Genomic DNA, 176,173 nt, shown 5'->3' with positions numbered 1-176,173 from the left:
TCGCCCGCGAGGTCTACAAGCAGCTCACCCGCCCCCACCACACACCAAAACCGCTCACACAGACCACTTGACGGTCTATAGGAGCTTCATCAACGACACCGGACGGGGGCGCACCTCAGTGGCTCTGTCCGAGCCGTTTCCCGAGGACGTGCGCCGCGCCCGATGGCTGGGCCGGGCGCGCGCCGGCCTCGAGGAGGCCGGCGCGCTTGAGGACTCCCCCGCCGCCCGGCGCTCTTCGCCCTGGCGCGCATGGTGCCGGCGGAGTGCGTCGGCACACACGTCCGGGAGCGGTGCCGAGCGCTGTCAGCCAGGCCGAATCGTTTGGATCACCGGGCTGACCAGATGAAGATTCGAGGTTGATGAGGAGACTGCTGCAGTGCGACTAATCGTCCACTATGCCCACATTTATGCATGTTGCTCCGTGTTGCGCAGTCCGGAGGGGACGAGGCAGGTCACTCTCAGAAGTGGTTTTCACCTCATCCGACTCGATTCGCACAAGGAGCAGGTAGATGAATCCTGCGAGCAGGACTGCCCGGCTGCTGTGGTCGGTGGTGCTGGCCTTGACGCTGGGTGTGGCCGGCGCCGCCGCCACGGCCGCACAGGCCACGACGCACCATGCCCGTGTCGTGGCCGACCGTGGCGGGGACGACTGCCATCATGGCCACCCCGCGGATAGGCGCGGCGGCGGTGACAACTGCCGAGGCCCGGCAGGACCGCCCGGACCCACCGGACCTGGTGGCCCGCCCGGACCCACCGGACCTGGTGGCCCGCCCGGACCCACCGGACCCAGTGGACCGCCCGGACCCACCGGACCCAGTGGACCGCCCGGACTCGTCGGACCTTGCTCCGATATCGACGCGACCCAGGATTCGAGCAGCTACGAACTCCGAGGCGCGCTGACCGACGGGATCACGTATGCAGGCATCCGCGACGCCCGCAACAACGTCGACCACACCCTGAGGTGGACCGACCTCAGCGGCCGAAGGAACTACCCCAAGGGCGGCGCCGCGGGCTTCGCCTGTGGCGTGTCCGTCAACCAGCACGCCGAAAGCGACCCCATCACCATCGACGTCATCACCACCACGGGCCAGGTCTGGGAGATCCTCTGCACCAAGAGCTACGTTCTGGGCGACCCGGTCCCGGCCGCACTGACGTGTGCCACCACTTGGAACCAGTTGAACAAACCGTTCCCGGGTGCCAACAACAGTTAGGCCGCGTCCGGGCGATCTCGTAGTGGAGTCATGGGGGGAGTCGGTCTACTGGTCAGAAGGGATGGCTGGGAGAGCGATTGCCTGTGACCCATCCTGATCTCGCTCTGCGAATCCATGCCGCCTCTCATCTGACCGGACAGTTCACGCTCCGGTCGGGACGTACTGCCACGAAGGGATGAGTTCGGCCCGCTCGGCATCCGACCCACCGTCGGCTCGTCCTGGGCCCAAAAGCCGTTCTTCCGACCTGGTGTGACGCCACGAGCTAGACCCCCATGACGAAGCGGAAGAAGCCGAAGATCGACAGCGGCACGAGCGGGATACCAAGGCCCAGCCCCCACAGGACGCCGGCACGCCAACTCGAACCGGCGATCAAGAAGGCAAGGCTGACCAAGGATGCGATCACCAGGTACATCCAGAAGAAACCGAGCATCCGCCCACCCCCAGCCGGACAGATTACGGGTCGTGCGCCGGATCAGGCAGAGGCACTGGCGGACCATTGAGACCTGGGCCGTCACTGGGCCGTTCGAGGATGGCCGACGACGACAGTCGACGACTGCTCTTCCCCTGCTCAGAGACAGTGCTTCCCGTGCCACGGAGTACATTTGGCGCGCGGCCAGCGCGAGCAGGTCTCGCTCTCGGCCATCGACAAAGCCCGACCGTCGGCTAGGTCCCGGGCTGTTCCCGGGCCGCACCCAGACAGAGCCGGGGATGCGGCTGCACTACACAGGCATGAGCCGCCGCGGCTGTGCCCGAGGACAGCGGGGCAGACCAGCCGATTGCCTCGGACAGGTAATCCAAAGACAGGACGCGAGGATGACGCCCGACTCGCCCTGGAACAGCAGATCACCCGGCTGGAGCTCTTCGTCCTCGATGTGCTGCCTGAGGATGCGCGTCAGGGCCGGATGCCCCGGCACCGTGCGCATCTCGCCCTCGGCACGGCCCTTCAGGTCGCGTTGTTCGTGTTTCTCCCCCGCGTCAGTCCACCGCTTCCGACCTCGAAGGTCGCCGTGTGAATCAGCAGTTCCAACCGCTGGTCGTCGGCATCCGGCCCGGGCAAGGACCCTGGTCTTCCGCCGCATGGCTCTGTTCCTCAGGTGCAGACGATGGGGCAGCCACGCCGGATCGAGTGCTGGGCGGCACGCAGGAACAGTGCCACGTAGAAGGCGGTGTCCAGGTCCGTGCTCCACAGGCCTGTTCGAGTAGTGGCCAGCCCCTTTGCCAGGTTCCTGAACCACATGCTCAGGTCCAGGTTGTCGCAAGTCGCTGGGGTCTCGGACGGCAGTTCGATGGCTGCCGCCAGCTTCTCCGCAAGCGGTAGCACCTGGGGAGCACCGACGACCATGGTCGACTCGGAGTAGCCGGAGTCGACAGGCAACCAGATCTCCTCATCGAGCGAGACGGGCACGAGCACGGTCCAACCGCAAAGGGTCTCCGATTCCTCTGGTGACAGGTGCGCCTGACACAAGGCGAGGAACCCGGCCATGGACGGAGTCAGCTTCTCCTCGAAGGCTTGGCCTGAGCCGGCTGCGAAGTCCGTCTCTGGGGGCACGTCCTCGTAGGGCGGGAGGCCCCGCCGCCGGAGTTCAGCGTTGAGCGCTGAAGCAACTTCCCCCCACCCGTCTTCCTCCTCACCGAACCATTCCTCCGCGCCGACGCTCACCAGGTACACACCCATGTGGGGAAGTTACAGCGCGCCTCTGACAACGATCAGTGGGACAACCAGCTGCAAGCCAGCGGCCAGCGCGGAGCGCACGCCAGTGACGACAACCGCCGTCGACTGGTTCACGCCCGACGAGATCCGCCAGGCCTGGACGACCGGTCTTGCCTGGGCCGTGTCGCGGCCGTCCGAGGCCGCTCGACAGTGGCCAACGACGGATCTGCGAAGATCCCCCGTGCAGGTCAACGCCCGACCAGTGAAGACCCAGCAACTCACCACGTAGCCGGGTATCGGCGGTCCGCAGGAATACGCAGTCTCGATCATGCTGCCGAGGCCGCCGTCGGGTTCACGTTCAGGAGCAGCAGCCTGAGCCGTCCGTGATGGGCTGTCCGCTGTGGAGGTCGTCGTCCTGATCCGACCTCGGTCATGGGCAGCCGTCGCCGTGCGGCGGCGATCGCGTCGCCCTCCCGGGTGTGCGCCTTCTCCCGGGCGCGCAGGGTGTCCACGGCGGCCAGCCACTCCCGGCGGGAGGCGACCGGCGGTTTGCTCACAGCAGTCATGCCCGTACTGACCCGACAGCCCACAAGAACTCATCGGTGGCCCCCGAGACAGGCCCTGTTCACGGGCGCCGACCGCGTGGCCACCGCGTCCGAGCCGGGCGGCGGCATGCGCGTCAGGCGGACTCGCCGAGGACCGCGTCGAGGCGCTCCAAGACGTGGGGCCAGCCCTTCCCCATGCCCTCGTAGGCCTGTCGGCCCATCGGGGAGTCGAGGTCGAAGCCGGCGTGGGTGAGGACGAGCCGGGTGCCCTCGCCCTGCGGGTGGAGCGTCCAGGTGATGGTGGTGTCGAGGGTCCCCTCGGCGAACCGGTACGCGAGGAGGCGCTCGGGCTCGACCGCCGTCACCTCGCAGGGCTGGCGGCCGAAGCCGCCCATGTCGAGGGTGAAGCGGTGCCCGACGACCGGCTTGACGTCGCCCGCGGCCCACCAGCGGGCGTGCAGGTCGGGGTCGGTCAGGGCCTTCCATACCGCCGCCGGAGGGTGGGGCAGGGACTTCTCGCAGGTGATGGTGTCGCTCTGGGTCATTTCCCGTTTCCTTCTTCTGCGTCCAGGAGATCGGACAGTGCGTCCATGCGCTGTCTCCAGTAGTGCTCGAACGGGTGCAGCCACTCACTCACCTCGGCCAGCCGGGCCGGTTCGAGGTGGTAGAAGCGGTGCCGTCCCCGTGGCTCCTCGCGCACCAGTCCAGCGGTCCGGAGCACCGCCAGGTGCTCCGAGACCGCAGGCCTCCCGAGCTCGAACAAGCCGGCCAGCTCCCCCGTGGAGCGAGGCCCCTCACGCAGGCTTTCCAGCAGTCTGCGGCGCACCGGATTGGCCAGCACGCCGAACACGTCGGTAGGCATGACTCCAGCATGCGTCGGAAGAATCCGACGCGTCAAGGATCTCCGACGCATCGCGCCGGCGCGTGCTCCCCAACCTCCGGCTGTCAGTCGGCCTTCGGGAAGAAAGGAGCGCGCCGGGTGCCGGACCTACCTGCGACGCCGGATGTACCAACCCGCCACGAGCACGATGAGGATGGCGACCACGAAGGCCCACACCGTGACGGCGCCGTGGTACGAGCGGTAGGCCCCGAGAGCATGCATGCTGGGCCGGATACCCGGGATGTGCGAGCGCAGGCAGAAGAACAACCGGTGGTGGATCTTGCCGTCGTCAGGACGCGGTGCCACGATCGGGAGCCTGGGTGGTGAGGGGGGTCGATGCTGCACGTCGTTTCACTGGTCGCCGTGGCGGTTGTCGTGGTGCTCTATGCCGTGGCGGGTGTCCTGGCCGTCACGACCGGCCGGGCCGTGCCATGGCAGCGGGGGTACATCCTGCGGCCGCGGCTGTGGGGCTCCGGAGCCCTGTTGTTCGGCGCGGGGATGGCGCTGGCCCGTTACGGCGGCTCGGTACGCGACCTCACCGCCTCCGACGTCGTCTTCGGCTGCAGCTTGCTCATGCTGGTCAGCGGCGGGGTGTTGCAGTACGTCGGCCGGCGCGTCGGCCGCCTTCGCGTATGACGGCTGCACGGCGCTCACGCTCCTGGAGGACGCGGTCCGGCTTCCGATCGCAGCCATACAGCGGTGCGGTCAGGACGCCAGGACGTGCAGCCCGGCCAGCAGCGCAAACGCTCCCATGACCCCGAAGTGAATCCGCATGACGGTCAGGCTTCTCCAGACCGTTCCGTATCGGACCCGTCGCCTGATCACCACGGGCGCCCAGTCCCACACCCACACGTCGACGCCCCGGTAGCCGCACGCCACCAGCATGAAGGCGCTGCCGGTGAGCAATGCGAGGACTCCGTAAAGCATCAACACCGCTTCCCCTCCCGAGCGGCGACCTGTCGATGCCCGGTACCGGCGCGGGCGGCAGGCGTCACCGGCCGAGCCGAGCGGCCAGGAACACCGCTGCCACCGAGGGGCGGACCGCGTACGTCGCGCCGACGCTCCCCTCGGGGGCTTCCCACCAGTAGAAGGGAAAACGCCGCCCACTGTTGCTGTACGCCTTGCTCATCCCGGACAGCACGCCTGCCACGCGCCGCGCCGGATCGCCCTCGTTCGGCCCGCCCAGGGCCTTGTCCACCAGCTCCGTGCAGTGGATCGTCCGGCCAGGGTTGCGCAGCAGGTACTCGAACACCCGCCCGGCCTGCGGCGCGAGTTCGGCCAGGAACGCCGCGGCGCGCTCCAAGTCCTCCGGGCCCCATTCCGGGGCACCGTAGTGCCCCTCTCCGCCTGAGTGCTCAGCCCATCGCGGATCGACCTCGGTCAGATACACCGTCATACCCGCCCCCGAATCTCTTGAGCGCCGTCATTCTGCCCCGATCCGAGGGCACCCTGGGACTGCCGCGCTGCCGACCGGCCTCGCCGCCGGCGCCTCGGGCCATCGGCCGCGTGCCCGGCGTCCGCCGTACGGCGCCGGCAGAAACGGTGCTCGCCGAATCCGCCCCGAAGTTCTACCGGATCACGGCCCGGTTCAGGAAGCGGCGCAGGTCGACCGAGGTCCGGAGCGGCCGGTCGGCACGGTCATCCGCCGAGCCACGCGAGGGCCGCGACGGTCAGGGCGCTGACGCCGGTGTCCAGGGTCGGCTGCGTGACGGGGGCGAAGGTGGGGCTGTGGTTGACGGGTACGTCCCGGGCGATGGTGCCGTCTCGGGCGGCCCGGGCGTACAGGGCGGGGTCGATGCCCCCGATGCCCCAGTACGTGAAGGGCACGCCGAACGCTCTGGGGATCTCGCTCATGTCCTCACTGGCGGTCTGCAGCTCGATGGTGTGGGCGTCGTCGCCGAAGTGGGCCGCGAACGCCTCGGCGACGCGCCGGGTCGGGGCCTCGTCGTTGACCGTGGGCGGGAAGGTGACCGTCCTCTCGATCTCGGGCGCCTTCGGCGACTGGGACGCCTCGCACTCGGCTTTGACGATCCGTTCGATGGCACTCAGCACCTGTGTGCGCGAGGCGTCGTCGTACGTACGGACGTTGAGCTGGATGACCGCGCTGTCGGGAATGATGTTGGGGTCGGTGCCGGAATGGATGCTGCCCACGGTGACGACGGCGGGGGTGGTGGCGGCGAGTTCCCGGGAGACGATGGTCTGCAGGCGCACGACGATCATGGCTGCCATCACCACGGGGTCGACCGCGGACTGGGGCATGGAGCCGTGCGCACCCCGGCCGTGGACGGTGATCCGCAGGCTGTCCGCGGCCGACAGGAACGGCCCGGAGCGGACGCCGACATAGCCGGCCGGATAGGGCAGGACGTGTTGGGCCAGTACCACGTCGGGTCGCGGAGACTTGGACGTCAGGCCGTCGTCGATCATCGCGTCGGCCCCGTCGCCGTTCTCCTCCGAGGGCTGGAAGAGCGCCACGAACGTGCCTCGCCAGGCATCCTTGGCCCGGGCCATCAGCCGTGCGCAACCGATCAGGCAGGTCACGTGCACGTCGTGCCCGCAGGCATGCATCACAGGCTGCTCGGCGCCGCCCTCTCCGGCCACGGTGACCACGGAGGCGTAGGGCAGCCCGGTCCGCTCGCGCACCGGAAGGGCGTCCATGTCGGCGCGGGCCATGACGATCGGGCCCTCGCCGTTGGCCAGAACTCCGATCACGCCGGTGCCGCCGATGCCGTCGGTGACCTCGTAGCCGAGCTCCCGCAAGGCGTCGGAGGCCTTCTTCGCCGTGCGGTGCTCCCGCAGGCCGAGTTCGGGATGGCTGTGCAGGTCCTTGTACAGGTCCTCGAGGCCGGAGCGGATGTCGTCCAGGTTGGCCAGCACAGTGTGAGCACGGTCGGTCATGAGGAATCCTCGCGCGAGTCGGACCCTCCGCGACGGGCGGCGGGACGGGAGCGGCGTCGCATCAGCGAGGCCAGTTTGGAGTGCGGCTGCCAGTCCAGACCACCGGGAAGGTTCCAGCCGTAGTGCACCGCGGTGAGCCGGAAGACGAGTGCCAGGGCGACGCCCAGACCGATACCGACCTCGGGGATGCCGAGGTACCAGCAGAGCACGGTGATCGCGGCGACCGCCAGGGCGACGGTGGCGTACAGACCGTTGCCGCCGAAGACGGCGGGCACCCGGCCGAGAACCACGTCGCGCAGGGCGCCACCGCCGACGGCGGTGAGAGTGCCCAGGAGAATGGCAGGGAGCCAGCCCAGGCCGACTGTCAGCGTCTTGTTGGCACCCGCGACCGCCCAGAACCCGATCACCGCGGCGTCGAGCACGGTGAACAGCCGGTTCCAGGACTCCTCACTGACCCGGATGAGGAAGGCGATCAGGACGCCGCCGAAGGAGGTGAGCAGGTAGGTGTAGTCCGTCAGGGCGACCGGGGTGCCGTGCTGCAGCAGTACGTCCCGCATCACGCCCCCGCCCAGGCCGGAGACGATGCCGACCACCAGGAACCCGAACAGATCCAGGCCGGCCGTACGGGCCACGGCACCGCCCAGCAGCGCGCACGAGAAGACGCCGGCGAGGTCCAGGTAACGCGTCGCGACATCGATCCCGACAGAGACCGAAGAAGCCGACATAACGGACTCGGTGGACATGGCGCAAGCCTACTCATGGCCGACCCGCGTCATGCGCCACACAGGCCGCGGTCCGCGGGCCGCCTCACGCGTCGACCATGGTTGACTCCTCGTCCGGTTGGGTTGTCCCCAGACGTAACCGCCGAACGTCCCCTCCGGTCACCGCCGAACGCTCCATGCGGTCACCGGCGGACGCCCCCTGCGCTCACCGGCGGACGCCACGCCATCCCTTACCTGGCGGGGCTGACGGTGGGCGCCCTCACCCGGCGCCGCCCGGGGGCCGCCGCTACCGGCCCGGCCCCGCCGTCAGGGCGGCCGCGGGGTCGGTCCGCAGGACCGGAGCGAGAATGCCGATCTCCGGCTGCTTCAGCTCCGGCAGCTGGGAGCCGGCCGGGTTCGGCGCGGTCAGCGGGGCGTCCATGGACAGGCCCGGCGCCAGCGTGCGCAGGGGCACGGCGGGCGCGGCGACGCCGACGTGGTCGAAGCCGTGACCGAGCACGTGGGCCAGCGGGGCCCGCGCGCCCAGGCCGGGCAGGCCGCCGTTGACCGGCACCTGCGGTACCGTCCGCTCCGGCATCAGCCGTCCGGTGACGAAGCGCGGGGTCTCCGGCGTGCTCGCCGCCGGGAGCGGGATCTCTCCGCCCACCTCGGGCAGTTCCGTGCCGAGAGCCTGCTCCGCACCGGTCAGCGGCACGGCCACGGGCACCGTGTTCGCCGCGGCCGCAGGGGTCGCCGCGGCTCCCACGGCGGCCGCGACGCCCGTGATGACGGCGGCGAGGGTTCCTCGGGTGGTCGACTTCATCTCAGCTACGGTCCCTTTCAGGTACACAGAGGTCGATGGTCAGGAGTTCGGGGTCGGGCGTCCGGGGCTCGGGGCTCGGCGCGTACCGGCGGGCCGTCTCAGCCCTTCAGGGGCAGGCCGCCGAGGAGCGACTGGCGGTTCAGGTCGGTGGTGGTGCCCTTCACGGTGCTGAGCACCGAGCCCTTGTTCTCGGTGTCGAGCGCGTCCGACTGGTGCTTCAGCGGCATCACGTCGATGGGGCCCTTGGTGAGCGTGTTCACGCCGCCGCTGAGGCTGGTGGGGGTGAGGTCGGCGGACCCCTGGGCGAACGCGGGCGCGGCGGCGCCGGCGACCACCAGGGACCCGGCGATGACGGCGGCGGCCTTCAAGGACTTCATCGTGTTCCTTTCTTCGGCGACGTGCGTCACCGGAGGTGTCTTCGTCGCCGTGCCTAACGAGCCCTCCGGGGGACGGAAACCCCGGGGCGCCGGATTGCCGAGTCGTCATATGAAGCGGTCATATGCCTTCGTCGTCCGTCAGGGGAAGCCGCTGCGGCGCACGGGCCCGACCGGGCGGGGGAACGCGGCCGGCCGCCCTCCCACGGTGGACCCGAGGAGGACGGCCGGCTCAGCGGACGCGTGGACGTCAGGTGTTGGCGCAGGCGTTGCCGGCGGCCGGGTTCAGCAGGCCGATGACGTTGACCGTGTTGCCGCAGACGTTGACCGGGACGTGGATCGGGGCCTGGATCACGTTGCCCGACAGCACGCCCGGGGACTGCGCGGCGGCTCCGGTCGCCCCGCTGTCGGCGGAGGCGAGGCCGGCACCGCCGGCGACGGCCGCGGCGGCGACGGAGGTAAGGACCAGGCCCTTCGCGATACGCGACATCGAGAGGTACTCCTTGGGGTTGACGCAAAACACCCGGGCGGATGCCCGGCGCTTAGTCAACGCCTGGCGTGCCGGGGAGTTGTGCCGCCAAAGGGGTGATCCCGCTGCGGACCTGGTGCGGGCATGGCTCGCGGACGGCTTGGACGTCGCCGTGGCCTGTCCCGCGGTGACCTCGCCGGCGGACTCCGGGCGCTCGGTGCGGACGTACGGCCCTGGGAGGCCACGCGGTCGCCGGGTCCGTCGCTCCTTCGGGAGGTACGGGATCTGCCCGGGGTGGTCCCCGCGGTGCGCCCCGATGTGGTGCACGCGCACAGCGCGAAGGCACGAGCACAGCGCGAAGGCACGAGCACGGCGCGAAGGCCGGGCTCGCCGGGCGGCGCGCGGGCGCGTCCCGACCGCGTTCCAGCCGTACGCCTGGTCGTTCGAGGCCGTCGACGGGATCACCGCGGCTCTCGCGCGCGCGTGGGAGCCATGCGAGGCTGCACTCCTGCCGGCTGCCGTACGGCAGGTGGGGGTCCGGCTGCGGGTGCCGCTGGTGCGCGAGGGCGGCGAACTGGTCGCGGCCGGCTCGGGCCGCGCCGGAGGAAGGCAGGCACAGGAGAGGGAGATGTCGCCACCGCCGCTACGGCCTTCGGGTGCCGGGCTCCCCCGCGCGGCGGATCGGGCCCGAGGACCGTGCTGAAGAGAAGGCGGGCGGCAGGGTGCTGTCGCCGGCGCGCGCTCGCGGACATGGCCGTGGGGCCCCGGGTGCCGGATCGTGCGGGTCCGGTACCCGAGGCCCCATGGGCTGCCCCGGTGGGACGCTGCCTAGCGGCGCGCGGTGGACCGGGCGCGGCGGTACAGGACCGCGCCGCCCGCGATGAGGGCCGCGCTGGCGGCCGAGGTGGCCAGCAGCGCGCCGGTGCCGGTCTGGGCCAGCTCGGGCCCGTGCGGCTGCATGTGCTCGGCCGGAGGCATGGCCGCGGCGCGCGGAGGCGTCGGAGCGGGCTCCTGGTCGCCGGATCCCGGAGGAGTCGCGTGCTCGTCGGTCGGGGCGGGCAGCGTGTGGTCATCCCCGGGGGGCGGCTGCTCGTCGCCGGAGCGGACCGGCGGGGTGGACGGGGTGGGCGTGTCCGTAGTGGCCGTCGCGCTCACCTGGCCGGCGCACGCGTTGCCGAACGCCGGGTTCAGGCCCGCGATCACGTCGACGGTGTTGCCGCAGACGTTGACCGGCACATCGATCGGGGCCTGCACGGTGTTGCCGGACAGGACGCCCGGCGAGCCCGAGGAGCTGCCGTTCGCGGACGTGTCCGCCAGGGCGGGGTTGGCGTACAGGGACAGCACGCTCGTCGCGGCGGCCGCCACGAACACTCCCCTGCTCAGGGTCTGTCGCACTATCGTTGATCTTCCTGCTTGAAGAACGTGGAGAAGTGGGAAAGCCGGCCTTGGCCGGGGTGAGACGGTCCAAGGCCGGCTGCGGCACAGCCGGGACGGCTGGTGCGTGACGAGGTCAGCCGTTGACGCAGGCGTTGCCGAACGAGGGGTTCAGCAGGGCGATGACGTTGACGGTGTTGCCGCACACGTTGACCGGGACGTGCACCGGAACCTGGATGACGTTGCCCGAGAGGACGCCCGGCGAGTTGGTCGCGGTACCGCTGGCACCGGCGTCGGCGAAGGCGGGGGCGGCCATGCCCAGGGCCATGATGGTGCCGGTGACGACGGCGAAGCTCTTCTTCATGAATGTTCCCTTCTTCGGGGTCATGCCCCCATTCCGGCCGGAACCGGATGAGCACGACCTGAAAATTCGCAGCACTGAACGAGGGTTGTACGAAATAGGATCTGATGGAACGTAACGCGGCGGGCTATTCACCCGATCGCATCCGTCCGTCACACGTTTCACCCTCGACCGGAGTGCAGAAATAACCATTTCGGAAAAGGCCCCGGGAATCCCCCGCGAAAGCAGCGGCGGTCGGCCCAGGCCGGTCTCAATCGGCTCAGCCCCGCTTGCCGTTGGTCGACGACTTGTCGGAGCATTTTTCGAGCGTTTCCTGGACCGGTGAGAGCTGCGGGCTCAGGATTACGTTCGTCGCGTTGCCGAACGACGACGTGGCGCCGGTACCGTTGCCTTCCTGAGCACTTCGCGTTCCTTTCCTCGTGGCGACGCATGCCCTACGCCTCGTTCAACACGGCATCCGGGGTTTGGTTGCGGGGGTTCACCCGGTTGGCCCGCACGCCCCTCGGAACGCCGGGAAAATCACCGGGTCGGGAAAACACACAACCAGCCCGCGGCATCCACCGGCGGGGTGAAAGAAAGGTGGAAACCCCGCGGGATCCGCGCGGTTGAACATGGTTCGGTGGACGGTTCGGCGACCGTGGCCCGGTTCAGCGGGCGTAGAGCGCGTCGATCTCCGCCGCGTACGCCGTCACCGCGGCGTGCCGTTTGACCTTCAGGGACGGGGTGAGCAGCCCGTTGTCCTCGCTGAACTCGCCCTCGAGCAGAGTGAAGGCGCGGATCGACTCGGCGCGGGAGACGGCCCGGTTGGCGTGGTCCACGGCCTTCTGGACGTCGGCGCGCATCCGCGGGTCCCGGACGACCTCGGACATCGGGGTGTCGGCGGGCAGCCCGCGGACCGAGAGCCAGTGCGCGACCGACTCCGGGTCGAGGGTGATCAGGGCGGCGACGAAGGGACGGTTGTCGCCGACGACGAGGCACTGCCCGACCGGCGGCCGGCTGCGCAGCCGGTCCTCCAGGACGGCCGGGGAGACGTTCTTGCCGCCGGAGGTGACGAGGAGGTCCTTCTTGCGGCCGGTGATGACGAGGTAACCCTCGTCGTCGAGGGAACCGAGGTCCCCGGTGGCGAACCAGCCGTCGTCGAGCACCGCGTCCGTGGCAGCCGGGTTGTTCAGGTACGCGCCGAAGACCACCGGGCCCTTGACGAGCACCTCGCCGTCGTCGGCGATGCGGACCGCCGTGCCGGGGACGGGGAGCCCGACCGTCCCGGGGCGGGGCCGCAGCGGCGGGACGATGGTGGCCGCGGCCGTCGTCTCGGTCAGGCCGTAGCCCTCGTAGACGACGATTCCGGCGGCGAGGAAGAACAGGCTGAGGTCGCGGTCGAGCGGGGAGCCGCCGCTGATCGCGTAGCGCGTCCGGCCGCCGAGCTCCTTGCGGACGCGCCGGTAGACCAGCAGGTCGTACAGCGCCCAGGCCGCGTACAGGCCGGGCCCCGGCCCCTTGCCGGTGCCGAGGAACTTCCGCAGGTACGCCTCCCCGAAGCGCACCCCGACGCGGTGGGCCCGCTCGAACGACGCGCCCCGGCCGATCCTCTCCGCGGTCGCGCGCCCGGTGTCGTGGATCTTCTCGAAGAGGTACGGCACCCCGACAAGGAAGGTCGGCCGGAACTCCTTCAGCATCGGGCGGAGTTCGTCCGGCGCGATGCTCGCGCAGTGGGCCAGCTCGATCCGGGCGAGCAGGCACGCGATCTGCAGCGTGCGGCCGAGGATGTGGGCGAGCGGGAGGAACAGCAGCGTCGAGGCGACCTGGCCGGTGACCTCCTTGAAGATCGGGTGGAGCAGCTCGACGGTGTTGGCGGCCTCGGCGTGCAGGTTGCCGTGGGTGAGGACGCAGCCCTTGGGCCGCCCGGTGGTGCCGGAGGTGTAGCAGATCGTCGCCACGCTGCCGGGAGTCAGTGCCGCACGGCGCTCGGTGACCTCCTCGTCGGGCACCTCCCGGCCGAGCGCGGTGAGTTCGGCGGTCGCGTCGGCGTCCAGCCGCCAGATGCGCGGGGGTTCGGCGTGGCCGGCCGTGGCCCGGGTGACGGTGTCCGCGTTCTCCGCGGTCTCGGTGACGACCAGGCGGGTGCCGGAGTCGCGGACGATCCACTCCACCTGCTCGGCCGAGGAGGTCGCGTAGACGGGGACGGTCTGTCCGCCGGCCGCCCAGATCGCGAAGTCCAGGACGGTCCACTCGTAGCGGGTGCGGGACATCACCGCGACCCGGCCGCCCGGCTCCAGCCCGGCGGCGATCAGCCCCTTGGCGACGCCGGTCACCTCGGCGGCGAAGGCGGCGGCGGTCACCGGGTGCCAGACGCCGGCCCGGCGGCGCAGGACCACGGCGTCCGGTTCCTCGGCCGCGTTGGTGAAGGGCAGGTCGGCCGTGCTTCCCGTGACGGTCCGCGGCGCCAGCGCGGCGGTCCGCACCTCGCGCACCCTGCCGGTGGCGTCCCTGACGAGCTCGGCCTCGGTGCGCGCCACCAGATCGGCGCGCCGCCGTGCCCGTTTCAGATCCCTGCGTACGCCCATGACGGCTCCCGGTCGCGGCTGGAACTGAACTGCTGCCGTACGTACTTACCGGGAGGTCAACTTACTCACGCGTAAGGAAAGGTCAATGGGCCGCACACCGGGAAGGACCGCCGTCCCGGCCCTACGACACGACGTCCTTGCGGGCGAAGGAGCGGAAGGCCAGGGCGAACAGGACGAGCGCGTAGCCGACGGAGAGCGCCGTGCCCTGGATCATGCCGGACCACTCCGGGTGCGGCTGCACGGCGTCGGCCCAGGCGAACTGCCAGTGCGCGGGCAGGAAGTCGCGCCAGTGGCCGAGCGCCGTGACGGCGTCCAGCACATTGCCCACGATGGTCAGGCCGACCGCGCCGCCGACCGCGCCGAGCGGGGCGTCGGTCCTGGTCGACAGCCAGAACGCGAGCCCGGCGGTGACCAGTTGGGAGACGAAGACGTACCCCACGACCACCGCCAGCCGGCCGGTCGCGGTGGCCGTGTCCAGCGCGCCGCCGGTGGGTATCTGCAGCGGGCCCCAGCCGTAGGCCGCCGTGCCCACGGCGAGCGCCACCACCGGCAGCAGCACCATCGCCGCCAGGCTCAGCCCGAGCCCCACCACCAGCTTCGACCACAGCAGCCGGGCCCGCGGCACGGGCGCGGCGAGCAGATAGCGCAGGGAGGACCAGCTCGCCTCCGAGGCCACCGTGTCCCCGCAGAACAGCGCCACCGGGACGACCAGCAGGAAGCCCGCCGACACGAACAGGTTCACCGCGGCGAAGTTGGCGCCGGACGCGGTGGCGGTGTCCATCAGGGTCACCCGGTCGTTGCGGCCGCCCGGGTCGCCGCCGATGGCGAAGGCGACGGCCAGCACGAAGGGCAGCGCGGCCAGGATCCCGGCCATGACCAGGGTGCGCCGCCGCTTCAGCTGCCGCACCAGCTCCACCCTCAGGGGCAGGGTGCGGCCGGGCCGGTAGCCGGAGGCGGTCTCTCGCGGCCCGGTGGGCTCACCGCGCTCCGGGCCATCGGTGCGCGCGGAGCGATCGGGTCGATCGGCGAGCGTGCTCATGCGGTACCTCCGATCAGGGTGAGGAAGGCGTCCTCCAGGCGGCGGTGCGGGCCGACGGAGGCGACGGGCACCTCCAGCCGGACCAGCTCCACGACGAGGCGGTCGGCCGTGCCGCCCGGTTCCAGCCGGACCAGCAGCCCGTCGTCCGTCCGGACCGCCGAGGCCACACCGGGCAGCGCGGCCACCTTCTCCGCGACGGGCTCGTCCACGGGCGTGCCGGTGCCGACGAGCAGCGTGTCCCCGGAGCCGACGATCTCGCCGACCGGGCCCGCCTGGACCAGCCGGCCGCGGTCCATCACCACCAGGTGCGTGCAGGACTGCTCGACCTCCGCCAGCAGATGGCTGGAGACGATCACCGTCCTGCCGGCGGCCGCGTACCGGATCATCACCTCGCGCATCTCGCGGATCTGCGGCGGGTCGAGGCCGTTGGTCGGCTCGTCCAGGATGAGCAGGTCCGGCAGGCCGAGCATGGCCTGGGCGATGGCGAGGCGCTGGCGCATCCCCTGGGAGTAGGTGCGCACCGCGCGGTCCAGGGCGTCGCCGAGGCCCGCGATCTCCAGGGCCTCCTCCAGATGGGCGTCCTCCCGGGGGCGGCCGGTGGCCCGCCAGTACAGCTCCAGGTTCTCCCGGCCGGACAGGTGGGGCAGGAAGCCCGCGCCCTCCACGAACGCGCCGACCCGCGACAGCACCGGCGCGCCGGGCCGTACGGCGTGGCCGAAGACGCGGATCTCGCCGTCGTCCGGGGTGATCAGGCCCATCAGCATGCGCAGGGTGGTGGTCTTGCCCGCCCCGTTCGGCCCGAGCAGCCCCAGCACCTGGCCCTTCTCCACGCGGAAGGACAGGTCCCTGACCGCGTACCGGTCCGCCGACTTCGCGTACCGCTTGCTCAGGCCGGTGATCCGGAGCGGGACCCCGGCCGACTCGGGGTCGGGGGCGGGGGCGGCCGTGCGGCGGCGGGCCGTCGCCAGCAGCGCGAGCGCGACGACCGCGCCCGCGAGCGGCAGCCACCACACCCAGGCGGGCAGCGGAGCCGCCGCGCTGGTCACACCTTCCGCCGTCGGCACCTCCAGGTCGCTCCGGAGGGAGACGGTGTACGTCGCCGGGGAGAGCGGGGACGCGTAGCCGAGGTCGGTGGAGGCGAGGACCAGGCGGAGCCGGTGCCCCTTCTGCACCTCGTGGTCGATCGCCGGGAGGGTGAGCGTCACGTCCCTGCCCGCCCGGGCGTCCTCGACGCGCACCGGGTCCACCAGCTGGGAGGGCAGCACCGGCCGCGCGCCGCCCGGCCCGACGTCGTAGAGCTTGGCGAAGAGCACCGCGTCCGCGCCGGTCGACGCGACCCGGACGCGCACCGTCGGCGAGCCGGTGATCCGCAGGTCGTCGCGGACGGGGGCGGACTCGAACCGCGCGTGCTGGCCCGGGAAGTCCAGGGACACGCCGACGCCGAGCGAGGACAGCTGGGCGAGGCCGCCGGAGCCGCCGAGGCCGGGCAGGGCGGAGACGGCGGGCGGGTTCGCCCCGGCCGGGTTCTCGAAGCGCTGCTCGCCGCCGGTGAGCGGGACCGGGCGCCGTCCGCCCTCCAGCCCCGGGTACACGCTGCCGCTCGCGCCGCGCAGCCGGGCCGCGCCGTCGGTGGAGTCGACGCCTCCGGTGCGGGTGACGCGGAAGGCGGGGCCGGTGTCGACGCCCCGGTCGCCCTTGAGGTACCGGTCGAACCAGGTTCGCACCCGCGCCTGGACGCGGCCGGTCTCCAGGTCGCCTCCGTCGTGGCCGCCCGCGATCCAGTCGACGTCGACCGGGGCGCCGTTGGCGCGGATCGCCCGGGCGGCCGCGTCGGCCTGGCCGAGCGGGAAGAGGGAGTCGGACTGGCCCTGCACCAGCAGCGTCGGCACCTTGATGCGGTCGCCGACGGCGGAGGGCGAGCGCTCCTGGAGCAGCCGGCGGGCCTCGGCGTCCGGTCTGCCGGACTCGGCGACCCGCTGGTACATCCGGCACAGCTCGGGCCGGAACCTGGCGCATCCGCCGCCGGAGTTCACGAAGACACCGGCCCACAGCTTCTTGAAGACGCCGTTCGGGAACAGGGCGTCCGCGAGGTTCCAGTACGTGATCGCCGGGGCGATGGCGTCCACCCGGCGGTCGTGCCCCGCGGCGAGCAGCGACACCGCACCGCCGTAGGAGGCGCCGGCCACCCCCACGCGCGGGTCGCCCGGCGCGTCGAGCCGGACCTGCGGCTGCTTCGCCAGCCAGTCGATGAGCCGGGAGACGTCGGCGACCTCGCCCCGGGGGTCGTTCAGCCCGATCCGCCCCGTGGAGCGGCCGAAGCCGCGCGCGGACCAGGTCAGCACCGCGTACCCGTCCCGGGCCAGGTCCTGGGCCTGCTGCCGCACGTCGTCCTTGCTGCCGCCGAAGCCGTGCGCCAGCAGGACGGCGGGGCGGCGGGCGGTGCCGCCGGAGGTGAAGTACGAGGTGTCGACGCGTACTCCGCCGCCCATGTCCACGACCCGGTCGGCGCGGTGCACCGGGGCCGGTCCGTCGGAGGCGGCCGCCGTCCACGCGCCGGCACCGGCGAGCACCGCGACGGCGGCCCCGGCGGCCAGCAGCCGCCGGGGTCCCCGCAGCAGGTCCCGCGGCGCGGGCAGTCGAAGATCCATGCGTCCACGGTACGGGCCGCCACCGACATCCGAAGCCGCCGTCGGGCCGAGCCCGGTGCCCTCCCCTGGGAGTACAGGCCTGCCGCGGCGTACCGCGGCCGTGGTACGGAGGTTCATGGAGATCCGCCGGGCCGCCGTCGTCGCCGACGCGGCCGCCGCCGAGCGCCTGTTCGACGTTCCAGTCCGCACGGAGTGGGCCGAGCGCTTCCCGACCGCCGCCGGTCACCATCTCCTCCTCGCCTGCGCGGAGGATGCCGAAGGGCCCGTCGGCTTCGTCTCCGGCGTCGGGACGGCCCACCCCGGCCGGCTGCTACGGCATGCGGGTCCTGGTCGGCGCCGGAAACGACGTCGCCCTTGCCGCCTACCGCGGTGCGGGGGGCAAGGACGACGGGATGTGTTCGGTGCCGACCTGGGACTTCGCCTGAGACTCAGGCCCTCGCGTCCTCCGGGACGGACACCAGCCAGCGGGTGTCGCGGCGCGGGCGGAGGTAGAAGGCCCAGTACAGGGTGGCGACGGCCGTGATGCCGCCGGTCCACAGCAGGTAGCCGACCTCCTGCTGGCTGAGGACGTAGGTCAGGACGGCGATCAGCAGGACGGGCACCACGGGCCACAGCGGCATCCGCCAGGCGGGCGTGTGCCTGTGCGAGCCCCGGCGGCCGAGCAGCGCGGCGACCGCGACGAGCAGGTACATGCCGGTCACCGACACGCCCGTGACGCCGTAGAGGGTGTCCAGGTTGACGAAGCACAGGGCCGCCCCGGGCACGCCCACCGCGAGCGTGGAGACCCACGGGGAGCCGAACCGGCCGAGCTTGGCGAAGACGTTGTTGACCGGCTCGGGCCAGGCCTTGTCGCGGGCGGAGGCGAACAGGACGCGGGAGTTCTGGATGACCATGACGATGCCCGCGTTGATGATCGCGAGGGCCACGCAGAGGCTGACGAAGGTGCCGACGGCGGAGTTGGACCAGGCGGTCACCATGCCGCTGAGGTCGCCGCCGGTGAGCTCCTTGACGTCGGAGGCGCCCATGGTGATGGCGACGACCGGCACCAGGATGATCACGGTGGAGATGGCGAGGGTGGCCAGCACCGTGCGGGCCACGTTGCGGCGCGGGTGCTCCAGTTCCTCGGAGAGGTAGACGGCGGTCGAGAAGCCCTGCGTGACGAAGAGCGCGATGGCGAGGCCGGAGACGATCAGCATGGCCGTCACGGTGTCCGTGTGCCCGTCGGTGCCGGCCACCTGCATCGAGACGAGGCTGTCCACACCGCGGTGGCTGTGGGCGAAGCCCAGCAGGGCCACGACACCGGCGGCGATCACTTCGAGGACCAGGAAGATGCCGGTGATCCAGGCGTTGGCGCGCAGGTCCAGCAGGCCGGCGAGGGTGGCCAGCAGCATCACGCCGGCGCCGGTCCAGGACGCGTCGAGGTGCACGATCGGGGCCAGGTAGTCCGCGGTGCCGATGGCGATCACGGGCGGCACGATCATCACGACCAGCAGCGACAGGACGAAGACCAGCCAGCCCGCCAGCCGTCCGGCCATCGTCGACACCATGGCGTACTCGCCGCCCGCGCTGGGGATGAGGGTGCCCAGCTCCGAGTAGCAGAACGCCACGGCGATGCAGAGGAGGGAGCCGATGGCGATCGTCAGGGCGGTGGCGGTGCCGAGGGATCCGAACAGGTCCGGGACGACCACGAACAGCGTGGAGGCCGGCGTCACGCAGGAGAGGGTGAGGAGCGTGCCGCCGACCACCCCGATGGAGCGCTTGAGCGTCTGGGGGCTGTCCGTCGCCTGTGGGGCGGCGTTCTCGACAGGGCGGAGCGTGTCGGTCATGCGGCGGTTCCGATCGACTCGTGCAGCAGATGAGGGGTTCGGGAGCGATATCGCCTCCGGCGGCTTCGGTCCTACGTACTGTCGTCCGCTCCCGGCGCTGAATGGAACCCCGACGAAAACCACCACGTCAATGGCCGTTTGGCTACGGAATCCGCACTCGCCGATCGCCAGAGCCGACATCACTTTCCCAGGCTTCGAGACCACAACAGGGCATTCAGCAAGCTTGTTCGGAATCTGACCTTGCTTTCCAAGGTCATTACCGCACGTGGCCTGCGTCACCCTTTTCGTCCCTCACGCACGGCATCCGCAGCACGGGCGGCAAAAAAATGTCAGGCCGTCCGCATAACGGACGGCCTGACGACGGCGTTCGGTGACGCTCAGTGGTTGCGCGGGAACCCGAGGTCGACACCCGTGGGGGCCTCGGAGGGGTCCGGCCAGCGGGTGGTGACCACCTTGCCGCGGGTGTAGAAGTGCGTCCCGTCGTTGCCGTAGATGTGGTGGTCGCCGAAGAGGGAGTCCTTCCAGCCGCCGAAGGAGTGGTAGCCCACCGGCACCGGGATCGGCACGTTCACGCCGACCATGCCGGCCTCGATCTCCAGCTGGAAGCGGCGCGCGGCGCCGCCGTCCCGGGTGAAGATCGCGGTGCCGTTGCCGAACGGCGAGCCGTTGATGAGGGCCACGCCCTCCTCGTAGGTGTCCACGCGCAGCACGCACAGCACCGGGCCGAAGATCTCGTCCTGGTACGCCTTGGCGCTGGTCGGCACCTTGTCGAGCAGCGAGATGCCGATCCAGTGGCCGTCCTCGAAGCCGTCCACCGTGAAGCCGGTGCCGTCGAGCACCACCTCGGCGCCCTCGGCCGCCGCGCCCTCGACGTAGGACGCCACCTTGTCGCGGTGGACCTTGGTGATCAGCGGGCCCATCTCGGAGGCCGGGTCGGCGCCGGGGCCGATCTTGATCTTCTCGGCGCGCTCGCGGATCTTCTCCACCAGCTCGTCGCCGATGGCGCCGACCGCGACGACCGCGGAGATGGCCATGCAGCGCTCGCCCGCGGAGCCGTAGGCGGCCGAGACGGCGGCGTCGGCGGCCGCGTCCAGGTCGGCGTCCGGCAGCACCAGCATGTGGTTCTTGGCGCCGCCGAGGGCCTGGACGCGCTTGCCGTTGGCGGAGGCGGTGGTGTGGATGTAGCGGGCGATCGGGGTGGAGCCGACGAAGGACACGGCCTTGACGTCCGGGTGCTCCAGGAGGCGGTCCACCGCCACCTTGTCGCCGTGCACGACGTTGAACACGCCGTCCGGCAGGCCCGCCTCGGCCAGCAGCTCGGCGAGCTTCAGGGAGGCGGAGGGGTCCTTCTCACTCGGCTTCAGCACGAAGGTGTTGCCGCAGGCGATGGCGATCGGGAACATCCACATCGGGACCATCGCCGGGAAGTTGAACGGCGTGATGCCCGCGACCACGCCCAGCGGCTGCCGGATCGCGGCCACGTCGACGCGGCTGGCGACCTGCGTGGACAGCTCGCCCTTGAGCTGCACGGTGATACCGCAGGCGAGGTCGACGATCTCCAGGCCGCGGGCGACCTCGCCGAGCGCGTCGGAGTGCACCTTGCCGTGCTCGGCGGTGATCAGCTCGGCGATCTCGTCGCGGTGCGCGTCGAGCAGCGCGCGGAACTTGAAGAGGATCGAGGTGCGCTGGGCCAGCGAGGACCGGCCCCATCCGGCGAACGCGTCCTTGGCGGCGGCGACCGCCGCGTCCACCTCGTCGACCGTCGCGAAGGCGACCTTGGTGGTGACCTCGCCGGTAGCCGGGTCGGTGACCGGCCCGTACGTACCCGAGGCGCCTTCGACGGTCTTCCCGCCGATCCAGTGGTTGACGATCTTCGTCATGCCCGGTAACTCCTTCACAAGTGGCGGCGTCGGGTCGAGACGTGCCGTGCGTGCGGCTCATGCGCCCCGGCCGCCGACGATCGGGTCGCGGCCGCGGTCACAGGTCCATCCCACCAGGCCGGCGGCGAGGGCGCGCCCGACACTGTGTCTGCGGTTTCGGTCCCCGCGTAGACACATGTGGGAGTGTGCGCCCCCGGGGCGTCGGCGAGGCCCTGGACCTCGACGGTGCCCGTGGGGAGAACCTCCGGCGCGGGGCCGTGGCGGGCGGGGAGTTGACGCTCGCACTTCGCTCCTGCCAGGGCGAAGCGGCCTCCCGCGCCGGAGGCGATCTGTACCCGGGTGGCGCAACGCGCGGGGACGGGGCCGGTGGCCCCGCCGGACCCCCGCACGGCCCGGGATGTGCTGCTTCCCGTCTCCGGGCGGCGGACACGAGCCCACCCCGGTCCGCACCCGGTGACGAGGTCGTACGCCATCGGCTCCCTTTCCCGTCGCCTTACCCGGTTGTAGTGCCGGGCACGGAGCCCTGTCAATGTTTTGTCCGGACATTCGGACTAGACATTCTCCCGCTGTCCACCGTCCCGTCACCCCGCCGGTCACGGGTGTCCTGTGCATCTGTTCCGTCACAAAGACCTCGCCCGTGTCACACATGTCGCGGGTACGCGGGCTGTGCGTCACACCCCCTCGACAGGCACTTGCCGCTCCTCGGCGTGGGTCGTTCTCGGAACACAGGTTTTGTGATCGCCAGCACAGCGCCCGGCGCCCCCGACGGCCCACCCGGCCTCCGCCGCGGCGCGCGCGGGGAGGTGCCACGCATGACCGACCGAAGGCTCTGGTCGTACAAGGAGATCGCGGCGCACATCAAGGTGCAGCCGGACACGGTGCGGTCCTACCGCAAGCACGGCCTGCTGCCCCCGCCCGACCACGTGGAGAGCGGCAAGCCCTACTGGTACGCCGACACGGTCCGGACCTGGGTCGCCTCCCGGCCCCGCAACCGCAGCCGAGGAGGCGACTGACCCGCCGCCCCTCCCCCACGGCCCTGCGTGACGGTGAGTCCCGCCCGTGCGCGGGGCACCGTCATGTCGGCTCCACGGCCCGACGAGCCGGTCCCACGGCTCGACGAGCGAGTTCCACGGCCCGACGAGCCGGTCCCAGGGCTCGTTGAGCCGGTCCCACGGCTCGAGGGCTCAGTTCCACGGCTCGACGACCGTCACCCCGGAGCCCGGCGCCGCCCCCATCGCCGCCAGCGCGCCGGGGGCCGCCGCGAGCGGGACGGTCGCCGTCACCAGCAGGTCGGGGCGCAGGACGCCGGCCTCGACCAGGCGCAGCATCTCGGGGTAGGCGTGCGCGGCCATGCCGTGGCTGCCGAGCAGTTCCAGTTCCAGGGCGACCGCGCGGGCCATCGGCACCGGGGTCGTGCCCGTCGTGGAGGGCAGCAGGCCGACCTGGACGTGGCGGCCCCGGCGGCGCAGCCCGTTCACGGAGGCCGCGCAGGTGGCCGCGGATCCGAGCGCGTCGAGGGAGAGGTGGGCGCCCCCGCCGGTCACCTCGCGGATCCGCTCGGCCGTGTCGGGCGCGGCCGCCGCGTCCAGGCACTCGGCCGCGCCGAAGGTCCGCGCCAGTTCCAGCGCCTTCGGCGAGACGTCGACCGCCACGACCCGGGCCCCCGAGGCCGCCGCGATCATCACCGCCGACAGGCCGACGCCCCCGCAGCCGTGCACGGCGACCCATTCGCCGGGCGCGACCCGGCCCTGCCGCACCACCGCGCGGAACGCGGTGGCGAACCGGCAGCCGAGCGAGGCCGCCGTCGCGAAGGAGAGCGCCTCCGGCACGGCGACCAGGTTGACGTCGGCGTGGTCGAGCGCGACGTACTGGGCGAAGGAGCCCCAGTGGGTGAAGCCGGGCTGGGTCTGCCGCTCGCACACCTGCTGGTCCCCGGCCGCGCAGGCGGGGCAGGTGCCGCAGGCGCAGACGAAGGGGACGGTGACCCGGTCGCCGGCCCGCCAGCGGGTCACGCGGGGGCCCACCTCCTCGACCACCCCGGCGAGTTCGTGGCCCGGCACGTGCGGGAGCGTGATCCCGGAGTCGTGGCCCATCCATCCGTGCCAGTCGCTGCGGCACAGGCCGGTCGCCTCGACCCGCACCACGACCCCGTGCTCCGCGGGCCGCGGGTCGGGCACCTCGCGCACCTCGGCCGGCTCTCCGTACCGCTCGAACACCACAGCCCGCATCCGCCGCCTCGCCGCCCTTCCGCCGGGATCCCAGGCGGAACGGTAGCCCCCGCCCGGCGGGGCGACGCGAGTTCATACCCCCTAGGGGTATAGTTCCCCTCGTTGGCCACACCGGTTTCTCCCACCTCGACAAGGAGCCATGCCATGACCGCCCACACCGGCACCCCGGACACCGTCACCGCCGTCTACCAGGTGCGCGGAATGAGCTGCGGACACTGCGAGGGCTCCGTCTCCGCCGAGCTCTCGGAGCTGCCCGGCGTCACCTCGGTGAAGGCCCTCGCCTCGACCGGGGAGGTCAGGGTCGTCTCCGCGGCCCCGCTCGACGAGGAGGCCGTGCGCGCCGCCGTCGACGAGGCGGGCTTCGAACTCGCCGGCAAGGCCTGAACCGCGCTCCGGCGGGGGCGATTTCACTGCGGTGGAAGTAAGAGTCCCTCTAGAGTCGGACGCACGCCTCACATAAGCTCTTCACAAGGCTCGCGCATCTTCCTTACGCTGGAGCCTCGATCACCGTATCGGGGCCCTTGCGCATCAAACGGACAGATGCAAGAGATGCAGATCACAGTGATGCGAACGTAACCATCGAAGGGGTTCGAAGGTCTAAGTTGGCGATGTCAGACAGCGTCTTGGGGGGCGTTGGCTGGCATCTGAGGATGTCTTGGGGGACTTCCTCAGTTGGGGGTACCTCCCTGCTCGCACGATGTTGAGAGCTTGGGGGAGCGTTGCCGGGGCACGTACACCGGGAAGCTTTGAGCGGCCCTCCCGCGCGTGCGCGTCCCGGCAGATCGCACAGCAGTACGACAGCACAATGGCACGACCGCACGGAAGTGCGGGAGCACGACGACTTCTGCTCGTTCTGCTCACACAGCGATTTCAGGCGCTGGCCTCATAGACGCCCGGCCGGATCCCGTGGGGGGAATCCGCACCGGGACATGGGAAGGCGCCCTGGACGCCGGCCCGTGGGGGGACCGGCGCCAGGGCGCCTTCCGCTTGCCCGCTGCGCGCTCGGCTCCTAGCGCTCCTCGACCGGGACGAAGTCGCGCTCGACCACGCCCGTGTAGATCTGGCGCGGGCGGCCGATGCGGGAGCCCGGCTCCTTGATCATCTCGTGCCACTGGGCGATCCAGCCCGGCAGGCGGCCGAGGGCGAACAGGACCGTGAACATCTCGGTCGGGAAGCCCATGGCCCGGTAGATCAGACCGGTGTAGAAGTCGACGTTCGGGTAGAGCTTGCGCTCGACGAAGTAGTCGTCGGAGAGGGCGTGCTCCTCCAGCTTCAGGGCGATGTCGAGGAGCTCGTCATCCTTGCCCAGGGCCGAGAGCACGTCGTGCGCGGCGGCCTTGATGATCTTGGCGCGCGGGTCGAAGTTCTTGTAGACCCGGTGGCCGAAGCCCATCAGGCGGACGCCGTCCTCCTTGTTCTTCACCTTGCGGATGAAGGTGTCGACGTCGTTCCCGGAGTCGCGGATGCCCTCCAGCATCTCCAGGACGGACTGGTTGGCGCCGCCGTGCAGCGGGCCCCACAGGGCGTTGATGCCGGCCGAGATCGACGCGAACATGTTGGCCTGCGAGGAGCCGACCAGGCGGACCGTGGAGGTCGAGCAGTTCTGCTCGTGGTCCGCGTGCAGGATCAGCAGCTTGTCGAGCGCCGAGACGACGACCGGGTCGAGGTCGTACTCCTGGGCCGGCACCGAGAAGGTCATGCGCAGGAAGTTCTCGACGTAGCCGAGGTCGTTGCGCGGGTAGACGAACGGGTGACCGATCGACTTCTTGTACGCGTACGCGGCGATCGTCGGAAGCTTGGCGAGCAGCCGGATGGTGGAGAGGTTGCGCTGCTTCTCGTCGAACGGGTTGTGGCTGTCCTGGTAGAAGGTGGACAGCGCCGAGACGACGGACGACAGCATCGCCATCGGGTGGGCGTCGCGCGGGAAGCCCTTGTAGAAGTTCTTGACGTCCTCGTGCAGCAGGGTGTGCTGCGTGATGTCGTTCTTGAAGGTGGTGAGCTCGTCGACGGTCGGCAGCTCACCGTTGATCAGCAGGTAGGCCACCTCCAGGAAGGTGGAGCGCTCCGCCAGCTGCTCGATCGGGTAGCCGCGGTAGCGGAGGATGCCCTGCTCACCGTCGAGATAGGTGACGGCGGACTTGTAGGCGGCCGTGTTGCCGTACCCGCTGTCCAGGGTCACCAGACCGGTCTGGGCGCGCAGCTTCCCGATGTCGAAGCCCTTGTCGCCGACGGTGCTGTCGATCACCGGGTAGGTGTACTCGCTGCCGTCGTACCGCAGTACTACAGAGTTGTCGCTCACGTCTTCCCTCACCGACGTAGTGCCTCATCTTCGAGGTGCCCTGACTGTCTCTACCATCCCCCATTTGGCTCAGGAGAGTGCACTCGGGGTCGACCATTGGGCCTATTGGCGGCACTCAGTGCCGCCAACCTGCTCATCCTGCCCGCTCGATCCGGTCACGGGAAGTGCTGTGTGACCTTTGCGACTCATTTGATCGATCATTTTTGGATTGCCGGGCCACGACGGCTGGTTCGGGCCGGTTCAGGCCCGTGCGAGCCGGTGGTCGAGGGCGGTACAGCGCCGCCCCGCCGACACCGTGCGGACCGCCTGTCCGATCGCCTTGCGGGATCCGACGAGGACGACGAGCCTCTTGGCCCGGGTCACCGCCGTGTACAGCAGGTTGCGCTGCAGCATCATCCACGCGCCCGTGGTGACGGGGATCACCACGGCGGGGTATTCACTCCCCTGGGAGCGGTGAATGGTGACCGCGTACGCATGGGCCAGCTCGTCCAGTTCGTCGAACTCGTACGCCACCTCCTCGTCCTCGTCCGTCAGCACCGTCAGGCGCTGGTCGACCGGGTCGAGCGAGGTGACCACGCCCACGGTGCCGTTGAAGACACCGTTCCTCCCCTTCTCGTAATTGTTGCGGACCTGGGTGACCTTGTCTCCGACACGGAAGACCCGGCCGCCGAACCGCTTCTCCGGGAGGTCGGGCCGGCCCGGTGTGACGGCCTGCTGGAGCAGGCCGTTGAGGGTGCCGGCGCCCGCCGGGCCGCGGTGCATGGGCGCGAGGACCTGCACGTCCCGGCGCGGATCCAGCCCGAACCGGGCCGGGATCCGCCGCGCCGCCACGTCCACGGTGAGCCGGCCGGCCTCCTCGGTGTCGTCCTCGACGAAGAGGAAGAAGTCCTTCATGCCGTCGGTGACCGGGTGCTGCCCCGCGTTGATCCGGTGCGCGTTGGTCACCACGCCGGACTGCTGGGCCTGCCGGAACACGCGGGTGAGGCGGACGGCGGGGACCGGGCCGCCCTCGGCCAGCAGATCCCGCAGGACCTCACCTGCGCCGACGCTGGGCAATTGGTCCACGTCCCCGACGAAGAGCAGATGGGCGCCCGGGGGCACCGCCTTGACCAGCTTGTTGGCCAGCAGCAGGTCCAGCATCGACGCCTCGTCCACGACCACCAGGTCGGCGTCCAGCGGGCGGTCCCGGTCGTACGCCGCGTCCCCGCCGGGCTTGAGCTCCAGCAGGCGGTGGACGGTGGACGCCTCGGCGCCGGTCAGCTCGGCCAGCCGCTTGGCGGCCCGGCCGGTGGGCGCGGCCAGCACCACCTTGGCCTTCCTGGCCCGGGCCAGCTCCACGATCGAGCGCACGGTGAAGGACTTGCCGCAGCCGGGGCCGCCGGTCAGCACGGCCACCTTCTCGGTGAGCGCCAGCCGCACGGCCGCCTCCTGCTCGGGCGCCAGCTCGGCCCCGGTACGGCCGCGCAGCCAGCCCAGCGCCCGGTCCCAGTCCACCTGTCGGAAGGACGGCATCCGGTCGGCGTCCGTGCGCAGCAGGCGCAGCACCTGGGCGGCGAGGGAGAGCTCGGCGCGGTGGAAGGGGACGAGGTAGACCGCCGTCACCGGGTCCCCGCCGTCCGGGCCGGGCACCTTCTCCCGTACGACTCCGGGGTCGGCGCCCTCCTCGGCGGGCTCCGCGAGCTCGGCCAGGCACTCGATGACGAGGCCGGTGTCGACCTGGAGGAGCTTGACCGCGTCCGCGATCAGCCGCTCCTCGGGCAGGAAGCAGTGGCCCTGGTCGGTGGACTGCGACAGCGCGTACTGCAGGCCCGCCTTGACGCGCTCCGGGCTGTCGTGCGGGATGCCGACGGACCGCGCGATCCGGTCGGCGGTGAGGAAGCCGATGCCCCAGACGTCCGACGCCAGCCGGTACGGCTGGTTCCGCACCACCGAGATCGAGGCGTCGCCGTACTTCTTGTAGATGCGCACCGCGATCGACGTCGACACCTCGACGGTCTGGAGGAAGAGCATGACCTCCTTGATCGCCTTCTGCTCCTCCCAGGCGTCGGCGATCTTCCTGGTGCGCTTGGGGCCGAGGCCGGGCACCTCGATCAGCCGCTTGGGCTCCTCCTCGATGATCTTCAGGGTGTCCAGGCCGAAGTGCTGGGTGATGCGGTCGGCGAAGACCGGGCCGATGCCCTTGACCAGGCCGGAGCCGAGGTAGCGGCGGATGCCCTGGACGGTGGCCGGCAGGACCGTCGTGTAGTTCTCGCACTGGAACTGCCTGCCGTACTGGGGGTGCGATCCCCAACGGCCCTCCATGCGCAGGGACTCGCCGACCTGGGCGCCGAGCAGCGCACCGACGACCGTGAGGAGGTCACCGCCGCCGCGGCCGGTGTCGACGCGGGCGACCGTGTACCCGTTCTCCTCGTTGGCGTACGTGACCCGCTCCAGCACGCCTTCGACCACGGCGAGCCGCCGTTCGCCCGTGTCGCTCCCCGCCTGTTGCGCCATGGTCCGACGGTACCCGCGGGGTCCGACAACGGGCACGGTCCGCCTTACGGGCGGGGGCGCCTCTTGAGGTCTTCGAGGAAGGCGGTGAAGGCGGGGGCGGGGAAGGTGAGGGTGGCCCGGGCGGGGACTTTGGAGTCGCGGACGGCTATGTGTGTGGGGCGGTTCGCTATCTCGACGCAGGAGTCTCCGTCCCCCGGCCCCGAATAAGACGACTTGCGCCAGTTGTCAGGGATGTCCATGGAGTGCCTCAAAGCTCCTTCGCCAGCCTGTGGATGAAGTCGCGCGAGCGCTCGGGGTCGAGCGACACGGCCTCCACTTTATGAAAGAGCGTTCGAAACGCACCGAGCTGGGCTTCCGAGTCGATGAAGGCAGCGCCATGCGGGCCGTCGCGCACGACTGTGTCCAGCTTCGGCACGGCCCCTCCCGCATAGGTCATGGCGCTCGCAGCGCCCGCGAACTTCTCCAGACCGAAGGGAATCACGCGTACGGTGACGTGCTCTGTTTCCGCACGCTCCAGGAGATGGGCGAGCTGGGCCCGCGAGGCGGCTCGGTCGCCGACCATGATGCGCAGTGCGGCCTCATGGATGATCGCCTCGAACGGAGTACCGACGATGGCGGCCTTGCGCTGCATTCGGTGGCGAACCCGCAACTCGATCTCGTCGCTGGGGAGTTCCGGGACCCGGTAAGAGAAGACTGCACGGGCGTAGTCCTCCGTCTGAAGGGGGCCGGGGACGAAGAGAAACTGCACCTCGCGGAGGTAGGTGGCGTGATGCTCCAGCTCCGCGAGGTCGAGGAACGGCTTCGGCAAGAGCCACCGGTACTCCTCCCACCAGCCACGCGTTCGGCTGGTGGCCATGGCCACGAGGGCCGAGACCAAGTCCTCGTCGGTGCACATGTAGTGGGCGGCGAGACTGCGCAGCCGTACCTCACTCACCCCCGATAGGCCGGACTCGATCTGGTTGATCTGAACGGAGCTCACGCCGAGCAACTCCGCTGCTTCGCGGGCCCTGAGGCCTGCCGCCTCGCGGAGTCTGCGCAGTTCCGCTCCGAGACGCACCTGGCGTGCCGTTGGTTCGCGCCTCAAGCCCATCAACCGCTCTCCTCGCTCCAACGCAGCTGCGAGCACAACTCGTTCGGGGGCAGATTACGCGACCTGATTGCTAGGTCTGTAAATAAAGGTCTACCTTCAGTGACGCAACGCACACGCAGCGGAAGCGCACCGCTCCGTCCTGCCCTGACGGCCGCGGCAATGCCACCTTGCGGCAAATCCCCTCCCTCTCAACGGAGTTGATGACGCATGCCCGAAACCTGGGACTACACCCTCTACATCCCCAACGACCTCAGAGCCGTGACCGTCTGCCGCCGCACCCTGCGCCTGATCCTCACCCTCCACGGCCTGATCGGGCTGGTCGACACGGCCGAGCTGCTGGCCGCGGAGCTGGTCTCCAACGCCGTACGCCACACGAAGGGGCCGGCCGCGCTGCGGGTCCGCCGGACCCCGGAAGGAGTCGTGTGGATCGGGGCGTGGGACACCGACCCGGCGCCTCCGGACCCGCCACGCCCGCTGGAACAGGTCGCGGAGGCGGAGGACGGAAGGGGACTGGGACTGGTGAAGGCGTGCGCGGACTTCTGGGGCTGGCACCCCTCGGCGCGCTTCGGGGACCGCGGGAAGTACGTGTGGTGCGAACTCGCGGCGGCCTAGCTCGTTGATCACGTCGTACGGAAAGGAGAGCTGATGGTCGGCTCGTCGCACGAGGCACTGCACCGGATCTTCCAGAAGGACCCGGCGCTGCTGACGAGAGCACTGCAGAAGGTGCTGCACGTGCCTTTTCCCGAGCCCAGGGAGATCGCCGCGCTCAACGTGGACCTCACCGAGATCGAACCGGTCGAGCGTCGTGTGGACACGCTGTTACGGGCGGAGACGGACGAGGGCACCTACCTGCGGTGCTCTCGGCGATGACACACGGGCGCGGCCCGCAGGCTCCGGCGATACTGGAGTCCCTGGCATCCGCCCTGCGGACCATCGACACCGACAGCGCCGCGGTCTTCGTGCAGTTCGTCGACTCATGCCTGGCCGACCCCAGGCGAAGCAGATGTGGAGGGACCTGATGACGGCGATTCAGTACTTCTGGCGCCACCCGCTGGCCGAACAGGTGCGAGAGGAAGGCCGGGAAGAGGGCCGCATTGAAGATCGCCGCGAGATGATCCTGCGCATCCTCGAGTGGCGCGACATCCAAGTGCCGCAAGACGTCCGCGAGCGGGTCGAAGCCTGCACCGACCTCGACCAGCTGGAGACCTGGGCCCAGCGGGCCCTGCACGCCACCGCCGCACAGGAGCTGTTCACCGGGGAGTGAGCGACCGCCCGCCGGGTTGCCCATCGTCCAGCGGGTGGCCGGCGGGCTCGCCCGGCGACGTCGGCCGGCGAGCTCCGCACGAAGGCCACCGCACCGCCAAGCGCGCATCACGATTCGGCAACGCACCCTTGTCTGCGCGCGTGTAATCGATTCCAATCCTCCGTGTAATCGATTCCACGAGGAGGTGGAACGGCGATGGCGAGCATCAAGGACGTCGCCGCCGAGGCGGGCGTATCGGTCGCCACGGTCTCGCGCGTCCTGAACGAGCACCCGTCGGTCAGCGCCGACGCCCGCGCGCGCGTGCTGGCCGCCGTCCAGTCGCTGGGCTACCGCCCGAACGCCGTCGCCCGTTCCCTGCGCACCGACCAGACCCGCACCCTCGGCCTGGTCATCAGCGACGTGCTGAACCCGTACTTCACCGAACTGGCCCGCTCGGTGGAGGAGGAGGCCCGCGCCCTCGGCTACAGCGTGATCATCGGCAACGCCGACGAGCGCCCCGACCTCCAGGACCACCACGTACGGACCCTGCTGGACCGCCGGATCGACGGCCTGCTGGTCTCCCCCACCGACGGCGGCTCCCCGCTGATGCTGGACGCCGCCCGCGCGGGGACGCCGATGGTGTTCGTCGACCGGTGGATCGAGGGGGTGGACGTGCCCGTGGTCCGCTCCGACGGCCGGGCCGCCGTCCGGGACCTCGTCGCGCACCTGCACCGGCTGGGGCACCGCAGGCTCGCCATCATCGCGGGCCCGGCGGCCACCACCACCGGCCGCGAGCGCGTCGACGCCTTCCGCGAGGCCCTGGCCGCCTTCGGCATCCCGCTCCCGGACGCCTACACAGGCCAGGGCGACTTCCAGGCCGAGAGCGGCCGCCGGGTCACCGAGGGCTTCCTCGACCTGCCCGAGCCGCCCGAGGTCGTCTTCGCCGCCGACAACCTGATGGCGCTCGGCGCGCTGGACGCCCTCCGCGCGCGCGGGCTGCGGGTGCCCGACGACATCGCGCTGGCCGCGTTCGACGACATCCGCTGGTTCGTGCACACCGACCCGCCGATCACCGCGGTCGCCCAGCCGACGGGCGAGCTGGGGCGCGCCGCCGTGCGCGCCCTGGTGGACCGCATCGAGGGGCGGCCTCCCCAGTCCGTCACCCTCCCCGCCCGGCTCGTCGTCCGCCGCTCGTGCGGCGAGCCGGCCGCCGCGCAGGCCCCCGCTGCGCGGCTCTCCCCCCTGCAAAGGAGCACTCCGTGAGCAACCCGGACGAGTTGCTGCGCATCGAAGGCATACGGAAGACCTTCCCCGGCGTGGTCGCGCTCGACGGCGTCGACTTCGATCTGCGCCGCGGCGAGGTGCACGTACTGCTCGGTGAGAACGGCGCGGGCAAGAGCACCCTCATCAAGATGCTCTCCGGCGCCTACACCCCCGACGCCGGACGTGTCCTGGTCGACGGCGAGGAGGTGCGCATCCAGGGCGCCGGGGACTCCGAGCGCCTCGGCATCGCCACCATCTACCAGGAGTTCAACCTGGTGCCCGATCTGACGGTCGCCGAGAACATCTTCCTGGGCCGCCAGCCGCGCCGGCTGGGGATGATCGACCGCAAGCGGATGGAGGCGGACGCCGCCGTCCTGCTGGAGCGGGTCGGCGTCGACGTGTCCCCGCGCGCGCGGGTGCGCGAACTCGGCATCGCCCGGCTCCAGATGGTCGAGATCGCCAAGGCGCTCAGCCTGGACGCGCGCGTGCTGATCATGGACGAGCCGACCGCCGTGCTCACCTCCGAGGAGGTGGAGAAGCTGTTCGCGATCGTGCGGGCGCTGCGCGCGGACGGGGTGGGCGTCGTCTTCATCACCCACCATCTGGAGGAGATCGCCGCCCTGGGCGACCGGGTCACGGTCATCCGGGACGGCCGGAGCGTCGGCCAGGTACCCGCGTCCACCCCCGAGGACGAGCTGGTACGGCTCATGGTGGGGCGGTCCATCGAGCAGCAGTACCCGCGCGAGCGCGCCGAGACCGGTTCCGCGCTGCTCACCGTCGAGGGACTGACCCGGGACGGCGTCTTCCACGACGTCAGCTTCGAGGTGCGCGCCGGTGAGGTCGTCGGTGTCGCGGGGCTCGTCGGCGCCGGGCGCACCGAGGTCGTCCGCGCGGTCTTCGGGGCCGACCCCTACGACCGGGGCGCGGTGCGGGTCGGCGGCGCCGCGCTGCGCCGCCACGACGTGGGCGCGGCCATGGCCGCCGGGATCGGGCTGGTGCCGGAGGACCGCAAGGGCCAGGGGCTCGTGCTGGACGCCTCCGTCGAGGAGAACCTCGGCCTGGTGACCCTGCGTTCGGCGACCCGCGCCGGGCTCGTCGACCGCAAGGGGCAGCACGCGGCGGCCGAGCGGATCGCCGGGCAGCTCGGGGTGCGGATGGCCGGGCTCGGGCAGCACGTGCGGACGCTGTCCGGCGGCAACCAGCAGAAGGTCGTCATCGGCAAGTGGCTGCTGGCCGACACCAAGGTGCTCATCCTCGACGAGCCGACGCGCGGCATCGACGTGGGCGCCAAGGTCGAGATCTACCAGCTCGTCAACGAACTGACGGCCGCCGGAGCCGCCGTCCTGATGATCTCCAGCGATCTGCCCGAGGTGCTCGGCATGAGCGACCGGGTGCTGGTGATGGCGCAGGGCCGGATCGCCGGCGAACTCCCCGCCGCCGAGGCGACACAGGACGCCGTGATGGCGCTCGCCGTCGGCGCCCCCGGCACGTCGGAGACCCCCGGCGGCGCCCCCAAGTCCCCCCACACCCCTACCACCGGACGGGAGGCCACCCGTGGCCACTGACACGCTCAAGAGCGCGACGGGCGCGGGTGGCGCCCGGGGCGGCCTGCGCCGCGTCCTGCTCGACAACGGCGCGCTCACCGCGCTCGTCGTCCTCGTCATAGCCCTGTCGGCGCTGTCCGGCGACTTCCTGACGACGGACAACCTGCTCAACATCGGCGTCCAGGCGGCCGTCACCGCCATCCTCGCCTTCGGCGTCACCTTCGTGATCGTCTCCGCGGGCATCGACCTGTCGGTCGGCTCGGTGGCGGCGCTCTCGGCCACCGTGCTCGCCTGGAGCGCCACCTCCGCCGGGGTCCCGGTGGTGCTGGCGGTCGTCCTCGCCGTCGCCACCGGCATCGTCTGCGGCCTGGTCAACGGCTTCCTGATCGCGTACGGGAAGCTGCCGCCGTTCATCGCGACGCTGGCCATGCTGTCCGTGGGCCGCGGTCTGTCCCTGGTGATCTCGCAGGGCTCCCCCATCGCCCTGCCGGACTCCGTCTCGCACCTCGGCGACACGCTCGGCGGCTGGCTGCCGGTGCCGGTGCTCGTGATGGTGGTCATGGGCCTGCTCACGGCGTTCGTGCTGGGCCGGACGTACATCGGCCGCTCCATGTACGCGATCGGCGGCAACGAGGAGGCGGCCCGGCTGTCGGGTCTGAAGGTCAAGAAGCAGAAGCTGGCGATCTACGCCCTGTCCGGGCTGTTCGCCGCGGCCGCGGGCATCGTGCTCGCCGCCCGGCTGTCCTCCGCGCAGCCGCAGGCCGCGCAGGGCTACGAGCTGGACGCGATCGCCGCGGTCGTCATCGGCGGCGCCTCGCTGGCCGGCGGCACGGGCAAGGCCTCGGGCACGCTGGTCGGCGCGCTGATCCTGGCGGTGCTGCGCAACGGCCTCAACCTGCTGTCGGTGTCGGCCTTCTGGCAGCAGGTCGTCATCGGTGTCGTGATCGCGCTGGCGGTGCTGCTGGACACGGTGCGGCGCAAGGCGGGGGCCACCCCCGTCGCCGCCGGCACCTCCCCGGGCGGAAAGGGCGGACAGGCCGCCCTGTACGGCCTGGCCGCCGTGGTCACCGCGGCCGTGGTGGCCGCGACCTCGCTGCTGCACTCCGGCTCCGCCGCCACCGCCGCGCCGAAGATGGGCCTGTCGCTGTCCACGCTGAACAACCCGTTCTTCGTGCAGATCCGGGCGGGCGCGCAGGCCGAGGCGAAGAAGCTGGGCGTGGACCTCACGGTCACGGACGCGCAGAACGACGCCTCCCAGCAGGCCAACCAGCTGCAGAACTTCACCAGCTCGGGCCTCGGCGCGATCATCGTCAACCCGGTGGACTCGGACGCGGCGGGTCCGTCGGTCCGCACCGCCGGCCAGGCGAAGATCCCGGTGATCGCCGTCGACCGGGGCGTCAACAAGGCGACCACGAAGGCGCTGGTGGCGTCCGACAACGTCGCGGGCGGCGAGCTCGCCGCGAAGACGATCGCCCAGAAGCTCGGCGGCAAGGGGAAGGTCGTGATCCTTCAGGGCCAGGCCGGCACCTCGGCCGCCCGGGAGCGCGCCGCGGGCTTCGCCCAGGGCCTGAAGGACTACCCGGGCATAGAGGTCGTGGCCCAGCAGCCCGCCGACTTCGACCGCACCAAGGGCCTCGACGTGATGTCGAACCTGCTCCAGGCGCACCCGGACGTCCAGGGTGTCATCGCCGCCAACGACGAGATGGCGCTCGGCGCGGTCAAGGCCCTGGGCGCGAAGGCCGGCAAGTCGGTCCAGGTGGTCGGGTTCGACGGCACGCCGGACGGCCTGACGGCGGTCAAGCACGGCACGCTGTACGCGTCGGTGGCGCAGCAGCCGAGCCAGCTGGGCAGGATCGCGGTGGACAACGCGCTGCGGGCCGTCCAGGGCAGGAAGGTCGCCACGACGGTGAAGGTGCCGGTCAAGGTGGTCACGAAGCAGAACGTGGCCGGCTTCAGCGGCTGAACATCGGGCCGGTCTCACCACAGGCCCCGGCGGCGGGCGGTCACGGCGACCGCCCGCCTCCCGTCATCTCTCAGGGGAGTCAACTCATGTACGACTACGACCTCCTGGTCGTGGGGTCGGCCAACGCCGACCTGGTGATCGGCGTCGAGCGGCGGCCCGCCGCCGGGGAGACCGTGCTGGGCTCCGACCTGGCCGTCCACCCGGGCGGCAAGGGCGCCAACCAGGCCGTCGCGGCCGCCCGGCTCGGGGCCCGTACGGCCCTGCTGGCCCGGGTCGGCGACGACGCGCACGGGCGGCTGCTGCTCGACGCGCAGCGGGCGGCCGGGGTCGACACGGCGGGCGTGCTCGCCGGCGGGGCGCCGACCGGGGTCGCGCTGATCACGGTGGACCCGTCCGGGGACAACAGCATCGTGGTCTCCCCCGGCGCCAACGGGCGGCTCACCCCCGAGGACATCCGGTCGGCGGACCGCCTGCTGCGGTCCTCCCGGGTGGTCTCGGCGCAGTTGGAGATCCCGCTGGAGACGGTCGTGGAGGTGGTGCGGAACCTGGCGCCCGGCAGCCGGTTCGTGCTCAACCCGTCGCCGCCGCGCGCGCTGCCGCCCGAACTCCTCGCCGCGTGCGACCCGCTGATCGTGAACGAGCACGAGGCCAGGGTGATCCTGGGCTCCTCCGGCGCCGGTGACGCGCCCGAGGACTGGGCGCGGGCGCTGCTCGCGCACGGCCCGCGCTCGGTGGTGGTCACGCTGGGCGCGCGGGGCGCGCTGGTGGCGTCCGCCGCGGAGGTCACGCGGGTGCCCTCGGTGCGGGTGGACGCCGTGGACACCACGGGCGCGGGCGACGCGTTCACGGCCGCGCTGGCCTGGAAGCTGGGCGCGGGCGCGGCCCTGGCCGAGGCGGCCGCGTACGCGGCCCGGGTCGGGGCGGCCGCCGTCACCCGGCCGGGGGCGCAGGAGTCCTTCCCGACGGCGGCGGAGGTCGCGGCCGTATGAAGAAGGCCGGGATCCTGAACCGTCATCTGTGCGGCGCGCTGGCCGAACTGGGCCACGGCGACGGGGTGCTGGTGTGCGACGCGGGGATGCCGGTGCCGGACGGGCCGCGGGTCGTGGACCTGGCGTTCCGGGCCGGGGTGCCGTCCTTCGCCGAGGTGCTGGAGGGGCTGCTGGCCGAGCTGGTGGTGGAGGGGGCGACGGCGGCGGCGGAGGTGCGCGGGGCCAACCCGGCGGCGGCCGCGCTGCTGGACGGGCACTTCCCCCGTCTCGCGCTCGTCCCCCACGAACGGCTCAAGGAGCTGTCGGCGGGCGCGCGTCTGGTCGTACGGACCGGGGAGGCACGGCCGTACGCGAACGTGCTGCTGCGGTGCGGGGTGTTCTTCTAGGCGCTGTCAGGCGCTGTCAGGCGCGTGAAGCCTCGAGGGGGCCCGGTCCGTCGGACCGGGCCCCCTCGGCTTTCCCCTCCTGCATCAGAACCCCCGCGATCCCCCCAGATCCCCCTCCAGAAGTTCTGATGCCAGGTACGACACCGGCGGCACAAGAAAGGTTGCACGGATTCCGGATTTTCTTATGGGCGGTGCTCAGGGGCCGGTCCGCTCCCCGCCCGGCGCGCCCGCGCGACCTCCTGGTGCAGCCGGCCGAACGTCCACGGCGTCACCGCCGCCAGCTCCGCGACCACGCGGCCCAGCCAGTGCGGGTCGCCCAGCCGGTGTGTCTCCCCCGCACCGTGGAGCTGCGACAGGAGTTCCTCCAGCAGCATCAGCCGGGCGCCCGGGTAGCCCCGGACGTGGCGGTCGAAGTACACCGTCCGGTCCTCGTACGGCTCGCGCACGGTCAGGTGCAGGTAGCCGCCGCCGCTGCCCCGGAGCCCCGGCAGCAGGGCGAGCAGGCCCCGCAGCGTGTACACACCCTTGTTCGGGTACCTGCCGCCGAGGGTCAGGCGCATCCGCGACATGATCCTGGACCAGGGGATCGGCTCCCCCGGACCGGCCGAGGTGTGCGGATACAGCCCCTGCGAGCGGAACTCGATCCAGGAGCCGCCCGGGCGCCGGGAGTCCCCCACCACCCAGCGGCCGTCCGCGAGTTCCAGCGGCCCCAGGGACGATCCGGTGTCCGTCATGCGCTCATTGGACCACGGGTCTCCCCTGCGCGTTCCACTCACGTGTTCGACGAACCGCGGCGTGGTCCGGGCCGGCGCCTCCCGGCCGTCCCGCGCCCGTCGGCGCACCCGCGCAGGAAGCCGGCCGCCGGGCGGCGGCCGGGGCAAGACCGTGTCCACGCCGTGTTGTTCGAGGGGTCGAACGAGAGGGAGCCGGGGCCGTAAGGTCGGCAGCACGGCGTGGCCGACGGGGGTGCCGCGGGCCGTGGGGGTGTGGCCGGCGGCGGGGAGCCGGGGCCGCGCCGGCGAGGACGTACGACCAGACGCGCGACCGGAGGACGACGACATGACGGTGACCCTGGCGGACGTGGCGGCCCGCGCCCAGGTCTCGCCCGCGACGGTGTCGCGCGTGCTGAACGGCAACTACCCGGTGGCCGCCACCACGCGCGAGCGGGTGCTGAAGGCGGTCGACGAGCTGGACTACGTCCTCAACGGCCCCGCGAGCGCGCTCGCCGCCGCCACCTCCGACCTCGTCGGCATCCTGGTGAACGACATCGCCGACCCGTTCTTCGGGATCATGGCGAGCGCGATCCAGTCGGAGATCGGCGGTCCGGGGGGCCGGGCGGGCGGGGAACGGCTGGCGGTGGTCTGCAACACGGGCGGCTCCCCGGAGCGCGAGCTGACCTACCTCACGCTGCTGCAACGGCAGCGGGCCGCCGCGGTGGTGCTGACCGGCGGGGCCGTCGACGACGCCTCGCACACGGCGGCCGTGACGGCGAAGCTGCGCAGGCTGGCGGAGGCCGGGACGACGGTGGTGCTGTGCGGCCGGCCGCCGGCACCGGACACCGACGCGGTGGCTCTGGCCTTCGACAACCGCGGTGGCGCCCGTCAGCTCACGGACCATCTGATCGGCCTCGGCCACCGGCGGCTCGGCTACCTCGCCGGCCCCGAGGAGCGCACCACGACCCGCGACCGCCTGGAGGGGCACCGCGCGGCGCTGGCGGCGGCGGGGATCGAGGAGGACCCGAGCCGGACGGTGTACGGCCGCTACGACCGGCGGTCCGGCTACGAGGCGACGCTGGAACTCCTGCGCCGGGACGCGACGTTGACCGCCGTCGTCGCCGCGAACGACTCCGTCGCGCTCGGCGCGTGCGCCGCGCTGCGCGACTCCGGACTGCGCATCCCGGAGGACGTCTCGGTGGCGGGCTTCGACGACCTCCCCTTCAGCGTCGACGCGGTGGCCTCGCTGACCACGGTGCGGCTCCCCCTCGCGGAGGCGGGCGCCCGCGCGGGCCGCATAGCGATGGGGCGCGAGGAGCCCCCGCCCGGCGGGATCGCCACGCTGCGCGGGGAGTTGATGGTGCGGGGGTCCTCGGGGGTGCCCCGGGGTGGGGGTGCGAGGGCGTAGTGGCGGGCCTTCCGGCCTACGCCCCCGCCCTCAGCGCTTCCTACCGGGTGGCCCCGAAGTCCTGGGTCCAGTAGTCGCCGGGGCCGGCGTGGCCCACGCCGATCTCCTTGAAGGAGCAGTTCAGGATGTTGGCCCGGTGGCCGGGGCTGGACATCCAGCCGGACATGACCTGGTCGGCGGTGGAGTAGCCGTAGGCGACGTTCTCGCCGTAGGTGCTCCAGTCGTAGCCGGCCCGCGTGATCCGGTCACCCGGGGAGGAGCCGTCGGAGCCGGTGTGCGACATGTTCTGGTGGGCGGCCATGTCCTCGCTGTGCGCCTGGGCGGCTTTGGTCAGGGTCGCGTTCAGCGTCACGGGCGAGCAACCGGCCTTGGCGCGCTCGGCGTTGACGAGTTCCACGATGCGGGCGGCGACCCCGGACGCCGTGGCGGTGGGCTTCGGGGTGCTCGGCGACGCGGCGGCCGCGGGGGTGGAGGCCGTGGGAGCGGAGGTCGTGGCCTTCGCGGCGGGGTGGGACGCGGTGGCCCCGGGGGTGTGGTGCCCGGTCCGCCGCGACGGCTCGACGGCCTTCGGCCCGTGGCGGTGCCCGGCCGTCTTCGAAGGGCGCGCGGAGGGGGTCGGAGCCGCCGACTGCCCGCCGCCCGCGCCGGTGCTCCAGGCGCGGTACAGGTCGCCGTCGTTCCACCAGTCCCGGGAGGTGTCCCTCGCGGCGGCGGACGTGCTCCCGCCGGCGTCCTGCCAGTCGACGCAGGCCATGGCCACGGACGGCACGCCCACGGCGCCCACGGCGACGGCGGCGACGACTATGCGCCGGTAGCGGCTGTCCTTGCGATGCTTGCCCATGCGTGACCTCACTCGGTGATCGCCGAGGCTCGAACTCCGCTTCCGGTCTGCGGTGACGCCTTGCGGATCGTCATTCTTGGGACGGCCCCGGACCCGGCGCAAAGGGCGCTTCTACTATCGACCCTCGTAGGCGCGCGGTGGATCTTGCCGAGGGTCGGCGGCGGGTGGGCGCGCCCTCCGCGGCCCAAGCGTGGAGGCGACGCCCCGTCAGTACGGTGCCGGGCGGGAGAAGTCGGCGGGCGCGGCGGAGAGGCGGGACGCCGTCGCGTCCGGCGCCGCGCCAGGTCACACCAAGCCGGACATAGCCGACTATGTCACCTGGGTCGCCGTCTACTATCCCGCACCCCTAATCGCCGACACCCCTGTGACCGACCTCACGGAACCGCAGCCTCCGTTCCCGCCGCCGACCGGCCTCGACCCGTGCGAAACACCCCGGCGACGACAGGCGCCGCCGGGGTGCGGCGAGTAGGGTCCGTGAGCATGAAGCTGGCGTTCTCCACCCTCGGTGTCCCCGGCCTTCCGATACCGGACGTGGTCCGGCTCGCGGCCGCCCACGGCTATCACGGAGTCGAACTGCGCGCCCATCCCGAGGAGCCCGTGCACCCCGGCGTCGACCAGGCCGAGCGGGACCGGGTCGTCACGGAGTTCAAGGCCCAGGGGGTCGAGATCCTTGGGCTCGGGGGATACGCGCGCGTGGCCGCGCCGGGTGACGACGGCCCCGTGGTCGCCGAGATCCGCGGCCTCGTCGACCTGGCCCACGACCTGGGCGCTCCCTTCGTCCGCGTCCTCCCCGGCGCCGCGCCCGAGCAGAGCCCGGAGGACGCCGACGCCATCGCGGCCGGCCGCCTGGGCACGGCCGCCCAGTACGCCGCAGACCTCGGCGTGCGGGTCCTGCTGGAGACCCACGACTCGCACCGCACCGGCGCCGACGCGCTCCGCGTGCTCGGCACGGTCGGCCACCGCAACGTGGGCGCGCTCTGGGACGTGATGCACACCTGGCTGGGCGGCGAGCAGCCGCAGGAGACCTTCGCGGCCCTCTCCCCCTACCTCGGCTACGTCCAGGTCAAGGACATCGCCTCGGCCGACGACACCACCCCGCTGCCGCTCGGCGCCGGCGTGCTGCCGCTCACCGAGTGCGTGGACGTCCTCTCCCGCAACGGCTGGGACGGCTGGCTGTGCTGGGAGTACGAGAAGCGGTGGCACGAGGCCGCCGCGCCGCTGCCGGATCTGCTCGGCCCCGGCCGGGAGCACCTGGTCCGGCTGCTCAGCGACTCGGCGTGAGCCGTCGGGTGCTCCACGGGGTTCCGTGAAGGGCTCCTCCGGGGTCCGTGGGGCGCACCGCGAGGTTCCGTGAGGGGTTCACCGCGGGGTTCCGTGAGAGGTTCCCACGGGCCCGTGGGGCGCTCCACAGGGGCTCGTGAGGCGTTCCAGGGATCTCGTGAGGCGCTCCCACCGGCCCTTGAGCGCGCGAGTGGACGTATGTGTCCCGGTCGTGTCCCAGCCGCACTATTTAAGCTGTTGATACGGATCTAAGACATTTCGTCCCCGAAGGACAGAGAGCCCGTGATGCGCGCACAGCGGCGGGGACCCACGGGGCCCGCGGCCCCGGGAGCGGAGGGTCTGCCGTTCCACGACCCCGGCCTGACCGCCGCCCGCGTGGTGGCGCAGGTCGCCGCCCTGGTGGCCGCCGCCCTCGGCGCGGTGGGCCTGTCCGGCTGGATCCTCGGCGTCGAGGTCCTGAAGAGCGTGCTCCCGGGCGTGACCGCGTCCATGAAGGCGGACACCGCGGTGGCCCTGCTGGCGCTGGGTCTCTCCCTGTTCGTGGTGGCCCGCGCCCCCACCTCCCGGCCGGCGGTCGCGGCGGCCCGCGCGGCCGCCGCCCTGGCCGTCGTGATCGGCGCCCTGACCCTCCTCGAGTACGCCACCGGGAGGAACCTGGGCATCGACGAGCTGCTGTTCAAGGACAACACGGCCCAGGTGGAGACGTTGGCGCCCGGGCGCATGGCGCCGACCACGGCCGGGGCGCTGATGCTCGGCGGCGGGGCGGCGCTGTGCGGGAGCACGGCCAGAATGCCGGCCTGGACGGCCCAGATCCCGGGGCTGACCGTCCTCGCCCTGGGCATGCTCCGGTTCTACGGGTTCCTCTACGACGTACCGCAATTGGACCGGCTCGGCGCCTTCCGGGGCATGGCCCTGCACACCGCGCTGGCCATGGTGCTGCTGGGCGTCGCGGCCTTCCTGGCCCGGCCGGACGAGGGCCCCGCCGGGCTGGTGACGAACGTCGGGACCACGGGCGCGCTGGGCCGCCGGCTGCTCGCCGCCATCCTGGTCGCTCCGCCGCTGCTGGGCTGGATCGTGCTGGCCGGCCAGCACGCGGGGCTGTACGAGGAGCATCTGGCCACCGCGCTGCTGGTGTGCGGCCAGGTGGCGGTGTTCACCGCGGTGAGTTTCGCCGCGCTGGCGGTGGGCCGCCGGGTCGAGGTGGCGCACGCCCGCGCCGAGTGGCAGGTGCGGCAGAACGAACTGCTCCAGGCGTTCATGGACCACACGCCCGCGGTCGTGTTCATCAAGGATCTCGACGGCCGTTTCCTGGCCGTCAACACCCGGTGGGAGGAGAGCACGGGCGTCTCCCGCCGGCACGCGCTGGGCCGCCGGGACGAGGACGTGCTGCCGCCGGAGGCCGCCCGGCACGCGCGCGCCGCCGACCTGGACATGCTCGCCCGGGGCACGCCCGTTCAGCGTGAGGACCTCCTCGGGGTGGCGGAGGCGCCGCGGCACTACCTGACCACCCTCTTCGCGCTCACCGACCCGTCCGGCCGCCCCTACGCCGTGTGCGGGATCGCCACCGACATCGACGACCGGGTCGCGGCGCAGCGCGAGGTCGCGCGGTCCACCCAGCGCTTCCTCGCCCTGCTGGAGTCCGCTCCCGACGCCACCCTCATCACCGACGGCGACGGCGTCGTCGTCCTGGCCAACGCCCAGGTGGAGCCGCTGTTCGGCCGCAATCCGCGCGATCTCGTCGGCGGCAGCGTGCACGAGCTCGTGCCCTGCTCGCGGCGCCGGCACCACACCGCGCTCCTCGACGCGTACCTGCGGCTGCGCGATCCCGAGCCGACGGTCGTGGACCGGGGCCTGTACGGGCTGCGCGGCGACGGCAGCGAGTTCCCGGCCGAGGTGAGCGTCAGCACCCTGCAGGCCGAACAGGACACCCTGGTCTTCCTGACCGTCCGGGACATCACCGAACGCAGGCAGGCCGAGGCCGAACGCGCCGAGCGCTACGAGCAGCAGCGGCGCATCGCCTACACCTTGCAGCACAGCCTCATGGGCGAGCCGCCCCGTCTGGCGCACCTGCCCAGCGCCCACCGGTACCTGGCCTCCCTCCAGGACCCCGGGGTCGGCGGCGACTGGTTCGACCTCGTCCCCCTGGACGAGCACCGCACGGGCGTCGTCATCGGCGACGTGATGGGACGGGGCCTGGAGGCGGCCGCCGTCATGGGCCAGTTGCGGGCCGCCACCCACGCCCTGGCCCGTACGGGCATGGCGCCCGGCCGGGTCATGGCCGGGCTGGACGCGTTCGTCGCCGACCTGGCGGATCAGCTCGTCACCTGCTGCTACCTGGTGATCGACCAGGAGACGGACGAGGTCACCCTCTGCTCGGCGGGGCACCTGCCGGTCATCGCGGTGCCGCCCGGCGGTCCCGCCCGGCGGCTTCCCGTGCCGGTCGACGTGCCCCTCGGCGTCAACGAGCCGGGCGGCGGCACGCCGTACCGGGCGGTGACGCTGCCGCTGGCGCCGGGCAGCACGCTCGCCCTCTACACCGACGGGCTGGTCGAGCGGCCCGGCACCGACATCGACGCCCAGATCGACCTCCTCGCCCACGCCCTCGGCAGCGCGCTGGAGGACGCCCCCGCCGGTCCCGACGCCCTCGACCGGGCCGCGGACCGGCTCGTCGAGACGCTGATCCCGGACACGGAGGCACACGACGACGACGTGACCCTGCTCCTGGTATCGCTGCCCGGCCCGGCGACGACACCCCGGACCGGGCAGCGGGCCCGGTCGGCGGCGGACCGTCCGGAGGAACCCGCGCCCGGCGAGCCGGGGCCGGAACCACCCCCGCAACCCGCCAGCCGCCCGCTCGGCTGAGCACCCGCCCCCGCAACACCGCCCTCCGCGGCCGCCGCGCGCCGCTCCCGGGGCCGCCCCGCACCGCCCTCCGAGCGGCCCCGCACCGTCCTCCGAGCGGCCCCGCACCGTCCTCCGAGCGGTCCCGTACCGTCCTCCGATCGGCCCGGTCCCTGCCCTTCACCGTCCGCGCCGGCGCGGCGAGTCCCACGGCGCCGTCCTCCGGGCGCGCCCAAGCCCTGCCCTCCGACACTCGCGCCCCAGCACCGCGAATCCCGCAGCACCGTCCACCCGACGCCCCCCGGCACCGCGAAGCCCACAGCACCGTCCACCCGCCCCCGCCCTCCCGACGGCGCGCCCCCGGCACCGCACGCCCCGCCGCACCGTCCTCCAGTGCGCCCACGTCCTGCCCCCGCCACTCGCACCCCGGCGCCGCGAGCCCTACCGCGCCGCCTCCCCCGTCATGCGCACCGTGGCCCCCGCCACCCCGACCGGCTCCCCCGCCCCCGCCTCGACCGCACCCGTCGCCGCCCGCGCCCTCGGCGGTGCCAGGGACGTGAGGGCCACCCCGCCGACCAGCAGGGCCGCCGCGCACCAGCGCGGCGGGCTCACCGGCTCGCCGAGGAACAGCGCCGCGGACGACATGCCGAAGACCGGCACGAGGAGGGAGAAGGGCGCGACCGTGGAGGCGGGGTGGCGGCGCAGCAGCCAGCCCCAGGCGCCGAAGCCGAACACCGTGGTGACCCAGGCGACGTAGAGGACGACGCCCGCGCCCTGCCAGTCGAGGGCGCGCAGCGCGGCGAGGTCGCGGGACGGACCCTCCGTCAGGAGCGACAGGCCGAGCAGCGGGAGCACCGGCACCGTGCTCACCCAGACCATGAAGTTCAGCGGGTCCGGCGGAGCCGCCCTGCGGGTGAGGACGTTGGACACGCCCCAGCAGGCGGCCGCCGCGACCACGAGGGCGAACGCGCCGAGCGGGCCGGCCGTGCCCTCGTCGACGGCCGCCAGCGCCACGCCGCCGAGCGCCACCGCCATGCCCAGGGCCCGCGTCCTGGTGGGCCGTTCGCCGAGGACGGCGCAGGCGATGAGCGCGGTGAACACCGCCTGGATCTGCAGGACCAGGGAGGACAGCCCGGCGGGCATGCCCGCGCTCATCCCGAGGAACAGCAGCCCGAACTTGGCGACGCCGAGCACCAGTCCGACCGCCACGATCCACTTCCAGGGGACCTTCGGCCGGCCCACGAGCAGGACGGCGGGCACCGCGGCCGCCAGGAAGCGGAGCGCGGAGAACAGCAGGGGCGGGAAGTGGCCGAGGCCGACCTCGACGACCGTGAAGTTCACGCCCCAGACGGCGGCGACCAGGACGGCGAGCAGGAGGTGTGCGGGTCTCATGCCGTCGAGCCTCGCCCGCTCGACCGTGCAGCACCAGCGCGGATTTCTACCGGGACGGATGAAGCAGCGCTTACGGATACCGTGGCGGCGACGGGCCGCCCCGGTGAGCCTAGGCTGACGGTCCAGTCCCCCGGGAGGCCCCGCCGTGCTCGATCTCCAGCGTCTGCGCGCCCTGCACGCCGTCTCGGTGCACGGCACCGTGGGGGCGGCCGCCGCCGCGCTCGGCTACACCTCGTCCGCCGTGTCCCAGCAGATCGCCAAGCTGGAGCGGGAGACCAGGACGGTGCTGCTGGAACGCGCCGGGCGCGGGGTCCGGCTCACCGACGAGGCGCACCAACTGGTCGCCACGGCGCGGGAGCTGATGGCGATCGTGGAGCGGGCCGAGACCGAGCTGGAGGAGCGGCGCGGGCTGCCCGCGGGACGGCTGACCGTGGCCGCGTTCGCCTCGGCGGCGCGCGGGCTCATGCCGCCGGTGCTGGCGGACCTGGCCCGGCGGCATCCCGCCCTCGACGCCCGGCTCAGCGAGATCGACCCGCACCTGTCCGTGGACCTGGTGGCCAAGGGCGCGGTGGACCTCGCCGTCGCGCACGACTGGGACATCGCGCCGCTGCCCGCCCCGGCCGGGGTGGAGCACGCGCTCATCGGGGACGACCTGTGCGACCTGCTCGTACCGGCCGGGCACCCGTTCGCCGGGCGGACGGCGGTGCGGCGCGCGGAGCTGGGCGGTGAGCGGTGGATCTGCCAGCCGCCGGGCCGGGTCTGCCACGACTGGCTGCTGCGCACCCTGCGGGCCGCCGGCCACGAACCGGACGTGGTGCACCAGGCAGACGAGAACCCCACGCTCGTCGCCCTGGTGGCCGCCGGGCTCGGGGTCGCGCTGATCCCGCGCCTGGGCCGCGGCCCGCTGCCGGACGGAGTGGTCGAGGTCCCGCTGGACCCGTTGCCCGTACGGCGGTTGTACGCGCTGTGGCGTCAGGGCGCCGCGCGGCGCCCGTCGATCGCGGAGACGGTGCGCACCCTGCGGGCACACTGGCCGGCGGTGTCGGCTCACACATCCCGCTGAGCACGCCCTCACCGGCTTCCGGCGATCCGCGCCCGGCGGGGAACCCGGCCCCCTCCCCGCTCGTCCCACGCACAGGCTGCCGGACGAGTCTCCGCCGTGCGGTGTCGGCCCTCGCCGCCCGCCGCGATCGCCGACCACCCTCTCCGCCGTACCGCGGCCGGCAGCACGCCGCCGTCGGCGCGCCCCCCTTCTCGGCGCCGATGGCGGCCCTCCGCCGAGTCCTGTGCGTTCCCTTGACTGGCAGAAACTTCCCGGATATTGGTGACTCCTCGGAAGTTTCCTTCAGCGACACTCCAGCGGATCACCTCCGGAAGGAGCGCACGTGCCAGACACCAGCACGGGAAGCAAGGGAAGCACGGAAGGCGCGGGGAACAGACGGGCCGCGGGGCCCTCCAGGCGTTCGATCCTCGCCGCGACGGCGGGACTCACCGCCGCCCTGGCGGTCGGCGGCTCCGCGCACGCCGCCCCCGCCGACGACGACCTGCTCCGCGCCCTCATCTCCCGCATGACGCTGGAGGAGAAGGTCGGCCAGCTCTTCGTGATGCGGGTCTACGGCCACTCGGCCACCGACCCCGACCAGGCCGACATCGACGCCAACCTCAAGGAGATCGGCGTCCGCACGGCCGCCGAGCTGATCGCCCGGTACCGGGTCGGCGGGATCATCTACTTCACCTGGGCGCACAACACCCGTGACCCGCACCAGATCGCGGACCTCTCCAACGGCATCCAGCGGGCCTCGCTGGAGCAGCCGCGCGGTCTGCCCGTGCTCGTCACCACCGACCAGGAGCACGGCATCGTCTGCCGGGTCGGCAAGCCGGCCACGCTCTTCCCCGGCGCGATGGCGATCGGCGCCGGCGGCTCCCGCACCGACGCCCGCGCCCTGGGCCGCATCTCGGGCGCCGAGCTGCGCGCGATGGGCATCAACCAGGACTACTCCCCCGACGCGGACGTCAACGTCAACCCGGCCAACCCGGTCATCGGCGTACGGTCGTTCGGCGCCGACCCCGACGCGGTGGCCGCCCTGGTGGCGGCCGAGGTGGAGGGCTACCAGGGCTCGCGGGTCGCGGCGACCGCCAAGCACTTCCCCGGGCACGGCGACACCGCCACCGACAGCCACTACGGCTTCCCGGTCATCACGCACAGCCGCGACCTGTGGGAGAAGCTGGACGCGGTGCCGTTCCGGGCCGCGATCGAGGCGGGCATCGACTCGATCATGACCGCGCACATCCAGTTCCCGGCGCTCGACGACTCCGGCGACCCGGCCACCCTCTCGCACCCGATCGTCACCGGCATCCTGCGCGGCGAGCTCGGTTACGACGGGGTCGTGGTCACCGACTCCCTCGGCATGCAGGGCGTCCGCACCAAGTACGGCGACGACCGGGTGCCGGTGCTCGCGCTGAAGGCGGGCGTGGACCAGTTGCTCAACCCGCCGTCCCTGGACGTCGCCTGGAACGCGGTGCTCCAGGCCGTGCGCGGGGGCGAGCTGACCGAGTCCCGGCTCGACGAATCGATCCTGCGCATCCTGCGGCTGAAGACGAGGCTGGGGCTGTTCGAGCAGCCCTACGCCAGCCGGGGCCAGGTCGCCATGACGGTCGGCAACTGGGCGCACCGGAACACGGCCGCCCGCATCGCCGACCGGACGACCACGCTGCTGGTCAACCGGGACCGGCTGCTGCCGCTGTCCCGCAGCGAGCACCGCAGGCTGCTCGTCGTCGGCGCCGATCCCGCCTCCCCGTCGGGCACCACGGGCCCGCCCACCGGCGTGCTCGCCGCCGCCCTCACCGAACTGGGCTTCACGACCACCGTCCTGTCGACCGGCATCACCCCGTCCGCGGCCACCGTCGACAAGGCGGTCGCGGCGGCCCGGGACGCGGACGCGGTGGTGGTCGGCACGTACAACGTCGGCGCGGGCAGCTCGCAGCAGACCCTGGTGGAACGGCTCGTGGCCACCGGCCGCCCGGTCGTGGCCATCGCCATCAGGAACCCCTACGACGTGGCCCAACTGCCCTCCGTCCCGGCCTTCCTGGCGGCGTACTCCTGGACGGACGTGGAACTGCGCGCGGCCGCGCGGGTCGTGGCCGGCCAGGTGGAGCCGAGCGGGAAGCTGCCGGTGCCCGTGCAGCGGGCGGACGACCCGTCGAAGGTGCTGTACCCCCTCGGGTACGGCCTGACGTACTAGCCGGTTTCGCGCGTCGGACGTACCAGACGTACGACGCGCACCCGGCGCACCGCCTCCAACTGGACCGAACCACCCGACATGTCTGGCGTGGCGCCGCCGCGGCGGGCCACGCTGGACCCGGGTGGACCGGGGGGATGGCGATGCGCACGATGTGGTCCGTGGGGCAGGCGTGTGCCCTGGCGGCTCTGCCCGCCGTTTTCCTGACCGCCTTACTGACGGGCTGCCAGAAAGTGTCGGCCGGACCGGCCGCGCAGGACGGGCGGCCCGGCGGCACGCCGACGGCCTCGCGGTCCTCCGGCTACGGGGCGGTGTTCCTCGCGGTGGACGAGTGCAGCTCCTTCGGCACGACCGGCTTCACCGAGGTGCCGTGCTCCGGGGAACGGGCGGCGGCCCGGGTGATCGCCCGGCACGACGGCGCGGTGCGCGACGGGCCGCCCTGCCCGCCCACCACCGACTTCGTGCTGCACATCAGCGCCCAGCGGCGGTCCTCCGGCGAGGACGGCGACGGCAACGGCAACGGCAACGGCAACGGCAACGGCAACGGCGCGATCCCGCAGGGCTACGCCTGTATGCGCAACCTGGAGCCGCCGCACCCCGGCGACCCCGGGGGCGGGGGCGGCCCGCGCACCGTCGTCGGCGACTGCGTCTACGGCGCCGGCCGGGGCGAGGTCCGGGAGACCGCGTGCGACGGCTCGGGGAGGCGGAAGCCGGAGTACCGGGTGACGCGGGCGGTGCGCGGCCGCTCCCAGTGCCCGGCCTCGACGGCCCTGTACGTGCGGCTGGACGGGGAGTGGCCGGTGGGCTGCGCCCGGAGGCTGTGACGCCTCCGGACGCGGCCCCGGAGCGTCACGGCCTGAGGGCCGGCTCACGCTCCACGTCCCGCACGTCCAGCTTCGCGTCGTAGCGGGCCAGCGGCCTGGCCGCCGACGGGTTCTCCCGCACCGCGGCGGGGGCGACACCGGCCCACTCGAGGATCCTGGCCGTGGCGAGCGCCTTCTCGTCCGGGACCAGGCCCGCGACGTTCGCGCCGTGGTTCAGTCCCGGCGCGGTGAAGACGTAGGAGTCCCGCGCCCCGTGCCCGAGCCGGAACCGCTCCGCGCCCCACGGGTCGTTCTGGCCGTAGACGAAGAGCATGTGCTCGGCGTGGCGACGCACCCAGCCGTCCACGTCCCGCATCACCCACGGCTGGAAGCGCATCGGGATCGAGCGCGGCACGAAGTTGCGCGGCGGCTGGTAGCCGTAGCGGATCAACTGCTTCTCGATGTACGGGAAGTGGATGGTCGGCGCGCCGAGCTGGGTGCCCGCCTGGTAGTAGTACGGCGTGTACGTCTGCAGGCCCTGGTCGGTGTAGGCGGAGAAGCCGGAGATGGTGTCGACGGAGTCCCAGATCTCCTGGTCGGTGGCGTTCGCGGCGTCGGCCGGGATCGTGTCGCAGTCCTTCAGCAGGCTGTACTGCCAGAAGCCCCAGACGTAGTCGAGGACGACCGCCTCGTAGGCGCGGTCCAGGCTGCCGATGGTGGTGAAGGTCCAGCCGTTGTCGGCCGCGGCCTGCGCGTACTTCTTCTCCAGCGGCTCGCGGCGCACCAGCGCCTCGCGCTGCACCGCGTTCAGCCGGTCCCGGCACTCCTTGGTGCCGACGGTGGTGAAGAAGCGGTCGTAGGCGGAGTCCTCGTCGTTGACGACGTCGTTGGGCGCGACGTACGCGACGACGCCGTCCATGTCCCGCGGGTAGAAGCGCTCGTAGTAGGTCGCCGTCATGCCGCCCTTGGAGCCGCCGGTGGAGATCCACTTCTTGCCGTAGATCGGCTTCAGGGCCTGGAAGATGCGGTGCTGGTCGCTGGCCGCCTGCCAGATGTCGAGCTTGGACCAGTCGGCCGGGTCGGGCCGGGACGGGGTGAAGAAGCGGTACTCCATGGAGACCTGGTTGCCGTCGACGATCTGCGTCGGCTCGCGGCGGCTCGGGTTCGTGGAGACGTTGTAGCCGCCGGTGTAGAACACGGTCGGGCGGTCGACGTCCTTGTGCAGCACGGTGATCCGCTGCTGGAACGTGCCCTCGGACGGGTGCCGGTGGTCGACGGGCTGCGTGTAGGTGAGGACGAAGTACCGGTAGCCGGTGTACGGCTTCTCCTCGACCAGGCGCATGCCCGGAATCGCGAGGAGCCGGTCCTTGATGTCCGCGTCGGTCGTGCTCGCGGTGGTGGCGGTGGCTTCCGGCTGGGCCGCGGTGGCGGCCCCCGCCGAGCTCAGCGTGCCGACGGACACCGTGAGCGCGAGCAGCCATCTGAGCGCCTTGCGCATGCACACTCCCCTGTGAGACAGATGTGCGCCGGAAGCTATCGGAGCAACTCGGTCACAGACCAGGGGAGTTGGCCGACGCGCCGGGGAAGGTGGGGAAATCCCTCGGTGCGGCCCGCGGTTCAGGCGGCCGGACCGGTCAGCACAGGATCCAGCCCGAGCTCACCGACGGGCCTCCCACCGATCCGCCCACCCGCACACAACGGTGGCCGGCGTGCACCGTCACCGGACCGGCCAGCCTGGCGAACCAGCCCCGGTCGGTGACCGGGCGGTTGCCCCGGGCCTGCAGGGTCACCGACATGGACCGCTTGACGCCGGGGACGCGGGCCCGGGTGACGGCGCAGACGTAGCCGTCGCGCTTGTAGACGTGCACCGAACCGGTGGCGAACCACAGGGTCCTGACCTGGCGGCCGGAGCAGGTGGAGGGGGCCGCCTGCGCGGTGCCGGGCACGGCGCAGGCCAGTACCAACGACGCCGTCAGCACGCCCAGGCCGAGCGTCAGTCGCCGGCGTATCGCACCACTGTCCACAGTCGTCCCTCCCGTTACAGCAAGCACAACAACGTACTGGTGTACGGACGCCGTACACCAGTCCGATGGTTGCGTCGGGAGATCAGCGGGACGCGCCGACCGGCTCCTCGGGCTCGCTCGCGCCGACGAAGGTGCGCCACAGCCGCGCGTACCGCCCGTCCAGGGCGAGCAGTTCCTCGTGGGTGCCGTCCTCGACGACCCGGCCGTGGTCCATCACCACCACCCGGTCGGCGCGGGCCGCGGTGGTCAGCCGGTGCGCGACCACGAGCGTCGTCCGCCGGCCCGCGAGCCGGTCGGTGGCCTGGTTGACCTGGGCCTCGGTCGCCAGGTCCAGCGCGGCCGTCGCCTCGTCCAGGAGCAGGACGTCGGGATCGACCAGCTCGGCGCGGGCCAGCGCGATCAGCTGGCGCTGACCGGCCGACAGATTGCGGCCGCGCTCGGCGACGGCGTGCAGATAGCCGCCCTCCAGCGTGGCGATCATCTCGTGCGCGCCGACCGCGCGGGCCGCCGCCTCCACCTCCGCGTCGGTGGCCTCGGGCCGGCCGTAGGCGATGGCGTCGCGGACGGTGCCCGGGAAGAGGTACGCCTCCTGCGGCACGACACCGAGCCGGTGGCGGTAGGAGGTGAGGTCCAGCTCCCTGAGGTCCGTGCCGTCCGCGGTCACCCGGCCGCCGGTCGGATCGTAGAACCGGGCCACCAGCTTGACCAGCGTCGACTTGCCCGCGCCGGTCTCGCCGACGAAGGCGACGGTCTGCCCCGCGGGGATGGTCAGGTCGATGCCGGTGAGGGCCTCCTCGTCGGCGCCGTAGGCGAAGTGCACGTCCTCGAAGGCGATCTCGCCGCGCAGCGAGCGGACCGGCCGGGGCTCCTCGGCGGACCCGGTGGACGCCGGCTCGCGGAGCAGCTCCTGGATGCGGCCGAGGGAGACGGTCGCCTGCTGGTAGCCGTCGAAGACCTGGGACAGCTGCTGGACCGGCGCGAAGAACAGGTCGATGTAGAGCAGGTACGCCACCAGCGCGCCGGTGGTGAGCGTGGCCGCCTCCACCCGGCCCGCGCCCGCGATCAGCACGGAGGCCGCCGCGACCGAGGACAGGAACTGCACGAAGGGGAAGTAGACCGAGATCAGCCGCTGGCCGCGGACGCGCGCCTGGCGGTACCCGTCGCTGCGCTCGGCGAACCGGCGCCCGCCGTCGCGCTCGCGCCCGAAGGCCTGCACGATCCGCAGCCCGGCCACCGACTCCTGCAGGTCGGCGTTGACCACCGACACCCGCTCACGGGCCAGCTGGTACGCCTTCACGCTCGCCCGGCGGAAGAAGAAGGTGGCGACGATCAGCGGCGGCAGCGTCACGAAGACGACCAGCGCCAGCTGTACGTCGATCACCAGCAGGGCGACCATGATGCCGAAGAAGGTGACCAGCGAGACGAACGCGGTGACCAGGCCGGTCTGCAGGAACGTGGACAGCGCGTCGACGTCGGTCGTCATCCGGGTCATGATGCGGCCGGTCAGCTCGCGCTCGTAGTAGTCGAGGCCGAGCCGCTGGAGCTGGGCGAAGATCTTCAGGCGCAGTGCGTACAGGACGCGCTCGCCGGTGCGGCCGGTCATCCGGGTCTCGCCGATCTGCGCCGCCCACTGCACGAGCACGGCGAGCAGGGCGAGCAGGGACGCCGACCAGACGGCGCCGAGGGCCAGCCGGGAGACACCTTGGTCGATGCCGTGCCGGATCATGATGGGCAGCAGCAGGCCCATGCCCGCGTCCACGGCGACCAGGCACAGGCTGACCAGCAGCGGCAGTCCGAAGCCGTTCAGGAGGCGGCGCAGGCCGTAGGACTCCTCGGGGCGCACGGCGCGGGCCTCGTCGACGGCCGGCGTGTCGGTCGCCGGCGGCAGGGCCTCGACCTGGGCGAGGAGTTCGGGGCCGGCCGGCATCCCGTCCATGGCCGCGTCCCGGGGCTCGCGCTCCCCCGCCCAGAGCCCCGGCGTGATGCCGCGCTCGGCGTCGAACTCGGCGTCCAGTTCCTCGCGGACGGAGGTGTCCTCCTGCGGGACGGCGGGCAGGGCGTGGCCCGGGGAGACCCCGCCGAGCTCGTCGGGGTCGGTGAGCAGGCGGCGGTAGAGGGCGGACCGCCGCTGGAGTTCGTCGTGGGTGCCGAGGTCGGCCAGCCGGCCGCCGTCGAGGACGGCGATGCGGTCGGCGAGGCCGAGGGTGGAGCGCCGGTGGGCGATGAGCAGGGTCGTGCGGCCCTCCATGACCTGCTTGAGCGCCTCGTGGATCTCGTGCTCGACGGCGGCGTCCACGGCGGAGGTCGCGTCGTCGAGGACGAGCAGCCGGGGGTCGGTGAGCAGGGCGCGGGCGAGCGCGATGCGCTGGCGCTGGCCGCCGGAGAGGGTCAGGCCGTGTTCCCCGACCGTGGTGTCGTAGCCGTCGGGCAGCTCGGTGATGAAACGGTCCGCCTGGGCGGCGCGGGCGGCGGCCTCGATCTCCTCGTCGGTCGCGTCGGGGCGGCCGTAGGCGATGTTGTTGCGGACGGTGTCGGAGAAGAGGAAGGAGTCCTCCGGCACCAGGCCGATCGCCGCCCGCAGCGACTGGAGGGTCAGCTCGCGCACGTCGTGCCCGCCGACCAGGACGGCTCCGTGGGTGACGTCGTAGAAGCGCGGCAGCAGCAGGGAGACCGTGGACTTGCCGGAGCCGGAGGAGCCGACGACGGCCAGGGTCTCGCCGGGGCGGATCTCGAAGGAGAGGCCCTGGAGGACCGGGCGGCCGTCCGCGTAGCCGAAGGAGACGTCGTCGAACTCGACGGTCGCGGGCGCGTCGGCGGGCAGCTCCTTGGTGCCGTCGGCCATCGTCGGCTCGGTGTCGATCAGCTCCAGCACGCGCTCGGAGCTCGCCCGCGCCTGCTGCCCGACCGTGAGGACCACGGCGAGCATCCGGACCGGGCCGACGAGCTGGGCGAGGTAGGTGGAGAAGGCGACGAAGGTGCCGAGCGTGATGTGCCCGCGCACCGCCAGCCAGCCGCCGACCGCCAGCATCGCGACCTGGCCGAGGGCGGGCACGGCCTGCAGGGCCGGGGTGAACCTCGCGTTCAGCCGGATCGTGCGCAGCCGCCCGGCGAACAGCCGCCGGCCGACCTCCCGCAGCTTCCCGGTCTCCTGCTCCTCCTGCCCGAAGCCCTTCACCACGCGTACGCCGCTGACGGCGCCGTCGACCACGCCCGCCACGGCGGCGGCCTGCGCCTGGGCGTACCAGGTGGCCGGGTGGAGCCGGGTGCGGCTGCGCCGGGCGATCCAGCCGAGCGCGGGCGCGACCGCCAGCGCGATCAGGGTCAGCGGCAGCGACAGCCAGGCCATGATCACCAGGGAGATCAGGAAGAGGAGCACGTTGCCGATGGTCATCGGCAGCATGAAGAGCAGGCCCTGGATCAGCTGGAGGTCGCTGGTGGCGCGGCCGACGACCTGCCCGGTGGACAGCTCGTCCTGGCGGCGGCCGTCGAGGCGGGTGATCGTCCCGTACATCTCGGTGCGCAGGTCGTGCTGGACGTCGAGCGCGAGCCGGCCGCCGTAGAAGCGGCGGATGTAGGTGAGGACGTACACGATGAGGGCGGCGCCGATCAGGGCGCCCGCCCAGGGGGCCATGGCGCGGCTGTGACCGCCGATCACGTCGTCGATGATCACCTTGGTGATCAGCGGGACGATCGCCATGACGGCCATGCCGCCGAGCGAGGCGCCGAGGGAGAGGACGACGTCCTTCGGATACCGCCAGGCGTATCCCGCCAGTCTTCGCGCCCATCCCGGCTGCGCTGCCACGTCGGTGCCTCCCTGTAAACATGATCTGCCGGAAGGCACCAACGCGCGAACGAGCGGATTTCATCCCTCCGCGGCGGTCCGGTTTCATCCCTCCGCGGCGGTCCGGGTTCGGTCAGACGCGCACGCGCAGGTAGTAGAGGCGGGTCGTCTGGGCCGGGTTCTGGTTGTCGTCGCTGACCAGGAGCACCTTCAGGCGGCCGTCGGTGTCCCGGCCCGTGATCGTCATGCCCTCGATGTTGTCCAGGAGCGGGTTGGGCTGGGGCTGCTTGGCGGTGGCGCCCAGGGACGGGCAGGAGACGAGGTCGGTGAGGAGCGTCTTCCTGATAAGCCGCACCCCCGTCTGCCCGGTGAGGTGGTCCACGCCGCGGGTGTCGGTGGCGCGCCGGGGGTCGGCGAGGTAGAGGCGGACCGTGTTGCCGACGCCGGCGGTGAAGCCGCGCTCCAGGACGAGCAGCCGGCCGTCGCCGGTCGCCTGGACCTCGGGGACGCCCAGGCCGGGGTCGGTGCGGTAGGCGTACTGGGCGGCGAGGCGGAAGTGGCCGGCCCGCGTCCGGTCCCAGCTCTGGAAGCGGACGATGCCCGGCGTGTCGCCGGAGATCGCGTACTCCATCGAGGCGAGCAGCCGGTGGCCGCCGGGCAGCAGGGTCAGGCCCTCGAAGGTCTGGTTCGCGGTGGCGCGGCCGGCCGGGGCGACGCGGAGGGCGTCCGGCACGGGCAGCCGGTCGAGGATACGGCCGTCACGGGAGTAGCGGCGGACGGACGGCTCCGTCTCGGAGGTGATCAGGCGGGTGCCGTCGCCGGCGACGGCCAGGCCCTCCGAGTCGAGTTCCGCGCCGTTCTCGTCGGCGAGCGGGACGACGCCCGTGGGGCGCACCGTCTTCGGGTCGAGGCGGAACAGGGCGGAGCGGTCGGAGAGCGCCGCGAGGGAGCCGTCGCTGTCCACCGCGAGCGCGGAGAGGTTGCCGACGAAGGTGCCCTGGTACGTCGTCTTGTCCAGCGCGTCGGAGAAGCGGTCGATGGAGACGGCGGGCGAGCAGGCGTGGCCGCCGGCCGGGGTGGCGGTCGTCCCGGCGGCGATCGGCCAGGCGCTGTCGGCGGCGGCCGGACCGGCGGTGAGGCAGGTGGCCGCCGCCAGGCCGGCGGCGAAGGTGGCGAGTGTGGTTCTCAGGCGCATGACCGTCACCGTAGGACGTCCCGGCGACCGGCGGGAGACCGCCCCGTGAAGCGTCACCCGTCGGACGGTAACGCCTGACGTGGCGTCAGCCCTCGTCCCACGTCGCCCGGTGGAGCGTCAGCCGTTCGACGGGACCGCCACGAACGCCTCCCGGGGCGCGCTCGTCGGCGTGTACCGCAGGGTGCTCGTCGTCGTGGGGACTATGTCCTTGTGGATGGCCTTGGCGATGTTCTGGATGGTGGTGACGCCGTAGCTCATGGTGCTGTTGTCCTGGGTGAGCACCGTGATCATGTAGTCGTGGCCGGCGCCGTTGAAGGTGCCGACGCTGTGCACCCGCCAGCCGTGCGTGGCCCGTTGCAGCCAGCCGTTCTTGACGTGCACGGCGACGGTGGACGGCGCCCCGGCGGGCGTGCCCCAGCGCTGGGAGGAGATGACCTGGCCCATCAGCTTCAGGATGTAGGCGCGGGAGTTGTCACTCAGCACCGTGTTCTTCGCGGTGATCAGGCCGAGCAGCCTCTGCTCGTCGCGCACGGTGATCTGGGTCAGCCCCCAGTAGCCGTTCGCGCCCGGCTTGGTCTGCGTCATGCCGGCGGCGGTGAGGAAGCCCTTGATCTTCGTCATGCCCAGCTGCTTCCACAGCGTGGTGGTCGCGCTGTTGTCCGACTGGGTGATCATGGCCCTGGAGAGGTCGGCCTCACGCTGCGTGAGGTAGCGGTTGTGCTTCTTGGCGTCCCACAGCAGGGTGGCCAGGACGGTGACCTTGACGACGCTGGCGGAGTCGTAGGCGGTCGACTCGCGCAGCGTGCAGGTCGTGTTGGTGCTGCGATCGCGCAGACCGACGGCGATCGTGCCCTTGCGGGTCGCCATGGCCGCGGTGATGTCCTTCTCCAGCTTGGCGGCGAGGCCCGCCTTGCCGGAGGTGCAGCTGACCGTCGGGGTGGTGGCCGCGGCGGGCGTCGCGGCGGCCACGCAGGGGACGAGCATCCCGGCGCCGACGCCGACCGCCGCGAGCGCTCTGGCGCGTCGGGATATCCAGTGAGTCATGCCCATTTGACGCACGACGTCGCGGGAAAGGTTGTACGCCCTCGAAAGGGTTTGACGAGTCGTTACCCGCCGGAGGCCGGCTTGCCCGGACCGTGCCCGAAGCAGCGCCGCTCGCCGTCGCGCGCCGGAAGTGCCCGCACGGGCACCCTCTCAAGCCCGGGGGGCCCGCAGCCCGGGTGGCGCCCCCTCAGCCCGGGTGGGGCCCCTCAGCCCGGGTGGGGCCCTCTCAGCTCACATGGGTCGGCGCGAACATGCGCAGCACCGCCGGGAGGACGACCACCGAGGGGCCCGGTTCCGACAGGGACTTGGCGAGGTCGGTCTCCAGGGTCCGCGGGGTCGTGCGGACCCCGGGGACGCCGAAGGACTCGGCCAGGGCCACGTAGTCGGGGCGGGTGAGCTCCGTCGCCGTGGGCCGGCCGAAGGCGTCGGTCATGTACTCGCGGAGGATGCCGTAGCCGCCGTCGTCGACGATCAGCCAGGTGACGTTCAGGTCGTACTGGCGGGCCGTGGCCAGTTCCGCGATCGAGTACAGCGCGCCGCCGTCGCCGGAGACGGCCAGCACCGGGCGGGTGGGGTCCGCGGCCGCGGCGCCCAGGGCCGCCGGGAAGCCGTAGCCGAGGCCGCCGGCGCCCTGGGCGGAGTGCATGAGGTTCGTGCCGCGCGGGTCGAAGGCGGACCAGGCCCAGTACGCAAGGATCGTCATGTCCCAGAAGGACGGGGAGCCGGCCGGCAGCGCGCGCCGGACCGACGCCAGCACGTCCTGTTCCAGGGTGAGTTCCTGGGCCGCGATGCGGGCGGCGACCTTCGCGAGGAGGGCTTGGACCCGCTGCGGCGCCGAGGTGTCCGTGCGCTCCTCCACCGTCTCCAGCAGTGCCTGGAGTGCGAGGCGGGCGTCGGCGTGGATGCCCAGTGCCGGATGGTTGGACTCCAGCTTGCCGGCGTCCGCCTCGATCTGGATCACCCGGCCGCGCGGCCTGAACGTGTGGTAGTTCGAGGACAGTTCGCCGAGGCCGGAGCCGACGACCAGCAGGACGTCCGCGTCCTCCAGGAAGTCGGTGGTGTGCCGGTCCTCCAGCCACGACTGGAGGGACAGCGGGTGCTCCCAGGGGAACGCCCCCTTGCCGCCGAAGGTGGTCACCACCGGCGCGTTCAGCCTCTCGGCCAGCGCCAGCAGTTTGCCCGAGGCGTCCGCCCTGACCACCCCACCGCCCGCGATGACCGCCGGGCGGGCCGCCTTCGACAGCGACTCGGCGGCCAGCGCCGTCAGTTCGGGGCGCGGCGGCAGTTCCTCCGGGGTCGCGTCCATCGCCGTCACCACCGGCAGCCGTGCCTCGGCCAGCAGCACGTCCTGCGGGATCTCCACCCACACCGGGCCGTGCGGCACGGTCAGCGCCGACTTCCAGGCGGCGGCGATCGCCGAGGGGATCTGGGACTGAGTGCGGACCGTGTGGACCGACTTCACCACGCCCCGGAACGAGGCCGCCTGGTCCGGCAGTTCGTGCAGGTAGCCGTGCCGGCCGCCGCCGAGTCCGGCCGTCGGGACCTGGCTGCTGATCGCCAGGACCGGGGCGGAGGCGGCCGCCGCCTCCTGGAGCGCGGCCAGGGAGGTGAGGGCTCCTGGGCCGGTCGACAGCAGCAGGGGCGCCGCCTCGCCGGTGACCCGGCCGTACGCGTCCGCCGCGAAGCCCGCGTTGTTCTCCACCCGCAGGCCCACGTACCGCAGGTCCGAGCGGCGCAGCGCGTCGAACATGCCGAGGGCGTGCTGGCCGGGCAGGCCGAAGACGGTGGTCGCGCCGAGCCCGGCCAAGGTCTCCACGACCAGGTCTCCGCCGATGCGGCCGGGGGGAGGTCGGAGAGCTGCCTCCTTCTGGGCGGGCGTCGGGCGGAGTACCAGGTCGTGGTCGTGGGTCACTGGTGCTCGGTCTCCTCGAGGTCGTGCGCGGGAGTTACGCGGTGCGGGCCGCGGCGATCTGGCGGGTCATGATCGTGGTGAGCTCGTACGCCGTGTGGGAGGCCGCCACCGACGTGATCTCGGCGTGGTCGTAGGCGGGTGCCACCTCGACGACGTCCGCCGACACCAGGTTGCAGGACGCCAGGCCGCGCAGGATCTCCAGCAGTTCGCGGGAGGTCATGCCGCCGGCCTCGGGGGTGCCGGTGCCGGGGGCGTGCGCCGGGTCGAGACAGTCGATGTCGATGGAGATGTACAGCGGGCGGTCGCCGATGCGCTGCCGCAGCTGGTCGGCCACCTCGTCGGCGCCCCGGCGGTAGATGTCCGCGGAGGTGACGATGCCGAAGCCCATCTTCTCGTCGTCGGTGAGGTCCTGCTTGCCGTACAGCGGGCCGCGGGTACCGACGTGGGAGAGCGCCTCGGTGTCGAGGATGCCCTCCTCGACCGCGCGCCGGAACGGGGTGCCGTGGGTGTACTCGGCGCCGAAGTAGGTGTCCCAGGTGTCGAGGTGCGCGTCGAAGTGGAGCAGGGCGACCGGGCCGTGCTTCCTGGCGACCGAGCGCAGCAGCGGCAGCGCGATGGTGTGGTCGCCGCCGAGGGTCATCAGGCGGGCGCCGGTGCCGAGCAGCTCGTCCGCGGCGGCCTCGACGGTCTCCACGGCCTCGTTGATGTTGAAGGGGTTGACGGCGATGTCACCGGCGTCCGCGACCTGGGCGAGCGCGAACGGGGACGCGTCCTGCGCCGGGTTGTAGGGGCGCAGCAGCCGGGACGCCTCGCGGATGGCGTTGCCGCCGAAGCGGGCGCCCGGCCGGTACGAGACGCCGGAGTCGAACGGCACGCCCACGACGGCGACGTCGGCGGCGCCGACCTCGTCGAGGCGGGGCAGCCGGGCGAAGGTCGCGGGTCCGGCGTACCGCGGGATGCGGGAGGAGTCGACGGGACCGCGGGGCGTCTCGCTGCTGCTCATGGTGAAATGCCTTCTTTCCTGCGCTTGGTCGCGCATGTACTGCTTTCCGTACGACTCTACTGGTGAGCCGGGACCGGTTCGGACGCGAGTTCGGGGGTCCGCCCGGCGAGGCGCTCGCGCCAGGCGGCGAGGACGGCCGCGTCGGTCGGCTTCGTCGCCAGGGAGACGGCGACGTAGGCGGCCAGGGAGGACAGCAGGCCGTAGTAGACGGGCTCGTTGGCGAGGATGCCGTACGTCGCCATCAGGCCGACGACCGCGAGACCGCCGACGATCACGGAGGCCAGCGCGCCGTGCCCGGTGCCGCGCTTCCACAGCAGACCGCCGAGGATCGGCACGAGCAGCCCGCCGACGAGCAGGTTGTACGCCACGGTCAGCGCCTCGACGACGTTGTTGAGCGCGATCGCGGTGCCGATCACGGCGAGGCCCATGACCAGGATGAACACCCGGTTGCCCTGGACCTCATCGTGCTCGCCCCCGTCGGAGGCGCGCCGGGTCAGGCCCCGCAGCCGGGACCAGATGTCGTTGTTGGCGACGGTGGCGCAGGCGATCAGCGCGCCCGAGGAGGTCGACATCACGGCGGCCAGGGCGGCGGCGAGCACCAGTCCGCGCACCCCGACGGGGAGTTCGTCCTTGACGATGGTCGCGAAGGCGTCGTCGGCGCTGCCGAGCTTGGGGTAGAGCACCTTGGCGGCGGTGCCGATGACGGCGCCGGCCAGGGCGTACACCAGGCAGTAGGTGCCGGCGACCGTGCCGCCCCACTTCGCCGTGGTGTCGCTGCGGGCGGTGAACACCCGCTGCCAGATGTCCTGGCCGATGAGCATGCCGAAGGTGTAGATCAGGACGTAGGTGAAGATCGTCTCGCCGCCGATGCCCAGCGGGTCGAAGTACTCGGTGGGCAGCTTGGCCTTCATCTCGGAGAAGCCGCCCGCCTTGACGACCGCGATGGGCAGCAGGAGCAGCAGCACACCGATCGTCTTCACGACGAACTGCACCATGTCGGTCAGCGTGATCGACCACATGCCGCCGAGGGTCGAGTACGCGACGACGATCGAGCCGCCGAGGACGATCGCGAGGGTGCGGTTCATGTCGAACAGCACGTCGAAGATCGTGGCGTAGGCGATGGTCGACGTGACCGCGAGCATGAGGGTGTACGCCCACATGACGACGCCGGAGATGACGCCCGCCCGGCCGCCGTAGCGCAGGTCGAGCATCTCGGAGACGGTGTAGACCTTCAGCCGGGCTATGCGGGCGGAGAAGAAGACGGACAGGGCCAGCAGGCCGAGGCCGATGGTAAACACCATCCAGGCGCCGGAGAGGCCGTACCGGTAGCCGAGGCCGACGCCGCCGATGGTGGACGCGCCGCCGAGGACGATCGCCGCCATGGTGCCGGAGTACATCGCGGGCCCCAGGCGGCGGCCCGCCACCAGGAACTCGCTCTTGGACCTGGCGCGGCGCATGCCCCACCAGCCCATGGCCAGCATTCCGGCCAGATAGACGACGATCACTGTGTAGTCGACGGCCATGGGCCCTCCTTCGCGCACATTCCGGTGGCGTGTCGTGCAGGTACGTGGGGGGTTCCTGGAAACAGGGACGCCGGCGGCGGTGCGCGGGGACATCCGCCCGTACCCGCGGCCGCCGGTCTGCGCTTGACCCTAGGTGGCCGGAAAGCGACTGCGAAGTGTACGTTTCATCCATTCCAGCGGAGCCGGATGGAGGGAGTGCACATGCCGGACCCGGCCGCCCCGGCGGTCCCGCCGACCCCACCGGTCCCGCTGGCGGCGCTGCTGGCCCGCGAGGACCTCGGCCTGCGCCGGATCGCGGGTCCGGCGGACCCCGCCACCGTGATCCACTGGGCGCACACCTCGGAGATGGCCGACCCCTACCCGTACCTGCTGGGCGGCGAGCTGCTGCTGACGGCGGGCGTGCACGTCCCGGGGGCGGCGGGCTCGCACGGGGACACCCCCTCCACGAGCGAAGCCGAGAGCCTGCGGGACTACTTCGACGACTACGTGGCGCGGATCGTGGCGGCGGGCGGCGCGGCCCTCGGCTTCGGTCTGGCGCCGGTCCACGACACGGTGCCGCCTGCGCTGGTGGAGGCCTGCGACGCGCGGGGGCTGCCGCTCCTGGAGGTCCCGCCGCAGACCACCTTCTCGGGCGTGGCCCGCGCGGTCTGGCAGCTCATGGCCCAGGCCCGGCTGGCCGAACTGCGCCGGGTGACCGAGGCCCAGCGGAGCCTGGCCGTCGCGGCCTCCCGGCCCGACCCCGTGCCCGCGGTCCTGCGCCAGCTGGCCCAGCGGGTGGCGGGCCTGGCGGTGCTCTACGGACCGGACGGGACGGAGATCGCGGCGGCGGGCCGGGAGCCGGGCGAGGAGGTACGGCAGGCCCTGGCCGGACTGGCGCAGGTGGTACGCCCCACGGCCCCCGACGGCACGGCACCCCGGTCCGACGGCACGGCGCCCGCCCGGCCCGGCAGCCCCGCGCCCGCCCGGCCCGACGGCCTTGCGCCCTCCCCGGCCGGCAGCCCCGCCGCCGCGCCCGCCGACCGGCCCGCGCCCTCACCCATGGACCGCCCTGGCGCCTCGCCCACCAGCCGGCCGTCCGTGCCCCCCACCGGCCACCCCGCTGCCCCGTCCCCCGCCGGTCGACCCGCGCCCTCCTCCGCCACCGACACCGTCCCCGGCGGTCATCTCTCCGCCTACGCGCTCGGCACCGGCCAGGGCTTCGTGCTCGGGGTGGCCGCCGCGCGGCGGGAGCCCGGCGACCACACGGTCGTGTCCGTCGCCGCCGTCCTCCTCTCCCTCCTCACCGGCGAGCACCAGAGCGCCACGGGCGCCGCGCGCTCCTCGGCCCTGGTCCGGCTGCTGCTGGGCGCCCCGCCCGAGGTCGTGGCCCCGTTGCTGGGGGCCGGGCGGTGGCTCGTCGTGCACGCGCGGCCGGACGCGCAGGCCCCCGACGCCGTGGCCGCCTCCGCGCTCGGCGCCGCCCTCGGCTCCGCGCTGGTCGACCTCGCGGACGAGGTCGTACGGGTCCTGGTCCCCGCCGGGCGGGAACCGGCCGCGCAGTCCGGCTGGACCCTCGGCGTCAGCGCCGCCGTCGCCCCGGCCGACTGGCCGGCCGCCGACACCCAGGCGGCCCGCGCCCTGGCCCGCGCCCGCGCCACCCGCGCCCCGCTGGTCCGGCACACCGCCCGGCGCGGCTTGGCCGACCTGGTCCCGCACGACGAGGCCCACGCCCACGCCCGCGCGCTGCTCGCCCCCGTCACGGCGGTTCCGGCGCTCACCGAGACCCTGCGCACCTGGCTGTCGCTGCACGGCAGCTGGGACCGCACCGCCGTCGCCCTGTCCGTGCACCGCAACACCGTCCGCCAGCGCGTCGCCCGCTGCGCGGCCCTCCTCGGCACCGACCTGGACGACCCCGACGTCCGGATGGAACTGTGGTTCGCCCTGCGGCGGATCTGACCGCGTGACCCGCGTCCCAGCGCGCCCCGCCCGGGGCACGGGGACAGGCGGCTGCCCCACAATGGGAGCCATGCCGATACCCGGGACTCCCAGCCGCGCCGAGCTCGTCGACCACCTCGTCAGAACCCGTATCGCGGGCGATGTCGCCACCCCTCGCGAGAACAACCTCTCCCACTACCGCAAGCTGGCGAACGGCGACCGCAACTTCTGGCTCGGCCTGGAACTCGGCGACCGCTGGCGGGACGAGCAGGACGTGCTCGCCGTGATGGCGGAGCGCGTGGGCGTCAACGACGATCCGCAGCACCGGTACGGCCAGGACACCATCGACCCCGAGCTGACCGTCGACGCCCTGGAGCGGATGGCGGGCCGGCTGCGCAAGGCGGCCGAGGGGCGGCAGCGGGTGCTGTTCGCCACCGGCCACCCCGGCGGCCTGCTCGACGTGCACCGCGCCACGGCCGCCGCGCTGCGCGCCGCCGGCTGCGAGATCGTCGTGATCCCGGACGGCCTGCAGACCGACGAGGGGTACGTGATGCAGTTCGCGGACGTGACGGTGCTGGAGCACGGCGCCACGCTGTGGCACACGCACTCGGGCGCGCCGATGCGGGCCGTCCTCACCGGCCTGGAGCGCGAGGGCCGCCCGCTGCCCGACCTGGTGGTCGCCGACCACGGCTGGGCCGGATACGCCGGGCAGCACGGAATCGACTCCGTGGGTTACGCCGACAGCAACGACCCGGCCCTCTTCCTCGCGGAGTCCGAGGGCACCCTCCAGGTGACGGTGCCCCTCGACGACCACGTGGTCAGCCCCCGCCACTACGACCCGATGACGGCCTACCTGCTGGAGCAGGCGGGACTGGAGTGACCCCCGAGTTCTAGATCCCGGCGATCGAGGCGGGGGCGCGTTCGACGCGGGCGAGTCCCCGGATGACGTCGGCCGGGCCGTGGCGGCGGACCGCGAGTCGGGCCAGCAGGTCGACGACGGGGGCCGTCAGGTGCTCGGGGAAATCGGGCGCCGGCAGTCCCACGCTGCACGCCAGGTCGTCGGCGTGGACGACGAGCTCCATCAGCCGGGTGAGCAGGAAGTCGTCGAGGTCCAGGGACCACTCGCCCCAGGTGGGCACGTGGACCGGCCGTCCGGCGGGAGCCTCGGGTACGGCGGTGCGCAGCTTCCCGACCGCCGCGCGTACGCGGGCGAGCAGGGCCGCGTGCCCGTCGGCCGCGGTGTCCTCGCCGCTCCGGCGGATCCGCGCGCTCACCGCGGCGTCGGGACCGGCGTCGAGCCAGACGACGCGCTCCAGGTAGTACTCCCGCAACGACACCACCGGTTCCGTGGGCACCGGCCGCGCGAGCAGGCCGGGCAGCTCCAGCTCCTGCCGGAACATGTGCCCGGCGAGCCCCCGCACGCTGAAGTCCTTCAGCGCGCTGGGGTCGTTCCAGGCGTGGGCGACGGCGGGTTCGGCCAGCAGGTCGGCGACGCGTCCGGCCGCCTCCAGGAAGGCCTCCCGGACCCGTCCGCCCCGCCAGTTCCACGGCTCTTCGGTGACTGTCATGTCCCTATCCAAGCGGGGAGCCAGGTCAGCGGGGAACCCGGACCACGCCCTCCTGGATCACCGAGATGGCGAGGCGGCCGTCCTGCGTGTAGATGCGGGCCTGGCCCAGGCCGCGGCCGCCGTGGGCCGACGGGGACTCCTGGTCGTACAGCAGCCACTCGTCGGCCCGGAACGGGCGGTGGAACCACATCGCGTGGTCGAGCGAGGCCCCGACCACGTCGCCGACGGCCCAGCCGCCGCGCCCGTGCGCGAGCAGGACCGAGTCCAGGAGCGTCATGTCGGAGACGTAGGTGGCGAGCACGACGTGCAGCAGCGGCTCGTCGATCGCGCCCTCCAGCTTGCCGTTGGTGCGGAACCACACCTGGGAGTGCGGCTCGCGCGGCTCGCCGAACCGGCCGTACGGCGGCTCGTCCACGTAGCGCAGGTCGACCGCCTCCCGCGCCTCCAGGAACTTCTCCACGACCGCCGGGTCGAGGTGACCGTAGTCGCGCAGGCGTTCCTGGGAGGTCGGCAGGGTGGCCGGGTCCGGGGAGGACGGCATCGGGGCCTGGTGGTCGAGGCCCTCCTCGTCCGCCTGGAAGGAGGCCGAGAGGTGGAAGATCGGCTGCCCGTGCTGGACCGCCACCACCCGCCGGGTGGTGAAGGAACGGCCGTCGCGGATGCGGTCCACGGTGTAGACGATGGGCGCGCCGGGGTCGCCGGGCCGCAGGAAGTACGCGTGCAGCGAGTGCGCGTGCCGGTCGGCCGGGACCGTCCGGCCGGCGGCGACCAGCGCCTGCGCGGCGACCTGGCCGCCGAAGACGCGCGGGACGACCGCCGAGCGGGACTGGCCTCGGAAGATGTCCTGCTCGATCCGCTCGAGGTCGAGCAGATCGAGCAGCGACTGAAGTGCCTGACTCATGCGTCAGTTGTATCCTGCACCGGTTTCCGGGACCTTACAGCCCCATGTCCTTGGCGATGATCGACTTCATGATCTCGCTGGTGCCGCCGTAGATGCGGTTGACGCGGTTGTCCGCGTACAGGCGAGCGATCGGGTACTCGTTCATGTAGCCGTAACCGCCGTGCAGCTGGAGGCAGCGGTCGATGACGCGGTGCGCGACCTCGGTGCAGAACAGCTTGGCGCTGGCGGCCTCGGCGGGGGTGAGCTCACCGGCGTCGAGGGCCTCCGTGGCGCGGTCGGCGACGGCCTCGGCGGCGTCCACCTCGGCCTGGCAGGCGGCCAGTTCGAACTTGGTGTTCTGGAAGTGGGCGACCGGCTTGCCGAAGACGGTGCGCTCCTGCACGTACTGCTGGGCGAACCGGACGGCGGCCTTGGCCTGGGCGTAGGCGCCGAAGGCGATGCCCCAGCGCTCGGAGGCCAGGTTGTGGCCGAGGTAGTAGAAGCCCTTGTTCTCCTCGCCGAGCAGGTCCTCGACCGGCACCTTGACGTCGACGAAGGCCAGCTCGGCGGTGTCGGAGGTGCGCAGGCCGAGCTTGTCCAGCTTGCGGCCGATGGAGTAGCCCTCGGACTTGGTGTCCACGGCGAAGAGGGAGATGCCGAAACGGCGGTCCTCGGCGGTGGGGGCGGAGGTCCGGGCGCAGACGATGACCTTGTCGGCGTGCACACCGCCGGTGATGAAGGTCTTGGCGCCGTTGAGGACGTAGTGCGTGCCGTCCTCGGAGAGCTTGGCGGTGGTCTTCATGCCCGCGAGGTCGGAACCGGTGCCCGGCTCCGTCATCGCGATGGCCCACATCTCCTCGCCGGTGACGAACTTCGGCAGGAAGCGCTTCTTCTGCTCGTCGGTGGCGAGCATCTTGATGTAGGGCAGGGCGAGCAGCACGTGCACGCCGGAGCCGCCGAACTGGACGCCCGCGCGCGCGGTCTCCTCGTAGAGGACGGCCTCGAACTTGTGGCTGTCCATGCCCGCGCCGCCGAACTCCTCGGGCACGTTGATGCCGAAGATGCCCAGCTCGCCGAGCTTGTAGTAGAAGTCGCGCGGCGCCTGGCCCGCGGCGAACCACTCGTCGTAGACGGGGACGACCTCGGCCTCGATGAAGGCGCGAAGGGTCTCCCGGAACGCCTCGTGATCCTCGTTGAACACCGTACGGCGCACGCCGCCACCTCCACGTACTTCGGCATGTCTGAGCATGTCTAAGCGCTTGCTCATGTCAACGTACCGGCGAGTAGGCGGAGGCGTCCAGAGGGGGCCGCGTAACGCTCGTCACCCTCGCCGCGCGGCGCGGCCAGCGGGTCACGCCATTCACCCGGGCGGCCGGGCCGCCGCCCCCGTACGGCCCGCGCCACCGGGCGTGCCCCTTCGGGCCCCGGCAGGCCGCGAGAAGTCCGCCTCACGGGCGTCGCACAGGCTGCCGGGCAGCGATCGAAGGAAGGCCGCACGCATGTCATCTCCCCTCGGGCCCCGGTGGCGGGGCGCCGTCGCCGCGACGGCGGCCGTGGCCTGCCTCGTGACCACGGTCGCCGCGGCCTCCCCGAGCGCAGCCACCGCCGGACGCCCGGCGGCGGCGACCGTGCCCCGCCTGGCCCTACGCGCCCGGGTTCGAGTGCGCGACGGCGAAGGTGCCGCTGGACCCCCGCCGCTACGCCACCCTCGAACGGCAGGCCTATGCCCGGTCGGGCGACGTGGGCCGGTACTGGACCTGGCTCGCCGAGCCGTGCGCGACGTGGCCCGCGCGGGCGGCCGACCGCTACACCGGACCGTGGGACCGGCCCACCCCTCCCCTGCTCACGGTCAACACCACGTTCGACCCGGCCACCCCGTACCAGCAGGCGGTGGACCTGACCCGGCACCTGGCCGACGCCCGCCTCATCACCGTGCGGGGCTACGGGCACACCACGCTGCTGAACCCCAGCTCCTGCGTCGGCGGCCACGAGGTCCGCTACTTCCTCACCGGCGCCCTGCCGCCCCGCGGCGCCGTCTGCGGGCAGGACGTCCGGCCGTTCGCGCCGGACGCCGGCGCCCCCGGCAGGTGAGAGCGCCGCGCCCGGCACGGCCCACGCACTCGGCGGGACGGCCGCCGGCAGCGCGCGTCAGTCGTCGTCGCCCGCGGCCGCGAACGCGCCCCGGGCCATGCGGTGCAGGAGGGTCGCCGTGGTCTGCCGTCCGGGCAGGGAGCCCGGGCGGCCCAGGTGCGGGGTGGAGTTGAGCAGGCCGAAGACCGAGTGGACCGCCGAGCGGGCGGCGGGCTCGGCCAGCGCCGGGTAGACCGCGCGCAGCACCTCCACCCACAACTCGACGTACTGCCGCTGGAGCTGCCGCACGAGCTTGCGGTCGCTGTCCCGCAGGCGGTCCAGCTCGCGGTCGTGCAAGGTGATCAAAGGGCGGTCGTCGAGCGCGAAGTCGATGTGCCCCTCGATGAGCGAGTCGAGGACCGCCTCGGGACCGGCACCGGCGCCGGCCTCCGCCAGGCGCCGCTTCGCTCCGGTCAGCAGCTGGCCGCTGATGCCCACCAGCAGCTCCGCGAGCATCGCGTCCTTGCCGGCGAAGTGCCGGTACAGACCGGGCCCGCTGATCCCGACCGCGGCGCCTATCTCGTCGACCCCGACGCCGTGGAAGCCGCGTTCGGCGAAGAGCCGGGCGGCTTCCTTGAGGATCTGTTCGCGGCGGGTGGGGGCGTCGGTTCTGGTGGCCATGAAAACAATTCTAGACAGCGAGGTTAGCGGTCGTTAACCTGAAGGAAATGGTTAACGCTCATTAACAGTCGACCACTGGGTGAGGGGTACCGCAGGATGCACGAGGCACCGGAGCTGACGAGCGCGGCCGATCCCGCGTCGGACGCCTGGCGGGCCAACGAGGAGGCGCACCGGGCGCTCGTCGAGGAGCTGCGCGGCAAGCTCGCCGCGGCACGGCTCGGCGGCGGCGAGAAGGCGCGCGCCCGCCACACCGCGCGCGGCAAGCTGCTGCCCCGCGAGCGCGTGGACACTCTTCTGGACCCCGGGTCGCCGTTCCTGGAGCTGGCCCCCCTGGCCGCCGACGGGCTGTACGACGGGCAGGCACCGGCCGCCGGGGTGATCGCCGGCATCGGCCGGGTCAGCGGCCGCGCCTGCGTGATCGTCGCCAACGACGCCACCGTCAAGGGCGGCACCTACTACCCGATGACGGTGAAGAAGCACCTGCGCGCGCAGGAGGTGGCGCTGGAGAACCGGCTGCCCTGCCTCTACCTCGTCGACTCCGGCGGCGCGTTCCTGCCGATGCAGGACGAGGTCTTCCCCGACCGCGAGCACTTCGGGCGGATCTTCTACAACCAGGCGCGGATGTCCGGCGCGGGCATCCCGCAGATCGCGGCCGTGCTCGGGTCCTGCACGGCGGGTGGGGCGTACGTCCCGGCGATGAGCGACGAGGCCGTGATCGTCCGCAACCAGGGGACCATCTTCCTGGGCGGCCCGCCGCTGGTGAAGGCGGCCACCGGCGAGGTCGTCACCGCCGAGGAGCTCGGCGGCGGCGAGGTGCACTCCCGGACCTCGGGCGTCACCGACCACCTCGCCGAGGACGACGCGCACGCGCTGCGGATCGTGCGCAACATCGTCGCCACCCTCCCCGCGCGCGGGACTCTGCCCTGGGAGGTCACCGAGGCGATCGAGCCGAAGGTCGATCCCGCCGGGCTCTACGGCGCCGTCCCGGTCGACTCGCGCACCCCCTACGACGTCCGGGAGATCATCGCGCGGGTGGTCGACGGCTCCCGCTTCGCCGAGTTCAAGGCCGAGTTCGGGCAGACGCTGGTCACCGGCTTCGCCCGTATCCACGGCCACCCGGTCGGCATCGTCGCCAACAACGGCATCCTGTTCTCGGAGTCCGCCCAGAAGGGCGCCCACTTCATCGAGCTGTGCGACCAGCGCGGGATCCCGCTGCTGTTCCTGCAGAACATCTCCGGCTTCATGGTCGGCCGGGACTACGAGGCGGGCGGCATCGCCAAGCACGGCGCCAAGATGGTCACGGCGGTGGCCTGCACCCGCGTGCCGAAGCTGACGGTCGTCGTCGGCGGCTCCTACGGCGCGGGCAACTACTCCATGTGCGGCCGGGCCTACTCGCCCCGCTTCCTGTGGATGTGGCCCAACGCCAAGATCTCCGTCATGGGCGGCGAGCAGGCCGCCTCCGTCCTCGCCACCGTCAAGCGGGACCAGATGGAGGCCCGGGGCGAGGCGTGGCCCGTCGAGGACGAGGACGCCTTCAAGGCCCCGATCCGCGCCCAGTACGAGCACCAGGGCAACGCCTACTACGCCACCGCCCGCCTCTGGGACGACGGCGTGATCGACCCGCTGGAGACCCGTCAGGTGCTGGGCCTGGCACTGACCGCGTGCGCCAACGCCCCACTGGGTGAACCCCAGTTCGGCGTCTTCCGGATGTGAGGGGGACCTTCCGACCATGTTCGAGACAGTTCTTGTGGCCAACCGCGGCGAGATCGCCGTCCGGGTCATCCGTACGCTGCGCGCCCTGGGCGTGCGGTCGGTGGCCGTCTTCTCCGACGCCGACGCCGACGCCCGGCACGTCCGGGAGGCGGACACCGCCGTGCGGATCGGCCCGGCGGCGGCCGCCGAAAGCTATCTGTCGGCCGAGCGGCTCCTTCAGGCCGCCGCCCGCACCGGAGCCCAGGCCGTCCATCCCGGGTACGGCTTCCTCGCCGAGAACGCGGGCTTCGCGCGCGCGTGCGCCGAGGCCGGACTCGTGTTCATCGGGCCGCCGGCCGACGCCATCGCCCTGATGGGCGACAAGATCCGCGCCAAGGAGACGGTCCGGGCGGCCGGGGTTCCGGTGGTGCCCGGCTCCAGCGGCTCGGGCCTGACCGACGCGCAACTGGCCGGAGCCGCTCGTGAGATCGGCATGCCGGTGCTGCTGAAGCCCTCGGCGGGCGGCGGCGGCAAGGGAATGCGGCTGGTGCGGGACGAGGGCCGGCTGGCCGACGAGATCGCGGCGGCCCGCCGCGAGGCCCGCGCCTCCTTCGGCGACGACACCCTGCTCGTCGAGCGCTGGGTCGACACCCCCCGCCACATCGAGATCCAGGTCCTCGCCGACGGCCACGGCAACGTGATCCACCTCGGCGAGCGCGAGTGCTCGCTCCAGCGCCGCCACCAGAAGATCATCGAGGAGGCGCCGAGCGTCCTGCTCGACGAGGAGATCCGCGCCGCGATGGGCGAGGCGGCGGTCCAGGCGGCCCGCTCCTGCGGGTACCGGGGCGCGGGCACGGTGGAGTTCATCGTCCCCGGCGGCGACCCGTCGTCGTACTACTTCATGGAGATGAACACCCGCCTCCAGGTGGAACACCCGGTCACCGAGCTGGTCACCGGCCTGGACCTGGTGGAGTGGCAGCTGCGGGTGGCCGCGGGCGAGCCGCTGCCGTTCACGCAGGACGCCGTCCGGCTGACCGGGCACGCCGTCGAGGCGCGTGTCTGCGCCGAGGACCCCGCGCGCGGGTTCCTGCCCTCCGGCGGCACCGTGCTGAGGCTGCGCGAGCCGCAGGGCGACGGGGTGCGCACCGACTCCGGGCTCAGCGAGGGCACCGAGGTCGGCAGTCTGTACGACCCGATGCTGTCCAAGGTGATCGCGTACGGGCCGGACCGCGCCACCGCGCTGCGGAAGCTGCGGGCCGCCCTGGCGGAGACGGTGACGCTGGGCGTGCAGACCAACGCCGGTTTCCTGCGGCGGCTGCTGGCGCATCCGGCGGTCGTGGCCGGCGAGCTGGACACCGGGCTGGTCGAGCGCGTGGTCGGCGAACTGGTCCCGGCGGACGTGCCGGAGGAGGTCTACGAGGCCGCCGCGGCGGTGCGGCTCGACGCGCTGCGCCCGACGGGCGGCGGCTGGACGGACCCGTTCTCGGTGCCGAGCGGCTGGCGCATGGGCGGGGAGCCGAAGCCGGCGTCCTTCCCGCTGCGGGTGACGGACCCCGTGGAGCACACCCCGCGCGGCACCCACACCGTCACCGGCGACACGGTCTCCGTGACCCTGGACGGCGTCCGCCACACCTTCCACCGCGCCGCCGACTGGCTCGGCCGCGACGGCGACGCCTGGCACGTGCGCGACCACGACCCGGTGGCCGCGTCCCTCAGCCGGGCCGCGCACAGCGGCGCCGACTCGCTCACCGCCCCCATGCCCGGCACGGTGACGGTGGTGAAGGTCGCCGTCGGCGACGAGGTGACCGCGGGCCAGAGCCTGCTCGTGGTGGAGGCCATGAAGATGGAGCACGTCATCTCCGCCCCGCACGCCGGCACCGTCACCGGCCTGGACGTGGCGCCGGGCACCACGGTCGCCATGGACCAGGTGCTGGCAGTGATCGCGCCGCACGAGGAGGAAGGGGCGCAGCCGGAATGAGCGCATCCGAGATCGGCCTGCCCATGGCCGTCCCGGCCCGGAACCTGCCCGAGCGGGTGCGGATCCACGAGGTCGGCCCGCGCGACGGCCTGCAGAACGAGAAGAACGCGGTGCCGACCGAGGTGAAGGCGGAGTTCATCCGCCGTCTCGCCGAGGCGGGCCTGACGACCGTGGAGGCGACCAGCTTCGTGCACCCGAAGTGGGTGCCCCAACTGGCCGACGCGGAGGCTCTGTTCCCCCAGGTCAAGGATCTGCCGGGGGTGCGGCTGCCGGTCCTGGTGCCGAACGCGCGCGGCCTGGACCGGGCGCTCGCCCTCGGCGCGGACCGCATCGCCGTCTTCGCCAGCGCCACCGAGTCCTTCGCCAAGGCCAACCTCAACCGCACGGTCGCGGAGTCCCTCGCGGTCTTCGACCCGGTGGTCGCCCGCGCCAAGGAGGAGGGCGCCCACGTCCGCGGCTATGTCTCCATGTGCTTCGGCGACCCCTGGGAGGGCGCGGTCCCGCTGCACCAGGTGGTGAGCGTGTGCCGGGCGCTGACGGACATGGGCTGCGACGAGCTGAGCCTCGGCGACACCATCGGCGTCGCCACCCCCGGCCATGTGCGGGAGCTGCTCGCCGCGCTGAACGAGGCGGGCGTGCCGACGAGCAGCCTCGGGGTGCACTTCCACGACACCTACGGCCAGGCACTGGCCAACACCTACGCGGCGCTGGAGCACGGGGTCACCACGGTCGACGCCTCGGCGGGCGGCCTCGGCGGCTGCCCGTACGCCAGGTCCGCCACCGGCAACCTCGCCACCGAAGACCTCGTGTGGATGCTGCGGGGCCTCGGCATCGACACCGGAGTCGACCTCGGCCGCCTCGTCGCCACGAGCGAGTGGATGGCCGGGCGGCTGGGCCGGCCCAGCCCGTCCCGCACCGTACGAGCCCTCTCCCACAAGGAGCAGTGATCACCGATGGACCACCGTCTCTCCCCCGAGCTGGAAGAACTCCGCCGTACGGTGGAGGCGTTCGCGCACGACGTCGTCGCGCCCAAGATCGGCGACTTCTACGAGCGCCACGAGTTCCCGTACGAGATCGTGCGGGAGATGGGCCGCATGGGCCTGTTCGGGCTGCCGTTCCCCGAGGAGTACGGCGGGATGGGCGGCGACTACCTGGCTCTCGGCATCGCGCTGGAGGAGCTGGCCCGGGTGGACTCCTCGGTGGCGATCACCCTGGAGGCGGGCGTCTCGCTGGGCGCCATGCCGGTCCATCTCTTCGGCACCGAGGATCAGAAGCGCACGTGGCTGCCGCGCCTGTGCTCCGGTGAGATGCTCGGCGCGTTCGGCCTGACGGAACCGGACGGCGGCTCCGACGCGGGCGCCACCCGGACGACGGCCCGCCTGGACCCGGACACCGACGAGTGGGTGATCAACGGCTCCAAGTGCTTCATCACCAACTCCGGCACCGACATCACGGGCCTGGTCACTGTCACGGCGGTGACGGGCCGCAAGCCCGACGGGCGGCCGCAGATCTCCGCGATCATCGTCCCCTCCGGCACGCCCGGCTTCACTGTGGCGCCCGCCTACTCGAAGGTCGGGTGGAACGCGTCCGACACCCGGGAGCTGTCCTTCGCCGACGTCCGGGTGCCGGCCGCGAACCTGCTGGGCGAGGAGGGCCGCGGCTACGCCCAGTTCCTGCGGATCCTCGACGAGGGCCGCATCGCCATCGCGGCCCTGGCGACCGGCCTGGCCCAGGGCTGCGTCGACGAGTCGGTGAAGTACGCCAAGGAGCGGCACGCGTTCGGCAGGCCCATCGGCGCCAACCAGGCCGTCCAGTTCAAGATCGCAGACATGGAGATGAAGGCGCACACGGCCCGCCTCGCCTGGCGCGACGCGGCCAGCCGCCTGGTGGCGGGCGAGCCCTTCAAGAAGGAGGCGGCGCTGGCGAAGCTCTACTCGTCGACGATCGCCGTCGACAACGCCCGCGACGCCACTCAGATCCACGGCGGCTACGGCTTCATGAACGAGTACCCGGTCGCCCGTATGTGGCGCGACTCCAAGATCCTGGAGATCGGCGAGGGCACCAGCGAGGTCCAGCGGATGCTCATCGCACGAGAGCTGGGACTGACGGGCTGACGAGCTGACGGGCTGACGCACCGACAACCGAACAGCGCACGGGCCGCCGGCCCGGGGCCGGGCGCGGCACCCGCCCCTGGACAGGGACTAAGGTTAGGCTAACCTAACTTTCAATCCTCGTCCGGCGGGCGCCCCGCCCCGTTCGAAAGCAGGCGCACCCATGCCCAAGTCCCGTGCCACGCACCCCTCCCGCCGCGGCGTCCTCGCCGCGGGCGGCGCCCTCGGTCTCGGCGCCGTGCTCGCTGCCTGCGGCGGTGAGGACGCGAAAAGCGGTGGCCCGGGCGGCGCGGCGGGGGCCGCCGGATCCGGCCCCTGGTCCTTCCGGGACGACCGCGGCCGGAGCGCGAAGGCGGACCGGGTGCCGTCGAGCATCGTCGCCTTCGTCGGGGTCGCGGCCGCGCTGTACGACTACGGCATCCGGGCCAAGGGCGTCTTCGGCCCGACCAGGACCAGGGACGGCAAGGCCGACGTGCAGGCCGGCGACATGGACGTCAGCAAGGTGACGGTCCTCGGCAACGCGTGGGGCCGGTTCAGCATCGAGAAGTACGCGGCCCTCGCCCCCGACCTCCTCGTCTCCACGATGTTCGACGACGCCGGCACCCTCTGGTACGTCCCCGAGGAGTCGAAGAGGAAGATCCTCGCCGTCGGCGCCCCGACCGTGGGTCTCTCCGTCTACGACCGTCAGCTCACCGGGCCGCTGCGGCGCATGCTCGCCCTCGCCGAGTCGCTCGGCGCCGACGTCACCACGCAGAGGATCAGGCAGGCCAGGAAGCGCTTCGAGGACGCGGCGGCCCGGCTGCGCGCCGCCGCCCGGGCCAACCCGGGCATCAGGGTGCTGGCCGGTTCGGCCGCCCAGGACCTCTTCTACGTCTCCGGCACCGACCTCTCCGCCGACCTCGAGTACTTCAAGGCCCTCGGCGTCACCTTCGTCGAGCCCCCGACGCGGGCCAAGGCCGAGGGCGGCGGCTGGTACGAGTCGCTGAGCTGGGAGAACGTCGACAAGTACGCGGCGGACATCATCATGATGGACAACCGCACCTCGGCCGTCCAGCCCGCGGACATCACCGAGGGCACCTGGAAGAAGCTCCCCGCCGTCAAGGCCGGCCAGGTCATCGCCCGCAATCCCGAGCCGATCCTGTCGTACGACAAGTGCGCGCCCCTGCTCGACGATCTCGCGGCGGCCATCGAGAAGGCCCGCAAGGTCGGCTGACATCCCGGCCCACCCCGGACGACGTTCTCAGGAGCCCCGATGACCACCGCCGTGGCCGCCCCCTTCCGCTTCTTCTCCCTCCAGGTCGTGGCGACGAGGCGGCTCGGCCCCTCGCTCGTCCGCGTCACCTTCGCCGGCCCCGGCCTGGACGCCTTCCACTCCGACGGACGCGACCAGTCGCTGTCGCTGTTCCTGCCGCGCCCCGGCTCGAGCGAACCCGTCGTCCCGGTCCGCTTCGGGGACGGGTGGTGGCAGGCCTGGCGCGAACTCCCGGACGACGTACGGGCGGTGATGCGCTCGTACACCCTGCGCGCCCTGCGCCGGGACGCCTGCGGCGGCACCGCCGAGATCGACGTCGACTTCGTGCTGCACGGGGTCGGGCCGGGCGCCACGGCCCCGGCCGGCCCCGCCTCGCGCTGGGCCTCCCGGGCCGCACCCGGGGACCGCGTGCTGCTGCTGGGGCCCGCCGTCGCGGACAACCGCGCGATCCGCTTCCGCCCGCCCGAGGACACCGACCCGGTCCTGATGTGGGGCGACGAGACCGCCGTGCCCGCGGCGAGCGCCGTCCTGGAGTCCCTGCCGGCCGGCACCCGGGTGCGCGCCTGGCTGGAGGTGCGGCACGCCGGGGACATCCAGGACGTGCCGACCGAGGCCGACGCCGAGGTGACCTGGCTGGTCCGGGACCCCGGCCGGCCCGCGCACTCCCCCCTGGCCCTCGACGCCGTACGGGACGTCCGGCTGCCCTCCGGGGCGCGCCCGTACGTCTGGCTCGCGGGCGAGTCGGGGTGCGTCAGGGAGCTGCGCCGGCACTTCGTCGGGGAGCGCGGGATCGACCGGCGGCGCGTCACCTTCGTCGGCTACTGGCGGCACGGCCTGAGCGAGGAGGAGCTGCGCAATCGGGAGTGACGCGGCGGCGGTGGCGTGACAGCGGTCGCCGAGGGGCAGAGCTGCGTGAGGAACTTAGTTTAGGCTAACCTAAGTTAATCGCGAAGCTTCGCCCCTCTTCCACGTCCGCACGGACCGTCCCCACCCACCGGAGGACCCCCACATGCGCTCGCACCTGCTCAATGACCTCACCGCGGAGCACTACCGCCGCTCCGTGACCGAAGGAGTAGAGCGGGTGGCAGCCCATCTCGCCGTCACCGACCGTCCGTTCACCGGCGTCACCCCCGACGCCCTCGCCCCCCGCATCGACGGCATCGACCTGGACCGGCCGCTGCACGACACCGCGGCGGTGCTCGACGAACTGGAGGAGGTCTACCTGCGCGACGCGGTCCGCTTCCACCACCCCCGCTACGTGGCCCACCTCAACTGCCCCGTGGTGATCCCGGCGGTGCTCGGGGAGGCGGTCCTCTCCGCCGTCAACTCCTCCCTCGACACCTGGGACCAGTCGGCCGGCGCCACCCTCGTCGAGCGCAGGCTGGTCGACTGGACGGCCTCCCGCATCGGCCTCGGCCCCGCCGCCGACGGCGTGTTCACCTCCGGCGGCACCCAGTCCAACCTCCAGGCGCTGCTCCTGGCCCGCGAGGAGGCCAAGCCGGGGCAGGCGGGGCGCAGGGGGGCGGACTCCCTCGCCGGGCTGCGGATCCTCGTCTCCGAGGCGGGCCACTTCAGCGTGCGCAAGGCGGCGAAACTGCTGGGCCTGGGGCCCGAGTCGGTGGTGTCCCTCCCCGTCGACCGGGACCGCCGGATGCGGACCGTCGCGCTCGCCCACGAACTGGAGCGCTGCCGCCGCGAGGGCCTGGTCCCGATGGCCGTGGTCGCCACCGCGGGGACCACGGACTTCGGCTCCATCGACCCGCTGCCGGAGATCGCCGAGCTGTGCGAGCGGTACGGCGTGTGGCTGCACGTGGACGCGGCCTACGGCTGCGGCCTGCTGGTGTCCCCCACCCGGCGCCACCTCCTGGCGGGCATCGAGCGCGCCAACTCGGTCACCGTCGACTACCACAAGTCCTTCTTCCAGCCGGTCAGTTCCTCCGCCCTGCTGGTCCGGGACGCGTCCACCCTGCGGCACGCCACCTACCACGCCGACTACCTCAACCCCCGCCGCGCGGCGAGCGAACGCATCCCCAACCAGGTGGACAAGTCCCTGCAGACCACCCGCCGCTTCGACGCCCTCAAGCTGTGGACGACCCTGCGCGTGATGGGCGCCGACGGGATCGGCCGGCTCTTCGACGAGGTGTGCGACCTGGCCGCCGAGGGCTGGCGGATGCTCACCGCCGACCCCCGCTTCGACGTGGTCGTCGAACCGGCGCTGTCCACCCTCGTCTTCCGCCACGTCCCGGCGGCCCCCACCGACCCGGCCGAGACCGACCGCGCCAACCTGTACGCCCGCGAGGCCCTGTTCGCCTCCGGTGAGGCGGTCGTCGCGGGGACCAGGGTCGGCGGCCGCCACCACCTGAAGTTCACCCTGCTCAACCCCGAGACCACGCCGGCCGACCTCGCCGCCGTCCTCGACCTGATCGCCGGCCACGCCGAGCAGTACCTGGGAGAGTCCCTTGACCGCGCGTCCTGAACGTCCCGGCCCCGACTACGACTTCGTGGGGATCGGCCTGGGACCGTTCAACCTCGGCCTCGCCTGCCTCACCGAGCCGATCCCCGAACTGACGGGCGTGTTCCTGGAGTCCAAGCCCGGCTTCGAGTGGCACTCGGGGATGTTCCTCGACGGCGCCCACCTGCAGACCCCGTTTCTGTCGGACCTGGTCACCCTGGCCGACCCCACCTCCCCGTACTCCTTCCTCACCTACCTCAAGGAACGCGGACGGCTGTACTCGTTCTACATCCGCGAGAACTTCTACCCGCTGCGCGCCGAGTACGACGACTACTGCCGCTGGGCCGCCTCGAAACTGACCGGCGTGCGCTTCGGCACCACGGTGACCGAGGTGACGTACGACGAGGCGGACGAGCTGTACGCCGTACGGACGGCGGCCGGCGCGACCTACCGGGCCCGCCGCCTGGTCCTCGGCACCGGCACCTCGCCGTACCTCCCGGATGCCTGCCGGGGCCTGGGCGGGGACTTCATCCACACCTCCCGCTACATGCGGCACCGGGCGGAGCTCCGGCGCAAGGAGTCGATCACCCTGGTCGGCAGCGGCCAGTCCGCCGCCGAGATCTACCACGACCTGCTCGGCGGGATCGACGTCCACGGCTACCGGCTGAACTGGGTGACCCGCTCCCCGCGCTTCTTCCCGCTCGAATACACCAAGCTCACCCTGGAGATGACCTCCCCGGAGTACGTCGACTACTTCCGCCGGCTCCCGGAGGCCACCCGCTACCGCCTCACGGCCGAGCAGAAGGGCCTGTTCAAGGGCATCGACGGCGCCCTGATCGACGCCGTCTTCGACCTGCTCTACGAGAAGAGCCTCGCGGGCCCGGTCCCGACCCGCCTGCTCACCAACTCCAGCCTGAACGGCGCGCGGTACGACAACGGCACGTACACCCTCGCCTTCCGCCAGGAGGAGCAGGGGAAGGACTTCGAGCTGCGCTCCGAGGGGCTGGTCCTGGCCACCGGATACCGCTACCGGGAGCCGGACTTCCTCGCGCCCGTCCGCGACCGCCTGCGCCGCGACTCCCACGGCAACTTCGACGTGGCCCGCAACTACGCGATCGACGTCACCGGACGCGGCGTCTTCCTGCAGAACGCCGCCGTCCACACCCACAGCGTCACCAGCCCCGACCTCGGCATGGGCGCCTACCGCAACAGCTGCATCATCCGCGAGCTGCTCGGCAGGGAGTACTACCCGGTCGAGAAGACCATCGCCTTCCAGGAGTTCACCGTATGACCTTCACCATCCGCCCGCTCGACCCGGCGCGGGACGCCGGACTGCTGCACGGCTGGGTCACGCACCCCAAGGCGGCGTTCTGGATGATGCGGGACGCGCGATCGGAGGACGTGGAGCGCGTCTACACGGACATCGCGGCCGACGAGCACCACGACGCCTTCCTCGGGCTGCACGAGGGCGAGCCGGTCTTCCTGATGGAGCGCTACGACCCCGCCCACCGGGAACTGGCCGGACTGTACGCGGCGCGGCCGGGCGACGTCGGGATGCACTTCCTGGTCGCACCGGCCGAAACGCCCGTGCACGGGTTCACCCGGACCGTGATCACCGCGGTGATGCGGCACCTGTTCGAGGATCCGGCGACGCGCCGGGTCGTGGTGGAACCCGATGTCCGCAACACGGCCGTGCACGCACTGAACGCGGCGGTGGGGTTCGTGCCGGAGGGCGAGATCGAGACGCCGCAGAAGACGGCGCTGCTGAGCTTCTGCACCCGGGAGCGGTTCGAGAGGGCGGTGGGCGCGTGAACCCCGCCGACGCCGTGGCCCACCTCTCCCCCGAGCGCTGGGACACCGCCAACCGCCTCCTCGTGCGCAAGGCGCTCGCCGAGTTCGCCCACGAGCGGCTGATCACCCCCGAGCGGGACGGCGGCCACTACACCGTCCGCAGCGACGACGGCCGCACCCGGTACCGCTTCACCGCCGTCCGCCGCGCGCTCGACCACTGGCAGGTGGACGCCGGTTCCGTCACCCGCCACCGCGACGACGGCGAACTCCCCCTCTCGGCGATGGACTTCGTCGTCGAGCTGAAGGACTCCCTGGGCCTGAGCGACGAGATCCTGCCGGTCTACCTGGAGGAGATCTCGTCCACCCTGGCCGGCACCTGCTACAAGCTCGCCAAGCCGCGCGTCACGTCGGCCGAGCTGGCGGCGAGCGGCTTCCAGGCCGTCGAGACCGGCATGACCGAGGGCCATCCCTGCTTCGTCGCCAACAACGGGCGGCTCGGCTTCGGGATCCACGAGTACCTGGCGTACGCGCCCGAGAGCGCGCGTCCCGTCCGGCTGGTGTGGCTGGCCGCGCACCGCTCCCGGGCGGTGTTCACGGCCGGGGCCGGGATCGCGTACGAGACGTTCGTACGGCAGGAGCTGGGGGCAAAGACGGTCGAGCGCTTCGCCGGCCTCCTGCGCGACCGGGGGCTCGACCCCGCCGACTACCTGCTCATGCCGGTCCACCCCTGGCAGTGGTGGAACAAGCTCTCCGTCACCTTCGCCGCCGAGGTCGCCCGCCGGCACCTGGTGTGTCTCGGCGAGGGCGACGACGCGTACCTGGCCCAGCAGTCCGTACGGACCTTCTTCAACACCTCCCACCCGGACCGGCACTACGTCAAGACGGCGCTGTCGGTCCTCAACATGGGCTTCGTGCGGGGGCTCTCCGCGGCCTCCATGGAGGCCACCCCGGCCGTGAACGACTGGCTGGCCCGGCTGATCGAGGGCGACGCGGTGCTGAGGGCGACGGGCCTGTCGATCATCCGGGAGCGGGCCGCGGTCGGCTACCGGCACCTGGAGTACGAGGCGGCGACGGACCGCCACTCGCCGTACCGGAAGATGCTGGCCGCGCTGTGGCGGGAGAGCCCGGTGCCCTCCCTCCAGGAGGGCGAGTCCCTGGCCACCATGGCCTCACTGCTGCACGCGGACCACACGGGCGCGTCCTTCGCCGGCGCGCTGGTCGCGCGCTCCGGGCTGCGGCCGTCCGAGTGGCTCCGCGGCTACCTCCGGGCGTACCTCGTCCCTCTGCTGCACTGCTTCTACGCCTACGACCTGGTCTTCATGCCGCACGGCGAGAACGTGATCCTGGTCCTGGAGGACGGTGCCGTACGGCGCGCGATATTCAAGGACATCGCCGAGGAGATCGCGGTGATGGACCCGGACGCCGTGCTGCCGCCCCGGGTGCGGCGGATCCGGGTGGACGTGCCGGAGGACAGGAAGCTGCTGTCGATCTTCACGGACGTCTTCGACTGCTTCTTCCGCTTCCTCGCCGCCGGCCTCGCGACCGAGGGAGTCCTGCCGGAGGACGACTTCTGGCGCACGGTCGCGGAGGTCGTCCGGGAGTACCAGGCCTCGGCGCCCGAACTGGCCGACCGGTTCCGCCGGTACGACCTGTTCGCCCCCGAGTTCGCCCTGTCCTGCCTCAACCGCCTCCAGTTGCGCGACAACCGCCGGATGGTCGACCTCAACGACCCGGCCGGCGCCCTCCGGCTGGCGGGCACGCTGCCCAACCCCCTCGCGGGGCGGTAGCCCGGACGGGTGAAGCCCCCGGCGGTGCGGCGGCCAGGGCGGACGGGTGCCCCGGACTACGGTCCTCCGGGGCGCCCGTTCGGGGCCATGTCCTACCGGGTCACCGGCTGGGCCAGGGCACCTGGGGCGAGCGGTAGTAGCCGATGCCCAGGGCGTCCCAGCGGGGCGCCTGGGCCGCGAGGCGCACCTTGTAGGTCTCCCAGTCGTGCGTGGCCGCGGGCGACCAGCCGAGTTCGGCGGCGCCGGGCAGCCTCGGGAAGGCCATGTAGTCGATGTGGGCGGAGGTGGAGAGCGTCTCCGACCACAACGGGGCCTCCACGCCCCGGACGGCGGAGGCGGGGGCGCCGGGCAGGTAGGCGCCGGGGTCCCAGTCGTAGGACCGCCGGACCTCGACATAGCCCGCCCAGGCCAGCCCCAGCGGGGTGTCCTTGGTGTACTTCATGTCGAGGTAGACCCGGTCGGCCGGGGAGAGGATCAGTCCGGTGCCGTTCCGTGCGGCCTTGGCGACCTGCTCCTTCTCCGCGGCGCTGGTGGAGTCCAGTCCCCAGTACTGGGCGAGCGCGCCCGGGGCCGGGGTCGCGCCGGTGAGCTGGTGCCAGCCGATCACCGTCTTGCCGTACTTCGCGACGACCGGCTGGACCCGGTCCATGAACTTCACGTAGTCGTCGTGGCTGGTGGAGTGCGCCTCGTCGCCGCCGATGTGCAGGTAGCGGCCGGGGGTGAGGGCGGCCAGTTCGCGGACGACGTCGTCGACGAAGTCGTAGGTGCGGTCCTTGGCCACGCACAGCGAGCTGAAGCCGACCTTGGTGCCGGTGTAGAGCGGCGGCGCGACACCGTCGCAGTTCAGCTCGGCGTAGGAGGCGAGGGCCGCGTTGGTGTGGCCGGGCATGTCGATCTCGGGGACGACCTCCAGGTAGCGGGAGGCCGCGTACCGGACGATCTCCCGGTAGTCGTCCTTGGTGTAGAAGCCGCCCGGGCCGCCGCCGACCTGGGTGGAGCCGCCGTAGGTCGCCAGGCGCGGCCAGGAGTCGACGGCGATGCGCCAGCCCTGGTCGTCGCTGAGGTGCAGATGCAGCTTGTTGATCTTGTAGAGGGCCAGCTCGTCGATGTAGCGCTTGACCTGGGCCACGGTGAAGAAGTGGCGGGAGACGTCGAGCATCGCGCCGCGGTAGGCGTAGCGAGGGGCGTCCTCGACGGTGCCGCCCGCGACCGGCCACAGGCCGGGCTGCACGGACTTCCGCTCGACGGCGGCGGGCAGCAGCTGGCGCAGGGTCTGCACGCCGTGGAAGAGGCCGGCCGGCTCCCGGGCGGTGATCGTCACGCCCCGGGCGCCGCTGTCGAGGCGGTAGCCCTCGGCGCCGAAGCGCCCGTTCGCCAGGCGCAGCCGGATGCCGCCGCGCCCGTGCGTGGTCAGCGGCAGCGGATAGCCGGTCGAGGGGCGCAGGACGTCCGCGAGGTAGGCGCCGATCCGGCGCGTGTCCTCGCGCGCGGCGTCGATCCGGATGCGGGTGTCGCGGGTGATGAGGTACGGGGATCCGCCCGCCTCGGCCGAGGCGGGGGCGGGGACGATCCGGTCCAGCGGCGTCGCGGCGCCCCGCTCCTGCCCGGCGGGGGCCGCGCCGACGGCGAAGACCCCGGCCGCCGCCACGAGCAGCAGCGAACCGAGGGCGCGGGTCAACCGGGGGGTGCGGGGAGTCGTGCTGGGGTGCCGTCTCACATGCGCTCCCTTGAACTCGGTTGTTCTCGACTGTTCTCGACTGAACTCGACTCCGGGGCCCGGCGGCCCCGACGGGTATAGACCACTCTCTCGCAGAAGTGGCGGCGGTGAAACAATCCCCCCATGGCGGAAATCATCCAGAAGGACGGCACGTGGGTGTTCGACGGCGACACCCTGCGGCTGACCCCGGGACGGGACAAGAACGTCAGTGTGCTCCGGAAGAGTCTGGGTGAACTCGTCGTCCCGCTGGCGGCGTTGGCGGGTGTTTCGTTCGAACAGGGGAGGAAGTCGGGGCGGCTCAGGCTGCGGCTGCGCGACGGCGCCGACCCGCTGCTGCACGCGACCGGCGGACGGCTGACCGAGCCGCACGACCCCTATCAGCTGCTCGTGGAGTCCGACCGCTACGGCGTCGCCGAGTACGTCGTGGACGAGATCCGCAACGCGCTGCTGCTGGAGGAGGTTCCGTCCGATCCGGTGACGGAGTACCTGCTGCCCGGCCCGCCCGTGCCGCTGTCCGCGTCCGCCGGGGACGGCACGGCGGGCTTCGACGGCGAGCAGGTGCGCCTGGAGTGGAACTGGAAGACGGAGGACGCCAAGGCCGCCGCCGGCCCCCGGACGCTGGCCCTGTCCGACGTCACCGCGGTGGAGTGGCTGCCCGCCGCCGGGCTGGAGAACGGCCACCTCCGCTTCACCGTGCGCAACGCGCCCACCAAGGCCCCGCCGAAGTTCGACCCGAACGCGGTGGAGCTGTGGGGCTTCCGGAAGGACCCGCTGATGGCGCTGGTCGCGGCGGCCGTGCAGGCGCGGCTGCCGCACCCCGGCGCACCCGGCGCGGGGGCCGTGCGGGCGCCGGAGGCCGAGGCTCGCCGGCCCCTCCCGCCCGCCGCCGAGGACGACCACGACGCGCTGCTGCGGCGGCTGCGGGAGCTGGGCGAGCTGCACCGCACCGGCGTGCTGACGGCCGAGGAGTTCTCCCTGGCCAAGCAGGCGGTGCTCCGGCGCATGTAGCGGCCCCCCGCGGGCAGTCGGACAGCCACCGGACAGCCATCGACCCGTCACCGGGCCACCACCGAACGTGACCGGACCGCCCGCAGCGAGAGATCCGCGACAGTTTGAACGGGATCGTGCCCGAAATCGGGCAGGCTGGTTGCGAAAGCTGCGCCGGTACCCCAGGATCAACCGGGTGCACGACGAACTTGTAGATCATCTGACGCGCTCCACGCCCCTGAGCCGGGGCGAGGCGCTGCGGGTGATCCAGGACGTGCTCGCCTACTTCGACGAGACGACCGAGGAGTACGTCCGTCGCCGCCACCGCGAGCTCCAGGCCCAGGGCCTGGTGAACGCGACGATCTTCGAACGGATCGCGGCGGACCTGAAATACCGGGCCGTGGCGCCGCCGGAGCTCACCCTCCGGCAGTTGCGGCGCATCGTCTACGGCTGAGTCCAGACTGAGGGATACGTATATATGTGCGGAATCGTCGGATACATCGGGAAGCGTGACGTCGCGCCGCTGCTCCTGGAGGGCCTGCAGCGCCTGGAGTACCGCGGGTACGACTCCGCGGGCATCGTCATCACCTCGCCCAAGACGGCCGGCCTGAAGATGGTCAAGGCCCAGGGCCGGGTCCGCGACCTGGAGGCCAAGGTCCCGGCGCGCTTCAAGGGCACCACCGGCATCGCGCACACCCGCTGGGCCACCCACGGCGCCCCCTCCGACGTGAACGCCCACCCGCACATGTCGGCCGACGACAAGGTCGCCGTCGTGCACAACGGCATCATCGACAACGCCGCCGACCTGCGCCGCAAGCTGGAGGCGGACGGCGTCGAGTTCCTCTCCGAGACCGACACCGAGGTCCTCACCCACCTGATCGCCCGCTCCCAGGCCGAGACCCTGGAGGAGAAGGTCCGCCAGGCGCTGCGGGTCGTCGAGGGCACCTACGGCATCGCCGTGATGCACGCCGACTTCCCGGACCGTATCGTCGTGGCCCGCAACGGCTCCCCGGTCGTCCTCGGCATCGGCGAGAAGGAGATGTTCGTCGCCTCGGACATCGCCGCGCTGGTCGCCCACACCCGCCAGATCGTCACGCTCGACGACGGCGAGATGGCCACCCTCAAGGCCGACGACTTCCGCACGTACACCACCGAGGGCACCCGCACCACCGCCGAGCCGACCACCGTCGAGTGGGAGGCCGCGTCGTACGACATGGGCGGCCACGACACGTACATGCACAAGGAGATCCACGAGCAGGCCGACGCCGTGGACCGCGTGCTGCGCGGCCGCATCGACGACCGCTTCTCCACCGTGCACCTCGGCGGCCTGAACCTGGACGCCCGCGAGGCGCGCCAGATCCGCCGCGTGAAGATCCTCGGCTGCGGCACCTCGTACCACGCGGGCATGATCGGCGCCCAGATGATCGAGGAGCTGGCCCGCATCCCCGCGGACGCCGAGCCCGCGTCCGAGTTCCGCTACCGCAACGCGGTCGTGGACCCCGACACGCTGTACGTCGCGGTCTCGCAGTCCGGTGAGACCTACGACGTGCTGGCCGCCGTCCAGGAGCTCAAGCGCAAGGGCGCGCGGGTGCTGGGCGTGGTCAACGTGGTCGGCTCGGCGATCGCCCGCGAGGCGGACGGCGGCATCTACGTGCACGCCGGACCCGAGGTCTGCGTGGTGTCCACCAAGTGCTTCACCAACACCACGGTCGCCTTCGCGCTCCTCGCCCTGCACCTCGGCCGCACCCGGGACCTCTCGGTCCGCGACGGCAAGCGCATCATCGAGGGCCTGCGCCGGCTGCCGGAGCAGATCTCCCAGATCATGAAGCAGGAGGAGGAGATCAAGAAGCTGGCGGAGAGCTACGCCGACGCCCGCTCGATGCTCTTCATCGGCCGGGTGCGGGGCTACCCCGTGGCCCGTGAGGCCTCCCTGAAGCTCAAGGAGGTCTCCTACATCCACGCCGAGGCCTACCCGGCCTCCGAGCTCAAGCACGGCCCGCTGGCGCTGATCGAGCCCGCCCTGCCGACGGTGGCGATCGTGCCGGACGACGACCTGCTGGAGAAGAACCGCGCGGCGCTGGAGGAGATCAAGGCCCGCAGCGGCAAGATCCTCGCGGTCGCGCACCAGGAGCAGGAGAAGGCCGACCAGACGATCGTCGTGCCGAAGAACGAGGACGAGCTGGACCCCATCCTGATGGGCATCCCGCTGCAACTCCTCGCCTACCACACGGCGCTGGCGCTGGGCCGGGACATCGACAAGCCGCGCAACCTGGCCAAGTCCGTCACCGTGGAGTGACCGGGCCCGGCTGAGCAACTCCGCCGCGCGGTCGCGGGGTAGCGGTCGATCAGACGCAACTCCCCCGCGATCCCGCGGACATGAGCGACCCCCTGGCGCCACCGGCGCAGGGGGTCGCTCCTCACAGGGGCCGGGGTCCGCCCGACTGCCCGGCCCACGGCTGCCTCAGCCGGTGGCCGTCACCCCCCGGCCGGCAGCGCGTCGCGGAAGTGCCGTGGGCCAGTGGGTGAGGGCCGCGGTCGCCGCGTACCAGGAGACCGCGCCGGCCGCGACGGCGAACCAGCCGCCGACCTTCGCCAGGCTGCCGCTGTCGGCGAACTCCGCGACGGCGAGCAGGAGCAGGGAGACGAGGAACAGCCCGTAGGTGCCCTGGCCGAGGAGGTCGCCGCCGGCGAGGGTCAGGGTGAGGGCCACGAGGGCGAACAGCAGCAGGAAGACTCCCGCGCCGTTGCCGGAGGCCGGACCGCCGGCCGAGAGGGCCCAGGTGAACCACAGGGCGCCGAGTGCGGTGAACGCCGTACCGCTCGCGGTGTCGTGGTCGCGCAGGGCGAGCAGTCCGGTGACGAACAGGGCCACGCCGCCCACGTAGTGAGCGAGTGTCACGGCGTCGGCCGCCGTGACGCCGTCGATGACCCGGGTGTGTCCGAGGCCGAAGGCCAACAGGGTGATGCCCAGGGCGAGTCGGCCGGCGATGGTGGTGGTGCTTCCCGCGGAGACGTCGTTGTCCACGGCGGGCTCCCTTCATGCGTGCGCAGGGTGCGTGACCGGTATATGCCCTTCACAAGGGCACAAACACCTCCGCGCGAGGGGAGATTCAGCGGTCGGGCAAGGGAGTGGGGGGAAGGAGGTCGAGCCGTGCGCGGGCGCCTGTGCGCGGGGGCTACGGGATGACGACGACCGGCCGCCGCGCGCGCTTGGCGAGGCGGCCGGCCACGGAGCCGAAGAGGCGTCCGACCAGGCCGTGCGTGGAGCCGACGACGATCGCGTCCGCCTCGTACTCCTTGCCGACCTCCTCCAGTTCGTGGCAGATGTCGCCGCCGCGCTCGACCAGGATCCAGGGCACCTCGGCGAGGTACTCCGCGCAGGCGAGTTCGAGCCCGAGGACCTCGGTGCGGTGGTCCGGCACATCCACGAAGACGGGGGGCTCGCACCCCGCCCACACCGTGGTGGGCAGCCGGTTGGCGACATGGACGATGATCAGCCCGGCCCGGGAGCGGTGCGCCATGCCGATCGCGTAGGCGAGGGCGCGCTCACTGGAGGTGGATCCGTCGAAGCCGACGACGACGCCGTGCTGGAAGGCGGGATCGCACGCGGCGCGTGGCTCTTCGGCCGCCAGGGGATCGGCCGCCGTAGGGTCGGCGACCGGACGCTTGCGGTCCGCGGGTTCGAAGAATTCGTGACCGGCCATGGCTGTCTCGGCGATGTGATCCTTTATGAGGGACTTCGGTCTGCGGCGGAGCTGTGTCCGGGAATAGTCTTCCCGTCCCCATACCCCCAAGGGTACGGCGGCACGCCTCCTTGGCCCAGTTGCCGCGTGCTCCCCCGACTTCTCGGGGCACAGGGGGACCCCCGTGGTCGCGGCTCCCCGGAGCATGCACGAGTGAGGCCCGGATGGCAATGGTCGCTGCCCCGTACAGGCGGTTCGCGCGGCGCTCACGCCACGCGACCGCAGGGTGACGCGTTCCGCACGGTGACCGGCCGTTCGAGCACGCGTTGAACCCGGTGAACCACCGCCCCAGGGAGCGTCTTTCGTGTCCGGACCCCGCACCGTCCCCGAGCGCCGCCCGTCGCCGCCGCCCGCGACCGACACCGCGCGCGACGTGGTGCGCTGGGCGGCGTTCAGCTGCGCCCTCGTCCCCGTGGTCCTGCTCTGGTTCGGCACCTCGCCGGCCGGCGCGACGGGCACCGCGTTCGGCCTGGCGGCGGTCACCGCCGTCTGCCGTGTGCTGCTGCGCCGGTCGGAGCGCGGGGCGGCCCGGCTGCTCGCCGAGGAGCGCGCCCCGCATCGCGGCCGCAGGCCCCGGACGGGCGCCGGGACCCATCGACGCGGACGTCGCCCCGGCGGATCCGCACCGGTCGGCTGACCGGTTTCCGCACTCCCGCCCGTATCTTTTCAGCCAACTTCTCGCGATGGCGCATCACCGCCCCCAGGTACCCCCCAACCCCCGTTCCACCTGCACCGAAAGGGTCCGAAGGGCCCCGCGCACCCTATGTGGATTGGCCACCGCCACAAGGCGCACTTCCCTGCACGCTCCCCGAGTGCAACGCTTCGTGATCGAATGCTTTACGCCAAGTTGCCATGTCGACAATCTGCCGGGTGCTGAACCGGCCACGTCGGCACGGCGGGACCCAGTAGATTCGATCTTGACTGTCTTACGGCGGGGGACTCGTGCAAAACCGAGGGGAAACGTGCAGGAGCGACACAACCGAGGAGCCGCGACCACCAAGGGGGGCTTAGCAGTATGAGCCACGACTCCACTGCCGCGCCGGAAGCCGCGGCCCGGAAACTCTCCGGGCGACGTCGCAAGGAGATCGTCGCGGTGCTGCTGTTCAGCGGCGGCCCCATCTTCGAGAGTTCCATACCGCTTTCGGTGTTCGGGATTGACCGCCAGGACGCCGGAGTGCCGCGCTACCGCCTGCTGGTGTGCGGTGGCGAGGAAGGCCCGCTGCGGACCACAGGGGGCCTGGAACTCACCGCGCCACATGGCCTGGAGGCGATCTCCCGCGCGGGCACGGTCGTCGTGCCGGCCTGGCGCTCGATCACCTCTCCGCCACCGGAGGAGGCGCTCGACGCACTGCGCCGGGCACACGAGGAGGGCGCCCGCATCGTCGGGCTGTGCACGGGCGCCTTCGTCCTGGCCGCGGCGGGCCTGCTCGACGCCCGCCCGGCGACCACGCACTGGATGTACGCGCCGACGCTGGCCAAGCGCTATCCGTCGGTGCACGTCGATCCGAGAGAGCTGTTCGTCGACGACGGCGACGTGCTCACCTCCGCCGGTACGGCGGCCGGGATCGACCTGTGCCTGCACATCGTGCGGACGGACCACGGCAACGAGGCGGCGGGCGCGCTCGCCCGGCGCCTCGTCGTCCCGCCGCGCCGCAGCGGCGGGCAGGAGCGCTATCTCGACAGGTCTTTACCCGAGGAGATCGGCGCCGACCCGCTCGCCGAGGTCGTCGCCTGGGCACTGGAGCACCTCCACGAGCAGTTCGACGTGGAGACGCTCGCGGCACGGGCGTACATGAGCCGCCGTACGTTCGACCGCCGCTTCCGCTCCCTCACCGGGAGCGCGCCGCTGCAGTGGCTGATCACCCAGCGGGTGCTGCAGGCGCAGCGCCTGCTGGAGACGTCGGACTACTCGGTGGACGAGGTCGCGGGGCGCTGCGGCTTCCGTTCGCCGGTGGCGCTGCGCGGGCACTTCCGGCGGCAGCTGGGCTCCTCCCCGGCCGCCTACCGGGCCGCCTACCGGGCGCGCCGCCCCCAGGGCGAGCGGCCCGTGGACGGTGACGGGCCGACGGGACCGGCGAACCCCGCCGGACCCGCGGGGACCGGCGGCTCGACGGCTCCGTCCGGCCCGCTCGGGCTGCCGGGTCCGTCCGCCCCGGCGCCGTCCCTCCACCCAGAGGGGCCGGGACCGCTGCCGCACCACGGCCGCCGCACGCCGGCACCGCTGGCGAGCCTGCCGGGGCAGCGCAGCGGAAGCTGACGGGACCGGGTGGGCGGGGGATCCCCCGCCCACCCGCCCGGCTCGACCGACGTAGAAGCCGCTCGCGGGGACCTTTCGGGCGGCCCCCGGAACAAGGTCGCCGCACGGTCGGCTCAGCCCGCCGCGGCGCGCCGTAAGGTTAGACACATGAACGATCGCATGGTGTGGATCGACTGCGAGATGACCGGCCTCTCGCTGTCCGACGACGCGCTCATCGAGGTGGCCGCCCTCGTCACCGACTCCGAGCTGAACGTGCTCGGCGAGGGAGTCGACATCGTCGTCCGCCCGCCGGACGCGGCGCTGGAGACGATGCCGGAGGTGGTGCGTCAGATGCACACCGCGTCCGGCCTGCTCGACGAGCTGGCCGGCGGCACGACGCTGAAGGACGCCGAGGAGCAGGTCCTGGCCTATGTGCGGGAGCACGTGAAGGAACCGGGCAAGGCCCCCCTGTGCGGCAACTCGGTCGGCACCGACCGCGGCTTCCTGCTGCGCGACATGCCGACGCTGGAGGGCTACCTGCACTACCGGATCGTCGACGTCTCCTCGATCAAGGAGCTGGCCCGGCGCTGGTACCCGCGGGCGTACTTCAACAGCCCGGAGAAGAACGGCAACCACCGCGCCCTCGCCGACATCCGCGAGTCCATCGCGGAGTTGCGCTACTACCGCGAGGCCGTCTTCGTGCCGCAGCCCGGCCCGGACTCCGACACCGCCAAGGCGATCGCCGCGAAGCACGTCCTGCCCGCGCGGTAGGGGCGCCGGGGACACGTGGCGGGGCCCCGGAGAAAGCCGTGCGCGAGCACCCCTCCGGACCCTGTACACTTTTTCTCGTCCGGTCGGGAAGCCACCAAGCGAACCGCCGGTCATGGTGGGTGTAGCTCAGTTGGTAGAGCACCTGGTTGTGGTCCAGGTGGCCGCGGGTTCAAGTCCCGTCACTCACCCTGGTGGTCAGCCGGTGACTTCGGAAACGAAGTCACCGGCTGATTCATTTGTTGGCCCACGGTCCACGGCCCACGGCCCGACCCGCCGGGTGACCGGGCGGGGCCGGCCGCCGCGATCAGCGCGCCCGCCGCGACCCCTACGACGACGTACGCGCCACCAGCTCCGTCGGCAGCACCGCGTGCCGCCGCTCCAGCCCCCGGGAGACCGCCGGGCGGCGGTCCGCGATCTCCGTCAGGAGCAGGTCGATCATCGCGCGGCCCATCTCCTCGATCGGCTGGCGGACGCTGGTGAGCGGCGGGTCCATGTGGCGGGCTATGGCCGAGTCGTCGTAGCCGACCAGGGCCACGTCCTCCGGGATACGGCGGCCCGCCTCGCGCAGCACCTGGCGGGCGCCGGCCGCCGTCACGTCCGAGGCCGCGAAGACCGCGTCCAGATGGGGGCGCCGCTCCAGCAGCCGGGTCATCGCCCGGCGCCCACCCTCCTCGGTGAAGTCGCCCGGCTCGACGAGGAGTTCGTCTGCCTCCAGGCCGGCGTCGCGCAGCGCGTCCCGGTAGCCGTCGACACGGCGCTGGGCGCCGTAGACGTCCATGCGGCCGGTGATGTGCGCGATGGTGCGGCGGCCGCGGGCGAGCAGGTGCTCCACCGCCGAGCGGGCGCCGCCGTAGTTGTCGGAGTCGACCGAGGTGAGCGTCTCCCCCGCGGAGCGCGGACCGCTGATCACCGCCGGGATCTCCAGCTGGGCCAGGAGGTCGGGCAGCGGATCGTCGGCGTGCACCGACACCAGCAGCACGCCGTCGACGCGGTGCGCCGCCAGGTACTGCGCGAGCCGCCTGCGCTCCCGGTCGCTGCCCGCGAAGATCAGCAGCAGCTGCATCTCCGTGTCCGACAGCTCGGCGCCCACGCCGCGCAGCATGTCGGAGAAGTACGGCTCGGCGAAGAAGCGGGTCTCCGGCTCGGGGACGACGAGGGCGATCGCGTCGGTGCGGTTGGCGGCCAGGGCGCGGGCCGCCGTGTTGGGGACGTAGCCGAGTTCGGCGACCGCGGCCTCGACCGCGGCGCGGGTGGCGTCGCTGACCCTGGGCGAGCCGTTGATCACCCGGGAGACGGTGCCGCGCCCCACGCCCGCCCGCGCGGCGACCTCCTCGAGCGTCGGCCGCCCACCGCTCCGGCTCCGCGCTCCGTGGCTTGCCATGGGCCCCGCCTCTCCGCAGTCGTCATCACGCTGAGCTGGAATCTAACAGCCGCACCAGGGAGAGTGGCCGTCCGCGGGGTGCGCCGCCGCGGGCCACACCCCGGCCCGCACCGGCTCGCCTCCGCATCTCGGACCGGGTGCGACGGGCCCAGTTAACAGGCCGATAACTGAAGCCATCTCTGCTTGCCGACTCCCTTGACACCCCCGCCCGAACCCGCGAACCTTCAACACATCATTCGTGGGAGCGCTCCCACGGTACCTGGCACATACACAACCCGCACGTTCCCCGCCCGAGCCGCAGCGAGAACATTGGGGCCCAGCAGATGCAGTTGGCCGGGGGGTCGGCACGTCAGGCAACAGGAGGACGCAATGCGAGCACGTACCCGTACCGCCACGAGGGCGGTGGCCCTGGCGGCAGTCGCGACGCTGGGCGCCGGGCTGCTGGCCGGCTGTGCAGACGACGGCAAGAACTCGTCCGGCTCGTCGGACGGTGGCAGCTCGAACGGCAAGACCACGATCACCATGGGCCTCTTCGGCACCATGGGCTTCAAGGAAGCCGGCCTCTACACCGAGTACGAGAAGCTCCACCCCAACATCAAGATCCAGGAGAACGTCACCGAGCGGAACGAGAACTACTACCCGGCGCTCGTCAACCACCTCACCACCAACAGCGGCCTGATGGACGTCCAGGCCGTCGAGGTCGGCAACATCGCCGAGGTGGTGAACACGCAGGCGGCCAAGCTCGAGGACCTCTCCAAGGTCTCCGGCGTGAACAAGAGCGACTGGCTGGACTGGAAGTGGCAGCAGGCCACCACCCAGGACGGCCAGACCATAGGCCTCGGCACCGACATCGGCCCGATGGGGATCTGCTACCGCAAGGACCTCTTCCAGAAGGCCGGTCTGCCCTCGGACCGCGAGGCGGTGGGCAAGCTGTGGGCCGGCGACTGGAACAAGCTGGTCGGCGTCGGTGAGCAGTACAAGAAGAAGGCGCCCAACGGCACCGTCTTCATGGACTCCCCCGGCGGTCTGCTCAGCGCCATCCTGGGCAGCGAGAAGACGAAGTTCTACGACTCCTCCGGCAAGGTCGTCTACAAGACGAACCCGGCCGTGAGGGCCGACTTCAACTTGGCCGCGAAGGCCGCGCAGGAGGGCCTGGTCCAGCCGCAGACCCAGTTCCAGCCGGCCTGGGACCAGACCATCGCGAACAGCAAGTTCGCCGCGATCTCCTGCCCGCCGTGGATGCTGGGCTACCTCAAGGCCAAGTCGGGCAAGGACGCGGTCGGCAAGTGGGACGTGGCCGCCGCGCCGAAGGCCGGCAACTGGGGCGGCAGCTTCCTGACCGTGCCCAAGAGCGGCAAGCACGTGAAGGAGGCCGAGCAGCTCGTCGCCTGGCTGACCGCGCCGAAGCAGCAGGCCAAGCTCTTCGCCGTGCAGGGCAGCTTCCCCAGCGCCCCCGCCGTCTACGACATGCCCGCGGTGCAGAACGCGAAGAACGCCATGACCGGGGACAGCCCGATCGGTCAGATCTTCGCCGAGGCCGCCAAGTCCATCCCGCTCCAGCCGATCGGCCCGAAGGACCAGATCATCGGCGCCGGCCTGGGTGACAACGGCATCGTCCTGGTCACGAAGGGCAAGTCGCCCGAGGAGGCCTGGAAGACGGCCGTCAAGACGATCGACAACAACCTGGAGAAGTGACCGGTATGTCACCCCGGCACGACACCGCCGCGCTCCCCGTCAAGGACGGGGGCGCGGCCCCGGTCCGCCCTCCCGCGGCGATCGCGTCGCCAGCCGAGGCGAAGCGCCGCGACCGGTTGTCCCGCCGCTGGCAGCGGGACCTCCGCTGGAGCCCGTACGCCTTCGTCTCCCCGTTCTTCATGCTCTTCATCGCGTTCGGCCTGTTCCCGCTGGTCTACACCGGCTGGGCCTCGCTGCACACGGTGGAGCTGACCTCGCCCACCGACATGCAGTGGGCGGGCCTGCGCAACTACACCCGGATCTTCGACGACGACTTCTTCTGGAACGCGGCGAGGAACACGCTGACCATCGGCATCATCTCCACCGTTCCACAGCTGCTGATGGCGATGGGGCTCGCGCACATCCTCAACTACAAGCTGCGGGCGTCCACCTTCTACCGGGTCGTGATGCTCGCGCCGTACGCCACCTCGATCGCCGCCGCCTCCCTGGTCTTCGTCCTGCTCTTCGGCCGCGACTACGGCATGATCAACTGGGCGCTGCACCAGGTCGGCCTCGGCTCCGTCGACTGGCAGAACGACAAGTGGCCGTCGCAGATCGCGGTCTCCTCGATCGTCATCTGGCGGTGGACCGGCTACAACGCGCTGATCTACCTGGCGGCGATGCAGGCGATCCCGCAGGACCTGTACGAGTCGGCGGCGCTGGACGGCGCCAACCGCTGGCAGCAGTTCTTCCACGTGACGCTGCCGCAGCTGCGTCCGACGATCCTGTTCACCACCGTGGTGTCCACGATCGGCGCCAGCCAACTGTTCGGTGAGCCGCTGCTGTTCGACTCCATCAAGGGTGCCTCCGGCGGGGCCGACCACCAGTTCCAGACCCTGGGCGTCTACCTGTACGAGCAGGGCTGGGTCAACCAGCACCTGGGCCGGGCCTCCGCGATCGCCTGGACGATGTTCCTGATCCTCATCCTGATCGGGTTCGTCAACTACGTCATCTCGCGCCGGCTGCGCGCCAGTAGTTAGGAGAACCAGCCGTGACGACGACCCTGACGAATCCCGGCGCAACCGCACCGCCCGAGGCCAAGCGCGTCCGGCGGCCCAAGTCGGCGCGCGCCGGCGGCCAGATGCACGCCGGACCGGTGGCGTACGTGATCCTGGTGCTGTTCACCATCGGCTCACTGTTCCCGCTGGTGTGGAGTGCCATCGCCGCGTCCCGCGACAACGCCCGGCTGGCGCAGACGCCGCCGCCCTTCTGGTTCGGCTCCAACCTGATGCACAACCTGCGGGTCGCATGGTCGGATGCCAATCTGGGCAAGGCCTTCCTCAACACCACGATCGTCGCGGGGGTGTCCGCGGCCACGATCGTCTTCCTGTCGACGATCGCCGGCTTCGCCTTCGCCAAGCTGCGTTTCCGGGGCCGGGGCGCCCTGATGCTGATCGTGATCGGCACGATGATGGTCCCGCCGCAGCTCAGCGTGATCCCGCTGTACATGATGGTGGCCAAGCTGGACTGGACCGACCAGTTGCAGGCGGTGATCCTGCCCTCGCTGGTCAGCGCGTTCGGTGTGTTCTTCATGCGGCAGTACCTGATCCAGGCGCTGCCGGACGAGATCATCGAGGCCGCCCGAGTGGACGGCGCGAGCAGCTGGCGCGTGGTGTGGCACGTGGTGTTCCCGGCGGCGCGTCCCGCGATGGCCGTGCTGGCCATGCTGACGTTCGTGCAGACCTGGAACGACTTCCTGTGGCCGTTCCTGGTGCTGACCCAGACCGGAAACCCGACCGTGCAGGTCGCGGTCGCGGGCCTGGGCCGCGGCTACACCCCCGACCAGTCGCTGATCATGGCGGGCGCGCTGCTCGGCACACTGCCGCTGCTGCTGGTCTTCGCGATCTTCGGCAAGCAGATCGTCGGCGGCATCATGCAGGGGGCGGTCAAGGGCTGAACCTCCGCGGTGCGCGCCGCCGTACGCCTGCCGCGCACCGGGTACGCCCCAGGGGGCCGGGTCACCGAAGCCTCGGCCCCTTCTCCTCCGCCGCCCTCCTTCTTCCCCTCCCCTCCTCCCCCTCTTTCCTTCTCTCCCCCTATCCGTCGGTCCGAACGACCTCCTCTGGGAGCGCTTCCATGCCTGAGTCCGCACAGCAGGTGACCCCGGTGACCCCGGTGACCTTCCCCTCCTCCTTCCTCTGGGGCGCGGCGACCTCCGCGTACCAGATCGAGGGGGCGGTGCGGGAGGACGGCCGCACCCCCTCGATCTGGGACACCTTCAGCCATACGCCGGGAAAGACGGCCGGCGGCGAGACCGGTGACATCGCTGTCGACCACTACCACCGCTATCGCGAGGACGTGGCGCTGATGGCGGAGCTGGGCCTGAACGCCTACCGCTTCTCCGTCTCCTGGCCGCGGGTGCAGCCCACGGGCCGCGGTCCCGCCGTCCAGGTGGGGCTGGACTTCTACCGCCGCCTGGTCGACGAGCTGCTCGCCCACGGGATCAAACCCGCGGTCACGCTCTACCACTGGGACCTGCCGCAGGAGCTGGAAGACGCGGGCGGCTGGCCGGAGCGGGACACCGCGCTGCGCTTCGCCGAGTACGCGCAGATCGTGGGTGAGGCGCTCGGCGACCGGGTGGAGCAGTGGATCACGCTCAACGAGCCGTGGTGCAGCGCCTTCCTGGGCTACGCCTCCGGCGTGCACGCGCCCGGCCGCACGGACCCGCAGGCCTCGCTGCGCGCGGCCCACCACCTGAACCTGGCGCACGGGCTGGGCACGCAGGCGCTGCGGTCGGTGATGCCCGCCCGCAACACGGTCGCCGTCAGCCTCAACTCCTCCGTGGTGCGGCCCGCCTCGCAGAGTCCGGCGGACCTGGCGGCGGCCCGGAAGATCGACGACCTGGCCAACGGCGTCTTCCACGGCCCGATGCTGCACGGGGCCTACCCGGCCACGCTGCTGGAGGCGACCTCGTCCCTCACCGACTGGTCGTACGTCCACGACGGCGACCTGCGGAGCATCAACCAGCCGCTGGACGCCCTCGGCCTCAACTACTACACCCCGGCACTGGTGTCGGCGGCCGACGCGGGGGCGGAGGGCCCGCGCGCGGACGGCCACGGGGCCAGCGCGTTCTCGCCGTGGCCGGCCGCGGACGACGTGATGTTCCACCAGACGCCGGGCGACCGCACGGAGATGGGCTGGACGATCGACCCGTCGGGTCTGCACGAGCTGATCATGCGCTACACCCGGGAGGCGCCCGGCCTGCCGCTCTACATCACGGAGAACGGCGCCGCCTACGACGACAAGGTGGACGCGGACGGCCGGGTGCACGACCCGGAGCGCATCGCCTATCTGCGCGGCCACCTCGCGGCGGTCCGCCGGGCCATCACCGACGGCGCGGACGTGCGCGGGTACTACCTGTGGTCCCTGATGGACAACTTCGAGTGGGCCTACGGCTACGGCAAGCGGTTCGGCGCGGTGTACGTGGACTACGCGACGCTCGCCCGGACGCCCAAGTCCAGCGCCCTGTGGTACTCCAAGGCCGCCCGGAGCGGGGAACTCGCCCCGGTGGACGGCATCTGACGGCGGCAGCGGGCAGCCGGAGGTCCCGGCGTCCGGCCATCCGGGCAGCCGGGGCCTGCTGAACGGGGGGCGGGGCGCGGCACGAAGACCTAGGGGAGTGCCGCGCCCCGGCCGGGCGTGGGGAGTCCGGCTCCTCGACCGCTCAGTCGAAGGCGCCGAAGGCCTTCGAGAAGGCGAACTTCTCCTGGGCGACGGAGCTGCACGTCGCGTCGGCGGTGGGCCTGGGCCCGCCGTCGCACTGCTTGTCGCGGGTCGCCGACCACATCGACAGCGCGCCGATGCCCTTGGACCGGGCGAAGTTCACCAGCTGGGTGGCGTCGTCGAGCGTGAAGACCTCGGTGGAGACGTCGTTGACGCCGATCATCGGGGTGATGGCGACCGTCTTCCAGGCGGCGCTGTGGGACAGACCGAGGACACCCTTGATCTGGGCCTGGGTGGCGGTGGCGGCCTGCTCGGCGTAGGTGCCCATGTCGCCGCTGTAGGAGGCGCCGTAGTCCATCGCCATGATGTTGACGGCGGAGATCCGCACGCCGTGGGCCTTGGCGTCGGACAGCAGGTTCACGCCGTCCTGGGTCAGCCCCTCGGGCATGACGGGGAGGGTGAGGGAGACGTCCAGGCCGGGGTGCCGCTGCTGGAGCTCGGCGATGGCCTGCGCCCGGCGGGTGTTGGCGCCCGTGTTGGCCAGCGCGCCGCCCTCGACGTCGAAGTCGACCTTCGTCAACTTGAACTCGTCCACCGCCTTGCCGTAGGCGGCGGCCAGCGCGTCCGCCGAAGAGCACGTGGTCGCCAGCTCCGCGCCCGAGGCGCCGCCGAAGGAGACGCGCACGTCCCCGCCCTTGGCGCGCAGCGCGCCGATCCGGGCCGCGACACCGTCGCCGCCGAGGTCGGTCACTCCGCCCCACTTCGGGGTGCAGCCGCCGCCGTCGGTGACGAAGGCGAGGTTGTAGTTCTTCACGCCGGTGGCGCCGGCGCTCGCGAGCAGGTCGAAGGCCGGGTAGAGCGAGGTGTCGACGTACGGCGCGAAGCCTGCCGCGGCCTTCGTGCCGGTGCCGGTGGTCTGCGAGGGCGAGGGCGAGGGCGACGCGGTGGCCGTCGGGGTGCGGGTGGCGGTCGGCTTCGCGGTGGCGGTCGGCGTGCCGGACCGGGTGGGGGTGGCGGTGGGGGCCGGGGTGGCGGACCGGGTCGGGCGGCCGCTCGGCGCCGGGGTGGGCCCGCCGTCGACGGAGCACGAGGCGCCGTCGATACGGCAGCCGGCCGGGTCGCCGGTGCCCTCGACCACGAAGCCGACGGTGACGGACTTGCCGGGTGCGAGGCCACCGGTGTCCCACTTCGCGGGCTTCACGGTGACATGCCGCCCGCTGACGCTCGACTCGGCGTTCCACAGCGAGCCGAGCCTGCTGCCCGCGGGGAGGTCGAACTCCAGCGTCCAGTCCTTCTCGCCCTGGCCGGTGTTGTTGGTGACGACGTACTGCGCGGTGTACCCCGTCGACCATGTGCTGGTCTTCGTGTACGCGGCGCCGACGCCGGCGGCCTGCGCGATGCCGGTGAACACGAGCGCGCCGCCGCCGACCGCGGCCGCGGCGACGAGACCGCCGATCGCCTTGTTCCTGCCACTGATACGCCGCCGGTGCGTGCTCATCGCGTGCCTGCCTTCGCTGTTCACGGGGGGTGGGATGCGGCAGCACGCTAGCGAGGCGGAATCGGGCAAACGGCTTGAACGGGACGGCCGTCGAGGATCTTAGGGTGCGCTTAAGGGAGGGATCGGGGACGGTTAAAGGTCGAGACCAATTTGCCCGGCCGGCGGCGGCGCACGGCGCCACGGTGCCCCCGGCGCACCGGTTGCCGTCCGTCCAGCTGGATCCAGATCCGCACCTCCGTGCCGCCCAGCACCGACGAGCCGATCCGCACGTCACCGCCGGTCGCCTCGGCCAGCCGGCGCACTATGTCCAGGCCGAGCCCCGTGGAGCCGTCGGCGCCGGAGCCACGGCCGCGCGCCATGGCCGCCTCGGGGTCGGGTATGCCGGGGCCCGCGTCGGAGACGAGCACGATCACCGCGTCGTCGCCGTTGTGCACGTCGACCGCGAAGGCCGTGCCCTCGGGGGTGTGCCGGAAGACGTTGCCGAGCAGGGCGTCCAGGGCTGCGGCCAGGTCGGCGCGGGCGACGGGTATGCGCACCGGCCGCTCGACGCCGGCCAGCCGCCACTTGCGCCCCTCGTCCTCGGCGAGCGCCGACCAGAACTCCATCCGTCCCCGGACCACTTCGGCCGCGTCGCAGCCGGCGCCGGGTCCGGCCGCCGCCGTCTGCGGCTTGGCCTCCCGCGCGGTCCGGATGATGGTGTCGACCTCGCGCTCCAGCTGGGCGACCGCCTCCCGGGTCTGCTCGGCGGCGGTCCCCTCGCCGAGCGAGGCCGCGTTCAGCCGGAGCACGGTCAGCGGGGTGCGCAGCCGGTGGGACAGGTCGGCCGCCAGCTCCCGCTCGTTGGCCAGCAGCTGGACGACCTGGTCGGCCATGGAGTTGAACGCGACGGCGGCCAGGCGCAGTTCGGTCGGCCCCTCCTCGGGCACCCGGGCGCCCAGCTTGCCCTCCCCCAGGTCGTGCGCGCCCTCGGCGAGCCGCTGCGCGGGCTGCACCATCCGGACGCCCAGCCGGTCGGCGACGGCGACCGAGCCGACGACGAGGGCCACGCCGACCGCGGCGAGCACCGCCCAGGCCGTGCCGACGCCGTTGCTGACATCGGACTCGGGGACGTAGACCTCGACGACCGCGATCGCGCCGGAGCTGAGCGCGACCGGCTGCAGGAGCGTGGAGCCGCCGGGCACCTCGGTGGTGGAGGCGCGGCCCAGCTTCCGCACGGTCGCGATGTCCTCGCCCGCGGCGCGCCGGCGCCCGATGTCGACGGCCGCCCGGCCGTCGACCGCCGGGATGTGCACGGCCATCTCGGTGTCCGAGCCCGCCGAGGCCACGACCCGCTCCAGCTGATCCCGCTCGGTGGTGATGGACAGCGCGGGGGCGACCGCCGCCGCCCGCCGCTCGGCGTTGGAGAACGCGCGGTCCCGGGCCATCTCCTTGACCACCAGCCCCAGCGGGACGGCGAAGGCGACCACGACCATCGCGGTGACGGCCAGACAGACCTTGACCAGTGCCCATCTCATCGCGGCGGCTCCGCTCCCGGGGGCTCCAGCTTCACACCGACACCGCGCAAGGTGTGCAGATAGCGGGGCCGTGCGGCGGTCTCCCCCAACTTCCGCCGCAGCCAGGACAGATGGACGTCGATGGTCTGGTCGTCGCCGTAGGACTGCTGCCACACCTCGGCCAGCAGCTCCTTGCGCGGGACGACGACTCCGGGACGGCCGGCCAGGAAGGCGAGCAGGTCGAACTCGCGGCGTGTGAGGTCCAGGCGCGCCCCGTCCAACTCGGCCTGGCGCCGCAGCGGATCGAGGATCAGGCCGCCGACGCGGATGACGGTGGACGGCGGGGCGTCCCCGGCGCCGGAGCGGGAGCGGCGCAGCACGGCGGCCATGCGCGCGGAGAGGTGCTCGACGGAGAAGGGCTTGGTCAGGTAGTCGTCCGCCCCGGCGTTGAGCAGCCGCACGATCTCCGCCTCGTCGTCCCGCGCGGTGGCGATGATGACGGGGACGTCGGTGATGCCGCGCAGCATCTTCAGGGCCTCGGAGCCGTCCAGGTCGGGCAGTCCGAGGTCCAGGATCACCACGTCGAAGCGGAAGTGGGCGACCTCGCGCAGCGCCTCCAGTGCCGTACCGACGCTGCGCACGGTGTGCGAGGCGTCGGTCAGGTGCCGGATCAGCGCCGAGCGTACGAACTGGTCGTCCTCGACCACGAGCACACTTGCCATGCGCCGCACCGTACGCCATGCGGACGGAGCGGGTGCCGGCCTGTGGACAACTCCCCCTCGCCGCCCACGGCCTGTGGACAACCTCACCCCGACCGCGCTCGGGGGACACGGGTGGGACGGGTGAGGCAGTATGGCCGCGATGCGCAGAGGACTCGTTCACGTACTGGCGTGGTCGCTCGCCACGGGCGCGGCGGTCACGCTGTCGTGGTGGGGCGTCCACACGGTGATGGCGGGCACGGCCTACGACCCGCCGCGCGCGCTGCCGATCACGGCGGCCGGCGCGGCCGCTCCGGCGCCGGACCCCCGCGTCTCCTCGACCCGCCGGCCGGCCCCGTCGAAGAGCCCGCCGGCGCGGCCGGGCCGGTCGCCCCGCCCGTCGGCCCCCACCGCCACGAAGCCGGCGTCCCCCGGGCGCCCGGGCCCGTCCTCCGGCGATACGGGCCGGGTCAGGAGTTACGACACCGAAGGCGGCCGGGTGGTGCTCGACCTGGGCCCGGCCTCCGCCTCCCTGGTCTCGGCGACTCCGGGCACGGGCTGGTCGATGCAGGTGTGGAAGACCGAGTCCTGGATCCGCGTGGAGTTCACCTCGGGCGCCGACCGGGTGTCGGTGTTCTGCACCTGGCACGACGGACCGCCGCACGTGGAGGTCGGGAACTACTAGGCGCTGCCGGAGGCCGGGGGCGCCGGCGCCTGGTCAGCGGAAGACCGAGGCGGGCGGGGCCGGGGAGGCCACCGCGGCGGCGTCCGCCACCGGGGCGGCGCCGCCGGTGAAGTCCGTGAGAGCCCTGCCGTGCTCGACGCGGCCCGGATGCGGGTCGGAGGCGGCCCGGCGGGTCAGTTCGGCGACGGGCAGCGGCAGGTCGCAGGCGACGAGCACCGCGTTGCCGAACCGCTTGCCCCGCAGCACGGCCGGGTCGGCGACCAGTGCGAGCTGCGCGAACCGGGCGGCCGCGGTGGCGATCTGGCCGCGCAGATGGGCGAGCGGCGGCCCGTCGGCGAGGTTGGCGGCGTAGATGCCGCCCGGCCTCAGGGCCCTGCGGACCTCGTCGAGGAACTCCGTCGAGGTGAGGTGGCCGGGGGTGCGGGCCCCGCTGAACACGTCCGCGATGACGAGGTCGGCCCACCCCTCCGGAACCTTGGCCAGTCCCTCCCGGGCGTCCGCGGAGCGCACCCGGATCCGGGCGTTCGGGTCCAACGGCAGCTCGCGGCGGACCAGTTGCACGAGGGCGGCGTCGCGCTCGACGACCTGCTGGGTGGACCGGGGGCGGGTGGCGGCGACGTACCGCGCGAGGGTGAGCGCCCCGCCGCCGAGGTGCACCGCGTGGACCGGCTTCCCGGCGGGGGCGGCGAGGTCGATGACGTGCCCGAGCCGCCGCTGGTACTCGAAGGAGAGGTGGGCCGGGTCGTCGAGGTCGAGGTGCGACTGCGGTGCGCCGTCGATCAGCAGGGTCCAGGCCCGCGCCCGCTCCCGGTCGGGTATGAGTTCGGCGAGCCCGCCGTCGACCTGCTCGACGACGGCTTCGACGGCGCCGCGCGCGCGGCGGGCGCTCCTGGACTTTCCCACCACACCATTATCGGGGGCCCCGAAGGCGGCGGCGATCGGCGCCGTGGGCGGCCGCCGCCGGCACCTCCCCACGGCGGCTCTCCGCGACTCGGCGCGGACGGTCCGCCACTCGCTGACGGCCGCGCGCGGCTCTGCGGAAGCTGTCGCGACTCGACCGTGCCGGTGCGCGACTCGGCGGAGGCGGTTCGCGACACGACCGCGCCCGTTCGCGGCACGACGGAGGCGGCTCGCGACTCGATGGCGGCGGCCCGGCGGGCCGCCTCCGCGATTACCAGCAGCGGTCCGCGGCCTCGATCACGCGCGCCGCCTCGCCCAGGGCGCGCCTCAGCACCGCGGGGTCCGTCGCGGGATCGGCCTCACCGGGCGGCAGCAGCCAGTCCGCCCCCCGCACCACCGGTTCCGGGGCCAGCCGGAGCCCCCGCCCGTCGGTCCCCGTGCACGTGCTCCCCGGCACGTCCCACCCGGCGGCCGTGCCGGCCGGGACCACGAACCCGAGCGTGTCGCCCCCGCCGTCGTGCAGTACGGGCCCGACCGCGTCGCCGGCGCCGCGGCGCAGGATGTCCACCGCCTCCAGCCCCTGCCGCGCGGGCACCGTCACCAGGTCGCACGCGGCCTGCGCGCCCGGCGGCCCGTCGCTCGGCGCGATCGGCAGGGGCCACGCCACCGCCGACGGCACACCAGGGTCGACGCTCTGGTCGGTGTCCATCCGTGCTTCCCTCACGGAACCCTCCTCGTGGACGAGCGGGTCGGGAGTCCCGCGGCTCCCGGTCCACGGGGTACAACGCGGCAGCGCGTCAACGGCTACGGCGGAAGTCAGCCGTAAAGGATGGCAGTTCATGGCAGATCGTGGGTGAGATATCCGGTTTGTAGCCAAACACCGCATGGCGGACCAGATGCAGCAGGTACGTTCTTGCCCGCCGGAACCAAGGGTGCCACTCGGACAACTCACCCCGAAACCGGCACGGTTCGACGGTTCGCAGAGAGGGCCCGGCCATGGCGTCGTCAGCGGTGACCTCGTCCCAGTCTCCTCGGCCACCGCGGCCGAATCTCGCCTTCCGGCGGCTGCGCGGACAGCGCTCGCCGGCGGAGTTCGCCGCGGCGGTGCGGCGGGCGGCCCACGAGATCGGCGAGCGGGTCAGTTGTGACGCGCGCTACATCGGCCGGGTCGAGGCGGGTGAGATCCGCTGCCCCAACTACGCATACGAACGGGTGTTCTTGCACATGTTCCCCGGCAGCACGCTGGCCGACCTGGGGTTCGCGCCGCGCTCGTCCGTGCGCGGACGCGGGGCGCGCGCCTCCCTGGACGACGCGCCCCCCTCGTGCACCACGAGCCCCGCCGGCGCCCCGCATGAAACGCGAGGGGCGACCCACCCGTATGACACGCAGAACACGCACGACCCGTACCACCCGTACCACCCGCACGAAGACCACGAGGAGAGCGACGTGCTGCGTCGCGCATTCATGACCCGCGGGGGCGCCACGGTGGCCGCCGCCTCGCTGGGCCCCCTGGGGCTCGCCTTCGACGCGTCGGCCGCGGACCGTCCCGTCCGCCGCGCCGGCTCGGGCGAGGCGAGCGCCCTCGAAGAGGCCGTCCGCAGGATCCGGTTGCTCGACGACCGGCACGGCGCGGACGGCCTCTACCGGCGCGCCGCCGCTCCGCTGCGCGCCGCCTACGCGCTGCTCGACGCCGGAGCCACCCGGCAGACCACCGCCGACCGGCTGCACTCCGGCGCCGGTGAACTGGCCATCTCCGTCGGCTGGCTGGCACACGACTCGGGGCGCTTCGACGACGCCCGCTCGCACTACGCGGAGGCGCTCGCGACCGCCCGGATGACCGGGGACGCGGCGCTGGAGGCGCACGCGTTCTGCAACACGGCTTTCCTCGCGCGGGACACCGGACGGCCCCGGGAGGCGGTGCGGGCGGCGCAGGCGGCGCAGCGGGTCGCGCGCGGGCTGGGCTCCGCGCGCCTGATGTCGCTGCTCGCGCTGCGCGAGGCGGGCGGCTGGGCGGGGCTGGCCGACCGCACCGCGTGCGAGCAGGCGCTCACCCGCGCCCAGGCGCTGTACGAGCGGGGCACCTCGGACGCCGACCCCGAGTGGATGAGCTTCTACGGCGAGGCCGAGCTGGAGGGCCTGGAGGCGCAGTGCTGGTCGACGCTGGGCGACTGGCCGCGGGCGGCCCGGCACGCGCGGCGCGCGGCGCAGCTGCAGGACCCGCACTTCACCCGGAACATCGCCCTCTACACGGCCGAGTTGGCCGACGACCTCGCGCGCGGGGGACGTCCCGACGAGGCGGCGACGGCCGGGATGCGGGTGCTGGACCTGCTGGAGGAGGTCCAGTCGTCGCGCATCCAGACGATGCTGGCGGGCACGGCACGGGTGCTGTTGCCGCACCGGCGGGCGTCCGGGGTGTCCGTCTTCCTGGAACGCCACGCGAACGCGCCGCGGACGGCGTGAGCCGCGAACCCGGCGAGCGCGCCCCGCACGGCGCGCTGCGGTGCGCACACAGGTGCGCAGCCCCCCGGCCCCGGGGTGCGGCGGCGGGCGGCAGACGAAGGCCGCGGGCCGCGGGCCGCGGGCCGCGAGGAGCAGAAGCCGACCGGCAGGCGGGAGGCCGCGCGGGGCGCGGGCAGCAGACGGCGGGACGCGGGCGGCGGACGCGCCGGACTGCGGACTGCGGACTGCGGACTGCGGACTGCGGACTGCGGACTGCGGACTGCGGGCGGATGGCCCGCGATCGCAGAGTTCAGCGTCCGGAGCGCGCGGCACACCCCCCAGCGCCGGGCTCGACACGGTGGCGCCGATCAAGGAGTGACGCCCGCTCCGCGCCAGGCAGGCGCACCACCGGACCGGCCCACGGGCGCACCACCGGACCGGCGCTCTGGGCGGCCCGCCAAGCGGCAGGCGGGGCAGGCAGGCGGGGCACGCAGGAGGGGGGCCGGGCGGCCCCCGGGTGCTACCCCGCCAGGTGCCCCAGGTCGTTCCAGCTCTCGATCGCCGGTTCGCCGTAGGCCCAGCCGAGGACGGACAGGGACGTCGGGTTGAGCCGTATCCGGGCCGCGAAGTCCAGCGGGAGGCCCAGCCAGCGCGCGCCGATCGAGCGCAGGATGTGCCCGTGCGCGAAGACCAGCACGTCACGGTCCTCGGCCCGCGCCCAGGCCACCACCTCGTCCGCGCGCGCGGTCACCTCGGCGAGGCTCTCACCGCGCGGAACGCCGTCCCGCCAGATGAGCCAGCCGGGCCGCTCGGCCTTGATCTCCTCCGGCGTCATGCCCTCGTAGGCGCCGTAGTCCCACTCCATGAGGGTGTCCCAGTGGGCCGCGCGGTCGCCGAACCCGGCGAGTTCACACGTCTCGCGCGCGCGTGCCAGCGGGCTGGTGCGGACCTCGACCCCGGGCAGGCCGTCGAACGGCGCCCGGTGCAGTCGCTCGCCGAGCAGCTTGGCGCCCCGCCGGCCCTCCTCGAGGAGGGGGACGTCGGTCCTGCCGGTGTGCTTGCCGGACAGCGACCACGCGGTCTGTCCGTGCCGGGCCAGCAGGATGCGCGGTGCCATGAAGAAGACCTTCCCGGGAATGAACGTGCGGTGGAGTCCTCCCATCATCGCGCACGCCCCGCGCGGGCAACCCGGGGGGCGATCCCGGCGTCTATGAGGGCCGGGGGCGCCCCTCCGCAGGCGGCGCATACACCGTAAAGTGACACGTCCGGCCGGGCCGTACCGGGCGGCGGGGGACATCGATCACATCGATCAGGGGGAGGGGCATCGGATGCTTCAGACCGAGGCACCGGGCACCGGGACGGCCCCGCGGATCCGGCTGCGCTGGTGGACCGAGCTGCCGCTGATCGTGCTGGTGTACGGGTGCTACTCGGCGGGGCGGCTCCTCGCCCGCGGCGACGTCTCCTCCGCCGTCGGCCACGGCCTGGCGATCCTGCGCGCCGAGAAGCTGCTGCACCTCGACGCCGAGCACCCGCTCAACCGCCTGTTCACGCGCGAGCCCTGGCTCGGCGTCCCGGCCGACTTCTGGTACGCGTCGCTGCACTACCTGGTCACGCCCGCGCTCCTGGTGTGGCTGTTCAGGACGCGCCCCGGGTTGTACCGCACGGCCCGCACCTGGCTGATGACGTCCACCTTCATCGGGCTGATCGGCTTCACCCTGGTGCCGACCTGCCCGCCCCGCCTGCTCTCGCCGGGCCACGGCTTCGTGGACACGATGGCCCAGTACAGCTCGTACGGCTGGTGGGGCGCCCAGGCCAGCGCCCCGCGGGGCCTGGGCGGCATGACGAACCAGTACGCGGCGATGCCGAGCCTGCACGTGGGCTGGGCGCTGTGGTGCGGGGTGATGCTGTGGCGCCACGGCGGCACGCGGACGGCGAAGGCGGCGGGCGTCGCCTATCCCCTGCTGACCGCGCTCGTGGTGATGGGCACCGCGAACCACTACTTCCTGGACGCGGTCGCGGGCGTGGCCGTGATGGGCGCCGGGCTGCTGCTGGCGCCGTACGTGCTGCGCGCCGCGGACCGGGTCCGCGCGGCGATGCCGGCGGCCCCGGTCACGGCCGTCGCGGGCGCCGCTCCCGTCGCGGGTTCCCCGATTGTCAGTGGCGGATGCCAGACTTCCCCGGGTGAGCGAATTCCACGGCAGCGCGAGTCGCGGTTCGGCCCCGGAGCCCAGCCGGGTGCCTCCCCCACGGACGCGGGGGACGGCGCTCCGGCACCGGCTCGCTGAACTGCGCGGCCCCGGCGTACCGGCCAGGGCGCTGGACGCCCGTGCCCTCGCGGCGCTCGCCGCGAACCCGGGCTGCAGACGGCGCGCGATCCTGGACGGCGCGGGGGTGGACAAGGCGGCGCTGGCCGGCGCGCTCGGCACGGCCTCCGGCTTCGGGCAGTCCCAGTTCGCCTTCATGCGGGGCAACGCGTTCGAGGCGCGGGTCAAGGCGGACGGCGGCGCGGAGCTGCTGCGGCTCGTGCACCGGACGCTGGACCCGGGCGCCGAACCGCCGGTGCGGGCCCAGGTGCCCGACCTGACAGCCGCCGGTCCCGAGGGACGCGCGGCGCGTACGGCACTGGCGCTGCGCGAGGCGACCGGCACGGGCACCCGCACGGGCACCGGCGCGTGGACGCTGCTCGACCACCCGATGCTCGCGCTGGACGTGGCGGGCTCCCCCGCCTTCCTGGAGCCGGACGCGGTGGTGGTGCACCCGGACGGCGGCTGGACGGTCGTGGAGATCAAGTCCTTCCCGATGCTGGACGGTTCCGCGGACCCGGCGAAGGTGGGCGCGGCCGCCCGGCAGTCGGCGGTGTACGTGCTGGCGCTGGAGGACGTCGCCGCCCGGCTCGACCCGGCCCCGCCCGTGCGGCACGAGGTGCTGCTGGTGTGCCCCAAGGACTTCTCCAACCTGCCCACCGCCTCCGCCGTCGACGTCCGCAAGCAGCGCGCGGTGACGGCCCGCCAGCTGGCGCGGCTGACGCGCGTCGAGGACATCGCCGACGCGCTTCCCGAAGGGATCTGCTTCTCCCCCGAGTTGCCGAGCGACGAGCTCACGGCCGCGGTCGAGGCGGTCCCGGCGGCGTACGCGCCCGAGTGCCTGGCCGCCTGCGAGCTCGCCTTCCACTGCCGCGCACGGTCCCGCGATGCCGGCGCGGTGACCTCCCTGGGCCGCTCGGTCCGCGCCGAACTGGGCGGCCTGACCACGGTCGACGACGTCCTGGCGGCGGCCCACGGTGAAGCGGGCGACCCGGACGACCCGGCGGTCGCGGCGCTGCGCCGGGCGGCCGCCCTGCGCGCGGAGGCGCTCGCGACCGCCGGACACCGCCCGCCGGGCACCGCCGGGGACGATCCGTCCCGCGCCGGCGGCCGGGAGGTGGCCCCGTGTCGCTGATCTCCACCCTCGGCCGGCTGGAGGCCGTGCGGTCCGGGCGCGCCCAGCCCGCCGCGACGGTCCGGCACCGGCATCTGTCCGCGCGCCCGCTGGTGTTCGTGCCGCTGACCACCGCCGGTGAGGCGGGTGCACCGCTCGGGGCGCTGGTCGGCACGGACCGCGCGGCGCCGCGGCTGCTGGCCGTGCCGCAGCCGCGCGACCGCGACCTGAGGTTCGCGTTCCTCGCCGAACTGGCGGACGTGGTCCTGCCGTACATCGACGCGTACGCCGGGACGGTCGAGGCCGCCGAGCGCAGCGAGACCGACCCGGAGACCGGCAAGCGGGTCAAGGTCGAGGTCGAACTGTGCTCTGATGCGCCCCAGTTGATCGTGCCGAGCCGAGCGGGCATCGACTTCGTACGGCTGCTCGGGCGTTCGATGCGCTTTCGGCGCACCGCAGAGCAGGAGCCGGAGGCGCCGCATCCGGCCCCGCCCCGGGTGCCGCTGCTCGGGCGGTGGCTGACCCACTTCGGCGAGCGGGCCCGGGTGCCCGGCTCCTCGCTGCTGCTGGCGCTGAGCGACGTCCTGGCCAAGCACTGGATCACCGGCCAGTCCAGCCTGGAGGACCAGCACCTCGGAGCCCTGCTGGCCTGGATCGCCCCGCCGGAGGGCGCATCGGGGGCGGAGGCCGCGCTGCGGGCGGAGCTCGCGCGGGACGCGGACGGGCAGTTGGTGTGCCCGCCCGCGGGCCCGGCCACCGACCCGGCGTTCGACAACAAGCTGCTCGCCCCCGCCATCGAGCGCTACGACCGTGCCCGCACCGCCCTGGCCGCCGCCGAGGACGGGCTGGAGGCGGACGACCGGCTCGGCGCCCTCACCGCGGCCGAGCGCGAGATCCGCGCCCTCGTCGAGAGCCGTACGCGTCCGGCCTGGGACGCGGTGTGGGAGGGGCTCGACCTGCTGCGGGCGCTGCCCGAGGGGGCGCATGTCGAGGAGCGGTGGACGCGCGACCGCTGGTCGTTCACCGGGCACCGCGACCGCGTCCTCGCCGGGGAGCCCCCGCAGCCGCGCCACGACGACGCCGTCACCGCGGCGAACAAGCTCGCCACCCGCGAGCGCGAGCAGGCCCGCCTGGAGGCGCAGGAGGCGCTGGACGATCCGCTGGTGATGGCCGGGCGCCGGCTGGCCGGGGAGGCGTTCGCCGGCGAGGTCACGGACGTCGTCATGGCGTACGGCGAGGGCAAGCGCCCGAGCCCGCGGCCCCTGGTCACCGTGCGCACGGACGACCGGCCGCACCTGGGCGAGCGCGCCAGGGTGTACCGCTCGCTGGGCGGCAAGCCGCAGTCGGCCGAGTTCGTCGGGTACGCGGACGACGGGGCGGACGGCGCGGAGGCCGCGGAGGGGGCCGCGGGGGCGGACGCCACCGGCGGCGCCCTGGTCGTCCTCCGCGTCCTCGACAAGATGGGCCGCGGCAAGGAGCCCGAGGCCGGGTCCGTGCCGGAGAAGGGCGACCGCCTCTGCTTCACGCTCTTCGAGCACGAGCAGCGCGGCGGCGCGAAGCTGCCCGACCCGGAGCAGACCCCGTGGACCCACGGCGGCCCGCCGGGCGAGGCCGCCGCGCCCGAAGCCGCCGACCCGGTGACCGAGGAGGACGCCCTGTGACCACCCACGCCCGGGAGACCCCCTTGGACCCCGGCGCGGCGGCCGCCCGTGCCACCGAGGCGATCCTCCAGGACACCCTGCACGGCGCGCACCGCGGCGTCGTCGTGGACTCCCCGCCCGGCGCCGGCAAGTCCACCCTCGTGGTGCGCGCGGCGCTGGAACTGGCCGCCGCCGGGCGCCCGCTGATGGTGGTCGCGCAGACCAACGCCCAGGTCGACGACCTGGTCTCACGGCTGGCGGAGAAGAACCCCGAGCTGCCGGTCGGACGGCTGCACAGCAGCGACGCCGACGCCTACGACAAGGCGCTGGACGCCCTGCCGAACGTGCGGAAGTCGGCGAAGGCCGCCGATCTCACCGGTCTGGACGTGGTGCTGTCGACCGCCGCGAAGTGGGCGCACGTGAAGACCGACGAGCCGTGGCGGCACGCGATCGTGGACGAGGCCTACCAGATGCGCTCGGACGCGCTGCTCGCCGTGGCGGGGCTGTTCGAGCGGGCGCTCTTCGTGGGCGACCCGGGGCAGCTCGACCCGTTCTCGATCGTCGGCAGCGAGCAGTGGGCGGGGCTGTCGTACGACCCCTCGGCCTCCGCCGTGACGACGCTGCTCGCGCACAACCCCGAGCTGCCGCAGCACCGGCTGCCGGTGTCCTGGCGGCTGCCGGCCTCCGCGGCGCCGCTGGTCTCGGCCGCGTTCTACCCGTACACGCCGTTCCGCAGCGGTACCGGCCACGGCGACCGGCGGCTGGCCTTCGCGGTGCCGTCGGACGGCTCCGGCCCCGACCGCGTGATCGACGAGGCGGCCGCCTCCGGCTGGGGCCTGCTGGAGCTTCCCCCGCGGCACACCCCGCGCACCGACCCGGAGGCGGTGCGGGCGGTGGCCGCGGTCGTGCGGCGGCTGCTGGACCGGGGCGGCGCGACCGCCTCGGAGCGGTCGCCGGACCCCGCCCCGCTGACCGCCGACCGGATCGCCGTCGGCACCGCGCACCGCGACCAGGCGGCGGCCGTGCGGGCGGCCCTGGCGGAGCTGGGCGTCCCGGACGTCACCGTGGACACGGCGAACCGGCTGCAGGGCCGGGAGTTCGATGTCACGGTGGTCCTGCACCCGCTCTCGGGCCGTCCCGACGCCACCGCCTTCCACCTGGAGACCGGCCGTCTGTGCGTGCTCGCGTCCCGGCACCGGCACGCCTGCGTCGTGGTGTGCCGGGCGGGGGTGAGCGAACTGCTGGACGAGCATCCCTCGACCGAGCCGGTGCAGCTGGGAGTGACGGTGAAGTTCCCCGACGGCTGGGAGGCCAACCACGCGGTACTGGCCCACCTGCGGGAACATCGCGTGGCCTGGACGCCTTGAGACCCGGGGCGGACCCGGCCCACGCCGTGCCGCTGCCCGGCGCACGTGCCGGTGGCAGCGGCCCCCTTGCGCAGCCGCGCGACAATGGACGGTGGCCCTTCCACAAGGCGGCGCCACCCGAACCGTACGAGGAGGAGAAGACATGGCGGAGCCCACGCCGCGTCGCAACGAGCCGCGGCTACGCCCCGCGCCCCTGATCTTCGAGCCCGCCGAGGCGGCCGCCGACCCCGAGCACTTCTTCGACCTGGAGTCGATAGACGACCCCCGGGAGCTGCTCGCGCGGGCGACGGAACTGACGCTCGCGTTCCGGGCGGCGACCGACCGCGCGGTGGAGTTCCAGGCGATCGCTGCGGCGCAGCTCGCCGACCCGCGCCGGTTCGACCGGCTCACCCCGGCGGACATCGCCGAGCGGGCGGAGTGGACCGAGGACTACGCCAAGAAGATGGTGGACTTCGGCCGCGACCTGCTGCGGGGTGCCGAGGGCGGCGGACACGCCAGCCCCGCCGACCCCGTGTGACCCGGAGCGCCCGACGCCTCCGCGGGACGCCTTCGCACGGCGCCTGACCGGGCACGTCGCCCGCGCGTCCCACCCCCGCGTCCCGCTCTGGCATATGCCGGGCGCGGACGATACCCCCAGCCGACCCTCCTTGTCCCGGCTTTTCGCAACCCTGGGGAACCGGGCCGTCACCGCCGGTAAATGTATTCGGCATGAGCCGTATCGGGAGCGAGCCGTTCTTCGTCCAGTGCGACGACCGCCGCCGCGGGGCCACGCGCGTCACCGCGGACGGTGCCGCCTGGCTGGCCTCGGCAGGAACGTATCCCCGCAGCACGCTCGCCTTCTGGCGGGAGCGGCCGGACGCCCCGGTCGTACTGCCGTGCGGCACCTCCTTCGACGTGGTCAACGCACCGGCGACCTTCGGACGCCGGATGCTGGACCGGCTGTGGGGCGAGGGTCCGGGGTCGGGCCCGGTGGCCGTCCACCGGGGGCGGATGCTGCTGTTCGCCGCGCCGGGCACCGCCCAGCGGCTGCCCTCGCTGCTGGAGTGGGAGGAGTGGGGAGCGTCCGGGGGGAGGGAGGGCGGCCGCGTCGAAGACGTGCCGCCGCTGCTGTGCCACGGCACCGGCGACGCGGTGACCGTCCCGGCTCCGGCACCCGCCCCGGTCCGGGCCGGCGGCACCCCCGCCCACCACTCCGCGGCGAACGGCACCCCGGTTCCCCATGCCGCGGTCGACGCGGGCCCCGCCGACGACGCCCCGGCGGGCCGCCCGGCCTCGCGCTGGCTCGTCGCCCCGGACACCCGTCGTCCCTGGCTGCCGGGCCCGGAAATCCTGCTCTGGGCGGCGGTGCGGGCGGCCCGGTCCGCCGTACGCATATCGATTTTTCCTCCCGCCGATCAGGATGCTAAGGTCTACGACGTCAGCAGGCGCCGCTAGCTCAGTTGGTTAGAGCAGCTGACTCTTAATCAGCGGGTCCGGGGTTCGAGTCCCTGGCGGCGCACGACGACGATGGCGAGGCATGTTCGCGGACACCGCGGATCGGCCTCGCCATCGCTGTTTCCCCGGCTTTGCACGGCCTTCGTACGACCGTCTGTCCGGCTTCGCCACCCGCGCCCGGGAGCGGTGTCACCCCGGGGTGATCTTGACGTTGTACGAACCGGAGGCCGTGCGGGACTCCACCTCGACACGGACGCCGTCCCCCGGCACGGTGAACGTCTCCCCCTCCGCGACCGGCGCGTCCGCGAGGGGCGGGTAGACCGAGTTCTCCCAGCAGGCCTCGGAGTGGGGATGGGCGTCGACCACCTGGACCGGGCCCCCGCCCGACTCCGCCCCGCCACTCACCCGGTACACCAGCACGCCCTGTCGGCAGCCGCCCGCGTCGTTCCCGAGGGAGGCCCGCGCCTCGAAGGCCAGCACGCTGTCGCTGCCCGTGCGCACCACCGCCAGCTTCGTCCCGTTCCCCGTCCCGAACCCCGGCCTCCCGGTCGCGCCCGCCGACCCGGCCCCCCTGGCCGCCGCTCCCGCCGCGGCCGTCACCGCCACGCCCCCGTCCCGCGGTCCCACCTCCACCGGCTCCAGGGTCAGCCGGGTCGGCCCACTCCCGCGCACGCACACCACCTGGCGGGCGTCCAGCCAGCCGAGCTTCCACTTGTGCCAGGCGAACAGGTCCGGCGACTCGGCGAACTGGCTGCCCATCAGGTCCCAGTCCCCGACGTAGGTGTCCCAGTCGCCCTTGCCGTCGGCCGGCCGGTGATACAGATCCGGCAGATCGAACACATGGCCGGTCTCGTGCGCGAGCACCAGCCGGTCGGGCGGATGCCGCTCGAACACCGTCACCACCCGGCGGATGTCCACTCCGTCGGCCCGCAGCGGGGTGTCCAGGTTGACCACCTTGGTCGCGTCCGAGTCGACGCCGGGCGCGTCCGGGTCGGCGACGAAGTAGACGACGTCGTAGCGGGAGAAGTCGACCTCCGGGTCGGCCGCGGCCAGCGCGTCGCTCAGGTAGGCGGACCGGTCCGCGGCCTGCCAGTCCCGGTGCATCGCGTACGCCGTGGACGGCCGCGGCATCCGGAGCCAGTGCCGCAGCGGGTGCGGGCGCAGCGTGAACTTCCCGTACGACGCCTGTTCGAAAAAGTGGCTGGTGGCCGGGAAGTGGTCGGCGGCCAGTTCGGCCGGGGTGGTCAGCGGGGTCGAGTCCGGGAACGACAGGAACACCATGACGGCGTTCAACTGCCGGACGGGACGGGGGTAGGCGGCGTTCCAGGTGTCCAGCCCCTCCGAGTGGTGCGCGTCGGTCCGCTGCAGGGCGCAGGGGGTGGCCGAGAACGGCTCGGCGACCGACGGCCCGGTCAGGATCGAGGTCGCGGCGACCGCCGACAGGGTGGTGAACACGGCCGCCGTACTGCGCAGTCGGGGCCGCACCCCGGCACGTCCGAGCACCTTGAGGGCCTCACGGTGGAGTGCCTTCAACGGGAGCTGACGCGGCACGGGGACCTCCGGGTGCGTTGCGCGGGGACACCGCACCCAGATTGTGTGAGTTTGTTGCCGTACGCCCTGTTTGCCTACACCGGAAGAGTGAAAGGCTCCGATCCTCGGGGCCCGGGAAACGGCGGTTCCCGGGAGGCGACACTCCCAAGCCACTCACGGAACGTCACAAGTGATCGGCCATCCGAAGAACCCGGCCAGGTGCGGGCAGAAACGATCTGTCAGAGGCTCGGGGTGTGACCGGAGACCGGCAAGTGGCTGGAAGAGGCTGCGCGACTGCATCTATGATCGGCACACTTTGGTGGCACCTTCCTGCGCGGACACGGACCGAGCGGCCGATCGTCACCCGGTCGGTCACCCCGACGAGACCGATTCGAAGACCGAGTGCACTGCGGGAGCGAGCAGTGAGCGGAACGCCCGAAGGGCCCACGCCCGCGGCAGGCCTCACCCGGCCGAGCATCACCGAGAGTGACATCGCGAAGTCGCCGGGTGCCGGGCCGGTCGCGCCCGCCGCCGGTGGGCGGCTCACGGACGCCGCCGCCCCCGCGCCCGCGCTCACCGACCTGGCCGAGGCCGCGGCGGCGGCCGTCTTCACCGACTTGGCCCAACCCTCGCCCGCTTTCACCGAACTGGCCCAGTCCGCCCCGGCCGGCCCCGGCGTGCTCGCCGAACCGCTCCCCGGCCTGACCGACCTGGCACCGCCCGCGCCGCCGGAGCCCGCCGCACCGTCCGACCCGACCCGTTCGGCCGCGTCGGACGGTCCGGCCGAGCCGTCTTCCGCGTCCTTTTCCGTGTCCTTCCGCCCCGCCTTCCGTCTCGCGCCCGTTCCCCTGGCCGTCGTCGACCGCGACGGGCTGGTCGTCGTGGCGAACGACGCCCTGGGCTCCCTGCTCGGCGTCACGGCCGACACGCTCGCCGGGCAGGTGGCCACGGATCTGGTGGACCTGGCCTCCGACGCCCGTACCTGGCACGCGTACCGCGAGGTGCTCCGCGGCCGCCAGGCGCGGCTGCGCTGCACACGCCGCCTCAAGCACCCCGACGGCCACTCCCTGTGGGTCCAGGTCACGGCCGCGCCCCTGGCGCCCGAGTCCGAGGGGGTGCTGCTGTCCCTCTCCGACATCACCGCCCGCCGCGAACTCCAGGCCCGGCTGCGGCACCTGCAGATGCACGACCCGGTGACCCGGCTGCCCAACCGCACCCTGTTCTTCGAACGCCTGTCGGCCGCGCTGGGGGCGGAGTCGTACGAGCAGAGCACGACCGGGCGGGTCGGCCTCTGCTATCTCGACCTCGACGGGTTCAAGGCGGTCAACGACACCCTCGGCCACCGGGTCGGCGACCGGCTGCTCGCCGCCGTCGCCGAGCGGCTGACGCGCTGCGCGGACGAGGCGGGGTACGGCCGCCCGAGCGCTCCCCTCGTGGCCAGGCTCGGCGGCGACGAGTTCGCCCTGCTCGTCGAGGAGTCGACCGGCACCGAGCAACTGGCCGGGCTGGCCGAGTCGGTGCTGAAGGCGCTCCAGGCGCCGTTCGAGATCTCGGGCCGGCGGCTGTCGGTGTCGGCGTCCATCGGCGTGGTCGAGCGGCACGCGGCCGGGACGACGGCGACCGAGCTGATGCAGGCGGCCGACACGACCCTGTACTGGGCCAAGGCGGACGGCAAGGCGCGCTGGACCCTGTTCGACCCCGAGCGCAACGCGCACCGGATGACCCGCCAGGCCCTCGCCTCGACGATCCGCCAGGCCATCGAGCGCGGTGAGTTCACCCTGGAGTACCAGCCGCTGGTCGGCATGGAGGACGGACGGCTGCGCGGGGTCGAGGCCCTCGTCCGGTGGAACCACCCGGAATTCGGCATGTTGACGCCGAATCGGTTCATCGGACTGGCGGAGGAGGAGGGCGCGATCGTGCCGCTCGGCCGCTGGATCCTGGCCACCGCCTGCCGCCAGGCCCGCCGCTGGCACCTGGACCACCCGGACGAGCCGCCGATCTTCGTCAGCGTCAACGTGGCGGTCCGCCAGGTCTGGGACTCCGACCTGATCGCCGACGTGGCGGCGATCCTGGCGGAGACCGGGCTGGAGCCCCGGCTGCTGCAACTGGAGCTGACCGAGTCGGCGGTGATGGGCTCGGCCGGCCGCCCGATCCAGGTCCTGCAGGCGCTCAGCGACATGGGCGTGGGCATCGCCATCGACGACTTCGGCACGGGCTACTCCAACCTCGCCTACCTCAGCCGGCTCCCGGTGTCGGGGCTGAAGCTGGACGGGGCCTTCGTACGGGGCTTCGAGCACACGGAGCGGGACGCGGCGGCGCGGCCGAGCCCCGCCGACGAGGTGATCGTCGAGGCGATGATCCAGCTCGCCCACCGGCTGGGGCTGACCGTGACCGCGGAGTGCGTGGAGACGTCCGACCAGGCCAGCCGGCTGCGCCGCATCGGCTGCGACACCGGGCAGGGCTGGCTGTACTCCCGCCCGGTGCCGGCGGATCGTATCTCCGACCTGCTGGACGGACGCGCCTGCCGCAGGCCGTGAGCCACCGGCCGCCGCACGGCCGCCCGGGCCTGCGGACGTCCGGGCCGTCGGTTGCACCAGGCCGTGAGCTGATCACACCGTGAGCTCTGCCGGACCGCTGGACCATGAGTTCCGTCAGGCGGACCCGGGACCGCCCGGCAGGCCGTAGGCGTCCGCGATGAGTTCGTAGGAGCGCAGGCGTATGTCGCCGCTGTGCGCGTTGCTCGTGATCATCAGCTCGTCGGCGCCGGTGCGCTTCTGGAGGTCGTCCAGGCCGGCCCGGACCTCGTCGGGGGTGCCGTGGACGACGTCGGCGTTCCAGGAGGTGACGAACTCCCGCTCCATCGGGCTGAAGTCGTACGCCTCCGCCTCCTCCGGGGTGGGCACGAGACCGGGGCGGCCGGAGCGCAGCCGGACCATGTTGAGCGCGGCGGCGAGCACCTGCCGGCGGGCCTCCCGCTCCTCGTCGGCGGCGAGGGCGGCCACGCCGATGAGGGCGTAGGGGGCGTCGAGGACCTCGCTCGGCCGGAAGGACTCGCGGTAGAGGTCGAGGGCCGGGACGGTGTTCTGCGCGGAGAAGTGGTGCGCGAAGGCGAAGGGCAGGCCGAGCACGCCGGCCAGCCGGGCGCTGAAGCCTGAGGAGCCGAGCAGCCAGATCGGCGGGCGGTGGGGCGACTGGACCCCGCCCGGGGAGGTCGCCTGGACCGGGCCGGGGACGGCGTGGATACGGCCGTAGGGGTGCCCGTCCGGGAAGTCGTCGTCGAGGAAACGGGTGAGCTCGGCGAGCTGCTGGGGGAAGTCGTCGGCGCCCTCGTTCAGGCGTTCGGTGCGGCGCAGGGCCGCGGCGGTGGCGCCGTCGGTGCCGGGCGCGCGGCCGAGGCCGAGGTCGACGCGGCCGGGGGCCATGGCCTCCAGGGTGCCGAACTGCTCCGCGATGACGAGCGGGGCGTGGTTGGGCAGCATGACGCCGCCGGAGCCCAGGCGGATGCGCTCGGTGTGCGCGGCGAGGTGGGCGAGGATCACGGCCGGGGAGGAGGAGGCGACGCCCGGCATGGAGTGGTGCTCGGCGACCCAGTAGCGGTGGTAGCCGCGGGACTCCGCGAGGCGGGAGATCGCGACGCTGGTGCGCAGCGCGTCGGAGGCGGTGCGGCCCGCGCCCACGGTGACCAGGTCCAGTACGGAGAGGGGTACGGGTGCGGTGCCGTGGGCCTCGCCGCGGATCTCGTCTGCCGACACGGGGGTGCCTCCTGTTTCGTGGCCGTGCGCTGTCACGCCCGGCGTCAACAGGAGACGGCCCCCGGTTGTTCCCGGCGGGGTTCCGCCCCGGCCGTCGGACCTGCCCGTTCCCCGCGGACGGCCCCCTCCCGGCAGCCGAACCCATCCGTTCCCGGCGCCCGGACCTCCCCGCCCCCGGCCGTCGCGGCTGCCCCGGCCCGGCGTCCGGACCTCCCCGCCCCCGGCGGTCAGACCTGCACGATCGGTTCGCGGGTGAAGAGGGCGCCCAGGGTCGGGGCGTTCACCCGGCGGTCGGTCAGGCGCAGCGCCTCCCAGACGGTGACCTGGCTGGCCGTGAGGACCGGCTTGCCGAGGTCCTTCTCCAGGGCGGGGATGTGCGAGGCGGTGTGCAGCGCGGAGTCGGGCAGCAGGACCGCCTCGGCCTCCGGGGTGTCCGCGTCCCGCGCCAGCGCCAGGATCTCGGACTCGCCCCAGGTCGCCGCCTCGGCCGCGGCGACGGGGCCGACGCTGTGCGCGGCGACCACCTCCACGTCCGCGGCGCGCAGGAAGTCCGTGAAGAGGCCGGTCACCCCGGCCGGGTAGGTGGCGGCCACCGCGACCCGCCGGGCGCCGATCTCGCGTACCGCGTGGACGAAGGCGAAGGACGTGCAGGAGGCCGGCATCCCGGCCGCGTGGGCCAGCGCGCGGACCTGCTCGTGCGCGCCCTCCCAGCCGTCGGCGAAGCTGCCGCTCGCGGAGGCCCAGACCACCGCCTCCGCGCCGGACAGCCGCAGCCCCTCGACGCCCTGGGCCAGCCGCTCGGCCGCCCCGGGCTCGCGCGGCGCGGCCACCCGGTGCGCGCCCTCGCCCGCTTCGGTGTGGACCACGTCCACCCGGATGTCGCTGCCCAGGAGCTGCTCGATGCGCGGATAGTCGTCCTCGGCGAAGTGGCCCGGGTAGAGGAATCCGAGTGCGGTCATGTCCAGCCTTCCTGTGTGGGTCCGGCGGTACGGGCCGGGCGGCGGCCTTCCCGCCGTGGGTCCGGCCGTGCGGGCCGGGCGCGCATCCGGCGCGGCGCCCGTGGCGGCCTCATCGCTCGGGTACCCCGTGGGCGCGGCGGCGCGCATCTCATGACCGGGTTGGCCGAAGGCGGGCCGGCCGTGGCGGGGCACCGCATCTAATCCCGTACGGCACCGTCCACCCCCGGCCCCCCTACGGATGCGCGCCCCGGCCCCCGTACGGCACCCCACCCGGTCCGTCCGGGCGGAGGCCGTGTTGACGGCGCCGGACCGGGGTGCGAGCGTGGTCGATCCGTGCACGTCAGACGGTTGCCCCCCTTGGAGAAACGGCTCGCCATGACCGTCCCCGTCCTGCTCGTCCTCGACGCCGATCCACCGCCCCGGCTGGGCCGCCTGACCGGCCGGGCCCGGGTGGTCCATACGGACGAGGCCGGTCTCGCCGCGCGGCTGCCGGAGGCGGACGTGCTGCTGGTGTGGGACTTCACCTCGACGGCGGTGCGCCGGGCCTGGCCGGGCGGCGGCCCCCGGCCGCGCTGGGTGCACACGGCGAGCGCGGGCGTGGACCATCTGATGTGCCCCGAACTCGCCGCCGACGACACGGTGGTGACGAACGCGCGCGGTGTCTTCGAACAGCCGATCGCCGAGTACGTCGCGGCCCTCGTGCTGGCCATGGCCAAGGATCTGCCGCGGACCCTCGACCTCCAGCGCGAGCGGACCTGGCGGCACCGCGAGGCGCAGCGGGTGGCGGGGACCCGTGCGTGCGTCGTCGGTTCCGGGCCGATCGGCCGGGCGATCGCCCGCGCGCTGCGGGGGCTCGACGTGACGACCGCGATCGTCGGCCGGGTGCCGCGCACCGGCATCCACGGCCCCGACGACCTGGACCGGCTGATCGCCCGCGCGGACTGGGTCGTCGCGGCCGCGCCGCTGACCGAGCGGACCCGGGGCATGTTCGACGCCCGCCGGTTCGGGGTGATGCAGCCCTCGGCCCGCTTCGTCAACGTCGGCCGGGGGCAGCTCGTCGTGGAGGAGGCGCTGGCACAGGCTCTCGCCAGGCGCTGGATCGCGGGCGCCGCCCTGGACGTGTTCCAGGACGAACCGCTCGGCCCCGACAGCCCGTTGTGGCGGCTTCCGGGGCTGATCGTGTCCCCGCACATGAGTGGGGACACGGTGGGTTGGCGGGACGAACTCGGGGCACAGTTCGTTGAGTTGTACGAGCGCTGGCAGGCGGGCAGGGCGCTGCCGAACGTCGTCGACAAACGGCTCGGCTACGTCCCCGGGCACTGACCGAGCCCAACCGCGCGCCGTAGCGCCCCTGCTGACAGGGCACCGGATCGCCACACGGCGGGCACCGGACCCCCACAGGGTGCGGCGGCATGACTCGTATCGCCTTGGGTAGCCGCGCGCCCATGGCTCCACCACTTCCAGGCCGTAAAGACAGACAGATACCAGGGCCCAGCCGCCGGTCGCTGCTCGCGGGGGTCGCGGCGCTCGGCGCGCTGGGCGCCGCCGGATGCAGCCGGGTGGCCACGGCGTCTACCACGAAGGGCGGTGACCTGCTCGACAGACTCAGAGCGCAGGGGGTCGTACGGCTCGGCATCGCCGGCGAGATCCCCTTCGGATACATCGACCGCGACGGCCGGCTCACCGGTGAGGCACCGGAGTTGGCGCGCGTCGTGTTCAAGCGGCTCGGCGTGGACCGGGTCCAGCCCGTGCCGACCGAGTTCGGCTCGCTCATCCCGGGCCTGAACTCCCAGCAGTTCGACGTCGTGGCCGCCGGGATGTACGTCACTCCCGAGCGGTGCAAGCAGGTGATCTTCGCCGATCCGGACTACCAGATGCTCGACGCGTTCATCGTGCGCAAGGGCAACCCCAAGGGTCTGCACAGCTACCGGGACATCGTCGCGAAGAAGGCGAAGTTCGCCACCGGCACCGGATACGCGGAGATCCAGTACGCGGTGGAGGCCGGGTACAAGGAGAGCGACATCCTCATCGTGCCCGACCAAGTGGCCGGCCTGAACGCGGTCGAGGCCGGCCGCGTCGACGTGTTCGCCGGTACGGCACTGACCGTCCGCGAGGTGGTCAAGAAGTCGGCCAAGGCCGAGGCGACCAAACAGTTCGCGCCGCTGGTCGGCGGCAAACCGCACGTCGACGGCGGCGCCTTCGCCTTCCGGCCGACCGAGACGGCGCTGCGGGACGCCTTCAACGTGGAGCTGCGCAAGCTGAAGCGGAGCGGCGAGCTGTTCCGGATCCTCCGGCCCTTCGGGTTCACCCGGGCCGAGATGACGGACCTGACCATGAAGGAGCTGTGCGGCGGATGACCACAGGGCTCTGGGAACTCGTCCTCAAGGGTGCGTGGACCACCCTCCAACTCCTCGTCCTCAGCGCGCTGCTGGCCGCCGCCGTCTCCTTCCTGGTCGGCATGGCCCGCACCCACCGGCGCCGGCTCGTGCGCTTCCTCGCGGGCTTCTACACCGAGGTGTTCCGCGGTACGTCGGCCCTCGTGATGATCTTCTGGGTCTTCTTCGTGCTGCCGCTCGCCTTCGGCTGGCAGCTGGTGCCGCTGTGGGCGGGCACCCTGGCGCTGGGCCTGACGTACGGGGCGTACGGCTCGGAGATCGTGCGCGGCGCGCTGAACGCCGTGGACCCGGCGCAGCGGGAGGGCGGTGTCGCGCTCAGCTTCACGCCCTGGCAGCGGATGCGGCTGATCCTGCTGCCGCAGGCGGTGCCGGAGATGATCCCGTCCTTCTCCAACCTGCTGGTCGAACTGCTCAAGGGCACCTCGCTGGTGTCCGTCATGGGCATGGGCGACCTGGCGTTCAGCGGCAACCTGGTACGGCTGGCGCTCCAGGAGAGCGCGCAGATCTACACCTATGTGCTGCTGATCTACTTCGTGATCGCGTTCCTGCTGACCCGGCTGATGCGCGGGCTGGAGAAGCGGCTCAAGGCCGGGGTCGGCAAGGGCGCACCGACCGCCGCGGCCCCGCGGGAGACCAAGCGCGCCGAGACGACCGGCGTGGGCGCCGCGGGCGGTGGTGTGGCATGAAGTGGGACTGGAACGCCGTGCACGACTTCCTCCCGCACTTCTGGGACGGACTGCTCGTCACCCTCCAGGCGGTGGCGCTCGGCTCGCTGATCTCCTTCGCGCTGGGGCTGGTGTGGACGCTCCTGATGCGGACGCCGACCCGGTGGGTGCGCTGGCCGGTGGGGGCGGTGACGGAGTTCGTCCGTGACACGCCGCTGCTGGTGCAGCTGTTCTTCCTCTTCTACGTGCTGCCCGAGTGGGGGCTGACCTTCTCGGCCCTGATCACCGGTGTGTTCGCGATCGGGCTGCACTACTCGACGTACACGATGCAGGTCTACCGGGCCGGCATCGAGGCGGTGCCGGCCGGCCAGTGGGAGGCGGCGACGGCGCTGAACCTGCCGCGGCGCCGGACCTGGACGGCGGTGATCCTTCCGCAGGCGATCCGCCGGGTGGTCCCGGCCCTCGGGAACTACGTCATCGCCATGCTCAAGGACACGCCGATGCTGATGGTGATCACCGTGCTGGAGATGCTGGGGCGGGCGCGCCTCTTCTCGCAGCAGCACTTCCAGTTCACCGAGCCCCTGACCGTGATCGGGGTGGCCTTCATCCTCGTGTCCTACCTGGCCTCCCTCCTCCTGCGAACACTGGAGCGACGTCTTGTCCGTTGACGCCACGAAGAACACCGAACACCCCGGAACCGGCCCGCGCACCGGTGAACTGATCCGGCTGGAGAACGTCACCAAGCGGTTCGGCGACCACACCGTCCTCGACGGCCTCGACTTCTCCGTCGACGCCGGCAAGCACGTCACCCTCATCGGCCCTTCCGGCTCGGGCAAGACGACGATCCTGCGGATGCTGATGACCCTGACCCGGCCCGACGAGGGCACGATCACGGTCGACGGGGAGCGGCTCTTCCCGGCCACCGGGAAGCAGGTCCGCGAGGTGCGCAAGAAGATCGGCATGGTCTTCCAGCAGTTCAACCTCTTCCCGAACATGACGGTGCTCAGGAACATCACCGAGGCGCCCGTCACCGTGCTCGGGCTGTCCCGGGACGAGGCCGAGGCGCGCGCCCGCGAGCTGCTCGAGATGGTGGACCTCTCCGACAAGTGCGACGCCCGGCCCTCCCAGCTCTCCGGCGGCCAGCAGCAGCGGGTGGCGATCGCCCGTGCGCTGGCGATGCGGCCGCAGGTGCTGCTGCTGGACGAGGTGACCTCGGCGCTGGACCCGGAGCTGGTCGCGGGCGTCCTGGACGTGCTCAGGAACATCGCCCGCACCACCGACATCACGATGCTCTGCGTGACCCACGAGATGGGGTTCGCCCGGGACATCTCGGACCAGGTCCTGATGTTCGACGCGGGCCGGGTCGTCGAGTCGGGGCCGCCGGAGAAGATCTTCGGGGATCCGGAGCAGGAGCGGACCCGGGAATTCCTCAGCGCCGTGATCTGACGATCCGAAGACGGGAGGGGCGAGATCGATCCATTGCCCGAGGTCGGCCCATCGGGTCATGACCATGGCATGTGCCAGGGTGTCGACCGCTACAGTTGAAAATGGCACGATCTCGCCAACCCCCGCTCCCCGCAGGGCGTTTGCCCGTTATCGTGGAAGCGATCGCTGACCAGATCACGGCACATTGAGCGAGCGCAGGGGGAAACCGTGGCGCTGAGGCACGAGCCGACCGCACCGTACCACTCGGCCCAGGACGCCCTGCGCGTCCTGGAGACCGTGGCCCAGCACGCCGCCGGAGTGACCGGCGGAGAACTCTCCCGCGCCACCCGCCTCGGCCCCGAGCGGCTCACCGCCCTGTTGCGGATGCTGCGCCGCGAGGGGTACGTGGAGCAGGGTGGCGACGGGGCCTACGTCACCGGGAACGCACTGGCCCGCCTGGGCTCGGCGCGCGGCCGCGACCAGGCCCTGCACGACAAGATCCAGCAGAACCTCGACCGGCTGCGCGACACGGTGGGCGCGGCCGTCTACATCAGCCGCTACATCGACGGCGAGGTCGAGGTCACCCATTACGCCGACGGGCCGACCACCCCGGCGGTCCACGAGTGGGTCGACTTCCGCTACTCGGCGCACGCGACCGCGGTCGGCAAGAGCCTGCTGACCCAGCTCGACCACAACGCCCGGCGCGACCACCTCGCCCGGCACAAGCCGGCCCGGCTGACCTCGCGGACCATCACCAGCGACAGGGTGCTGCTCTCGCGGCTGGCGGCGCAGCCGCCCACCGTGCCGGTCCTCGACCTCCAGGAGTACGCGATCGGCACGGTCTGCGCGGCCGTCCCGATCACCGCCGGCTCCGCAGTGGGCTGCCTGGCGCTGTCGCTTCCCGTCGAGCACGCGCACCGGCTGCGCCGGGCCGCGGACCAGCTGAACCGGAGCGCGGCGCCGGTGCTGCTGTCCCTGGCGATCTAGTGCTGTGACCTCCCTTTCTCGGAATTTCCCGGGGGCCGGGGCCGGACCGGACCGGCCCCCGGGAAATTGGTCAGGAGCACCCCCGGGGACCAGGTAGTATTTTCTTCGTCGCCGGCCGCGGGAAGCGGACGGCGGGAGTCATGCGCCGCTAGCTCAGTTGGTTAGAGCAGCTGACTCTTAATCAGCGGGTCCGGGGTTCGAGTCCCTGGCGGCGCACCGATGAAGGGCCCCTCGTCCACACGAGGGGCCCTTCGGCGTAGGCCGCCTCAGAAGCCGCCGTCTCCCGTCACGCCGAAGGTGTCGGCGTACGTGACCATGAAGCCGACGCAGAAGCCGACGACCGCGCCGAGGAAGGCGAGGGTGCCGAGGGTGGCGGCCGCGTTCTTCCCCCGGCTCGGCCGCCGGGCCGTGGCGGCGATCTCGCGGCCCTGCGTGTAGTAGACGGTGACGGCGTCCCCCTCGAGGACGGTCGCGGGGCCGCCCTCCTCCTCGAACCGGACCACGCGGCCGTCCCGCGCGGTGAACTCGTAGACGTGGTGGAGCTCGGTCCGGACGGAGGTGTCGTGTGCTCCGCCGTGCGTCGTCGTGAACATCCGCAGACAGCGGCCCTCGGCCGTGAGCCCGCTGTTCCAGGCCCGCCGCAACTGCATCGCGCGGCGCACCACGCGGTACGCCAGGAACAGGGCCGCGCCCGCGATCAGGACGGGTACGGCGAACATCAGCGCGTTCATGGAGATCCCCCGTGGTCGGTCCGCCTCCCCCCGTTCGGTCGGCGTGCCAGGAACCTACCCGGGCGGGCCCGTCCGCCGGCTCAAGGGAGGCTCAGAGTTCAGGACCGCGCGTGCACCGGTACGGCCGTACCGGTGCACGCGCGGCCTGCCCGCGGAGGGTCAGAAGGTGACGTCGGAGCAGGAGTAGAACGCGTTGCCCGTGTCGGCGATCGTCCAGACCGCGAGGATGACGTGGTGGCCGCTGAGCCCGGAGGGCAGGGTGCCGCTGTGGCTGAGGGTCGAGGGCGGGCGCTGACCGCCGTAGGGCACCGTGAGGAACGGTGTGGTGATGAGGTCGGCGCGGGTCAGGGCGTGGTCCTGGTTCCAGCCCTGCCGGGTGACGTAGTACCGGAAGTCGGTCGTGGCGTGCATGGCCGTGAACTGCCAGCGGAAGGTGTAGCTCTGCCCGCCGGTGACCCGGGTGACGGGCCAGGCGCCGCCCGACGGGGTCCGCGGGCTGTCGAGCTGGGCGAACCGGGTGTTGCCGCCGGAACAGAGCCGGCCGTCGGCCGGACCGGACGCCGGGAAGCCCTTGGGCCCCTCGACGCTCTGCGGCTCCCACTGGATGTCGCCGCAGTTCGGCACGGTGCCGTTCGCGCAGAGCTTCTGCCGGCTGACGGGAAGATCGGTGTAGCCGTGGCTGCTGGCGCCGCCGGTGGAGAGCACGAGGGCTCCCGCGGTCGTGAGGCCCAGCACGGCGGCGTACAACGTGGCCTGAGTGCGCATGCTGCCGCTCCTGAAGAACGTGGGGGAGGTTCGGTGAGCCGTGCAGGTCTAGACCAAGTCCCAGATTATGGCCGGTAGTTGAACATGTCCATACCAATCACGGGCTTGCTTCGCGGGGGCTCTCCGGGACCGCCCCGGCGGCCTCCGGCGCCCACTCCACCCGGGCCGGCCGCACCGAGAACACCTCCAGGCCGACCGGTGCCGTCTCCCGCGCCACCAGCCGGGTCAGCGCGCCCTCGGCCGCCTCCACCGGATTCCGCCCCGCCCCCGGTGGCTCCACCGGGACCCGGGCCAGGGCGACCTCCACACAGGCCCGCAGATACGTCTCGTGGTCGTCGACCCCGAGCACGGCCCGCGCGGTGTCCCGCACCCGCCACACCACGAGCACCGCCACGCGCAGCGCCACGCCGTCCGCGGCGGCGGCCGGCATCGGATCGCTGCGCCAGTGCCGCAGCCGCACGTCCACCCGGCGGCGCGACGCCAGCGGGTTGACCCACAGCAGCCCGGTGCGCCGCACCGTCCCCCGGTAGCGGCCGAACAGGCCGAGCACCCAGGCCCGCCCGGCACACCCCCGGGCCAGCCCGGCGAAGCCGGCCAGCCCGAGCGCCCCGGCCCCCGCGCACGCGGCCCACTGCGGCAGCCCCGGACCGGCGCCCGCGACGTCCGGCAGCCGCGGCACCCCGGCGACGAGTGACGGCAGCGCCCCGCCCCACCAGGAGGCGAGCACACAGCCCGCGGTGCCGGCGCCCCCGGCGGCCACCCCCACCGCCCCCGGCAGCACCCGCGCCGCGCGCTCCTCCAGACCGGCCTCCACCTCCGGCACCACCCGCACGGCCCCGGCGGCCCGGTGCCGCAGCCGGGGCTGCTCGCCCGTTCCCGGCCGGCGTGCCACGACCGCGGACCCGGACGGCACCGGCGCCGGAGCGGCCTCGTCCCGGAACAGCAGGTGGACGGGGATCTCGGTGGTCACCTCGGTGTGGATGAGCCGGGCGGGGCGGCCGCCCTGTCCGTCCACGGGTCCGGTCCCCGCACCGGGCTCCGCGGGGTCGGGGGTGGGGGACGTGGCCGTCGTACTCAAACCTGCCTCCAGCCTCCACGCCGGTCGGTTCAGGACAGTGGGCCGCCCACCGGGCGGGCGCCGGAGCCGGGGTGCGGCCGGCCAGGGGGTACGACGGGGTGCGCGTCTCCTCGGGGTGCGCGTCTCCTCACCTCTCGGGGTGAGACGTCCGGAACGGTGTACGCAGATCAGTGTCGCCAGCGCCCGCCGGACGCGCATGTCGGCGGTCCGAACGACGTACGCGGGCCGCCCGGGGCCCACCCCCGGCGGGGCCCGCCGCCAGGCCCGGACGGCCGGTCGGGAGCACCTCCGCACGTCATGTAGAGTTAACGACGTCAGCAGGCGCCGCTAGCTCAGTTGGTTAGAGCAGCTGACTCTTAATCAGCGGGTCCGGGGTTCGAGTCCCTGGCGGCGCACGACGACGATGGCGAGCCACGTCCGCGAAACAGCGCGGATCGGCTCGCCGTCGCTGTTTCCGCGTCCCTCCGCTTGACCGGAACACCGCCTTCCCCCTATGGCGGCCGGATACCCTCCCGCCATGCCGGCGCGGGACGTCCAGGAGCGGATCAAGAAGCTGATCGTCGACCGCCGGCCGGCCTCCCCGAGGTCGCCGGCCCCGACGGCCGAGGGGCTCGCCTTCCGCACGGTGGCCGGGCACCGCCGGGGCGAGGACTCCCTGCGGCAACTCCTGGACCTGCGCGCGGCGATGGAGACCGGACTCCTCTCCCGGCTCGCCGCCCGGCTGTCCGGGGCGCACCTCGTTGAACCGGAGTCGCTCCTCGCCCGTAAGGAACAGGAGGCCGCCGACGGGGCGGACCTCGCCGAGACCGACCGCGCCTTTCACGCCACCCTCTGCCGAGGCCTGGACAACGTGCTGCAGAGCGAGGCCCTGGAGGCGTTCCGGGACGCGTTCCACCGGGTCCAGCGGGATCCGGCGGACGCGCCCGGGGACCCGCGGGTCACCTGCGGGCAGCACCGGGAGAGCCCCGAAGCGGTCCGGTCCGGCGACTCCCTGCGGGCGGAGGAGGCGGTGAGGGACCACTTCGGCACCATCCGGGCCCGCCTGTCCGCTACCGGCTCACAGGTCACCCTCTCGCGCCGCAATGCACGCGTATGACCGGTAAACTCCGAGTTTCGCATCTTGCGATCATGCTGGACACCGTAGAACCCTGGACGCCGAGCTGCCGCCCTCGCGCGGCACTTGGGGGGTAAAGGGCCGGTTGCCGGATCTACGGGGAAAAGGGGCCCCGTGCGTCGATGGCTGCCGAGGGGGGCAGCCATGCAACCGGATGGCCGCGGTCCTCAGCCCACGGGGTAGGGACGGGTGGTGCCTGCGGCCCACCACGCAGAGGCCTGTGCCGGTCCAGGGGGACCTCAAGCAGGCGAACCAACCGAACGAACACGCGCTGACCTTGCGTGTGGGGGGATGACTCATGACGTCGACGCCGACCGGCGCCGGACACACTCACCTTTCTTCACCGGCGGCCACCGCCAGGCCGCCCGCGCAGCGCTCCGCTACCGCCGCGGGCGCCACCACGAGCACCACCACCGGAACCTTCCGGAGAATCAAGGGGACCCTGCCGAGATACGACTACGAGCACTACAGCCGCCTGGCAGGACCCCTCACCCAGCCCGACCCGGACAAGCCGTACCGGGTGCGGTACCGATCGCTGATCTCGCAGGAACCGCACCGGATACGGGTGGCGCTGATGCTGGCCGCCGCCCCGCTGCTGTCACTGGTCCTGCTGGGCTGGCTGCTGCAGCCGGAGCACTGGACCGAACGGGACTACCCGGCCTACGACTTCCTGCCCGCGCTCGACACCGTGATGCTGGTCTCGATCGGCCTGATCGAGTTCTTCCGCTGCATGAACGTACTGTCGAACGCGCACGCGACACTGGTCGCCCGGGACCCGGTGCCGGTGGTCCCGGAGACCGGCACGCGGGTCGCCTTCCTGACCTCCTTCGTGCCCGGCAAGGAACCGCTGGAGATGGTGACCAGGACCCTGGAGGCCGCCGTACGGCTGCGCCACCGGGGCCTGCTGCACGTCTGGCTGCTCGACGAGGGCGACGACCCGGAGGTCAAGGAGGTCTGCGCCCGGCTCGGCGTCCACCACTTCTCCCGCAAGGGCGTCGCACGGTGGAACCAGCCCAAGGGGCCGCACCGCGCCAGGACCAAGCACGGCAACTACAACGCCTGGCTGGCGGCGCACGGCGACGCGTACGACTTCTTCGCCTCCGTCGACACCGACCACGTCCCGCTGCCCAACTACCTGGAGCGGATGCTCGGCTACTTCCGCGACCCGGACGTCGGCTTCGTCATCGGCCCGCAGGTGTACGGCAACTACGACACGTTCGTCACCAAGGCCGCCGAGTCGCAGCAGTTCCTCTTCCACGCCCTCGTCCAGCGCGCCGGCAACCGCTACGGCGCGCCGATGTTCGTCGGCACCTCGAACGCCGTACGCATCAGGGCGCTGAAGCAGATCGGCGGCCTGTACGACTCGATCACCGAGGACATGGCCACCGGCTTCGAGATGCACCGCGCCAAGAACCCGGCGACCGGCCGCAAGTGGCGGTCGGTCTACACCCCGGACGTGCTCGCGGTCGGTGAGGGCCCGAACGCCTGGACGGACTTCTTCACCCAGCAGCTGCGCTGGTCGCGCGGGACGTACGAGACGATCCTCAAGCAGTACTGGAAGGGCTTCGGCTCGATGCCGCCCGGCAAGCTCTTCAACTACACCATGATGATCATCTTCTACCCGATGTCGGCCCTCAACTGGATCCTGGCCGCGCTGAGCTGCGCGCTGTTCCTGGGCCTGGGCGCCTCCGGCGTCAACATCGACCCGACCGTGTGGCTGATGCTGTACGGCAACGCCTCCGCGCTCCAGATCGGCCTGTACGTCTGGAACCGCCGGCACAACGTCTCCCCGCACGAGCCGGAGGGCTCCGGCGGAGTGGCCGGCATGGTGATGTCGGCCCTGTCGGCGCCGATCTACGCCCGGTCCCTGATGGACGCCGTGCTGCGCCGCAAGAGCACGTTCGTGGTGACCCCGAAGGGCGAGTCGGCCAGCCCCGACACCCTCTTCGGGACGTTCCGCGTCCACTGGTTCTTCATCCTGGTCTTCGGCGGCTCCCTCGTCGCCGGCTTCGCCCTCGGGCACTCCCACCCGGCGATGATCACCTGGGGCGCGTTCGCCCTGCTGATCACCGCGTCCCCGATCTTCGCCTGGCGGTGGACGCTGCGGCAGGAACGCCGCCGGCGCGCGGCGGCCGCCGCCGCGCCGGAGCCGCGGGACGCCGTGCCGGCGTACGCGGCGCACCCGCCCGCGCCGGGAGCGCCGGCCTCCGTGGCGGCCGCGGCGTCGCCGCACCCCGCGCACCCTCCGCGGCCCCGGCCCAGCTGGGCCGGGCCGGACGGTCCGCCGGGCCCAGCCGCCCCGGACGCCGGGAGCGCGGCGGACGGGACGGCCGGGGAGACCGGAGAAACGGGTAAGGGCGGCCAGACCATGCAGATCGCCCTGGGTGGACCGGGGGGTCGTGAGGAATGAGGGACCAGGCCGGCCTCCGCCGCGCCCGTCGGCTCGGGATCGGCGCGGTGGTGGTCATCGCGCTGGCCGGGATGAACGGGCCGTGGCTGTACCGCTTCGGCACGGAGCGCTACCACCAGTACGTGATCAACAAGCCCGAGTACAAGGCCGCCAACGGCCACTGGGACATCGTCGAGTTCCCGAAGAAGTACCGTCAGGACACCATCCACGCCGTGCTGCTGCACACCGGGAAGGTCCTGCTGGTCGCGGGCTCGGGCAACAACCAGGCCAACTTCGACGCCAAGAGGTTCGACAGCCGGATCTGGGACCCGGTCAAGGGCACCGTCAAGAAGGTGCCCACGCCGAAGGACCTGTTCTGCACCGGCCACACCCAGCTCGCCAACGGCAACATCCTGATCGCAGGCGGCACCAAGCGGTACGAGAAGCTGAAGGGCGACGTCACCAAGGCGGGCGGCCTGATGATCGTCCACAACGAGAACCCGGACAAGCCGATCACGCTGCCCGCGGGCACCCGGTTCACCGGCAAGGCGAACGGCAGGACCTTCGTCTCCAAGGACCCCGTCCTGGTGCCGCGCGCGAAGAAGGTCTTCGACCGGGGCACCGGCAGGTTCCTGCGCAACGACCCGGGCCTGGGCCGCATCTACGTCGAGGCGCAGCGCAGCGGCAGCCGGTACGAGACCGGCACCCAGGACAACTACCGCATCCAGGGCCTGACCGGCGTGGACGCCCGCAACACCTACGGCATCGCGCAGAAGCTCGCCCTCGACAAGAAGGACTTCCAGGGGATCCGGGACGCCTTCGAGTTCGACCCGGTCGCCGAGAGGTACATCAAGGTCGACCCGATGAACGAGGCCCGCTGGTACCCGACGCTCACCACCCTGGGCGACGGGCGGATCCTCAGCGTCTCCGGCCTCGACGACATCGGGCAGCTCGTCCCGGGCAAGAACGAGATCTTCGACCCGACGACCCGGAAGTGGGCGTACACGCCGAAGATCCGTCAGTTCCCGACCTACCCGGCGCTGTTCCTGCTGCAGAACGGCAAGCTGTTCTACTCGGGCTCCAACGCGGGCTACGGTCCGGACGGCGTGGGCCGCGAGCCGGGCGTCTGGGACGTGGCCAGCAACCGGTTCACCAGGCTGCCCGGACTCAGCGACGCGAACATGATGGAGACCTCCGGCACGGTCCTGCTGCCTCCGGCGCAGGACGAGCGGTTCCTGGTGATCGGCGGCGGCGGGGTCGGTGAGTCCAGGCTGTCCAGCCGCAGGACGCGGGTCATCGACCTGAAGGCGAGGAACCCGCGCTTCGTGGACGGGCCGTCCCTGGAGAAGGGCACCCGCTACCCGCAGTCCTCGATCCTGCCGGACGACTCGGTGCTGGTCTCCGGCGGCTCGGAGGACTACCGGGGCCGCGGCGACTCCAACATCCACCAGGCGCGTCTGTACGACCCGGCGGCCAACACGTTCAAGCGGGTCGCCGACCCGCTGGTGGGCCGCAACTACCACTCGGGCTCGATCCTGCTGCCCGACGGCCGGGTGATGTTCTTCGGCTCCGACTCGCTCTACGGCGACAAGGCCAACACCAAGCCGGGCACCTTCGAGCAGCGCATCGAGATCTACACGCCGCCCTATCTGTACCGCGGCGCGCGGCCCTCCCTGGCGGGCGGCCCGCGGACCATCGCGCGCGGCGCGTCCGGGACGTTCACCTCGCGGCACGCGTCGGCCGTCAGGAAGGTGCGGATGATCCGCCCGAGCGCCTCCACCCACGTCACGGACGTCGACCAGCGCTCGATCGCCCTGGACTTCAAGGCCTCCGGCGACCGGATCACGGTGACGGTGCCGAAGAACCGGAACCTGGTGCAGTCGGGCTGGTACATGCTGTTCGTGGACGACGGCCAGGGGACGCCCAGCAAGGCGCAGTGGGTCAGGGTGCCCTAGAAACCCCTCCACGTCATCGGGGGCGCCCTCCGTCGCGAAGGGCGCCCCCGGTGGCGTACGGAGAACCGCCGGGCCGACGAACCCGACGGGCCGGAGGACTACCGGGTGGCCTCGGCCAGCCTGAGCGCGTAGTCGGCCCACCAGTCCCCCGCCTTCGGCCCGCCCTTGCAGGTGCCGTCGGACTCGCCGGGGCGCTTGACCCACAGGTAGGCGTCGACCAGCGGGTCGTCCGTCCTGACCGTCGGCGGCTCGCCCAGCGCCCGGCCGGGCGGGTTGCACCAGCGCTCGCCCGGATCACCGCCGGTGTACGGGCCGTTGCCGTTGCGGCTGGTGTCGACGACGAAGTGCTTGCCGCCGATCTTGGCGGACAGCCGCTTGCCGTAGGCGATGGATTCCCCGGTGGAGTAGAAGTTGGAGACGTTGACCGCGAAGCCGTCGGCCCGGTCGACGCCGGCCCGGCGCAGCGGCTGGAAGATCTGGTCGGGGTGGCCCCAGCCGGCGTTGCCCGCGTCCAGGTAGACCTTGGTGTTCCGCAGCGACTTCAGCTTGCCGATCGCGCCCTTGAGGAGGTCGTAGCGCTCCTCCTGGTACTGGGCCGGGGTGCAGCCGTCCACCAGGTGCAGCACGGCGTCCGGCTCCAGGATCACGGTCGCGGCGCGGTCCCCGATGCCCCGGGCCACCCCGTCGACCCAGGCCCGGTAGGCGTCGCCGTCGGCGGCACCGCCCTGCGAGTACTGGCCGCAGTCGCGGTGCGGGACGTCGTACAGGACGAGCAGCGCGGTGCGGCCCGCCCGGTCGGCGGCCTCGGTGAAGCCGCGCGCCTCCGCCTCGGGGTTCTCCGGGCCGATCCACTCACCCGTCGGCTGCGCGGCGATCTTCCGGATCTGCTCGGCGTCCGCCCTGCGGCCCGCCTTGACGTGGGCGGCGACCTGCCGGGCCGCGTTGCTGTCCGGGTTCACCCAGAACGGGTCGGCCTCCCGGGGCTGCTGGGTGATCGTGGCGCCCGCGCCCCTGCCGCCGTCCTTCTCACCCCCGCCCTCCGAGGAACACCCCGCGACCAGCAGCGCCGCCCCCAGCACCGCCGCGGACGCCCGTACCCCCGCCGAAGGGGCGCACGAGAAAACCCCCCTCATGCCGTACATCCCACTCCCCCTTGGTGCGGTCGGCCAAGGCACCATGCTGACACAGCCGGTGGGGCGACGGCGGGCTCCCCGAGCAACGCGGCGCCAACACCCACCGCCCCGGGGCCATGCGTCAACTCACCTCTAGGCCATGGCTGTTCGCGCGTTCTACAGTCGTGCCACACGGTCCCGGCCCACCGCCGCGGCGCACCGCCCGCGCAGGAGGCCCGAGGCCTCCCGCGCCGGTCGCCGGGCTACTCCCGCAGCCCGCGCGCGACGCGGTCGAGGACCGGCCCGGCCGGCGGCTCCAGGGGGAGCGGGTCGCCGACCGGGCCGGGGGACCTCAGCGAACGGTCCCGGTGAGGTACGCCGACACCACCACGTCCGCGGCACAGCCGCCGTCCGCGCGGCCGACGGCACCTTCACAGGTGATCAGCCGCAGCTCGGCGCGGTCCGAACGGTGGGGGGTGGGGGTTGGGGTGGGGGCCTGCCGGGGGTGCGCGGGCCGGGGATCGGAGGCGGAGGCGGGGCCGGACCTGGGGGCGGGGTCCAGGCCGGGGCCGGACTCGGGGGCGGGGGCGGGCTCGAGGGCCGGGCCTGAGGCGGGGCCGGGGTCCCGGGTGAGCACCTTGACGTCCTCGACGGTGAAAGCGGCGGCCCGTCCGTCGTCACGGAGCACGCGGACCGTCGCGCCGGGGCGCAGCGCGCCGAGCCGGGCGAACACGGCGGGCCGGGTCCCGGTGCCGGAGCGCCCCACCAGGACCGCGGTCCCGGGCGCCCCCGGCCGCACCCCGTCGCCGTACCAGCCCACGAGGAGGGGACGGTCGGCCGGCGGCGGCTCGACGGCGCCCCGCCCGTCCAGGCCGCGGGCCACCACCGGCGCGCGCACGCCGAGGTCGGGGATGTCGAGTGCCTGCGGCAGGGCGCCCCTGAGCGGCGCGGCGGCAGGCGGCAGGCGGTCGTCCTGCGGGGGGCGTCCGACCGCGGCCATGTCCCCGATGGCGGGTCCCGTCGACTGCGGCCGCGCGTCGGTCAGATCGCGTCCCCACAGCCACAGCCCGAGCAGCAGCACCACCCAGGCCAGGCCCGCCAGGAGCCGGCCGGTGGCGAGGGAGCGCTCACCGTCGGACACCGTGATCGCCTCCTCCGTCCGCCCCCCGGCTGCGGTCGGCCGGACGGCTTCCCCCGCTCCGGGACGAACCGAGCGCCCGGGGCAGGAACGCGACGGCCGTCAGAGCCTCCGTACAGAGAGTGAGGTGAAGTGAACCCATCGTGATACCTCCGGGTTCCAGCACACCTCCGGGGGCCGGTCCCCGCATCCGCGGCGACGGCCGCGCTGCTCCATGCGGGTGAGGGGAGGTTTGAGCGGCCGGTCAGACCCGCTCGACGAGATCCGCGATGGAGTCGACGACCATGGAGGGCCGGTACGGGTAGCGGTCGACCTCCTCCGGCCGCGTGACGCCGGTCAGCACCAGGAAGGTCCGCATCCCGGCCTCCAGGCCCGCGAGCACATCGGTGTCCATCCGGTCGCCGATCATGGCGGAGGTCTCCGAGTGCGCGCCGATCGCGTTCAGCCCGGCCCGCATCATCAGCGGGTTGGGCTTGCCGACGAAGTACGGCTTCTTGCCGGTGGCGGCCGTGATCAGTGCCGCCACCGAGCCGGTGGCGGGCAGCGCGCCCTCGGCCGAGGGGCCGACGTTGTCCGGGTTGGTGGCGATGAACCGGGCCCCGTCGTTGATCAGGCGTACGGCCTTCGTCATGGCCTCGAAGGAGTACGTCCGCGTCTCGCCGAGGATCACGAAGTCGGGCTCGTGGTCGGTCAGGATGTACCCGACCTCGTGCAGCGCCGTCGTCAGGCCCGCCTCGCCTATGACGTACGCGCTGCCGCCCGGCCGCTGATCGTCCAGGAACTGGGCCGTGGCCAGGGCCGAGGTCCAGATGTTCTCCACCGGCACCTCCAGGCCCATCCGCCGCAGCCGGGCGTGCAGGTCGCGCTGGGTGTAGATGGAGTTGTTGGTGAGGACGAGGAACGGCCTGCCGGACTCACGCAGCTTCTTCAGAAAGGCGTCGGCGCCGGGGATCGGCACACCCTCGTGGATCAGGACGCCGTCCATGTCGGTGAGCCACGACTCGATGGGCTTGCGGTCTGCCATGTGCGGGATCTCCTGCCGTACGCGGGGCCAGCGTGGCCCCAGCCTAGCCAGTGGCCGAATCTTGCCGGAACGGTCCGTCTCCGGTGCCCCGCATTCCGCTCCTCACGCACCCCACGGCCGGTGGTTCCCGTGCCTCCGGGGCGGTGGTTCCGGTGCCTCCGGGGCGGTGGTTCCGGCCTCCGGATCAGCGGCGCCTCCAGGTCAGCACCACCGTGCCGCCGGCCGCGAGCAGCAGCGCCGTGGCCGTGATCACGCCGAGCGGGGTGTCGAGGCCCGTGCCGGCCAGCTCGTCGGCGAACGGCAGCCCGTCGTCCGAGGCGGTGGGGGCCGGGGACGGCGCGGTGCCGGTGCCCTTGCCGGTGCCGGTGCTGGAGTCGGCCGTGGGCCGGGGGCGGCCCGCGGGGTCGGAGGCCCCGGTCGCTTGGGGGGTCGTAGTGGCGCGCGGAGCCTTACTCGCGTCGGGACGCCCGGTGGAGCGGGGGTCCTTGGCCGGCGGGTCACTGGCCGCGTCCATGGCCGGGGCGCCGTGGACGCGGAAGCGGTAGTCGTTGGACTGCCCCACCCAGTCCCCGTCGTCCTCGTGCCGCTGCACGACGGCGGCCTTGGCGGTGACGTCGTTGGCCACGGCGTCGGAGGTGAGCGCCAGCCGGACCTTCACGGTGACGGTCCGGTGCGGCTCGACGGTGAAGCCCGGGAGCCCCGCGTCGAAGGGGCCGACGAGTTCGTCCTGGTCGGTGGCCGAGAAGCGCACGGGGTGCGGGCGGCCGGCGTCGTAGAACTCCAGGCGGGGCTGGCCGGCCTTGAGGGCGTGCCGGGAGTCGACCAGCACCAGCACCGGGTGGATGGCGGCACAGGTGCGGTCGGTGGTGTTGGTGAGGTCGAGCAGGAAGGTGCCGTATCCACCGCCGGCCTCATAGGCGCCGGGACCGCCGTGGATGCGGGTCGTGATCGGGAAGCTGCGGTCGTCCGGCCCGGCGCAAGTGGGACGCGCGTCGGCGTGGGCCGGCCCGGACAGGAGGACGGCGGCTGCGGCAAGGCAGAGAGATAAGGGCGTGCACAGTCGCATAAACACATGAACATCCCGGAGGAACCGGGCCGGCAGAGGAGCCACTCCGGACACAGGCCACGAACGGCGGTACGGATCCACCCGACCGGCGGCAGTGGACCCGGGGTGATCCGGCGGCGGGGCGGGCTCAGGGATCGTCCGGTGCCGGGGCGGCCGGGCGTTGGTCGGGGGCAGGGATCGTCCGGTGCCGGGGCGGTCCGAGGGGGGTGGTGGTCCGGCGGTGGTCGCGATCAGGGGGCTCGCCCCGTCGACGGCCACCGTCCGTCAGCCGTCGCCCCGGCCGAACAGGGGTGCGAGCAGGAGCTGGGCCGCGCCCTCCGCGACCCCCCGCGTACCGCCGGGGGCGATCCGCACGGGAACGGCCCCGCCGGGCACCCCCTCGCGCCGGGCCCGCGCGGCGAGCACCGCGCCCACGCCGTCCACGAAGACCTCCGGGGTGGCGGCGACCGTACGGCCGCCGAGCAGCACCAGGTCGATGTCGAGCAGCCCCACGAGGTTGGCCGCCCCGGCGCCGAGCACGCGCGCCGCCTCCGCCGTCTCCCCGCGCTCCACGGCCGCCAGGCACAGCGCCTCGATGCAGCCGCGGTCGCCGCAGCCGCACGGCGGCCCGTCCAGCTGGATGACCTGGTGGCCGAACTCCCCCGCTCCGGTCCGCGCCCCCCGGTGCACGCTCCCGCCGATCACCAGCCCGGCGCCGAGTCCCGTGCCGAGGTGGAGGTACGCGAACGCCCCGCCCTCCCCCGCGACGGCCAGTCCCAGCGCCGCCGCGTTGGTGTCCTTGTCGACGACGACCGGCACCCCGAGCCGCCGCGCGAGCGCCTCCCGCAACGGAAAGCCGTCCCACTCCGGGAACCCGGTCACCCGGTGCAGCACCCCCCGCACATGGTCGAGCGGACCGGGCAGCGCCACCCCGACACCGAGCAGGGACCCGACCCGGGCGAGCGGCACCGCACCGACCGCCTCCGGGGACCGATCCCCGGCCCCTCTCGTCATCGCCTCGCCGCCCCCCGCCCCTTCGGCCGCCACCTGCCCGGTCACCGGCATCTCAGGCGCGAGCCCCTCTGCCGCCACCTGCCCGGCAACCGCCTGCGCGGTCGCCACCTGCCCCGCCGCCATCTGCCCCGCCGCCGTCACTCCGGCCACAGGCACCCCGGGCGGCAGCCCCACGGACGACAGCCCCTCGGACGGCGGCCCCTCGGACGGCGGCCCCTCGGACGGCGGCCCCACGGCGCCCGGCAGCCGCCCTCCTCCCCCCGCCACCCGGGCCACCAGGCCCTCGGCCTCCCGTGCCACGGCCTCCACCACGGCTTCCGCCCCCGTCCCCGCCTCCAGATCCAGCGGGCGGCGCCGCTCCCCGACCACCGCGCCGTTCAGATCGACCAGCACCGCGCGCACCTCGTCCCGGTCGACGTGCACGCCCACCGCGTGCCCCGCCTCCGGCACCAGCCGCAGCACCGTGCGCGGCTTGCCCCCGGTGGAGGCGCGCCGTCCCGCCTCCGCCGCGAGCCCCTCCTCCCGCAGCCGCGCGGTGATCTTGCTGACCGCCTGCGGGGTCAGCCCCGTCCGCTCGGCGAGCTCCAGCCGGCTGATCCCGTCCGTCCCGGCGGCCCGCAGCAGATCGAGCACCAGAGCGGTGTTGTGGCTGCGCAGCGCCAGCAGATTCACCCCCGCGGTCGCTCCCCTCATCGCCGCCACCGTGCCGCTCCAGCCCGCCACCGCGCCACCCTTGTCGCTGTTCACACCCCCATTGTGGCCCGCGCTTGCACTTTGGCAACAGCGTTGCGAAAGTAGAGTCATGACTGGTACTCCCCTCCGCGTGGGCCTCGTCGGCTACGGCCTCGCGGGCTCCGTCTTCCACGCCCCGCTGATCGCCGCGACCGAGGGCCTGACCCTCGACACGGTCGTCACCTCGAACCCCGAGCGGCAGGCACAGGCCCGTGCGGAGTTCCCGGACGTCCGCGTCGCCGCCGCCCCCGACGAGCTGTTCGCCCGCGCCGACGAACTCGACCTGGTCGTCGTGGCCTCCCCGAACAAGACGCACGTCCCGCTGGCCGCGGCCGCCCTCAAGGCCGGTCTGCCCGTGGTCGTGGACAAGCCGATCGCCGGCACGGCGGCCGAGGCCCGCGACCTCGCCTCCCTGGCGGAGGAGCGGGGGCTGCTGCTCTCCGTCTTCCAGAACCGCCGCTGGGACAACGACTTCCTGACCCTGCGCGCGCTGGTCGCCGAGGGCGAGCTGGGCGACGTATGGCGGTTCGAGTCCCGTTTCGAGCGGTGGCGGCCGCGGCCGAAGGGCGGCTGGCGCGAGTCCGGCGACCCCGCGGAGATCGGCGGTCTGCTCTACGACCTCGGGAGTCACGTCGTCGACCAGGCCCTCGTCCTGTTCGGCCCCGCGACCGCCGTGTACGCGGAGTCGGACGTGCGCCGCCCGGGTGCCGAGGCCGACGACGACACCTTCATCGCCCTCACGCACGCGAGCGGTGTCCGCTCCCACCTCTACGTCTCCGCCACCACCGCCCAGCTCGGCCCGCGCTTCCGGGTCCTGGGCTCGCGGGCGGGCTATGTGAAGTACGGCCTCGACCCGCAGGAGCCGGCCCTGCGCGAGGGCCGGCGCCCCGGCACGGCGCCCGACTGGGGCACCGAGTCCGAGGAGCTCTGGGGCCGGCTCGGCGCCGGGGAGTCCCCGGTGACCGGCGGCGGCCGCCCCGTACCGACCCTGCCCGGCGACTACCCCGCGTACTACGCCGCCGTGGCCGCCGCACTCCACGACGGCGCCCCGAACCCGGTGACCGCCCTGGAGGCGGCCGCCGCACTCGACGTCCTGGAGGCCGCCCGCCGTTCGGCCCGCGACCGCGTGGAGGTGACGCTGTGACCGGCACCCCGAAGCCCACCGCGCGGCCCACGGCGAAGCCCACTCCTGAGTCCGCCCCCGAGACCACGCCGAGCGTGGAGGAACTGGAAGCGCAGGAGCGCCGCCTGGTGTTCCGCCGGTTCGACCACGACGACGCCTGGGCGCTGGGCTCCCTGCTGGTGGAACTGGCCCGGGAGCGGCAGGCCCCGGTCGCCGTCGACATCCACCGCGCCGGCCAGCAGCTCTTCCACGCGGCCCTGCCCGGCTCCACCATCGACAACGACGCCTGGATCGCCCGCAAGCGCCGGGTGGTGGAGCGCTACGGCTCCGCGTCGTACCTGGTGGGCGCCCGTTTCCGGGCCAAGGGCACGACCTTCGAGGACTCCTCGCGGCTCGACCCCGACGTCTACGCGGCGCACGGCGGCTCCTTCCCGATCACCGTCGAGGGCGTAGGCGTGATCGGCGCGGTCACGGTGTCCGGGCTGCCGCAGCTCCAGGACCACCGGTTCGTGGTGGAGGCACTGGAGCGTTTCCTCGACCGGTGAGCGTGTCGGGGATTACCGGCGCGTCCCCTCGGGTTGGGGTGGCTGCACACGTGATGATCACGGCACCCCGCCCGGAGGGATGGACCACCGATGAGTGACACGACACCCGCCCTGAAGCAGACGGTCGGACGGTACGGCGTCTGGAGCGTCGGCCTCCGGTCGGAGAACCCGGCCCGGCGCGGCGAGATCGAGGAGGCCGCAGCCGAGTTGGAGTCCCTCGGCTACGGAACCGCCTGGCTCGGCGGCAGCAGCGCCGCCGGCAACGCCGCCCCGCTGCTGGCGGCGACCTCGCGGCTCACCGTGGGCACCAGCATCCAGAGCATCTGGCAGCACGACGCCGAGACGAGCGCGTCCGGCTTCGCCGAACTGGAGGCGGCCCACCCCGGCCGGTTCGTGCTGGGTCTCGGGGTGAGCCACGCCAAGCTCGCCGAACAGTACCGCCGCCCGTACTCGGCGATGGTCGGCTACCTCGACGAGCTGGACCGGGCCGGCGTACCCGCCGAGCGCCGGGTGCTGGCCGCCCTCGGCCCCAGGATGCTGGAGCTGTCCCGGGACCGGGCGGCGGGCGCGATCCCGTACCTGGTCACGCCGGAGCACACGGCGCGGGCCCGCGAGATCCTGGGCGAAGCCCCGCTCCTGGCCCCGGAGTTCAAGGTCGTCCTGGAGTCCGACCCGACCCGGGCCCGGGAGGTGGCCCGCGCCTACCTCGCCATGTACCTGGCGCTCCCCAACTACACCGACAACTTCCTGCGCCTGGGCTTCACCGAGGACGACCTGCTGGACGGCGGCAGCGACCGCCTCGTCGACGCGGTGTTCGCCTGGGGCGACGACGGCCGGGTCCGCGAGCGCGTCGAGGAGTTCCGGGCGGCGGGCGCGGACCACGTGGCCCTTCAGGTGGTCACGGACACCACCGACCGCGACGCCCTCCCGTGGGACGAGTGGCGCAGGCTGGCGTCTCTACTGGCGTGACCGGACCGACCTGAAGGGGCGCGGGGAACTGCGCGAGGGGGCGCGGGGAAGTGCGCAAAGGGGCGCGGGGAACTGCGCGACCGGCCACGACGCGCCTGCACCTCCCTCCGCACCGCAGCCCCCGCCCCTCAGGCGCCCTTCAACTCCTGCCTCTGCCGCCCGAGCCCCGAAACCTCCAGCTCGACGACATCCCCGGCCCGCAGGTACGGCTTCGGCTCGGGCCGTCCCATCGCGACCCCCGCCGGCGTCCCGGTGTTGATGACGTCCCCCGGATACAGCGTCATGAACTGACTGACGTACCGCACGACTTCGGCGACGGGAAAGATCTGCTCGGCGGTGCTGCCGTCCTGCTTCAGCTCCCCGTTGACCCACAGACGCAGCGATAGAGCCTGCGGATCGGGCACCTCGTCCGCCGTCACGAGCCAGGGCCCCAGCGGGTTGAACGTCTCGCAGTTCTTCCCCTTGTCCCAGGTCCCGCCCCGCTCGATCTGGAACTCCCGCTCGGAGACGTCGTGCGCGACGGCGTACCCGGCGACGTGAGCGAGCGCCTCCTCGTCCGTCTCCAGGTAACGGGCGGTACGCCCGATGACGACCGCGAGCTCCACCTCCCAGTCGGTCTTGGTGGACCCGCGGGGCACGAGCACGGTGTCGTACGGCCCGACCACGGTGTCCGGCGCCTTGAAGAAGACCACCGGCTCGGCCGGCGGCTCGGCGCCGGTCTCACGGGCGTGGTCGTGGTAGTTCAGCCCGATGCACACGATCTTGCCGATCCGCGCCAGCGGCGGCCCGATCCGCAGCCCCGCCGCGTCCAGCGCGGGCAGCTCCCCGGCATCGGCGGCGGCACGGATCCGCTCCAGCGCCGCGGTGTCCGCGAGCAGCGAGCCGTCGATGTCCGCGACCACACCCGACAGGTCCCGCAGGGTCCCCTCGGTGTCCAGCAGCGCGGGCCGCTCCGCCCCGGCCGTACCGACTCGCAGCAGCTTCATGTTCCCCAACTCCCTCGATCGCGGCGGTCCGCCGACGAGGACGACCCGGGTGCGGCGGACGGCCCGCGATCGGAGGACTGGTCGATCGTCCAAGCCCGAAGTCCAGTCCGCAAGACCCGGTTCACGTACTGGACCACGGAGGGTGGACGCGGGCCGCCCAGCCCCCGTCAGCTCACCGATACAGCACGGCCCGCTCGACGGCGCTCCACGCCGTACTGGTGACCACGTACAGCGCGGCGGCAAGTGGCACGACGGCCACGGTGACAAGGGTGAAGAAGGACAGGAACGGCGCGACCTTCCCGACCACCGCGAGCCCGGGTACCTGCTCGTCGCCGGCCACCGCCACGGGGCTGTTCACCGCGGCCGCCCGCCTGGCGCGGACGAGGTTGAGCGTCGCCACGCCCGCGACGACCACGAAGAGCCCGACGTAGACGAGCCCGGCAGCCCCGAACACCCCTCCCCGCGCCAGGGCGTCGGCCCACCGCCCACCGAGGGGCGCGGCGAGCAGCCGATGCCCGAGCAGCGCGTTGGCGCCACCGCCGATCGTCGTGCTGGAGAACAACTGGTAGAGCACGAAGAAGGCAGGCAGTTGCAGAAGCCCCGGCAGAACGCCGGACAACGGCGACACCTTCTCCTCGGCATGCAGCTCCAGCACCGCCTTCTGAAGCTTCTCCGGCTCCTTTCGATACTTCTTCCGCAACTCGGCGACCCGCGGCTGAAGCGCGGCCCGCGCCTTCTGCCCTCGCGCGGCGGCCCGGGACAGCGGATGCACGAGCAGCCGTACGAGTGCGGTGAACAGGACGATCGCGGCGGCGGCCGCCGAGGCGTGGAACAGCGGCTGGAGCAACTCGGCGAGCTGCTCGACCTCACGGGGGCGGGGCCGGGCTGGGCCCGCAGACGAGTTCGGTCCTGCTGGGGCTAGGTCGAGGCGGGGAGGTGTGCGTGTTTCGGAGTCGGGGCGGGGTGTGGGTCGGCGGCTTGCTTGTGCTCCTGGTTCTTCACCTCGCGCTGTTCGATGCTGGCAGCCTCTCCGCGACTGTGACTCTTGCCGGTACCGCGGCGGCCGGCTCTGCTCTCCTCGCCTGCGCGGTCGCAAGGGCAGTCCACTCCCAGGAACTGAAATTGACACTGCCCCATATCCACCCAGGCATAAATCCACTGCCACAGCGGCACTGAATTCGGAAAGTAAGGAAGGTTTATCCGTAGGGTCACCGTAGGGCCACGCCAGCTGAAATCAATCAATCGAATCCTGGCGTCGACGATATTCGGAACATGCCCACAGGGTTGCTTTGACCTTGTCAGAGCTCCCAGCCATTGCCTCGCGCATGAACCATCTTGCGCAGAGCCACACCGCTCCCGACTGCCTTACTCTTCCAGGAGATCGGCGACATACTGCCGAATCTCTTCGGTAACGGCAGTCCGATCAATCTGCTGCAGGTACTGCAGGTTTTCAACGTTTACCTGACCAGTGGACGAGATTTCCAGGATTGCATGGAGTTGCGCCTCAAGAGCACCCAGGTCCTCTTCGCATGCCGCACTAGCCGCCAATACCGTGGCCAATGTCGTGGCTTCGGACCGAGGCAGTCCGGCGGCCCAATCAGCCGCACGGTCGGCCCCTTCTTCCCGACACTTCGGATCCACATGCGCGATCAATCGAAGCAGTTCGATCATTGATTCTGCTTTCATGGCATTACACCCCTCCGACTAGTAGGGAAGCGGAAATTGCACGGGCCATGGTATATGCGTCGAGTTGGCCGCATCGGGATTATAATGCGGACTGTTCGGATTGTGGACCTGCCTGTGATACAAGTTGCCTGCTTCATCTTGATACTTTCCAGCGATAGAAATCCTGTAGACGTCCCCATTTGCAGCATTGGAGCCCGCTGGGGCAGTTCCATCAGCATCATGGATTCGCAGGCGAACAGTATTCCCGGTCTCCGGATCCTTCCATTTGAACTCAACGCCCTTCTGCGCCCCACCATTCGGATCCGGAGTGAGTATCCTCTTTTCTGCATCACTCGGAATAACACTCATAGGGTTGTGCCCCCTGAGATCCCATCCGCCTCCTTCGATCCGTTTAGGGCAGGGGCTTAGTCCGAGAGGGTCCACCCAGCTGTGAGGGTTGACTACATAAGTCGTTGGATTGGGGGCAGGGCTGAGGCCCAGCGGATCCGGACTGCTATACCTGGCGGTTTCTGGATCGTAGTGGCGAAAATGGTTGTAGTGGAGTCCCGTCTCAGGATCGTAGTACTGACCTGGGAACCGAAGCGGAGTGTAGGCGGCACTGTCCCGCGACCAGGCCGTCACACCCCAGACCGTGCTTCGGGTGCGCCAGGCTGCACGACCGTCCCCGTCAAGAAGCTCAGTCGGAGCTCCTACCAGGTCTGTGACAATCGCGAAGAAGCGTGAAGCGACCTCCTTCGGATCCAAATCAGAAGCGACAATTCGTTCAGTTTGCGCTATGGGCCGCAGGCCCTTGTGATCCCAAGTTAGAACGACGGGTGTTGGTGCACTCAGGGATGTGGTGCTCTGCTCACATAGGGTGACACCGTCCCAAACGAAATCGACCCGCTCGACGACCGATTCTGCTCCACCTGCCAACCGGATCTTGGCTGTGCGGCGCCCGAGAGGGTCGTACTCGTACCGCCAACGCGTGCCATCCGGAGTCACTACCGACTTCAAGCGGTCCTCTGCGTCCCACGAGTACCGCCACATGTCAGGCTTCCGCGATATACGATCTTTGCGTCGGACAGTCGTGCGACCCAACGCATCGTATTCATAATGCACACGGCCGGCGCTCATCAGGTGAGTACCTACGTAAGAGCGCGCGCCCACTTCCTCTTGGCCAGGGTGCACTGCCGGCCACTCGGCTCTCGCCTGGTTACCTACTTCGTCATATGCGTAACGCTCCGTCCAATTGTTTGCCTGGACCGAGATCACCCTGCCGACGGTGTCCAAATCGAAGCGCCAGGTTCCCGAGGTCATGTCGTCCACGGCTACAAGGCTGCCTCCGGCACCATACGTGTACTCGCGCTGCTGTAGGAGAGATCCTGTCGACCCCATAACCGAGTGCCTGCTCAATTGGCCCACGGCGTCATACGCATGCGCCATGGTGAGAGCACCACCATCAATCGAACGCGTTACTTCTCTCCCCGACATGTCATAGTCGAATTCAATCGGGCGACCCGATGCCACCATTCGGGTGCAATTCCCCGCGGAATCATAAGCCCACGTCGTTCGCGCTCCGGACGGAGTTGTACGCGCGATGCGGCGACCGAGCACGTCGTACTCGTAGCTAATTGTGCGACCGTTGACCGTCTCCTCACGAAGGCGCCCGTGATGGTCACGAGACAAAGTGATCGTTGCGTCGGGATTACTAGCCTGCGCCAGACCATCGGTGAGGTCGTAGGAGAAGCTCGTGACCTTACCCATCGCGTTCTTACGAACAACCTGTCCCAGAGCGTTGAGTTCGAATGACGTCTCTCCCAACGCGTTGGTTCGAGAGATCACCCTTCCGGCCACGTCATAGCCATAGGTCACCTGACGGTCGTCAAAGTCTGTCTCCCTGACAAGCCTGCCAGCCCGGTCGTAGCCGTAACTCCACGTCAAGTTGTGCGGATTGGTTACCTTGGTCAGGCGTAGTTCCGTGTCGTGCTCGAATTCGTAACGCGCTCCACCTGGGTCTGTGCGAGCCTTGAGAAGGTCGAAGTAGGAATATTCGAAGCAACTGACCGCACCCTGGGCATCTCGGTGCGAAACGCAGTTGCCCTCGCCGTCGTACTCCCAGGTTTCATGGGTGCCATCGGCAGCTGTACGACAGGACGGCTTTCCCTCCACAGTCCACTGTATTTGGGTCGCGTGCCCCAGCGGGCTGACGATACTGGTAGGGCGGCCGAAGGCATCACGCTTATAGGAGCCACTCGCTCCTAGCGGATCAGTGACTCCAACGAGTAGTCCTGCGCGATTGCATTGAACGAATGTGGTCTCCCCCAGCGCGTTGGTGACAGAGCGCAATCCTCCCTGGGAGTCATAGACGTAGCTCGTAGTGGCTCCCGTCGGCTGAGTGACGGCTGTGCGGTTCCCCTTTTCGTCATACTCCTGACGCCAGACGCCGCCATCCGGCATCGTGATGACGATGGGGAGCCCCAAAGCGTTATGTTCAGCGCGGACTTCTCGGCCGTCCGGCCGAACTATTGCCGCAATATCACCGCTGCGGCTGTAACGATATCGTGTGACGTACCCAAGGGAGTCAATGACGCTTGTCAGTCGGTGATCTTCATCCCACTCCTGGTGAGTGGAATTTCCAAGCGGGTCGGTCTCCCGAACCAACCGCAGCGCCTCGTTGTGCTCGTACACCCGCGTATGCCCCAGCGAGTCCGTCACCCGGGTGGTGCGGGTCGCGTCCTCGTAGGTGAGGGTGGAGGCGAGGGCGCCTCCCGTGCCGCCCGTGGCGGTCACCCGGCCCCGCTCGTCGTAGGCGTACCAGTACGTCGTGTCGTTGCGGTCGGTCCAGGAGGTGATGCGGCCGTCGGGGTCGTAGGTGTAGCGCAGCGGCAGGCCAGAGGAGTTGGTCTCCTCCGTCAGGCGGCCGGTCTCGTCGTAGCCGAAGGTGAGCAGCGTGATGCCCGGTCCCTCGGGCGCGTCCGGGTCGAGCAGGCGCAGGCCGGTGACGCGTGAGGCGGACGCGTCGTGGTCCAGGGCGATGCGGTATCCGCCGGAGTGCACCACCCGCGCCGGGATGTCGCCGCGGTCGTACTCGACGGTGATGCGGTTGCCGTTGCGGTCCTGGATGTGCTGCAGCGGCAGGTCGACGGCCATGTCACCCGCCGCCGCCACCGGGGAGTGGAAGACGTGGATCAGCCCGGTGTCGGGGTCCGTGATCCGCAGCGCGCCGTCCGTCTCCTCGTCCCAGGACAGCAGCAGCCGAGAACCGGCGGTCTCCGGGCGGACGCCCTCGCCGGTCTCGGCGTCCGGGACCGGGAAGCACAGCCGGGCGCCGTCCGCGGCGGCGTAGACGAAACCCTCCTCGTCGGCCTGGATGCGCTGGTCCAGAGTCGAGGCCCAGGACGGGCCGAACCAGCCGCCGAAGCGGTACGACGACACATGCACCCGCTCCAGGACCAGCGGCAGCACCCCCGGCAGCGTCACATCCGTCCGCGTCAGAGCCATGTCGCCCGTCGCGACGTCGATCGGGTCGCGGACGAACTTCTTCAACGCGTTGCGGATCGAGGCGGGCAGCTTGTCGAACCCAGGGCGCAGCTTGAGCCGTTCGAAGGCCGCGCAGTCCAGGCCCAGGGACTTGCCGAGCTTGGCCAGCGCCGCCGGCCCCAGCGCCTTCAGCCCCTTGCCCAGCGCCTTGCCCAGCACCCCGAACCCGACGCCCATCAGCGCGCCCTCGGTGAGGATGCCGGCCAGCTTCTCCGGATCCTTGAATGCCCCCGGATCCTCCAGCGCGGTCGTGAACGCGGAGAACTTCATACCCTCCGCGGCCATCTTCCCCGCCGCCGCGACCCCGCGGACCTCCCTGAGCGCCTTCAGCGCCCGCTCCACGTTCCGGATGACCTCCAGCACACCCCGGACGACCGCGCCCAGGGCGGTGCCCTCCTCCTCGATCCGCCCGATCAACGCGACCACCTTCAGGGCCCGTTCACCGGCCATCAGGCTGGAGGCGACCGAGGAGGCACCCAGGGTCAGGACGTCCAGGGCCAGGCCCGCGATCTCGAACTCGGCGATCTCCGCGAGCAGTACGCCGATCTCGGACAGCATCTCGTGCGCCTTGTCGGCGAAGTCGTCGAGTGCCTTGGCGCCCTTGCGCAGGGCGTGCGCCATGTCCGTGGCCTGCTTGCGGGCGGCCTTGGAGCGCTTGGCGAACGCCTTGGCGGCCTTGCCCTCCCACTCCACACCGGCCAGCGACTTCTCCGCGGCGGCCGCGGCACCGTCCAGCCCGCCGGCCAGATGGCGCCACTTCTTGGCGATCTCCCGCACGCCGTCGGGGTCCACGGCCGGATCGGAGATCCCGAGGAACTCCAGCCCGCTGGCGACCGTGTCGCCGAACATGTGGTTGAACTTGTTGACGTAGTGCAGCGGATTGAGGTCGACCACGAGCCCTCAGTCCTTCTTCTGCGCCGCGGCCAGCAGCACGTCCAGCAGGTCGAAGGCGTCGGACACCTCGCCCATCAGCTTCGCCTCCCCCTGCCACTCCTCGTCCAGCTGCTTCGTCAGCTTCGCGAGCGTGTCCATCCCCTCGCGCACCTGGCTCTTGGCGTGCATCAGCGAACCCAGCGCGCCCAGCGCGTCCAGGTCGTGCGCGGCGGCCTTGAACTCCTGCAAGGGCTTCGCCGTGTGATGCCCCACCGCCCGCAGCCCGGAAGCCGCCTTGTGCATCGACGCGGCTTCCTTCCTCAGGTCCGACATGCCGCCCATCCCCCGTACGTACGTCGCTTCACTCTGTGCAGATGCCAACCCGACCGACCCTAGGGAGAGCGGTTATACGGGGAGTATGGGCGGGGTCAAGCACACGCAAAGATGCGTGCCACAGACGGGTAGTTGGGGGTGTCTCGGAGTCGCGCCCCTTCCGGCAAACGTCCCCCTGCGACGAGCCAGGAGGGGGACGTGCACTCCGGTGGGGCGAGTAGCCGTGGTGAGGCAGCGGCACGAAGGCGCCCGCCTGCCTGGCGTGGCTGGCGGCTGTCGCGTGCCAGGACAGGGCCGACGTGTCCGTCGGGCACCAGGTGTACGGCCCCGAGGGCGTACGCACATGAGGGCGCAGAGGCATGACGGCGTACGACGGCGCCGACCACCGGGGCGCGCCCCGGGCCCCGGAGCCCGTACGACCACTCTGGCCTGCAGATATCTCACTTTTGTCACCGCACGGCAGTACGGTGTCACCCATGCGCCCCGACACGCCTGCCGAAAACGTCGACCACGCCGCCGAAGCGGCCCGCCTGGAGCGGACCGCCGGCCTGTACCCCGAGGACGCGGAAGCCCTGCTCCTCCAGGCCGCGGCCCACCTGGAACTGTCCGGCGACCGCCCCGCCGCGACGACGCTCTACGACCGCCTGCTGTCCTCCTCCGACGGCCTGGAGAACCCCTACCTGGTGCGCGCCCTGAAGGCGTCGAACCTGTGGGAGTACGACCACGAGGCGGAGGCCAGGGCGATCATCGACGGTGTCCGCACCTCCGCTCCCCGGGACCCGGCCCCCTGGGTGATCGTCGCGGAGGCCCTGGAGTCGCACGACGAGCTGGAGGCGGCCCACGAGACGTTCACGGAGGGGACGAAGCTGCTGCTGACGGACGTCGCGGAGCCCCCGTACGCCACGCGCCCGCTGCTCTTCGGCCGCCACCGGGTGCGGCGCATGCTGGGCCTCACGCACGACGAGTGGGACGGGGTGGCCGACACCCTGCACTCGTTCTCGGTCTCCCTGGACGAGCTGCACGACCCGAAGCGGATCTGGTCCCTGGGCTCGGAGAACCCGGCGGAGCTGGAAGCGGAGATCAACCGCCTCCGTGCGGAGCTGGGCGCCTACCGCGAAGCCCTCTCCCGCCCCTTCCCGGTGGCCGTCCTCCACTGGCCGGCCGGGGAACTGTCGGAGCTGGTCACGGACTACCCGGACCTGGCCACGGAGTACCCCTCCTACGAGGCCCACCTGGCGACGATAGAGACGTCCCTGCGCGAACTCGCCTCCTCGGGCACCCCCAACCTGGGCATCGTCACCGGCACGGTCCCGTCCTACGAGGCCTTCGCCGCCTCGGAGGGCTCCTCCCCGTCGGACGCGACCCTGCTCCCGCAGTACGCGACGACCCTGGCGGCCCGGGGCCGGGCTGAGGCCTGGCCGCCCCAGCGGGGTGCGGGGTGCTGGTGCGGGTCGGGACGGGCTTACGGGGAGTGCCACGGGACGCCCGAGGCGGCGGCGACCGCCTGAGAGTCCGGCACGTCCGTCACAGCACTTCTTCCTGGTGCCCAGGGTGGGGCCCAAGGTGAGTCCGGGGGGAGCTCGTTCTCGTTCCCCGCTTCGGCTCCGGTTGTCAGTGGCTCCTGTTAGAACAGAAGCACATTGACGCGTGGCCGAGGGGGACATGGTGGCGGAAGCGGGGGATCTGGCGCAGCCGGTCGCCGGGGTGTACGAGAAGCTGATCACCCACAGCGTGCAGGACGAGCTGGAGCGGCTCGAGTCCGCGGGGTGGAAGGCCGTCGACGCTGAGGTCAGCGCCGAGTCCTCGCCCCACGTCCTGGCGCGCCACATTAGTGACGTGGTCGCCCGCAGGCTCCACCAGCTCCCGCCTCACCAGCAGGTCCCGTTCGCCAACCAGGTCCTGAAGTCGCTGGCGAGCGAAGCCCCGGACCAGGGCGACGCTGATCCCCTCAGCACCGTCGCCGAGGGTCCCCGGCAGTTGCTCGCCCTCGCCAAGCAGGAAGCGCCCGGGGCCTACGCCATCCGTCCCCTCACTCCCCTCTCCGAGACATCTCTGCTCACGAACTCGCCGGAGGACCTGAGCCTGGGGTCTGAGCTGCGGGCCGAGCTCGCCACGGCGGACCGGATCGACCTGCTCTGCGCGTTCGTGAAGTGGTACGGCATCCGCGTCCTGGAAGACGCCCTGCGCTCCGCCAAGGAGCGAGGTGTGAAGATCCGGGTCATCACGACCACCTACATGGGTGCCACCGACCGCCACGCGCTCGACCGCCTGGTCCGCGACTTCGGTGCCACCGTCAAGGTCAACTACGAGATCCGCTCCACCCGCCTGCACGCCAAGGCCTGGCTGTTCCGGCGCGAGACGGGCTTCGACACCGCCTACGTCGGCAGTTCGAACCTGTCCCGAGCGGCGCTGCTCGACGGCCTGGAGTGGAACGTCCGGTTGTCCTCCATCGCCACGCCCGCGGTACTGGACAAGTTCGAGGCGACCTTCGACGCGTACTGGAACGACACCGCCTTCGAGACGTACGATCCCGACCTGCACGGGGAACGCCTCGACGAGGCCCTTGCGCAGGCGAGCGGCACCGGCTCGACCACCGACCTGAAGATCAACCTCTCCGGCCTGGAGGTGCGCCCCTTCCCGCACCAGCGGGACATGCTGGAGCGGCTCACCGTCGAGCGCGAGATCCGCGGACGGCACCGGAACCTGCTGGTCGCGGCCACCGGCACCGGAAAGACCGTGATGGCTGCTCTCGACTACCGCAGCCTGTGCGGTCAGACAGACGGCGGACGGCCGCGGCTGCTGTTCGTCGCCCACCGCAAGGAGATTCTCAGGCAGTCGCTGCGCACCTACCGGGAGGTGCTGGACGACGCCTCGTTCGGTGAGCTTCTCCACGCCGGCATGGAACCCCGCGCATGGGATCACGTGTTCGCGAGCGTCCAGTCACTGAACGTACAGCGCCTTGAGCAACTGGCCCGGGACCACTTCGACGTCATCGTCATCGACGAGTTCCACCACGCCACGGCCACCACCTACCGCCGCGTCATCGACCACTTCGGGCCGCAGGAGTTGCTGGGGCTCACCGCCACACCCGAGCGTATGGACGGGCGTAACGTCCAGGACGAGTTCTTCGAGGGCCGCATCGCCGCCGAGATGCGGCTGTGGGAGGCCCTGGAAAACGATCTCCTGTGCCCCTTCCACTACTTCGGCATCCCGGACGGTACGGACCTGACCAACCTGGGGTGGCAGCAGGGCTCGTACGCCGACCAGGACCTCGGCAACCTCTACACGGGCAACCACGCGCGCGCCCGGATCGTGGTCAAGCAGATCCGGGACAAGGTCTCCCGGCCCGGCGCGATGCGGGCGCTCGGCTTCTGCGTGACCAAGGCGCACGCCCGCTTCATGGCGGACTTCTTCCGCGCGGCCGGTTTCCAGGCCATGGCGCTCGACAGTGAGTCTCCCGCTGACGTGCGTGCCCGGGCGCTGTCCGACCTGCGTGAAGGGAAGCTTCAGGTCATCTTCTCCGTGGACCTGTTCAACGAGGGCCTGGACATCCCTGACGTCGACACCCTGCTCCTCCTCCGCCCGACGAACAGCGCCACCGTCTTCCTCCAGCAGTTGGGCCGGGGGCTGCGGCGCACCGAGACGAAGCCGGTCCTCACGGTGCTCGACTTCATCGGTCAGCATCGGGCGGAGTTCCGCTTCGAGGAGCAGTTCCGGGCCCTGACCAATCTGTCGCGGAACCGGCTCGTGGACCACATCGAGCACGATTTCCCGCAACTGCCGTCCGGCTGCCAGATCATCCTGGAGGGCAAGTCCAAGGACCTCGTCCTGGACAACATCCGGACGCAACTGGGCGCCACGGTGAAGACGCTGGTCAGGGAGGTGAGGGACTACAGCACGCCGCGTCTCGCGGACTACCTGCGCGAGAGCCGCCGGGAGATCAAGGAACTGTACAAGAGCGGCAACTCCTGGACGACCGTGCTGCGCCGGGCCGGCCTCATGGAGGAGGCCGAGCCCTCCGGCGAGGCAGCACTCTTGAAGCGGGTGCACGCCTTCCTTCACGTGGACGACCCCGACCGCGCCACCGCATACCTCCGTCTCCTTGAGGACGACGCGCCGCCGTACGACGATCTGGGTCCGCATGACCAGTCGTTCGCCCGCATGCTGTTCTTCAACCTCTGGGACGACGCGGGTGGGTTCACCACCTTCCAGGAGGGCCTTGCGTCACTGCGATCGCAGCGGACCTTCCGCGATGAGCTGAGGCAGGTGCTGGGGCACGTCATGGAGCAGGCGGACCATGTCCCCCTCCCGCTCTCCGGGCGTCTGAGCCAGGTCCCGTTGAAGGTCCACAGCGCGTACAACCGCTCGGAAATCCTCGCCGCTCTCGGGGTCGCCCGCTTCGGCGGTCAGATGCCCCGTTCCTTCGCGCAGGGCGTGCAGTGGGTCGAGGAGCTCCAGACGGACGCCCTGCTCGTCACCCTGGAGAAGAACGAGAAGGACTTCTCGCCCACCATCCGCTACAAGGACTACGCGCTGAGCCCGACCCTCTTCCACTGGGAGTCCCAGAACGCCACGGCGGCCGACTCCCGCACGGGCCTGCGGTACCGGGAGCACAAGCAGCGCGGCAGCCACGTCCTGTTGTTCATGCGGCGCTACAAGAACACCGACATAGGCAAGTCGCAGCCCTGGATGCTCCTCGGCCCGGCGACCTACGAGAGCCACACCGGCAGCAAGCCGATGGCGATCACCTGGCGCCTCAAGCACGAGCTCCCGGCCGACGTGTGGACGTACTCGGCGATCACGGCCAGTTGAACGCCGGGCCGCGTTACAGGTCGGCGTTCCCTCACCTCAGCGCGCAGGCGCTCGACTTGGAGTGCTCAGCCGAACTCGTCGACCGGATCAGCAGGGAGCCTTGATGACGGCATCGCCAGAGTCGCACTGGTTCAAGTCCTCCAGCGGCGGCAGTGGAACCGAGTGCGTGGAGTGCGCGTACACCGACGGCGGCACGCTCATACGCGACTCGAAGCGGGTCGACGGTCCGCTCGTTCGGGACCGTTCGGGAGCATGGCGTACGTTCGTGGAGACCTTGGCACGAGGCTCGCTCAAGTAGGCATCGACTTTTCACGCGAGGCCAAGCCCAGTTCCGCCCTGCCGAACAGCAGCGCGTACCCCGGTGGAAGGTCGGCCAGGATGCGGGTCAGGAGGTCGTCGGGCAGGAGGGCCGCCAGGACGCTCAGGACCGAGCCGGTGTGCCAGCGGGCCGTGGCCGGGGTGGCTCCCGCGATGCGTCCGGCCACCGAGTCGACGAACTGCGCGGCCGTCAGGGGCCGGGCCACGGGGATCTGCGCGGCGATCACGCTCGCCGCCTCCTCGGGCAGGGCCTGGGCCAGTTCGACGCGTTCGTCGCCCACCACGTGGCCGCCGAGGGTCGACAGGACGATGCGGGTGATGCGTTCCGCCTCGGCTCGCTCCGGGTACTGGCCGGCCGACCGCACGCGTTCGGTCAGGTCCCGCCACGTGGCCACGGCGTCGTGCCCGGCGGGCCGCCGTGACCTCGTCTGCGTCGTCAAGAGAGCCTTCAGCGGCTGTTCGCCCTGGCGCGCGGCGCCTGTCTGCGGCGGGCCGGGCACCGTCACTCGCGGCACCGTCACGCTCGGCACCGTGGTCGCGGTCATCGTGCGGGTCCTCCTTCGGGGCAGCCCGCCGCGGGACCGGCCGGGCGGGCGTGGGCGACATGATGTGGCGTGACGGCGTCCCGCAGGCGAGGCCTGGCCTGCGGGACGCTTTCGGCGGGGTGCGGTCAGCCGCTGAGCTGCCTGCGGTCGTCGCCCCCGGTGATCTGGATCTTGCGGGGCTTGGCCTGCTCGGCCACCGGGATGCGCAGGGTCAGGACGCCGGAGGCGTAGGACGCGTCGATGCGGTCCGTGTCGAGGGTGTCGCCGAGGAAGAGCTGGCGGGTGAAGGTGCCCGTGGGGCGTTCGTTGGCGATCAGTTCCGCGCCCTCGGGGGCGGGGGACCTCCGCTCGGCGCGGATGCTGAGCACGTTCCGTTCGACGTCGAGGTCGATGGTCTCGGGGTCCACGCCCGGAAGGTCGAAGTGGACGATGAAGTCGTCACCGGACCGATAGGCGTCCATCGCCATCGCGGCCGGGCGGGTGGCGGAACCGAAGACCTGCTGCGCGAGTCGGTCGAGGTCGCGGAACGGGTCGGTACGCATGAGCATCACAGGTCACTCCCTTCGTCGGTACTGGGTGCGATGCCCTTCGGCTTCTTATATAGCGCGGAGGAGGAAAGTTGACAAGCTCGGGCTCAGGTTCGGGCTGGACGGCGTTCCGTGGATAGCCTTCCTGCCATCCGAAACGGGACGTAGGAGGCATCTCATGGCGAAGGTTTCGAGCGCGGTGGTCGCCGCGGGCGGGCTGGTCGGCGGGTACGGCGTGGCGCGCTGGACGCGGAAGCGGCCGCTGGGCGGGGCCGTGCTGGCCGTCGCGGGGGCCGCGGCCGCGCGGCAGTGGCAGGAGCGGGCGGGCGGCAAGGCCGCGGGGGCGCTGACGGCCGCGTACGTGGCCGCCTTCGCCGGGTCGCACCCGCTGGCCAAGAAGGTCGGCGCCTGGCCGTCCGTGTTCGGGGTCGCCGGAGCCATGGCACTGGCCTCCTGGGCCGTCGCCGACCGGCGCGGGTGAGGTAGAGGGGGCGACTTCGGGAGGCGGCTGGGTCCGCGGGTATGTCCGCGCCCCTGACAGCGAATCGCCCTACGGTGACGGCGGCCGAGCCCCCTCGGAGGCGGCCGCCGTCGGCGGATGGGTGGGCCACCCGGGGTCAGTCGAACATGCCCGGCTCGTAGTCGCCCGCCGGCTGCTGGACGATGACGTTCATCCGGTTGTAGGTGTTGATCAGGGCGATCAGGCCGACCAGAGCGGCGAGCTGGTCCTCGTCGTAGTGCTTGGCCGCGTTCTCCCAGGCCGCGTCGGTGACCCCGCCTGCCGCGTCGGCGATGCGGGTGCCCTGCTCGGTGAGTTCCAGGGCCGCGCGCTCGGCCTCCGTGAAGACCTTCGCCTCGCGCCAGGCGGCGACCAGGTTGAGGCGCGACGGGCTCTCCCCGGCGTGCACGGCGTCCTTGTAGTGCATGTCGGTGCAGAAGCCGCAGCCGTTGATCTGGCTGGCGCGGAGCTTCACCAGTTCCTGTGTCGCCGCGGGGAGGGTCGAGTCCGACAGGACCTTGCCCGCCGAGTTGATGTATCGGAGGAACTTGGTCGCGACGGGGTTGGCGAAGGCGTTGAGGCGGGCTTCCATCGTGGTCTCCTTGGTCGGCGTCGGCGTCGGCGCCCATATCTGCGTCGGCGCCTGTATCTGCGTCTGTGAGGTGCTTCGTTGCGAGCTTCGCTCGACGGCTGCACAGATACGACGGAACGCGGCCGCGGGATGTGACAGCAGCACGCGAGCAGCGGGCATGACCTGGGTCACACCCGCTGCTCGCTCGTCACTCGTGACGACCGGAAGCCCGGAACGGCTTCCCGTGGCGTCAGGCCGAGCCCGGCGCCTCCGGCGCGACGGCTCCCCTGCGCGTGGAGGCCGCCTTCGCCTTCTGCGTCACCGCCGTCAGCGGCTTGGCGATGTCCTCCAGGGACCGGCGCTCGGCGTTGACCGCGAGGAACGCGGCCACCAGGCCCGCCGCGCACATCAGGGCGGCGCCGATCTCGAAGGCGAGGACCGTGTCGCCGACCTTGCCGGTGCCGGTGAGGTCGGCGAACAGCAGCGGGCCGCTGATGCCGCCGGCCGCGGTGCCGAGGGCGTAGAAGAAGGCGATGGACATCGCCCGGGTCTCCATCGGGAAGATCTCGGACACGGTCAGGTAGGCGCTGGAGGCGCCGGCCGAGGCGAAGAACAGCACCGCGCACCAGCACGCCGTGAGCGTCCCGGCGCCGAGCGCGCCCTGGTCGAACAGCCAGGCCGTGCCGAACAGCAGCAGACCGGAGAGCAGGTACGTCGACGCGATCATCACCCGGCGGCCGATCGTGTCGAAGAGCTTGCCGAGGAGCAGCGGGCCCGCGAAGTTGCCGACCGCGATGACGGCGAAGTAGTAGCCGGTGTGGTCGGCGGGGACGTCGAAGAACTTCGTGAGGATCGCGCCGAAGCCGAAGGTGATCGCGTTGTAGAGGAACGCCTGGCCGATGAAGAGGGAGAAGCCGAGGACGGCCCGCTTGCGGTAGTCGGCGAAGACCGTGCGGGCGATCTCCAGGAAGGAGACGCTGCGGCGCTGGTGGATGGTGATCTCGGCGTCCGGCTCCACGAGCGGTTCGCTCTGCTCGGCCCGGACCCGGCTCTCGATCGAGGAGACCACCTCTTCGGCCTCGCGGTCCCTGCCGTGGATCAGCAGCCAGCGCGGGCTCTCGGGGACGTGCCGCCGTACGAGGAGGATGACCAGGGCGAGGACGGCGCCGAGGGCGAAGGTCAGCCGCCAGCCGACGTTCGCGGCCAGGAAGTCGGTGTTCAGCGCGAAGATCGACAGCAGGGAGCCGCCGACGGCGCCCACCCAGAAGCTGCCGTTGATCATCAGGTCGACGCGGCCGCGGTACTTCGCCGGGATGAGCTCGTCGATGGCGGAGTTGATGGCCGCGTACTCGCCGCCGATGCCGAAGCCGGTGAGGAAGCGGAAGGCGAGGAACCACCAGGCGCTGAAGGACACCGCGGTCAGCGCGGTGGCCCCGAGATAGACCGCCAGGGTGATCATGAACAGCTTCTTACGGCCGAAGCGGTCGGTCAGGCGCCCCCAGAACAGGGCTCCGAGGCACGCGCCCGCCACGTACAGGGCGGCGGCGAGGCCGGTGACCTGGGCGGAGCTGATGGCGAGGCCGCTGCCGGGCTCCGACAGACGGCCGGCGATGTTGCCGACGACGGTGACTTCGAGACCGTCGAGGATCCACACGGTGCCGAGACCGATGACGATCGTCCAGTGCCAGCGCGACCAGGGCAGCCGGTCGAGGCGGGCGGGGATGTTGGTGGTTATGGTTCGGCCGGTCTCGGCCTGCGTGGTGGCCATGGGCTCCCTCCTCAGCGAGCGGAACCACCATCGGGTGCCCGGGCGCTGCGGCTTTACGCCGGGGCGGAAGACGCCGGGGGCGCAGGGGGTGGGCTACGCCGGTGCGCGTCTCACGCCCCCACCGCCCGCGACACCGCGTAGATCAGCAGGCCCGCCAGGGAGCCCACGACCGTGCCGTTGATGCGGATGAACTGGAGGTCGCGGCCGATGTGGGCCTCGATCTTGCGGGTGGTGTGCTCGGCGTCCCAGCTCGCGACCGTGTCGGTGATCAGGGAGGTGATCTCCCTGCGGTAGGTCGTGACCACGTACACCGCCGCGCCCTCGACCCAGCGGTCGACCTTGCCCTGCGCCCGGGAGTCGACCGCCGTGCGGGCACCCAGGGACAGCAGGGAGGCGCGCACCCGCGTCCGCAGCTCGCTGCGCTCGTCCTCCGCCGCCGAGACGATCATGGATCGTACGGCGGTCCAGGCGGAGGCGATCAGGTCCTGCACCTCGCCGCGGCCGAGCACCTCGCCCTTGAGCCGTTCGACCCGCGCGCGGGTCTCGGTGTCGGACTGGAGGTCGCCGGCGAAGTCGGTGAGGAACCGGTCGAGGGCGCCGCGCGCCGGGTGGGAGGGCATGTCGCGCATCTCGGTGGTGAAGCGCAGCAGCTCCTTGTAGACCCGCTCGCCGACCTTCTTGTCGACGAACCTCGGCGTCCAGCCGGGCGCGCCGCCCTGCACGGCGGCCATCACCGAGTCGCTGTGCAGCACCAGCCAGTCGTGCGCGCGGGAGACGACGAGGTCGACGACCCGCTTGTGGCCGCCGTCGGCGACGACCTTCTCCAGCATCTTTCCGATGCCGGGGCCGATCTCCTGGGCGTTGGCCCGGCGGGTGATCGCCTCGCCGACCACCGCCTGGACGTCGGAGTCGCGCAGCACCGTCAGGGCGCCGCGCAGCGCGGTGGCCAGTTCCGCGGTCACGCGGTCGGCGTGCTCGGGGACGGCGAGCCAGGCGCCGAGGCGGCTGCCGATGCCGACGGCGCGCAGCCGCTCGCGCACGACGTCCTCGGAGAGGAAGTTCTCCCCGACGAACTCACCCAGGGAGATGCCGAGCTGGTCCTTCTTGGTGGGGATGATCGCGGTGTGCGGGATGGGCAGGCCGAGGGGGTGGCGGAAGAGGGCGGTGACCGCGAACCAGTCGGCCAGCGCGCCGACCATGCCCGCCTCGGCGGCCGCCGCGACGTACGCCGTCCATCCGCCGGCGCCCGCGCCCTGGCCCCACTTGGCGAGGACGTACACGACGGCCACGGCCAGCAGCAGCCCGGTCGCGGTCAGCTTCATCCGGCGCACCCCGCGCCGGCGCTCCTCGTCCGCGGCGCTGAACACGGTCATCGCGCGGTACGAGGCCGCCTGCGCGGCCGCCTGCCGGGGCGCGCGGGCGGCGCCCGTCGCCCGATCGGTCGCTGATTCCGGTTTCGTACGTTCCATACGCTCCGCCTGTCCGGTGATCCCGCACACAATTGTCCCTTCCTGAGCGACTTCCGGAACGGAACCAGAGTTCCCGGCGTCTGTCGGTGGGGGAGAATCAGGCAGGGCCCTGTCAACTCCCCCGCGTTCATGACGCATCATGAACTCATCAGATCGGAGCCCCCGGCTCCCATCGCCCGAGGAGAACAACGCCCGCATGACCAAGCGTCACGTCGGCGGCGTGGGGCCGGCCACGCAGCAGCCGCTGCCCGTAGCCCCCGCCAAACACCGCGCCCTGCCTGCCGCCATCGTCGCGCTGATCGCGGTTGTGTCGACCGCCTTCTACGTGTCCGTCACGTCCGGCGACGGCGCGCCCCCGCCCTCCGTCGCCGCCGACCGTGCCCCGCGCAATCCCGCCGCCCCGGCCTCCACCGGCACCTGGGTGGGCTCCTGGTCCACCTCGCCGGCCGGCGCCGAGCCGGGCACCGAGACCGCGGGCCTGGCGGGCCGCTCGGTGCGCAACGTCGTGCACGCGAGCGTCGGGGGGACGAGTGCCCGCATCACGCTGTCGAATCTCTACGGCCAGTCGCCGCTGACCGTCACGCACGCCTCGCTCGCGGTCGCCGCGGGTGACACCGCGGCCGCCACGACGGGCACCATGCGGCGACTCACCTTCTCCGGCGCCGCCTCCGTGGTGGTCCCGGCCGGCGGGCAGGTGATGAGCGACGCCGTGCGCGTCGCCGTCCCGCAGGGCGGCAACGTCCTGGTCACCACGTACTCCCCCACCCCGTCCGGACCGGTCACGTACCACCCGCACGCACGTCAGATCTCCTACGTCGCCCAGGGCGACCGCGCCGAGGACGTGACCGGGGTGCCGTACACGGAGCGGACGAATCACTGGCGCTACCTGACCGCGCTGGACGTCCTCAGCAACGAGTCCGCGGGCACGGTCGTCGTCCTCGGCGACTCGATCACCGACGGCATCACCTCCACCATGGACGCCAACCGCCGCTGGACCGACGTGCTGTCCGACCGGCTGCGGGCCGAGGTGCAGGCGGGCCGGAACGTGCCGCGCTACAGCGTGGTCAACGAGGGCATCAGCGGCAACCAGGTGCTCCTGGACGGGCTGGGACGGCCCGCCGACAACCCCAGCGGCCTGAACCGGTTCGGGCGGGACGTGCTGGAACGCACGAACGTCAAGGTCGTCGTCATCGACCTCGGCGTCAACGACATCCTGCGCAACCCGCGGCTGGCCGACCCGGTGCGGATCACCGAGGGGCTGCGCACGCTCGTACGGCAGGCCCACGCCCGCGGCCTGAAGGTCGTCGGCGCGACGCTCATGCCCTTCCAGGGGCACCGCGGCTACACGGAGGCCCGTGAGGCGGTCCGGCAGCAGATCAACGCGCAGATCCGGGCGGGCCGGGTGTACGACGCGGTCGTCGACTTCGACCGGGCGCTGCGGGACCCGGCCAACCCGCGCCGCCTGCGGCCCGACTTCGACTCGGGCGACCACCTGCACCCGAGCGACCTGGGCTTCCAGGAAATGGGGCAGGTGTTCGACCTCGGGGCCCTGAAGGGCGCGGGCCAGGCGGAGCTGTAGGCGGCGCCCGTCGCCGGCCACGGCTCCGCTCGCCGCAGTCGTCCTGGGCGGGGCTCTCCTGCCTCGGCAGGGCCGGACGCCGGCAGCCGGCCGCGGGGGTCCCGTACCACCGGCCGGCCGGTGACCTCCTCGCCGCCGGCCGCGCCCAGGAGGGCAGGGTCGCCATCGAGGCGCCGGGTCACCGGCCGGGACCCGGGGGCGCTCCGTCGAGGAGTGCTCAGTCCTTGTCGTAGTACCAGCCGGTGCAGAAGCTCGCCCCGTTGAAGCGGGCGCACGCCCGCATGGAGTAGTGCAGGTTCTTCAAGTCGTTGGAGAACTTCCTGTTGAACGGCCCGCACTGCGTCCAGTTCCTGCCGCCGTCGCTGGAGCGGTCCACCCAGGTCTGGTCACCGTTCCGGTAGCCGCTGCGGATCGCCGCGAACGAGTGGTCGCTCAGCCTCTGGTTGACCAACGCGATCTTCACCGTCCGCCCGCCGTGTGTCACGGTTCGCGTCCTCACGTCGTGATCGGCGATCCCGTTGCCCGGCCAGCTGCCGCAGTTCGTGTTCGCCGTAGCGGCCGGCGCTGCGACCACCAGCAGGGGCAGGGCGATGGACGCCCCCGCGACAACCACACCGATACGTCGCCGGATGTTCGACACCAGTGACCTTCCTCTCTGCGCCTCAAGGGACCAGCTGTTCGCCGGAGACCCGCATGCCGTCCCGACGTCCCGAACAGTCTTTCCCGGACGCACGGTCCCGTCCTTGTGCTGCAGTGCCAGACATGTGTCGCCGCGTGCCAGCCATCCCGCGCCGCCGTGGCGTACGCACGGGGCGCCGGACCCCGCCGTGTCGAAGGCCCCCCCCCGGGCCCACAACTTCCGGGCGGTCATGTCCGTCTCAACGGACGACCGCAAACAGTTCATGGGGGAGTGCAGTTGTACAGCGTGATCACCTTGGACGGACTTCCGGCGCCCGATCGCTTCTCGTTCTGGTGGGAGGCCGTCGCCCGCTCGGTGGTGCCGGTCCACGCCGCCAGCGAGGACGCGCTCGGCTTCTGGGCCGAGATGACATCGGTGGATCTCGGAACGGTACAGATCTCGCGGGTGCGCTGTCTGTCCTTCGAGGCGCGCAGGACAGCGCGACTGATCCGCCGCTCCGACCCCGATCTGCTGCAGCTGTCGCTCACCCTCCGGGGACGGTCGGGGATCGAGCAGCGGGACCGTCAGGCCTCGCTCGCTCCCACCGATCTGGTGCTGTACGACACCTCCGTGCCCTTCCGGGCATGGACCCTGCCCGACGTCACGGCGGACGGCATCGTGGTGCAGTTTCCCCGCGACGCGCTGCAACTGTCCGCCGATGCCGTCCGGCGCCTGACCGCCCGTCGGCTGTCCGGGCACAGCGGGATGGGTGCGCTGCTGGCCACTACCGTGCGGCAAACCCTGCGGCAGGCCGCCGTCCTCACCCGGTCCGACGCGGGCCGCTTGTCCGGGATCACGGTGGACCTCGTCGCCGCCGTACTGGCACACGAGCTCCAGTCCGATCCGGAGCTCGGCCCGTCGTGCACGGGAGAGACGATGCTGCTGCGCGTGCGGGACTTCGTGCTGCGGCACCTCGCCGATCCACACCTGTCACCCGCGACCATCGCGACTGCGCACGGCATGTCCGTCCGGTCGCTCCACCGGCTCTTCGAGGCGGAGAGAACCACCCTCTCGGCCTGGATCCGAGAACGCCGGCTGGAGAACTGTCGCCGCGACCTCGCGGACCCGCTGCGCGGACGTCAGACGATCCGAGCCCTGGCGGCCCGCCGGGGGTTCACCGACCCGGCGAACTTCAGCCGGGCCTTCCGCGGCGCGTACGGGCTGAGCCCACAGGAGTACCGCCGGCAGTGCCTCGGCGACTGAGGTGGCCGTCGGCGCGGTGGGGGAATCGGCGGTCTCGAGGCCGTGGCATCCACCCCCTGGAAGGCTCCGGCCTTTTCCTCCTCACGCCTCGCCGGTCCCGCGGCAGGGGCGTGCTCCCCCGCGTCAGGATGTACGCCCGTTCCTGCGCCGCTCGCGGGCAGCCCAGCGCTCCTCGCGGCGGGCGGAGTGGAGTTCGCGGCGTTCGGTGCGGCGGTCCAGGCGCTCCTGGCGGCGCTCGTCCTTCAGGCGGAGGCGTTCGGCCCTGGTGAGCTTGCGCTCGACCCCGACGCCGCCCCAGAAGGCGAAGCCCGTCACCACCACGCGCGGGGCGCCCGGCTCCGGCGGAACACCCTCCTCGCTGTGGTCGAAGCCCCCCATGACACCGATGCCGCGCACGACGACCTCGACACCGGGCGGCACGATCACCTGCACGCCACCCATGATCGCCACACAGTTGATCTCCACCTCGCGGTCGGCGAAGTTCGCCTCGCGCAGGTCGATCTCGCCGCCGCCCCAGAAGGCGAAGCAGTGGAAGCGCTTCGGCATCGTCCAGCGGCCCTTGCGCTGGAAGCCGGACATGACCGCCACCGCCCACGCCGAAGACCCCTCGCCACCGGTGATCCGGCCCGGCCAACTCCCCGCTCCCGCCGCCTCCTTGCTCAGCGACAGGGCGCCGGCCGTGGCACCGGCGGCCGGCAGGTCCCGGGTGATCGGCGCCAACTCGCCGTAGGTACGCGCCTTGTAGGTGGCCTCCAGCCGCTCCTCGAACTCCCCCATGTCCAGCCGCCCTTCGGCGAGGGCGTCCCGAAGGATCTCGGCGACTCGCTCACGATCGGCGTCGGAGGCGCGCAGCTGAGGAGCATCGTCGGTCATACACAGCAGCCTACGAGTTCCGGCGGCCGCGGGCACCCCTGCATGCGGGCCAGGGCGGCGGCTACGGGAGCGCGCGTTCCGTGGCCGAGGCGTACATCTGGGCGATCACCGCCTCGATGTCCGGCTCCCGCACGGACAGGTCCACCAGCGGGTAATCGGCGGCGATGCGCGCCACCAGCGGCGCGGCCGACTGCCCCGCCGGGAAGGCCAGCCACTGCCGGGGCCCCTCGACGCGCACCACGCGCGCCGACGGCACCTCCACGGGCGGCATCTCCCGCTCCAGGTCGACCACCAGCGTCCGCTCGCTCTCCCCCGCCTCGTGCAGCCCGGCGAGCGGACCGTCGTACATCAGGCGCCCGTGGTCGATGACCATGACCCGCGAGCACAGCTGCTCGATGTCCTGCAGATCGTGCGTGGTCAGCAGCACCGTGGTGGCGCGCTCGGCGTTCAGGTCCCGCAGGAACTCCCGCACCTTCGCCTTGCTGACCACGTCCAGGCCGATCGTCGGCTCGTCGAGGTAGAGCACCTCCGGATCGTGCAGCAGGGCCGCCGCGATGTCGCCGCGCATCCGCTGCCCGAGCGAGAGTTGCCGGACCGGCACGTCCAGCAGGCCGCCCAGTTCGAGGAGTTCGACGCAGCGGTCGAGGTTCTCGCGGTAACGCGCCGCGGGGATGCGGTACATGCGGTGCGCCAGCCGGTAGGAGTCGATCAGCGGCAGGTCCCACCACAGGGTCGTACGCTGGCCGAACACCACGCCGATGCGCTGCGCGAGCCGCGTCCGCTCGCGCGCGGGGTCGATCCCGGCGACCCGCAGCCGGCCCCCGCTCGGGGTCAGGATGCCGGTGAGCATCTTGATCGTGGTCGACTTGCCCGCACCGTTCGGGCCGATGTAACCGACCATCTCGCCGCGCGCCACGGTGAAGGAGAGCGAGTCCACCGCCCGCACCTGCCGCCGCTCGCTCCTGAGGAACCCGGTCCGCTTGCGCACGTCGAAGACCTTCTCGACCCGGTCGAGTTCGATGAAGCCACCGCCCGCCGCCCCGCCCGCGCCGCCGGATCCGCCGCCGTCCCCGGCCCCGTCACCGCCCACCGGCCCGCCTCCGCCCGCCGTCGTACGGCCGTCCACCCTCACGTCCTCACGCCCCTTCAACTCCCCGTGCTCCGATACGACCGCAGCCCCGCCCGCCAGGCCAGCCCCGCCAGCGCGCAGCAGCCCGCGGCCGCCAGTGGCGACGCGAACGCCGCCCAGGCCGGCAGCGCGAGCGGATAGGGCCGCCCGAGCACATAGGTCGCCGGCAGCCAGTTGACGAAGGCCAGCGGCAGGACGAAGGTCACCCCGCGCACCAGCTCTTTCGCGAACACCGCCGGCGGGTACTGAAGCAGCGTGACACCGCCGTAGGTGAACGCGTTCTGCACCTCGGAGGCGTCCTGCGCGACGAACTGGAAGGCCGAGCCGGCCACGAACACCGCGCCGAAGATCACCGCCCCGCTGAGCACCATGACCGGCATCAGCAGCACCTTCGGCGGGGTCCAGTCCACGTCGACCCCGACCAGCGCGAAGCCCAGCACGAGCAGCCCCTGCGTGATCCGGCCGAGGCGGCGCAGCGCGAAACGGTCCGCCGCGAGCTGCGCGAGCACCGGCGCGGGCCGCAGGAACAGCAGGTCCAGCGTGCCGTCCCGGACCCGCCGCCCCAGCCCCTCCACCGAGCCGACCGCGAGGTCGGCCAGCCCGAACGCGAGGGCGGAGAGGCCGTAGAGGAAGGCCACGTCGGGCAGCGGCCAGCCGGCGAGGCCGTCGACCCGGGAGAACATCAGCAGGATCGCCACGAAGTCCAGCGTGGTCGCCGCGAAGTTGCCGAAGGCGGTCATCACGAACGAGGCCCGGTAGGCCATCGTGGACCGGATCCACATCCCGGCGATCAGCCGGTACGCCCGCAGTCCGTCCGCCAGGGCACGCCGGCGCCGGCCCAGGGTCCCGTCGCCCCTCGCGTCCGCCGGTCTACCGCTGCCCGCGGGGCCGTCGCCGGTCCCCTCCGCCGTGGCGCGCGGGCCCGGTTCACGGGTCTCACCCACCCTGGACCACCACCCGCCGCGTCGCCACCGACTGCAGCAGGCGCCCCGCCAGCAGCAGCGCCACCGCCCACGCCCCCTGGAAGACGTAGGTGCCCAGCGCCCCGGCCCGTCCCAGCAGAATGTCCGCCGGCGCCTGGAGCAGGGACGACCACGGCAGAACCCGTACGACTTCGCCGAGCACGCCCGGGAAGACGTTCAGCGGCAGCAGCATTCCCGAGCAGAAGGTCCCGGTGATCATCATCATCTGCAGCGCCCCCTTGCCGTCCAGCAGCCAGAACGCGCTCAACGCCACCAGGAACCGGATCCCGAAGCTCACCAGCATCCCCAGCACCACCGCGATCAGGAACGCCAGCCAGGTCCGCACGTCCGTGGGCAGCGCCACCGGGAAGACCAGCGCCCCGAAGACGAAGGGGAGCACGCCCCGGCCCAGCAGCTGGAACACCGCCCGGCCCAGATCGGCGGCCAGCCACCACAGCTGCAGGTCCGCGGGCCGGTACAGGTCGATCGCGATATCACCCGTACGGATGCGCTCCATCAGCTCGGCCTCGACGCCCCCGCCCCCGATCGCGAGCGTCGAGAGGAACGCCTGCCCCAGCCACACGTACGTCACGGCCTGCGCGCGGTCGTATCCGCCGAGGTGCGGCCGTACGTCCCACAGCGCAAGATACGTGTACACGAGGATCAGGCCGAACACCGTGTTCGTGAACACCCCGGCCGCCGTGGCCGCCCGATACGTCGCATACCGTCTGAACCCGCCCGCCGCGACGGCCGTGTACAACCGTCCAGCGCCCACGCCCACCGCCCTCCAAGGTCCGCCGACACCGAAGCGCAGGAGCTTAGTGCGCACCTGACTCGGCGTGCCACGCGTTTTCCGGTCGGGACCCAACTCCCCGGAACCGGGAACGGAACGCGGGGCGCGGGAGTCTTCATCAGGGGCGCAGCAGGCGCATATGGGCTTACGAGGCGTACGACGCGAAACAGGAGTACCCGCACGAGATGAGCGACGAGCCGCAGCCGCAGCAGCCGGCGCAGCCGCAGCAGCCGCAGGAACCGGCGGAGGGCCGGGACGCTGAGGAGCCGCCCGCGGCACCCGCGGCGGAGGGCGCGGCAGCGGCGGCGGAGGGCGGCCCGGACGCGGCGGAGGGCAGGCCGCCCACGCCGGACCCCGGGACGGCATCGGCGAAGAGCGGCCCGGGCGTCGAGGAGAGCGGGGAGGCCGCGATCGAGAGCGGGACCCCCACGGCGGACCGCGGGACGGACGCCCCGGACCGCGGGACGGACGCCCCGGCCCGTGAGACGGACGCCCCGGCCCGTGAGACGAACCGCGAGACGGACGCCACCACCGCCCGCGGGACGGACGCGACGGAAGTCATCCCGCGGGCGGTGCACGGCGAGGCGGCCGCGGCGGAGGCCGGCCCGCGCAGGGCGAAGAGCGAGACAGCCACGGCGAAGAGCGAGGCGGCCGCGGCGGAGAGCGGGACGACCGTGGCGGAGAGCGGAACGGCCAGGCGCCCCGGACGCACCGGACTGCGCCGGCTGCTGCCCACCTGGCGCATGGTGTTCGGCGGATTCATCCTGGCCGTGCTGCTGCTGATCTGCGGGTTCCTCCTCGGCTACTCCCTGGTCGAGATCCCGCCCGCCAACGCCCTCGCGCTCAAGCAGAGCAACGTCTACCTCTACGCCGACGGCACCGAGATCGCCCGCGACGGCGTGGTCAACCGGGAGAACGTCGGCCTCGCCCAGATCTCCAAGGAGGCCCAGCACGCCGTCCTGGCCGCCGAGGACCGCGACTTCTACACCGAGTCCGCCGTCGACCCCCAGGCGATGCTGCGGGCCGGCTGGAACACCGTCACCGGCAAGGGCAGGCAGTCCGGTTCCACGATCACCCAGCAGTACGTCAAGAACTACTACCTGGGCCAGGAACAGACCGTCACCCGCAAGGTGAAGGAGTTCTTCATCGCGATCAAGCTGGACCGCACCGAGACCAAGGACGAGATCCTCCGGGGCTACCTCAACACCAGCTACTTCGGCCGCAACGCCTACGGCATCCAGGCCGCCGCCCAGGCCTACTACGGCATGAAGGCCGCCGACCTCGACCCGGCCCGCGCCGCCTACCTCGCCGCGCTGGTCAACGCGCCCAGCGAGTACGACGTCGTCGCCCACCCGGAGAACAAGGGCGCGGCCGTGGCCCGCTGGAACTACGTCCTGGACGGCATGGTCAAGCAGGGGTGGCTCGCCAGGTCCGAGCGGGCCGGGCTCACGTTCCCGATGCCCAAGGAGTCCAGCGTCTCGGCCGGGATGTCCGGGCAGCGCGGCTACCTGGTCCGGATCATCCGGGACTACCTCACGAGCAACAAGATCCTCGACGACGAGCAGCTCGCCGCCGGCGGCTACCGCATCACCACCACCCTGGAGAAGAGCAAGCAGGACGCCTTCGTCAAGGCCGTCGACGACCAGCTGATGGCCCGCCTCGACCCGAAGAACCGCAAGGTGGACTCCTACGTCCGCGCCGGCGGGGCCGCGATCGACCCCAAGACCGGCAAGGTCGTCGCGATGTACAACGGCATCGACTACGTCAAGCAGTACACGCCCAACGCCACCCGCCGCGACTTCCAGGTCGGCTCCACCTTCAAGCCGTTCGTCTTCGCCTCGGCCGTGCAGAACCACTCCGAGACGCAGGACGGCCGCGTGATCAACCCCAACACCGTCTACGACGGCACCAACGAGCGCCCGGTGGAGGGCTGGAACGGCTCCTACGCCCCCGAGAACGAGGACGGCCGCTCCTACGGCGACATCACCGCCCGCGAGGCGACGGACAAGTCCGTCAACTCGGTGTACGCGCAGATGGCCGTCGACGTCGGGCCCGACAAGGTGAAGGAGACCGCGATCGCCCTCGGTCTGCCCGCCACCACACCCGACCTGACCGCCACCCCGTCCATCGCCCTCGGCCCGGCCACCGCCAGCGTCCTCGACATGGCGCAGGCGTACGCGACGCTCGCCAACCACGGGGAGCGCGGCACGTACACGATGGTCCAGAAGGTCACCAAGGGGGGCGCCGAGGTCGTCGAGCTGCCGCAGCGGACCACCTCGCAGGCGGTCAGCCGGGAGGCCGCCGACACCACCACCGCGGTGCTGCAGAGCGTCGTCCAGAACGGCACCGGCACCCCCGCGCAGGCCGTCGGCCGGCCCGCCGCCGGCAAGACCGGCACCGCCGAGGAGGACACCGCGGCCTGGTTCGCCGGGTACACCCCCGACCTCGCCACGGTCGTCTCCGTGATGGGCCAGGACCCGGTGACCGCCGCCCACAAGCCGCTCTACGGCGCGATGGGCCTGCCCCGGATCAACGGCAGCGGGGCGCCCACCGAGATCTGGTCCCAGTTCACCAGGGACGCCCTGAAGGACACCCCGGCCACCGACTTCGACCTCCAGCTCCAGAACGGCGCCGACGAGACGCTGCCGCCCACCGACCCCTGGCAGACGCCGGGCACCGGCGGGCAGGGCGACGGCGGCACCTGGCCCCCGACCGGCGGCCAGGACACCCAGGGCCAGGACGCGGGGGCGACGCAGGGCCAGACCGGCACCCCCACCGACGGCACCACCGGCGCCACCCCGACCACGGGCGGCACCACCGGCGGCACCCCCACCGACGGCACGAACGGCGGCACCACCGGCGGCGGGGCCACGGGCGGCACGACGGGCGACACCACCGGCGGCACGACCGGCCCCACCCCGACCACGGGCGGCACCACGGGCGACACCACCGGCACCACCGACGGCACGAACGGCGACGGGGGGACGACGACGGGCACCGGAGGCACACCGGCCGCCTGGCAACCGTGACACCGGCCGGCGGCACGGAACGGTGAGAGGGGCCGGTGACCACGTCACCGGCCCCTCTTTTCGTTCCCCGCCCGCGCGTCCTACAGGTACAGCCCGGTGGAGTCCTCCGACCCCTCGAATCGGTCGGCGGCCACCGCGTGCAGATCGCGCTCGCGCATCAGCACGTAGGGGATGCCCCGCACCTCCACCTCGGCGCGGTCCTCCGGGTCGTACAGCACCCGGTCGCCGGGCTCGACGGTGCGGACGTTCTGCCCCACCGCGACGACCTCCGCCCAGGCCAGCCGGCGTCCCACCGCAGCCGTGGCCGGAATCAGGATGCCGCCGCCCGAACGCCGCTCGCCCTCACTGGTGTCCTGCCGCACGAGCACACGGTCGTGCAGCATGCGGATGGGCAGCTTGTCGTGGTGGGTGCTGTGCTCATGTCTGTTGGCGCTCACCCCTCGAACCTACCTGCCTTCAGCACATCCGTACGCCGTTGGGGTCGCCGTCCCCGCGTCAGTCCCGGCTCCGCCGCACGCCCAGGGCGAGCAGCCCGACGATCCCGACGGCGACGAGCGCGACCGGCACGATCCGCTCCAGCCGGGGCGCGCCCTCCTCGTCCACGAACTGCGCCCGCACATCGGTCACGACCCGGTTGACCTGCACATAGGCCCGGCCGAGCGTGTGGTCGATGTTGGAGACGACCTTGGCCTTGGCGTCCCCGACGATGGTCTTCGGGTGCACGCGCACCCCGATCTCGTCGAGCGTCTCGGCCAGCACCTCGCGACGGCGCCTGATGTCCGCCTCGATCTCAGCCGGGGTCCTGGTGTCCGCCGTGTCCGCCACCGCTCCGCCTCCGAAGTCAACTGATGCCTGTTCGGGACAGTCTGTCAGCTCTGCGTCCGACCGTACTGTCGGCACCCCCGGATACCCTCGGACCGGGACGGCATGGCCGCCGCACCTTCACAGGACAGACGCACGAGGAGACGACCCCGATGACCGAGCGACTCCAGCCCGGGGACACGGCCCCCGCCTTCACCCTCCCCGACGCCGACGGCACCGAGGTGTCCCTGGCCGACCACAAGGGCCGCAAGGTCATCGTCTACTTCTACCCGGCCGCCCTCACCCCCGGATGCACCAAGCAGGCCTGCGACTTCACCGACAACCTGGAGCTCCTGGCCGGCGCGGGCTACGACGTCATCGGCGTCTCCCCCGACAAGCCCGAGAAGCTGGCGAAGTTCCGCGAGAAGGAGAACCTGCGCGTCACCCTGCTCGCCGACCCCGACAAGCAGGTCCTGGAGGCCTACGGCGCCTTCGGCGAGAAGAAGCTGTACGGCAAGACGGTCGTCGGCGTCATCCGCTCCACGGTCGTCGTCGACGAGGACGGCAAGGTCGAACGCGCCCTGTACAACGTCAAGGCGACCGGCCACGTCGCCAAGATCATCAAGGATCTGGGGATCTGATCTCACGTGGGCGGCCCGCACCGGCATGACCGGTGCGGGCCGCTTCGTGTTGCACGGGGGCTGCGGGGCGTGACTGTCCGATAACCGGTTCGTTACTCCGTACGAGCCATGAACGGGTGGCCGGGAAACGGAGGAATGCGGTGGGGGCCAGTGCGTACACCAGAGAGCGGCTGGAGGAGGCGACTCGCGGGGCGCGGACGCTGTCGGAGGCGCTGGAGAGGCTGGGGGTGGATCCGAGAAGCTCTACGCGGCGGTACGTATGGGAGCGGATGAAGAGACTGGGGATCGAGGTCTCGCACTTCGAGCGGGAGGGGGTGAAGTGGACCCGGGAGGTTCTCGAGCGCGCGGTCGCCGCCTCCACGAACATGTGCGAGGTGCTGCGCCATCTCGGGCTCGAGGTGGTGGGCGGGCACCACACGCACATCAGCCGCCGGATCAAGGCGTACGGCATCGACACCTCGCACTTCCGGGTGCCGACCCGGGGAGGTCAGACCAGGAGCGGCGGTCTTCGGCGGACGTGCTGGTCGAGCGGCCGGCCTCTCAAGCCCGACGCGTCCATAGCACTCGCCTCAAGCGGGCGATGTTGCAGTGCGGGGTGCATGAGCGTTGCGCCATGTGCGGCACCGAGCCGGTCTGGCTGGGGGAAGCGCTGTCGCTTGAGGTCGATCACATCAGTGGCGACTGGCGCGACAACCGCATCGAAAACCTGCGGTTGCTCTGTCCCAACTGCCATTCCACGACGGACAGCTACCGGGGACGAGGCAAGCGGCGCACACGGGGTGGCGCCTGATGAGTAGTGGGGTGAAGTACACGCGCGAGCGGCTGATCGAGGCGGCAGCTCGGTGTTCCGACGTCGACGAGGTCATCGCCCTCTTCGATACACAGCCATACAGCTACCTCCGTCAGTACCTCATGAGGCGATTCGCTCATTTCAGCATCGACGTCTCCCACTTCCGCTCCTGCGACAGGCAGAAGCGGCCTGCACCAGAGGAGTTGCGAGCAGCGGTCGCGGAGTCGATGTCCCTTGCCGAGGTACTACGGCGCCTGGGGCGCCCGGACAACGGTGCTCAACGAGCCCATGCACGCGAGTGGATCGCCGAGGAGCAGCTGACGACCGGGCACTTCCTTCGGCAGGCGCATCAGCGTGGGAAACCCGGCAGAAACGCCAAACGACCTGACGAAGTCCTGGTACGGCACAAGGGCGAACATCGCGTCGCGACCCAGCGGTTGCGGCGCGCGCTTCTCGATGACGGTGTACCTGAGCGGTGCGAGAGGTGCGGGATCGGCCCGGAGTGGCGCGGAAAGCCCATGACACTGGAGATCGATCACATCAGCGGGGACTGGCGCGACAACCGGCGCGAGAACCTCCGGTTCCTCTGCCCCAACTGTCATGCGATCACCGACACCTGGTGTCGCGGAGGCAGGCGGCGAAGCGTGCGCGGGGCCCAGTAGAGTAGGCAGCGCTGCGGGCCCGTACCCCAGCTGGCAAGAGGGCGCCGGTTTAGGTCCGGTGTGTCGTGGGTTCGAGTCCCACCGGGCCCATGGGGTAATGAGAGTCCCGCACCTTCGATTCTTAGGTGCGGGACTCTTCCGTGCGTCAGCCCAGCAGTTCGCGTATCACCGGTACCAGGGCGCGGAAGGCCTTGCCGCGGTGGCTGATGGCGTTCTTCTCGGGCGGGGTCAGTTCGGCGCAGGTGCGGGTTTCGCCTTCGGGCTGGAGGATCGGGTCGTAGCCGAAGCCGTTGGTGCCGGAGGGGGCGTGGCGCAGGGTGCCGGTGAGGTGGCCCTCGACCACGCGTTCCGTGCCGTCGGGCAGGGCGAGCGCCGCCGCGCAGGCGAAGTGGGCGCCGCGGTGGGCCTCGTCGATGTCGGCGAGCTGGGCCAGGAGCAGGTCGAGGTTGGCCTTGTCGTCGCCGTGGCGGCCGGCCCAGCGGGCCGAGAAGATGCCGGGGGCGCCGCCGAGGACGTCGACGCAGAGGCCGGAGTCGTCCGCCACCGCGGGCAGGCCGGTCGCCTGGGCCAGGGCGTGGGCCTTGAGCAGGGCGTTCTCGGCGAAGGTGACGCCGGTCTCCTTGACGTCGGGGACGTCGGGGTAGGCGTCGGCGCCGATCAGTTCGTGGTGCAGGCCTGCGTCGGCGATGATCGCCCTGAGTTCGGTGATCTTTCCGGCGTTGCGGGTGGCGAGGATCAAGCGGGTCATGCCGTCCAGTATCGCGGGCTGCCCGGAGCGGCCCCGAGCGGGCCGTCGGAGCCGCCGCGGGCGGCTCGGGAGCGCGTGGTCATCGCGGCGCCCGGGGCCGTACGGTCCGGTGGGCGCCTGCCGTCGCGTCTACGGTGTGCAGACCTTGGTCAGTTCGCCGGCCGCGTCCGTGACCGGGGTGATGTCCGGGGTCCGGTCGCCGTTCCTGATCGCGGTGCGGACGTTGTGGACGGCCTTGTTCAGGTGGTCGACGGCCTTGTTGACGTCGGCGTTGTCGGTCCGGTCGCCGATCTTGCCCAGGTCCTTCTCGATGGCGGTGAGGGACTCGTCGGCCTGGGTGGGGTCGTTCGCCGCGTTCTCGACGGCCTGCTGGAGGTCGGTGACGCTGTCGGCGATGGAGTCGGCGGTCTGGACGCAGTCCAGCGCCCTGTCGACCGCGGCGCAGCCGGTGAGGGTCGCGCCGGTGAGTGCGACGGCGGCCGCCGCGGCGGCGATGGCGGTGGTGCGGCCCGGGCGTCGGCGTCGGCTCGCGGCCATGGCTGGGTTCCCTCCCCGTGTGCGGCCGCCGTGGGGGGCGGTCCCGTGCGTGGTGCGTGGCCGGGCGTACGGCGGTGGGCCGTACGCCCGTACCTGTAGGGACGCGGGAGGGGCCGGGTGGGTTGCCCGGGGCGGGCGCGTTTCTTGGGGCGCCCTTTACCTTGTGCCGTCGGGTTACCGGGTGAGGGTCGCCTCGAGGGCCGTGCGCTGGATGGTGGCCAGGTCGGTGCAGCCGGCGACGGCGAGGTCGAGGAGGGCGTTGAGTTCGTCGCGGGCGAAGGGCTCGGCCTCCGCGGTGCCCTGGACCTCGACGAAGCGTCCGTCGCCGGTGCAGACGACGTTCATGTCGGTGTCGGCCCGGACGTCCTCCTCGTAGCAGAGGTCGAGCAGCGGGACACCGGCGACGATGCCGACCGAGACCGCGCTGACGGTGCCGGTCAGCGGCTGGCGGCCGGCCTTGATCAGCTTCTTGCGCTGGGCCCAGGTGACGGCGTCGGCCAGGGCGACGTAGGCGCCGGTGATGGCCGCCGTGCGCGTGCCGCCGTCGGCCTGGAGGACGTCGCAGTCGAGGACGATGGTGTTCTCGCCGAGTGCCTTGTAGTCCACGACGGAGCGCAGGGAGCGGCCGATGAGGCGGGAGATCTCGTGGGTGCGGCCGCCGATCTTGCCCCGGACGGACTCGCGGTCGCCGCGGGTGTTGGTGGAGCGGGGGAGCATGGCGTACTCGGCGGTGACCCAGCCCTCGCCGCTGCCCTTGCGCCAGCGCGGGACGCCTTCGGTGACGGAGGCGGTGCAGAAGACCTTGGTGTCGCCGAAGGAGACGAGGACGGAGCCCTCGGCGTGCTTGCTCCAGCCGCGGTCGATGGTGATCGGGCGGAGCTGTTCGGGGGTGCGGCCGTCGATTCGAGACATGGCCTCGAGCCTAGTCCCCTCGGGCGTCGGGGCTCCTTCCGCGGTGGGAAGGAGCCCCGAGGAGTGAATCCCGGAGCGGGTCCGGGGTTCACGTGTTCACATCATGTCCTCGATCTCCGCGGCGATCGGGTCGGCGTCGGTGCCGATGACGACCTGGACGGCGGTGCCCATCTTGACGACGCCGTGGGCGCCGGCGGCCTTGAGTGCGGCTTCGTCGACCAGCGAGGGGTCGTTGACCTCGGTGCGCAGGCGGGTGATGCAGCCCTCGATCTCGTCGATGTTGTCGATGCCGCCGAGCCCGGCGACGATCTTCTCAGCCTTGCTGGCCATGTTCCTTCTCCCTGATCCGAACCGCGTTCTTGACCGACCGGTCTACACCACCTTGCGGACGCCGGCCAAACGCGGCCGGGGGCCGCGGGGGTCCCTTTTCGCCGGTCACTCGCCGCTTCCCCGCGCCCCCCTCGCCGTCCCGCGGGCGCGCCTGCGGCGGGTACGGCGCGTAGTGGTTCGGTAGCGGGAATCGCGGGTTCCTTACCCGCCCTTCATCGTGCTACAACAGGTCTACACCACTGAGTGGTGTAGACCACAGACGCCGCCGTCCCCCTTGGTCCCGGGCGGCGCCATGCCCACTGGAGGACGTCATGACCACGGCCACCGCCGCTCCCGCGGCCGACAAGAAGAAGGGCGCCGGCGTGATGGCCGTGCTGCAGCGCATCGGCCGCAGCCTCATGCTGCCGGTGGCGGTGCTGCCCGCCGCCGC

Annotated in this window: 151 protein-coding genes, 5 tRNA genes and 5 pseudogenes (1 of these 161 cut by a window edge); 78 read left to right on the top strand and 83 right to left on the bottom strand. The window is 72.2% G+C overall.

Translation table 11 applies throughout. The features are described from left to right. The first annotated feature begins 1,025 nt into the window (after positions 1-1,025). Positions 1,026-1,211, top strand: a complete 186-nt coding sequence (locus ACIPM1_RS19430; RefSeq protein WP_402436091.1) for a hypothetical protein — start codon at positions 1,026-1,028, stop codon at positions 1,209-1,211. 262 nt (positions 1,212-1,473) lie between these two features. On the opposite strand, the gene ACIPM1_RS19425 is transcribed toward ACIPM1_RS19430, so the two are convergent. The 6 genes and pseudogenes from ACIPM1_RS19425 to ACIPM1_RS19400 all read right to left on the bottom strand — a co-directional run bounded on the left by ACIPM1_RS19425 (position 1,474) and on the right by ACIPM1_RS19400 (position 4,593). Then, entirely contained in the window at positions 1,474-1,641 is a 168-nt protein-coding gene (locus tag ACIPM1_RS19425) for a hypothetical protein (protein WP_402436088.1), read from the bottom strand. Positions 1,642-2,301: 660 nt separating this feature from the next. Then, positions 2,302-2,886: a hypothetical protein gene (locus tag ACIPM1_RS19420; RefSeq protein ID WP_402436084.1), complete on the bottom strand. Its 585-nt coding sequence runs from the start codon at positions 2,884-2,886 to the stop codon at positions 2,302-2,304. A gap of 398 nt (positions 2,887-3,284) precedes the next feature. Then, positions 3,285-3,428, bottom strand: a pseudogene (locus ACIPM1_RS19415) (DUF899 family protein); the annotation flags it as partial. 113 nt (positions 3,429-3,541) lie between these two features. Continuing rightward, entirely contained in the window at positions 3,542-3,952 is a 411-nt protein-coding gene (locus ACIPM1_RS19410) for an SRPBCC domain-containing protein (protein WP_402436081.1), read from the bottom strand. Beyond that, a complete protein-coding gene (locus ACIPM1_RS19405; protein WP_402436078.1) occupies positions 3,949-4,269 on the bottom strand; it encodes an ArsR/SmtB family transcription factor in 321 nt (106 codons plus the stop codon). The genes ACIPM1_RS19410 and ACIPM1_RS19405 overlap by 4 nt, the downstream gene beginning before the upstream one ends. Before the next feature lie 126 nt (positions 4,270-4,395). Next, complete coding sequence (locus tag ACIPM1_RS19400) at positions 4,396-4,593, bottom strand: hypothetical protein (RefSeq protein WP_402436075.1); 198 nt, start codon at positions 4,591-4,593, stop codon at positions 4,396-4,398. Between the two features lie 30 nt (positions 4,594-4,623). Here ACIPM1_RS19400 and ACIPM1_RS19395 point away from each other — a divergent pair, with 30 nt between their 5' ends. Then, a complete protein-coding gene (locus ACIPM1_RS19395) occupies positions 4,624-4,923 on the top strand; it encodes a hypothetical protein (RefSeq protein ID WP_402436072.1) in 300 nt (99 codons plus the stop codon). Positions 4,924-4,992: 69 nt separating this feature from the next. On the opposite strand, the gene ACIPM1_RS19390 is transcribed toward ACIPM1_RS19395, so the two are convergent. The 7 genes from ACIPM1_RS19390 to ACIPM1_RS19360 all read right to left on the bottom strand — a co-directional run bounded on the left by ACIPM1_RS19390 (position 4,993) and on the right by ACIPM1_RS19360 (position 9,570). Next, positions 4,993-5,214 carry a hypothetical protein gene (locus tag ACIPM1_RS19390; RefSeq protein ID WP_402436069.1) on the bottom strand — a complete coding sequence of 74 codons (222 nt, stop codon included), beginning with the start codon at positions 5,212-5,214 and terminating at the stop codon, positions 4,993-4,995. Positions 5,215-5,278: 64 nt separating this feature from the next. Then, entirely contained in the window at positions 5,279-5,683 is a 405-nt protein-coding gene (locus ACIPM1_RS19385; RefSeq protein ID WP_402436067.1) for a DUF6416 domain-containing protein, read from the bottom strand. Between the two features lie 242 nt (positions 5,684-5,925). After that, positions 5,926-7,182 carry a M20 family metallopeptidase gene (locus tag ACIPM1_RS19380; protein WP_402436064.1) on the bottom strand — a complete coding sequence of 419 codons (1,257 nt, stop codon included), beginning with the start codon at positions 7,180-7,182 and terminating at the stop codon, positions 5,926-5,928. Further along, on the bottom strand, positions 7,179-7,907 hold the full coding sequence (locus tag ACIPM1_RS19375) for a trimeric intracellular cation channel family protein (RefSeq protein WP_402436061.1): 729 nt from the start codon (positions 7,905-7,907) through the stop codon (positions 7,179-7,181). The genes ACIPM1_RS19380 and ACIPM1_RS19375 overlap by 4 nt, the downstream gene beginning before the upstream one ends. A gap of 283 nt (positions 7,908-8,190) precedes the next feature. Next, on the bottom strand, positions 8,191-8,706 hold the full coding sequence (locus ACIPM1_RS19370) for a hypothetical protein (RefSeq protein ID WP_402436058.1): 516 nt from the start codon (positions 8,704-8,706) through the stop codon (positions 8,191-8,193). Between the two features lie 98 nt (positions 8,707-8,804). Next, positions 8,805-9,083, bottom strand: coding sequence for a hypothetical protein (locus ACIPM1_RS19365; RefSeq protein WP_402436055.1), 279 nt, complete (start codon positions 9,081-9,083; stop codon positions 8,805-8,807). A gap of 247 nt (positions 9,084-9,330) precedes the next feature. Next, the gene (locus ACIPM1_RS19360) at positions 9,331-9,570 is read right to left on the bottom strand and encodes a chaplin (RefSeq protein WP_402436052.1); all 240 of its coding nucleotides are present in this window, start codon (positions 9,568-9,570) and stop codon (positions 9,331-9,333) included. A 109-nt stretch (positions 9,571-9,679) separates the two neighbouring features. Here ACIPM1_RS19360 and ACIPM1_RS19355 point away from each other — a divergent pair. Beyond that, positions 9,680-10,039, top strand: a pseudogene (locus ACIPM1_RS19355) (glycosyltransferase); the annotation flags it as partial. A 338-nt stretch (positions 10,040-10,377) separates the two neighbouring features. Here ACIPM1_RS19355 and ACIPM1_RS19350 read toward each other — a convergent pair. The 8 genes and pseudogenes from ACIPM1_RS19350 to ACIPM1_RS19315 all read right to left on the bottom strand — a co-directional run. Then, on the bottom strand, positions 10,378-10,944 hold the full coding sequence (locus tag ACIPM1_RS19350; RefSeq protein ID WP_356192525.1) for a chaplin: 567 nt from the start codon (positions 10,942-10,944) through the stop codon (positions 10,378-10,380). Positions 10,945-11,059: 115 nt separating this feature from the next. After that, entirely contained in the window at positions 11,060-11,287 is a 228-nt protein-coding gene (locus ACIPM1_RS19345) for a chaplin (RefSeq protein ID WP_356192522.1), read from the bottom strand. A gap of 644 nt (positions 11,288-11,931) precedes the next feature. Further along, positions 11,932-13,848 carry an AMP-dependent synthetase/ligase gene (locus ACIPM1_RS19340; RefSeq protein ID WP_402436047.1) on the bottom strand — a complete coding sequence of 639 codons (1,917 nt, stop codon included), beginning with the start codon at positions 13,846-13,848 and terminating at the stop codon, positions 11,932-11,934. Between the two features lie 121 nt (positions 13,849-13,969). Beyond that, on the bottom strand, positions 13,970-14,887 hold the full coding sequence (locus ACIPM1_RS19335; protein WP_356192516.1) for an ABC transporter permease: 918 nt from the start codon (positions 14,885-14,887) through the stop codon (positions 13,970-13,972). Next, positions 14,884-17,535 (bottom strand): CocE/NonD family hydrolase, encoded by a 2,652-nt coding sequence (locus tag ACIPM1_RS19330; protein ID WP_402436043.1) that lies wholly within the window; start codon positions 17,533-17,535, stop codon positions 14,884-14,886. The genes ACIPM1_RS19335 and ACIPM1_RS19330 overlap by 4 nt, the downstream gene beginning before the upstream one ends. A gap of 428 nt (positions 17,536-17,963) precedes the next feature. Continuing rightward, complete coding sequence (locus ACIPM1_RS19325; RefSeq protein ID WP_402436040.1) at positions 17,964-19,361, bottom strand: APC family permease; 1,398 nt, start codon at positions 19,359-19,361, stop codon at positions 17,964-17,966. Positions 19,362-19,738: 377 nt separating this feature from the next. Further along, a complete protein-coding gene (mmsA, locus tag ACIPM1_RS19320) occupies positions 19,739-21,241 on the bottom strand; it encodes a CoA-acylating methylmalonate-semialdehyde dehydrogenase (protein ID WP_402436037.1) in 1,503 nt (500 codons plus the stop codon). A gap of 14 nt (positions 21,242-21,255) precedes the next feature. After that, positions 21,256-21,456, bottom strand: a pseudogene (locus tag ACIPM1_RS19315) (3D-(3,5/4)-trihydroxycyclohexane-1,2-dione acylhydrolase (decyclizing)); the annotation flags it as partial. A 597-nt stretch (positions 21,457-22,053) separates the two neighbouring features. Between ACIPM1_RS19315 and ACIPM1_RS19310 the strand changes: the two are divergent. Beyond that, positions 22,054-22,254: a helix-turn-helix transcriptional regulator gene (locus ACIPM1_RS19310; protein ID WP_402436034.1), complete on the top strand. Its 201-nt coding sequence runs from the start codon at positions 22,054-22,056 to the stop codon at positions 22,252-22,254. A gap of 171 nt (positions 22,255-22,425) precedes the next feature. On the opposite strand, the gene ACIPM1_RS19305 is transcribed toward ACIPM1_RS19310, so the two are convergent. Further along, entirely contained in the window at positions 22,426-23,469 is a 1,044-nt protein-coding gene (locus ACIPM1_RS19305; protein WP_402436031.1) for a zinc-dependent alcohol dehydrogenase family protein, read from the bottom strand. Positions 23,470-23,613: 144 nt separating this feature from the next. Between ACIPM1_RS19305 and ACIPM1_RS19300 the strand changes: the two genes are divergently transcribed. Further along, the gene (locus tag ACIPM1_RS19300; protein ID WP_402436028.1) at positions 23,614-23,853 is read left to right on the top strand and encodes a heavy-metal-associated domain-containing protein; all 240 of its coding nucleotides are present in this window, start codon (positions 23,614-23,616) and stop codon (positions 23,851-23,853) included. Positions 23,854-24,478: 625 nt separating this feature from the next. Here the strand turns inward: ACIPM1_RS19300 and ACIPM1_RS19295 are convergent. The 4 genes from ACIPM1_RS19295 to ACIPM1_RS19280 form a co-directional block, all read right to left on the bottom strand. Then, positions 24,479-25,768, bottom strand: coding sequence for a citrate synthase (locus ACIPM1_RS19295; protein ID WP_356192495.1), 1,290 nt, complete (start codon positions 25,766-25,768; stop codon positions 24,479-24,481). Between the two features lie 240 nt (positions 25,769-26,008). Then, positions 26,009-28,261: an ATP-dependent RecD-like DNA helicase gene (locus ACIPM1_RS19290; RefSeq protein ID WP_402436024.1), complete on the bottom strand. Its 2,253-nt coding sequence runs from the start codon at positions 28,259-28,261 to the stop codon at positions 26,009-26,011. A 44-nt stretch (positions 28,262-28,305) separates the two neighbouring features. Next, the gene (locus ACIPM1_RS19285; protein WP_402436021.1) at positions 28,306-28,500 is read right to left on the bottom strand and encodes a DUF397 domain-containing protein; all 195 of its coding nucleotides are present in this window, start codon (positions 28,498-28,500) and stop codon (positions 28,306-28,308) included. A gap of 8 nt (positions 28,501-28,508) precedes the next feature. After that, positions 28,509-29,351 (bottom strand): helix-turn-helix domain-containing protein, encoded by an 843-nt coding sequence (locus tag ACIPM1_RS19280; protein WP_402436018.1) that lies wholly within the window; start codon positions 29,349-29,351, stop codon positions 28,509-28,511. A 207-nt stretch (positions 29,352-29,558) separates the two neighbouring features. Between ACIPM1_RS19280 and ACIPM1_RS19275 the strand changes: the two genes are divergently transcribed. The 7 genes and pseudogenes from ACIPM1_RS19275 to rbsD all read left to right on the top strand — a co-directional run bounded on the left by ACIPM1_RS19275 (position 29,559) and on the right by rbsD (position 36,739). Next, on the top strand, positions 29,559-29,963 hold the full coding sequence (locus tag ACIPM1_RS19275) for an ATP-binding protein (protein WP_402436015.1): 405 nt from the start codon (positions 29,559-29,561) through the stop codon (positions 29,961-29,963). 33 nt (positions 29,964-29,996) lie between these two features. Then, positions 29,997-30,615 (top strand): annotated as a pseudogene (locus tag ACIPM1_RS19270) (hypothetical protein). Between the two features lie 195 nt (positions 30,616-30,810). Further along, positions 30,811-31,857 carry a LacI family DNA-binding transcriptional regulator gene (locus ACIPM1_RS19265; protein ID WP_402436012.1) on the top strand — a complete coding sequence of 349 codons (1,047 nt, stop codon included), beginning with the start codon at positions 30,811-30,813 and terminating at the stop codon, positions 31,855-31,857. Beyond that, the gene (locus tag ACIPM1_RS19260; protein ID WP_402436009.1) at positions 31,854-33,422 is read left to right on the top strand and encodes a sugar ABC transporter ATP-binding protein; all 1,569 of its coding nucleotides are present in this window, start codon (positions 31,854-31,856) and stop codon (positions 33,420-33,422) included. The genes ACIPM1_RS19265 and ACIPM1_RS19260 overlap by 4 nt, the downstream gene beginning before the upstream one ends. Further along, entirely contained in the window at positions 33,412-35,364 is a 1,953-nt protein-coding gene (locus ACIPM1_RS19255; protein WP_402436006.1) for a substrate-binding domain-containing protein, read from the top strand. The genes ACIPM1_RS19260 and ACIPM1_RS19255 overlap by 11 nt, the downstream gene beginning before the upstream one ends. Before the next feature lie 86 nt (positions 35,365-35,450). Beyond that, the gene (locus ACIPM1_RS19250) at positions 35,451-36,353 is read left to right on the top strand and encodes a ribokinase (RefSeq protein WP_402436003.1); all 903 of its coding nucleotides are present in this window, start codon (positions 35,451-35,453) and stop codon (positions 36,351-36,353) included. After that, complete coding sequence (rbsD, locus tag ACIPM1_RS19245) at positions 36,350-36,739, top strand: D-ribose pyranase (protein ID WP_402435999.1); 390 nt, start codon at positions 36,350-36,352, stop codon at positions 36,737-36,739. The genes ACIPM1_RS19250 and rbsD overlap by 4 nt, the downstream gene beginning before the upstream one ends. Before the next feature lie 182 nt (positions 36,740-36,921). Here the strand turns inward: rbsD and ACIPM1_RS19240 are convergent, their stop codons facing one another. Then, positions 36,922-37,473, bottom strand: coding sequence for a hypothetical protein (locus ACIPM1_RS19240; RefSeq protein ID WP_402435996.1), 552 nt, complete (start codon positions 37,471-37,473; stop codon positions 36,922-36,924). A gap of 325 nt (positions 37,474-37,798) precedes the next feature. On the opposite strand from ACIPM1_RS19240, the gene ACIPM1_RS19235 reads away from it, so the two are divergent. Next, positions 37,799-38,860, top strand: a complete 1,062-nt coding sequence (locus ACIPM1_RS19235) for a LacI family DNA-binding transcriptional regulator (RefSeq protein WP_402435993.1) — start codon at positions 37,799-37,801, stop codon at positions 38,858-38,860. A gap of 40 nt (positions 38,861-38,900) precedes the next feature. On the opposite strand, the gene ACIPM1_RS19230 is transcribed toward ACIPM1_RS19235, so the two are convergent. After that, positions 38,901-39,701 carry a CAP domain-containing protein gene (locus tag ACIPM1_RS19230; protein WP_402435990.1) on the bottom strand — a complete coding sequence of 267 codons (801 nt, stop codon included), beginning with the start codon at positions 39,699-39,701 and terminating at the stop codon, positions 38,901-38,903. 480 nt (positions 39,702-40,181) lie between these two features. On the opposite strand from ACIPM1_RS19230, the gene ACIPM1_RS19225 reads away from it, so the two are divergent. Both ACIPM1_RS19225 and ACIPM1_RS19220 read left to right on the top strand, forming a co-directional pair. After that, a complete protein-coding gene (locus ACIPM1_RS19225) occupies positions 40,182-40,982 on the top strand; it encodes a sugar phosphate isomerase/epimerase family protein (protein WP_402436122.1) in 801 nt (266 codons plus the stop codon). Between the two features lie 285 nt (positions 40,983-41,267). Beyond that, positions 41,268-43,844, top strand: coding sequence for a SpoIIE family protein phosphatase (locus ACIPM1_RS19220; protein WP_402436119.1), 2,577 nt, complete (start codon positions 41,268-41,270; stop codon positions 43,842-43,844). Positions 43,845-44,264: 420 nt separating this feature from the next. Here ACIPM1_RS19220 and ACIPM1_RS19215 read toward each other — a convergent pair whose 3' ends face one another. Next, a complete protein-coding gene (locus ACIPM1_RS19215) occupies positions 44,265-45,215 on the bottom strand; it encodes an EamA family transporter (protein WP_402435987.1) in 951 nt (316 codons plus the stop codon). Positions 45,216-45,360: 145 nt separating this feature from the next. Between ACIPM1_RS19215 and ACIPM1_RS19210 the strand changes: the two genes are divergently transcribed. The 3 genes from ACIPM1_RS19210 (at position 45,361) to ACIPM1_RS19200 (ending at position 49,278) form a co-directional block, all read left to right on the top strand. Continuing rightward, complete coding sequence (locus tag ACIPM1_RS19210) at positions 45,361-46,278, top strand: LysR family transcriptional regulator (RefSeq protein WP_402435984.1); 918 nt, start codon at positions 45,361-45,363, stop codon at positions 46,276-46,278. A gap of 322 nt (positions 46,279-46,600) precedes the next feature. Next, positions 46,601-48,457: a glycoside hydrolase family 3 protein gene (locus ACIPM1_RS19205; RefSeq protein WP_402435981.1), complete on the top strand. Its 1,857-nt coding sequence runs from the start codon at positions 46,601-46,603 to the stop codon at positions 48,455-48,457. Between the two features lie 140 nt (positions 48,458-48,597). Next, on the top strand, positions 48,598-49,278 hold the full coding sequence (locus ACIPM1_RS19200; protein WP_402436116.1) for a hypothetical protein: 681 nt from the start codon (positions 48,598-48,600) through the stop codon (positions 49,276-49,278). 25 nt (positions 49,279-49,303) lie between these two features. On the opposite strand, the gene ACIPM1_RS19195 is transcribed toward ACIPM1_RS19200, so the two are convergent. The 8 genes from ACIPM1_RS19195 to ACIPM1_RS19160 all read right to left on the bottom strand — a co-directional run bounded on the left by ACIPM1_RS19195 (position 49,304) and on the right by ACIPM1_RS19160 (position 61,739). Next, complete coding sequence (locus ACIPM1_RS19195; RefSeq protein ID WP_402435977.1) at positions 49,304-50,755, bottom strand: S28 family serine protease; 1,452 nt, start codon at positions 50,753-50,755, stop codon at positions 49,304-49,306. 136 nt (positions 50,756-50,891) lie between these two features. Further along, positions 50,892-51,281 (bottom strand): hypothetical protein, encoded by a 390-nt coding sequence (locus ACIPM1_RS19190; protein WP_356192436.1) that lies wholly within the window; start codon positions 51,279-51,281, stop codon positions 50,892-50,894. Positions 51,282-51,363: 82 nt separating this feature from the next. Continuing rightward, positions 51,364-55,083 (bottom strand): ABC transporter ATP-binding protein, encoded by a 3,720-nt coding sequence (locus ACIPM1_RS19185; protein WP_402435974.1) that lies wholly within the window; start codon positions 55,081-55,083, stop codon positions 51,364-51,366. Positions 55,084-55,195: 112 nt separating this feature from the next. Continuing rightward, positions 55,196-56,257, bottom strand: a complete 1,062-nt coding sequence (locus ACIPM1_RS19180) for an esterase-like activity of phytase family protein (RefSeq protein ID WP_402435971.1) — start codon at positions 56,255-56,257, stop codon at positions 55,196-55,198. A gap of 117 nt (positions 56,258-56,374) precedes the next feature. Continuing rightward, entirely contained in the window at positions 56,375-57,301 is a 927-nt protein-coding gene (locus ACIPM1_RS19175; protein ID WP_402435967.1) for a serine hydrolase, read from the bottom strand. A gap of 226 nt (positions 57,302-57,527) precedes the next feature. Then, positions 57,528-59,213, bottom strand: a complete 1,686-nt coding sequence (locus ACIPM1_RS19170; protein WP_402435964.1) for a thiamine pyrophosphate-binding protein — start codon at positions 59,211-59,213, stop codon at positions 57,528-57,530. 34 nt (positions 59,214-59,247) lie between these two features. Continuing rightward, positions 59,248-60,216, bottom strand: coding sequence for an agmatinase (gene speB, locus ACIPM1_RS19165; RefSeq protein WP_356192421.1), 969 nt, complete (start codon positions 60,214-60,216; stop codon positions 59,248-59,250). A 56-nt stretch (positions 60,217-60,272) separates the two neighbouring features. Further along, positions 60,273-61,739 (bottom strand): sodium:solute symporter, encoded by a 1,467-nt coding sequence (locus ACIPM1_RS19160; protein WP_402435960.1) that lies wholly within the window; start codon positions 61,737-61,739, stop codon positions 60,273-60,275. A 201-nt stretch (positions 61,740-61,940) separates the two neighbouring features. Between ACIPM1_RS19160 and ACIPM1_RS19155 the strand changes: the two genes are divergently transcribed. Together ACIPM1_RS19155 and ACIPM1_RS19150 are read left to right on the top strand one after the other, a co-directional pair. Continuing rightward, the gene (locus ACIPM1_RS19155) at positions 61,941-63,674 is read left to right on the top strand and encodes a helix-turn-helix domain-containing protein (protein WP_402435958.1); all 1,734 of its coding nucleotides are present in this window, start codon (positions 61,941-61,943) and stop codon (positions 63,672-63,674) included. Between the two features lie 70 nt (positions 63,675-63,744). Then, positions 63,745-64,533 (top strand): phosphatase, encoded by a 789-nt coding sequence (locus ACIPM1_RS19150; RefSeq protein WP_402435955.1) that lies wholly within the window; start codon positions 63,745-63,747, stop codon positions 64,531-64,533. A 10-nt stretch (positions 64,534-64,543) separates the two neighbouring features. Here ACIPM1_RS19150 and ACIPM1_RS19145 read toward each other — a convergent pair whose 3' ends face one another. The 3 genes from ACIPM1_RS19145 to ACIPM1_RS19135 are packed head-to-tail and all read right to left on the bottom strand — an operon-like array spanning position 64,544 to position 67,314. Further along, positions 64,544-65,221, bottom strand: coding sequence for a maleylpyruvate isomerase N-terminal domain-containing protein (locus ACIPM1_RS19145; RefSeq protein ID WP_402435952.1), 678 nt, complete (start codon positions 65,219-65,221; stop codon positions 64,544-64,546). Between the two features lie 25 nt (positions 65,222-65,246). After that, the gene (locus ACIPM1_RS19140; protein ID WP_356192406.1) at positions 65,247-66,122 is read right to left on the bottom strand and encodes an acyl-CoA thioesterase II; all 876 of its coding nucleotides are present in this window, start codon (positions 66,120-66,122) and stop codon (positions 65,247-65,249) included. Positions 66,123-66,156: 34 nt separating this feature from the next. Beyond that, positions 66,157-67,314, bottom strand: coding sequence for an acyl-CoA dehydrogenase family protein (locus tag ACIPM1_RS19135; RefSeq protein WP_356192403.1), 1,158 nt, complete (start codon positions 67,312-67,314; stop codon positions 66,157-66,159). 464 nt (positions 67,315-67,778) lie between these two features. Here ACIPM1_RS19135 and ACIPM1_RS19130 point away from each other — a divergent pair, with 464 nt between their 5' ends. Next, positions 67,779-68,192, top strand: a complete 414-nt coding sequence (locus tag ACIPM1_RS19130) for an alpha/beta hydrolase (RefSeq protein WP_402435947.1) — start codon at positions 67,779-67,781, stop codon at positions 68,190-68,192. Between the two features lie 57 nt (positions 68,193-68,249). On the opposite strand, the gene ACIPM1_RS19125 is transcribed toward ACIPM1_RS19130, so the two are convergent. Continuing rightward, positions 68,250-68,852, bottom strand: coding sequence for a TetR/AcrR family transcriptional regulator (locus ACIPM1_RS19125; protein WP_402435944.1), 603 nt, complete (start codon positions 68,850-68,852; stop codon positions 68,250-68,252). A 96-nt stretch (positions 68,853-68,948) separates the two neighbouring features. On the opposite strand from ACIPM1_RS19125, the gene ACIPM1_RS19120 reads away from it, so the two are divergent. The 10 genes from ACIPM1_RS19120 (at position 68,949) to ACIPM1_RS19075 (ending at position 81,915) form a co-directional block, all read left to right on the top strand. Then, entirely contained in the window at positions 68,949-70,565 is a 1,617-nt protein-coding gene (locus ACIPM1_RS19120) for a carboxyl transferase domain-containing protein (RefSeq protein ID WP_402435941.1), read from the top strand. 16 nt (positions 70,566-70,581) lie between these two features. Next, positions 70,582-72,522, top strand: coding sequence for a biotin carboxylase N-terminal domain-containing protein (locus ACIPM1_RS19115; protein WP_402435938.1), 1,941 nt, complete (start codon positions 70,582-70,584; stop codon positions 72,520-72,522). Beyond that, positions 72,519-73,469: a hydroxymethylglutaryl-CoA lyase gene (locus tag ACIPM1_RS19110; RefSeq protein ID WP_402435935.1), complete on the top strand. Its 951-nt coding sequence runs from the start codon at positions 72,519-72,521 to the stop codon at positions 73,467-73,469. The genes ACIPM1_RS19115 and ACIPM1_RS19110 overlap by 4 nt, the downstream gene beginning before the upstream one ends. A 6-nt stretch (positions 73,470-73,475) precedes the next feature. Beyond that, on the top strand, positions 73,476-74,636 hold the full coding sequence (locus ACIPM1_RS19105; RefSeq protein WP_402435932.1) for an acyl-CoA dehydrogenase family protein: 1,161 nt from the start codon (positions 73,476-73,478) through the stop codon (positions 74,634-74,636). A gap of 160 nt (positions 74,637-74,796) precedes the next feature. Continuing rightward, complete coding sequence (locus ACIPM1_RS19100) at positions 74,797-75,846, top strand: ABC transporter substrate-binding protein (protein WP_402435929.1); 1,050 nt, start codon at positions 74,797-74,799, stop codon at positions 75,844-75,846. A gap of 39 nt (positions 75,847-75,885) precedes the next feature. Continuing rightward, positions 75,886-76,752, top strand: coding sequence for a siderophore-interacting protein (locus tag ACIPM1_RS19095; RefSeq protein WP_402435926.1), 867 nt, complete (start codon positions 75,886-75,888; stop codon positions 76,750-76,752). A gap of 142 nt (positions 76,753-76,894) precedes the next feature. Beyond that, positions 76,895-78,361, top strand: a complete 1,467-nt coding sequence (locus tag ACIPM1_RS19090) for a pyridoxal phosphate-dependent decarboxylase family protein (RefSeq protein ID WP_402435923.1) — start codon at positions 76,895-76,897, stop codon at positions 78,359-78,361. Further along, positions 78,345-79,628 carry a lysine N(6)-hydroxylase/L-ornithine N(5)-oxygenase family protein gene (locus ACIPM1_RS19085; protein WP_402435920.1) on the top strand — a complete coding sequence of 428 codons (1,284 nt, stop codon included), beginning with the start codon at positions 78,345-78,347 and terminating at the stop codon, positions 79,626-79,628. Before ACIPM1_RS19090 ends, ACIPM1_RS19085 begins: the two co-directional genes overlap by 17 nt. Further along, complete coding sequence (locus tag ACIPM1_RS19080) at positions 79,625-80,149, top strand: GNAT family N-acetyltransferase (RefSeq protein WP_402435917.1); 525 nt, start codon at positions 79,625-79,627, stop codon at positions 80,147-80,149. Before ACIPM1_RS19085 ends, ACIPM1_RS19080 begins: the two co-directional genes overlap by 4 nt. Beyond that, positions 80,146-81,915 carry an IucA/IucC family protein gene (locus ACIPM1_RS19075; protein ID WP_402435913.1) on the top strand — a complete coding sequence of 590 codons (1,770 nt, stop codon included), beginning with the start codon at positions 80,146-80,148 and terminating at the stop codon, positions 81,913-81,915. The genes ACIPM1_RS19080 and ACIPM1_RS19075 overlap by 4 nt, the downstream gene beginning before the upstream one ends. Positions 81,916-82,015: 100 nt before the next feature. On the opposite strand, the gene ACIPM1_RS19070 is transcribed toward ACIPM1_RS19075, so the two are convergent. Next, the gene (locus ACIPM1_RS19070; protein ID WP_402435910.1) at positions 82,016-83,632 is read right to left on the bottom strand and encodes a beta-N-acetylhexosaminidase; all 1,617 of its coding nucleotides are present in this window, start codon (positions 83,630-83,632) and stop codon (positions 82,016-82,018) included. A 123-nt stretch (positions 83,633-83,755) separates the two neighbouring features. On the opposite strand from ACIPM1_RS19070, the gene ACIPM1_RS19065 reads away from it, so the two are divergent. From ACIPM1_RS19065 to glmS, 3 genes are all read left to right on the top strand, one after another. After that, on the top strand, positions 83,756-84,640 hold the full coding sequence (locus ACIPM1_RS19065; protein WP_402435907.1) for a DUF4429 domain-containing protein: 885 nt from the start codon (positions 83,756-83,758) through the stop codon (positions 84,638-84,640). Positions 84,641-84,815: 175 nt separating this feature from the next. Beyond that, positions 84,816-85,073, top strand: a complete 258-nt coding sequence (locus ACIPM1_RS19060) for a hypothetical protein (RefSeq protein ID WP_392194969.1) — start codon at positions 84,816-84,818, stop codon at positions 85,071-85,073. 24 nt (positions 85,074-85,097) lie between these two features. After that, positions 85,098-86,915 carry a glutamine--fructose-6-phosphate transaminase (isomerizing) gene (gene glmS, locus ACIPM1_RS19055; RefSeq protein WP_402435903.1) on the top strand — a complete coding sequence of 606 codons (1,818 nt, stop codon included), beginning with the start codon at positions 85,098-85,100 and terminating at the stop codon, positions 86,913-86,915. Between the two features lie 165 nt (positions 86,916-87,080). Here glmS and ACIPM1_RS19050 read toward each other — a convergent pair whose 3' ends face one another. Together ACIPM1_RS19050 and ACIPM1_RS19045 are read right to left on the bottom strand one after the other, a co-directional pair. Beyond that, positions 87,081-87,644 (bottom strand): GPR1/FUN34/YaaH family transporter, encoded by a 564-nt coding sequence (locus ACIPM1_RS19050; protein WP_402435900.1) that lies wholly within the window; start codon positions 87,642-87,644, stop codon positions 87,081-87,083. Between the two features lie 151 nt (positions 87,645-87,795). Beyond that, positions 87,796-88,323, bottom strand: coding sequence for a universal stress protein (locus ACIPM1_RS19045; protein WP_402435897.1), 528 nt, complete (start codon positions 88,321-88,323; stop codon positions 87,796-87,798). A 343-nt stretch (positions 88,324-88,666) separates the two neighbouring features. Between ACIPM1_RS19045 and ACIPM1_RS19040 the strand changes: the two genes are divergently transcribed. The 4 genes from ACIPM1_RS19040 (at position 88,667) to ACIPM1_RS19025 (ending at position 91,557) form a co-directional block, all read left to right on the top strand. Then, complete coding sequence (locus tag ACIPM1_RS19040) at positions 88,667-88,999, top strand: hypothetical protein (RefSeq protein WP_402435894.1); 333 nt, start codon at positions 88,667-88,669, stop codon at positions 88,997-88,999. A 378-nt stretch (positions 89,000-89,377) separates the two neighbouring features. Continuing rightward, complete coding sequence (locus tag ACIPM1_RS19035) at positions 89,378-90,619, top strand: helix-turn-helix domain-containing protein (RefSeq protein ID WP_402435891.1); 1,242 nt, start codon at positions 89,378-89,380, stop codon at positions 90,617-90,619. 147 nt (positions 90,620-90,766) lie between these two features. After that, positions 90,767-91,369 carry an oligoribonuclease gene (gene orn, locus ACIPM1_RS19030; protein ID WP_356192343.1) on the top strand — a complete coding sequence of 201 codons (603 nt, stop codon included), beginning with the start codon at positions 90,767-90,769 and terminating at the stop codon, positions 91,367-91,369. A 115-nt stretch (positions 91,370-91,484) separates the two neighbouring features. Continuing rightward, positions 91,485-91,557 (top strand) — tRNA-His (locus ACIPM1_RS19025). Between the two features lie 137 nt (positions 91,558-91,694). On the opposite strand, the gene ACIPM1_RS19020 is transcribed toward ACIPM1_RS19025, so the two are convergent. Then, a complete protein-coding gene (locus ACIPM1_RS19020) occupies positions 91,695-92,750 on the bottom strand; it encodes a LacI family DNA-binding transcriptional regulator (protein WP_356192341.1) in 1,056 nt (351 codons plus the stop codon). A gap of 369 nt (positions 92,751-93,119) precedes the next feature. Here ACIPM1_RS19020 and ACIPM1_RS19015 point away from each other — a divergent pair, with 369 nt between their 5' ends. The 4 genes from ACIPM1_RS19015 (at position 93,120) to ACIPM1_RS19000 (ending at position 98,006) form a co-directional block, all read left to right on the top strand. After that, a complete protein-coding gene (locus ACIPM1_RS19015) occupies positions 93,120-94,445 on the top strand; it encodes an extracellular solute-binding protein (RefSeq protein ID WP_402435887.1) in 1,326 nt (441 codons plus the stop codon). A 5-nt stretch (positions 94,446-94,450) separates the two neighbouring features. Next, the gene (locus ACIPM1_RS19010; RefSeq protein WP_402436113.1) at positions 94,451-95,464 is read left to right on the top strand and encodes a carbohydrate ABC transporter permease; all 1,014 of its coding nucleotides are present in this window, start codon (positions 94,451-94,453) and stop codon (positions 95,462-95,464) included. 11 nt (positions 95,465-95,475) lie between these two features. After that, a complete protein-coding gene (locus tag ACIPM1_RS19005; protein WP_402435884.1) occupies positions 95,476-96,381 on the top strand; it encodes a carbohydrate ABC transporter permease in 906 nt (301 codons plus the stop codon). A 179-nt stretch (positions 96,382-96,560) separates the two neighbouring features. Further along, positions 96,561-98,006, top strand: a complete 1,446-nt coding sequence (locus ACIPM1_RS19000; RefSeq protein WP_402435881.1) for a GH1 family beta-glucosidase — start codon at positions 96,561-96,563, stop codon at positions 98,004-98,006. 142 nt (positions 98,007-98,148) lie between these two features. Here ACIPM1_RS19000 and ACIPM1_RS18995 read toward each other — a convergent pair whose 3' ends face one another. From ACIPM1_RS18995 to ACIPM1_RS18985, 3 genes are all read right to left on the bottom strand, one after another. After that, positions 98,149-99,645 carry a cellulose binding domain-containing protein gene (locus tag ACIPM1_RS18995; protein ID WP_402435878.1) on the bottom strand — a complete coding sequence of 499 codons (1,497 nt, stop codon included), beginning with the start codon at positions 99,643-99,645 and terminating at the stop codon, positions 98,149-98,151. 110 nt (positions 99,646-99,755) lie between these two features. Continuing rightward, the gene (locus ACIPM1_RS18990; RefSeq protein WP_402435875.1) at positions 99,756-101,159 is read right to left on the bottom strand and encodes a sensor histidine kinase; all 1,404 of its coding nucleotides are present in this window, start codon (positions 101,157-101,159) and stop codon (positions 99,756-99,758) included. Next, positions 101,156-101,860, bottom strand: coding sequence for a response regulator transcription factor (locus ACIPM1_RS18985; RefSeq protein ID WP_402435872.1), 705 nt, complete (start codon positions 101,858-101,860; stop codon positions 101,156-101,158). The genes ACIPM1_RS18990 and ACIPM1_RS18985 overlap by 4 nt, the downstream gene beginning before the upstream one ends. A 139-nt stretch (positions 101,861-101,999) precedes the next feature. On the opposite strand from ACIPM1_RS18985, the gene ACIPM1_RS18980 reads away from it, so the two are divergent. After that, complete coding sequence (locus ACIPM1_RS18980) at positions 102,000-102,521, top strand: hypothetical protein (RefSeq protein ID WP_402435868.1); 522 nt, start codon at positions 102,000-102,002, stop codon at positions 102,519-102,521. A 33-nt stretch (positions 102,522-102,554) separates the two neighbouring features. On the opposite strand, the gene ACIPM1_RS18975 is transcribed toward ACIPM1_RS18980, so the two are convergent. Beyond that, positions 102,555-103,424: a spermidine synthase gene (locus ACIPM1_RS18975; protein WP_402435865.1), complete on the bottom strand. Its 870-nt coding sequence runs from the start codon at positions 103,422-103,424 to the stop codon at positions 102,555-102,557. Positions 103,425-103,692: 268 nt separating this feature from the next. After that, positions 103,693-104,130 (bottom strand): hypothetical protein, encoded by a 438-nt coding sequence (locus ACIPM1_RS18970; protein ID WP_402436110.1) that lies wholly within the window; start codon positions 104,128-104,130, stop codon positions 103,693-103,695. A gap of 287 nt (positions 104,131-104,417) precedes the next feature. Between ACIPM1_RS18970 and ACIPM1_RS18965 the strand changes: the two genes are divergently transcribed. Next, positions 104,418-105,881: a hypothetical protein gene (locus ACIPM1_RS18965; RefSeq protein WP_402435862.1), complete on the top strand. Its 1,464-nt coding sequence runs from the start codon at positions 104,418-104,420 to the stop codon at positions 105,879-105,881. Positions 105,882-106,380: 499 nt separating this feature from the next. Here the strand turns inward: ACIPM1_RS18965 and ACIPM1_RS18960 are convergent, their stop codons facing one another. Then, entirely contained in the window at positions 106,381-106,977 is a 597-nt protein-coding gene (locus tag ACIPM1_RS18960; protein WP_402435859.1) for a histidine phosphatase family protein, read from the bottom strand. 211 nt (positions 106,978-107,188) lie between these two features. Between ACIPM1_RS18960 and ACIPM1_RS18955 the strand changes: the two genes are divergently transcribed. The 7 genes from ACIPM1_RS18955 to ACIPM1_RS18925 all read left to right on the top strand — a co-directional run bounded on the left by ACIPM1_RS18955 (position 107,189) and on the right by ACIPM1_RS18925 (position 113,782). Further along, positions 107,189-108,145, top strand: coding sequence for a phosphatase PAP2 family protein (locus ACIPM1_RS18955; RefSeq protein WP_402435857.1), 957 nt, complete (start codon positions 107,189-107,191; stop codon positions 108,143-108,145). Then, on the top strand, positions 108,096-109,298 hold the full coding sequence (locus ACIPM1_RS18950) for a hypothetical protein (RefSeq protein WP_402435854.1): 1,203 nt from the start codon (positions 108,096-108,098) through the stop codon (positions 109,296-109,298). Before ACIPM1_RS18955 ends, ACIPM1_RS18950 begins: the two co-directional genes overlap by 50 nt. After that, positions 109,289-110,938, top strand: coding sequence for a hypothetical protein (locus ACIPM1_RS18945; RefSeq protein WP_402435851.1), 1,650 nt, complete (start codon positions 109,289-109,291; stop codon positions 110,936-110,938). Before ACIPM1_RS18950 ends, ACIPM1_RS18945 begins: the two co-directional genes overlap by 10 nt. Beyond that, complete coding sequence (locus ACIPM1_RS18940) at positions 110,935-112,284, top strand: AAA domain-containing protein (RefSeq protein ID WP_402435848.1); 1,350 nt, start codon at positions 110,935-110,937, stop codon at positions 112,282-112,284. Before ACIPM1_RS18945 ends, ACIPM1_RS18940 begins: the two co-directional genes overlap by 4 nt. A gap of 142 nt (positions 112,285-112,426) precedes the next feature. Beyond that, positions 112,427-112,801, top strand: a complete 375-nt coding sequence (locus tag ACIPM1_RS18935; protein ID WP_356193125.1) for a hypothetical protein — start codon at positions 112,427-112,429, stop codon at positions 112,799-112,801. A gap of 191 nt (positions 112,802-112,992) precedes the next feature. Further along, positions 112,993-113,718 (top strand): bifunctional DNA primase/polymerase, encoded by a 726-nt coding sequence (locus tag ACIPM1_RS18930; RefSeq protein ID WP_402435845.1) that lies wholly within the window; start codon positions 112,993-112,995, stop codon positions 113,716-113,718. Beyond that, positions 113,709-113,782: transfer RNA gene (locus ACIPM1_RS18925), tRNA-Lys, on the top strand. Before ACIPM1_RS18930 ends, ACIPM1_RS18925 begins: the two co-directional genes overlap by 10 nt. Before the next feature lie 125 nt (positions 113,783-113,907). On the opposite strand, the gene ACIPM1_RS18920 is transcribed toward ACIPM1_RS18925, so the two are convergent. Continuing rightward, the gene (locus tag ACIPM1_RS18920; protein WP_402435842.1) at positions 113,908-115,269 is read right to left on the bottom strand and encodes a M6 family metalloprotease domain-containing protein; all 1,362 of its coding nucleotides are present in this window, start codon (positions 115,267-115,269) and stop codon (positions 113,908-113,910) included. 401 nt (positions 115,270-115,670) lie between these two features. On the opposite strand from ACIPM1_RS18920, the gene ACIPM1_RS18915 reads away from it, so the two are divergent. Further along, positions 115,671-117,785, top strand: coding sequence for a putative bifunctional diguanylate cyclase/phosphodiesterase (locus ACIPM1_RS18915; RefSeq protein ID WP_402435839.1), 2,115 nt, complete (start codon positions 115,671-115,673; stop codon positions 117,783-117,785). 114 nt (positions 117,786-117,899) lie between these two features. Here ACIPM1_RS18915 and ACIPM1_RS18910 read toward each other — a convergent pair whose 3' ends face one another. Continuing rightward, positions 117,900-119,000, bottom strand: a complete 1,101-nt coding sequence (locus tag ACIPM1_RS18910; protein ID WP_402435836.1) for an LLM class flavin-dependent oxidoreductase — start codon at positions 118,998-119,000, stop codon at positions 117,900-117,902. A gap of 227 nt (positions 119,001-119,227) precedes the next feature. Then, positions 119,228-119,959: a decarboxylase gene (locus tag ACIPM1_RS18905; protein WP_402435833.1), complete on the bottom strand. Its 732-nt coding sequence runs from the start codon at positions 119,957-119,959 to the stop codon at positions 119,228-119,230. Between the two features lie 375 nt (positions 119,960-120,334). Between ACIPM1_RS18905 and ACIPM1_RS18900 the strand changes: the two genes are divergently transcribed. The 7 genes from ACIPM1_RS18900 (at position 120,335) to ACIPM1_RS18870 (ending at position 125,648) form a co-directional block, all read left to right on the top strand. Next, positions 120,335-121,282, top strand: coding sequence for a D-2-hydroxyacid dehydrogenase (locus ACIPM1_RS18900; RefSeq protein ID WP_402435830.1), 948 nt, complete (start codon positions 120,335-120,337; stop codon positions 121,280-121,282). A 122-nt stretch (positions 121,283-121,404) separates the two neighbouring features. Continuing rightward, entirely contained in the window at positions 121,405-122,316 is a 912-nt protein-coding gene (ehuB, locus tag ACIPM1_RS18895) for an ectoine/hydroxyectoine ABC transporter substrate-binding protein EhuB (RefSeq protein WP_356193107.1), read from the top strand. Further along, complete coding sequence (gene ehuC, locus ACIPM1_RS18890; RefSeq protein WP_402435826.1) at positions 122,313-123,041, top strand: ectoine/hydroxyectoine ABC transporter permease subunit EhuC; 729 nt, start codon at positions 122,313-122,315, stop codon at positions 123,039-123,041. The genes ehuB and ehuC overlap by 4 nt, the downstream gene beginning before the upstream one ends. After that, entirely contained in the window at positions 123,038-123,688 is a 651-nt protein-coding gene (ehuD, locus tag ACIPM1_RS18885; protein ID WP_402435823.1) for an ectoine/hydroxyectoine ABC transporter permease subunit EhuD, read from the top strand. Before ehuC ends, ehuD begins: the two co-directional genes overlap by 4 nt. Then, positions 123,678-124,466: an ectoine/hydroxyectoine ABC transporter ATP-binding protein EhuA gene (gene ehuA / locus ACIPM1_RS18880; RefSeq protein WP_356193100.1), complete on the top strand. Its 789-nt coding sequence runs from the start codon at positions 123,678-123,680 to the stop codon at positions 124,464-124,466. Before ehuD ends, ehuA begins: the two co-directional genes overlap by 11 nt. 207 nt (positions 124,467-124,673) lie before the next feature. Beyond that, complete coding sequence (locus ACIPM1_RS18875) at positions 124,674-125,432, top strand: IclR family transcriptional regulator (protein WP_402435819.1); 759 nt, start codon at positions 124,674-124,676, stop codon at positions 125,430-125,432. A 142-nt stretch (positions 125,433-125,574) separates the two neighbouring features. Then, positions 125,575-125,648, top strand: a tRNA-Lys gene (locus ACIPM1_RS18870). A 50-nt stretch (positions 125,649-125,698) separates the two neighbouring features. Here ACIPM1_RS18870 and ACIPM1_RS18865 read toward each other — a convergent pair. From ACIPM1_RS18865 to ACIPM1_RS18855, 3 genes are all read right to left on the bottom strand, one after another. Beyond that, positions 125,699-126,163: a DUF3592 domain-containing protein gene (locus ACIPM1_RS18865; RefSeq protein WP_402435816.1), complete on the bottom strand. Its 465-nt coding sequence runs from the start codon at positions 126,161-126,163 to the stop codon at positions 125,699-125,701. A gap of 159 nt (positions 126,164-126,322) precedes the next feature. After that, entirely contained in the window at positions 126,323-126,928 is a 606-nt protein-coding gene (locus ACIPM1_RS18860) for a lytic polysaccharide monooxygenase (RefSeq protein ID WP_402435813.1), read from the bottom strand. 97 nt (positions 126,929-127,025) lie between these two features. Then, positions 127,026-128,006: an SPFH domain-containing protein gene (locus tag ACIPM1_RS18855; RefSeq protein ID WP_402435810.1), complete on the bottom strand. Its 981-nt coding sequence runs from the start codon at positions 128,004-128,006 to the stop codon at positions 127,026-127,028. Positions 128,007-128,327: 321 nt separating this feature from the next. On the opposite strand from ACIPM1_RS18855, the gene ACIPM1_RS18850 reads away from it, so the two are divergent. From ACIPM1_RS18850 to ACIPM1_RS18835, 4 genes are all read left to right on the top strand, one after another. Continuing rightward, positions 128,328-128,401 (top strand) — tRNA-Lys (locus ACIPM1_RS18850). A gap of 122 nt (positions 128,402-128,523) precedes the next feature. Continuing rightward, on the top strand, positions 128,524-129,102 hold the full coding sequence (locus tag ACIPM1_RS18845) for a FadR/GntR family transcriptional regulator (protein WP_402435806.1): 579 nt from the start codon (positions 128,524-128,526) through the stop codon (positions 129,100-129,102). A gap of 316 nt (positions 129,103-129,418) precedes the next feature. Further along, positions 129,419-131,530, top strand: coding sequence for a glycosyltransferase (locus tag ACIPM1_RS18840; protein WP_402435803.1), 2,112 nt, complete (start codon positions 129,419-129,421; stop codon positions 131,528-131,530). Next, on the top strand, positions 131,527-133,464 hold the full coding sequence (locus tag ACIPM1_RS18835) for a galactose oxidase-like domain-containing protein (RefSeq protein WP_402435800.1): 1,938 nt from the start codon (positions 131,527-131,529) through the stop codon (positions 133,462-133,464). Before ACIPM1_RS18840 ends, ACIPM1_RS18835 begins: the two co-directional genes overlap by 4 nt. Positions 133,465-133,562: 98 nt before the next feature. Here the strand turns inward: ACIPM1_RS18835 and ACIPM1_RS18830 are convergent, their stop codons facing one another. From ACIPM1_RS18830 to ACIPM1_RS18810, 5 genes are all read right to left on the bottom strand, one after another. Beyond that, positions 133,563-134,606 (bottom strand): glycoside hydrolase family 6 protein, encoded by a 1,044-nt coding sequence (locus tag ACIPM1_RS18830; protein WP_402435797.1) that lies wholly within the window; start codon positions 134,604-134,606, stop codon positions 133,563-133,565. Positions 134,607-134,928: 322 nt separating this feature from the next. Further along, positions 134,929-135,717, bottom strand: coding sequence for a sortase domain-bontaining protein (locus tag ACIPM1_RS18825; protein ID WP_402435794.1), 789 nt, complete (start codon positions 135,715-135,717; stop codon positions 134,929-134,931). Between the two features lie 241 nt (positions 135,718-135,958). Then, positions 135,959-136,738, bottom strand: coding sequence for an HAD-IIA family hydrolase (locus ACIPM1_RS18820; protein WP_402435791.1), 780 nt, complete (start codon positions 136,736-136,738; stop codon positions 135,959-135,961). A 184-nt stretch (positions 136,739-136,922) separates the two neighbouring features. Beyond that, a complete protein-coding gene (locus tag ACIPM1_RS18815; RefSeq protein ID WP_402435788.1) occupies positions 136,923-137,804 on the bottom strand; it encodes a hypothetical protein in 882 nt (293 codons plus the stop codon). Positions 137,805-138,068: 264 nt separating this feature from the next. Further along, positions 138,069-139,490 carry an ROK family protein gene (locus ACIPM1_RS18810; protein WP_402436107.1) on the bottom strand — a complete coding sequence of 474 codons (1,422 nt, stop codon included), beginning with the start codon at positions 139,488-139,490 and terminating at the stop codon, positions 138,069-138,071. 109 nt (positions 139,491-139,599) lie between these two features. On the opposite strand from ACIPM1_RS18810, the gene ACIPM1_RS18805 reads away from it, so the two are divergent. The 3 genes from ACIPM1_RS18805 to ACIPM1_RS18795 all read left to right on the top strand — a co-directional run bounded on the left by ACIPM1_RS18805 (position 139,600) and on the right by ACIPM1_RS18795 (position 142,166). Next, entirely contained in the window at positions 139,600-140,673 is a 1,074-nt protein-coding gene (locus tag ACIPM1_RS18805) for a Gfo/Idh/MocA family oxidoreductase (protein WP_402435785.1), read from the top strand. Then, on the top strand, positions 140,670-141,197 hold the full coding sequence (locus tag ACIPM1_RS18800; RefSeq protein WP_402435782.1) for a heme-degrading domain-containing protein: 528 nt from the start codon (positions 140,670-140,672) through the stop codon (positions 141,195-141,197). The genes ACIPM1_RS18805 and ACIPM1_RS18800 overlap by 4 nt, the downstream gene beginning before the upstream one ends. A gap of 90 nt (positions 141,198-141,287) precedes the next feature. Further along, the gene (locus tag ACIPM1_RS18795) at positions 141,288-142,166 is read left to right on the top strand and encodes an LLM class F420-dependent oxidoreductase (RefSeq protein ID WP_402435779.1); all 879 of its coding nucleotides are present in this window, start codon (positions 141,288-141,290) and stop codon (positions 142,164-142,166) included. Between the two features lie 128 nt (positions 142,167-142,294). Here the strand turns inward: ACIPM1_RS18795 and ACIPM1_RS18790 are convergent, their stop codons facing one another. The 5 genes from ACIPM1_RS18790 to ACIPM1_RS18770 all read right to left on the bottom strand — a co-directional run bounded on the left by ACIPM1_RS18790 (position 142,295) and on the right by ACIPM1_RS18770 (position 149,566). After that, on the bottom strand, positions 142,295-143,152 hold the full coding sequence (locus tag ACIPM1_RS18790; protein WP_402435776.1) for a fumarylacetoacetate hydrolase family protein: 858 nt from the start codon (positions 143,150-143,152) through the stop codon (positions 142,295-142,297). 172 nt (positions 143,153-143,324) lie between these two features. Further along, complete coding sequence (locus ACIPM1_RS18785) at positions 143,325-143,999, bottom strand: YidC/Oxa1 family membrane protein insertase (protein ID WP_402435773.1); 675 nt, start codon at positions 143,997-143,999, stop codon at positions 143,325-143,327. 518 nt (positions 144,000-144,517) lie between these two features. Continuing rightward, on the bottom strand, positions 144,518-144,823 hold the full coding sequence (locus ACIPM1_RS18780; protein WP_402435770.1) for a hypothetical protein: 306 nt from the start codon (positions 144,821-144,823) through the stop codon (positions 144,518-144,520). Positions 144,824-144,856: 33 nt separating this feature from the next. Beyond that, the gene (locus ACIPM1_RS18775; RefSeq protein WP_402435767.1) at positions 144,857-149,254 is read right to left on the bottom strand and encodes a polymorphic toxin type 30 domain-containing protein; all 4,398 of its coding nucleotides are present in this window, start codon (positions 149,252-149,254) and stop codon (positions 144,857-144,859) included. 6 nt (positions 149,255-149,260) lie between these two features. After that, positions 149,261-149,566: a hypothetical protein gene (locus ACIPM1_RS18770; RefSeq protein WP_402435764.1), complete on the bottom strand. Its 306-nt coding sequence runs from the start codon at positions 149,564-149,566 to the stop codon at positions 149,261-149,263. 476 nt (positions 149,567-150,042) lie between these two features. On the opposite strand from ACIPM1_RS18770, the gene ACIPM1_RS18765 reads away from it, so the two are divergent. From ACIPM1_RS18765 to ACIPM1_RS18755, 3 genes are all read left to right on the top strand, one after another. Then, entirely contained in the window at positions 150,043-151,074 is a 1,032-nt protein-coding gene (locus ACIPM1_RS18765; RefSeq protein WP_402435761.1) for an SEC-C domain-containing protein, read from the top strand. A gap of 154 nt (positions 151,075-151,228) precedes the next feature. Next, complete coding sequence (locus ACIPM1_RS18760; RefSeq protein ID WP_402436104.1) at positions 151,229-154,378, top strand: DUF3427 domain-containing protein; 3,150 nt, start codon at positions 151,229-151,231, stop codon at positions 154,376-154,378. A gap of 103 nt (positions 154,379-154,481) precedes the next feature. Further along, positions 154,482-154,676, top strand: coding sequence for a DUF397 domain-containing protein (locus ACIPM1_RS18755; protein ID WP_402435758.1), 195 nt, complete (start codon positions 154,482-154,484; stop codon positions 154,674-154,676). On the opposite strand, the gene ACIPM1_RS18750 is transcribed toward ACIPM1_RS18755, so the two are convergent. Continuing rightward, positions 154,669-155,241: a DUF2267 domain-containing protein gene (locus tag ACIPM1_RS18750; protein ID WP_402435755.1), complete on the bottom strand. Its 573-nt coding sequence runs from the start codon at positions 155,239-155,241 to the stop codon at positions 154,669-154,671. The two genes, ACIPM1_RS18755 and ACIPM1_RS18750, sit on opposite strands and share 8 nt — an antisense overlap. A gap of 125 nt (positions 155,242-155,366) precedes the next feature. Further along, complete coding sequence (locus ACIPM1_RS18745) at positions 155,367-155,789, bottom strand: Hsp20/alpha crystallin family protein (protein WP_402435752.1); 423 nt, start codon at positions 155,787-155,789, stop codon at positions 155,367-155,369. Positions 155,790-155,946: 157 nt separating this feature from the next. Here ACIPM1_RS18745 and ACIPM1_RS18740 point away from each other — a divergent pair, with 157 nt between their 5' ends. Next, positions 155,947-156,249 carry a hypothetical protein gene (locus ACIPM1_RS18740; protein ID WP_402435749.1) on the top strand — a complete coding sequence of 101 codons (303 nt, stop codon included), beginning with the start codon at positions 155,947-155,949 and terminating at the stop codon, positions 156,247-156,249. Positions 156,250-156,385: 136 nt separating this feature from the next. On the opposite strand, the gene ACIPM1_RS18735 is transcribed toward ACIPM1_RS18740, so the two are convergent. The 3 genes from ACIPM1_RS18735 to ACIPM1_RS18725 all read right to left on the bottom strand — a co-directional run bounded on the left by ACIPM1_RS18735 (position 156,386) and on the right by ACIPM1_RS18725 (position 159,979). Continuing rightward, positions 156,386-156,859 carry a carboxymuconolactone decarboxylase family protein gene (locus tag ACIPM1_RS18735; protein WP_402435746.1) on the bottom strand — a complete coding sequence of 158 codons (474 nt, stop codon included), beginning with the start codon at positions 156,857-156,859 and terminating at the stop codon, positions 156,386-156,388. A gap of 229 nt (positions 156,860-157,088) precedes the next feature. Beyond that, positions 157,089-158,606, bottom strand: a complete 1,518-nt coding sequence (locus ACIPM1_RS18730) for an MFS transporter (RefSeq protein WP_402435743.1) — start codon at positions 158,604-158,606, stop codon at positions 157,089-157,091. A gap of 110 nt (positions 158,607-158,716) precedes the next feature. Next, the gene (locus ACIPM1_RS18725; RefSeq protein WP_356195633.1) at positions 158,717-159,979 is read right to left on the bottom strand and encodes a DUF445 domain-containing protein; all 1,263 of its coding nucleotides are present in this window, start codon (positions 159,977-159,979) and stop codon (positions 158,717-158,719) included. Between the two features lie 292 nt (positions 159,980-160,271). Here ACIPM1_RS18725 and ACIPM1_RS18720 point away from each other — a divergent pair, with 292 nt between their 5' ends. Next, positions 160,272-161,654: an SGNH/GDSL hydrolase family protein gene (locus tag ACIPM1_RS18720; protein WP_402435740.1), complete on the top strand. Its 1,383-nt coding sequence runs from the start codon at positions 160,272-160,274 to the stop codon at positions 161,652-161,654. A 217-nt stretch (positions 161,655-161,871) separates the two neighbouring features. On the opposite strand, the gene ACIPM1_RS18715 is transcribed toward ACIPM1_RS18720, so the two are convergent. Continuing rightward, positions 161,872-162,294, bottom strand: a complete 423-nt coding sequence (locus tag ACIPM1_RS18715; RefSeq protein WP_356195624.1) for a hypothetical protein — start codon at positions 162,292-162,294, stop codon at positions 161,872-161,874. Positions 162,295-162,588: 294 nt separating this feature from the next. On the opposite strand from ACIPM1_RS18715, the gene ACIPM1_RS18710 reads away from it, so the two are divergent. Next, positions 162,589-163,536 carry a helix-turn-helix domain-containing protein gene (locus ACIPM1_RS18710; RefSeq protein WP_402435736.1) on the top strand — a complete coding sequence of 316 codons (948 nt, stop codon included), beginning with the start codon at positions 162,589-162,591 and terminating at the stop codon, positions 163,534-163,536. A gap of 123 nt (positions 163,537-163,659) precedes the next feature. On the opposite strand, the gene ACIPM1_RS18705 is transcribed toward ACIPM1_RS18710, so the two are convergent. The 4 genes from ACIPM1_RS18705 to ACIPM1_RS18690 form a co-directional block, all read right to left on the bottom strand. After that, positions 163,660-164,409 (bottom strand): DUF1707 domain-containing protein, encoded by a 750-nt coding sequence (locus ACIPM1_RS18705; RefSeq protein WP_402435733.1) that lies wholly within the window; start codon positions 164,407-164,409, stop codon positions 163,660-163,662. A 61-nt stretch (positions 164,410-164,470) separates the two neighbouring features. Beyond that, positions 164,471-165,499, bottom strand: a complete 1,029-nt coding sequence (locus tag ACIPM1_RS18700; protein ID WP_402436101.1) for an ATP-binding cassette domain-containing protein — start codon at positions 165,497-165,499, stop codon at positions 164,471-164,473. Between the two features lie 56 nt (positions 165,500-165,555). Next, entirely contained in the window at positions 165,556-166,380 is an 825-nt protein-coding gene (locus tag ACIPM1_RS18695) for an ABC transporter permease (protein ID WP_402436099.1), read from the bottom strand. 94 nt (positions 166,381-166,474) lie between these two features. Continuing rightward, entirely contained in the window at positions 166,475-167,275 is an 801-nt protein-coding gene (locus ACIPM1_RS18690; protein ID WP_402435728.1) for an ABC transporter permease, read from the bottom strand. A gap of 203 nt (positions 167,276-167,478) precedes the next feature. Between ACIPM1_RS18690 and ACIPM1_RS18685 the strand changes: the two genes are divergently transcribed. Beyond that, entirely contained in the window at positions 167,479-170,322 is a 2,844-nt protein-coding gene (locus ACIPM1_RS18685) for a transglycosylase domain-containing protein (protein WP_402435725.1), read from the top strand. An 80-nt stretch (positions 170,323-170,402) separates the two neighbouring features. Here the strand turns inward: ACIPM1_RS18685 and ACIPM1_RS18680 are convergent, their stop codons facing one another. Further along, complete coding sequence (locus tag ACIPM1_RS18680) at positions 170,403-170,759, bottom strand: GroES family chaperonin (protein ID WP_402435722.1); 357 nt, start codon at positions 170,757-170,759, stop codon at positions 170,403-170,405. A gap of 58 nt (positions 170,760-170,817) precedes the next feature. Then, the gene (locus tag ACIPM1_RS18675) at positions 170,818-171,147 is read right to left on the bottom strand and encodes a DUF3618 domain-containing protein (protein WP_392195033.1); all 330 of its coding nucleotides are present in this window, start codon (positions 171,145-171,147) and stop codon (positions 170,818-170,820) included. A gap of 149 nt (positions 171,148-171,296) precedes the next feature. Between ACIPM1_RS18675 and bcp the strand changes: the two genes are divergently transcribed. From bcp to ACIPM1_RS18655, 4 genes and pseudogenes are all read left to right on the top strand, one after another. Further along, positions 171,297-171,764, top strand: a complete 468-nt coding sequence (gene bcp, locus ACIPM1_RS18670; protein ID WP_356193020.1) for a thioredoxin-dependent thiol peroxidase — start codon at positions 171,297-171,299, stop codon at positions 171,762-171,764. Between the two features lie 140 nt (positions 171,765-171,904). After that, positions 171,905-172,554: pseudogene (locus ACIPM1_RS18665) on the top strand (HNH endonuclease signature motif containing protein). After that, the gene (locus ACIPM1_RS18660) at positions 172,554-173,216 is read left to right on the top strand and encodes an HNH endonuclease (protein WP_402435717.1); all 663 of its coding nucleotides are present in this window, start codon (positions 172,554-172,556) and stop codon (positions 173,214-173,216) included. The pseudogene ACIPM1_RS18665 and the gene ACIPM1_RS18660 overlap by 1 nt, the downstream one beginning before the upstream one ends. Positions 173,217-173,231: 15 nt before the next feature. Beyond that, positions 173,232-173,306 (top strand) — tRNA-Leu (locus tag ACIPM1_RS18655). Positions 173,307-173,361: 55 nt separating this feature from the next. On the opposite strand, the gene rdgB is transcribed toward ACIPM1_RS18655, so the two are convergent. The 4 genes from rdgB to ACIPM1_RS18635 all read right to left on the bottom strand — a co-directional run bounded on the left by rdgB (position 173,362) and on the right by ACIPM1_RS18635 (position 175,743). After that, positions 173,362-173,964 (bottom strand): RdgB/HAM1 family non-canonical purine NTP pyrophosphatase, encoded by a 603-nt coding sequence (rdgB, locus tag ACIPM1_RS18650; protein WP_402435714.1) that lies wholly within the window; start codon positions 173,962-173,964, stop codon positions 173,362-173,364. 129 nt (positions 173,965-174,093) lie between these two features. Next, the gene (locus ACIPM1_RS18645; RefSeq protein ID WP_356193013.1) at positions 174,094-174,501 is read right to left on the bottom strand and encodes a hypothetical protein; all 408 of its coding nucleotides are present in this window, start codon (positions 174,499-174,501) and stop codon (positions 174,094-174,096) included. 174 nt (positions 174,502-174,675) lie between these two features. Further along, the gene (gene rph, locus ACIPM1_RS18640) at positions 174,676-175,413 is read right to left on the bottom strand and encodes a ribonuclease PH (protein WP_402435711.1); all 738 of its coding nucleotides are present in this window, start codon (positions 175,411-175,413) and stop codon (positions 174,676-174,678) included. Between the two features lie 96 nt (positions 175,414-175,509). Then, positions 175,510-175,743: a glucose PTS transporter subunit EIIB gene (locus tag ACIPM1_RS18635; protein ID WP_402435708.1), complete on the bottom strand. Its 234-nt coding sequence runs from the start codon at positions 175,741-175,743 to the stop codon at positions 175,510-175,512. A gap of 311 nt (positions 175,744-176,054) precedes the next feature. Here ACIPM1_RS18635 and ACIPM1_RS18630 point away from each other — a divergent pair, with 311 nt between their 5' ends. Beyond that, positions 176,055-176,173: the 5' end (the start) of a PTS transporter subunit EIIC gene (locus ACIPM1_RS18630; RefSeq protein ID WP_402435705.1), read on the top strand. The gene runs 1,147 nt beyond the window's last position; 119 of the gene's 1,266 nt are visible here — the first part of the coding sequence; it begins with the start codon at positions 176,055-176,057; its stop codon lies off the right edge, out of view.

Source organism: Streptomyces sp. NPDC086766, assembly GCF_044746005.1.
Lineage (GTDB): Bacteria > Actinomycetota > Actinomycetes > Streptomycetales > Streptomycetaceae > Streptomyces.
Note: the sequence above shows the minus strand (reverse complement) of the source record. Positions and strands in the feature narration are given on the sequence as shown.

Coding starts and splice junctions, on each gene's coding strand:
- ACIPM1_RS19425 (WP_402436088.1), bottom strand. CDS start 1,641: ATGCTCGGTTTCTTCTGGATGTACCTGGTGATCGCATCCTTGGTCAGC.
- ACIPM1_RS19420 (WP_402436084.1), bottom strand. CDS start 2,886: ATGGGTGTGTACCTGGTGAGCGTCGGCGCGGAGGAATGGTTCGGTGAG.
- ACIPM1_RS19410 (WP_402436081.1), bottom strand. CDS start 3,952: ATGACCCAGAGCGACACCATCACCTGCGAGAAGTCCCTGCCCCACCCT.
- ACIPM1_RS19405 (WP_402436078.1), bottom strand. CDS start 4,269: ATGCCTACCGACGTGTTCGGCGTGCTGGCCAATCCGGTGCGCCGCAGA.
- ACIPM1_RS19395 (WP_402436072.1), top strand. CDS start 4,624: ATGCTGCACGTCGTTTCACTGGTCGCCGTGGCGGTTGTCGTGGTGCTC.
- ACIPM1_RS19390 (WP_402436069.1), bottom strand. CDS start 5,214: ATGCTTTACGGAGTCCTCGCATTGCTCACCGGCAGCGCCTTCATGCTG.
- ACIPM1_RS19385 (WP_402436067.1), bottom strand. CDS start 5,683: ATGACGGTGTATCTGACCGAGGTCGATCCGCGATGGGCTGAGCACTCA.
- ACIPM1_RS19380 (WP_402436064.1), bottom strand. CDS start 7,182: ATGACCGACCGTGCTCACACTGTGCTGGCCAACCTGGACGACATCCGC.
- ACIPM1_RS19375 (WP_402436061.1), bottom strand. CDS start 7,907: ATGTCGGCTTCTTCGGTCTCTGTCGGGATCGATGTCGCGACGCGTTAC.
- ACIPM1_RS19370 (WP_402436058.1), bottom strand. CDS start 8,706: ATGAAGTCGACCACCCGAGGAACCCTCGCCGCCGTCATCACGGGCGTC.
- ACIPM1_RS19365 (WP_402436055.1), bottom strand. CDS start 9,083: ATGAAGTCCTTGAAGGCCGCCGCCGTCATCGCCGGGTCCCTGGTGGTC.
- ACIPM1_RS19360 (WP_402436052.1), bottom strand. CDS start 9,570: ATGTCGCGTATCGCGAAGGGCCTGGTCCTTACCTCCGTCGCCGCCGCG.
- ACIPM1_RS19345 (WP_356192522.1), bottom strand. CDS start 11,287: ATGAAGAAGAGCTTCGCCGTCGTCACCGGCACCATCATGGCCCTGGGC.
- ACIPM1_RS19340 (WP_402436047.1), bottom strand. CDS start 13,848: ATGGGCGTACGCAGGGATCTGAAACGGGCACGGCGGCGCGCCGATCTG.
- ACIPM1_RS19335 (WP_356192516.1), bottom strand. CDS start 14,887: ATGAGCACGCTCGCCGATCGACCCGATCGCTCCGCGCGCACCGATGGC.
- ACIPM1_RS19330 (WP_402436043.1), bottom strand. CDS start 17,535: ATGGATCTTCGACTGCCCGCGCCGCGGGACCTGCTGCGGGGACCCCGG.
- ACIPM1_RS19325 (WP_402436040.1), bottom strand. CDS start 19,361: ATGACCGACACGCTCCGCCCTGTCGAGAACGCCGCCCCACAGGCGACG.
- mmsA (WP_402436037.1), bottom strand. CDS start 21,241: ATGACGAAGATCGTCAACCACTGGATCGGCGGGAAGACCGTCGAAGGC.
- ACIPM1_RS19310 (WP_402436034.1), top strand. CDS start 22,054: ATGACCGACCGAAGGCTCTGGTCGTACAAGGAGATCGCGGCGCACATC.
- ACIPM1_RS19305 (WP_402436031.1), bottom strand. CDS start 23,469: ATGCGGGCTGTGGTGTTCGAGCGGTACGGAGAGCCGGCCGAGGTGCGC.
- ACIPM1_RS19300 (WP_402436028.1), top strand. CDS start 23,614: ATGACCGCCCACACCGGCACCCCGGACACCGTCACCGCCGTCTACCAG.
- ACIPM1_RS19290 (WP_402436024.1), bottom strand. CDS start 28,261: ATGGCGCAACAGGCGGGGAGCGACACGGGCGAACGGCGGCTCGCCGTG.
- ACIPM1_RS19285 (WP_402436021.1), bottom strand. CDS start 28,500: ATGGACATCCCTGACAACTGGCGCAAGTCGTCTTATTCGGGGCCGGGG.
- ACIPM1_RS19280 (WP_402436018.1), bottom strand. CDS start 29,351: ATGGGCTTGAGGCGCGAACCAACGGCACGCCAGGTGCGTCTCGGAGCG.
- ACIPM1_RS19275 (WP_402436015.1), top strand. CDS start 29,559: ATGCCCGAAACCTGGGACTACACCCTCTACATCCCCAACGACCTCAGA.
- ACIPM1_RS19265 (WP_402436012.1), top strand. CDS start 30,811: ATGGCGAGCATCAAGGACGTCGCCGCCGAGGCGGGCGTATCGGTCGCC.
- ACIPM1_RS19250 (WP_402436003.1), top strand. CDS start 35,451: ATGTACGACTACGACCTCCTGGTCGTGGGGTCGGCCAACGCCGACCTG.
- rbsD (WP_402435999.1), top strand. CDS start 36,350: ATGAAGAAGGCCGGGATCCTGAACCGTCATCTGTGCGGCGCGCTGGCC.
- ACIPM1_RS19240 (WP_402435996.1), bottom strand. CDS start 37,473: ATGACGGACACCGGATCGTCCCTGGGGCCGCTGGAACTCGCGGACGGC.
- ACIPM1_RS19235 (WP_402435993.1), top strand. CDS start 37,799: ATGACGGTGACCCTGGCGGACGTGGCGGCCCGCGCCCAGGTCTCGCCC.
- ACIPM1_RS19230 (WP_402435990.1), bottom strand. CDS start 39,701: ATGGGCAAGCATCGCAAGGACAGCCGCTACCGGCGCATAGTCGTCGCC.
- ACIPM1_RS19225 (WP_402436122.1), top strand. CDS start 40,182: ATGAAGCTGGCGTTCTCCACCCTCGGTGTCCCCGGCCTTCCGATACCG.
- ACIPM1_RS19220 (WP_402436119.1), top strand. CDS start 41,268: ATGCGCGCACAGCGGCGGGGACCCACGGGGCCCGCGGCCCCGGGAGCG.
- ACIPM1_RS19215 (WP_402435987.1), bottom strand. CDS start 45,215: ATGAGACCCGCACACCTCCTGCTCGCCGTCCTGGTCGCCGCCGTCTGG.
- ACIPM1_RS19200 (WP_402436116.1), top strand. CDS start 48,598: ATGCGCACGATGTGGTCCGTGGGGCAGGCGTGTGCCCTGGCGGCTCTG.
- ACIPM1_RS19195 (WP_402435977.1), bottom strand. CDS start 50,755: ATGCGCAAGGCGCTCAGATGGCTGCTCGCGCTCACGGTGTCCGTCGGC.
- ACIPM1_RS19180 (WP_402435971.1), bottom strand. CDS start 56,257: ATGCGCCTGAGAACCACACTCGCCACCTTCGCCGCCGGCCTGGCGGCG.
- ACIPM1_RS19175 (WP_402435967.1), bottom strand. CDS start 57,301: ATGACTCACTGGATATCCCGACGCGCCAGAGCGCTCGCGGCGGTCGGC.
- speB (WP_356192421.1), bottom strand. CDS start 60,216: ATGAGCAGCAGCGAGACGCCCCGCGGTCCCGTCGACTCCTCCCGCATC.
- ACIPM1_RS19160 (WP_402435960.1), bottom strand. CDS start 61,739: ATGGCCGTCGACTACACAGTGATCGTCGTCTATCTGGCCGGAATGCTG.
- ACIPM1_RS19155 (WP_402435958.1), top strand. CDS start 61,941: ATGCCGGACCCGGCCGCCCCGGCGGTCCCGCCGACCCCACCGGTCCCG.
- ACIPM1_RS19150 (WP_402435955.1), top strand. CDS start 63,745: ATGCCGATACCCGGGACTCCCAGCCGCGCCGAGCTCGTCGACCACCTC.
- ACIPM1_RS19145 (WP_402435952.1), bottom strand. CDS start 65,221: ATGACAGTCACCGAAGAGCCGTGGAACTGGCGGGGCGGACGGGTCCGG.
- ACIPM1_RS19140 (WP_356192406.1), bottom strand. CDS start 66,122: ATGAGTCAGGCACTTCAGTCGCTGCTCGATCTGCTCGACCTCGAGCGG.
- ACIPM1_RS19125 (WP_402435944.1), bottom strand. CDS start 68,852: ATGGCCACCAGAACCGACGCCCCCACCCGCCGCGAACAGATCCTCAAG.
- ACIPM1_RS19120 (WP_402435941.1), top strand. CDS start 68,949: ATGCACGAGGCACCGGAGCTGACGAGCGCGGCCGATCCCGCGTCGGAC.
- ACIPM1_RS19115 (WP_402435938.1), top strand. CDS start 70,582: ATGTTCGAGACAGTTCTTGTGGCCAACCGCGGCGAGATCGCCGTCCGG.
- ACIPM1_RS19110 (WP_402435935.1), top strand. CDS start 72,519: ATGAGCGCATCCGAGATCGGCCTGCCCATGGCCGTCCCGGCCCGGAAC.
- ACIPM1_RS19105 (WP_402435932.1), top strand. CDS start 73,476: ATGGACCACCGTCTCTCCCCCGAGCTGGAAGAACTCCGCCGTACGGTG.
- ACIPM1_RS19100 (WP_402435929.1), top strand. CDS start 74,797: ATGCCCAAGTCCCGTGCCACGCACCCCTCCCGCCGCGGCGTCCTCGCC.
- ACIPM1_RS19095 (WP_402435926.1), top strand. CDS start 75,886: ATGACCACCGCCGTGGCCGCCCCCTTCCGCTTCTTCTCCCTCCAGGTC.
- ACIPM1_RS19090 (WP_402435923.1), top strand. CDS start 76,895: ATGCGCTCGCACCTGCTCAATGACCTCACCGCGGAGCACTACCGCCGC.
- ACIPM1_RS19080 (WP_402435917.1), top strand. CDS start 79,625: ATGACCTTCACCATCCGCCCGCTCGACCCGGCGCGGGACGCCGGACTG.
- ACIPM1_RS19065 (WP_402435907.1), top strand. CDS start 83,756: ATGGCGGAAATCATCCAGAAGGACGGCACGTGGGTGTTCGACGGCGAC.
- glmS (WP_402435903.1), top strand. CDS start 85,098: ATGTGCGGAATCGTCGGATACATCGGGAAGCGTGACGTCGCGCCGCTG.
- ACIPM1_RS19045 (WP_402435897.1), bottom strand. CDS start 88,323: ATGGCCGGTCACGAATTCTTCGAACCCGCGGACCGCAAGCGTCCGGTC.
- ACIPM1_RS19035 (WP_402435891.1), top strand. CDS start 89,378: ATGAGCCACGACTCCACTGCCGCGCCGGAAGCCGCGGCCCGGAAACTC.
- orn (WP_356192343.1), top strand. CDS start 90,767: ATGAACGATCGCATGGTGTGGATCGACTGCGAGATGACCGGCCTCTCG.
- ACIPM1_RS19020 (WP_356192341.1), bottom strand. CDS start 92,750: ATGGCAAGCCACGGAGCGCGGAGCCGGAGCGGTGGGCGGCCGACGCTC.
- ACIPM1_RS19015 (WP_402435887.1), top strand. CDS start 93,120: ATGCGAGCACGTACCCGTACCGCCACGAGGGCGGTGGCCCTGGCGGCA.
- ACIPM1_RS19010 (WP_402436113.1), top strand. CDS start 94,451: ATGTCACCCCGGCACGACACCGCCGCGCTCCCCGTCAAGGACGGGGGC.
- ACIPM1_RS19000 (WP_402435881.1), top strand. CDS start 96,561: ATGCCTGAGTCCGCACAGCAGGTGACCCCGGTGACCCCGGTGACCTTC.
- ACIPM1_RS18995 (WP_402435878.1), bottom strand. CDS start 99,645: ATGAGCACGCACCGGCGGCGTATCAGTGGCAGGAACAAGGCGATCGGC.
- ACIPM1_RS18990 (WP_402435875.1), bottom strand. CDS start 101,159: ATGAGATGGGCACTGGTCAAGGTCTGTCTGGCCGTCACCGCGATGGTC.
- ACIPM1_RS18985 (WP_402435872.1), bottom strand. CDS start 101,860: ATGGCAAGTGTGCTCGTGGTCGAGGACGACCAGTTCGTACGCTCGGCG.
- ACIPM1_RS18980 (WP_402435868.1), top strand. CDS start 102,000: ATGCGCAGAGGACTCGTTCACGTACTGGCGTGGTCGCTCGCCACGGGC.
- ACIPM1_RS18970 (WP_402436110.1), bottom strand. CDS start 104,130: ATGGACACCGACCAGAGCGTCGACCCTGGTGTGCCGTCGGCGGTGGCG.
- ACIPM1_RS18965 (WP_402435862.1), top strand. CDS start 104,418: ATGGCGTCGTCAGCGGTGACCTCGTCCCAGTCTCCTCGGCCACCGCGG.
- ACIPM1_RS18960 (WP_402435859.1), bottom strand. CDS start 106,977: ATGGCACCGCGCATCCTGCTGGCCCGGCACGGACAGACCGCGTGGTCG.
- ACIPM1_RS18955 (WP_402435857.1), top strand. CDS start 107,189: ATGCTTCAGACCGAGGCACCGGGCACCGGGACGGCCCCGCGGATCCGG.
- ACIPM1_RS18935 (WP_356193125.1), top strand. CDS start 112,427: ATGGCGGAGCCCACGCCGCGTCGCAACGAGCCGCGGCTACGCCCCGCG.
- ACIPM1_RS18930 (WP_402435845.1), top strand. CDS start 112,993: ATGAGCCGTATCGGGAGCGAGCCGTTCTTCGTCCAGTGCGACGACCGC.
- ACIPM1_RS18905 (WP_402435833.1), bottom strand. CDS start 119,959: ATGACCGCACTCGGATTCCTCTACCCGGGCCACTTCGCCGAGGACGAC.
- ACIPM1_RS18900 (WP_402435830.1), top strand. CDS start 120,335: ATGACCGTCCCCGTCCTGCTCGTCCTCGACGCCGATCCACCGCCCCGG.
- ehuB (WP_356193107.1), top strand. CDS start 121,405: ATGGCTCCACCACTTCCAGGCCGTAAAGACAGACAGATACCAGGGCCC.
- ehuC (WP_402435826.1), top strand. CDS start 122,313: ATGACCACAGGGCTCTGGGAACTCGTCCTCAAGGGTGCGTGGACCACC.
- ehuD (WP_402435823.1), top strand. CDS start 123,038: ATGAAGTGGGACTGGAACGCCGTGCACGACTTCCTCCCGCACTTCTGG.
- ACIPM1_RS18865 (WP_402435816.1), bottom strand. CDS start 126,163: ATGAACGCGCTGATGTTCGCCGTACCCGTCCTGATCGCGGGCGCGGCC.
- ACIPM1_RS18860 (WP_402435813.1), bottom strand. CDS start 126,928: ATGCGCACTCAGGCCACGTTGTACGCCGCCGTGCTGGGCCTCACGACC.
- ACIPM1_RS18845 (WP_402435806.1), top strand. CDS start 128,524: ATGCCGGCGCGGGACGTCCAGGAGCGGATCAAGAAGCTGATCGTCGAC.
- ACIPM1_RS18840 (WP_402435803.1), top strand. CDS start 129,419: ATGACGTCGACGCCGACCGGCGCCGGACACACTCACCTTTCTTCACCG.
- ACIPM1_RS18835 (WP_402435800.1), top strand. CDS start 131,527: ATGAGGGACCAGGCCGGCCTCCGCCGCGCCCGTCGGCTCGGGATCGGC.
- ACIPM1_RS18830 (WP_402435797.1), bottom strand. CDS start 134,606: ATGTACGGCATGAGGGGGGTTTTCTCGTGCGCCCCTTCGGCGGGGGTA.
- ACIPM1_RS18820 (WP_402435791.1), bottom strand. CDS start 136,738: ATGGCAGACCGCAAGCCCATCGAGTCGTGGCTCACCGACATGGACGGC.
- ACIPM1_RS18815 (WP_402435788.1), bottom strand. CDS start 137,804: ATGCGACTGTGCACGCCCTTATCTCTCTGCCTTGCCGCAGCCGCCGTC.
- ACIPM1_RS18810 (WP_402436107.1), bottom strand. CDS start 139,490: ATGAGGGGAGCGACCGCGGGGGTGAATCTGCTGGCGCTGCGCAGCCAC.
- ACIPM1_RS18805 (WP_402435785.1), top strand. CDS start 139,600: ATGACTGGTACTCCCCTCCGCGTGGGCCTCGTCGGCTACGGCCTCGCG.
- ACIPM1_RS18795 (WP_402435779.1), top strand. CDS start 141,288: ATGAGTGACACGACACCCGCCCTGAAGCAGACGGTCGGACGGTACGGC.
- ACIPM1_RS18790 (WP_402435776.1), bottom strand. CDS start 143,152: ATGAAGCTGCTGCGAGTCGGTACGGCCGGGGCGGAGCGGCCCGCGCTG.
- ACIPM1_RS18780 (WP_402435770.1), bottom strand. CDS start 144,823: ATGATCGAACTGCTTCGATTGATCGCGCATGTGGATCCGAAGTGTCGG.
- ACIPM1_RS18770 (WP_402435764.1), bottom strand. CDS start 149,566: ATGTCGGACCTGAGGAAGGAAGCCGCGTCGATGCACAAGGCGGCTTCC.
- ACIPM1_RS18765 (WP_402435761.1), top strand. CDS start 150,043: ATGCGCCCCGACACGCCTGCCGAAAACGTCGACCACGCCGCCGAAGCG.
- ACIPM1_RS18760 (WP_402436104.1), top strand. CDS start 151,229: ATGGTGGCGGAAGCGGGGGATCTGGCGCAGCCGGTCGCCGGGGTGTAC.
- ACIPM1_RS18755 (WP_402435758.1), top strand. CDS start 154,482: ATGACGGCATCGCCAGAGTCGCACTGGTTCAAGTCCTCCAGCGGCGGC.
- ACIPM1_RS18750 (WP_402435755.1), bottom strand. CDS start 155,241: ATGACCGCGACCACGGTGCCGAGCGTGACGGTGCCGCGAGTGACGGTG.
- ACIPM1_RS18745 (WP_402435752.1), bottom strand. CDS start 155,789: ATGCTCATGCGTACCGACCCGTTCCGCGACCTCGACCGACTCGCGCAG.
- ACIPM1_RS18740 (WP_402435749.1), top strand. CDS start 155,947: ATGGCGAAGGTTTCGAGCGCGGTGGTCGCCGCGGGCGGGCTGGTCGGC.
- ACIPM1_RS18735 (WP_402435746.1), bottom strand. CDS start 156,859: ATGGAAGCCCGCCTCAACGCCTTCGCCAACCCCGTCGCGACCAAGTTC.
- ACIPM1_RS18730 (WP_402435743.1), bottom strand. CDS start 158,606: ATGGCCACCACGCAGGCCGAGACCGGCCGAACCATAACCACCAACATC.
- ACIPM1_RS18725 (WP_356195633.1), bottom strand. CDS start 159,979: ATGACCGTGTTCAGCGCCGCGGACGAGGAGCGCCGGCGCGGGGTGCGC.
- ACIPM1_RS18720 (WP_402435740.1), top strand. CDS start 160,272: ATGACCAAGCGTCACGTCGGCGGCGTGGGGCCGGCCACGCAGCAGCCG.
- ACIPM1_RS18705 (WP_402435733.1), bottom strand. CDS start 164,409: ATGACCGACGATGCTCCTCAGCTGCGCGCCTCCGACGCCGATCGTGAG.
- ACIPM1_RS18685 (WP_402435725.1), top strand. CDS start 167,479: ATGAGCGACGAGCCGCAGCCGCAGCAGCCGGCGCAGCCGCAGCAGCCG.
- bcp (WP_356193020.1), top strand. CDS start 171,297: ATGACCGAGCGACTCCAGCCCGGGGACACGGCCCCCGCCTTCACCCTC.
- ACIPM1_RS18660 (WP_402435717.1), top strand. CDS start 172,554: ATGAGTAGTGGGGTGAAGTACACGCGCGAGCGGCTGATCGAGGCGGCA.
- rdgB (WP_402435714.1), bottom strand. CDS start 173,964: ATGACCCGCTTGATCCTCGCCACCCGCAACGCCGGAAAGATCACCGAA.
- ACIPM1_RS18645 (WP_356193013.1), bottom strand. CDS start 174,501: ATGGCCGCGAGCCGACGCCGACGCCCGGGCCGCACCACCGCCATCGCC.
- rph (WP_402435711.1), bottom strand. CDS start 175,413: ATGTCTCGAATCGACGGCCGCACCCCCGAACAGCTCCGCCCGATCACC.
- ACIPM1_RS18635 (WP_402435708.1), bottom strand. CDS start 175,743: ATGGCCAGCAAGGCTGAGAAGATCGTCGCCGGGCTCGGCGGCATCGAC.